Below are 227,825 nucleotides of genomic sequence, written 5' to 3' on the forward strand. Positions count from 1 at the left end.
CCAAGCAGACGGACACCAAGGGAGCTTCCGCCCCCATGGTCACACCCGTCCGTTAACAGCGGATCTCGATCAGCCCTGGTTGATGAAGCTCGGTTCGCAGAACTGCTTACGGCGCTTGAGCTTGCGACACAGGTCCTGCGAGGCCGCCTTTGTGGTCAATGGGCCGGCCTTGAGCCGGTAATAGGTGCCCTTACCCCTGCCCAGATTGACCTTGGTTATCTCTGGCTGAAGGCTTCCCAGCAGAGCCCTGTGGGCTTTCTGAATCTCCGACCAGCCCTTGCGCGCCGCGGCTTCTGATCGATAGGACGCCACATGGACCGCCGGCTTGGGCCCGGCCATGGCCATGCCGCCCGCCTTGTCCCCCATGGCCTTCAACGAGGCCGGAGGCTCCGGCTGCAGGCCACTCTCGATGGCCTTGCGCTCCTTGGCATATTCGTCCGAGGTGATCAGCTTGGCTTCTTGCAGCATTTCCAGGCGCCGCACCGCGTCGGCGGCTTTCATCAATCCCTTGGGCGGCACCGAGGGCGCCGCGATGGCCACCGGGGTTTCCGGCAACAGGGCATCCAGAATCATTTCCCGTTCCGCCGCATGCTGGCCGACGGTCATAGCGCGCATTTCCAGCGCCCGGCCAATGGCACGCAGGCGTCCAAGGATCTGATCCGTGGTTGGTACCGAACGATCCAGACCCGCCGCCGGAGGCGGTGACGTAAAGGGAACCAGCGCGCCCACATTGGTCTTGCGACGGGCAAGGTATTCATCGGGGGCGATCAGACCCTGATCCCGCAGAGCCCGTAGGGTTTCGAACCGCGACACGATATTGGCGTCGGCCGTGCTGGCGCTGACCATGGGACCGCCCATGCCACCCGCGCCACCGATATCCATGCCTCCGGATGAGGGTCCCATGCCGGAAGCACTCACCGGCCCGGTCATGGCGCTGCCTTGCGGTGCGCCATCCAGTCCGGCGGCGCCGCGCTCCATCTGGCCAACCACGTTGCCGCTTTGCAGCAGGCTCATGTTGACACTGGCGATCTCGGAGACCGGGCGGGTGGTGAAGTTGTTCATCACCATAAGCTGTTCCGTTTCCGGCGGCCGCAGGGCCAGCACGGCTTCGTACATGGCGCGGGCGCGGGTGACTTGCCCGGTATGGTGATAGAGGATGGCGCGGCCCAGCAGGGCATGCACATCATTGGGGTTGGCCTTCAAGGCTTTGTCGAAATGGCTTTCGGCCAGAACGAAGTTGCCCTTGGTCAGTTCGGCGATGCCCAGCTCGGCCTCGACGTTTTCTTTCTTCAGCGGGCTATTGGTCCAGAACTCCGGCTTCAGCATGTTCTGATCCGTCACCACGCCGCAGCCTGCCAAAATCGTGGTCGTCGCCACGATCATCGCCGCATACCGGTACATCCGTTTCACCGCTCGTCTCCCGTCGGGTCGTGGGGCCGCCAAAGAGGCAACACCCAACATAAGGACAAAATACAACAGAATCCTGACCTCCGTTGGTAAAAAATGTCCTAAGAGCGCGGATATTACTGAATTATTCGTCCGAGTCCGGATCGATGGAAAGGTCTTGCCCGGTCTCCTTGGCCTTGCGAACGGCGGTGATTTCGGCCCCTGGGAAGGTCTCCAACACGGCTTTGACCAGCGGATGCCCGGAGACTTTGGCCCGCAGATGGGCCTCGGCTTCGTCTTTTTGCTGGCGCAAGGTAGCGGCGCCGGGGGCCTGTTGGGAGATTGTCACCGCCCATCGGCCGCCGGTTTTCTCATCCAGAAACCGCTTCATCTTGTTGGCCAGATCAGCAGGCGCATGGTCGCCTGGCCGGAATTCAATGCGACCGGGCGCGAAGGACACCAGGTGCAGATTATTGATCAGGTCCGCATGCAGGATCGCTTCTTTTTCCGTTTCCGCCAGGGCGACCACGTCGTCAAAGGTTTGTGGATTGGGAAGGGTCAATTGCGACTCGGCTTGCGGCTGGGGGTCGGGATCCCCGGCGATCACCACCAGGGCGGCTTGCGGGGCCCCGGACGGGGATCCTCCCGAGGGTAAGGACGATCCCGCAACCGGATTCGATGGGGATGGCGACGGGACGGGTGCGCCCGCCCCGGAAGAGCTTGGCAAGGGCTGCCCGCCGTCAAGCATTTTCAAGGCTTCTTCCGGACTGGGCAGGGTCGAGGCATGGGCCAGGCGAATGAGAATCATCTCGGCGGCCTGTAGAGGAGACGGGGCTTGCCGGGTTTCCTGGATACCCTTCAACAGCATCTGCCAGGCCCGGGCCAAGGTCGCCAGCCCCAACCCCGCGGCCATTTCTCGGCCCCGGGTGCGTTCGGTTTCCGACACCGTGCCCCGCTCGGCAGCCGCCGGCACCACTTTGATCCGGGTCAGCCAGTGGCTGAGGTCCAGCATGTCTTCGAGCACCACCGCCGGTTCGGCCCCGGCCTTGTACTGGCCATCGAGGATCTCCAGCGCCTTGGCCGGATCCCCCTGCAACACCGCCGCCAGCAGATCGAAGGTCACCGCCCGGTCGGCCAGCCCCAGCATATCGCGCACCTGACCCTCGGAGACGGTTCCGGCACAATGGGCAAAGGCCTGGTCGAGCAATGACAGGCCGTCGCGGACGCTGCCATCGGCGGCGCGGGCGATGAGGCCCAGGGCCGCGGGTTCGATTTCGGCGTTTTCCTGGTCGGCAATGGAGGCGAAATGGGCGATCAGGGTCTCCATTTCCACGCGCCGCAGATCGAATCGCTGACAGCGGGATAACACGGTCACCGGCACCCGGCGGATTTCGGTGGTGGCGAAAATGAACTTCACATGTTCCGGCGGCTCTTCCAGGGTCTTCAACAAGGCGTTGAAGGCGTTTTTGGAGAGCATGTGCACTTCGTCGATGATGTAGATCTTGAATCGCGCCGAGGTGGGGCGATAGGCCACGCCTTCGATGATCTCGCGGATATCGTCGACACCGGTGCGCGACGCGGCATCCATTTCCAGCACGTCCACATGACGATCTTCGGCAATGGCACGGCAGTTTACACATACTCCGCAGGGCGAGATGGTGGCACCGCCAGTGCCGTCGGGTCCGATGCAATTCAGGGCCCGGGCGATGATCCGCGCGGTGGTGGTCTTGCCGATGCCGCGCACGCCGGTGAGCACAAAGGCATGGGCCAGGCGGCCGGAATCGATGGCATTGGTGAGGGTGCGGACCAGGGCTTCCTGACCGATCAGCCCGGAGAAGTCCTTGGGCCGATACTTGCGCGCCAGCACCCGGTATTCACCGGCATCACTGGTTTCCACGGAAGAGGGATCGAGATCGGTCATTCGGGGCCCGTCTGGTTACGGTATCGGCGGGCGGAGATAAGGTGAGAGACTGACAGCGACCCGAATCAAAACTCGTTACGGCTGCTTCCTTCCGGACCTGACCGGGTTGGCGAGGAATCCGTCCACCACCAGCCTCTCAAGGGCTATATAGCAAGCTCCCCCCGGTCGAGGCAAGGTTCGTCGAATCTATTCTTCCACGATGAAGACACCGGAGATCCCGCTCATGGCGCCAACGCCGGAGGTGAACGATCCCATAAAGGGAACATAGGTCCCATAGGTCTCATTGTTGAAACGATAGCGGCCGGGGTTCATGGGCACGACCTTGATCTCCCGGGTTTCCTTGGCGGCCAGGGCAATGGAGACCACCATCAGCGGGTCCGATTCGGTGCTGCCGGTCAAATCGCTCGCCGCCGCGTTTTGAAAGAAATCGGCGGCGGCCAGCGTGCGGACGTTGTCAATGGTGTTGACCAACTTCAAGATATAGGGCTGCCCGCGTTTCATGGAAACGAATGTCGGCTTGAGATCATCCTCAAGAAACAGGATTTCATGCGTCTGGGCCTGAGTCCAATCGGTGGCGGCAAGCGTATCGGACGCCTGCTCCATGTAGCCATCCGGGAACACGACCACCGCATCCAACTGATTGACCAGGTCCACTTCGGTACAGGCGGTTGCGCCCAACAGAGCCAGTGCGGCCAAACCGTTCTTCCAATTCACGCCCATCGGTCGTCCCCCAAAATATCCACCATTGCCTTTTTATGGGGCTTTCCGGCCCCAAACGCAACGGTCAACAGCCCGCGGGCTTGGTTTCGATAAAAGAGTATGCCATTCATGCATCATGTCTGACCGCCCCTCCGATTCACTCTCTTATGATACCTTCGGCCTTGATCGGGCTGACCGCCAACGCAAGGATCCCCAATGGGTGGCGGCGCGGCTGCATGCCCGAGACAGTTTCCTGATCCCCGTATGGCGCGATCACAATCTGATTTTGCCCGGCGACGACGATCATGCCCCTTCGGCGGTCACTCTGACCGGCGACCATGCCCGGGGTACCCTGCATATGGCCCGGGACGTGACTTTCTTGGGCCAAAGGGAAGGCCGATCCTGGTTTACCGCCGACCTTTCGGATCAAGAGCTATTTGATCTCACGCCGATCATGGGGCGGGCCGAATTCCTGGATCTACGGGGCTGCGGGGCTTTTATGGATCCCTTCGAAGCGGCCATGCTGGCCTATGCCCGGGGCATGCTGTTTTGGCACCGTCGACAGCGTTTCTGCGGTGCTTGCGGAAGCCCCACCGAAGCCCATCATGGAGGTCACAAACGCACCTGTGGCAACGCGGATTGCGGTCTGGAGCATTTTCCGCGCACCGATCCGGCGGTGCTGGTGCTGATCACCCGACCCGGTCCCGAGGGTGGGGCCTGTCTGTTGGCGCGGCAACCGGCCTGGCCGGACAAATTCCATTCCTGTCTGGCCGGATTCCTGGAAATCGGCGAGAGCCTGGAAGCCTGTGCCCGGCGCGAAGTGATGGAAGAAGTGGGCATCGAGATCGAAGACATCGTCCAGGTTCAGTCTCAGCCTTGGCCCTTCCCCGCCTCGTTGATGGTGGGCATGACAGCCCGCGCCCGCACGGTGCGCCTGAGAGTCGATACGGACGAGTTGGAAACCGCCCGCTGGGTCACCCGGCGGCAGTTCGACGATCTGGGCTCCCTGGGTATCGTGCTGCCCCGGCGGGACACCATGGCAAGGTTTTTGATCGAAGGGTGGTTGCGCAAGGAGACGTGACCCCCTTCTACAGATCCTCGAATCCCGGTACTTCCAATTCGAAGCTGCGCCGTTCCGGGCCGGTATAGAGGATACTCGCCTTGCGCCGCCGATCAGGGCCGAAAAAGGCCTGGGTGCGGACGAAGGGTCGCGGGGCGCGGATGACATTGTTGAGCCGACTGCAAAACACCTTGGCCGAAATGGGCTTGACCAGGAATTCGTTGACCCCGGCATCGCGCGCGGCAGTGATATGTTCTTCCTCGGCAAATCCACTGATCATGATGATCGGCAGAAACGGGTTGGGGCTGTCGGCCATGGTGCGGATGGCCCGGGTCAGTTCCACGCCGTCGAGCACGGGCATGTACCAATTGGTGATCAGGATATCCGGCGCCGTCAGGTCCTTCATGCGGGAATAGGCCTGGGCGCCATTGTTGGCCTGATGAATCTTGCGACAACGAAAGGTTCGCAACAGCGTCTTATAGAGGCTGAGCATATGCGAGTTATCATCGACGATCATGATGGAGACCTGGCTGAGATCGAATTCCATCGGTTTCCGGCTTCCCTTTAATTTGTTTGCCCCATTCTTGACGATCTATGCGGGGAAATGAACCGGAAATTACGCTTTTTTCCCCGATGGCCTCCCTGCTGCTTGCCGAACGCGCTGCACTGCGTTAAATTTCTTCGCAACTGCAATATAAATTCTGGGAGGCTTTCCATGGTCCGAGATGCCCGTCCGCGCCGCAGTATTCTTTACATGCCCGGCTCCAATGCCCGCGCCCTTGAGAAGGGCCGGACCCTTGCCGCCGACGGGTTGATCCTTGATCTGGAAGATGCGGTTTCGCCGGAGTCCAAGATTCTGGCCCGCGAGCAGATTTGTACCGCGGTCACCGAAGGTGGCTACGGCAAGCGGGAAATTCTCATTCGGGTCAACGGTCTCAACACGCCCTGGGGCTATGACGATATCGCCGCCGCCGCCAGGACCCCCGCCGATGCCATTTTGTTGCCCAAGGTGGAGAGCGGCGACATGGTGCGGCAAGCCGCCGCCGCTTTGCAAGCCAATGGCGCGCCGGCCAGCATGGCCATCTGGTGCATGATGGAAACCCCCATGGGCATGCTCAACGCCCAGGACATCGCCGGATCCAGCCCGCGTCTTGCCGGATTCGTCATGGGCACCTCGGATCTGGCCAAGGATCTGCATTGCGCCCATACGCCGGAGCGTCAGCCCATGATTACCTCTTTGGGCCTCTGCCTGTTGGCTGCCCGAGCCTATGGACTGGCCATCGTCGACGGGGTCTATCTGGACCTGAAGGATGATGAAGGCTTCAAGGCCCATTGCGTTCAAGGCCGGGAGCTGGGCTTCGACGGCAAAACCCTGATCCATCCGAAAACCGTGGATGTGGCCAACGAGATTTTTGCCCCCTCCGAAGAGGAGGTGGACTGGTCGCGCAAGATAATCGCTGCCCATGCCCAGGCCGAAGCCGAAGGCCAGGGTGTGGTGCTGGTGGATGGCAAGTTGATCGAGAACCTGCATGTGGTCGCCGCCCAACGGCTGGTGGATCTGGCCGATGCCATCGCGGAGATGAATCCATGACCAACAAGACCAACCCGGGCAATTTTTTCGAGGATTTCTCCGTCGGTCAGGAGATCATCCATGCCACCCCAAGGACGGCCAGCGTGGGCGATGTGGCCTTGCATACGGCCCTCTATGGCTCGCGCTTTGCCGTCCAATCTTCCGATGAATTCGCCAAGTCCCTGGGGCTGATCGCTGCGCCGCTTGATGACTTCCTTGGCTTTCATCTGGTATTCGGCAAGACCGTCCCCGACGTGTCGCTCAACGCCGTGGCCAACCTGGGCTATGCGGCAGGCGTCTTCGGGCCGCTGATCATGCCCGGGGACACGGTCAGCACCCGCTCCACCGTCATCGGCGTCAAGGAGAACTCCAACGGCAAGACCGGCGTGGTCTATGTGCGTTCGGTGGGCCGCAATCAGCGCGACGAAACGGTGCTCGACTATGTGCGCTGGGTGATGGTCAAAAAGCGCGATCCCGGCGCCCCGGCCCCGGAGCCGGTGATTCCCGATCTGCCTGGCGCTGTGGCGGTGGAAGACCTGCAGGTGCCCGACGGCCTCTATCTGAGTGCCTATAACAGGGATCTGGCGGGCAGCCCGTTTGGTTGGGACGACTACGCCGTGGGCGAGAAGATCGACCATGTGGACGGCTTCACCATCGAGGAGGCCGAGCACCAGATGGCCACACGGCTGTATCAGAACACCGCCAAGGTGCATTTCAATCAGTTCGAACAGAAAGAAGGTCGCTTCGGCAAACGCTTGATCTATGGCGGCCATATCATCAGCCTGGCCCGCTCGCTAAGCTTCAACGGCCTGGCCAATGCCTTCCGCGTCGCCGCCATCAACGGCGGGGCCCATTGCAACCCGACCTTCGCCGGCGACACCATCCACGCCTGGTCGGAAGTGCTCGACAAGCAGGAACTTCCCGACCGCACCGACATGGGCGCCCTGCGCCTGCGCACGGTGGCCACCAAGGACCGGCCTTGTGCCGACTTCCCCTACAAAGGGGAGGACGGCAAGTATCTGCCCGAGGTGGTGCTGGACTTTGACTACTGGGTCCTGGTGGTGCGGTAAGGCTTAAAACCCCCGCCCGCCTGCCCGTCCTACAGCCCCGCCCCCCGGCGGCCCCAGTTCCATGGGCGTGCTCAGGATGTCGCGCACCCTTGCTGCATCGAGCAATTGCGGTTTGTAGGTCCCGCCGCGCTGGTTCAGCTGCCCGGCGAAGGACCGAAGGTGATTGCGGGAACCCCGGCGGATGGTGGTGTAGACCTGTTTGATATCGGCCTGGGCGGTGCTTTCAATGGCCTTGTCCAGGTCGGCGATATCCACTTCCTCGATTAGACCACCCACGTTGAGAGCCGCTTGCAACGAGGCTTTGCTTTTTTCCGAGAGATCCCGATAGAGCTTTTGCAAGTGGACGTTCTGGAACTCGCCGCGGCCGGTGGATTGTGCCGGGTCGATGAGCCCGTAGCGGGTCAGGGGCCGCAAAAGGGCATCCATATGACGCTGCTCGGCACTGGCGATTTTCTGGAATATCGGCAGCTGCCAACGATCAAACAGATCCAGATACACATCCCGGGCCAGCTTTTCCTCCTCGCGCATATATAGGAGGTCCTGCACCTCGCGTTCGGTCAGGATCGGCGTGCCTCCGGCCACCAGCGACGGCATGGCGGCCGGAGGCGTTTGGGAGAGCGGAAAGGCCACGTGCTGGCCCGGGGCGTTGGCGCGCGGCGCCCCCACGGGCTGCATGTTGGTGGCCTGCAACACGGCATCGAGAGCCAAGACCATGCCGCCGACTATCAGCAGCGCGGTGATGATGACAATAAAGGAACGGGCGGCGTTGGAGCCAGGCTGGCGGGGTGGTCGGGTCATGGAAGCGTCCAAAGAGTGATCGGATTCGGGCCGAGAATACCCGATTCGGACCAAAATGGTATGATATTTCATTTCGCATTCATGGCGTGGGCTGTGTCTGTCCGGAGACCGTGAATTTATCTTGCCTCTTGTCCCTTTCAAGCAATCTGGCATAATGCAATTATGATAGCATTATTAATGGTGATTACCTTCTTATGCGCGTATTCAGCTCAGGCAGCGCCGGATATTCCCGGCCCGGCCCAGGTGCATGCGCAGGTGATCCGGGTGATCGACGGCGATACCTTCGAGGCCATGGCCTATTTGGGCATGGACGTGTATCGGCAGATCACCATCCGGGTGGCGGGGATCAATACCCCGGAGTTGCGCAGCCGTTGTGAGGACAACGACGCCCGGGCGCGGGAACGGGCCTTGGCCCGCCAGGCCCGCGACCTGAGCCAGGAAATGCTGCAAGACCGGGTGGTCACGCTGATCCGCCCGCGAACCGGCACCTGGCGCGGACGCATGGTGGCCGAAGTGGTATTGGAAGATGGGCGTTATTTAGCCGAGGTTTTGACCGCCGCCGATCTCAGCCGAGGCGAAGGGCGCTTAGTCTGGTGCGCCCCGTAGCGGATCCGGCGACCAGCATCTTGCGCGCCAGAAGCTTCATTCGTTCCCCATAGGCCTGTTGTGACCAGCCGCAATCGAGGATGAATCGCTCCCAGGTCTGCACCGACAGCATGGACCAAAGAATATCCGTGGCCTCGGTGACGGTGAGGGCGGGGGATAGCATGCCGTCGCGATCCAGTGCATCGACGGCGGCCTGGAATCCCTCGCGCAGGCCCGCCATGCGATCAGCCCAAGCCAGCCGCGCGGCCTCGTCCGTGTCCCCCATGGCCAGCAGGGCCTTGGCCACCCCATGGATTTCCGGGATGTAGTGGACCCAGGCCTCGACAAAGGCCTCCAATCGCTCCAGCCCGCTGTCCGCATTGCGGCTGGCCTGCAACCGACCCGCCACATCCTTGACCTCGTCCACATAGCGGACGGTGGCGATCAGCAAATCGGCGCGACCGGGAAAATGTAGATAGACCGCCTGACGGCTGATCCCGGCGGTCTTGGCGATGTCGCTCATGCGCACCGTGCTGTCGCCGGATTCCAACAGAGTCCAGGCGGCTTTCAGGATGCGGGTTCGGGTATCGGCACTTTCACTTGACATGATGTCAAGATGCCCCATATGTTAGGTCCTGTCAATTGACACGGTGTCAAGTTGATAAATCTTAACCCAACCCCACCCAACTCCCTGGGAGATGACCATGAAACCCCTTGAAAACACCCACCCCGTGCTGGTTCTCGGCGGCAACGGCAAGACCGGACGACGGGTAATGGACCGGCTTCGGGCGCGCGGCAGGGAGGTCCTCGGCGTCTCCCGCTCCACCACCCCTGCCTTCGATTGGAACGACCCCGCCTCCTGGCCCGATCTCTTGGAGGGCGTGAGCGCGGTCTATATGACGTATCAGCCGGATTTGGCGGTACCGGGCGCCTTGGACGCGGTTCGTGGCTTCACCGATCTGGCGCTGAAAGCGGGCGTGCGACGCTTGGTGTTGCTGTCCGGGCGTGGGGAAGAGGAAGCGCAACGGGCCGAGCGGATGCTGCAAGACAGCGATGCTGACTGGACCATCGTCCGCGCCGCCTGGTTCAATCAGAATTTCAGCGAGAATTTTCTCATGGACGGGGTGCTGGCCGGTAAGATCGCCCTGCCCGCGGGCAGGGTCCAAGAACCCTTTGTCGATGTGGATGACATTGCCGAGGTGGTGGTGGAAGCCCTGTGCGATGACCGTCACATCGGCCAGTTGTACGAGGTCACCGGCCCCCGCCTGATGACCTTTGCCGAGGTTGTCGCCGAGATCGGCACGGCCTGTGGACGGGAGGTCTCCTATGAGCATATGGCGCCCGATGACTATGCGGCCTTGTTGCGGCAACACCAGCTTCCTGCGGATTTCGCCAATCTGATCCTGTATCTGGTGACGACGGTGCTCGACGGGCGCAATGCCTATCTGGCCGACGGCGTTCAGCGGGCTCTGGGCCGACCACCGAAAGATTTTTCGGACTATGCACGCGAGGTGGCGGCCCAAGGCGCTTGGTCGGTCGTACCAGAGCCGATTTGTGCGTAAAGGCTCTAGATCACGTCGTGTTTGATCGGATTCGATCAAACATGAAAAACGTGATCGATTCCAATAAGGTCGCGCGTGTCTAACGGGTCCGATTGGACCCGACACGCGCTAGGTCGCAATCCGGTCGGTGGGAAAAAGCCGCACCGACCGGCCGTCGCGCGCCAGGCGGCCCTGCTTTTGTAGTCGCGACAACACCCGATACAGCGCCTCATGGGTCAGTCCGATCTCGCTGGCCCACTGCATCCAGGTTCCTGGAATGGTCGCCACGCCCTGTTCCGACTCCAAGACCCGCAACGCCGTCATGACCCGCTCATCGGCCGATCGAATGCCCCGGATTTCACAGCGGGTTCGGGCCTGTTGCAGTTGTCGCGCCAACCGTTGGGTAAAGGCCAAGGCAAAAGCGGGATCGGACCGCAGGCACTCCAGAAAGACTTGGCGCGGGGTTGCCAGGACAACGCTGGCCACCGTTGCCACACCATCGCAGTGATAGGCCTCGGAAAACACGGATGCTTCGGCAAAGGTCTCGCCGGGATGGATACTCTGAATGGTAATATCGGCTCCGTCGCGACCGGGACGGATCAACCGCAGGCCGCCACTTTCAAGGTAAAATAGCTTCGAAGGTTCCGCCCCCCGGTGAAACAGCATCTCGCGCGGGTCCAAAAGGCGGCGCTCCGCGCCCTGCCACAGATCATCCCATGAAAAAGTGTCGCTTCCAGTCACCCTCTGTCCCCGCCCTCGACGATATGATCCAGATCATATCCGAGGGCGGGCTGGCCTGCTAGTGTTCCATCGACGTTCCTCTCGGTGCCTGCCCCATACAAGGATGAGGACGTCGATTCAACCGCACAAGCCTGAGGTTCCAACAAAAAATGTTCCGGAGGATTCCCACCCCATGAAGCACCTATGGACCCCCCTTGCCCTGATTGCCCCGCTGCTGCTTGCCTCCGCCGCCACCGCCCAGGACGATACCCGGGAACTGGTCAAGCTGCCGGAGATGATGCAACAACATATGATGAGCAATATGCGGGATCACCTGTTGGCCCTGGACGAGATCCTCGGGCTACTGGCCGAAGGCAAGAATACACAGGCCGGAGAGTTGGCGGAACAACGCATCGGTATGTCGTCTCTGACTCTTCACGGCGCCGACCACATGGGCCCCTACATGCCCGAGGGCATGCGCGCCGCTGGAACGGAAATGCACCGCCGGGCCAGCCGCTTCGCCCTGGCGGCGCAGGAAGCCGAACTGGACCAGACCTATGAAGCGCAGCAGAAAGTCTTCGCCGCCCTGCAAGGCATCACCGAGAACTGCAATGCCTGCCATATGGGTTACCGGTTGCGGTAGCAGCGAGGAGTCCGGGATGCTAGAACGGGTTCACCGAATCGGGAGAGCCTACCGTGAGCCTGCTGCAATTGACCGTCATCGCCCTGGTCCAGGGCATTACCGAGTTTTTGCCCATTTCCTCGTCCGGGCACCTGATTTTGGTACCGCAGCTGACCGGCTGGGAGGATCAGGGGCTGTTGATGGACGTGGCGGTGCATGTGGGCACGCTGCTCGCCGTGATGCTGTATTTCTGGCGCGATGTCTGGGCCATGCTGAGTGGATTGGGCAATCTGTTCAAAGGCCGCCTGGATCCCGGTGCACGCATGGTGTTGCTGGTTGTGGTGGCAACAATCCCGGTGATTGGCGTCGGCTACTTGGCCAAGGATTTTGTCTCCACCCATCTACGCTCCATCGAGGTGATTGCCTGGGCGACCTTGGGCTTCGGTATTGTCATCTACATCGCCGACCGACTGGGCATGACCATGCGGCGCATGGAACATCTGGGGTTCAGCGACGCGGTGATCATCGGCCTATCCCAATGCCTGGCCTTGATCCCCGGCACCAGCCGTTCGGGCATCACCATGGCCGCCGCCCGGGCCCTGGGCATGGAACGCCCCGACGCGGCGCGCTTTTCCATGCTGATCTCCATGCCGACGATCCTCGGTGCGGGCGTATTGGCGGGCAAAGACCTTTATGAAAGCGGCAATGCCCAGCTTTCCTTCGATGCCCTGATCGCCGGGGGGTTGGCCTTCGCCTCGGCCCTGGTGGCCATCTGGGGCCTCATGGCCTGGCTCAAACGGGCCTCTTTCACGCCCTTTGTCATCTACCGGATGCTGCTGGGCGTGGGGTTGCTGGCACTGGCTTACGGGTAATCACCGTTCATACGCGCCCAGGTCCAACGGCCCGTTGCGTTTGCGGACCACCTTGTTGAGCGGATGAACATATTCGTATTCCGGCCAAAGGGGCTGGGTACCATCCACGCCGGGGTCCATACCCACGTCCAACGCCGGAGAAATCGCTGTCAGACGCATGTCCAGGTTCAACGGGTCCACGAAGCCCGGTTGCGGCTCATCGGTGAGCGCCAACAGTCTGAAAGGTTGCAGCAACAACCCAAAATCATCGGCAACCATGGACGCGACCTCGGACCAGCCGTGACGGCGCAGGTGCATATTGCTCCCCATCTCGGCGGGGCCGATAACGAATTTGCCCTGACCGATGGCCAGATTGTTGATCAGACGCACCGGCGTCTGCGTGCCATTGACGATGAACCGCCCGGTGGCATTGCGATTGACGATGGTATTGTTGACCACCCGGAACCGGTGCGCCGGGTGCTGTTTCTTCTTCTCCACGCCCAGGGCGATCATGGCATTGTTGAGGGCCTTGGCGCTTTGTTCGATCACATTGCCGATAATCGTGACATCCCCCCCATTGGGCACGTCGATCAGATAGCTGGCCTGACCCTCGGCACCTTCGACCAGTTCGTTGTAGGCAATTACGGTCTTATGCGCCCGGCTCTTGACCAGGTGCCCCACCACGGATCGATGGCTGGCGCTGTAGCGCAGGGTGAAACTGCGGACATGGGTGATATACATATTGTGGGAGTAGCCATCTCCGGCACCGTTGTGGTCGAATTCCGAATGCTCGACCAGAATATCGCTTTCGGCGACAGGATTGGTCAGGATGCCATTCTCATTGTCACGAAAGACGCAGCCGATCACCGTGAGGCCCTTGCCTTCGGAGCGGATCCCGGCACCGTTTTTGGCGTTGGCTTTGGCCCCGCTGAATTCGATCCCAGAGACTCGAACCCGGTCGCCCTTGATCACCCAGATCCCCTTTTGATCGGCGATTTGACCATTGGCCTGTAGTTTGACCGGGCCCCCGTTTGACCGCAGGATCAGATCATTCTGTTTCCATACCGCCACATCGCCGGGATAGCTGCCGGCATCAATCTGTACAATGTCGCCGTCCTTGGCCACTTTGGCCGCCGCGCTGGGAGTCTTCAGCGCCCGCAAGGGGCCAACCTGCAAAACGTCGCCCAGAGCTTGGTTTGCCGGGATCAAGCCTCCGAGATACAGGGCCGCCACGACCAGAAGCCGGAAACCCGTGAATCGCTGTTCCATATTCATGATTGCCCCTTCCATGAAACGAAATCCCTACGAAGATGATAGGCAATTCAACGCCCGACCGAAATGTTTAATCCATGACCAGTCGGGACATGAACCCGTCATCGTCCCGTGAAGGCCCTCCCCTGTGAAGGAGGATCGTGATACACCGGATTCCCGAACATGGTTCAGCCCCAGCGAGGCCGCCTTGCATAGCCTTTTCGACAACATGACAGACGGCCAGCGGCCCTTCATTCTGTTGAGCCTTTGGTGTTTGTTGCTCTATGCGACCACCATCGCCGCCCTGCCGCCCATGGACCGGGACGAGGCTCGCTTCGCCCAGGCCTCGGCGCAGATGCTGGAAACCGGTGATTATGTGCGCATCCGCTTTCAGGACAAGGCCCGCAACAAGAAACCGGCGGGGATCTATTGGCTACAGGCCGCCTCGGTGTCGTTGTTGAGTTCGGAGACGGCACGCGAAATCTGGGCCTACCGGGTGCCCTCGGCCCTGGGGGCCTGGATCGCGACCTTGCTGACCTTCGCCATTGGGGCGCGATTGTTCGAACGACGAACGGCGCTGCTCGGCGCCTTGTCCCTGGGTGGCTGTATGATGCTATTCGTCGAGGCCCATTTGGCCAAGACCGATGCGGTGCTGCTGGCCACCATTGTCGGCGCCCAATGGGCCCTGGCACGCATCTATCTGGGCACCCGCGATGGCTCGCGCCCGCCCGCCCTGTGGGCCTTCTGGCTGTGGCTGGCGTTGGGCCTTGGATTCCTGATCAAGGGGCCGGTCCCTATGATGGTGGTGGCCCTGACCGCGGCGACCCTGTCCATCGCTGATCGGGACGGTAAATGGCTGAAAGGGCTTTACCCCGTTTGGGGCGTCCCCTTGATGCTGCTCATCGTGTTGCCCTGGTTCGTGCTCGCCGGGCAGGCCTTCATCGCCGACGCGGTGGGCAAGGACCTGCTGCCCAAGTTGATGAGCGGCCAGGAATCCCATGGCGCCCCGCCGGGCTACTATCTGTTGTTGATGACGGTCTTTTTGTTCCCGGCTTCTCTCTATGTATGGCCCGCCTTGTTCCGGTCGTGGAAGGTTCGTCTGCATCCGGGTATCCGCTTCTGTCTCGCCTGGTTGATTCCGGCCTGGATTGTCTTCGAATTGATTCCCACCAAATTGCCCCATTATGTACTGCCGATGTATCCGGCCTTGGCCCTGCTCACCGCCCGAGCGGCCTTGAATCGGGATCTGAGGGATTGGGGCACGAAAATCGGCATGATGGTCTGGGCTTTGGTCCCCGTTGCCCTGGGCGTCGCGGCCTTGGCTTTGCCTGTGATCTATGGGGACGGCTTTGATTTGTTGATGCTGATCCCGGCGATGATCGCCGTGGCCCTGTTGATTGTGGTACTACCCCGAGCCTGGCGCGGGGACTCGCCGGTGGCCATGAACCAGGCCATGGGCCTGGGTGTCTTGCTGCTGATCACCGTGGTCGGTCTGGCCTTGCCCAGCCTGGAAAGCTTCAAGGGCTCCGTCCGGGTGGCCGAGGCCCTGCCCGACAACCACGGTCCCTTGGCGACGGCGGGATACCACGAACCCAGTCTGGTCTTCCTGGCCGGAACCGATACCAAACTTGTGGACGGCGGATCGGCGGCGGCCCATCTGCTGGACGGCCACGGCCCGGCGGTGGTCAACGACCGGGAACAGGCAGCCTTTGACCAGGCTGTCGGCGAGAGCAAGATTGCCCCAGACCGGGTCGTCCGCGCCTTCAATTACTCGCGCGGACGCTGGGAGTTGCTTTCTCTGTACCTGCCAAAGGGAGGGCAACCATGAAGGCCTTGTGGCGGATGCTCCGTGCCGCGCCCCTTCGGATCTCGCTGTTTGTTTTAGGCTCCCTGGCACTGGTCAGCATCGGGTTATGGGATCAGTCGGTGGCGCTGTATTTCAAGCATGACGCCGATCGGGAAGTGGTGGCCTTTTTCAAGACCATCACCGACGCAGGCAAGCCCGAGGCCTATTATATTCTCGCCGCCGTGGCGCTGTTGCTGTCGCGCTGGCGGCTGTACTTTGTCGTGGAGGAGCAAGCCCGGCTGTTTTGGGACAAGGTGGGGAACGCCGCAGCCTTCACCGCCATGTCGTTGATCCTGTCCGGGCTGCTGGTCAATGTATTGAAGTTGGTGTTTAGCCGCCATCGCCCCCGCGACCTGTTCGAGCAAGGACAATTCGGGTTCGATTTCCTGGCCTTCGATAGCCACCTGCATTCCTTTCCCTCGGGCCACACACAGGTGGCCTTTGCCTTGGCGACCTGCTTGGTGATCGTGCTGCCCAGGCTGGACCATCTGTGGCTGGTGTTCGCCCTGGTGATTTCCTTTTCACGCATCGCCACCAGCGTCCATTTTCCCGGTGACGTGATCATGGGTGCCTGGGTCGGATTGATGATGCCGGTCCTATTGAAAAGGCTGGTCTATGACCGCCGCCGGATCCCCTTTCAATTCAATGCCAACCCGGGGCTCTTGATGCGGGCCCGCGTGCGGCTCGACCGCTGGTCAGGCGTGACTTGTGCGGCGCAAGAAACTGCCTATACTGCGCGCCGTTCCGATCCCCCCAAGCAAGAGGACCAAGGCTCATGAGCGGTGACGTGAAAAAAGTGGTGCTGGCTTATTCCGGAGGTCTGGATACCTCCATCATCCTGCGCTGGCTGCAGGATGAGTATAACTGCGAGGTGGTCACCTTTACCGCCGACCTGGGCCAAGGAGAGGAACTGGAACCGGCCCGGGAAAAGGCCGAAATGATGGGGATCAAGGAGATCTACATCGAAGACCTGCGCGAGGAATTCGTCCGCGACTACGTATTCCCCATGTTCCGCGCCAACGCCATTTACGAAGGCACCTATCTGCTCGGCACCTCCATCGCCCGGCCGCTGATCGCCAAGCGCCAGATCGAGATTGCCCGGGAAGTGGGCGCCGACGCGGTGTGCCATGGGGCCACCGGCAAGGGCAATGACCAGGTCCGTTTCGAGCTGGGCTATTACGCCTTGAACCCGGACATCCGGGTCATCGCGCCCTGGCGGGAGTGGGACATGCAGTCCCGTTCCGACCTGATCGAGTATGCCGAGCAGCATCAAATTCCGGTGCCCAAGGACAAGCGCGGTGAGTCCCCGTTTTCCCAGGATGCCAACCTTTTGCATATCTCATCGGAAGGCAAGATCCTGGAAGATCCCTGGGACGAGCCCGATTGGGACCTGATTCTGACCCGCATGGTCACCCCTTGGGAGGCTCCCGACACCTCCACCGAAATCACCATTGATTTCGAGCGGGGCGATGCGGTGGCTATCGACGGTGAAGCCCTTAGCGCCGCCGCCCTGCTGACCCGACTCAACGAGCTCGCCGGTGCCAACGGGGTCGGCTGCATGGATATTGTCGAAAACCGTTTCGTCGGCATGAAGTCGCGCGGAGTATATGAAACACCGGGAGGTACGGTTCTGTTGCACGCCCATCGCGCCATGGAGAGCCTGTGTCTGGATCGGGGCGCCGCACACCTGAAAGACGAGATCATGCCGCGCTATGCCGAGCTGATCTACAACGGCTTTTGGTTCGCGCCGGAACGCGAGATGCTACAGGCCGCCATCGATGCCAGCCAGGAAAAAGTCACCGGTAGCGTGCGGTTGAAACTCTACAAGGGCAACGTCATCGTCGTAGGACGGAAGTCCCCCTACAGCTTGTACTCCGAGAAGGTCGCCACCTTCGAGGCCGACGAGGGGATCTACAATCAGCGCGACGCGGAAGGCTTCATCAAGCTCAACGCTCTGCGCCTGCGGTTGGATAAAATGGCAAGGAAGTAAGCTGCTTAGGTTCCGGCCCTAAATTACACAATTACGAAGGTGCAACAAAAATATTACACACCTGTTATGGATAACATAAAAACCCTACACCAAGTAGGAATATCGACGTCTTGGGATTGAAGCGCCTAAAATGCTATACTCTTTGGCATAGAGAGGCTGGCGTCAGGATTTGAATGCCGTTGGGGGGAAACTGGGACCCCCTCAGATAATCGGCACGGATCCGCTCAAGACCAGCCCGGGAAACGAACCGACGTTTCTATCTGGGAGGATGTTATGAACCGATCCGATTTCGCGGTCGTACCAAGTGAATCCGCGCCCGATTGTGGTGGGGTAGAGGTTCCACTTGACCAATTGCTGGCTGGGACCGTTATGCGGGCCATGATGTCGAGCGACGGGGTGCGTCGGGAAGACTTGGAAGCGCTGCTCGACGATGTGCGGCACAAAATCTCCGAGGCTGCCTAACCTTCTTTAAAGACTTTAGTGGCTACGAACGCTGAATGATATCCGCGTAGCGGGCCATCAGCTTCTGGCTGCGCTTGAGAATAAACCGGGTTGGCTCCGGGTAGTCGGCGAAGCTGTAAGCATCGCGTGCGACCAACAGAAAATTTTCCCGAAGCATGGATAGGGTCCACAGGCTGTGGGTGAACAGCGGCTTGCGGGGAATGGCGTTCTGATCCGGAAACAGGGCAATGGCCCGCTCGAAGGCGCGGATGGTGCCATCGAAGGCCACCGCATGACGCACCGCATCTTTGGACAGGGCGCCCAGATCCGATCCCAAGGCGGCAACCATATGGCTGCTCACCGGTTGTGCCAACCGTGCGGGAAAGGTCTGGTCGGCAGGCGTCTTTTCCAGAGTCTCCACCAATGAGATAAAGACATTGAGGCTCTGCTCCATATCGGCCAGCAGGGCGCGGGCCACACGACGACGGCGGGCCTTGTTTTCCGACCAGCGCCAGACAGCGGCGGCCAGCAACCCGCCGGTGACCGCCAAGGCGGCGCCGGTCGCTTGGGCGACGAGAGCGGGATCAGGCATCATGGTTCGGTCTCCCTCTATCAGGACCTATAACGGTTCCCCCTTCAACATGCGCGGCAGATCGCCAACCAAGCCCATGGCATGGCGCATGAAGAACTTTTTCACCGGTGGCATCTTGTTGACCACCGCCAATCCTAAATCCCGGGCCACCCGCAACGGCGGAATATTGTTGGAAAACAGCCGATTCAGCCCGTCGGTCAGGGCCAGCATCAAGGTATTGTCGAAGCGTCGCCAGCGTTCATAGGCCTCCAACACCACCGGCGCGCCTATATCCTGGCCCAGGCGATGGGCATCCACCACCACTTCGGCCAATGCCGCCACGTCGCGCAGGCCCATGTTGAGCCCTTGTCCGGCAATGGGATGCATGCCGTGGGCCGCGTCGGCCACCAGCGCCAGCCGTTTGTCCGTGGCCCGATGGGCATACTGCAAGGACAGCGGATAGGCAAAGCGCGGCCCGCTGACTGCGATGTCACCCATGAAGTCGCCGAACCGACGCCGCAGCTCCGTCAGAAACCCTTCATCGTCCAGATCCATGATCGCCGGGGTGAGCGCTTCTTTCTCGGTCCAGACGATGGACGAGCGGTTGCCCTTCAACGGCAGAATGGCAAAGGGTCCGCTGGGCAGAAAATGTTCGTGGGCGATATTGTCGTGCGGGTATTCATGAGTCACGGTGCAGACAATACCGGTCTGGTGATAGGACCAGCTGGTCAGATCGATCCCCGCTTCCTCGCGCACCCGCGACCCCCGCCCGTCGGCACCGACCAACAGCTTGGCCCGCACCCGGCGGCCATCGGGCAGAGTGGTCTCCACGCCTCGGTTGGTGCGGTCGATGGGCCCGGCCTCGGTCGGCGCGGCCCAGGTCACGAGATCCAGAGTCGGCAGCTTTTTGGCCAGCGCCCGGCGCAGGGTCTGGGTCTCGATCATAAAGCCAAAGGGTTCGTCACCAATGGATTCATGGTCGTAATGCAAAAACATCAAGGAATCCCCGTCGGTCACCCGGATATCGCCGATGGGATTAACCTCGTCGGCCATCAAATCCCACAGATCGGCGCCCACCAACAGACGCTGCGCCGCCAGGGCAATGGCAAAGGCACGCCCGTCATAGGTGGCCCTCAGGGCGGCTTTGGGGTCTTCCCGGTCGATGACCACCGACGACACGCCGCCTCGGGCCAGGGCACAAGCCAGGGTTCCCCCGGCGAAGCCGCCGCCGACAATCAGCACATCCGTTTCCAGGATCTCTCCCGTGGGTTCGCGACCGGTCATGGAAAGGCAAACTCCCTATTGATTTGAATCCCCTAAACCCCGTTTAGCAGATCTGCCTTCAATTTGTGCGCCTAAATTTTAGGCAAAGCTTACTAAATAATCATTAACCGGAGAAAACCACAGACCTCACCTCCCGAAAATGACCCTGCTCACTTCATTATCTCCTTATATTACAGCAATTTAATAAGAAAATACCAGAGTTGGCACGAACTTTGAGTCTAGAGGGGCAGGAATTCGGCCATTCGGGCCGTTTCGACATGGTCCATCAGGAGGAGCCAGCGCAATGAAGCTGATTACCGCCGTTATCAAGCCTTTCAAGCTCGACGACGTGCGGGAGTCCCTATCCCAACTGGGAGTTCAGGGGATGACCGTCACAGAGGTGAAGGGTTTTGGCCGCCAAAAGGGGCAAACTGAAATCTATCGCGGCGCCGAGTACGTCGTGAATTTCCTGCCCAAGGTGAAACTCGAAATCGTGGTGGGTGCGGACATGGCCGAACAGGTCGTGGAAACCATCCAGCAGACCGCCAAGACCGACAAGATCGGTGACGGCAAGATATTTGTGGTCGACGTCGAGAAGACGGTCCGGATCCGGACCGGCGAGACCGACGGCGATGCCATCTAGGAGGTATGACCGATGAATTCCATTAAACGTTTGACCGGTATGCTGGTCCTGGGTGTGATTGCCCTGGCGGTGACCGCCGACCCGGCCCGTGCCGAGGTTTCCGGCGAAACCCAGTTCATTTTCAACACGTTCTCTTTCCTGGTGCATGGTTTCCTCGTGCTCTGGATGGCCGCGGGCTTTGCCATGCTCGAAGCCGGTCTGGTGCGCACCAAGAACACCACCATGCAGCTGACCAAGAACATCGGCCTGTTTTCCATTGCCGGCATCATGTTCTACCTAATGGGCTACAACGTCATGTATGACGGCGTTGACGGCGGCTTCATGGGCGGCATCTCCATCTGGGGCGCCGATGACAGCGCGGTTCTGGCCGATGGGGCCAAGATCGAAGGCGGATACGCGGCTTCCTCCGACTGGTTCTTCCAGATGGTGTTCGTCGCCACCGCGGCCTCCATCGTTTCCGGCACCCTGGCCGAGCGCATCAAGCTGTGGCCGTTCATGATCTTCGTGGTCGTCCTGGCTGGCCTGATCTACCCGATCCAGGGTTCCTGGGAATGGGGCGGCGGCTGGCTCAACACCGACAGCTTCAAGGCTTCCTTTGGCGATGAGTTCAAGGACTTCGCCGGCTCCACCCTGGTCCATTCCGTGGGCGGCTGGGCGGCCCTAACCGGTGCCATCATCCTCGGCGCCCGTAAAGGCAAGTACGGTGCTGACGGCGCCGTGCATCCGATCCCCGGCTCCAACCTACCGCTGGCCACTTTGGGTACCTTCATCCTGTGGCTCGGTTGGCTGGGCTTCAACGGTGGTTCGCAGCTCGCCATGGGCTCCGCCGCCGATGCGGTTGCCATCTCCAACATTTACGTCAACACCACCATGGCCTCGGCCGCCGGTGTGGTTGCCGCGATGCTGTTGACCCAGGTGATCTACAAGAAGGTTGATCTGACCATGGCCCTCAACGGCGCCCTGGCCGGTCTGGTGTCCATCACCGCCGCGCCCGACGGCGACTCGGTGATGCTGTCCATGTTCATCGGTGCCGTCGGTGGCGCACTGGTGGTCTTCACCGTGCCGCTGCTCGACAAGCTGAAGATCGATGACGTGGTCGGTGCCATTCCGGTTCACCTGGTGGCCGGTATCTGGGGCACCCTGGCGGTTGCTCTGACCTATGGCTCCGAAGGCGCGTCCTTCATGGCCCAGTTGGTCGGCGTGGTCTCCATTGGCGCCTTTGTGATCGTCTCCAGTGCCATCGTCTGGTTCGTCCTCAAGATGACCATCGGCATCCGTGTCGACGAAGAGGAAGAAGTGCTGGGTCTCGACAAGACCGAGCTGGGCTTGGAAGCCTATCCGGAATTCGGTTCCGGCTCCAAGGCTATGTAATCCAACTCCCGGCGCGATCCTCCCCTGACTTTGGGATCGCGCCGGGTCCAAGGCTTCGAAGATGGACTCCCTGTTGTCTTCGAAGAATGGGGTTTAGGCCCCGACGATCTACTACTCCCCTATCGCAACTTGACCGGGCGGTCTGATCCGCCCGGTCTTTTTGTTTGGCGCCGGTCTCCGGGCCGCTTATAAAAAACCCATGATCAATCAACGTCTCGATCTTCTGAACGACTATCCGTTTCAGCGCCTGCGCGATCTGTTGGACCCGCTCGATCCGCCCGACGGGGTGACGCCGCTGGTCATGTCCATTGGCGAACCCAAGCACAGCCCGCCGGATCTGGTGGCTGACATTATCCAAGATCATCGGGCCGACTGGAATCGCTATCCACCGCCCGCCGGAACCCCCGAACTGCGCCAATCCATGGCCGGGTGGCTGACCCGCCGCTTCGCGCTGCCCGAGGATCTGGTGGATCCGGAGCGTCACCTGTTGCCCTTGGCCGGGACCCGCGAAGGTCTGTTTCAGGCCGCCCTGGTCTGCGTGCCGCAAAAACGCCCCCACGGCCCGCCGCCGGTGGTGCTGACCCCCAATCCGTTCTATCAGGTCTATGCCGGGGCCGGGGTCATGGCCGGGGCGGAGACGGTCTATCTTCCCGCCACCGGGGACACCGGCTTTCTGCCTGACCTGGATGCCCTCAGCGCGGACCTGTTGACCCGCACGGCCATGCTCTATCTATGCTCGCCGACCAACCCACAAGGGGCGGTGGCCGATGACGACTACCTGGACCGGGCGTTGGACCTGGCATTGTCCTACGATTTCGTCCTGGCCATGGATGAATGCTACGCCGAGACCTATGACCAGACCCCGCCACCGTCCGCGTTACAGGCCGCCGCGCGCCTGGGGGGCGGCTTGAGCAATCTGTTGGTCTTTCATTCCCTGTCCAAGCGCTCCAGTGCGCCGGGCCTGCGCTCCGGGTTCGTGGCCGGGGACCAGGATCTGATCACCTTGTTCGCGCGCCTGCGCTCCTATGCCGGGGCGACCATCCCCATGCCCATCATGGCCGCTTCCGCCGCCCTTTGGGACGATGATGCCCATGTGGCCGACAATCGTGCCCGCTATGGCGAGAAATTCGATATTGCCGAGCGCATCCTGGGCGACCGCTTCGGCTTTCGCCGCCCCCAAGGTGGATTCTTCCTGTGGCTGGATGTGGGCAATGGCGAAGAGGCGGCGAAAAAGCTCTGGCAGCAAGCCGGTTTGCGGGTTTTGCCTGGGGCCTATCTGGCCCGCGACGACGAGTCCGGGGATAACCCCGGCGCGTCTTATATCCGTGTCGCCCTGGTGCATGAACCGGCGATGGTCGAAGACGCCCTGACCCGCCTCGTCGAGGTGTTACGTTAAGGTCTTGGTAAGCGCCGTTATGGCATGCTTCGGCCATGGCTCGCACAACCTCCCCCGCAGCCCGGCCGCCGATTCTTCCGGCCTCCGCCGTGGCCTTTCTGCGACGGCGCCTGATTGAAGGCGCCGGACTCGCTGTCTGTACGCTTGCGGTGCTGCTCGGCTTGGCTCTGGTCAGCTTTTCGCCCGCCGATCCCTCTTTGAATAGTGCCGGTTTCGGACCCATCGGCAACAAGCTCGGGACCTCTGGTGCGGTGATTGCCGATTTGGCTCTGCAAGGCTTGGGGATCGCGGCCTGGGTGTTGGTGGCGGTGCCCTTTGTTTGGGGCATCCGCATTTTGTTCAAGCAGGTCACCGGCCATTGGGAACTGCGCTTGGCGCTGTTGCTGTCGGGAACGCTTTTTCTGGCCGTCGCCGTGACCTTGTTGCCGATCCCGCAATTCTGGCCGTTGCGAGTCGGGCTTGGCGGCGTGGCGGGCGCCTTGATCGTCGACGGATTGATGCCCTTGCTGACCATGGCCGGATGGCAATATGGGCCTTGGCCCATTGCCGCCCTGGCCCTGCCGCCCGCCCTGGCCGCCTTGTTCCTTTCCCTGGGTATTCGCCGCCATCAATGGCGGGCCGCCTGGGAACAGGGGGTGGATTGGGTTCTGGTGGTTTGGGATCTGCTGCTGCCGGTCGCCCGCCGGATCGGCGGACGGGGGGTCGCTTGGGTCGTGACCTGGATCGAAGAGGCCCGTCGAGCCATGGAAGCACGCCGGGAAGCCCGTCTGGCCACCCGCTCAACCGGAGCCGAACCGGAAGTTATCGAAGAAGAGGAAAATCCGGCACCAGCGCGGCGTCCGGACTCCAGCGCCGCCTTGCTGCGCCGCTCGACTCCCAAGGCGCCGATCAAGCAGGCCGAAGAGACACCCAAGGCGACGACAACCAAGAAGATTCCCGTGGATGCGCCCAAGAAGGACCCGGCCAAGCCACGCCCGGGCCGTCAGGGATCGTTGAACTTGGGCGATGGCTTGCAATCCTTCGACCTGCCGCCATTGGATCTGCTGGCCAAGCCGGAAGTCTCGACCCGGGATCCGGGCTTGGACAAGGAAGCCCTGGAAAACAACGCCCGGATTCTGGAAACGGTGCTGGAAGATTTCGGCGTGCGGGGCGAGATCGTCAAAGTGCGCCCCGGCCCGGTTGTCACCCTGTACGAACTGGAACCGGCCCCGGGCACCAAGACGTCGCGCGTCGTCGGTCTTGCCGACGATATCGCCCGCTCCATGAGTGCCATTTCCGTGCGCATCGCGGTGATTCCGGGTCGCAGCGTCATCGGTATCGAACTGCCCAATGCCACCCGCGAGACGGTCTATCTGCGCGAGATGCTGGCCTCGGAGGATTTCGAGAAAGCCTCGGCCAAGATGTCGCTGTCCCTGGCCATGGGCAAGGATATTGGCGGCACCCCGGTGACCGTGGATTTGGCCCGCATGCCGCACTTGTTGGTCGCGGGCACCACCGGGTCGGGCAAGTCGGTATCGGTCAACACCATGATCCTGTCGTTGTTGTACCAATACTCGCCGGAGCAATGCCGTTTCATCATGATCGACCCCAAAATGCTGGAGCTGTCGGTCTATGACGATATCCCGCACCTGCTGGCGCCGGTGGTCACCGAGCCGGGCAAGGCGGTGGTGGCGCTCAAATGGACCGTGCGCGAAATGGAAGACCGCTATCGCGCCATGGCCAATCTCGGCGTGCGCAATATCGGCGGCTATAACCAGCGCATCATCGAGGCGCGCAAGAAGGGCGAGACCCTGACCCGACGGGTTCAGACCGGCTTCGACGTGGATACGGGCAAGCCGGTGTTCGAGGATCAGGATCTGGACATGAATCCGCTGCCGTTCATCGTCGTAGTGGTGGATGAAATGGCCGATCTGATGCTGGTGGCGGGCAAGGATATCGAAGGCGCCATCCAGCGTCTGGCCCAAATGGCCCGGGCCGCCGGAATCCATTTGATCATGGCCACTCAGCGACCCTCGGTGGATGTCATTACCGGCACCATCAAAGCCAACTTCCCCACCCGGGTCAGCTTTCAGGTGACCTCGAAAATCGACAGCCGCACCATCTTGGGCGAACAAGGCGCCGAACAGCTGTTGGGCATGGGCGACATGCTCTATATGGCGGGTGGCGGGCGCATCACCCGCGTCCATGGCCCATTCGTCACCGACGAGGAAGTGGAAGAGGTGGTCGATCACCTGAAGACTCAGGGCGAGCCCACCTATGTGGAAGCGGTCACCGAAGAGGTGGACGAAGACGGCGGTGCTGATATGAGTAGTGGCGGGGCGCGCGAAAAATCCGAAGACCCGTTGTACGACGAAGCGGTGGCCCTGGTGGCCCGCGAAGGCAAGGCCTCGACCAGTTTCGTGCAGCGCCACTTGCAGATTGGCTATAACCGAGCCGCCCGTATCATCGAACGCATGGAAGGCGAGGGCGTGGTCAGCAAGGCCAACCGCACCGGCAAACGCGAAGTGCTGGTCAGCGACCATAGTGGATAGCGGCCTCGACAGCCCCCTGTCACCTCGCTACAACGATGATCCTATTTTCGCCCCATTCCTTTCGGATGCTTGGTTCATGCGACTGATACTGATCCTGTTGATGCTGGTCATCGCCCTGCCTGCCGAGGCCGAGGAAAAGCATGTCTTTTCCGCGGATGAGCAATCCACCCTGAAAAAGGTCCAGCACTACCTGAACAGTATCAAGACCCTGCAATCCCGGTTCATCCAGGCCACCTCCGCCGGCGGCTACGCCGAAGGCACGCTGTACCTTTCCCGGCCGGGCAAGCTGCGGTTCGAATACGATCCCCCAGCGCCTTTCCTGCTGGTTGCCGACGGTACTTGGCTGATCTATGAGGATAAGGAGCTGGAGCAAATCAGCTATCTGCTGCTCGACAGCACCCCGGCGGCGCTGCTGGTCAGCGACGATCTGGATTTCAATGGCGACAAGGTGACGGTGGAAAAACTGGTCAAGGACAAGGGCCTGCTGGCTGTGACCTTTACCCAGAAGGAAAACCCGGAAAACGGCCAAGTCACCATGATCCTCAACGAGAAGCCATTGATCCTGCGTCAATGGGAAGTGCTCGACGCCCAAGGCACCCGCACCATGGTCACGCTCAACAAGACCCGTACCGGAATGCCTCTGGACAAGATGCTGTTCCGCTACAAGGACCCCCGGCATCAGGGCGGCATCAATCTCCTCGATTGATGGCGTTCAAATAAACGTGAGCCATGCAGGAATCGCATGCCTCCTATCCATGCCGACCCTTGAATTGTTTGGGATGCAACGCCACATAAGTTCCATAAGGGGCCGTCACCGCAACGGTGCGGCCTGGGACAGATGGGATCCCCTGCCATCGTCCCGGCTCCCCCCAAAGGAGCTTCGAGGCGTCCGATTATCCCCCTGATCGGACGCCTCTTCCTTTTGGCCACCCGGACAATTGCCAAGGTCGGGCAAATGGCGCAATCTGCCGCCCCATGGATCTGAAAGTCACCACCTGGAACGTCAACTCCGTGCGCAAGCGGCTCCGTCATCTGGAATGGCTGATGGAAGCGCAATCCCCGGACGTGCTCTGTTTGCAAGAAACCAAGGTGGTCAACGAGGATTTCCCCGAGATGGCCTTGCGCGCCTTGGGCTATGACCACGTGTTATTCCATGGCCAGAAGTCCTACAACGGTCTTGCCATTGCCAGTCGGGTGCCGCTGAGTCAGCCGGAAACCCACTATTGGGGCGGACGGGAAGAGGCCCGGCATCTCTCGGCCATGCTGCACCCCAGCACGCATTCAGCCCCCATCGAACTGCATAATCTTTATATTCCGGCGGGAGGCGACAAGCCGGACCCGCTGACCAATCCCAAATTCGCCCACAAGCTGGATTTCCTCAGTGAACTGGCTCATTGGTGGCTGGCCCGTACCGGCGCGCCGGAAATCCCCATGATTTTGGTGGGTGACCTGAACGTGGCGCCACTGGAAACCGATGTGTGGGATCATCGGCGGCTGCGCCGGGTAGTCACCCATACGGAGATCGAAATCGCCCACCTGGACCGGGTTCGCCTGGCTGCTCAGTGGGTCGATGCGGTACGGCATTTTTACCCCGCCGATGAGAAGGTATTTTCCTGGTGGAGCTATCGCACGCCCGAATGGGACGAGGCGGACAAGGGGCGCAGACTGGACCATGTTTGGGTCACACCACCGCTGGTCTCCACCCTGAAGAGTGCTGAAATCCTGCGCGAGGCCCGTGACTGGCCGGAGCCTTCCGATCACGTCCCGGTTTCGGTAACCTTTTCCATTTCCTGATCGACCACGCGCTCCAGTGGAAACCACAGGCCGACCTTGGTGCCGCAGCCCGGTGTGCTGTCCAGTCGCAGGCGACCATCATGCAATTCCATCAAATGGGCGACCAAAGGCAGGCCCAGGCCCGTGCCCTCGTAGCGCCGCGCCAAGTCGGAATCGATCTGGCCAAAGGGGGTCAGGGCGGTGGGGATATCCTCCGGCGCCATGCCGATACCGGTGTCATCGATGGTCAGAATCAAACCGTCATTCAGACGGGCAACCCCAAGGGTGACGGATCCCCCCGCAGGCGTGAATTTAATGCCGTTGGTAACCACATTGAGCAGGATCTGTTTCAATCGGTTGGGATCGGCGAGCAACCGGGGCAACAGTTCGTCGGATTCAAACACCAGGTCCACCTCGGCTTCATCCGCATGGGCTTGGGTCAACCGCAGTACGTCTCCAAGGATTCTCGCCAAGTCCACCGAGGCATTGCGCACCGCCATGGTGCCCGATTCCACTTTGGCCATGTCGAGGATATCGTTGATGACTTCCAAAAGGTGATTTCCAGACCCTCGTATATCTTCCAGATACTCCCGGTGGCGCGGGTTTTCCACCGGCCCCATCAGCCCATGAATGAGGATGTCGGAGAACCCGATAATGGCGTTCAAGGGGGTACGGAGTTCGTGGCTCATGGTGGCCAGAAACTGGGTCTTGGCCCGGTTGGCGGCTTCGGCCTCTTCCTTGGCCCGGTACAAAGCCGCTTCCTGCATCAGCCGCATACGGATATCGCGGACCATGGCCAGCACGTAGCGCTGTCCCTCGTGGGACACCATGTTGCAGGCCATTTCCACATCGATCTCGGTCCCCAGCCGGGAGCGCATCCGCACTTGCCCGAACCAAGTCTGGCGGCGATGGATGGACTGCCAAAACCGGGACCATTGCTCTGGCGAGAGCTCCGGGTTGATATCCCAGGCCTTCAGGCCGGTCAGGCTGACCGCTGTCTGATCGAGCAACTTCAGCGCCGCCCGGTTGGCTTGCATCAGGTCCCCGTTTTCGAGGATCCAGAAAATGCCGTCGCTGGCCTCCTGGACCGACCGCTCAGACAGCTCCAGCTTCTGTTGCGCCCGGCGCAGTTCGGTGATGTCTTGATAGATGCTCACCGTACCGCCAAGACGGGTTTTGTTTTCCCGCGCCAGAATCAATCGACCGCTGCTCAGGGTCAGTTCGCGGGGACCTTCGGGGGTTCGGTGACTCCTCATGGTTTCGGCCAGCCACAGATCCGGTGGCGCCCGGCCCGTATCGATGACCCCGGAATCCACGAGCTGGCGCAGGATGGTTTCGCAAGTGTCGCCCTTGCTCAGCAGCCCGGCCCGCGACCCCAGGTTTTCATGCACATATTGGTTAGCCAGTACCAATCGATCCTGGTCGTCCCACAGGATAAAGCCGTCGGTGATGCTTTCCAGCGCGTCGGCCAAAAGCAGCCGGGCGCGGCTGACCTCGGCCTCGGCCTCGCGGGCGGCGGTGATGTCCACCGACGATCCGCGATAACCGAGAAACGCCCCCGACCCATCGAACAGGGGCTGGCCGGAGACCCGCATATGGACCGTTCGTCCGTCCGGCGTCTTTGTCATGTAGGTGGCGTCGCGGAAGGGCCGGTGATTATTGAATTCCTCCGCATGCCGTTCAGCGTCGGTGGGTGGCGTGACCTGAAAACCCAGGTCGTCGCGACTTTTACCGATCAGGCTTCCAGCGGGAAATCCGAGAATACGGTGGGCGTTTTCCGAACAGAAACAAACCCGCAAGTCCGCATCCATCTCCCAAAACCAATCCGAAGCAGCCTCGGCGAAATTTTTGAAACGCACCTCCGATTGCCGCAGTTCAAGGGTCCGGGCGACAACCCGCTGTTCCAGTTCGGCAGCCGAGCGGCGGAGATCTTCGTCGGCGGCCACCAATGCCTGTTCGCCTCGACGCACCGGGAAATAGACGATGGAAAACATGACCAAAAGCAACAGCGAAACCCCGGTGGCCAGGCCGTATTTGACCTGCTGGCGGTGGCGAAAGGTCTCGGTGATGTCCCGCTCCACCAGCAGCAGGCCGCCGTTTGCCAGGGCATGGAGGGTTCGAACCAGGGTTCGCTCGCCGTCGGCCTCCCGACCGGACCCGGGGGGGCGCGTGATCAGGCTGCTCGTCATGGTGCCGTTCATGGTGTCACGCAGCGTTGCGTCATCCAGACCCAGGGAGTCGATGGCTTGGCTCGCCGTGGAGAACAGAATTCTCCCCGAGGGATCCAGGAGCGCCACCCGAGGCAAGTCATGGCGCGAGGCATAGGATTCCAACGCCCAGACTTCCGGCTCGAGGGTGGTGGGGTGCAGATCCGGCGCGCGGAGTTTCGGCGTCAACAAGGAATCACCGAAGCGATTCTCGATCTCCAAGGCATGGGGGGCGGACCAGGTGCCCATGAGGGCGACAAATTCGGTTCGCTCCCGGAATCCAAATAACAGGACAATGGCGGTAAAGACCAAGCCGATCACCACGGCGGCGGCCAGCAGATACCATCGGGTCAGCCGGTGTCTGACCGCGACGGTCGGTTTCATGCGATGCGGGCTCATGTCTTGCATGATGCCGACGTCCTCCCCAAGCGGGATTCTTCTGTCCCGTGGGTCAGCATAAACACGCCATTCCGGTTTGATCAAATTTTTCCGAGTAGGATACTGCGGATTATCCGTCCCAATCCCGCCGATTGACAGCATATTCCCCCGCCTCGGCGCGGAACGGCTGGACCAGCATCCGGTCCAGCCGTTGATCGTCGGGCTCGCGGAACAGATCAAGGCCGATGGTCATGGCTTCGTGCCCCGCTTCCGGCTGGGCCTTGTAGGTCCCGAACAGGCGGTCCCACCAGGGCAAGTTGAAGCCGAAATTACTGTTGGTCTCGGCGGGCAGCACCGAATGATGCACCCGATGCATGTCCGGGGTCACCACGAACAGCCGCAATACCCGGTCCAGCCCCAAAGGCAGGGCGATATTCCCGTGATTGAACATGGCCGTGGCATTAAGCAGGATCTCGAAGATCAACACCGCCAGCATGGGCGCGCCGATCAAGGCAATGACCGAAAGCTTGATGCCCAGGGACAAAACGATTTCGATGGGATGGAATCGGGCACCGGTGGTCACGTCATAGTCGGTATCCGCGTGATGCATGCGATGAAGACGCCATAACACCGGCACGGCGTGGACCATCACATGCTGGAAATAGATCGCCATGTCCAACAGCACCACACAGAGCAGTACCGCCAGACCATCGGGCACGCCCAGTTGCGGCATCAACCCCCATTCCCGCTCGGCGGCATAGGCGGCAAAGCCGATGGGCGCCATGGGCAGGATCAGGCGGACGAGAATGCTGTTCATGAACACGATGGTGATGTTCGAGGGCCAGCGGACCCAGCGGCTGAAGCGCAGCGCGCGGCGGGGAATCAGTGCCTCGGCCCCGGCCACGACGAGGAGGACACTGAAAAAGGCAATCAGACGAACGATGAGCTCGTTGTCGGTCAGGAACTGGGTCATGGCTTCAGTATAACCCATTGCCCATATTAGAAAAGGCCGATGGATACCGGGTTTACAGGTTGCCTCGGGGCTCCTTATGCTGCAACGCAGAATAGATTCGCGAGGCCGAGGCAATGGCGGACAAGCCGGTGGAAACTCCTCTCTCCGTATACCGTGATCTGGTGCGTCAAGGGGACCTGCATGCGGATCCGGCCCAGGCCCTGGCGGTGGAAAAGTTCCAGTCCCTGCATCATGCGCTGGCACGGTATCGCCCGGATACCGGTCAACAGGGTTGGAAGGCCCGCTTTGGTCTCGGACGGCGGCGGGAGGAAGTGCCGCAGGGTCTATATCTCTATGGCGGCGTCGGTCGCGGCAAATCCATGCTGATGGATATCTTCCATTGCCTCGCCCCCACGGAATCCAAACGGCGGGTGCATTTTCACGAATTCATGCAAGAAGTCCAAACCCGCCTGACCAAGTTACGGGAAAAAGGCCGTCACCGGGGCGATCCCATTTCGGCGCTGGCGGCGGAAATTTCCTATGGGGCCTATCTGCTTTGCTTTGATGAATTTCAGGTCACCGATATCGCCGATGCCATGATCCTGGGCCGTCTGTTCGAGGCCTTGTTCGAGGGTGGCGTGGTTGTGGTGGCAACATCCAACAGACCGCCCGCAGACCTGTACAAGGACGGTCTGCAAAGGGAGCGCTTTCTACCCTTCATCGACCTGATGCAACAGCGCATGGACGTACTCCAATTGCAAAGCGAGACCGATTACCGGCTGATCGACGTGACCAAGGTGCGGGCCTATCTCCACCCCGCCAATGACGATACCGGCCAGGAGTTGGAGCAGATTTTCCAGAAACTAACCCATGGCGAGGCGGTGCGCGGCGATTCTATCTTGGTTCATGGACGGATCATCGAGATTGGCGTGGCCAGCCATGGGGTCGCCCGCTGCACCTTTGATGAACTCTGCCGTCGTCCCCTGGGCCCCGGTGATTATCTCGCTCTGGCCACCAAGTATCATACCTTGGTCCTGTCCGACATTCCGCGCCTGACAGCCGATGAACACAACGAGGCGAAGCGATTCGTCGCGCTGATCGATGCGCTGTATGAACATCGGACTAATCTTTTTTGCACCGCCGAAACGCCTCCAGAAGAGATTTATACCGCTGGACCAGGCAGTTTCGAGTTCGCGCGCACCACATCCAGGCTGGCGGAAATGCAGGCCGCCCACTATCTGGCCACGCCGCATTTGACATAGGGCCATGGTGCGCTGCAAAATACCCCCTGTTCGAATCACGACAATACATTAGAAACCCCTAATTTTATTGTTGTTTTTCAGGGTTCAAGGCCGTTATTTCCCTTGCCCGGCGCTGTAAAACGCGCTACCACCTGTCTGGGTGGTATTGTGCGCCGCGACAGGGTAGGTACGGTCCCATTATGGGCAAGCAAATCACACGACGGATCTTAGCGAAAGGGGACTCCCAATGGCACGGAACAAGATTGCGCTGATCGGCGCGGGCAACATCGGCGGCACGTTGGCTCATCTGGTAGGGCTAAAGGAATTGGGCGACTTGGTCGTCTTTGACATCGCCGAAGGTCTGCCCCAGGGCAAGGCACTGGATATCGCTCAATCGACCGCCATCGAGGGCGTCAACTGCGCCTATTCGGGCACCAATGACTATGCGGACTTGAAGGGCTCCGACGTGATCATCGTCACCGCCGGTGTGCCGCGCAAGCCGGGCATGAGCCGCGACGACCTGATCGGCACCAATGCCAAGGTCATGCAGTCGGTGGGCCAGGGCATCAAGGAACATTGCCCCGGCGCCTTCGTGGTCTGCATCACCAATCCGCTGGACGCCATGGTCTGGGCCCTGCGCGAAGTATCCGGCCTGCCCCACAACATGGTGGTGGGCATGGCGGGCGTGCTCGATTCGGCGCGCTTCAGCTACTTCCTGTCCGAGGAGTTCGGCGTATCGGTGGAAGACGTCAACGCCTTCGTCCTGGGCGGCCATGGCGACACCATGGTACCGCTTCTACGCTATTCCGCGGTGGCCGGGATCCCGGTGCCCGACCTGATCAAGATGGGCTGGTCGACTCAGGAAAAGATGGACGAAATCGTGCAACGGACCCGCGACGGCGGCGCCGAGATTGTCGGCCTGCTGAAGACCGGCTCGGCATTCTATGCCCCGGCGGCGGCCGGTATTCAGATGGCCGAGGCCTATCTGAAAGACCAGAAGCGCGTGCTGCCTTGCGCGGCTTATGTGGATGGCCAATATGGTGTTGATGGCGTGTACGTGGGCGTGCCCGTGGTCATTGGCGCCGGTGGCGTCGAACGGGTCGTCGAGATCGACCTGAACGAGGAAGAAAAAGCAGGCTTCATGAAATCGGTGGATGCCGTCAAGGGCCTCATCGAAATCACCAAAGGCACGATGAGCTGAGGGAGCAATCATGAATATCCATGAGTATCAAGCCAAACAGCTGCTAAAGCGCTATGGCGTGCCGGTGGCCGAGGGCGGGGTGGCTTACACCCCCGATGAGGCGGAAACCGTCGCCAAGGACCTGGGCGGCCCGGTCTGGGTGGTCAAATCGCAGATCCATGCGGGCGGACGCGGCAAGGGGACTTTCAAGGAAGACCCCAACGGCCGTGGCGGCGTGCGCGTCGTCACCAACCTCGAAGAGGTGGCCGACAACGTCAAGGCCATGTTGGGCAAGACCCTGGTCACCCATCAGACCGGCCCCGACGGAAAGCAGGTCAAACGCATCTATATCGAGGCCGGCTGCGACATCAAGCGCGAGCTTTACCTCTCCTTGCTCATCGACCGCACCACCTCGCGGGTGACCATCATGGCCTCCACCGAGGGCGGCATGAACATCGAGGAAGTGGCCGAGGAGACCCCGGAAAAAATCATCACCGAGACCATCGATCCGGCGCTCGGGTTGCAGGGCTATCAATCCCGCAAGGTGGGCTTCGCCTTGGAATTGAACGGCAAGCAGGTCAACGCCTTTTCCAAGATGCTGGCCGCCATCTACAAGGCCTTCCTGGAGCTTGACTGCTCCATGCTGGAGATCAACCCCTTGGTGGTCACCGGCGACGGCAACGTGATGCCACTCGATTGCAAGATGAACTTCGATTCCAACGCGCTGTTCCGCCACAAGGATGTGGAAGAAATGCGCGACGAAGACGAAGAAGACCCCTCGGAGCTGGAAGCGGCCCGTCACGGTCTCAACTACATCAAGCTCGACGGCGCCATCGGTTGCATGGTCAACGGGGCCGGTCTGGCCATGGCGACCATGGATATTATCAAGCTCTATGGCGGTTCTCCGGCCAACTTCCTCGACGTGGGAGGCGGTGCCACCAAGGAACGGGTGACCGAGGCCTTTAAAATCATCCTGCGCGATCCCAAGGTCGAGGGCATCCTGGTCAATATCTTCGGCGGTATCATGCGCTGCGACGTGATCGCCGAGGGTGTGGTGGCGGCGGCCCGCGAGGTCAGCCTCAACGTGCCCCTGGTGGTTCGCCTCGAAGGCACCAATGTGGATCTGGGCAAGAAGATCCTTGCCGATTCCGGACTACCCATCGTCTCCGCCGACAATCTGGCGGATGCCGCCGAAAAGGTGGTCAAAGCCGTGAAGGAGGCCGCATAAAATGGCTGTACTGGTCGATAAAAATACCAAAGTCGTCTGCCAGGGCTTCACTGGCAGCCAAGGGACCTTCCACTCGGAACAGGCCATCGCCTATGGCACCAACATGGTCGGCGGCGTCACCCCGGGCAAGGGCGGCACCAGCCACCTGGACCTGCCGGTGTTTGATACCGTGGCCGACGCGGTGGAAAAAACCGGCGCCAACGCTTCCGTCATCTATGTACCGCCGCCCTTTGCCGCCGACGCCATCTTGGAAGCGGTGGATGCGGGCGTCGATTTGGCGGTCTGCATTACCGAAGGCATCCCGGTGATCGACATGGTGCGTGTCAAGCGCGGCATGGAAGGCAGCAAGACCCGCCTGATCGGCCCCAACTGTCCCGGGATCATCACCCCCGATGAATGCAAGATCGGCATCATGCCCGGCCATATTCATCAACGGGGCAAGATCGGCATTGTTTCCCGCTCGGGTACCCTGACCTACGAGGCGGTCGCACAGACCACCACCGCCGGTTTGGGCCAATCCACCTGCATCGGCATTGGGGGCGATCCGGTCAACGGCACCAACTTCATCGACTGCCTGGACCTGTTCCTGGCTGATCCGGAAACCCAGGGCATCGTCATGATCGGCGAGATCGGCGGTTCCGCGGAAGAAGATGCGGCCGAGTTCATCAAGCAGTCGAAAACCAAGAAACCGGTGGTCGGCTTTATCGCCGGGGTCACCGCCCCGCCGGGCAAACGCATGGGCCACGCCGGTGCGATTATCTCGGGCGGCAAAGGCACCGCCGACGCCAAGATCGAGGCCATGCGTTCGGCCGGAATCGAAGTCGCGGACTCGCCAGCGGCCCTTGGAAGCACCATGTTGAAGGCTATGGGGGGTTAACCTCACCGGAAAACTGCTTGGGAGGCGGGGGTCAGCGGGCACTAAAAAATAGTCCGCGACCGCCGTTGCAAGAAAAAATGACACCGACGCTTGATACGCTGCTCAGCGGATCCAACGCCACCTATATCGCCGAACTCTACGGCAAATATCTGGAAAACCCGGGGTCCGTGGATGCCACCTGGGCCGGATTCTTCACCGAGTTGGAAGAAGACGGCCGAGCGGTGTTGGACGAACTGCGCGGTGCCACCTGGGCCCCGTCGGGAACGACGGTCATCGGCGGACCGGGGGGTGCCCGTCCCACCGCCGCCGGTCCGGGTCTGGCCTCTGGTCCGTCGACTTCCGATCTCAAGCGGGCCACCCACGATTCCATCCGCGCCTTGATGATGATCCGTACCTACCGGGTGCGCGGCCATCTGATCGCCAATTTCGATCCCCTGGGGCTGGAGGGCAAGAGCTACCATCCGGAGCTCGACTATAAATACTACGGTTTCAACGAAGAAGACCTGGACCGGCCGATTTTCATCGACTTCCAGCTCGGACGTGAAACCGCCACGCTGAAGGAAATCCTGGGTGTCCTCAAGGCCACCTATTGCGACACCATCGGCGTCGAGTTCATGCATATGCAGGACCCCGAGGAAAAGGCCTGGATCCGCCAACGCATCGAAGATCTGCCGACGCGCCACAACTTCACTCATCTGGGTAAGCGGACCATTTTCCAACGGCTGATCGAGGCCGAGGGCTTCGAACGTTTCCTGGACAAGAAATGGAAAGGCACCAAGCGCTTCGGCCTGGACGGCGGAGAATCCCTGATTGCCGCCTTGGAACAGATCGTCAAGCGCGGCTCGCAGCTGGGCGTGGACGACATCGTCATCGGCATGCCCCATCGGGGACGGCTGAATGTTCTAGCCTCGGTGATGTGCAAGCCCTATCGCGCCATTTTCGCCGAGTTCCATGGGGTTGCCTCTGACGCCTTCTCCGATGTGCAGGGCTCCGGCGACGTGAAGTATCACCTGGGCGTGTCCGCCGATCGGGTTTTTGACGGAACCCGCGTGCATCTGTCGTTAACCGCCAACCCGTCCCACCTGGAAGCGGTGAATCCGGTGGTGGTGGGCAAGGTGCGCTCGAAGCAAAACCGCCGCGGCGACAAAAAGCGTCAAAACGTCATGGGCATTTTGATGCATGGCGACGCGGCCTTCGCCGGGCAGGGCCTGGTGGCCGAAACCCTGGAGATGAGCCAGCTGGAAGGCTATACCACCGGCGGCACCATCCATTTCATCGTCAATAATCAGATTGGCTTTACCACGGTACCGTCCAAGAGCCGGTCATCCCCCTATTGCTCGGATGTGGCCAAGTCCATTCAGGCACCGATCTTCCACGTCAACGGCGACGATCCGGAGGCCGTGGTTCATGTGGCCCGGCTGGCCATCGAGTTCCGCCAGGAATTCAAGCGCGACGTGGTCATCGACATGTTCTGTTACCGGCGCCACGGGCATAACGAGGGCGACGAGCCCATGTTTACCCAGCCGATCATGTACCGCACCATCGCCAAGCATCAGCGCACTTTGGAAGTCTACCGGGACCGGCTGATCCGCGAAGGGGTGCTGACACAGCAAGACGCCGAGACCATGATCAATGAGTTTGAAGCCCGGCTGGAGGCCGACTTCGAAACCGCCACCACCTATCGCCCCAACAAGGCCGATTGGCTCGAAGGGGTATGGGACGGGCTGATCCGGCTCAACGAGGAAGAGGAACTGCGCGAGGACGATACCTCGGTTCCCATGGAGCTGTTGAAGACCGTCGGCAACGCCATTTCCCGCAAGCCCGACAATTTCAACCTGCACCCGAAAATCGCCCGCCAGTTGGACGCCAAGGCCAAGGCCGTGGACCAAGGCAAGGGAATCGACTGGGCCACCGCCGAGGCCCTGGCTTTCGGCACGCTGATGACCGAGGGCACCTCGGTGCGGCTGTCTGGCCAGGACTGCGGGCGCGGTACCTTCTCCCATCGCCATTCGGTACTCATCGATCAGGTGAGCGAGGAGAAATATCTGCCTTTGCAAAATATCTGCGAAGGTCAGGGCAATTACGAAGTGCTTGACAGCCCGCTCTCTGAGTTCGGCGTGCTTGGCTATGAGTATGGCTATTCCCTGGACGATCCCCATACCCTGGTGCTCTGGGAAGCCCAGTTCGGCGACTTCGCCAACGGGGCCCAGGTGATGATCGATCAGTTTATCAGTTCGGGTGAATCCAAATGGATGCGCTTCTGCGGCTTGGTCATGCTGCTGCCCCATGGCATGGAAGGCCAAGGTCCGGAACACTCCTCGGCCCGCCTGGAACGCTATCTGCAACTCTGCGCCGAGGACAATTTGCAGGTCTGCAACATCACCACTCCGGCCAACTACTATCATGCCCTGCGCCGCCAGGTTCGGCGGAACTATCGCAAGCCATTAGTTATCATGTCCCCGAAATCATTGCTGCGTCACAAGCAGGTGATATCGGACCTCAAGGACATGGCCGAGGGCACCAAGTTCCGGCGGGTGTTGCCGGAAGTGGATAAGCTGGCCAAAAACGACAAGATACGCCGGGTCGTGCTCTGTAGCGGCAAAGTCTACTATGATCTGCTGCAGACGCGCCGGGACGAAGGTCTCGACGATGTGGCCATTGTCCGGGTGGAACAGCTCTATCCCTGGCCACGCAAGGGCGTCATGGCACAATTGGCGCGCTACCCCAAGGCCGAGGTGGTCTGGTGCCAAGAAGAACCGGCCAACATGGGCTCTTGGACCTTTGTGTTGCCCCGGCTGGCCCATATTCTTCAGAGCCTGGGACTCAGCCAGACACTGCCCTTTTACGCCGGGCGATGCGCCGCGGCGTCCCCCGCCACCGGCTTTGCCAAGGTCCATGCGGCGGAACAGGCGCAACTGGTCAACGAGGCATTGAACATTGCCCCCGATGACCTGCCGCAACCCTTCCGGCCTCCAGCCAAACCATCCGACCGCAGATGCTGATGGCCAACCGCGCGCAACGATAAGAGAGAGATCGAGGAAACAATGGCGACGGATATCAAGGTTCCCACCCTGGGTGAATCGGTGACAGAGGCGACGGTGGCCAAATGGTTCAAGAAAGTGGGCGACGCAATTGCCGCCGACGAACCCATCGTCGAATTGGAAACGGACAAGGTGACATTGGAAGTCAACGCCCCGGCCGCCGGGACGCTGACCGAAATTGTCGCCGATGAGGGCGCCGAAGTTTCCGTTGACGCGCTGCTCGGGGTGATGGGCGAGGCTGGTGCTGCGCCCGGAAAAGCATCGAAAAAAACCAAGGCCGAGGCACCCATGGAAACCATCGCGCCCGAGGTTCCGACCCAGATCGCCGCCACGGTGGATCTGGTGGTACCGGTATTGGGTGAATCGGTCACCGAAGCCACCGTGGGCAAATGGTTCAAGCAGCCCGGTGATGCCGTCGAAACCGATGAACCGGTGCTGGAACTGGAAACCGAGAAAGTCTCGCTTGAGGTCAATGCCCCGTCCACCGGAACGCTGTCCGAGATCGTCGCCGCCGAAGGGGCAGAGGTGACCGTCGGCGCTCTGTTGGGCCGATTGGCCGCTGGTGCCGGTGCCGTGGTAGCCCCGGCTCCCATCGCCGCGCCCAATGTCTCGGTGACCGTCGCGCCGAGCCAGAAAAGCGAAGTGCCCCTGTCCCCGGCCGTGCGTCGGGTGGTCGAGGAAAACGATCTGGACCCATCCAAAATCACCGGTACGGGCAAGAACGGTCGCATCACCAAAGAAGATGCCTTGGCCGCCGCCGCCTCGGGCACGGCCCACAGGGATGATCCGGTGATGACCCAGGCTCCGGCAACCCCGGCGCCCGCGGCGGCACCACCCCCGGCCCCACAACAGGAATCGGCCCCGGCCCCGGCAGCCGCGCCGCAACTGGATGATCCCCGCGAGGAACGGGTACGCATGACTCGCCTGCGCAAGATGGTGGCCACGCGCCTGAAAGCGGCGCAGAACACCGCCGCCATGCTGACCACCTGGAACGAGATCGACATGACCGAGGCGATTGCCCTGCGCAATCGCTACAAGGATATCTTCGAGAAAAAGCACGACATCAAGCTCGGATTCATGTCCATTTTCATCAAGGCGGTCTGCGTGGCGCTCAAGGAATGGCCGGCGGTCAATGCCGAGATCCGTGGCGATGATATCGTCTATAAGAACTTCTACGACATCTCGGTGGCCGTAGGTTCGCCGCAGGGCCTGGTGGTCCCGGTGATCCGCGATGCCGATACGCTGAACTTCGACGAAATCGAAAAGACCATCAAGGACTTCGGGCTGCGCGCCCGAGGTGGCACCTTGAAGGTCGAGGAAATGCAGGGCGGCACCTTTACCATATCAAACGGCGGCATTTTTGGATCGCTGCTTTCGGCACCGATCCTCAATCCGCCGCAATCGGGCATTCTCGGCATGCACAAGATGCAGATGCGGCCCATGGTCATGGCCGATGGCAGCATCGAGGCCCGCCCGATGATGTATATCGCCCTGTCCTATGACCACCGGATCATCGATGGCCGCGAGGCGGTCTCGTTCCTGGTCCGGGTCAAGGAGTGCATCGAGGACCCCAACCGCATCATGCTGATCGCCTAAGGAGAATTCTATATGAGCGAGACATCCTACGACCTGGTGGTGATCGGGGGCGGCCCCGGCGGCTATGTGGCAGCCATCCGCGCGGCGCAATTGGGCCTCAAGGTGGCCTGTGTGGAAAAGCGCGGGGCGCTGGGCGGCACCTGCCTCAATGTGGGCTGTATCCCCTCCAAGGCGATGCTGCAATCCTCCCACCATTTCGAATCCGCCGCCGAGCATTTCGCCGCCCATGGGGTACAAGTCAGCCCGAAGCTCGACCTGCCGACCATGATGGCCCGCAAGGACAAGGTGGTGCTCGATCTCACCAAGGGCATCGAGTTCCTGTTCAAGAAGAACAAGGTGGACTATTTCATCGGCACCGGCACCGTGGCCAGCAATTCCACGGTGGATATCACCGGCGACTCCGAAGCCACCTTGAAAACAGAAAACATCCTCATCGCCACCGGTTCCGACGTGGCGCCCCTGCCGGGGATCGAGATCGACGAAAATCGTATTGTCTCCTCCACCGGTGCTCTTGCCCTGCCCAAGGTGCCAAAATCCCTGGCGGTCATCGGCGGGGGCGTGATCGGGCTGGAACTGGGTTCCGTCTGGCGGCGTCTGGGGGCCGAGGTCACGGTGATCGAATTCCTCGACGACATTTTGCCCGGCATGGACGGCGAGGTCCGCAAGACCATGCGTCGGGTGCTGAAGAAACAAGGCGTCCAGTTCAAACTCAAGACCAAGGTCACCGCCGCCAAGGCCACCAAGACCCAGGTCACCCTGACCATGGAACCGCGTGACGGCGGCGATTCCGAAACTCAGAAAGCCGAAGTGGTGCTGGTCGCCGTGGGCCGCCGCCCCTATACCGACGGGCTGGGCCTGGACGCCGTTGCCGTGGAGCGCGATGCCCGGGGCTTCATCAAGGTGGATGCGGATCTACAGACCAACGTACCGGGTATTTTCGCCATCGGTGACGTGATCGGCGGTGCCATGCTGGCCCACAAGGCCGAGGAGGAAGGCGTGGTGGTGGCCGAGCTGATTGCCGGACGCAAGGGCCATATGGACTACGACACCATCCCCGGAGTGGTCTACACCCATCCCGAAGCCGCCTCGGTCGGCAAGACCGAGGAACAGTTGAAGGAAGCCGGTGTCGATTACAAAGTCGGCAAGTTCCCGTTCTCGGCCAATTCCCGCGCCCGCTGTATCGCCGACATGGACGGCTTCGTGAAAATCCTCGCCGATGCCAAGACTGATCGGGTGCTGGGTTGTCATATCGTCGGCCCAGCGGCCGGAGACCTGATTCAGGAAGCCGTGCTCTGCATGGAGTTCGGCGGCGCGTCCGAAGACCTGGCACGGACCTGTCACGCCCATCCCGGCCTCTACGAGGCGGTCAAGGAAGCTGCGTTGGCACTGGGCGACGGCGCCATTCACGCCTGATCAGCAAGAGGGCTGTGCGCGGGGCGGACCTGTCCCACCGCATCGCATCGCCTCAATGGGGTGGATAGCCTCTTTTTTCCATGCCCGCCGTGACCTGTTCCATGATCGTCGGCATGGACTGGGCCATGAACTGCTGCGCCAGGAGAACCGATTCCTGGGTCATTTTAGGCATCACCTGAACGTATTTTTTGCCCAGCGGTGTTTGATAGAACGCGATCATTTGTTGGATTTCTCCGGCGTCAAAATACTTGGAGACCAAGGATTTCGTTTGATTCATGAGGTCGGGAATCAAGGGCTTCATGGCCGCCGTCAGCTCCTCGGAAAAGGCCTGTAGCTTTTTTTCGTCGGCGCTTGGATCCCGTTGCTTGACCGATTGAATCAACATTTCCGGCAACTGATCAAACATCTGCTCGATCATCTTGTCCATCTCGGTGATCCGCATCAGGTCTCGGGCCGCCTGATCCGCGTCCAGCTCTGCGGCCTTGGTGCCGGGTGCGATCAAACAGGCGGCAACAACAAGACCAAAAACCAATCCACGCATACTGAAATCCTCTGAAATTAAGATGGAGCCGAGCGCCCCCATTTGGAATGGATCACGTCGTTGACAACGATAGCCGCCACCCCACAATTCCGATAGCGCAAAAAGGACATTGGCGGAGCGACAAACTGTTTTCAGATCTTGTTAATGCTCTTCAGACATACTAGCCAACCACCGATATCAAATATCGGCGGGGTGTAAGACGGCGACAATTCAGAGGGAGCTCCATCATGGCGGACATCACACTTTCGGACGCGGTTCGATCGAACCTGCTATCCCTGCAAAGCACTCAAGGGAAGATTGACCGGACTCAAAATCGTCTATCCACGGGCCTGAAAGTTGCCTCACCAACCGATGACGCGGTGAAATTTTTCCAAGCCCAATCCTTGAGCAACCGCGCTACGTCCCTATTGGAACGTAAATCCGCGGTGGATCAGGGCATCCAGGCCTTGGACGCGACCTTGAAGGCTCTCGAATCCATCGAGGACTTCTCTTCTCAGCTCAAAGGTCTGGTCGATAGTTCCCGGTCCGCGGATGATGCCCAACGGGCGGAACTGCAAACCCAGGTCAACGAACTGGCCAAGCAGATCGAGAAGCTCATTGCCGATGCCACCTATCAGGGCTTGAACCTGTTGAACTCCTCGGCCTCGAAGCTGTCTGTCCGGTTCTCGGACAAATCGGACTCGAAGCTCGAAGTGACCGGCATCGATATCAACCCCAGCGCCCTGTATCGTAATTCGCTCGGTACCGGCTTTGTGGGGCAAACCCTTGACGCCAGTCAGGCCAACTTCGTCGAATCGTTCCTGGGCTTCGGACAGTCATTCGAAGGCTACGATCTGACCGATGCGACCGAACTGGCCTCCTTCAATGCCCATGCGGACGTGGCCATCTCCCGCCTGGATGCCACCATTAGCTATCTGCAAGCGAAAGCAGGCTCCATGGCCAATAACGTCGCCATCTTGCAAGTCCGGTCGGACTTCACCCAGGAATACGTGGACGTGTTGGACACCGGTGCCGGTAAGCTGACCGTGGCCGACCTCAACGAGGAAGGCGCCAACCTGCTGGCCCTGCAAACCCGCCAGCAGTTGGGCATTCAGTCCCTGGCCTTCGCCGGTCAGGCCGAACAATCCATCTTGGGTCTGTTCCGTTAAGTCGCCTGAATGGCTCGGACGCCTATAGGCTGCCCGGTTTGAACATTTCGATCAGGGTATGGGTAAGCATTTTTCTCAAGGCCTTGTCCTCGGGGCCGGTGATGCCCCTTGCAATGCCGCTGACCACGATGCGCGCCTGCTCCTTGGAGCAATAAACCGTATAGGCATGCACCTCGCCGTTGGCGCGCAGTTTCCCAAGGTCTGCAGGAACTGCCCCATCGCATATGTTTTGCGGAGACAAACCCTGAGGCGGCTCGAAAACGACAACAATGCGCTGGACAGGTTCGGCTGCCTGGTTCTTGTCGGTTGTGAAACGCACCCCGCCCAACTGCGGCATGCCGTTCTTAAATGCCTTGACGATCGTCCGTTCCAAGGGCGCCAGGTCGCCGCCAAAAGGATTGCCACGGACATCCACCCAAAAGGGACCCTTTGAGGCCGCGTACTGGAAAAACGAGAAGTTGTCGCCCCCCTGCCGATACTCGACCACCGTCTGAAAAGGGACCTCTTCGCAGGCGGTGGCCGCCAGGGTCGCCAAACCACCGAGCACGGCGGCGATCTTGCGAAATACCATCATATCCTCCTCTGAAAATTCCCCGATCAGTCGTTGAAAAGGGCGTCAATATCTGCCTGACTGGCGTGATCATCCGAGGTTGAATGGGTCTCTCCCCCCTTCATGACACCGTCGATTTCATCTTGGTGCATGACCGTTTCCCCGCCATGAATGATTCCGTTGGCCACGTCCCCAAGCTGACGCAACAAAGCCAACAAAGCCCGCGTGCGTATGCGGATGGTATCGGCCTGGCCCGATTGCAGCAGGTCCTCGATCCGCTCAAGGCAGGTCAGGATGACACTGTCCATCTGTTGAATGGTGGTTTCGAAGCGTTCACGAAACTGAGCCGGAACATGGTCATAGGCCTCCACAGCCAAATCCCGATCGGAAAAGCTGCTGTCCTTGAAATGCTCCTGATAGCTCTTGGGCCGCCATTCCCGGGCTTCTTCGTAGAGATCAGGCATATCCGGGATCATCTCCAACAACATAACGATTTCGTTGAAGTGATTCATGTAGTCGGTGGCCAATAAGGTCCGCGGACTGATATTGCTGCCCGCCACCTTGGCCTTGATTGACTCGTATTCGGAATGGCCCACGGTGGCCGCCCCTCCAAACAGGCGGATAATCAAGGGGTCACCATATCCGGTTGAATCGGCAAGGCCAAGACGAATTACCGTGGTTCTTCCTTGTAAGCACTGGAAGGATTGGGCATTCTCCGGCTCTCTTCCAAAGGAGACCAGGATCATGACCAAGGAACGGGTCTATCTGTACGACTGCACCCTGCGCGACGGGGCCCAGACCCAGGGCGTCGATTTCAGCGCCGCCGACAAAACCGCCATCGCCCAGGACCTGGACCGGCTGGGCATCGATTACGTGGAAGGCGGTTGGCCAGGCGCCAACCCCACCGATGACGCCTTTTTCGGCCATCTGCCGCAGCTGACCCACGGTCGATTCAGCGCCTTCGGCATGACCCACCGCCCGGGCCGTTCGGTGGAGAACGATCCGGGCTTGCAGGCGATCCTCGATGTGGCGGTGCCGGTGGCCTGCATCGTCGGCAAAACCTGGGACTTCCACGCGGAAGTGGCCTTGGGCATCACCACCGAGGAAAACATCTCCATCGTCGCCGAGTCCATCCGCCATGCCACCACCCGCAAGGAAGAGGTGCTGTTCGACGCCGAGCATTTTTTCGATGGCTACAAAGCCAATCCCTCGTTCGCGCTGGCATGCCTGAAGGCCGCCTATGACAACGGCGCTCGTTGGATCGTCCTTTGCGACACCAATGGCGGCACCCTGCCCCATGAAATCGAGGCCATCGTCACCGAGATCACCCAGCATATCCCCGGAGACCGTCTGGGCATCCACTGCCACGACGATACCGGCAACGCAGTGGCCAACAGCCTGGCCGCCGTGCGGGCCGGGGTGCGGCAGGTACAAGGCACCTTGAACGGCCTCGGCGAACGCTGCGGCAATGCCAATCTGGTTTCGATCATTCCGTCCTTGGTGCTCAAGATGGGCTATGACACCGGCATTGACCCCAACCAGTTGACCCAGCTGACCCACGTCTCCCGCACATTGGAAGAACGCCTCAACCGGCAGCCGGACCGGGGCGCGCCCTATGTAGGCGAGAGCGCCTTTGCCCATAAGGGTGGCCTTCATGTATCGGCGGTGGAAAAGGATCCGCGCTCCTATGAGCATGTGGTTCCGGAACTGGTGGGCAATCACCGCCATATCGTTATTTCCGATCAGGCCGGACGATCCAACATCCTGTCGCGCTTTCGCGAGCTGGGCATCGACCTGGAAGACAATGACGATGGCGTGCGCAAGCTCTTGGAAACGGTCAAGGCACGCGAGTTCGACGGCTATGCCTATGACGGCGCTGAAGCCAGTTTCGCTCTGTTGGCCCATCAGGCTTTGGGCGGCGTGCCGAAGTATTTCCGTTGCAGCAGTTTCCGGGTCATTGATGAACGGCGCTGGGACAACAACGACCGGCTGATCACCCTGTCCGAGGCGACGGTCAAACTGGAAGCCCGGGGGGAAAGCTATATGTCCGTGGCCGAGGGCAATGGCCCGGTCAATGCCCTGGATGCCGCCATGCGCAAGGTGCTGACTCCTATCTACCCCGGTCTTTCCGACATGCACCTCGTGGACTACAAGGTGCGGATCCTGACCCCCCAGGCGGGCACCGGCGCGGTCACCCGGGTGATGATCGAAAGCGCCAACGGCAACCGCGAAAGCTGGACCACCGTCGGCGTCTCCACCAACATCATCGACGCCTCGTACAACGCCCTGCGTGACGCGATTGTCTACAAGCTTTTTCAAGACGGAGTCAGGGACTGACCGGATGGCGGGAACCGACGCACGAAAGGCCGAGGCGCTGACCGATGGCCCGGTGATCATCCTTGTCGAGCCCCAGCTGGGCGAGAATATCGGCATGGTCGCCCGAGCCATGCTCAATTGCGGCCTGACCCAAATGCGATTGGTCAATCCCCGCGACGGCTGGCCCAACGAGGACGCCATCAATCCGGCCTCCGGCGCCACCATCGTGCTCGACAATGCCGCCGTCTTCAACACTACCGAGGCAGCCATCGCCGATCTCAATCGGGTCTATGCCACCACCGCCCGTCCGCGCGGCATGATCAAGGACGTGGTGACCGCCCGCGCCGCGGCGGCTGAAATGCGTGCCATCATCGGCCAGGGGGACCGTTGCGGGTTGCTGTTCGGGCGCGAATCCAAGGGGCTCAACAACGAAGACGTGGTGCTCGCCGACGCCATCTTGCAGGTGCCGCTGAACCCCGCCTTCACGTCGCTCAACCTGGCCCAGGCGGTGCTGTTGGCGGCTTATGAATGGTACCAGTCCGGCGATTCCTCTCCAGACAGCGAACTGGTCTTGCACAAAACCCGTCCGGCAGACAAAAAAGACCTGATCGGCCTGTTCGAACATCTGGAGAAAGAGTTGGTGGACGTGGGCTTTCTCTATCCGCCGGACAAGGCTCCGGCGATGATCCGAAATCTCCGCAATCTATTTCAGCGCGCCCGGCTCACCGAACAGGAAGTGCGGTCCCTGCGCGGGGTCATTGCCTGTCTGAGGAATCCAAAGGGCTGACCCCTATTTCGCCGGTTTGTGGCTTTGTCCGGTGAGCGACCTGATGGCCCCACTGCGGAATGCCCGCAATTGCCGGATCTCGGCGGCCAGGGCATCGTCGATGGCCAACTGGCAGTCGGCGAGGAAGTGTTCCATCTGGCGCGGATTTCCGGCGAGCGGCGTCTTCTTCATCGCTTCCAGCATGCCGTCGAAGCGTGACACGCCGATCATGAAAGTCTTCATGTTGTGGGCCAGGCCGCCCGCTCCGTCTTCCAGATACAGGTTTTCGAAGCCCGAGCCGATCATATAGAGAATCTTGTTCTCCAGCTTCTTGCCGCGCTCGGCGCGAAACAGGAAATCGGCCTCTTCGTTGTAGATGTCTTGTGCCACGATCACCGCCGCCAGGCAGTTCATCGGCGCCGTATCCAAGGTCAGCTCGATCTTGGATTTATCCTGGGCCAGCGCCGGGAAAGACAGCAGCATAACCAAAAGGGCAAGAAGTCTCATAGGCGGCTACTCAGCCAGATGGCCAGTCGCGAGCCGCCCTTGATCAAGCCACTCAGGACCTCATAGCCCGGGGTGCGCTCGGCACCGTTTTCCAGGCCGATGTCCCGATGCTCCACCTCTTCCTGGCGGAAGGTCTCAAAGGTCTCGGTCAGCGCCGGTTCATCGGCATCAAGGCGTTCGATCTGGTCTTGATAGTGCTCGTCGATGACTTCTTCCACCGCCACGGTACAGGCCATGGCCGCCCGCTCGCCCAGCAGGGCCGTGCCCGCGCCCAAGGCGAACCCGGCCATGTGCCACAACGGCGTCAGCAAGGTCGGACGCACCCGGCGTTCGGTAACCAGTTTGTTGAAGGTCTCCAGGTGATGCTCTTCCTGCTTCAGCATATGGCGCACCGTCTCGGCCTTGTCGGAGGTCTTGCCGAGGACCGCCAATTGGCCCTGATAGATGCGAACCGCGCCGTATTCCCCGGCATGATCGACGCGCAGCATGCGCTCCACCAATTGCTTGCCGGTGGGATCACCGCGCAGAGGTCTCGGACGGGAAGAGGAGCGGATCGCCATCATTGCCGCCTTTCACGTTTACAGGCGTTGACACCATACAGAGTCGCCGCGGCCAGCAACAAGGACCAAAGCACATTGAGAACGGTCACCGAAATGCCGAAAACGGCCCAGGTAATCTCGTCGCAGCGCTTCAGCGGCGTTGCCATGAGCTGGGCCTTCAGATCCTGGAGCGATTGGGTGGTATCGATTTCTCCGGTACAGCCCGCCGTGCCCGTCCACCAATGCTGCTCGACGCCCACATGATATCCAGCAATTCCGGCGCCAACCAAAAAGGCCAAGGCAACCAGCATCAATACCGGTACCGCCAACCGCGGCAGCAGCAGCACCAACAATGCCAATCCTCCGGCGACCGCGAAGGGAATGCGCTGATAAAGACACAGAATGCAGGGCTGCATATGGAACAGGTATTGGGCCCCATAGGCGAAGGCCAGGGAGCCAACGGAAGTCGCCAACACGAACAGGGCGACGCTTTTGGGATGCAGGATGATCATGGGCCGATCATATGACGTATTTCGCCAGGACGAAACCGCCCACCAGCAAGACCACGAAGACCACGAACACCAGCCCCAAACGGCGTTCGATGAAATCGCGGATGGGCGGGCCGAAATGCCACAACAGGGCGGCGACGATGAAGAACCGCAGTCCCCGCGCCGCCACCGACGAAATACTGAACACGGTGGGATCGAGCTGAGTGACCCCCGACAGAATGGTGATGACCTTGTAGGGGAACGGTGTCACCCCGGCCATGAACACCGCCCAGGCGCCCCACTCGTTGTACTTGGCCTGGAACACGGAGAACTTGTCGGTGTAGCCATAGAGCTCCAACACCGGCTTGCCCACTTGCTCGAACAGGAAATAGCCGATGCCGTAGCCGAACATGCCGCCGATCACCGAGGCGATGGTGCAGACCAGCGCATAGCGCCAGGCCTTCTCCTTGGCCGCCAGGATCATCGGAATCAGCAAGACATCGGGCGGGATGGGAAACACCGAGCTTTCGATGAACGAGACCAATGCCAAGGCCAGCAGCGCATGCTTATGGGCGGCCAGGCCCATGGTCCAATCGTATAGTCCTCGCAGCACGGCACGCTCCTGAATTTACCGGGGTTGTTCGGGCGTCGGTGTAGCAGTCGGAGACGGGGGATACAAGCTGGTTGACCCTGACAGTTCCTCCGCTATGATCGGCGCGATTTGGTCTTGGGCCCCTGTGGCGGAATTGGTAGACGCGATAGACTCAAAATCTGTTGTCCTTACGGGCGTGCCGGTTCGAGTCCGGCTGGGGGCACCAAATCATTTCTGCGAAATTTGACCACGAAACGACGCCGCCCCGGACAATCCGGGGCGGCTCGCGTTTTACTTTTGCAGGCTGCTGAAAAAGTCCGATTTCGAGCCTGTGGCGACACATGCTTCGACAGGCTCAGCATGAGGGCCATTGAACTTTCAACATGTTAGCCTCACCCTGAGCTTCCTCATCCCGAGGCTGGATTCAAATTTCAAGTGCAACACCGATTGATTTGGCGAATGCCTCGATTGGCGTGAGGAAACCGAGGCATTTTCGGGGCGTTGTGTTGTAGGTCCATGTGATGTCCTCGATGTCTTGATCGGAGAATTTATTGAGGCGAATGTGCCTGGGCAGGCTGCGGCGCAGGACGCCGTTGGCGTTCTCGATGGAGCCGCGCTGCCAGGGGGAATGGGGATCGCAAAAGAAGGCGCGCACAGGCAGGCTCTTGTGGTCGTAGAACTCGCCGCCGTTGTCCAGGGTGACGGTTTTCCGGGCCCGTTTGGGCGCACGGTTGAGCAGCCTGGCCAGCGCCTCGGCGGTGGTGCGGGCGGTTTTGTCTGGAAGGGTCGCGGTGAGCAGCAGCCGAGACCGCCGCTCGATACAGGTGAGCAAACAGGCCCGTTGCTTGCGGAAATGCACCAGATCGGCCTCCCAATGGCCCGGCTCGGCGCGCAGATGGGCCTTGGTCGGGCGCATGTGGATCGGCATCCGGTCGGGGATCGGCGGATCGCGCCGCCCTTTTCGGGCCCGTCGTCCGCGACGGGATTTGGCCTGCGGCAACAGGCGGTGGAGCTTCTGCCGCCGCCCGTGGGGCCCGTAGATCCAGGCATAGATTGTCTCGGCGCTGACGGTATGCTCTGATCCTTCGAGCTTGAGCCTTCCGGCGATCTGCTCCGGGCTCTGTTCCATAGCAAGTGCATCCAGGATGTGGGTTTTCAGAGGGCTCAAGCGCTCGATTTTCGGCAGGCGGCGTTTGCGCGCCCAGGCCATGCGCTCGGCCATGGCCGGCTTGTATCCGGCCCGGGGCAGCGCGTTGCGCTTCAATTCCCGGCCAATGGTCGAGGCCGAGCGGCCCATCAGCCGCCCAATGGCCCGTTGAGATTTACCGTCTGCATGCAGACGGTAAATCTCGCATCGTTCGTCCAAGCTGACGTGTGCATATTTCTGTCCCATAGCGTTCCCAGCATAGCTGGGTGGTGCACTTGGGGTCTGAATCTAGGGAGCTTGTCGAGGGACGAAGGGCGAGGCGGGCCGTCGAACAACACTTTTTCAGATGGCGGTAATCGAGCAGTCAGGGATTGCCTAGACAGTCAGCTGGTCTCCACACTCGGTCTTGATCAAGTATCCGGGTCAATTCCTGGACATGGAACAGAGGAGACCAGCTATGGAGTATTTTGTTGGAATGGACGTATCGATGGCAAGCATTTCGATCTGTGAGATTGATGCAAAGGGAACCGTCATTCGCGAAGGCAAGGTGTCAAGCACACCCGAGGCGGTCGCCACTTGGCTCGAGGAAAGCGGGCGTGGCTTTGCGCGAATTGGGTTGGAAGCTGGCCCTCTGGCGCCTTGGCTGTACGCAGGACTGTCCAGTCGGGGCCTCCCTGTGATTTGTATCGAGACCCGGCAAATGAAGGCCTTTGCCAGCGCCAGCCCAGTCAAGACGGACCGTCGCGACGCCCGCTTGATCAGCCAGGCGATGCGGACCGGTTTGTACCGCGCGACCCACGTCAAGACCGCGCGCAGTCAGGAGCTCCGGATGGTGCTGACCCATCGGGAGACCCTGGTTCATCAGGTCCGTCAGTTGTCCAATACGGTACGAGGAACATTGAAAGCTTTCGGCCTCAAGGTCGGTATGGCGCGCGGACGCCTTTTCGCGGCGCGGGTTCGGGAATTGACGGCTGATAACCCGCACCTCAGCGCAGCCGCCGAGCCGCTCTTGCTTGCGCGCCAAGCCTTGCTCGAACAACTCGACAAGCTCGACCGGCAGGTTCATGCCGCTGCGCGCGATGATAGCGTTTGCCGGCGCCTGATGACCGTTCCCGGCGTCGGCCCGGTTACCGCCCTCGCTTTCAGGACAGGACTCGACGTGCCGGAACGGTTTCAAAAGTCGGTCATGGTCGGCGCCCACTTCGGGCTTGTCCCACGCAGATACGCCTCGGGAGAGCAGGACCGAAGCGGCCCCATCAGCAAGTGCGGAGATGCCATGGTTCGTTGGCTTTTGTTCGAGGCCGCCAATGCACTTCTCACTCGAACCCGCCGTTGGTCCTGGCTCAAACACTGGGGGCTCGCGGTCGCCAAAAGGCGCGGGATGAAACGCGCCAAGGTCGCCGTTGCCCGGCGTCTCGCCGTAATCATGCATCGCATGTGGATCGACGGCACGGACTTCCAGTACCGCAAGGAGGAGACCGCCATCTAAACACAACGAAAACCGAGATCGCCTGAAGGGCGGCCAGGACGCGTGGCGACGCGCGGGGCTCGGATGACAGCGCGCAGGCTGCAGTGGCGTAAGACCACGCTTTTCAGATTGCTGCACCCGATCCCCCTTGATCCCCATCATGCGGCGACGACGTCGACCGCGGACAGAAGCAAAGGGCGCCACATACCCCAGGTTCAAACCGACGGCTTGGAAATCAGCTTGACTCAAATGACTCGATTACAGAAGCAGCCTGTTAGGTCGGATTGCTTTTAGTGCCGGAAATGCCGCATGCCGGTCATGACCATGGCGAGGCCCTTCTCGTTGGCAGCGTCGATTACTTCGTCGTCACGGATCGAGCCGCCGGGCTGGATAACCGCCGTGGCCCCTGCTTCGGCAGCGGCCAGCAACCCATCGGCAAAGGGGAAGAAGGCGTCCGAAGCGACCACCGAGCCACGGGCCCAGCTTTCCGAATCCCCCGCCACGTCGGCGGCGGCCTGAGCTTTCCAGGCGGCGATCCGGGCCGAGTTGACGCGGCTCATCTGCCCGGCGCCGACTCCGGTGGTCATGCCATCCTTACAATAGATGATGGCGTTGGATTTGACGTGCTTACAGACGGTGAAGGCGAATTCCAGGTCTTTCATCTCCTGGTCCGTCGGCGCGCGCTTGGTGACCACATTGAGCTGATCCTGGATCAATCGGTTATCGCGGCCCTGAAGGAGGATGCCGCCCGATAGGCTCTTGAAGGTCAGGCCGCCCGCTTCCGGATCGGGCATGCCGCCGGTGCGCAGGACGCGGAGGTTTTTCTTGGCGCCGAGAATCTCGCGCGCCGCATCGGTGATTTCCGGCGCGATGATCACTTCCAAAAAGATCTTGGCCAATTCCTCGGCGGTGGGCGCGTCCAGGGGCCGGTTGAAGGCAACGATGCCGCCAAAGGCGCTTTCCGTATCGCAGGAAAAGGCCCGCAGATAGGCATCCTTTTGATTTGCGCCAAGAGCCACACCGCAAGGATTGGCATGCTTGACGATGACCACCGCCTCTTCGTCGAACTCGGCAACCAGTTCAAAGGCGGCGTCGGTATCGTTGAGATTGTTGTAGCTTAGTTCCTTGCCCTGCAGCTGTTCGGCGGTGGCGACACCGGGACGGTTGTCGCCCGTGCTGTAAAAAGCTGCCGCTTGATGGGGGTTTTCGCCATAGCGCATGGTCTGCACATGGGTGCCGCCGAGGGCCAGATGCGACGGGAAAGAGTCGCCCAGCTGCTCGCCGAACCAGCCGGAGATGGCCGCGTCATAAGCCCCGGTGCGCGCATAGGCCTTGGCCGCCATGCGACGGCGGAAATCCAACGTGGTGGCGCCGCCATTGGCCTGCATCTCTGCCTTCACCGTGTCGTAGTCGGTGGGGTCGACCAGCACGGTCACGCCGTCGTGGTTCTTGGCCGCCGCGCGAATCATGCCTGGGCCGCCGATGTCGATGTTCTCGATACAGGTCTCGAAGTCGGCGCCACCGGCCACCGTCGCCTCGAACGGATAAAGATTGACCGCCAGCAGATCGATGGGCGCGATGTCATTGTCGGCCATGGCCTGATCATGCTCCGCATTGCCGCGCACCGCCAGCAGGCCGCCGTGGATCTTGGGGTGCAGGGTCTTGACCCGGCCATCCATGATTTCCGGGAATCCGGTGTGGTCGGCCACCTCGGTGACCGGCACCCCGGCATCGGCCAGGGCCTTGGCGGAGCCGCCGGTGGATAGGATTTCCACCCCGTTGTCCGCCAGGAACTGGCCGAACTCCACCAGTCCCGATTTGTCGGAAACAGAAATCAATGCGCGCCGGATCTTGTCCGCCATGTCGGTATCCCCCAGAAGAAAAATGGTGCCGCCGGATATAGCAGGAAGGGGGATCGGGCGGAAGTCCCCCTGTGGGAAACTCAGGCTTCCGTCTGGTATTCCGGCACCAATTCCCGGGCCAAGGTCAGGACTCTGTCGGCCTCATCCGCCGTGCAGAGGCTTTCCATCTCGCCCAGAACCTGTTCCATGCGCGCCCGGTCGGCGAGACGCGGCGCCGCCAGTAAAATGCCTTTATACTTGGTGGGCACCAGGTCCTCGGCACCATGGAAAATTTCCTCGAACAGCTTTTCACCGGGACGAATACCGGTGAAGTGGATCTCCACGTCTTCATCCGGACGCAGACCCGCCAATCGGATCATCTGGCGGGCCAAATCGACGATTCTCACGGGCTCGCCCATGTCGAGCACAAAGATCTTGCCCTCGTCGTGATTGCGCCCGGCCAGGGCCGAGGCTTCCAACACGAGCTCCACCGCCTCGCGGATGGTCATGAAATAGCGCTTCATGTCCGGGTGGGTGACGGTCAAAGGCCCGCCCGCCTGCAATTGCTTTTGGAACAGGGGCACCACGGAACCGGTGGACCCCAGGACATTGCCAAAGCGCACGGTGACAAAATTGGGGGTCTGCCCGGCCCGGTCGATATCCAATGCCTGGCAATAGATTTCCGCCACGCGCTTGGTCAGACCCATGATGCTGGACGGGTTGACCGCCTTGTCGGTGGAGATCATCACCATGCATTCGACCCCATGGGCGACACAGGCATCGGCCACGTTGCGGGTCCCAAGAATGTTGGTGCGCACCCCTTCGAGCAGGTTGGCCTCGACCAGGGGTACGTGCTTCAGGGCGGCGGCATGGAACACCACCTGCGGTCCGATCTCGCTGAACAGCCGGTTCAGGCGGTCCCGGTCACGCACATCGGCAATTACCGCTTTGCGGTCAATTCCCGGATGGCGCTGGGCCATTTCCTGATCGATGCGATACAGGGCGAACTCGGAGTTTTCCACCAGCACCAAATGGCTCGGCCCCAGATCTGAAACCTGACGAACTAGCTCTGACCCGATGGATCCTCCGGCACCGGTCACTACCACCGTTTTGCCGGCAACCAAGCCATGCATGGCATCCCGGTCCAGGGTGGCTTGCGGACGACCCAGCAAGTCGGCCACGTCGATGGGGCGCACGTCCATGCCTTCGGCCAGCCCGCTCTTCAGGTCGGTGAGCTTGGGCAGTCGTGCCAAGGTCAGGCCCAGCCCATCGGCGCGATCCAACAGTGCCCGCAGGCGGGCACCGTCCATGGTATCCTTGGTAACGATCAGCTTTTGCGGACGGTCTTCGTCATCTTCATCGCCAATGACCGTCTCCAGGTCCTCCAGGGTACCGACCACCCGCACGTCGCGAATCAGCCGCCCGACCCGACCCGAGGTTTCCGATAGAATTCCGGTCACGCGATAACCCATGCCGCCATTGCGCAGGGCGCGCAGAAACAATTCCGCACCGTCACCGGCCCCCACCAGCAATACCGGCACCGCCGGGCGATTACCGTCCTCGGTCAGATCAATGCGTCGGTCCTTGATCAGCCGGTAAAGGAACCGGGGGCCCCCGAGCAAGGCTATCAGGACGAACCAGTTGAGCAACGGCAAAGAGCGCGGAATCAGCTCCAGTCGGGTCCAAATGAACATCACGGCGGTGAATATCAAGATGGCCAGGGTCACCGATTTGGCGATGGCCGTCATGTCATTGAGCGAAGCGTAGCGCCAGATCCCCCGGTACAGGTTCATGGCCCAGAACACCGCACCGCAGATGACGGCGAACATCAGCATGGCCTCGCCGCCGTGCCCGTGGCGCCAGATTTCGTGAAATTCCTCGCCGGTACGCAGATAGATGGTCAGGCCGAAGGATAGCGCCGCCATGAACACGTCATGGAGGAACACCACCGAACCCCGACGGAGTCTCGCCAGCTTAGCCATGAGTCCTCCTGTACCAGGCGGCCACTTCCGCCAGCCCTTGATCGACGGTAAAAGGCGGTGTCCAATTCAGGTCGGCGGTCAGCTTGCCATGATCGATGGTCAGCGATTGCAGCAGCCGCGCTACCCGGTCCTGTTTGCCCGTTGCCCGTCCGGCCAGGGTCAGAAACGGCGTTGGCAAGGGCACCAGCCGCGCCGGACGTCCCAGAACCTTGGCGATCTTGCGCACCAGATCGGCGGTGGAAAGATCTTCGCCGTCGCTGATCAGATAGGTACCGCCCGCCGCCGCCGGATGGTCGAGCACCAGCCGTATGGCCCGCACCAGATTGCCCAGATAGACCAGGCTCCGCCTGTTGTCGATGCGGCCCAGGGGAAGAGGCAGGCCGCGATTGCATAAATGCATCAGGGCAAGGAAATTGGCCCGTACCCGGGGACCATAAACGAGCGGCGGGCGCAAGATCACGGTCTCCAGACCGGTGCGCGCGCCGATGTCACCGAGGCATTCCTCGGCTTCCATCTTCGAAACACCATAGGGGTCGCTGGGGCTGAGCGGATCGTCGGCGCGAAAGGGTGTGCCCTGAGTGGCCTCCCCGTGCACCTTCACCGTGCTCAGATAGACCATGCGCCGGACGCCGGACGCCGCCGCCTGTTCGGCCAGATGCCGGGTGCCTTCGGTATTGATATGCCGGTACTCGGCCAGCGGATCAGCGGCGGTATCGTTCATCACATGAGCCCGGGCGGCCAGATGCACCACGGAATCAATGCCCAGCAGCAAAGGACGCCAATCGGTGCCGGGGCCAATGGCGCCAACGGCCTCCCTGGTGGCACGGATCACCCGGTCACCTTGCACCTCCAAGGCGGTGCAAAGGGCCTGTCCGACGAACCCGTTGGCGCCGGTGACCAGAATGCGGCGTCCCCGCCTCATGCGGCCCCCAATTTGCGGGACATTCGGGCGATGGTGTCGGGCAGATCCGACAGATGATCGATCAAGACATCCATGGGCAGGCTGTCCATGGGTTCGTGGCAATAGCCAAAGGAGACCATCACATAGGCGATCCCGGCATTGCGCGCCGCATAGGCATCATTCTCGCTGTCGCCCACCAGAACCGCCCGCTCGGGCGTCCCGCCCATGGCGGTGACGCAATCGAGCACATGCCGGGCATCGGGCTTTTTATGGATGACCTGATCCCCGCAGAGGACCACCGGGAAGTATTTTTCAAGGTCCAACGCCTGCATCACCGGCGCCGCGGTCAAGGATGGTTTGTTGGTACAAATACCCAGGGTCTTGCCTTGGGCTTGCAGGGTCTCGAGCATTTCCACGGCACCGGGAAAAATCACGGAATCGATGATCGGTTCGGCGGCATAGGCCTCCAGGAAATCCTTGCAGACCGCATCCGTTTCGCAGTCCGATAGGACTCCACCGCTTAATTCCAAGGCTGAAACCACCAGGTCCCGCGCGCCTTTTCCAACCCAGGATTTGACCTGTTCCACCGTGCGCGGCGCGCGGTCGATGCGGGCCAGGGCCTTGTTCAGACCATGGCACACGTCGGGGACACTATCGACGAGGGTGCCATCGAAGTCGAACAGGATATAGTCCAGGACAGGCGCGCTCATGGTCGTCCATCGGTGGTGAATAAGAAACCTGAATCAGGGAACTACCCTGTGGACCGGAGTCCGTCAACGACTCAAACCGACTTCCGACCCCCGTCCCTGGGCCGATGCCTCTAGAACCGCCATCATTTCCTCGGCTTGTTTTTCGCGCGTATGGAGCGGGGCCGACGCCAAACTTCGCGCTGCCATTTTGGTCCTGAAGTCCGTGTCGGCAAGGGTGCGGCAGGCCTCGGCCAGGGCGTCTGGATCTTCCGGCGGTACCCAGATCCCGGCGCCGTCGGCCTCCAGGATCTCGCTGGCCTCGCCCCGGGGCAGGGCCATGAGAATCGGCAGGCCCATGCCCATGGCCTCGAACATTTTCGACGGGATGACCTCGGCGAACACCGGTGTATCGCGCAGATGCACCAAAGCCACATGGCACAGGGACCAGACCCGGGGCATGGCTTCCTTGGGCTGTGGCGGGCCGAACACCACATTGTTCAGGCCCCGTTGCCGGGCCGCTTCCATCAACATTTCGCGCTCCGCCCCGGCCCCCACCAGCAGGAAGCGGAAATTGGGCAGATCCTTGAGCCGCTCCGCCGCGTCGAGCACGTTGCTCAGGCCATGGGCCATGCCATGGGTGCCCACATAGCCGACCACGAACTTGTCGGTCAGATCCCACTCGGCGGCCAAGGCCTGATCGGTCTCACGGGGCGCGTAGCGGTCCAGATCCACCCCATTGCGCACCACGGCGATCTTGCCAGCATCGATGCCGCGCCCGGTCAGATTGACCTTGAAGGCCTCGGTCAAGGCCGCCACCGATGCCGAGGAGCGGTATAGATAGAGTTCCAGCTTCTCCATCCAGCGCAGGGCCAGATTGTCCTGCATGGCGCCCACGGCGGTGATGGAGGCGGGCCAGATGTCGCCCAGTTCGAAAACAAAGGGCACCCGGCGGACCTTGCCCAGGGCCCAACCGGCAACGGCGGAAAAGAATTGTGGCGAGGTGGCGGATATGACGTCGGGGCGCTTTTGAAACAGCCCGGCCGCGAAGCCGGTCACCATGAAGCTGAGGAAATCCAGCATGCGCTTGGCGAACCCGGCATTGGCGGCCATATAGGTTTTCACCCGCACCACCCGCAGGCCGTCCATGTCTTGCACCTGCACCCATTTGTTCTTCCAGCCCTCGTAGAGCCGGCCTTGGGGGAAATTGGGCGCGCAGGTGATGATGGTCACCTCGTGTCCCCAGCGCACCCAATAAAGCGCCCGCTCATAGACCCGCGTGGCGGCGGCATTGGTTTCCGGCGGGAAATTCTCGGTCAGAAACAGGATCTTCATGGGCCCGCCTTTCGAACAAACTGTCGGCGTAGATAGTACAGAAGCCAGCCGATGGCCACCACGGCACCACCCAACGCCGCCACCGGATAGTCCGGTGACAAGACTGCCAGCACAATAAGCACGCCGTTGACCAACGCCACATGGACGACCACCGCCCCATGACCCAGGCCACCGCGCACCGCCAATTGATAGAAATGCTCCCTATGGGCCTGCAAGACGTTCTCGCCGCGCACCGCCCGCTTAAGGATGGTGATGGAGGCATCGGCCAGGTAATAGCCCGGTAGAATCAACGCCGCCGCCCCATACCCGTTGGCGCCAAGGCTCAACAACAGCCAGCCGAACAGGAACCCCAGGGGCACGCTGCCCACGTCGCCAAGAAAGATTTTCGCCGGAGGCCGGTTCCAGATCAGGAACCCGAGCGCCGCCGCCAGCCCGGCCAAGGCCAGGGGCAACAGGGTCGGATCGGTGATCCCGGAAAAGACGGCCAACAGCGCCAGTCCGGCACCCAGACTGCCGGTCTCGACCCCGCTCAGACCATCGATCCCGTCCATGAAGTTGTACAGATTGACGAACCAGACCCAGAGCATTGCCGCGCCCAACAGGTCCGCCCAAGGGGGCAGCCACCCGCCCAACACCGGCCCTGGCAATGGGGCCACCAGCAGCGCCCCGACGACCGTTGCCAGATGCACCCCCAGGCGCAGGGCGGCCGGTAACGGATGCAGATCGTCCCACCAGGATAGAATGGCCAGCGCCAGGGCGCCGCCCGGTACGGCCCACCACCCCATGGACTGGCCGGTCTCCAGGCCGACCCAGGTCCAGGCGGCCAACAACACCGCCATCACCGCCAGTCCGCCCCCCTTGGGCGTCGGGACCGCATGGCTACTGCGATGGTTGGGATGATCGAGAATGGCCTTGTGACACAGCAGCCGCAACAACAGCCCCACAGCAAGGACAGTGATGGCGAAAACCAGGAACACCAGCAGGGTAAGGGCGACGGGGGACATGGTCATGGTTTTAACGGTTGCCCCTGTCTTCGGACAAGGGGGCGGGACGCAGGCACCAGCCGAGCATCAACAAATCGCCGCTGGCGGTCATTTCCAGGATGATCTGTTTTGCCGTGCGCAGAGTCCCCATGCGCGGTGCATAGACGCTGTCGGTGATATGCAGGCGCCCGCCCTTGGCCTCGAAGATCCATGTCACGCCATCGGGCAGGGTCAGACGCAGGTGATCCGCTTCCCGCGTTACCGCCACGTCGGGATGCAGGTGGAAATGGGCCCGGGCCGCGCGGCCATCCATTTTACCCTCCAACAAATCCCGGCCTTCCAGCCGCAAAGGGTTTTCGTTCAAGGTCAGGCAGCGCTGATGGGTGACTTTCAGGTGGCGGTAGCCGTCGTGGGTACCGGTGACAGCGTTTCCGTCGTGAACCCCGACCACCGTCTTGGGGCGACGGCCCAGGCGGAACACCCCATAGACCTCGGCACTGTCCAGGCCGTCCACCGCGACGGTGCTATGGGCCGCCGTGCCCCGCAACCGGTTGCGCCAGGCCGGATCCTGATAGGCGTAGGTGCCGCAATTGACGATCATCCGCTGGGCACCCACCGACATTTCAAAGCTCAACGGATCCGCATGGGCATGGGCGGGCAGATCATCGGGACAGCATTTGGCGCAATCCATGATCAAGACCACCGGGTCCGCCGCGAGCCGGTGATACCCCGCCACCGACAGGGATGGCGGTGCCTCGGGCAGACCGCCCAACTGGTCGATCACGGCATTGATCAGGGCCGGGTCTCCCTCGTCGCCGTCATTGAATTGGGCCAGACCGCCGTCCCCCGGGAGGAAAAAGGCCAGGGCGCCGCCCATGCGGTGGATGGCCTGGCTCAGCCAGTCCGGCGTCTCGTCGGCCAACAGGGCCCGCAGGTCCAATAAATCCGCCAAGACCTGAAGGTGATAGGTCGGCGACAGTTCGTAATGGCAGCCATCCGCCAGAATCTGACGCGTCACCTCTTGCTTCAGGGCGTCCATGGGCGGGTTTCCGGCCCCCAGACACAGGGCGGCCACCGTTTGCGCTTTCAGATTCTTGATCAGGTGATTACCGCCCACGTCCCGCTCCGGTACCCGTCGGAGGTGGCGGGCCTGGCGGGTCAGCGCCGTTTCGAAACGGGTTTTGAAATCCGCCGGGGCGTCGTTCAACAAAAACGGCCCATGTCTCAGCCAGGCGACGAGCCGCAGAGACAGGGGATAGGGGTGCCAGGCCACCGCGTCGGCCAACGGGTGGGCGGCGATCCAGTCGTCCACCACCGACCGGCCCAGGGCCGCCGCCTCGGGACTGCCCTCGGCCTCCAGATCGGCCAGCCACTCGAAATAGTGCAGGGTGAATCGCCATAGCAGGGTCTGGCCCTCGGCCTGCCAATCCACCGGCCCCGCGAAGGGATGGGCTTGCCCCAGCAGGTGGATCGTCCCGTTGAGCATGGCCTGTCCATTTTGGACGTCTCCAGGCCAGAGGCTTTGGAGAAACTGGTTGACCAGAAAGGACTTTTTACTGTCCAAACCATACCGTCCATAAGCGTTGCTGGCGTGCCAGGGGCGCAGAACCCGCAGCCGGATGCGGTGCCAGAGTTGCTCGGGGCGTAGATGAATAACCGTCCGCCAGAAGCGATTCATGCGCGCCGCTCCCAGGCCTCGAAGACCAACAGCGCCCAAACCTTGAGGGCCACGTCCCGGCGGCCCGCTTTCTGAACCGCCAACAAATGATTGACCGCCTTGGGCGCGAGCCCCAGATCGGCCATGCGGCCGGGAGTGAGCCGTTCCTCGATCATCGGCGCCAAGTCCTTGCGCAGCCAGACCCCCATGGGCGGATTAAAGCCTCGTTTCGGAGCATCAACGATATCCGGAGGCAACAAACGCTTGGCCACACCGCGCAAAAGAGACTTCATTCCATTTTCGACACGAAGTGCCGGGGTGACCTTGCCGACTGCTTCCACCAGCCGGTGATCGATCAACGGCAACCGGAGTTCCAGCGCATGGCGCATACTCATGGCATCCCCATAGGCCAATAGATTCCCCGGCAGGAAAGACAACAGATCGGTTTGCTGCATGGCGTCCAGGGGATCGGAGGAGGGCGATTCCCGATAGAGATCGGCAAGGGGCTGGGCCGGATCTTCGGACAGCCCCAGCAGCGCCCGCCGCTCGGCCGGATCGAAATACTCCACCCAGGCAGCATACATCTCCGGATCGGGACGATTGGCGGCGGTAAGGAATTCCCGCACCCGGCGTAGACCATGACGCCCCGAGGTGCTTTCGGGGATCAATGCGGCGGCCCCGGCACCCAGATGACGCAGCGGGGCCGGGATCCGGCGATAACGGGCCGCCAACAGCCCGCCACGATATCTTGGATACCCGGCAAACACCTCGTCGCCGCCGTCGCCCACCAGGGCCACGGTGACATGCTCTTTGGCCTTGCGCGACAGGTCGTTGATCAGCAAGGCCGTGGGATTGCCAAAGGGTTCGCCAAAGCCGTCGATATAGTCGTCCAGCAGATCCACCAGGGTCGGGCTGGCGCGCAGCTCCACATGGTCGCTGCCGATATGGTCGGCCACCCGGCGGGCATTGTGGCGTTCGTCGTAGGCCGCTTCATCGAAGGTCATGGTGAAGCTGCGGATCGGTGGGGCGCCAAGGCGCTTGGCCTCTTCGGCCATCAAGGCCGCGATCACCGATGAATCGATGCCGCCGGAAAGAAAACAGCCCACCGGCACATCGGCCACCAACCGGTCCACCACCGCCCGGCGGACCAGCGGCAGGATTTCCTCCACCGCTTCGTCGTGGCTCACCGCGCGGCTTCCGGCATAATGGGGCCGCCAATAGGGCTCGATACGGGCCGCGCCATCTTTCCAGGTCAGCAGATGGCCGGGCGGCAGCTTGCGAATCCCTTTGTGGATGGTCAGTGGCGCCGGGACATAGAGGCAGGCCAGGTACTGGGACAGAGCGTCCCGGTCGATGGCCAGATCGATTCCCGGATGTGCGCGCAGGGCGCGGATCTCCGAGGCGAAGGCCAATCCCCCATGGGCCAGGGCACCATAGACCAGCGGTTTGATGCCCAGCCTGTCTCGGGCCAGCACCAAGGTCCGTTCGTGCCTGTCCCACAGAGCAAAGGCGAACATGCCGACCAGCTTAGCGATTCCGGCGGCCCCATGGCGCCGCAACAGGGCAAGCAAGACCTCCGTATCGCTGTCGGAGCGGAACAGGTCTCCCGCGGCTTGTAGCTCTTGGCGCAGATCGCGGTAGTTATAGATTTCGCCGTTGAAAGCCAGCACATAGCGTCCGCAATCGGAAACCATGGGCTGGGCGCCCCCTTCGGTCAGATCAATGACCGCCAATCGGGTATGGGCCAGACCGATTCCGTTCTCGATCCAAGAACCCCGGGCGTCGGGCCCGCGATGGTGCAAACGCTCGGTAAAGGCGCTCAGAACACCCGCTTCGGCCTGGGTCGTTCCGGCGATTCCGCACATGGGCTACCTGAAAACGTTATATTTGATAATGCAGTAGATGGCCCGCACCCCATCTTTCCAGCCGATCTTCTTGCCCTCTTCATAAGTCCGGCCATAGTAGCTGATACCCACCTCGTAGATACGTGGGCGCGGCTTGAGATGGGCAATCTTGGCGGTCACCTCGGGCTCAATGCCGAAGCGGTTTTCCACCACCTGGATCTGCCGCAGGGTTTCGGTGCGATAGACCTTGTAGCAGGTCTCCATGTCCGACAGGGTCATATCGGTCATCATGTTGGACAACAATGTCAGGAACCGGTTGCCCACCGTATGCCAGAAATAGAGGATTCGCACTTCTTGGCCACCGCGAAACCGTGAGCCGTAGACCACATCCGCGCGATCATCGAGGATCGGGTGCAGCAGTTTGGGATATTCGGTGGGGTCGTACTCCAGATCGGCATCCTGAACCAACACGATATCCCCGGTTGCTTCCTTGTAGGCCGTTCGCAATGCCGCGCCCTTGCCTTGGTTTTTGTCATGGGTGAAGACCTGAATGCGCGGATCGGCCTTGGCAAGGTTTCGGGCCCTTTCCAGCGAGTCATCCATCGAGGCATCATCGACGATGACGATTTCCAGATCCAAGCCTGACGTATTCGCGTTTTGCACCCGGGCCACCAGGGTTTCCAAGGTAGCCGATTCATTGAAACACGGGACGACGACTGAAAGCTTCTTGGGAGCGGGATGAGACATGGACTGTTTGGATACAATTGCCGTTGCGAAGGGCCTGAACCTATCATAACCGTGCGTCCAGTACAGACCCTTCGAGAAACACATCGCAATAAGATGGGAAACAGCGTTGAACCGGGCTGGTGATCGGAGACGTCTAAAAAAATGCCCCTGGAAAACGCGCATGCTCCATTGACAGCCTCCGTTGGGAGCCATATTCGTACGTCGAAATCGCCTTCCTACCCGTTGACGCATGGATGGAGGGGGCAAAGTACACTTTTGCGCCTCTTGATTGGACCGAATAGGCTGTACCTCATCGTTCCCGCCAACCTTCGTCATATGGGAATACCGATTGCAAGAAATTTGGAGATGGAAATTGTCCGTATCTCATGCTGGTCTCTCCATTGTCATTCCGATCTACAATGAAGAGGAAACGCTAGACGAGCTCTACCGCAGGCTCTCCGTGATGGCGGAAGGGTTGGATTTAGACGTGGAGATCGTGTTTGTGGATGATGGAAGTTGGGACCGGAGCGCCGAAATCATTCAAGATTTCAATAGTAAGGACCCACGGGTTCATCTTGTTCAGCTATCGAGAAACTTCGGCCATCAAATCGCTGTCACCGCCGGTCTCGACTTTGCCCGCGGCGCCGCCGTGGTGATTTTGGACGGCGATCTTCAAGATCCCCCCGAATTGGTGCCGGAGATGGTGGCAAAATGGCAAGAGGGCTACGAGGTGGTCTATGCCATGAGGGAGCGACGCGATCATGAATCTTGGCTCATGACCACGACACGCAAGGCATTTTATCGATTTATCAATCGCATCAGTGACTTGGATATACCCTTGGATGCCGGCGACTTTCGCCTTATCAGCAGCCGGGCCTTGAAGGCGATGCGTTCGCTGCGCGAGTATAGCCGCTATGTGCGCGGGATCTCGACCTGGGTCGGGTTCAAACAATGCGCCGTGACCTATCACCGGCCGTCCCGTCACGCCGGTGAAAGCAAGTACTCGCTGTTTCGGCTGGGCAAACTGGCGCTTGCCGGTATTACCGCTTTTTCAAGGTGGCCCTTGCACCTGCTATTCATTGTCGGCTTGAGTGTCGCCAGCTTGTCTTTCCTAAGCGGTATTGTCGCGCTGATTTTGAAGCTGGTTCAGCCGGACATCGTGGAAGGCTGGACGTCGATGATCATTTTCATATCATTCATCAGCGGCGTCAATCTGTTGGCCATCGGGATCATGGCCGACTACATCGGGCGTATTTTCGACGAAGTGAAGGGACGCCCCATATATGTGGTCGGTAATCTGACCGGGTTTGACGAGACCATCCCGACCATGGACCGGATGATCTATTGCCCTCCTCAGCCCCTTGCCTCTCCCCCGGAAAAACAGCCATAAGCGGGGTTCATACCGGGCGGCTTCGGAATCAATCTGTGTTTCGCAGGTTCAAACGTCGGCTCATATTGCTCTCGAAGATATGCCGAGGATCGAACTGATCCAACGTCTCGGCCCACTGGCGCCGCCGGGGATACATCTCGTCGATCAGCTCGGGGACCAACCGGGAATCCTTTGCCAGATAGACGCGGCCGCCAGCCTTGGCGGTGAGCGCATCAAAATCATCAAGCATTTCCCGGACGCCCGGGTTGTTGGCCAAAACCTGTATACTGAAGGTCACCCCCTCGATGGGAAAGGACATGGGTGCGGGGTTGCCTTTGCCAAATCGCTTGATGATGGTCAGGAAAGAGCCCGCCTTAAAAGACTGAATAGCCGTCAAGAATTTCAGTATCAGGTCATAGGCCTGCGCTTCGGGAACTGCGACTTGGTACTCGTAGAACCCATTCCTTCCATATAATCTATTGATATCTTTGTATTTATGGAGTGGAAAGAGATACGGAAAGGCATGCTGCACCATGCTTGCGTTTCCATGGGTCCAATAATACAGGCTGTTGAAACCTCGCAGAAACAACGGTCGAAATAATCCGTAGTCGGGAGTCCAGGGAAAGCGGTACACCGGTTTTTGGGGCCAGAGGAAGGCTTCTTGGCTCTGCTTTCGGGACAACTGATCAGGCCGCGCGTGATCGGCCTTCATGACAATGCCCCGCCCCAGGGCCGGGCCGGTTGCAATCGGATCAAGCCAGGTCACACTATAGTTTTCGGATGATGTTTCGAACTGAGCGGCAAAGGTTTGATCGAAATTGGCCGTTCTGGAAAGGGTCGTGGCCATATAGGCCGAAGGTACGGGAAGCAATTGAATGGTCAGATCGAGGATCACTCCGGTTAATCCCATTCCTCCGACGGTCGCCCAGAACAACTCTGCTTGGTGGTCCTTGGAACAGGAAACGATCTCGCCTGACGCCGTCAGGACGGACACCGCCGTGACATTGTTGCCAAATGTTCCCTGGACTTCGTGATTTTTGCCATGCACATCAAAGGCCAGGCAGCCGGCCAAGGTCGCCTGACTCGCCCCCGGCGTGGTCGGTATAAACCATCCATTGGGCACGACCGCCGCCTGCAGGTCGACGACCTGTACGCCTGCCTCGGCCTGGACAAGTCCTTTTGCCTGATCAAACGACAGGATGCGATTTAGATGGCAGAGGTCGACCACAAGGCCCTGATCCCGATCGTTCAGCGCGGGATCTCCATAGCTGGCCCCGCCCCCTCGCGAGATGACGGTGCGATCAGCGAAATGATCCTTGATGCTTTCGACGGTTTCCTTTGTATCGGGAGCCAATACCGCACAGTCGGAACTGTCTCTGAGCGCCCACCCTTCCAGGGTTTTGCCGTGAATTCTCATGGGTCGCCGGGTATCTTGTGATAGGAGCGGAACCAAGCCCACGCATGGTCAATCTGCGTATCCAGATCCGAGTACCGCGGTTTCCAATCAAGGGTCTTTTTGGCGAGCGTCGCATCTCCGACCAGGGTTGCCGGATCTCCTGGACGACGCGCACCTTTGCGGTAGCGGACCTCCTTGCCTGTCACGCGTTCCACGGCCGCGATAACCTCAAGGACAGAATATCCACTGCCATGAGCAAGGTTCATGACGCCAGAGCGGCCACCATCAAGCAAATACCGCAAAGCGCTCACATGGGCCGCGGCAAGATCGGTTACATGCACATAGTCCCGGACACAGGACCCGTCCGGTGTGCCATAGTCGGTCCCGAAGACAACGATCTCTTCCCGCATCCCGGCCGCCACTTCCAAAACCAGAGGGATGAGATGGGTTTCCGGGTCATGGGCCTCGCCGATCTCCGTCGATGGGTCCGCCCCCGAGGCGTTGAAATATCTCAACGCCACGAAAGGCGCCCCGCTATTCCGTTCCGCGTCGATGAGCATATTCTCGATCTGCAGCTTCCCCTTGGCATAAGGATTCATGGGGTTCGGGGGAAGATCTTCAGACAAACCGGTGGTGACCTGATCACCATAGATGCTGCAGGTACTGGAGAACACCATTGGAGAGGCCGCCCCCGCCGACTGGGCAAGAGCGCTGAGCAACACCTCCGTACCGACCACATTGTTCTGATGGTATAGGTCGGGCTGTTCAACGGATTCACCCACGTACGCATAACCCGCCAGGTGAATGACGCCGACGGGCGCATGCTCGACAATGGTCCGGCAAAGGCTGTCGTGGTCCGCGAGGTTCCCAACAATCAGCGGCCCCCACTTCACCGCCCATTGGAAGCCGCGACAAAGATTGTCATAGACAATGGGTTGGTACCCCTCTTGGCTCAATGCCTTGCACACGTGGCTACCGATATAACCGGCGCCCCCGGTTACCAATACAGCCTGCTTGGATTGATCGTTCGGAGAAACCTGTTTGATCACGGCGCCTCACCTCCCCCATCTATCCTCACCAATGCATTGAATTCAATGCATTTTTTACCGGTCTCTCGGTACTTTTCCATGCGACTACCATCCAGTTCTTCGGCCGTTTCCGGCACCAGAAGAGAGGCAAAATATCCTGAATCGATCAAGCCCCCGACCCCTCCATGCTGAAAGGGCACACCAAGCGACCTTTCAAGTCGATAATTCCAAGAAAGAATGATTGGCTCATCGCTCGGATTCATCCACGGAAGAGAGGCATACATATCAGGGACAAACACCGGGGTTGGCATCTCGCTCAGACAGCTTTTGATTTGTGACAATCTTTCGTGCGTGCCGCCCACGGACAAGACGCCGGTCACGCCAAGCAGAACCGACAATACGGCGAGACTTGCAGTGTTCCAACCGGTGATCATCGCCACGACTAGCGCTGTTCGTGTTGGACCGGAATTCTCGACCGGGCTGTCTTCTTTGCTCTCAAAAATAACCTGCATGAAAATCGCCGCAGCCAGAGCAACATAGAATGAGAAAACAAAGTAGTAGTTCTCGGCAGCACCATTTTTCGATGCAATAAAGACCGTAAATGCGAAAATTGGCAGAATACTAATCACGATATACTTTCCAGGTTCTCGCGATAGTATTTCCCTCCTCATATTTTTTGAGAATAAAAACACAAAAACCATAACAAGTAATGGAATCAATGTTGGCGCCGACTTCACTACAAAGTTCTTCAAGTTCATCCAGAGATGCTCCAAGTCGAACCCATATATAGCCGGCCTAAAGAATAGTGTTTCTAGGTACTCAAAGCTACCAATATACAATGCAGCCGAAACAAATAAGAAATATACAAATGTAAGAGTCATTAATAGTTTAATTCTTAAACTGAAAAGCAGATATAGGCCGATAGCAACGGCGGAGTAAACATTGATATGCTTAAATGACCAAGCACAGAACAGTGCGATCGCGGCAAGCACAACGGCGGTATAGGGTCTTGTTCCATAGAACCGCCAGAACAAATAAACGGCCAAGATATCGAGAACCATGCCCCAAATATCGGACCGGATGGTAAACCCCCAAAAACCAATGAGAGGTCCGAACATCAAGTAGATCGCGGTCAGAAAAAATACTGCCTTCAAAAAAGCATTCTTGGTGTTGGTCACCGACAGAAGCGCAGAATAAGAAATAATTGTACCAAACAACAACCCCACAATAGAAAACAACCTTCCGGTTGTAGGTATCCAATCACCACTAAGATCAAAAATGTTATGAATTATAGAAATAAACTGGCCATATGTCTCATAAAACAGCCAATTAAAAAACGCTATGGAGTAAGGAATTTCATATGGAGATGAGTAAATATCTAAACCATTAACATATTTCCACATCGCAAATAATGACTCTTGCTCCCATCCACTTGTAATTACGTGCATTGGGACAGAGAAAGATATCGCACTATTGAATCTTATTGCCATTAATATCAGGCATAAGGAAACAGTGACAATCGACGATACAACTATTATCTTCTCTTGAATGGAGAGTTTATTTAAAATATTGCCTAACAATTTCAAGCCTTTCTCAAAACAGCCATGAGGCTACTGCCTGCTCGATAGGATGCGGCTTCAGGGTGATCAATCTGATTCACAAGGCGGTCGGTTTCAGATTCGAATACCGAGGTCAGGAACCGGTTCAATGGGGCGGAGGGAAGGGAGAAATCCGATCCCCCCTCGCCAACACTCTGACTTCGTATATTGGCCAGTGCTCGCATCATCCGAATGATCGGATACAATTTGGCGCAATAGTATCCAACCATTCGACACTCGACCGGCAGGCCGGCCCATGTGCCGGTCAGTTCACTCATCTCATACCGGCGAAAATGATGGTTGGCGACATCGTGGGGGCTCCACAAGGATTTCATGGCCGGAACCGTGATCAGGATATTGGCGCCCTTTGGGGCCATATGAACCAGATCCGCCAAAAACGCCTGATCGTTTTCAATATGCTCAAGCACGTCCAGCAAGGTAAACAGCGTCACTTTGTCGGCGACGCCGGATAGATCATCCGGCATTTTTCCACAAATATATTCGCATTCCGGGTACTTACTCTTCGCGAAATCAATTGCGGTAGAAGAGTAATCAATACCAAGACAAGGTGTTCCTTGGCTGGAGAAGTACTGGACCATGCCACCGGCACCGCACCCGACATCGACAATAAAGGGGCGGGCCTGATTTTCACTGAGTCGTTCTATCACGGCGCTGAGAATATTTCTCCGCGCAACAAACCACCAATGGCGCCCTTCCATATCCGCGTGTATTTGATAAAGGGAAGGCTCCATGCTGGTTCGCCTAGTTTTGTTGTTTGAGTGGAGGCAATCTATCCGCTCGGCTCGGCCCATATCAATACTAATCTCGGTCCGACCAGATCCGGGCGAGCTCACGTAAATATTAAAGAAGGAACGCCTGCATCGGCGCCATCCCGAAACCGAGGCGGCTTGGCAGGCCAAAACTCTAGGTGGCCTTGATTCAGCCTGAACTGGCGGTTATAACCCTGGCTCCCATGAGGCGGGCACGCCCTTGATGCGAAAGCTAAGTGGTCATCCATGAATTTCCGATCCATCCATTCTGAATACCTGCTCGGAATTCTGCTGGCACTCACGGTTCCCCTTGCCTTGTTCGCATCAAAAGGTATGGCGCCATTGTTTGTCGCCATTGCCTTGGTTGCTCTTGGAGCCCATGTTCTTCGGCGCACTCCTTGGCCGCTCCCGTCGAGCGGAATACTCCCGGCCATCGCCTTTTTTCTGTGGGCCGCAATCAGCCTCGTTTGGTCCATCGCCCCGCAGGAAGGCATAAAGTATCTACCGGCCCTTGCCGCCATGCTGGTGGGCGGGTATCTGCTGGTGACCTTGGTTGCTAGCCAGCCGGAAAGAGAAAGACGAACCATCGAGAAGTTTTTGATGCTCGGTGTCGCGGGCGGTTTCGTCATATTGGCGATTGAGATATGGTCACCCCTTGCCATGACCATGTTCTTCCGGCGGTTGGTCACCGGCGAAGTCGTTCAAATCGACTACACCGCGCCCAATTACTACAAAGCCGGGGCTTGCGTCGCGGCACTCATGATCTGGCCTGCGCTCGCTGCCGTCCTACGCCGTGGGCACAAAAGCGCAACCGTCCTTCTTGGTTTTTTGGGCATGGTGATCATCTGGGCCAGCAACAGCGGCGCCGCAATGATCGGGAGCCTGATCGGGCTCGGCGCGCTCTTTCTCTTTGTTACTTGGCCACGCTGGGCACCGCGCCTGTTTGCCGCTGCCGTGGTGACGGTAACTGTTCTCATGCCGGTCGTTCCCCCTCTCCTGCCCGATCCGGGACAGCTGGAGGAGACCTATCCCAATCTTCCCAATGGCCTATACCCACGAATCTTCATCTGGAAGTCGGCGATCAGATTTATTGATGAAGCGCCGATACTGGGCCTTGGACTAAACACTTCTCGGACCCTGTCTTCCGACAATGACGCGGTCTTCTTTACCGTACCGGGTGGTCCGGGAAACACGCGGCAATCGGAACCCATTCCCCTCCACCCCCACAATGCCGCCCTACAAGTCCGGCTTGAACTCGGCATACCGGGCGCTATGCTCATAGCTGGCTTCGCCGTTGCGGTTATTCGCGTGTTTTCCCGCGGTCGGGCTATCATTGACCAAGGCTTTGCCGCCGCCGCCATGATCAGTGCCCTGAGTATTTGGTTTCTTTCGTTCAGTGCCTGGTCCAGTTGGTGGCAAGCATCAATCTGGCTCTGTGCTACCGGACTAGCCTTGGCTCCCAGTAGTTTAAAATCTCGAGATGATCGCGACCCGAGTGATGAAGAAAAACACCGAAACACTAAATGAGCGCTTAGTCACCCTGGTGCTATGGCTTTGGGTCATCATCTCACTGATCGTCTATGCTCTCCAGTATCGCTCTTTGGCTATTCCGATCTTCAATGCTTTGGTCGCGGAATGAGCGCCGTTGCCGTCCTGATCTTCCAGACCCTTGGCTGCATGGGTTTTGGCGCCTTTACTCTTCGCTTGACGGGAGCCACTTGCTCATTTGAGGGCAACGCCCGATTGGCGATTTCCTTTGGGCTTGGTATCGGCATTCTTGGATGGCTTTGTTTCTTTCTCGGTCTGGCCCATCTGCTGACCCCAGCATGGCTCGGCGGTTTATTGGCGGTGGGGTGTCTTGGGATACCCTTGCTGGGCCGGGATTCCTTACAGCGATCGATGAATCCGATCGATGGCGTGGCCTGGGCATTGTTGGCACTGATCTTTGTCGTCTTTTTCCTGGATCTGATGGAGGCCATGGCTCCGCCCGCTGATGCGGATACACTCGCCTATCACTTTAACGCCCCGAAACTGTTTTTGCGTCATGGCGGGCTCGTCTTTTTCGAGCGCCCCCTTGACGGCGCGGTCCCTTATCTTTTGCAAATGACCTATCTCCCAGTTCTGGCACTCGGAGGGGAGCAGGCGCTAACCCTATGGACCATGGTTACCGGATGGGCTGCGGCGGGAATGGTTTACGTCATGGCCCGCGAGGCATTGAGCCAAAATTGGTCTTTGGTGTTAGCCTTGGTATTCCTGACCCTTCCCGCCGTTATCTACGGAGCGGGAACCGGACAAGTGGAAGTCCGGATGACGCTGTTTGCCTTGATTGCCGGATGGACCACCGCGCGCGCCGTGACCAGTGGAAATCCCCGATATGCGGTGCTCGCCGGCATTGCCACGGGATTCTATATCGGATCGAAATATATCGGCCTCCTGTTTGCCGTGGCCTGCGGGATCGTGATCCTGCTACAAAAACACTGGTTTCGCCAAGGCATGGTCTTCGGCATAGCGGCAATTATCGCCGGATTTCAATGGTATGCGTGGAATGCCGTTCATACGGGAGACCCGTTTTTCCCTGTTTTTTTCCATGTATTTGGTTTCGGCGACCTGTTGTATTGGTCACCGGAACACAATGACTTTTTCCGGAATAATTTCATGCAGTTGGAGCGTGCTATCGAGCGAACGCCGCTGAACTACATTCTCTATCCATTCTGGGTAACAATGGATGCGCCGCCGACCACGGAGGGACGGCGGGTTGGTCTTGGCTTGTTCGTACTCCTTGTGCTGCCTTTTGCGATTGCTGGCGCGTGGAAATCCCGCTTCCGGCTTCGTCGGTCTTCGTTGATGCTCTACGCCTTGATAGCCCTGGTGTTTTATACGGCGTGGTTTTTCAGCGGGCCGTCTCAGCGGGTCCGCCACCTGCTGACCGTTTTTCCTTTCCTGCTGATCGTGGTTACGGTTGCCGCCGTCCGGTTTACCGATGATCGATCTTTCCAACGACCGCTCCACTTGGGCATTGCTGCCGTAATCGCCCTACAGATCGCCGGGGCGGGGTTGTTCGGGCTTAAGAACATCCGCTATGGCATGGGGAATGATTCTCGCGAAGAGTTTTTGGCCCAAAGCCTTACGGGCTATTCCGTTGTTTCTTGGATCAACGACAACCTGTCCCAATCTGATTTTCTGATCCATACGGAAAGACAATTGAACTATTACCTCGACGTCCCGAATTTTTTCGTATCGGCCATGACACAAGATGCTCTCAACTTCTTCCCTGTCCCCCGACCACCGGCGGTGATGCACCGCAACCTATCCAAGCTTGGCGCCACCCACTTATTGGTTTCCAGCGATGAATGGGCCGCTTGGCAGAATGGTGGAGAAAAGGAATGGTCAACTTATTTCGAGACTGTTCGTGAGTTTGAGATCCATCGGTTCGCATCTCGGACTTTAAGCTCGCTGACCCATACGCTGAGCAATACTGTATTGGTAAGAGCGTTGCCCGTGGAACTTGGTGCGGAAACGATCAAAGATCAAACGAAACCGAGCCACTGATCTGACCGCGTGGACCTGCGCCACACTGAAATACGGCCGTAGCTTCAGAAAAATGATGCGGGGCCACTGGGCATGCCGCCATCGATAGGCTCGAAAACAATCGATTGCCGGAGCCGGGGGCGCTCCCGGAAGGCTACGGCAGCTTTCGATCAGAAATCTAAAACCTGAAATAAATGAAGGTTTCAGATCGGTCCAGAAACAGTAAAACGGTTACGAAAAGGACCGAGAACAGAACATTTAAAACCACGATTTTCCATTTCACGGTTTGATTGTTTTCCGCCAGTGGCTCGAGCCGTACCCCGAAGGCAACCAGTACAGCGAACAGGACACCGATCCACATCTCGAAAGTTGGTGAGGTCTGGACGGTTTCCGCCAATCCCCCCAAACTGAGTAAAAACTGTTCCAGTCCATTAAAATCATAAAGGAACAACAGCCATCCCAAGGATACGAGCGTGAAGGTAAGAGATCGCTGCAGAATCGCGGGAAGGCGATCCCAAAAAGAATTCCCATAGTGATATCCGGCGACAAGGCCCGCATGGTACAGACCCCAAACCACGAACGACCACCCCGCGCCATGCCACAGGCCGCAAAGAGCCATGACGATGAAGATGTTGCGGGCATAAGCCCGATTGCCGCCCAATGGTATATAGAGATAGTCGCGGATCCAGTAGGACAGGGTTATGTGCCAGCGACGCCAGAAATCCCGAGGATTGAGGGCATCGTAGGGTCGCTTGAAATTGTGCGGATACGAAAAGCCGAACAGTGCACCCAGGCCGATGGCAATCATTGAATACCCATAGAAGTCGAAATAGATCTGAAAACTATAGGCAAAAATGGTATAGAGCGCGGCCTCCTGACTCAGGTTGCCAGGTGCGTTTCGATAGTCAGCCAAGTGATAGCCCAAGGTGTCGGCGATTAGGACCTTCACCGCCAGCCCCAAACAGATATAGCCGACCGCTCTAGCGCCGTGGTGGCCACTCATACGATAGTGTCCAAGGTGCCGCAAGGCCACGGCAACATCCCGGTAGCGTAGAATTGGACCGGCAACCAACTGCGGGAACAACGAGATGTAGGCAGCGAAGTGGGAGAATGACGGCATATCCGTCACCTCACCCCGGTATCGGTCAATGGCGAATGACACCACCTGGAAGGTGAAAAAGGAGATTCCGGCCGGCAATAGGATATCTATGAACAAGCTGAACTGTTCGCGCATACCCGGATCGCTCAGGTCGAGGACCGAATCCAGTAAAAAGCCCAAGTACTTGTAATAGCCGAGGGCAAGCACTGGTGGAAGGATGGCCGCGAACAGAAGTGGTCGGCTGGACTGAAACGCGGGTCGGGTGACGATGAAATAGACCCAGACGACGTCGGCGCACAGAACCAGCGCATGTTCGATTCCTGACAGGCCATAAAAAACCAACGAGGCCGCAATCAGCGTTTGGGCCCGCCAGGATCGCAAACCCGGTAAAAAGAACAGCGTCAGAACCACGGGAAGGAAGATGAACAGAAAAGCGAACTGATTGAATATCAAGACCCGCATCCCCCCACTTCGGGCAGGGCGACGCTGCCGATCCATTGGCCCAGGGCTGCTGCGGGAGGGTGACTGGCATCGGTCCATCCGGTTACCGGGGGCAGAAGCACCGATTCCGCCGAGAAGCACGCCAGATTCAGGTTTGCGCAGGTTTCCAGAAAGGTTTTCCGATTGTTTACCGCGAAGACCGATGGTTGATGGTCGAAAACCGCGCGGCTAGCGGGGTGGAGAGGAGACTCATAGATCAGTATCCTCAATCCGTGGCGGCGCTCCAGCTTCTTGAGGCGGTGCAAGTCCCGCCGCAGGATGGTGTCGATGATCTGGGGTGTGTGCCTCGTCAGAGGCGGCAGGTTTGTAACCGGAGCAGTTGGTGGTTGATGACTGCCGTCTGGTCGATATCCGCCTTGCCCCTTGAGCGCCACGGGCATCTGGTCAGCGGTGGGTCCAAAGATATTCAGAAGCGAACGGCGCACGAACAGCGCCTCGAACTGACGTCGGAACAACAGGCTTTCCGTCCAGGCATGGCGCCACAGTATTCGCATGGCTTCCCGAAGGTCGCCGCTGGGCTCCCGGGCAACCGCGGCAAGGTCCGCCTTGAGGGTAGCCATCCGGCGGCGCCATCCGGTCCATTCCGTGTTGTTGTAGAGTTGCAGCTCAAAATGGTCGAGGCTGATGATGACCACGCGTGGCAGGCGATTCACGGAGGCCAGCTCACGCAACAGATCAACGGTACTGCGGAAAGATTGGCCGGAAAGGGCGAAGTTGAACAGGGAGCAGGACTCTTGACCCAGGGACTGTCGCTCGACGGACAGGATGCGGCTGTTGCCAAACAAACCGACATCATAGGGGGTGTCTCGCCGCACCGCCTGCCGGATCTTCATGCGCGCCATCTGATGTTCCCCATAGCCGTCAACGGTGTGGGGAATGGCGGGGCGGTCCTCGGAAAACGGGTTGGTCTCCGGGATCACGTCTTCCAGAAAGTGGATGGTGCCCAATAGGACAGCCGTGACCATCAGGAACAGAAGCACCCGCCTCATTCAGCAGGATCCAGCTTGCGGGCCGAGACATACCAGGCAAATCCCATGATCTTGCCCAGTTTCAGTTCCAAAGGCGACTGGATGGGCCAGGGCGATCCATAGACCAGGATGCCGCCCGGATGGGTGCCGAAGCGCTTGATCTGTCGAGCGCGGATGAGCTTGCCGAGCTTAGGAATGAGGTAGAAATAGAATTCCCCCTTGCGCAGGGTCACATGGCCGAATTTGGCGAACAGCTTGCGGATGCCGCCGGCCGTGTAGCAACGGGTGATGGGATTTTCCACCGTCTGCTGGTTCTTGCCGCCCCATTCGGTGGCTCGCCCCAACCAGTTCTCCGGGTCCTTGAAAATCCTGCCGCGCAACAGGCCCTCTGCCAGAAGCATGTTGATCCAGTAGTGCCAGGAGCTCTTGCAATAGAGCAGGATCACCGCCTGTCCGCCGGGCCTGAGCACGCGGAAAACCTCGTCCATGGCCTTTTCCGTGTCCAAGGTATGGTGCAATACGCCATTGGAATAGACGATGTCGAAGCAGTTATCGGCAAAGGGCAGGTTCTCGGCATCCGATTGCAAGGCGCGGCAGTCCGGAGCGTCTTCGCCCAACAAATCGAACTTGGCCTGGGTGGCCCGGGCCCGGTGAAAGGTCAGGTCCACCGAGGTCATGCGGGCGCCATGCTTGGCGAACAAGGCCGAATGGCCGCCCGCGCCGGGGCCGATCTCCAGCACTTTCTTACCCGAGAGCGTCGACAAAGGCATCTCTTCCACCGCCATATGGCGGCGGTAGCGGAACATGTCCTCCAAAGCCTCCAGACCTTCCAACAGGCCCTGTTTGGACAAATCCCGGTCCACGTCCTCGTAGAGAGAATCATAGAGGGATTTCCAGAAGTTTTGGATATGGGCCTTGGTCGGTTCGGATTTGTCTGGAACGCTCATGGCTGTTGGTATAGCCATTGCTTTTGTATCTCGCCACAAGCTTTTTGGGGTCTGGCCCGTGCTCACCGCTTTTCTTCGCAAGTATCGTCAGGTCCAGGCCGATCCGGTGCTGCGCCGTTGGCTGATCGGACGCGCCATCGGTCGCTGGCCGGGGGAGCCCGCCTACCAGGCCCATCGCCCGCCCTATGCCGCCGACCACCTGCCCTTGACGGCGGAAGAACCGCGATGGGATGGCGCATCCTTGGATGTTCCCGCGCCCGACAAGGCCATGATAATGCCTCTGCCGGGATCGTCGCTGACCGTGGCGCCCGGCGATCTATCGGGTCTGTTCGACAAGAGCTTCGTCGACACCGAGGCATTGCTTGGCCTGCACCGCTTTGCTTGGCTGCCTTGGTTGGGGGACCAAGCGGATCCAGTCTGGGTGGATGCCCTTTGGCGGGCCTGGTGTGACAGCGCCGGGACCGTGGACGACAGTTGGGCCTGGCATCCCTATACGGCGGCAGAGCGGGCCATCAATATCCTGCGCTTCGCCCATGCCCAGGGACTGCCTGGCGATCGCGACCGGACGCTTGGGATTCTCGCGGCCCATGCGCCGGCAATCGCCCAGCGGCTGGAGTATTTCGGCGACCACCACACGGGCAATCATCTGTGCAACAACGGGCGCGGTCTGTTCCTTTTGGGTTTGGGTCTGGGCCTGCCGCAAGCGACCGAATTGGGGGCGCTGATTCTGCTCCGGGAAGCGGAGCGGATCTTGATGCCGTCGGGGGTCCTGCGTGAGGGGTCCTCCCACTACCATCTGCTGCTGACCCGTAATCTGCGCGAATGTGCCACGGCCGCCCGCGCCCATAGGCGGCCCGAGGCAGATGACCTGGATCGCATCGTTGCGCGCATGCTGGCCGTGCTGCCTCATCTGAACCTGCCGGGCGGCCTGCCATTGATTGGCGATATCTCCCCCGATGCCGAACCGGCCCTGTTCGCCGACCTGTTGCAAAGCGATCAGGACCCGGTGGATGGCGAGTTGTTGCGGCAAGATGGCTGGCTGCGCGCCGACTTCGGCCCCTGGAGCGGCCTTTGGCACGCGGCGCCGGAAGGTTGGAGCCACATGCCCGGCCATGGACATCAAGACCTGGGGTCGTTCGAACTGCATCACGAAGGCAACCGGGTCTTCGTCGATCCCGGGCGCGGTGCCTATGGGGAGGAAGGCGAGGCGGCCCTGTATCGCTCCGCCCGGGCGCACAACGGACTGCTGGTTGATGGCGCCGATCCTTATGCCGCCAACAAACCCTACTACAACGCTGATTTCCGCCAGCGTCTGGGAGGCGAGCCACCGACCCTTCAATGCCAAGGCAACGGAATCTTTCTGCGCCATGACGGATTTGGGCGGTTGAAAGCGGGTGGCTCGGTGACCCGGTCTTGGATATTCGAGGACAACCGCCTGACCTTGCGTGACGAGATCGGCGGCATGGGCGTGCACAAAACCAATCGGCTGTTCCACACTGCCCTGCCGGTGGAGCGCGACGATAAAGACGTGATCATCGGCGGCTACTTTCGCCTGAGCACCGACCAAGGGTTCATTTTGCGTTCGGCGACCATCTGGGAGGCTTACGGGCGCGGTCGTCCCGGCACCTGCATCGACATCGATCAAACCGTGACCCTGCCCACCTCGCTGATTGTCCGGCTGGAGGTGCTTGACTGACATGTGTGGAATTGCCGGTCTTTTCCTGCCCCGCGATGCGGCCCCGATATCAGCAGATCTTTCGGCCATGGCCCGGGTCATGGCCCATCGTGGTCCCGATGGCGAGGCGGAACATGTATCCGAAGATCGGCGCTTTCAGGCCGTGTTCCGGCGTCTGGCCATCATTGATTTGCACACCGGCGATCAGCCTATCGTCGAAAACGGCGGCCAGCGCGTGCTGCTGGGCAATGGCGAGATCTACAATTACCGGGAACTGCGTGGCGCCGAACCGGACTATCCTTACCGCACTCAGGGGGACATGGAGGTTGTTCTCCCCCTGGCCGCGCATCTGGGCGAGGAGTTTGTTCATCAACTCAATGGCATGTATGGGCTGGCCCTGTACGAGCGCGACCCCCACCAACTGTTGCTTGTCCGCGACCGGCTGGGAATCAAGCCGCTTTATTGGGCCCGTACATCCGGCAAAGGGCTGTTGTTCGCCTCGGAGATCAAATCGCTGTTCGCCTCCGGCCTGATCGAGCGGCGCATCGATGAACAGGCGGTCTCGGCCTATCTGGCCCATGGCTGGGTGCCGGGCCCCGAGACCCTGTACACCGGGGTTCACAAACTGCAACCGGGGCACCTGCTGCGCGCCGGGGCCGACGGATCGGTGACCATCGAGCGCTACTGGCGGCCCCGAGCCGCCTTCGATCTGCCGGAGGATCCACAAGAGATCGAGACCCATCTGATTGACCTGCTGCGCGATAGCGTGCGATTGCAGCTGCGCAGCGACGTGCCGGTGGGGGCGCTGCTGTCCGGCGGTCTGGATTCCGGGCTGATGGTGGCCCTGGCGGCGGAACAAAGTGTCCAGCCGGTCAATACCTTCACCGTGCGCTTTCCCGGCGCGCGCTATGACGAAGCCCCGTTGGCCCAGGCCGTGGCCGACCGCTATGGCACCAACCACCAGATGGTCGAGGTGGATGCCCGCGATGCCGGGCGGTTGTTGCCGAAGCTGGCCTGGCATTGCGAGGAGCCGCTGTTCGATGCGGCGCTATTGCCCAACTTTTTGATCGAACAGGCCTTGGGCGAACATGTGACCGTGGCCCTGAACGGCAGTGGCGGCGACGAGCTGTTTGCCGGCTATGGCCGCTATTTTCCGCTGCCGGTGGAACAGCGCTATCTAAAGATACCGGCCCTCCTGCGGCGGGGTCTGATCGAGCCCCTGGCCCCGGCCATGACCGCCTTCCAGCTACGCCGGGCGGAGAAATTCAGCCGCGACCGGGCGGGTTACCTGCATGACCACACAGGCCACTTCCCAGACCCGATCCGGCGATTGATCGGCAACCGGCTGGTTTCGCCTCCGGCGGCCCAGACAGCGCCTTACCAGGAGTTTGACGGTCCACCGCAAAGTGCCGCCCTGGCCGCCGACCTGCAAACCTATCTGGCCGATGATCTGATGGTCCTGCTGGACCGTACCGCCATGGCCGTGGGAGTCGAGGGCCGGGTCCCGTTCCTCGATCACCGGCTGGTGGAAGCGGCCTTGGCCGTGCCGCCGACGATCCGTACCCCCGGCGGCGAACAAAAAGCCCTGGAACGGCGCATGGCGGCGCGCTATCTACCCGAGGCGTTATTGAAAGCACCGAAACAGGGCTTTGCCTCGCCGGTGCCCGCCTGGCTGAAGGCGGGGCTGGCCGACCCCATCCGACGTCTGCTCACCCGACCGGAAACCTTGGAGCGGGGCTGGTGGAGTGCCGAGGGAATCACACGATTGATGGCCGAACCGGAGCGCCATGGCTTTCGGGTCTATACCCTGGCCATGCTGGAACTGACAGTGCGCATGCATGGGGAAAGCGACACGATCGAGGATCTGAATGATGTGTGAGAGCAGCGCGGACTATGAAGGCCTGGACCTAGAAGCCTTGGGCGGACTGGAAAACTACTATGGTTGGATTCTGGAAACCTTTCGACCGGTATTGAAGGGGCATGGCATAGAATTCGGCGCGGGAGCCGGGACTTTTTCCGAGAAACTATTGCCTCATTTATCGGGGCTCGATCTGGTCGAACCGTCCTCTGTCCATTCCGCGATTCTAGCCCGGCGTTTTGAGACGGACTCCCGAGTAACCATCATTCCCGCCAAGCTGGAAGCCGCCGTTTCGACGATCCCTGCGGATAGCCGGGACTGTGTGATCCTGGTCAATGTGCTCGAACATATCGAGGATGACCACCAGGCGCTTGGTGACCTGTATCGGATCCTCAAGCCGGGTGGCCACCTGCTGCTGTTTGTCCCGGCGATGCAAGGGCTCTATAGCGAGTTCGACCGGCGGGTCGGACATTTTCGCCGCTATCACAAGGCGGACCTCAAAGCCGGGATCGTGGGCGCCGGATTTCACATCGCCACCCTCGATTATACCGACCTGCTGGGAGTCCTGCCCTGGTGGCTGATCAATGTAAAAATGGGTAAGACGGAAATTGATCCGCGTATGGCATCGCTGTACGACCGGGTTGGCGTCCCTTTGACCCGGCTCCTTGAAGCCCTGCTGCGCCACCCACCCTTCGGCAAGAACCTGATTTGTATGGCCCGCAAACCATGACCAAGGAAAGCGTCAGCGTCATCATTCCCGCCTATCGTTCGGCGGGGACCATCCGTCGGGCTCTTGAGAGCGTGGCCCGTCAGAGCCGTCTGCCCGACGAGGTGGTGGTGGTGGATGATGGTTCGGACGACGGCACCTTGGAGGCGACCGAGGCCTGTCGCGCGCTCTTGAAGAATATCGACCTCACCGTCATACAGCAGAAAAACGGCGGAGCCGGAGCGGCGCGCAATCGGGCTATCGCGGAATCACGCGGATCGGTTTTGGCGTTTCTCGATGCCGACGATGAATGGCTGCCGACAAAATTGGAGCGATCCTTGGACCATATGGCCGCAGGCGGCTATGTCCTGGTGGCGCACAACGGCTGGATTGTTGATGGAGAGAGTAGGGATCTCAACGATTGCGCCGCCCGCTTCAATGAACCCCGTGATCCTTATCGAACCCTCTACCGCAAGGGTTATATTGACACTTGTACGGTTGTCGCCACGCGGGATGCTGTCTTGGCGGTGGGGGGGTTCGACGAATCCCTTCCCAATGCCCAGGACTTCGATCTATGGCTGAACATGCTCAAGGACCCGAAGGCACGTTTTCTCGTTTTCGACGAACCGCTCTCACTTTATTACATCACGCCAAATAGCATTATGAGCAATACCGAGAGGCGGCTGTCATGCACTTTGCGCGTCGCCTATCGATACCGCGAAGCGGTGCGAAAAAGATCGGGTCCGATACCAAGCGATCTTTGGTACAGAATCATCGCCATCCATTTAGAAACAATACTGGTTTACAGGTCCCGAGGGGCGATGGTACCGCTGATGCGAACCCTCCTAAGGCTGCCTTGGCGGCTGATCACGTCTCTTTTCGCACCCGCCTAAAGCATTGCGCATCAAGAGCATTATCGGTCGGACACCGAGAACACCCAGTCTCTGTCTTTCCAGAAATTGTATTCGAGGAACGCCTCTTGGGTTCCGATATGGATGTATTCGTCCAGGGTAAACCCCATAATGCGGCGCCCCTGATCGTGACAGTATGATAACCACCGCTCTCTGGGACTGAACATCTGGCTCTAACAGGTTGCTGAAAAAGTCCGATTTCGAGCCTGTGGCGACACATGCTTCGACAAGCTCAGCATGAGGGCCTTCGAATTTTCAACATGTTAGCCTCACCCTGAGCTTGTCGAAGGGTGACGCGGGCCGTAGGACAACACTTTTTCAGCAGTCCGCAAAAGCCTTTCGCGTTTAATACCCGCCATAGCCTTCCGGAAATAGGCCCAACTCCGGCAGCCGGTTGTCATCCAGACCGGCGATGGCGGCGCGGCCCATGGCCAGGATGGCCTCTTCGGCGCTGCCGCCGATATGCGGCGTGACAAGAACGTTGGGCAGGGCGATCAGTTCCCGGTCCAAAGGGGGCTCCTCGGCAAACACATCGAAGGCCGCACCGGCTAGATGCCCGCTCATCAGTTGTTGCTTTGCCGCCGCCTCATCCAACAGACCTCCGCGCGCCGCATTGATCAGCAAGGCGCCAGGTTTCATCATTGCAAAACGCTCGGCATTGAGGATGTTTTTCGTCGAAGGGTCCAATGGCAGATGAAGCGTGACCAGATCGGCTTCCCTAAGCAGATCTTCCAACCCCATGGCCTCGATGCCATGTCGGCTGTAGAAGTCCGGAAAGTCCCGAATATCATGGGCCAGAACACGGCAGCCAAAGGCGCGAAGCAGAACCGCCAGATCCTTGCCCGCATGGCCGCAGCCAATGATGCCCACCGTCCGTTCGGACAGATGCCGTCCCATATGCTGGCGCCAGGTTCCCGCCAGGACTTCACGATTGGCCGCAGGCACATGACGCAACAGGGAAATGGCCAGGGCAATGGTCAATTCGGCCACCGAGCGCCGGTTGACGCCACCGGTCCAACCGAGCCGGATCCCCCGTTCGGTCATGGCCGCAAGGTCCAGCATGTCAAAACCGACCCCATACTTGGACAGAATTCTCAGGTCCGGCAAGGCATCGAATACTTCGGCGGTCATTTTTTCCAGGGCCGTGATCGCCCGGTCGTGGCCGCGCAGATAGTCGATTAAAGCAGTCCCTTCCAGCTTTAGGCCGTCATCGTTGAAGGTCACCTGTTCGTAGCGCTCCAACAGCTCGGCACGCAACACCGGGTGACGGGAAAAGGAGCGGGAGGTCACGGCGATGCGGGTCATGTGGAAGCTTTCTCCAGTTGCGCCAACCGGTGCCAGATGATGCGGTGTTTCCCCTTTCGGTAATGCCAGAACGGCGGGCGCAGACTATAGACCCATTGGCTCCAGGCACAGACTTCGTCCAAATCAATCGAATCCCCTCCGGACCACGGGTAGTCCTCGAATTTGGATTCCGTGCCGTCCGGTAATTGTTTCCATAGTTTGTTGGCACAGTAAAAGCGGGTCGCCCCGGCGGGATTGGCGCGCAAGATACGGAAATACTCTTCCACAACGGGCGGATCCATTTCCTGCATGGAAACAATATTGACCGCCAATGCCACTGAAGCGGCATCAATAATGGAACAGTCATCGGCCCGCACGGCGATCAGGCCGAAGCCCGGGTCGGTCAAGGCTCGGGCCATTTCCTCACGGGTCGAGACCAGGGCGATCCGGATGTCCGGGTGAGCCCGCCGGGCCATGGCCAGATCCAACAGCAGCGACTTGTTGAGATTGACCGTAATTGTCTTCCGCCCGGGTTCATCCATGAGCAGCAACGACGTCATGACACCGTAGCCATCGCCAATGACCAGATTAACTCCCTGCCCCGTGCCGGACGGCTGATAGTGACGAATCAGGGACAGAGACAGAGCTTGGCGCTGCATATCGTGAGTATAGGCCCGACCCTGGCGCCGGGCGATTTCCCGCCCCATCCGCTCGCACCGGCTGCGGTCGCGGAATCGTCGTGCCATGAATCGGAATGGCGTTTGCAGGACCCAGTGCCCCAGGCGGTGAAGCAGGCCTGTTTTCGCTGAATAGCTTCCCAGCACTGTTTCACCTTGAACCCCTCCGTCCACATCCACGGAATAGCGGGCTTCCTGGTCGCGCCAAAACGAGGAACTGGCCTCGCTGCCGTCCAGAGTGGCCAGGGCCTTCAGGGCATCATTGTCGGTCAGCATTGCGCCCTCAGTATTGTCCGTAATAGGCATCGTCGCGCATCACCGCTTCCACCCGCCCCACGTCTTCGGGACTATCGACCGAAACATAGGGGCGATAGGGGATCGGGGCGATGCGCTGGCGAAAGCCGTTGTCGCAGATTCGATTGGAATCGCAGGCCTCCTTGATTTCCAAGGGGGATTCCGGTGTTTCGGTAAACCAGCGCAGGAATTGCCAGCGAAAGCCGAAAATGCCGCCAACCCGCAAGGCGCCCAGATCCTCTGAAAACCCGCCCTTGGCATAGGGAACGGGGCTGCGCGAGGTATAAAGGACATCGCCTTGGCGATCGTGAACGATCTTGACGATATCCGGATTGAGGAAGGTCTCTTCATCGCGGATGGGCACCGCCAACATGGTCCCGGTAACCGACGGGTCTTCAGCGAAAGGTTTCAGCACCGCCTCAATCACATCGGGACCCAGCAAGGGCTCATCTCCTTGCACACAAACGATAATATCGTCGTCAGATAGGTCCTGACCGCAGTTCTCAGCCGCCTCGGCGACCCGATCCAAGGCCCGGGTATGCGTATCGGCGGTCATAATCACCGGGAAACCCTTGTCATCCCCGAAAGATCGGATTTCCTCGTCGCAGGTGGCCAGGAACAGGCCGTCCCAGCCGCCGAACAGGGCGGCGCGAGAAATACAATGCTCAAGCATCGGTCGGCCGCAAATGGGATGCAAAGGCTTGCCCGGAAATCGACTGGCGGCCATTCGTGCCGGAACAATTCCAATGGTTTTCATCATAGTCCCCTGTCAAGGGTGGCGGGATGCATTCGATCGCCCCTCAAAAAGCCATGTAAATAAACGAGACGATTTCACTGCCCCTGTATATCGCGACAGCCAATCCCACGCTACCGAGGATCGCGGCAAAGGGGGCAAAGAACAGCATTCGATGGCGCCACAGGGCACCGGACCAGCCTTCCCAAATCCAACGATGGCGCAACAGGGAATCGGGGGCGCCGTATTCCGGTTCGACCGTCGGGTTGTGCCCGGCAAACCACTCATGGGTATTGGGCAGTATCCAGACCACGCCCAACAGAATCGCGATCCAGAACCAAGCCGCGCCATTGACCATCGATTGGGTCGGAGCCGCATCCCCCATCCCACTCATTGCCAGCAATATGGTCCCCGCGTCAGAAAAATCATCGGCACGGAAAAAGACCCAGGCCACAACCACGGCGACAAATGTCAACACACGCCCGGCCCATCGACCGATCCATCCACCCGAAGTCCATTGCATGGTGCGTCCCAAGGCGTTCCAGGCGTGATTGACCACCAGGTACAGGCCGTGCAAGGCGCCCCAGGCAATAAAGGTCCAACCGGCGCCATGCCACAATCCACCAAGCAACATGACCGTTATCAAATTGGCATACCGCCTCGCGGTTCCATGGCGGTTGCCCCCCAAGGGAAAATACAAATAGTCACGGAGGAAGCGCGAGAGAGTCATGTGCCAATGGCGCCAGAATAGGATGATGCTGCTCGCGCGATAGGGTGAACAAAAATTCATCGGAAGGCGGATGCCGAAAATGCGGGCCAGCCCAACGGCCATGTCCGAGTAGCCAGAGAAATCGAAATAGATTTGGAACGTATAGGATAGCGCCGCCGCCCAGGCCTCCAGAAAGGTTGGCGATACCGTATCGGCGGCAAACACGGCGTCGGAATAGACCGAGATCCCATCGGCAATGACGATTTTCTTGTACAGACCGATGGAGAAAATCAATAAGCCGATTTTAAGGTTTTCTCCAGTCAAATGAAAGACTTCGGGCTTGTTGAACTGTGGCATCATCTCCTTGTGATGAACAATCGGCCCGGCGATCAATTGGGGGAAGAATGTCACGAACAGCGCGTATTGCCCCAGATCATGGTCCTCGGCCTTGCCTTGATATACGTCGACCAAATAGGCGATCTGCTGAAAGGTAAAAAACGAGATGGCAAGGGGCAGAATAATGGTTCCCGCATCCCAGTGGGTGCCGGCCAGGAAATTGATATTGTCGAGAAAGAAATTGGCGTACTTAAAGTACCCGAGGATTGCCAGATTGAAGACAATGCCGGCCCCCACGAACAGCTTCGAGGGCTTCGCGTGCAGTTTCTTGCCGATGGCAAAATTCACGTAGATCGAGACGGCGATGAGCAACAGGTATCGCGGTTCCCACCAGCCATAAAAGATCAGCGAGGCCAACAAAAGGTACCACGCCACCAGCTTCCGTGAACCCAGTCGCCCCAGTAAAATGGTGCCCAAAACCAGCGCCGGAAGAAAAACTACCAGAAAGGTTTGTGACGAGAACAGCATAGCCTATTGTGCCGATTCCATCTTCCGCAGTGTCGCTTCGATCGCTTGAGCGGCGCGGGCATGACCGCTGGGACGCCAATGCCCGTCGTTGGTGAAAAACAGCTCCATAGGAGGCTGTCCGTTTTCGAAATGCGGTTTCAAATCGACCACCATCAACCCTTGATCCCGCAACCCTTGAATGATGGTCGCATGGCGCCGCGCCTCGTCAGCTTGATGATCTCCAACCCATAGGGCTCGCGAAGGCAGGACAACGACGAGAAAATCCCGAGCCTTCATACTGATTTTGACAATCTCCGCCACCGTTTGGTCGATTGCCGCTTGTGAAAACTCGTGTTGATGAACGCCTTGCAGATTGGGCCGTATGAGCCCGGCGGCAATCGCCATATCGCGAATCATTTCGTGATGATGAACGATGGACGTCGCCATGAAATACAGGGCGGAGTTTTGCAGCAGTTTTGCCTTCAGCCTTAGAAACAAATTTGCGCCATTCGGCTGCACTTGAGAGGGCGGCCCGGATTCGACCTCTGAGTCCGTGGGATTTTGCTCATAAAGGGCAACATCGTCTTCCATGGTCAAACCCATGATGACGCGGTCCGCGGGTGCGCCCAACCGTCGGGCATAGCCGATGAGCATCCCGTAATCTGGTAAGCCGGTGGGCATGGCAAGATTGAACACGGCTGGTTCAATCAGCAAATCCAGTTGCTCGGACAAACGATCCTGTTCTTCCACGCCCCAGCCAAAAAAATAGCTGTCTCCCACCACGACCCAATCGGAATCCGTCGCCTTTGATACGTCCTTCGAATCCCGCAGCCCATGCTGGTTGAAGCGCACCATCACATCAAAATCGCCGGTATTCTTGATTTGCCTTTTCTCGCTGCCGGGCGCCCCTAGCGTCGGCTGGTCGCCGCGCCCCTCTATGAACTGGATCTGCACATTGGGATCTATTTCTGGATGCGCCAATCGAATGCCGTATTCCGCAACCAGCATGGCAAACACAAGACCCATGACACCCATCAGCAGACGGTACAAGGGTCGAAAAATTTGGAGCCGCTGGACTGCGGCAACACGATTCATTGTGAGGACAGCTCCCAACGGGCCTTCCATTCTGGATCGGCACAATAAATCCCGTAGACCAGTTCCATGGTTTTCAAGGCATCATGGGACGAGCCATTGGCCACCGGACGCTTTTCAGTGATGGCGGCGGCGAATTCAGCCACCTCGTCGGTCCAGGAAGGGTCACGGTTATATCGGATGGTCTCTTCGCGGGGGTCACCCCGGTCGTCGTCACCCACCCGGGCCACGGTCAGAGTCTCGGTGCCATAACTCTTGGAGCCCGACAGGATCCCCGACAGGGTGACCGAGCCCTTTTGCAGGGTGATTTCCAGGTTGAACCGGTGGCGCCATTGGGTGGCCGAGGAATGAACCATGGCGACGATGCCGTCATCGGTACGCATCAAGGCATAGGCATTGTCTTCCACGTCATGGCCCCAATAGCCATTGTCCACAAAGCTGTGAATGTCCGTAAACTCCCCGGCAAACAGCCGGAGCAGATCGACCATATGGATGCCCTGGTCGAGCAGCACGCCACCGCCCGCCAGATCCCTTTGGGTCCGCCAGGAGGTCTGGTTGAAGGTGATCAGCTGCGATTTGCCATAGACCCCGCGCAGATTGATCACCCGGCCCAACTCACCCGATTGAACCAGCGTCAGCGCATCGCGCACGGAGTCGTGATAGCGGTGGTTAAAGCCGTACTGCAGACGCAGGTCCGGATATTTTTTTTCAACGTCCATGACCCGGACAATATCGGCCACGTCGCGGCCCGGCGGCTTTTCGCAAAACACATGCAGGCCGTGCTCCAACCCACCGATGGTGGCCGCCGGATTGACGTCGTTGGACAGGCAGACAAACAGGATATCCAGATCCGGCTCGGCCTCCAGCAGACGTTCGAAGGTGGTGTAATGACGCACCCCGTCTTCGTAAACGCCCTCGCCATCCATGGTCTGATCACAGACCGCGACGGTATGCATATCCGAACGGGCGTCGATGACTTCCCGGCGACGGCGGCCAACAATGCCGTACCCGGCGATGCCGACATTCAGTTTCCCGCTCACGGCCGGGATGTCCTGTAAAGATCGGAAACCACGTCATTGGATCGGCCCAGGCGCGGAGATTCCTCCGCCCCCCCCACGACCACCCATCCGCCTGCCTCGTCGGACCGATAAAAGGCGTTGAGCAGCTCCAGCGTCCCCCGGCAATCATCCCGATCCACCGGATATGGCGCCCCGCCGCGCAGGTCGGCAACGATATCGTTGTACATCTCCGTATGGCCATAGCCGTAAACCGCGCCATGGCCCTGAATTCCGACAAAATCCTCGGAATTGGCGGCGCAGGCCTCGGGGTCGGGGGTGAAGATCTGCAATTCGTTGACCGCGATGCCGCCGATCTGGGCCAGACCCTCGGACCCGACAATGGACAACGAGGCTTCGAAATCGTCCGGGCGGGCGGCGGTGGTCACTTCCAGGCTGCCAATGGCGCCGGATTTATAATCGAGGGTGGCCACCAGGGCGTCTTCCACCTCGATGTCGGCGCCCATGGTGCGCATGGTGGCATTGATGCGCGCCACCTCGCCGCCCAAGTGACGCAGGAGATCCACATGATGGATGCCCTGATTGGTCAAGCAACCTCCGTCATGAGAAAAGGTACCGCGCCAGGGGGCCAGATCATAATAGCGCTGCGGTCGACACCAGCGCACCCGAACCGAAACCATGCGGATGTCGCCCAGTTCCCCTGCCCTTAGGGCTTCGCGCACCCTGGAAACGGCCTTGTTGTAGCGGTTCTGAAATACCGGGAAGATCTTGGTTCCCAGGGTATCGGCCTTCTCGTAGGCTCCGACCATCTGTGACGGGCGCATGAAGGTGGGCTTCTCGACGATCAGATGCTTGCCATAGCGGTCCATCACGTCGCGGGCATGTTCATCATGCATCCCCGACGGGGTGATCACGGCCACCAGATCAATCTCCGGCAGCTCGGTCAACATGTTGTGGTAATTGGTGAAATGGGGCACGCCGTATTGCTCGGCATAAGCTTTCGCCTTGTCTTCCACCAAGTCGCAGACAGCCGCCAACTCGACGCCGTCGACGGCGGCGATGGACAGGCAATGGTGACCGGCGATGCGACCACAGCCGATCAACGCCACCTTGAGATTTGATTGGGTCATAAAGCTGTTTTCTTCGGTGTTTCCGGGGTGTCGGAGTGAATATCATCGATCAACAACCGGTGCCAGAGAGAACTGTCCGGATCGGCCAGCACCGAGTCCCAGGCAACCCGGGGTGGATCCAGTTGACCCTTGAATCGTTCGACCACGGTGTCCAGAGTTGCCGTCGGCGCGGTCACCCCGGCGGGCAACACGTTGATGGCTATGCGGTCGGGCAGTTGCAGACGGATGGCCGGAATGCCCATGAGCACCGCTTCGAGCCCCGAAGCCCCGGTGCTGAACAGCACCGCCGACAGCCCTTTCTGCTGGGCCAAGGATTCATCGGTGCGCGCCAAACCGTCTTGGGTCTCGAAGGCCAAAGGATACATGGGATGTTCCTTGACCAAGACCCGGTGCCCGGCCTGGGCCAGGAGGCGGGCGGCGGCCACCTGCTGTTCCGCCGCCGCCGGTATGGCAGACAGGGGCACGAAGACCGGCCCTTGGGGATCAACCGGGATCGACCCGTAGCGCGGCAGCCGCAACGATCCGCCAATCACCAATCGATCTTCGGGAATGTTCCAGGCCACCATTTCATCCCGATAGGCCGGGCCGTCGGCGATAATCAAGTCGGGCAGGCTGATACCCCGGTCCCAATTGGTGGCGCTGGAATAATTGAACTGGTGGGGGCCGATGACCGTGTGCTGATAGCCGTAGGTGGGCACTCCCGCCGGGCGGGCGGCGCGACAGAGATTGCGCTCCCAGCCATGATTTTCCCAAGGCCAGAGCACGCGCTTGGGCTTGGCCCGCCGCAGCCAACGGTTCTGGCAATGCATCTGCCAACGGTTCATGGCCGGGCCACCACCGCTGTTTTCCAGATCCGCCGAGCGTTGCACCAGCCAGCGTAGCGGCCCCTCGATCCGTGGCGCCCATGTGACCAACGGCAAGGTCAGCGCAAACCACAGGCTGCCCCAGGCATGCAGACTGACCGTGCGGCCATCGGCACCCAGCTCGCGGGCGCGCCTCAAGGGGCAATCCGTATGCAAGGCCCGACCAATTTTGGGGAACTGCCGCATCAGATCCCCGAAATAGGCATCAAAGCCCTCGGTATTGCTGCTGGGATGGCCATAGACCAACAACACCGCGCGGCCTGATTGGTCCGTGGCGGGGAGACTTTTGGCGGCCCGCGCCACCCGCAGCGCGACCCGTGTTCGCGCCAGAAATCCCCGCAATGCGCCCTTCAACCGCCGAAAGGCCAATCCGGGCGCGGCAGAACCGTCGACCCCGCTCAAACCGGCCAGATGACGAAAAACCCAAGGATCGTCGCAGATCACCAGCAAGCGCTCTCCCGACTCCACGGCCTCTGTCACCAATCGGCTCCAGGCCAGCATGATACCGAAATCGGACCCGAAGCTGCCCGCCGTGGGCATATGGGCGATCTCGGCACTGGATTGGCGCCCCAGGTCCCGGCCAATGGCCCACCAGGTGTTCCGCTCGGCCTCGAATGCCCGCTCCAAACGCTCTGCCAAACCAGGCAGACAGCGGCTTGGATCCAGGCCGCCCGGGGTCCCGGTGACGGCGACCCAGCTGTCCCATTGGTCCGTGGGCGACAGGTGACGGGATTGACGGAGCAAAACGGTCATCTGGCGAGTTCACATGTGAGTGCGGGTGTGGCATTGTGCGCGCCACCCGAAGTTGGCCGGAGTTGCATCAAAGTGTCCCTGTCGAATGAAGAATTCCTGTCCCAGGTTACCGCCCTTATCGAGGAAACGGAACAGGCTCCGCTCCTGGTCGATCGCCGCGATGAAGGACTAAGCGGACTTTCCGGCCTTAAAACCGTCGGCCTGTTGCAAAGGCTGGCCCGTCTATTCGAATCCGACCCGACAGCCTGCTACCTGGAAGTCGGTGTGTTTCAGGGCTTGACCCTGGTTTCCTCGGCTCTCGCCGCGCCGGGTCTGCCGGTCCATGGCATCGACAACTTCGCCACCCTGGACCCGGACGGCGTCAATCTGGGTATCGTCCGCCAGCGTCTGGAAAAATTCGCCGTGGGTAACGCCCATCTGATCAACGAAGACTTCGAAATAGCCTTGGAAACCCTCGGCGAACGCCTGGACGGGCGAAAAGTCGGGGTCTATTTCATCGATGGGCCGCACGACTATCGCAGCCAACTGATCTGTCTGTTGCTGATCAAGCCGTTCCTACACCCCAACGCCGTGATCATCATCGATGACGCCAACTATCCCGACGTGCGCTGGTCGACCCGGGACTTCCTGCTTGGGCACCCGGAATTCAAGCTGTTGTTCGAAGGCTACAGCCCCGCCCATCCTGCCAACATGACCCCCGAGGAAAAGCCAATCCACGAGGCTGGCTGGCTGGACGGCGCGCAGGTGCTGGTCGGCGACCCGGATGGCCTGCTGCCCGCCATGCTGCCACCGGTCAACCTCCACGAGCGGACCTTCTACCTCAACGACTGGCTGACCCACCGCAAGAGGCTGATCGAGCTGGCACCGGAGGCCCTGGATCTGGCCGATGCGGTCTGTGGCGGAAGGGACGAAGCCACGGCCAGGCAGGCCTTGCGCGCGGCCCATGAGCGGGACAAAACCACCTTCGATCAGCGCTTCGACGACCGCAATCTGTATAGCAAAGGTCTGCCCACAGGCCGGGTCAACCAGCCCTAATTACCCTGGTAAAAGGGAATAAACAGGTCCATGAAAGCGGCGGCCCAGCGCTCGGCGCTATGTGGATGCAGGTGGTGGGAATCGTAGGTCTTAAGACCTTCCACCTGCGGCATTACCAGGGGGATATTCAAGTCTTTGGCCAGTCGAGCCGCCACTTCCGGCACTACCCCCGATGCAGGCACATAGGTCAACACCAGACGGGATCCCCGGTCGCGCAGTTTATCCCTAAAGGCTTCCGCTTGTTGGCGAAAATAGGGGTATTGCTTTTCAGGGAATTCAGCACCGGGCTGAATGTCATTCTGGTCCTGATTGGGCCAGTTGACGTAGGTAACCGCACCGTTTCGAATATCGCGATATTGGGAGGGCTGGTCTTCGCACAGGATCCCACCCAAGGCTGATTTCGGATCCCTACAAAGCGCCACATGCCTGTCTTGCATGAATTTCTTCAGGCGGGATTCGATTTCCGGCTCGCGGTCACCGGAAAGGATCGGTCTGGCGAAAACCTGAACCTGGCCATAGAAAAAATAGTCCGTATTGACCACCACGACCTTGGGGCGCAGGTCAAAACGCTCAATGATGGCCATGGGAAAAGTGTCGAATTCCCCGGCAAAAGTCAGGTTGTAGAAGGCCAGGCCCGCGGCCTTGAATCGCTCGATCAGGCTGTTGGTTGAAAAGACGATCTTGGCCCGACTGTTTCCCAGAAATAGCACCTGGGCGGCCTTCAGGTGGGGCACCACGGCCGGTTCGGACGGATAGTACAGCGCTTGATGCTCGTAACTGCCATATCCGGCATCGGCACAATAGCCCAGATAGTGGTCTGGCGAATAGCCGTCCGAAGCGCAGCGAAAGGCCCAGAATTTAGCGGGCAGGGAACCGGTCACCGCGCCATGGGCAAAAGCGACGATCACGCACAGCAGGCCCCACCCCAACAGGAAACGCAGATAGCGCCGGGATTGCTGGCGGAGTTCCTGGGCGGCATCAAGGGGTGTGGGGGTTGGACAAGTCATCGACTCAGAACTGCCAATAGAGAAATTCATTGGGCTGCAAGGCCATGATCAGGGCATAGGTTGCCATGGCAATCAATCCCACGGCCCAGACCCGCGTCGGGCGCCAACACAGAAGGTCGGGAAGATACCGGGGCCGCGCCACTTTTTCGAAGGCGGGGGCAAAACGGTGGGCCCATTCCTGGGTATTGGGCATTACCAAGGCCAGTCCGAGGATCAACAAGGTGGCCTGAATCTGTTCCCGCCCGGTGAAGTAAAGCAATCCTTTTTCGGCAAACCCGACAGGTCCGAGCCAGGGCGCCAGCGGCTCGAAGAATTGCAAATAGCTGATGGTCACGACCAGACGGCCTTCCTGCGCGGTCAGCCCGGCCAAAATATTGATCGCGGCATCAAAGTTCTCGGCGCGGAAGAAGACCCAGGCGATCATCACCGCTAGGAAAGTCAGCGACCAAGACAGGATGCGCCAGATCCAGCGGGGGCCCACTGGACGCATTCCCCAATGCCCACACAAGGCCTGCCAGCCATGATTGACCATCAGGTAGAAGCCGTGCAACGCTCCCCAGAATACAAAAGTCCATCCCGCGCCATGCCACAGCCCGCCCAACAACATGACGATGCCAAGGTTCACATAGCGCCGCAACGGTCCTTTCCGATTGCCGCCCAGGGGATAATAAAGATAATCGCGCAGGAAGGTGGACAGGGTGATATGCCAGCGCCGCCAGAAGTCGATGATGCTCGTGGCCTTGTAAGGCGAGGCGAAATTGATCGGCAGATGGATACCGAACAGCCGCGCCAGGCCGATGGCCATGTCCGAGTAACCGGAAAAATCGAAATAGATTTGCAGCGTATAGGCCAAGGACCCGAACCAGGCTTCGAGAAAGGTGACCTGATAGCCGGTCGCCGCCGCGTCGAACATGGGCGAGGCATAGTCGGCCATGGTTTCCGCCAGAACGACTTTCTTGAACAACCCAACAATGAAAATGGATAGCCCCACAGCCAGGTCTTCCGCCAGCAAGTCATTCTCGTGGTCGACCACCTGCGGCAGGATCTGCGCCTGGTGAACGATGGGTCCGGCGATCAACTGGGGGAAAAACGAGACGAATAGCGCATACTGCAAGAAATCATGGGGCACCACCAAACGGCGATGGCAGTCGATCAGATAGGCGACCTGCTGGAAGGTGAAAAAGGAAATGCCCAAGGGCAGGACCACGTCTTCGAAGACGCTGGGCCATCCCAAAAGGCTCGACCCGATCTGATTGAGAAAGACCACATATTTGAAATAGCCGAGAAGCCCCAGATTGAACGTGATGCCCAAAGTCAGGACAAGACGCGACGGCCCCCGCTGTAGGCGACGGCCAAACAGATAGTTCCCGGCAATCGACGCCAGAATCAGCCACAAGTAGACCGGATTCCACCAACCGTAGAAAACCAGCGACGAAAGGGTCAGCCAGCCGATGGCGGCGGTCTTGCCATAGCGTCCGATCCACCGGTAACCGATCAGGACCACCGGCAAAAAGGCAAACATGAAGGCATAGGAATGAAAGAGCACGATAGACCCTTCGAAGACGGCGCGGTGGGGCGGGCTCAGTCCGTTGGCGACTCTGGCGCAGACGAGGCCTGTATCAGGCCGCCGATACGCTCGCTCACCAATGGTCGGTCATAGCGGATGGTCACGGCTTCCGCGCCCGGCGGAACCGCCAGCGCCATGTGCAAGGTATTGGCGGGCACCATCGTCAATGCCTGTCCGCCCGCCTCCGCGCGCCAGAACGGCACATACATGTTGTTGATCATCAGCACACCGCCCTGTGGCGCATGGACCGTGACGTCGTAGCCGTTATCCACTTGGCGGGTATCGACGACCCCCAGGACACCAAGCCCTTCGAAGGCCGCCCGGTGATCCTCCGCCAGAACCGCCTGCTTGCGTTCCAGGGCGGCGGAATGCTGGTCGAAGTTTGCCCGGCTAGGGACCGGATCAGAGGTAAAGGACCAGGTCTCGGCAGCAAAGATTCGCGGCAGGACGCCTGGCACCTCGTAGACGTACAACTCACCTGGATCGAATATCCGACTCAGGCGGTAAAGGCCGAATTCCACCGGGCTGGCAAAAGACGACCGAGGCAGGCGCGGCGATTGATCAAGCCCGGGCTCGACTACCGGTCGCAGCACGTCGCTATGCAAGGGCAAGGCGCTGAAAAGATAGCGCACATTAGCCTTGGCCAATAGATCCAGGTCGATGAAACGGTCGACGTCGTAGGTCTTGCCGTCCCACAGGTCCCAGTCGATTCCGGTCCGGGATATCAAAAAATAATCGGGATCAGCGCCCATGATCTCGGACCAGTAAATTTCCCAGTCGGCATGGTTGAGACTGAACTGCCCGTCGAAGGACTCATACCCATAAAAACCGGCAACCACGTTGCCAGGCGGGCTCTCGAACAGGGGCAGGACTCGGAAAGGCTCGTCGGGTCGCCAACCGGGGTTCTTCAGTCCTTCATAGCCGGTGAACTGGCTCTGACCGCCAAACCAAACCAGCAACATGGCGTTGACGGTTTTATTCCAGACCATCAGTACCGCCGCGACGGTGAGCAGGAGCGCGAACGGTCGTAATCTTACCTTCAGGCCCGAGGCGGATAGGGACCGAGCCGCCATCACCAAAATCGGGATGAACAGGACATGGGCAGCGAGCAACATATAGTAATGGCTGAGCTGTCCGATAAAGGATAGCCCAACCCGGTCCCAGGGAAAGAGGACGACGAACCCAAGTGCTCCGACCAGCCAGACCAAGGACAGCAGGGAGAGAATGCCCTGGCGCGACTGCCGCCACAGCAAGACCAGGGCACCGACCACCGACAGCCAGAATGCCACCCAGCTTGCTCCGGTCACCAGATAGTGGAGGCCGGATATGAGGATTTCGGTCTTATCCACATCGCTGGCGCCTCGGGTACTGACCTGGAGCAGGTCGTAGGTGGCCACAATGAACTCCAGCCAGACCAGGCCTGCCGCTAGGCCGAACAGGACGAACGCCCCCAAGGTCCGCCAAAGATTTACCCGGGGCATCAGGATCATCGCGCCGATGGTGGCCACGGCCAAGGGGGGGAACAGATGGATGGGCTCTGCGGCGGCTACCAGAATGGTGGTGACCAGAACCCATTTCAAGAAATGCGGCTGCCGGGTCCGGACGGTAAGAGTATAGACCGCCAGCGGCATGACGGCGAAGCCCGTACCCCAGTTGGTGCTGAAGTTGATCAGGTATTCATGCGATAAAATAAATATCGCAGCGACCGCCGCCGACACCGCCCGGTCTCCCTCGGCTCCCTTGCGGGCCAACAAATAGGCGCCGACAAATCCCAAGGCGGCAAAAGAGGCCTTGTGCGCTAGGATGACCAGCCAAGAGGGCAGAATTTGGAACAGCCAGGCTTCGGGGTTGATGGCCTGCATACCGGGTAGAATGGCATAGAGGTCCTGACCGCCGCCGAATTCATGGGTCAGCCGCAGCCCGTCCGGCGCCTGGGCGATGAAATGGCTGAGCGCGATATTGAGATTGCCCTCGTGGCTCAACTCAATAAAGGAGTACGGCCCAAGAATGAAATACTCGACCGCATACAAGGCGACCCAAAATCCGCCGAACTTGACCACCGCAGCGCGGCTGTCCAAGGTTGGCAAATATCGAGCCGCCCCCCAATAGTAGAGCGGCGCCAAGGCGATCGACAGGGCAAACAGAACCGTCAACATGCTTTGTTCATCCGGATTAATCTGGGCTTGGTGGTCAGGGGATCATTCGCGCGCGGCGTAGGGATAATAGTGGGTCGGATTACCGCGATAGAAGCCCGGCTCGGTAATATCCCGGCTGACCACGGCCCCGGCGCCGATCACCGCGTTGTCACAGATACTGACCGGCAGAATGGTAACGTTTGAGCCGATGCTGACATTATTACCGATTTTGGTCGGACGCCAGAGTTCCGGCTTCTCACGCGCCGGCCCCCCTTCTTCGAATAGGTCGTTAACGAAAATAACCCCGTGAGCAATGAAACAATCATCGCCAATTTCAACCATCTCGCAGATGAAAGAATGAGACTGAATGCGGCACCGGGCGCCAATGGTCACATTGTTTTGAATCTCCACAAACGGTCCGACAAAACTATTGTCGCCAATGGTGCAGCCATAGAGGTTTGATGGCTCGACAACAGTTACGTTTTCGCCGAACGTTACATCCTTGATACCAATCTGTTTCAAGGTCACCATCAGCGAATTCCTCCTAGCCCATGGATTGAAGAAGGGTTATCCATCGGATGGCCCCTTCGCTTTTTTGGCGCGACGATGCTCTCCGCGAAAAAAGAAGGCAAGTTGTTCATTGATGGTGCGGAAAATCGTTCGGGGCTGCACGCCGGTCGCCGTACCCTCGGTCCGATCCGTAAAGTTCACATCCACACCAACGATCCGCAAGCCCAATCGATTGGCTCGGATCAGGTTTTCGGCCAGCAGAAAGACCCCGTCGCTTTTGCCAATGAAAGAAGCGACCTGGTCCCGACGGTACATGTGAATCCAGTTCACGTCGAAAAAGTTCAACCGGAACAAGGAATTGATCAATAGATGATACACCGAAGAGATGAGCCTGTTGTAGAAAGGGAGGCTGAGACGACGGTGGCGACGGTAACCGATGACGATATCCGCATACTGAATGAGCAGAAGATAGACATCCACATCCTCCAAGGTCAGCCGATAGTCCGCCGGGCAGACCATCACATAATCTTTGGTCGCCTTTTCGAAGCCATGCCGGACAGTGCCGCCGAAACCCAGATTGACCTCGTTGTTGGCCAAAACCACCTGGTCGTGTTTCGCCGCGAGCCGCTCAAGAATGCTGTGGGTATTGTCCTGGCTGCCGTCATTGACGGCGATGAGCTCGAAATCCTCCACTCCCCACCTGGGCACCGAGGTCATCAGATGCTCGATGGTATGCTCAATCAACGCCTCTTCGTTATAGGCAGGCACGACAATACTCAGGCTATGGCCCTTGGACCCGGGCGGCTGATTCTGCTTGAGTCGGTCGTTCACGGTCATGGACAAGCCATCCCATAAAAATCGGCAATCAGTCGCGCCGTCTCAGTGATCTGGGCATCGGTGATTTCCGGAAATATCGGCAACGACAGAATTTGTCCCGCCGCTGCTTCGGCCTCTGGAAAGTCCCCCGCGCGATATCCGAGATGGCTATAGCATTCCTGTAGATGAACCACACCCGGATAATGCACCTGGGCCAGAACGCCGTTTGCCCGCAGATGGGCCAGAAGCTCATCTCGCCGGGCCGCTTTGACCACGTAAAGATGAAATACCGGATCGGCGCCTGGCGCCCGGGCCAGGGGCACCACATGCGGGCTCAGCTTGACCAACGCCTGATCATACTGTCCGGCGGCCTCCCGGCGACGCAGGTTCCAATCTTCCAGGTGGGGCAATTTCTTCAGCAGGATGGCGGCTTGCAGGGTATCGAGGCGGGAATTGAAACCGATTTCAACGTGATGATGTGCCGCTTCCTGTCCGTAGAAAGCCAGGCGGCGCACCCGTTCGGCCAGAGCGGCATCGCCTGTGAACACCAAGCCGCCGTCGCCGTAAGCACCGAGATTCTTGCTCGGATAGAAACTGAAACAGGACAGGGCGCCGAAGGTCCCCACGGTCTGACCGTTCAACCGCGCCAGCGGTGCCTGGGCCACATCCTCGATCACCGCGATACCCCGAGGTTCGCAGATCGCCATGATCGCATCCATGGGGGCCGGATGGCCGAACAGGTGTACCGGGATGACTGCCTTGGTCTTCGGGGTCAGCACCGCTTCCAGCTTCGCCGCATCCATTTGGCCGGTGGCCGGGTCGATGTCCACGAACACCGGCTTGGCGCCCGCGTAAGAAACGGCAAAGGCGGTGGAAATCCAGGTATTGGGGACCGTGACCACCTCGTCCCCGGCACCGATGTCAAGGACCCGCACCGCCAGGGCCAGGGCATCGGTTCCCGAGGCAAGGCCGACGGCATGGCCGCCCCCATGGGCCTCGGCGAAAGCCCGTTCAAAGGTCTCGACCGCCGGTCCACGAATGAAGGCCGCGCTTTGGCAGACTTCCCGCATGGCTTCCATGAGTTCGTCTTCCATGCCGCGAAATTGTGCGGCCAGGTCGACAAACGGGAGGGGAGACGGGACCTCGGGACGGGGGTCGCTCATTGCTCGCCGATATAGGTCTCGTCGGTCCAGGCCAGATAGCGGCGCAGGCCCTCATTCAACTCGACGGACGGATTGAAATCCAGCTGCAGCCGGGCCTTGCGGATGTCGGGGCAGCGACGCATGGGCTCATCAGCGGGATAGCTGTCTGGATATTCGATCACATTGCGGTCGATGGGTCGGCCCAGCACCTGCTCCATGCGCTCGACCAGTTCCAGCACGGTGACTTCCGGGGTCGGGGTGCCGATGTTGTAGGCCTCGCCGGGGACGCCGCGCAGCACCACCTTGAGAAAGCCGGTCATGGCATCGACCACATAGCAGAATGTCCGGGTCTGGTTGCCGGTGCCATAGACCTGCAACGGCAGGCCGCCTTTGATGCGGCTGGCGAAGTTGGGCATCACCCGGTAGTCGTTTTCCTTCATCCCCGGGCCGAACACGTTGAACGGCCGGATGGTGTTGGCGGCGGTGCCATACTTTTCATGGAAAATGTAGCACAGGGTCTCGCCCAGTCGCTTGCTCTCGTCGTAGCAGGCGCGCAGCCCCTGACAGGTGACGTTGCCGCGATAGCTTTCCGGGGTCGGGACGTGTTTTTGGTCCGGATCACCATAGATCTCGCTGGAACTCATGAACACGAACCGGGCATGATTCTTCTCCGCCAGTTCCAGCATATGCCGGGTACCGGTGGTCGCCACGTCCACGGTCTCCAGCGGATAGGCGTTGTAATAGAACGGGCTGGCGATCCCGGCGGTATGGATGACGTAATGGACATCTTCGTCGATCTCCACCGGCTTGATCACATCATGCTGCATGAACCGGATGTTGGGGATCTCCTCTTCGACCGCCCCGACCTTGCCGCCCGCCGTGATCATATTGTCCATGGCGATCACCTGGCAGGGCTTGTCCAGGGTCGTTTCGTTGAGTTGTTTAAACACCTCGGTAAAGTAGCGACCGAGAAAGCCCCGGGCTCCGGTCAAAACCACCGTCTTGCCGGAAAAGTCATGGGCGTCTTGGCCCAGGTTCGTGATGATCTCGGTCAGATCGGACTGCAACAGAAAGGAAGACATCAGTTAAAAGACCTCTAATTTCGGCAAGGGGACGATGAATTGTCCACCAGCTTCCCTGTACCGTTGGTTATTTTTCATGATCGGGGTGGCAAAATTCCATGCCAGAATCAGCACATAGTCGGGCATTCGCTCGTACAAGGCCGTCACCGGCAGAATGGGGATATGAAAACCGGGTGAAAAAAGACCCTGCTTCAATGGGCTATCATCGACGATGAAATCGATCACCCCGCTCCCCAGGCCGAAATGATACATCAATGTCGTGGCCTTTGCGGGCGCTCCAAAGGCAGCGATGACCTTGTTCCGCGCTTTCAGGTCGCCCAACAAGGAACCGAGGTCGTCGCGCAATTGGTCGATTTGGGCTCCATAGCCGCGGAATGTCTCAGCCCGGTCGAGACCTTTTTGCTCTTCCAGGTCAACCAGAGCGCTCACGGAAGAATCCACCGACCGAGCGCCACCCTTAAGCTGGGATATGACGCGCAAGGACCCGCCATGGGTCTCGGGACGCTCCACCTTGACCGGCTGCATGCCCTGGGCATCGAGGAACCGGCAGAGGGGCTTCAGGGAATGATAGGACAGATGTTCATGGTAGATGGTGTCGAACAGGGTTTTTTCGAAAACGTCCATGAGATAGGACACCTCGAAGCTGAACAACCCATCGGGCGCCAGCAGTTCGCGGACTCCTTCGACGATACCCGCCAGGTCATCGGCATGGGCGAACACGTTGTTGGCCGTTACCACCGATGCCTGTCCCACTTCCCCGGTGATGCGCCGCGCCGTTTCCAAAGAAAAGAATTCAGCCAGAGTGGGCACGCCATCGGCCGTCGCCTTCGCAGCGATGTCCTTGGCCGGGTCCACGCCCATGACGCGCAGCCCCTGATCCTTGAAGGCTTTGAGCAGGGTCCCGTCATTGGAGCCGATATCGACCACCAAGGAGTCCGGCGCCAGATTAAACCCGGTGATCAAGGCCCCGGCGTAGTCCTGGAAATGCCGCACGAAGGACGGTGAGGTCCCTGAAACATAGACATAGTTTTCGAATAGCAGCGCCGGATCGACCACGTCGAGCAATTGCAGGTGGCCGCAATCGGTGCAGAAAAACAGATCCAGCGGATAGACGGCTTGCGGCTGTCCCACCTGATCGGCACTCACCAGCGCGTTGGCCGGCGGCGTCGGCGTCAGCGAAAACACCGGCTCCAGATGCCTGCTGCCGCACAGTCGGCAATCGCTGCGGCGAACAACGGATTGATCTTGCAAAGGCACCAGACTCAGGACCGATCTTCAGGCTGGACCATTTCGATCCGTTCCACATCCGCCTCATAGACTTCCTGACGCCGGGAATTGCGCCCCAAAGTCAGGAAAACGGTATCTTCCGGGAAGGTCATGGTGTGGTCCACCATGGGGGGGGTAAAGAATAACTCGCCCTTGTTCACCACCACCTTCTCCGGTTCCTCTTGGGAACCGTGCGGACGGTGGAAATACTCGATTTGCCCAGAAACCACGTAACAGAAATGCCAATCGGTCTTGTGGTAATGATTGGCGCGCAGACTGCCCTTTTTCGATGAAATCATCACCGCGCTTTCCATGGGCAGATCCACCAGCGGCTGAATACCGCCCCGCTCGTCAACAAACGGAGCCAGCAGAGGCACGATCACCGAAGATGGCCAAGTCTTTTTTTCTTCCTCGGTCAGCGGTCTGATATCCACGGAAACGGTCTCCGGCTCGGGTTGGGATTGGGCGACAAACTGCCCGTTTTCCCTTCCCCTGTCAATGAAGCCCTTCCGTGCGCACGAGACACGTTTTGGCGCCCGATTCCTTGGATTCCCGAGGTCAGCTCTTTTTCATCATGCGGAAGAACAAGCCGATGAAATAGAGCCCTTCGCGGCGCCAATTCATGGGCTGCAACTTGATCTTATAGACGTAGCCGTACCACAGGTAATAAACCGCCCGATAAAACCCCGCCAACGGCAGACCACTAAGGAAGTGAGCGGCCGGACGCAGGATCGGGAAATTGACGATCAACCCGAATATCTTGTGCAGGTTCTCGATCCGGCGGCGGTCCATTTCCGATTTGAAGTCGAGCATGGAAGACCGCTTGTAGGTCTCGGGAAACGACGTGGGGTCATCCTTCAAGAACCCCTGGGCCTTCACATAGCGTTCAATGGGTGAGCCGGGATAGGGATAGAGGATAGATGTACCGCCGTAGGTGGGCTTGATGCGGATGTTCAGATCCAGGGTCTTCAGATCGCTCTCGAAGGGATTGTCCACCGGCAGACCCAGAATGTTCAAGGTGTAGAGCCCAACGCCGTTGCGACGCAGAATGTCGGCCGCATCGATCAGGTGCTGATTGCTCATGGCGCGATCAAGAATGTTGTTGGCGGCTTCCTCGTCGCCGCTTTCCACGCCCATCCAGACAAAGCGCAGGCCTGATTCCTTCAACATGATGATATCTTCTTCGCGCACCGCGTTGGCGCGCACCGTGCAGTCCCAGGGCAGGTTGATCCGTTCCTTATAGAGCTTGGCGAACTCTTCCAGCCACCATCGGGGCTTGAGGATGAACAGGTCGTCGACCATGGAAACATGCTCAAGAAGGTATTTGTTCTTTGTTTCTTCGATCTCGCGAATGAAATGCTCCGGCGAACGGGTCCGAACGGCCTTACCCTTGCCTTTGTATTCCTTATTGTAGTTGACGTTGAAACAATAGGAACACTTATAGGGGCAGCCTCGCGTGGCCATGAAGAACTTGGTGCTGTTGCGCAGGAACTGAGGATCGGCTTGGTACAGGAGCTCCCTGTCCGGGAAGGGCAGGGTATCCAGGTCATCCACCAGGTGGGCTTTTTCGTTCTTGAAAACCTCGCCGTCACGCTTCACTTCAAAAGTGGGCGTCAGCCAATAGTCCTCTCCGGCCTCCAGACGCCGACAGAGCTCCGGGAACACCACATCGCCTTCGCCGGTGCAGACCGCATCAATGCCGTCTTCCTCGATGAAGCCGGGAAAGAAGGTGGCATGGGGGCCGCCGAATACCGCAAAGAATTCATGGAACGCCTTGAACTCGCGGTTGAGGGCCGCCAGATCGTCGTGCTCACCGGTCATCGCCGTATAGCCGATCACCGCAGGCCGATACTCGCGCACCATCTCCAGAATGGCTTCGCGAGACATGATATCGACGATCGCCAGCCGGACTTCGTTGCCCTTTTCCTTCAGGGCCGCGCTGAGACAGGCAATGGCCAACCGTTCGATGGAAACGGTGTGCTTGTAGACCAGAAGAACTTTCAAGGCTCGGACCTTTTCGTCTGCAATGGCATGGTCGCCGGACGTGGCGGGGTTGCTTTGGGATCCAATAGGGTCAATTTAGCTACGAATTATTATCATTACAAGTAAGTCTACTCATAGCCAATCGCCCCCGGTCAACGGGATCATTTGCCCAGTGATGAATGCGCTCCAACCAGACAGCAGATAGATCATCAGGGCCGCTGCTTCGCGGGGTTCCCCACCGCGCTTCAAGGGTACCAGCTCGGCTCGGTCGCTCATGTCCTTCTCGGACTTTTCGTGCCAGCGCTGGTGAAAACCGCTCTTGATGTAGCCGAAGCGAACGCCGTTGACCAGAATGTTGTGGGGCGCGCCCTCGCGGGCCAATCCCTGAACCATGCATTCCGTTCCACGCTTTGCGACCGCGTAGGGAAAGGACTGGCCCGATCCGCCATGCAAAGCGGACTCGGTCCCATTGAGCAAGATACGACCGCCCGTACCCTGATCGGTCATATGCCGCATGGCGGCCCTGGCCAGATAGAATGGCTGGTTGAGGTTGACCGCCATGTCCTGTTCCCAGTCGTCTTCGGGCATGTCTTTCCAGTGGCCGGAGAAGTGAATGGCGCCGGACAGCGTGACCAAGGCATCGATGCCCCCCGCCTGCTCGACGAAGGCATCCACCACGGCCTCGCAATCGGCGGCACCGTTGAAGGATTGCCGAAGGGGAATTACCCGGGGATCGACAGAAGTCGGTGTCTTCGAGCCGCCATGGGCGCCGATCACGCAATCGGATCCCTCCAAAAGCATGGTCACCAAGGCACGGCCCAGACCGCCGCTGGCGCCGGCCACCAGGACACGGGTTCCCGGGGTCAGTCGGGGAATCCAGTCGGGTTCCTCGAAACGGTTCATGAATAGCATTCCTTCAAATGGGTCACGCTTCGCGCCAGATCGCCCAAGGGATCCGTCTCGGACAACATGCGTTGCTCTATGGAGACCCATCCCGCGTAATCGATGTCTTTGAGCAGGGCCCCGATACGATCATGAGGCACCGCGCCACCCTCTCCCAGCACGCCCAAGCCCGGCTCGTTGGCATGAAAATGCACCAAATGAGGCGCGGCCAGGACAAAGGTTTCCTCGTCCACTTCGCCATTCTCCACCAAAGCCTTGGCGTCCAATTGGACTTTCAAGGCGGGATGATCGAGGGTCTCGACGATGCGCATCGAGTCCCGAACCGAATTGACGAAATCGGAATCCTTGGGGCCCAGGGGCTCGAAACAGAATTGAGTCCCGTGGCTTTCGATGCGGACACAGAGCTCGCCCATGAAAGCCACGGCTTCGTCAAAGGCGTCATCTTGCGGCATATCGCCGCGCCGCCGACCACCGCCCCAGATTAGCGTTTTACCGCCCAGATCGCGACAGACCGCCGACAGATGTGTAAAGAAATCCAGGGTTTGCCGACGGAGCTCCGGCCCCTTGAAAAGACCCAGATCTGGATGATCGAAGATCAAGGAATGCAGGCCGACGACAGAGAGGCCTGCCCCCTCTACCTGTCGCCGGTAGGCTTCGATTTGAGCCGACGTCAAACCCCGCCAGGTATCGCTCCAGACCCGGCTTGGCGCCACTTCGAGGCCTGCCACCCCCATCTCGGCCAGCCGCACCAGTTGGTTTCCATGATCTAATGCCGGTAGGCCGATATTGGAGACCGAAGCCCTCATGATTCTTTTTCTCCGCTCACCAAAGACCCCAACTGTACCAGTTTGGCAAACCCGGCATTGCTTTTTACCAGATCATCGAAACGCCCCATGGCGGCAATGCGCCCTTGCTCCATATAGACCAGAAAATCGCAATGACGCACGGTGGCCAACCGATGGGCGATAATGACCATGGTCTTTTCCCCCATCAAGGATTCCATGGCGGCGGCGATACTGCTTTCCGTCTGGCTATCCAGCGCCGATGTTGCCTCGTCGAGGATAAGTATCTGAGGGTTCGGGTAAAGTGCTCTTGCGATCCCCACCCTTTGTCTTTGTCCGCCCGACAAGCGGGCTCCGTGTTCGCCGAGGACCGTGTCCAGTCCCTCGGGCAGGTTGGCAACCACGTCGTCTAGCTGGGCGATGCGAAGAGCCTGCTGCATCCGTTCCGGATCAATATCCTCATCATTCTTGCCAAGCGCAATGTTCCGCCGGAGGGTGTCATCGACGATGAAGATATCCTGCGGCACGTAACCCACATCTTTCTGCCAAGATCGAAGGTTGGGTTGTATATCGATACCATCGACGGTCATGGTACCGATATTTGGCTTCAGCAAGCCGAGAATGAGGTCCACCATTGTTGTTTTGCCGGCACCCGAACCACCGACCAACCCAATGGATTCGCCTCGCTTGATCGTTAGGTTGATGTCCTCAATCGCCGACACCGCCGACCCCGGATATTGAAAGGTCACATTGGCAATTTGAAACCGATCGGTGAAAGGAAGGGCCGGGGCACCCTCGTCCTTGGTGGTATATTCTTGGAGTCGACGACCCTCGATCAAGTCCTTGTGCAAATCTTCGACCAAAGCGGTACGCTGGCGAAGTTCAGTCGTGCTGCTGATAATCCGATTCATGGATGGCATCAAACGCAAGGCCGCCAGCGCGAAAGTTCCCGCCATTGCCAGTATCGATTCAAGAGGCTTGTCCGAAGATATCAAAGCAGCCGCTACCGACAACAAGGCAACGATGATCAACAGCTCGACAAATAGTCGCGGCGTTTGATTGGCGACGACACTCCGCGTCAGAATTCTTGCCTGCGAGATACTTAAGGTATTGAGCAGGTGAGATGTGTGGGCTTCGGCATTGAGTATCTTGATGTCCTTGATCGCTCCGAGGCCAAAGTTGATGGCTTTGATGACCTGCGCCTCGAGGTGAAAGGCTTGCTTTCCCCAACGTTGGATCAAGGGCCCGACAATCATGTAAAACGCGACTCCTGCTCCCCCCACTCCCACTGTCAGAGATATGGTCAGTACGGGCTCGACAATGACCAAAATTGTAAATGCCGCTGCGGAAAGAACGAGGTCGAGCAACAAGTTTAATCCGAGGCGCAGCCCGTCGAAGGCCGCGCCAATGCCGTTGGTAAGATTGCGGAGCATTTCGGCGGAATTGCGCTGAAGATGGTAGGAATAGGGTTGTGTGAGGTACAATTCGAATAATTCTTTGCGAAACGCCGCCGCAGAGTAAAGGGTAAAATGAGTGACCAGATAGATGGTTGCCAAGATTACAGCGTTCTTGAGCAGGAATAGCGACAAAAATCCAAGTGAAACGGCCAGTATCAGACTATCGGAAGAAAACTGCGCCAAGAGTGGTTTGAGGCTTTCCAGAGGACCACTATAATCTGCGGACATGCCCATCTGAACAATTGGCACGATCATACCGATACTCGCCATCTCCAGGGCTGCTGAGAGGAGTAGTGGAATCAGTAGCAAGGCAATCCTGAATCGACTTTGCCTATTCAGAAAAGACAAGAGTTTTTTGCCAGTTTTATACATGAATCCGTCTTGAAGAGGCCATTGAATAGAGCATAAAATACTATATGCGTATTTTTGGCGGTAATGTATTATATTTACTAATAGTAATGAAAGAACATATTTATTTTTATAACAGAGAAAAATGAATACTTATTCTGTTCACCATTACTCGATTGCAAAAACGATGCGACAGGGGTTCGCCCCCGTATGGGCGTTTGGATCAGAGAGCCGATCGAGCGATGGGACTACACCCCGCATCTGTCGCAGGGATTGAAAGTCGAACGACCGCCTTGCAGGTGGGCTTGACGCAGCTCATTCATCGCGTCTCCATTCCAAATGTCTTTGATCGACCGCTCTTTTACGTTTCCTGGCGTTAGGTAGCTTTTATAGTCCTCGTCACAGGGGTTTGTCTGGCCATCGTGCCATACGTAGAGCTTGTTCCACAGAAAATCACACGGAACAACACGTTCAGGGTGGAGCGGGTTGCCGTAGGTATCCCATCTCAATTGCGCCCGGACGAAAACCACCGTGTCGCATATCTCTGACCAGAAATCTTGGAAATGCCGTTCATTTTGGTCCTCACGGAACCGGACCCCCGATATACGGATCTCCGACAGTGAGTTGGGATAGTGCTTGTCCCTGATAGCTCTGAGACGGCGAATATTCTCCACAACCACATCGAATTTTCCACGCACCCGAATGGATTCATACACTTCCTTCTCGGAAGCATCGACCGAAAGGGCGATCAGATTGACATTGCTGGACAAAAGATCATGGCAATCCTGTTCGCTCAGGCGTGTGGCATTGGTATTGACTTTCAGATCAAAGAAACACTTTTTTTCGGACGCATAGCGAAGCATGTCCCCGATTTGCTTGTGTAAGTACGGTTCGCCGCGGCTCCCCAATGAAATGGCGCCTGCCCCGCCTTCGGCCGCTTGGTCGATCACGTCGCGATAGAGCCCCAGGTCCATGAGGCCCATGTAGGGCTTGCGAGTGAAGGACTTGTCGATCTGAAAGCACATGACGCATCTTAGATTGCACGCTGACGTTGGCTCGATCAAAAGATGGATCGGAAAATCTCCCACGACTCTCCGCTCTGGTAACACCCTGAACTTAAAGCGATATAGGAGATAGGGGATCCAGCGGTCTGACGAATTTTGGGAAATGAAAAAGTTTTCTTGCGGCGTCCAACCGTAGGGAAGCGACCCTGTTTCACGGAGCGACGTAATCATTTCTGTCAAGTATTCCTGATCGTCAGCTCCCAGGTCCAGGTCAATGGCTAGTGCCACCAGATCATCCGCACTGAAAGGCGGTGTTGTCGGTGCGTCCCCAAGAAAGAAGGCACGATGTCCGATATTCCCGGTTTTGTCGCTCACAGTCGGTGACGACACTGTCGATTTAAAAGCGGAATCAGCCATGGCGTTTCATGCTTTCCATAAGTTGCTCAAACACCTCGACCATCATCGGCCGAGGGCCGCAAGTGATCGACAGGCACCCATCCAATGGGCCTCCCGTGCTGGCCTTGACGTAAGTGCCATTGCTCTTGAGATCACTATCAATGTGTTTGAGTTGGGCGGCATCGCGGAGCTTCAGCAATACGAAATTACCGTGTTCGCCCCAAGCCTGCCCTCCTTGCCCTCGCCACTCATTCCGCAAATAATCCCGCCCCGCGCATATGTTCTGAACCGCTGGCAGGACATGGCTTTCGAAATGGTCAAGCAACCGTAGCCCCACATGCAAGGACAAGGCGTTTGCTTCGTGGGCCAGGCGGATCGCAGCCAACGGGGCGATTTGCATAGACCCTGCCACTACATATCCCAAGCGCAACCCCGCAGCACCAAAAGCTTTCGAGAAGCTCCTAAGAACCAGCACATTGTCAAATTCCTTGGTCAGTGGAATCGCCGAAGGGCCGCCAAAAAAGTGATAGGCCTCATCCACCGCCAATATGATGCCGTGTTTATCGCACCATGATGCGATAAATCTAAGCTGACCAATGTCGAAACAATTCTCGACGGGTTGATTTGGATTGGGCAGAAAGAGCACCTTGGTATTTTCAGGTATCTGGTCACACAAAGCCTCTGGGGTCAGAAACTCCCCGGGCCGGTACTCAATCCGTACGGGATCTATTCCAAATATCTTTGAATAGACATCGTACATGGCGTAGCCCGTGGCATAGGCAACACGATCCCCTGACCCACAGTTCAGCAGCATCAGAGTTCGAATCGCTTCGTCTATTCCAGACGTCACCACAATTTGGCCCTCCGCGACCCCCAGGAATTGCGCCAAACGAGCTTGGAACTCGCTTGGGTCGGGGTATCGGGAGACGAGGACGTCTGGTATGGAATTGAATATCTCGGCAAGCAGGTCCGGCGACCAGGAGTCCGGCTTCTCATTGCGCTGCAACCGCAATCTGACATTGTCGGGCTCGGCGATCCTCGGACGAGCCAGGCTCGATAAATGTGCAAATCTGGAAAGTGTCATGGCAACCGCTTGGGTATCGATGAAGAAAAAGAACTATGTCGGAAGGAAAGAGACTCGGCTTACATCAGCGCTTCCATCTCATCGGCACTCAAGCGGCTCGGACTGACCCTGAATTCATCCTTCGGATTTGTTCGACACCCTGTTCCACCGCCGCCGAAACTAGCCACGGTCCGCGCAAATTTCTCGTCCTGGTCCATGCCCAAAAAGTCTCGGGCGTAGATCTCACCGTAATGCTTGCGCAGTCTCGCGCCTTCATCGTCCATGGCCTCGGCGCGCCGAAGGTCACCCCATTCGTTTTCCGGGAAATAGCAATACAGCGGGAACAAGGTCGTAAGGCTGGAAATCTCGTCTTGGCTCAGCATCGGCGCCGGCATCTCGAGCACGGACGCGGAATGACCTTGCGTGCAGATGAAATCCTTGTCCAGCCAGCCATTGCGGATCGCGACATCCCGTAGAGTGGTACCGTGATAAGGCGTGAAAATGCTCACAGTGAGGGCATCATACCCTTGAATCGAACGAACCAACTTAATGGAATCCATAACCAAGTCCCGCGTCTCCCCGGGAAGGCCAACCATGACATCCAAACTGAAGGCAATGCCACTTTCGAGAATAAGCCGGAAGCGACGGATGATTTCCTCGTTGGTAATCTTCCGCTTCAGAACTTTGTTCCGATATTCCTCGTTGCCGCATTCAACGCTGGAAGCCATGCGGTAGCAGCCAACATCCTTCAATCTTTTGAGTGTGGGTACATCAAGGTTTTCGGCACGGGTATTGAACCAAAACGGAACTTTGAATTCTTCATACATGTCACAGAATTCAAGGATCTCTTTGTGCGGTCGGGCTAAAAAGCTGTCATCCATGAAATAGAAGAAGGTGGGGTCAAAGCGGTCCACGTACTCCCGTAATTCGTCTCGTAGGACGGGCAGAGATTTTCGACGAAGAAAGTTCCCCAATCCTTCGGACTTCGTGAAACTCCGTTGGGCCGGTGAATTGCAGAAGGTACAGGCATAAGGACACCCTCGGTAGCTTTCCACCGGAATCATTTTGAACATTTTGCCGCCCATGGGCCGGTAGAACCGGCGCGGATCAAAGAGGCCAAAATCCGGTCGCACGGCATCGAGATTCACCAAAGGCGGCTGATGGTTCCGATGAATGGTTCCGTCGCCGTCTTTGTACCAGATCCCTGCAATGTTCTCGAACGATGCTCCCGTGCGAACCGCCTCCGCTACGTCGAGAACAATCTGCTCCCCTTCTCCGCGTCCCACGGTTTTGACCTGTGGAAACGAAAGGGCACGGGCGGCATCATTGGTTGGAAATACGCCCCCAATTAGATGCGGGATATTCAAATCCTCTACGGCCCCCAATAACTCGACGCATTGGGCAAAAGCATCTTCCACCACGGAGAAGATCATGAAATCAGGCTTGTACTCTTCGACTTTTTTTCGAAAGTCCCCGAGGAGATCCGTCTTCATGGTGATCCCAATTTCCTCGGTGATATTGAATGAGCGTGCCTGAAACAGCTCCATACGGCTTTCCGATGTCGATTTTTGATCGGACACATAATAGGTGGTTTCGAACAAATCGACGGCATACCCCTTGTCTCGGAGGATCCTTGTAAACAAAGCGATGGCGATCGAGGGTATGAGCATCAACGGAAGATTCGGATATACGATCAGAACCTTGAAATCTTCGACATTTTTAGGACTCATCTGGTTTACTACCGCCATGGTGAACTGAGGAAGAAGAGGGGTTCAAGGGTCGAGACGACAGCCGTTTCTGCCGAAGTCTCTCCAAGCCGCTTATAGTTAGATAAAACCTATTTTCGGACAAAAAAGTGATTTCGTACATTCGTCCACTTGGCAAGCTCCGGGTTTCGATAAGAGGGCGCCGTCAATTCCTTGAATCCGTGAGATATAATCAGCTCAATGGCGGCCCGGTCATCATCAAAATCCTCGGGCTCCAATTCCACTGCGATGGACTTGAGGCGCGCATCTTTTAGAACCTCGCCCATGCCCCTGACGATCTTGGACTCGTTGCCATCCACATCAATTTTGATGTGATTGGGAAAAGGTAGAGCCAGTTTATGGACCAAGTCATCGACGGAAATACCGATCACACCCTGGCGATAGGCAGGCTTGAACGCGACCCGGCCCGTGCCTGCCGCAGCCTGGCCGAATCCATGACCTGCCTTGCCCTCGACAAAGCCTGAAATATTTAGCCGGTCAAAAACCAGCTCGTCATGCATTGCAACATTGAGCGCCACCACATGATCATCTAACCCGTTGAGCATAATGTTTTTATTAAGCTCATTGAAATTCAGGCTCATGGGCTCAAGCGCAACAACCTCGGCCTGTTTCTTGATTGCGGCATAGAGTGTGTAAAGGCCAATATTAGCCCCAATATCAAAAAGAACGTCGTTCTCGTCGACCTGCTCTTCCAACCAGTGAATGATATCTGGTTCCGTATCGAGCAGGGTTACGGCCCGTCGCAAAGGAATGGCGCCACTACCGCTGAAACGAATTCCATCCACTGTAATCGTAAAGTCCCCATACTCATGAAACAAGGAAGATAACTTTAGAAACAGGCGAGGACCAAGAATAAATCTCAATATAGACACTAATGATCTTACTATAATCCTGATTAAACTACCAGGAATTCCTAATAGTATCCTCAAATATTTCTTTGTACCATTAGGGACATGAGATCGTAATTCTAATTTCAACTCACTACTCTCCAACAAAACTTGATCACCGCGACCTATACTTTTTGATATTCACGATGACATCAGAAACGGTCTTTCTTTTTCGAGAGGCACCAGCCCCATATCACTGCGGACTATGTCAAACAGCACGCGACCAGATAGGTCCACCAGATCCCTATACGATTCAAGCGGATAAGGTTGCGAGCCATCTTCGATAGACTTGATTTTGGTGACCGCCATTCCAGGAGAATTCACACAGAGCCCCGGGAATTCCCGATGCAGACTGACCTTCTGATAGGGACATAGATCGGTCATGAATGAGAACAACCCAAACTGCATGGCCTCGACGACCACCGTCGAAGGATCTGAAAAAGCGTACCGCGCCTGGGTAAAAATATCGAACAAGCGATCCCGGGTATGTACCACGTTCGCCATACCGTCCTGGCACTGCCTGACAAAATCCTTGCCGACATCCGTGTCGACAAAGGTCCCTTTCACCTGCAGTAAGATTTTTCGGTCAATGAACGCTTCCGCCAGCCCTCTCACTAGTCGAATCATTTCCGGATTGTCAATGAAAGGAGCCACAAAAACCGCGATATCCTTGGGTTTTGGTTCATGGGCGCTTCGATAATCCTGCCGCGAGGCACCAAAGGTTCCAGAGGGTACGATCACCATATCCTTGGCCCAGGTCTGATGCGTATATCGATCATATTGGGCCCGACCAAATACATAGAATCGATCAAAAGAAATGTACCGCCACATGGGATAAAAATTCGAGTAGTGCGAATATCCATGATTGATACCCAGCGCCGTTCCACCAACTCTGTGAAGTTCTTGCCGACGTAAAATATGTTCAACATTGTAGTCGTCCCGACTCCAATGATAGCTCGGATGAAACCGATTGAAAAATCCTCGCAAAACCGCTCGCCTGAAGGGAAGGGTCGCGATCTGATAGAATAGGGCGGGCGGCCGGTCATTAAAGCCCATCAACAGTTTGAGCCCGTCTCGAAAGATCATGCCTAGGGTTTTCAGGCCGCCAAGCAGGTCGAACAAGCCATCTTTGGGTTGGCACACATCATAGGAATTCAGTTCCTCATGGCCGCGCACCGTCCATGAAGAGTGGCGCTCCGCCAATAGAACCGGTCCCCCTTCGGCTACCTCATGATAGAGCCTGAAATCCCTTCTATCCTCAATATAGTCAGCGCAAAGGAAATAGCTCTTGGGATCAACCTTGGCACGCAGGCGGCCTATCACCCACGCAGTGGAGATGCCTACAACGGCCACACCAATCAGGATATTCGTCATTCGCCAAGGAAAGCGTTGGTGGCTCAGTGCGGACAGACAGTCTTCTCCGATGAAATCACCTGCGGCAGATCGGGTATCCTCGCTGAGGCCCGTTACGATAAACCCATCTTTGCCAAGTTTTTGATATAATGACTTTATTTTAAGAAGTATGAAATGCTTATCTTTAAAATAGTTACATGTTAACTGCTTATAACAGAACATATACTCATTTATACTAGTATTTAACTTATCAAATTTGAAGTATTTGTTTTGCCATTTCTCAGTTTCCTCAAATACGTTGTGGAACAAAATTCTGGAATGATAGTGAATAATTGGCACAAGTTCAGGGCACAGATCTATGATATCATGAACTTTTCCCGATTTAGTTAGATGCTTCACCACTCGTTCAAGAAATGGTCGTGTCCTTGGAAATAGTGGCTCAATACCGATCACATAGGGTTTCTTGCCGAATGCGGTACGGAGCAACAGGCCGGGCAGGCTCGCCTCGGAAACGGATATCGCGTGGATCATGACCGATCTTCCGAAGCCACATCAAGGATCACTTTCAAAACCTCGCCAGTCTGGCTGGTTTTCCAGGCTGCCTCGAAATCGGCCAAGGCCATGGGGCACTTGAAATATTCATCCAGATCCAGATCTGGCAGCAGGGCGATGGCCGCCTCGAAATCCTCCGCCGTGCTGCCCACCGACCCGGTGACCGTCTTGTCATAGGCCGCCACGGCCTCGAAAGAAAAAGCTCTTTTGCCGTAGGGTAAGCCCAGCAGCAAGAGCGAACAATTAGCTGGACTGTCATGCAGGGCCCGGTCAAGAACTTCTGGATCACCGGTGATCTCGACGATGACCTGATAGTCGCGCAGACTCGACAGGTCCTCGGCGGTGGCGATGCCGGTCCCATCAAATAGGGCCCGGCGCTTGGGATTGCGGTCAAAGGCCGTGACCTTATGACCACGCCCGGCCAGGGCTTTGCTACATAGGTGTCCCAGCGGGCCCGATCCGATGACCGCGCAGTTTTTCGGGCCGTCATCAAGCACCGTGCTCAACCGCCGCAGTCCCTTATGCACCACCGCCAGGGGTTCGGTCAGCGCCGCCCGGCGCAGGTCCATGCCGTCGGGTACCTTGTGCAGGAAACGGCTGGGCACCACCACGTAATCCCCATAGGCCCCATCCCGGCGCATGACGCCCAGTTCGGAACGGTCGGCGCAGCCGATGAAATTTCCGGCCCGACATTCATCGCAGGTACCGCAGCTCTGGATGCATTCGGCGACCACCGGTTCGCCCTCGGCAAAGTCCTCAACCGCCACGCCCACCGCCGCCACACGACCGGAAAACTCATGGCCCGGCACGATGGGGAAGTCAGCCATGCCATTGTGATAGAAGCCCAAGGTGCCGTCGCGGATTTCCAGGTCGGTGGCGCAGACCGCCACATGAGCCACCCGAATCAGCACGTCGCCCGGCTTCAGGTCTGGGATATCGACGACCTCAAGGGCCACCTTTCCCGGTCCCTTGACTTGGACCACCCGATTCATGCGATTGAACAAAGCCTGCTCTCTTTCTTCCTGGGTTTCCATGGGATGAGGTTCGATCAGTCCGCGAATGGTGCCCAGGGTCTTGCGGATGCGAAAGCGCAGGATCTCCGGCCAACGGGCTGCCAGCGGAAGCCGCTGGGCGGCGGGATTATCTTTCGGTGCCAGGGCCTGCAGGCAATCGGCGATGGTCCGCCCGGATTCCTTGGCCAGGATCGCCGGAATATGGCGCCGCCCGATCACCGAACTGCGTCTGGCGGCCACGGCTTCGCGGTAATAGCGCCGTTGCACCTGCGGCCAGGTTTCCTCGTGGATATGGGACAGCACCGCCGAAGGCTCATAGAGTACTCGCCAGGAACGTTCCACCCAGTATTGCGCCAGGGCGATATCTTCCAGTCCCGGCAGGGCATCATCGAACGGCGTGATTTCCCACAACCGTCGGGGCATGGCCGAATTGGCATTATTAACGGCGAAACTGCCCTTTCGATCCTCGCGGGGGGTGGGGCCGAACACCCGCTCGAAATCCTCCGCCTCGGCGAACTTGGACGAGGCCACGCCCACCTGCCGCCCATAGACCATGGCCACGTCGTCGTTGTCGCGCAGGGGCCGAACCAGGTTTTCCAACCAATCGCCATCGACCGGCACCGTATGGGCCGAACACATGGCGATGAAACGTCCCGATCCCGCCTCTATCCCCTTGTTCAGCGAATAGCCGAAGGTGAAGTCGTGGCTGGAGATACGGATCAGCTTGTGGACACCCCACTCCGTGGCAATATCGCGGGTCCGGTCATAGGACCCGGAATCCACCAGGATGACCTCGAAATCCCGGTAAGCCTGCCGATCCAGGGCGGCAAACAGCGCCGGAAGATGCTTTTCCTCGTTGAAGGTCCGGACGATGACACTGGTTTCGGGCATGGATCGGATAATCTCAGAGGCCGCCTGCCTTAAGGCCTTCAAGCAACTGGCTCAACGTACTGTCATGAATGCGGTTCCAGGCCTTGGGGCTGGAATTGCTGTTGTGCGGGGCAAGCATCACGTTGTCCATGCCGCGCAAGGGGCTGTCGGCGGGCAGTGGCTCGTCCTCGAACACGTCCAATGCCGCTCCGGCGATCTGGCCGTCCTGTAAGGCCTTGACCAAGGCTTTCTCGTCGACCACCGGACCGCGGCCCAAGTTGGTCATGACCGCTGTCGGCTTCATTTTCTCGAACTGATGGGTGCTCATCAGGTGATACGAGGTATCGGTCAGGTCCGCATGCACGCAGACAAAGTCGGAACGCTCCAAAAGCTCGTCCAACGCCACCATCTCCACGCCCAGGGCCTTCACATGGCCCGGATGCAAGACCCGAATATCATTGCCGAGAATCTCGGCGCCACAGGCCTTGGCCCGGCGCAGGGTGGCCGACCCGGTGGCACCGACGCCCACCACGCCGACGGTGCATTCGTTGAGCGCCCGACCGGGGATCTTGTCCCAAATGCCGGCCTTCATCTGTTGATCCATCCAAGGCAGACGGCGGGCGAAACACAGAATGTAGCCCAAGGCTGAATCCCCCACCGGTTCGGTAAAGGCGTCCAGGGTGCGGCAGACCCGGATGCCGCGCTTGTTGGCCTCCTCCTTGTCGATGGAATCGATGCCGGTGCCCCATTTGGAAATGACCTTCAGCTTCGGTGCCGCGTCCAGTACCTTGGGCGTCACCCGGTCGTCGCCGCAGATCAACCCATCGTAATCGCCAATGATGGGGATCAGGTCTTCCTCTTCCATGCGCTCTTGAACATCCGCCTTGACATATTCCATGTCATTTTCGGCAAAAAAGTCGGCAAAATCATCGACGATGGGCAGCATGTAGGGGGCGGTGACGAGAACCTTCCAAGTCATGGTGTGGTGTCCTTTTTAATCAGTAGGTGCCGAACAGCGGGTCGGTGGTCATCATTTCGGTCACCAAACGCAGATCCTCCGGCGTATCGACGGCGTGGGTTTCCAGGTCGGTCTCGACCATGCGAACGCCGATGCCGTGCTCGATGAAGCGCATCATATCGACGGATTCGGCAATTTCCAGCGGTGTTGGGGGCAACTGGTAGAAATTCATCAAAGCAGCATGACGGAACGGGATGATGCAGACCTGTTTATAGGCGGCGATGTCTTCGAACCGGCCCTTCAAACGGTGCGGAATGGCCTCCCGGGACATGAACAGGGCATTCATGTTGCCATCCATGACCACCTTGATGGTGGCCGGGTTTTCAAACTCTTCCACCGTCGGAATGCGTTTGGTCAGGTTGACGCATTGCAGCGCCGGGTCCTCGGCGAAGGGGGCCACCGCGGTGTCGATCATTTCGGGGAAGGTCAGGGGTTCGTCGCCTTGCACCATGACCACCAGATCCACATCCTTGTCGGCCATGGCTTCGGCCACCCGGTCGCTGGCCCGTTCATGAGTATCGGCGGTCATGATCACCGGCGCCCCGAAGGCTTCCGAGGCGGACCGGATCTCATCGTCACAGGTAGCGATATAGACCTCGGACACCGCCTCGCTGAGCGCCGTGCGCTGATACACATGCTCGAGCATCGGGCGGCCGTGCAACGGTGCCAGCGGTTTACCGGGAAAACGCGACGAGCCCATGCGGGCCGGGATAACGGCAACGGTCTTCATGTCAGTGTCCCTTATTCGGATGGTGCAGGCGTTCCCAATCCAGTGCCGATTGGACGCTTAGATCACGTCGTGTTTGATCGGATTCGATTGGACCCGACACGCGCTAGGAAACGATCCCGTTGCAAAGCGGGCACATAGCAAGGGACCATTGACGACGGCCAGAGGGCCAGGACGTTCAATGGATAGGCACTCAAGAGGGTTGTCCATCGGCGAGAATCTGCGGCAGCATGGCCACGGCGACGGCAAAATCCAATGCTGTATCCAGGTCCAAGGAACGCTCCCGAGGCATCAAATAGCCAAGGGTTTGGGGACCGAAGAACGTCTGGTTTGTTTCGAACCACTGGCGGTCCGCCACGTAGACGGCCCCGTTGGGCAGCACCGCTTCCAACGCCTCGTGTCGAGGTACCTGATCCCCCACCTGGGCCCACCTAAGCCGTTGCAGTAAGTCATTTGCGTGATCGTGATGGTACATCCATGCCAGCGGCTTTTCCGATCGCACGACAGACACGCAAACCGGTTCACTTCCTTTATGGCATTTGCTTAAACAGGCTTCCATGTCGGCACCGGTCCGAAATGGCGACGTGGGTTGCAGCAACATTAAGTAGTCGTAGGTTTGCTCAAGGACGGAAAGAGCGTGCATGACCACGTCCTCGCTGCTAGCCGTGTCCGACGACAACGCCTCGGGACGCACAAACGGCACTTCGCACCCCCATGCTTTCGCGGTTTCTATAATTTCCGGATCATCCGAGGACAGGATCACCCGATCAATGGAAGGCGCGCTCCGTGCCGCTTCGATAGTCCAGGCAATCAGGGGCTTGCCGCCCAGGTCGAGGACATTCTTACGCGGCAACCGCTTGGAACCCCCGCGTGCCGTGATCAGCGCCAGCACGGATTTGCCGTCAATCATCGACCAGAAATCTCCGCAGCAAAGACAATCCCTCGGGCCCGCTTTTTTCTGGATGAAATTGAGTTCCAACCACATTGTCCCGACGCACGGCGGCACTCAGTCGGGCACCCTCGTACTCCACGTCCGCCAGCCGGTGTTCGTCAATTTTCGGATAGCCGACGAATGAGTGGACAAAATACAGGGCGGTGCCTTCGGTCAGGCCGGCGAGCACACTACCCTGCCAACGATCAGGGGAAGGTTTTTGCAAGGCGGCCCATCCGATATGCGGGATTTTGCGGCGGGATCCGTCTTCTTTTTCATGCGGAATCGGCACCACCTGCCCGGGAATCAGGGCCAAGCCGTCATGGTGGCCGAACTCCAGACTGCTTTCGAAAAGCAGTTGCATGCCGAGACAGATGCCAAGAAACGGGCGACCAGTTGCCGCATAGGCCCGCAACGGCGCCACCAAGTCGCGGTCACCCAATCGATTCATGGCGGTTGCAAAGGCGCCGACACCGGGTAGCACCAAACGCTCCGCCCGGGCGATATCTTCGGCGTCACGGGCTATGTTGACCGACGCGCCGCAATGCTCGAAAGCCTGGGCTACGCTCAGCAAATTGCCACAGTCGTAGTCAACAACGGTCACGGAACTCATGGCAGCCGCCTTACCGGTAAACCGGAATCAAGTGCGTGGTCACGGATCTGGCCAATGGTGAGTTTGTCATAGTGCAGGACATGGGCCATGGCCACCGCGTCGGGCCGAGCTTCCGAGACTACTTGATCCAAGTGGTCAACGCCTCCCAGGCCGCCACTGGCGATGACCGGAATATCCACTACATTGGTTACCGCCTTGATCAATTCCACGTCGAACCCTTGGGCGGTGCCCTCCTGGTCCACTGATGTCAGCAGGATTTCACCGGCTCCCAGGGCCTGACCGCGTTGTACCCAATCCACAACATTCAGTCCCGTGCGCTCCCGGCCATTGTCCGCATAAGCCTCCCACCAGCCTTCTTTTTGCCGCTGTGCCTCAATGGACAATACCACGCATTGGCTGCCGAAATGCTCGGCGATTTCTGTTAGGAGTTCCGGTCGCTGGGTGGCTGCCGTGTTGATGGCCAACTTGTCTGCCCCCATGCGCAGCAGATGGTGAGCATCCTCTACCGACCGGATTCCACCTCCAACGGTAATCGGAATAAACACGTCCGATGCGGTATGAGCGACGATTTCGGACAGGTTGTTACGACCGTAGAGGCTGGCCACCGTATCCATATAGATGATTTCATCGACTCCCTGGCCATAGTAGCGCCGGGCAAAGGTCTGCGGATCACCGATCTTACGCAGTCCTTCCAACCGGACTCCTTTTATCAGGTTGGAGCCCTTGATATCCAAGCGGGCAATGAGACGCAGATTTCTCATGGCTCGCTCCCTATTCCTCCCATACCACGTGCCGCCGGGTCCAGGCACCATTCTGGTACTGCCAAAGATGCGGTGAGCGGAATTTATCTGCCAGATCCATGAATGAATCCCGAGTCATAACCGGCGACTGGAAATGCTCCGCGATGTCACCGAATTGCTGTTCTGGCAGACTCAGGTACTCGAAAATCTCTTCTGCAAAACGCTCGGGAAATTCGCCATCAAAGCGGCGCACCAACGCCATCCCTTCCTCTCGGTCGATCTCGTCATTTCGAATTTCCTGCGAGGCGTCGTAAGTGGCCCGCCCGATACCGAACTTGATAAAGGTTGTGTAGTAGTGGAAATCATCAATCTTATCGTCGATGCTGTTGTACTTGCTGTAGGTCCCTGCGGTCCGCTCCGGCGAAGCCTCGAAACCGCCGTGCTCATGGGCATAATAGTAAGCCCCCTGGGGATGCCATCTCAAATAGTAACCCAGGTAGTGAACCTCAGTGCCGACACGGAGCAAATCTTCCGGGTTGGCGGGTAGATAGGCCTCCAGGTCATTGGGATGAACACCGAAATCTTCTTTCAACTCTTGCACGGACGTTCCACCGATATAGACCTGTGACTTGTCCTCCATGGAAAAGTAGCGCCATTCCCGCACGGCCTTTTCGTTGTCCTCGATGGGATTGCCGTACTCGGCCTCGTTGTCGCCATAAAAGACCAAGGGGATATTGTAGAGGACCGACATCTTGGGCGCCAAAGCCTTTTGGCCAATGATGAAAGGCTGGAAAGGATGGAACAGCCTTTCGACTGCGAGCCTTGTCAGCAAGCGATGTATGCGACCATTTGGTGTGATCAGGTTGTTGTCAAAACCGGCATGGATCCAGCGTTGAAAGTTGCGCCACCCCCAGTCGGTATACACATGTGGCGCCCAGGTGATGGTCAGCGGGTGCATGCCGTATTTGTACTTGAGAACATGCGCCTGGTAGAAACTATCTTTGCCACCCGACCCCGGGATCAGACAGTCATACCCACCATCATTTCTGCGGTACCGATCACAAAGCTCCCGCAACTGCCGCTCTCGATCATCCCAATCGATTTCATTTTTTTGTTTGGTAGAACGGCAAGCGTCGCAAACCCCGTCATCGTCGAAATTGATGGTCTGTTTCTTACTCTCTTTGACGTGCTCGTATTCAACAGCCGAATTCGGTCGTTGATTGGAGATCACACAGCTCTTGCAGAACGTCACTTCCGCGGGCAAGCCGTAAAGTGGCGAGCCTGGATCAATCTCATTGGGGGCGTTGTTCACCATTTTGCTATCTCTTTATTTGTCAGATGACGGGTTAAGGACCGCGTCAGACAGGACCGGTCGAAAAATCTCACGCTAGAGCTCTGTCGGATGGGACGCATCTTTCTGATTCAAACCACTAGCGCATGTCGGGTCCAATCGGCCCCATTGGACAGGCGCGACCCTATTGGAATCGATCACGTTTTTCATGTTTGATCGAATCCAATCAAACACGACGTGATCTAGAGCATTATCCAACCAACCTGGAACCCTGTGACCAAGGAATTTTCCGTCCCGGACAGGAGGGCTTTGAAGAGCGGGTGGGCTACGGTCGAGAAGCCCGAGCCCTCCGGGGTGTAACATGCCCGGCCCCTGGGGACCATCACAGAGGCGGGTTGGTCGGATACTGCTCTAATACGAGCATCAGGGAATGCAGGGAGCATGGTGTCGGCGCCGCGATAGTCGCTGACTTGTCCTTCGGTCAGCAGCAGGATCAGGGGCTTTCCATCGGCATCGCAGGCGGCATGCAGTTTCGAATTCAGGCCGCCCTTGGTGCGCCCGATACGGCGGGGAACAGCCCCTTTTTGAGCAGGCTCGCCGCCGTCCTGTGGGCCTTGAGATGGGTGGCGTCGATCATCACCGTATGGGTGGCCGTGCTTTCGGCGGCCAGGGTGGCGAAGATCCGGTCGAACACTCCGGCCTCGCTCCAACGGACGAAGCGGTTGTACAGGGTCTTGTGCGGTCCATAGGCGACGGGCGCGTCACGCCACATCAAGCCGTGGCGAAGAACATGGATGATGCCGCTGATCACCCGCCGGTCATCGACGCGCGGGACGCCTTAGCCTGGATCAATCTCATTGGGGGCGTTGTTCACCATTTTGCTATCTCTTTATTTGTCAGAAGACGGGTTAAGGACCGTGTCAGACAGGACCGGTCGAAAAATCTCACGCTAGAGCTCTGTCGGATGGGAAGCATCTTTATGATTCAAACCACTAGCGCATGTCGGGTCCAATCGGCCCCATTGGACAGGCGCGACCCTATTGGAATCGATCACGTTTTTCATGTTTGATCGAATCCAATCAAACACGACGTGATCTAGAGCATTATCCAACCAACCTGGAACCCTGTGACCAAGGAATTTTCCGTCCCGGACAGGAGGGCTTTGAAGAGCGGGTGGGCTACGGTCGAGAAGCCCGAGCCCTCCGGGGTGTAACATGCCCGGCCCCTGGGGACCATCACAGAGGCGGGTTGGTCGGATACTGCTCTAATACGAGAAGAAAACCACCTTGCCTTTTACGGTATAGACTTTGTGGAACTCATCCGTCCGAAAGAATCTGTTTAGCAGGGGATTAAAAGGTTTCAACATCCGCGACAAGCGTCCGGTAGGCGCCTTGGTTTCCATGAAGCCGAGAGGCTCTCGGGCAATGAATTCGATATGGCAAGACGTATCGCTGATATAGGCTGCAAGATACGAAATGGCATGCCGGTCACCGTTATGGAACAGCGTGAAACCTGAAATGGGCTGCAGGTATCGGTCGGGCTGGACTGATCTATTTGGAAAGTTAAGGTATCTGGTCGGCACATAAATTTGAAAGTTCCGGCCTTCATACGTGTAATTGACCATCATGAAGAGGCGCTTGCCAGTACGGCTTTGGCAGGCTTCGAGCACCGAGTCGAAGGATTCCACGTTGACCGGGACATTGGGGCAGGTAATTGCGATTTCAATGGCGTCGGTCTTTTCGTGGATAGCGTCGGGCACGCCAGTGCCAACCCCAAGATTGTAAGATCCGTGACGGACCAGATAGTTGCCATCCCAAGAACGGATCGCCGCGAAATCATACATATGGGATGAAAATATATGCTCTTCATCCACCGTTTCCGCCCGGCATTCATGAGTCAGATAAGCCGTGCCAGTCCCGCCGTCATCTTCCTCCCTGACCAGAACAGTCCGTATTTCCGTCCTCCAGGAATTTCTAATATTGGTCCCGACAGTCGCGAAACCACCTTCAAGATCAGGAGCTTCCATTATCTACCTACGATCCTTGAGTCGGTTTGGGCCAACTTGAGAAAATGTCGGAAAAGAACAATGGTTAGCGCTTGTCGCGGTCATGGCCTTCCCGTGAAGTGGATTGTTCTACCGGTATGAACATGAGATCCAAGTTATCACTGCTCTTCTTCGCGAAAAATCCCTTGGGGTCCAATAGGCACAAAGAAGAAGTTATATCGTTATACAAATACAATTTATACTGCTGTTTATCACATAATTCAATATATGGATCCGTGGAAACACCATTCATTTCATACATGTCTTGCCGGTATATTAAGTGTATGATAGGCCTGAATTTTTTGATTGTCTCCCTGCCACCTTCAATGACGGCGACTTCGTGGCCCATGCCTTGAATCCGAGCTTTTAAGAAATCAATTTTTCCAACCGCCTCTTCAGCCATGAACTGATCCAAGGTTGTAAACCGGGCGGTCTCCGAAGTTTCCCTGTTGTCGCTATTGTTCTCGACCAACTGGATTGAAAATGCCCCGCTATCCACATTTCCATCTGAAGTTTTGATCGTTTGCTCGGAGCAAAAATCCGATATTCCCAGATGATGAGCGCTGGCATTGTCAATTTTGTTTTTAAGGATATTGTACTCTAGCATCTTAAATGTGCTGTAGGCTGGCTCGAATGCATAGACCCTTGATCCGTTGATTTCAGAACATGCCAAACAATAAGTACCGACATTCGCCCCGATATCAAAGATTACCGGGGATGGTCCGGTCAACTGATCGACCATCTTTGCCATGTTCGTAAACTGTATCAGATTGTTCAGGATGGAGCTTACTTTGTAAGGATCGTTCCAAGCCTCTTTGAGCACCCAGCCCTTCCATTTAAAGTATTTGTATCCTTTCGATTTTGATACAGAGAAATAATATTTTGTTAGGTACGTATATAGAGCCTTTCTAATTAATAAATACAGGCCCCTGGCAGCCATATACATCGGCCTGGTAATAAAATTGTTTTTCAAGGAACTTCTTATAGATGTCGACATTACCATCTCCGATAGGTATTTCTGCCCGTCTCCGAGTTTCTGTATTTAGAGCCTCTTTTGTGGAGAAGGGCTCTAGTGGTTACTGATCGGCTGCGATCAATTCCAATAAATTCGCGCATATGTAACGGGTCCAATTGGATCCGACAGGCGCGAGTATGCCAATAGGGTATTGCGGTCGTTCTCCAACGCCCTATTCCCCAATCCTGCATTGGCACCATCCCTCCACATGCAGGTCTTCTCCTTTGCTCGCCTCCAACCGTACCTTCACCAATCGTACCATTGGCACGATCTTCGCCACCTTCACCTTGTAGGTTAGTTCGTCCCCAACCATCGTCGGTCTGCGAAATTTGAAATCCGTTGACTGGATGACAGCTTTGGACCCGGGCAGATACATGCCGATCAACCGAGAAAACCGGGAGACCACGGCCAAGCCTTGGATGATTGGCGCCTCATACCCGTATTCCCGCGCGAATAAAGGATCCCAGTGTATTGGCGCCAGATCATTGGCGAACCGGGCATAGTCGATCATGGCCTGCTCAGTAAATACGAACCGCTGCGTGACCGCCATGCCCGCGGATATCTCCTCCATGGTGAGGGTGCGGGCGGGAGTGGACTCCTCGACTAGGAACATGTGATCATCTGATGGAGTCATTGTTGGGTTCCCATGGACTCAAGTTCATCGATCACGATATCCCAAAGCGGGGTAACGGGGCTTTCCGGAACCTTCACATGATTACCAATATATTCGTCATATTTGTCTTGGTTGATCGCCAGTGAACCAGAGATATTCGCATCTTTTGAATTCTCCAAAAAAAACAGTTTCTTTCCTAATTCATCGCAAATGGGGTCCAAATATCGCCAGACGACCGGGTGACAATGGTGGTCTCGAGTGCTGTAAATGAGGACTGGTTTTCCGTAGATGATTGCAGAGCTGATCGCCTGACTCGTTGACGTGATCACCAGCTTAGAGCGCCGAATTTCCTCGGTCGTTCGCCCGAAGGTAATGTCTCTGTCCCCGAAAAGATGCTCTTTCCCGCAGTAGTCAGACTTTGGATGGGCGGCAACAACGACCTTCAACCCAAATTCTTGTTCTATTCTGCCAAATAGAATTCGCAATCCGCCGTAGTAGTTATCGGGATCAATACCATTGAAATCTTTGACCAGCGTCCAGTCCATATGAAAAGGCAGATACTGGTCGATGAAAACGGCGGTATCGACAGAGACGGGATCGAGACCGGCAGACAGAGCCAGGTCGTAATCTGTGGAATGAGCCCAGAGCGTTCGTGTTGTCGAAGAGATCAACCGCTGCGGGACAACACTCTTTCGTCCCCCCCTTACCACCAATGCCGCAGGCCTCAATCCCAACAACCAAAGGGGCAGTCTTGCGATCAATGAAGCCTTCAAAGAGAGACCCGGTATGCGCTGAATGGCGTTTCTCATGCGCAAGTGGAACTGGCTGGGAGACCCCCTATAGTTAGCGGATCCCGGGACCGAATTATGGCAGAGTAGGATATACGGTTTTCCTGATCGACTGATCCATTTCATGACCGGATAGTTGTTCGGAGTCACCAAACCGTTGGTAACATGGCATACGATCCAATCCACCTCGGAAAGGTCGGCGCGGTGCTGTTCCAACTCGGCTTCGCTGGTGATCCGGTGATGAATCACGCCCTCCGGTATGTCGAAACCATGAACCTGCTGAACTGCTTTGGGGTGGCATACAGCGGACGTATCCAAGACCCGGCACTGAATGCCTCGCGCCAACATGTCCCGAATACCCCACTTCCAATGCTCCCGATCCCCGTAAGCACCTGCCGTGACGTGCAGAACCCTATGTAAACTTCCCTTTCCTTGAATTGATTGCACCTTTCGAACCGCCCCTATTGCTCTACCTTTCGTAACTTCTTGAACCTTTCGGAATATTGGTCAGAGGGCTCGACAACCTTAATCTTCATGGGAACTTTGTATTTCTGTAGACGCTCCTTGCAGGTCATCTTCAACCGTCGTAGCAGCGGTTTTTCGTCTTCGATCTCCAAGAGGGTCACCCGCGCGGCAACAGCCTTGCCTAGTACCGGATGGGGAATGCCATATACGGCGGCCTCGGCGACATTTTCATCCGACAGCAGAACCTCTTCCACCTCCGCTGGAAATAGCTTTTGTCCCCCGACATTGATTGCCTCTGTTTCCCGGCCGAGGAAGCGAACATGCTCACCTTTTTGCTCGACTCGGTCGCCGGTACATAACCACCCATCTTCGTCGAACGGCGAGTCCGCGTTGAGGTAGCCGACCATGTTGGCCTCGGATTTGATCCAAAGGAGCCCATCAACAATACGAGTATCGAAACCTTGGCCCCCGATTTTGACCCAAACGCTATCCGAGGTGTCGGACTTCGAGCGCACGACACCGATTTCAGACAATCCGTAGGTTTGCTTGACGGTAACGTTGGGAAAGATCTCGCGAACCTTGCTCAACGTGGATTCGTTCATCAGTTCGGTACCGTAGGTAATCAGACGCAAAGAAGTCAGGTCATACTTCCGCCACGCTCCCGAAGCGATGATCAAATTGAGGAACGTTGGTGTGGTCGGCAATAGGGTTGCCTGCCCCTTTTCGATCAGCGCGCATACGGTGTCGGGCGATCGTTGATCGGGGCAAAGCGCGACCCCTCCATAGGCAAAGGTACCGTAAAGAGTATTCATTCCGCCGAAGTGATCCATCAGAAGGAAAAGGATTGTTCGCCACCCCGGCCTTTCGGTCACGAACTTCTGCATGACCCGCTCCCCATCGTGCAGAATACCCTTGGGCTTTCCAGTGGAGCCCGAGGTGAAGACAATCAGTCCGGGATGTTGCTGGGGTAGAAATCTTTCGATTAGGGGCGGGGTCGAGTCCGCCGACAGGCTTTCGCATGACCACTCACCGGATGGCTCTACCACGATCATGAATTGAGCTTGGGCTATTTCCAAGAACCCCGGAATTTCCGGTTTGATGGTGGGTGTTAGCGGCACCGCGATCGCCCTTAGTTCCATGAGAGCAAAGAAGACGGCAATAGTCTCTCGGTCATAGTCGCCATAAACGGCTACGATGCTTCCTTGGCCGATCCGATAGTCGCCAAGCCGACGCTTCCAGACCTCGATGTTCGAACAAAGTTCGTCGTAGGAGGTGGTAGTCCCGTGGCTGATGACCGCTGAATCGGAACCCTTGCCTCTCATGCGTTCGAGAACAGTGGTGATCGCTGTCAGGTCCATGGTAATTCGCTCTTTCGAAAACTGGGGTAAAGACGGTTCAACTTGCCGAATTGTTGGCTTCGACCAATTTAGCGATGCTGTTGATGGAAACCGCTTGTTCCAGGTCGTTCTGGACCCCCAATTCCATCTCGAAACTCTCCTCCACAGCCATCAAGAGGCTAGCGAAATCAAGAGAGTCAAGGCCACATTCGAGTAGGGATTTGTCAAGATCGGTCAAATTGGGCTCTTCGGGGTAACAAACCTCTTTCACAAGCTCGATAATCTTTTCGGTAGTTTTCATGTTCGATATCTCCTTTGTTTGGATAGATGAATAGAGTGCGGTCAAGGCGTGCCGAGAGTGAAATAGATGTGTCCGACGAATGTCCCCGAGGCGTGAATGACAGAACGCGTAAGGGATGTTCCGACACGCCGATCGAGGGTTAATGTCATTGATCTGGCGTCTTCGGGCTGGAGGGGCCGCGAAAACTCGACCCGTGTATCCAACCATTTCTGCCCGGCCGAAGGTGCATGCAGATGGTTGTGCAAACGCACCGCCAAGCAGGTACAGACTTCAATAGGACTGGCCCCGCTGTTTCCTGAATAGCTGATCGTCTCGCCGTTGATGACCGTCAGGGCGTGGATTGCCTCTTCGTCGTAGGATACTCGCCGCGCAACCTCCTGGTCTGTTTCCAAAAAACCGCCCTGGATTTCGCCTGACCCGGTTTGAGCAACACAGTCCACGCTGTACTCGGAGTGCCGGTCCAAGCGTTCTCCCGGCTCGGACATGATCAGGCGCACCTGCTTGTGCATGACCTTTCGGATGATCAGGCGGATGGTAGAAACGTCATTGTCCGGGCCACCGATCTGGGCCACGCAGGATAGGAAATTGTCATATAAATCTGTGGTGTGAAGATACTGCCGCGATTCACGGAACGACAAATCCAGATCGAATGTCCTGGCCACGATGGCGTCCTTTTACTAACAGGTCAGGCCGCCATCGACAGTGATGACTTGACCGGATATGAAGCGAGCGTCATCGGATAAAAGAAACGCCACAACCCCGGAAACATCGTCGACCTGGCCCGGCCGACCCAGCGGTGTCCGCCGCACGATCTGAGCCAATTGCTTCTTGTTCATGTCTTGAACCATGTCCGTTTCCATATAGCCGGGACAAACGGCGTTGACCGTGATGCTGCGCCCCCCCAGTTCCCGTGCCAAGGCCCGAGTCATCCCCAGCATACCCGCCTTGGCACTCGAATAGGCCGCGACCCCCTTGTAACCCCGGATACCGACGATCGAAGCAACGGAAACAATGCTTCCCGCGCGCCGAACCATCATTCGCTTCGTCACCTCTCTCGTCAAATGCAGCGTGCCGACCAGATTGACCTGAAGGATCTGCTCCATCTTTTCCTCTGGCTGCATGACGAGCAGGGCCTCATGGGTCATCCCTGCGTTGTTCACCAGCCCGGTAATCGGTCCCAAGGTCTTTTCCACCGTCTTGACCACCGCCTTGATTGACAATGGATCACCGAGATCACCCTCTAAAAACGCGAACCGGTCCGGGAATTGGGCTGACAGCTTGTCCGTATGGGATGATGGCTTGCGGCTGAATGCCGCCACTGATTGACCCATGTTGAGCAATCGTTCGGCGATACCCAGGCCCAGCCCGCGGCTACCACCGCTGATCAAGGTCAGGGGAAGTGTTTCTGATTTGTCGGTCACGTCGCTATTCCTTTGAGAGATCGAAGAGGAGATCCATTCGGGTCGGCGGTTTATTTTCTCCACGGGCGGATGGTCGGCGGATTGACCGACCATATGTAAAGGTCCCGCTTGAAAGATTGGATGGCGCTTGCAACGAACTGACTCATGGAATAGGAGAAGATTTGTCCCTTCCCGATAGAGACATCCTTGATCTCGTTGTCGACGAGGAAATCCTCGAAAACTACTTTCCCATAGCTTCGCTCGATATCGGTCTCCCAGTACCAGACATACTGATAAAAGGGCTCGATAACCTGCCGTCCGTCGCGTTTTACCGGATGCATGTATTCCTTTGTGTAACGATAAGGTACCGCCATCAGGTGCTCCACGTGGTGCATGGTCGAACAGGTGAAGCGTGGATACAGGCCGATGCTGACTGAGAGAGCATCACGCTCGACCATCCGACCTTCCGGTGATTCGGGACCGAAGGCATGACGGGCCACGTCATTGACGATTTCCGCAGCCTGTGGGCCGAGAGCAGTATAAGAAACGAATGGATGAAAGCTGCGCCGGGCATCCGGCAATCTGCGCACGTACTCTGAAAAAACGCCGACATTGTGGGATGGTGTCAGATCCGGATCAAACAGGACCTGCGTGTTGCAGAGGTTGAGAGATGCGGTGGGCACCACCAAGGTACCTGTCTCGCCAAGCAGGCTCTGCAGCGCCCCCAGGTGCGCCTGCAGAACTGCCTTCTTCCCCGGCGTCTCGAATCCCGGAAGACGACCCAGGTCCGATGTAACGTAGACCAGTCTCCCTTCCTCGACACCTAATAAACGATAGGCATCAACCAATTCATCATATGTGTACATGATATGTAAAACCAGATTATACTGTATAGTAAGAAAAAAACTGTGGTATATTTATAGTATCATTTAGACAGATCCAAAACCTCAACAAATTGATTACCATACTTATCGTTTGCTGCAATACCTACCTTCTTCACATCCTCGATCATCAAGGTGTCGTGATGAAAAGCATAGTACCATTCATTCCCTGCATTGTTGAAATCAAGATTGTCATGGATAAAACGCCTCCCGTGAGTCTCGATAGCTAGGAACGGTTGCGGTCCAAAGACCTGACCGGCGCGCGTACTGATGGTTATGTTCGGTACATCGTTTTTGGGGTTTCGGTCCAATGTCACTTCCAGGTCCAATGGGTGGTCGTTGGCCTCGGTCATGCCCAGTACACGCCGGAAGGCATCCACGCCTTCGCAATATTTGAACCGAACATCTGGGTATTTCTCACTGGCCTTGGCAATGAGGTTACGGGTCTCATTCACTTCCTTTGTCAAGTCCCGGAAATCGTGGCTGCATAAACCAACCAATGTCGGATTTCCCTGATTGGCCCGCGCAAAGGCCTTGTCCATTTCATATTGATCGATGGAAGCGACCCGGCTGAGGACGTTCAAGGAACGGGCAATCCATCGTCGGCAGTTTCCTGGCCTCCGATAGTCGTCATGGTGCGGGTGATAGACCGACCAGTCGGCCGGTGCCGTCCGCCAGTTTCCCGATCGGCCTTTTCGGAAGTCGATCATGGCATCAAGTTCGGTACTATCCTCCGTCGCCATATTGGAAACATCGAACGGGACATACTGCTCCAGCAACCAATGGCTGTCCGGCCTCTCGGTTTGAAAACCGGCCCGAAACACCACGGGGAACCACTTGCGCTCAATCACCTTGCGGCACAGGACGTCCCAAATAGTGCTGTTGGTCAGATAGGAGGTCGCGCAGCGATGGGCATCTCCGAATGTCGAAACAGGATGGAAGTGAAAATGAATGGCATCTGGACAATCCGGCTGTGTATTCACCAGTTCCATGTAGCGATCAAAAATACTGTGATGGCCCATGTCTCGATGGCGCGGATTATACTGGAACCCGACATGATCCAAGCAGTGCCAGTTGTAGACCCACCCCCCGCCATAGGAGTCTTTCAGCTGATGCCTAAACGCCTGATCCATGCACTGATCGAGCATGGCATCCACTTCACCCCAGTTCTTGAGAGTCGTCGTTCTCTGCTGGTTGAGAGCGCCCGCGACTAGATCTTCAAGACCGTTGAGCGGAATTTCCCGTTGACGGAGTTTTTCCATGGTCTCGCTGGTTCTCGGCAGTCCGCGGACACCGAACATCTCCTCTAGACGCTCGAAAGTAGCGTCTTGGGTTTCCCAAAGTGGCCCCTCGGTATCCACCGTATGGCAAATGGCCACCAGCTTTCCATTTTCCTGCGTCATGCGTTCAATCCGTTGAAAACTCAGATCCGAATTCCTGGCGGGCCCGATGCAGATCGTCGGCTCTGCCAATATCCAGCCAGTACTCCCTGATGGGAAAGACAGTCGTTCTCTTCCCCAGGCCGATCAGATTGCGAAACAGCTCGGGCATATCCAGATGGGCCTGTACTGGAATATGATCCAGGACCTCGGGCTCCACCACGTACAATCCGGCATTGACGAAAAACTTGTGCACGGGCTTTTCGATGATGTCGGTAATCTGGTCTCCTTCAAGATCGACCACACCAAACGGCACTTGGAAATCGTATTCCCGCACGGCCATGGTGGCATCAGCACCTGTCTGCCGGTGAATGTCCAATAGAGCCTCGAAGTTCACCTTGGTCAGCAGGTCAGCATTCATGACGATCATTGGATCATGCGGTTTTTCGGCCAGTAGGCCGAGCGCCCCAGCCGTGCCCAAGGCCTCTGATTCGTTCAGGTACTTGATATCCGCATTCCACCGACTGCCGTCACCAAAATAGGATTTGATCATGTCCCGGCGATAATTCACCGAAATATGGATGCGGCGGAACCCCTGGCGCGTGAACTGCTCAATGATGGTTTCTAGAATGGGCTTGCCACCGACTTCGATCAATGGCTTTGGCGTCGTGTGGGTCAACGGGTGCAGGCGTGTGCCAAGCCCCCCGGCCATCAGCACGACCCAGTTGTCATGTTCCCCGTCCTTGTCCGTCACCGGGGAAAGCGTTTCCAGTCCGACAACCTGTCCGAAGTCGTTGACAATGGGCATCTGGTGGATGCGACGCGATGCCATGGCCCGGATGCGGTCAAGGTGGTCTTCGGACTCCGAGGATGTGACGGGATTTGACTTCATAATTTTTTCAACGGTGTCGCCTAACTGTACTGACCGCAAAAGACCGCGGCGGATATCGCCGTCGGTAACCGTGGCAATAAGCCGATCCGAATCATCTACAACCAGACAAATCTTTGCAGGTGTCTCGTCGAGAATCCGTATTGCCTCGAGAATTGCCGTCCCGGGTTTAACGATCGAAGCACGCCAATCATTTATCATCATTCAGATCTTTTGATCGAGATTGCGGTCTGTTTCCGCGTGAACGAATTCGGGCACGGCGATCTGCAGAGCACGGATCACATCGGACTTGGACCAAGAAGGCAGGGCACGGATGGTACGCAGAGCAGTCATGGCATGCTCCACCACCCCCTGATCGACGGCGACCGTTCCCCGAATTACTCCGACGGCCTTGAACCGATCCAGATCCAAATCGTCATCGGGGGCGAAAAACTCCTCGAAAGATTTTTCGCCACTGGTATCGGACGGTGTGAACAGGCAGGGCCACCGGCGAGAGGTATTGGTCAGTTCCGCCGCTCGGGCGCGAGCCTCTTCCTCGCTGGTACAATGCAGTGGTTCGAATCCGCGATGGGCCAAGTAGGCCTCGGCCACCCGGGACAGGGGCATCAGGTCCTCGTCCGGAGTCAGCTTGGGAAACACCACCTCCCGGTTGCCGCAGAGGAAGCAGCCCAAGAGGCAGAGTTGGCCCGCTTCCTCGTGGGAAAAGAAGTACCGCCGAATATCGGACGGCGCGGCCAGCGGCTGACGCTTCTCGATCCGTCGCTCCCAACCCTGCAACAGGCTGCCATCTGAAAAGGCCACGTTGGCGAATCGCGCCGTGGCGAAGGGCAGACGATCCGCATGGCACAGATGCACCCGCTCCATCAGGCATTTGCTGGCACCCATGGCATTGGTCGGGTGGGATGCCTTGTCGGTGGAGATGGAGAAGGCGCGGCGAAAAGGCAGGGCGCCCCCGGCGAGCTCGGCCTCGGTCAGCAGGTCGTATAGATGCCCGGCGTTGGTTTCGATCATGCGCATCAGGCTGTAGACATCGCGCTCCGACCGGACGTGCTTCAGCGCGGCAAAATTGATTAGGTAATCGTAGGGTCCTTCCGCTGCCAGCAGATGGCGGAATTCCTCGCTGCCGAACGAGACGGCGAAGGTGCGGAAATCTTCGGGCAGGGAGCGGTCCGAGGAGCGCAGATCGCGCACCAGCTCGACCAGATTGTTTTCGCTGAGGTCCACCAGATGCAAGGTGGCGGGCGCAAAGGCGGCTAACTGGCGCACCACCGCCGCGCCGATAGAGCCTGCGGCACCGACCACCAGCAGCCGCGTGCCGATGATACGACTGTTCAGAGCTTTTTGACTGACCGCCATGTCTTCGGCCAACAAGGACCGATCACGGCCCAGAAGACCGGACAGGAACGGGTCGGAGGTTTGCAAATGGGCGGTCACTGTTTTTCCCACGCTACCGCACTCCGGGTGACTCGTGCTCACCGGAGTGCCTTGAATTCATTGCTTATCCGAAGAATGCTAGGCCGGTTGGCCGATCATTTCCTCGGACAGTTTTAGCCGCACCTGGCGTCCCATCACGGACAACAGAATCAGAATGCGTTTCTTTTCGTCAGTGCCGTCAAACAGACCCACATGGTCGGCGAATGGGCCTTCGGTAATGCGCAGTTCCTCGCCTGGCTTGAACCCGGGATGGGTCTCCAGGGACACCAGCCCATCGTCTCCTTCGCGGGCCCGGATGCCGTCGATAATCACCTCGGGGACCGGCAGCGGCGCCGTTTCATTGTTGCCCACCAGATAGGCCACGCCGAGAGTCGAATTGATCGCCCGCCAGCGTGCCTTGGCCGTGTCCATGGCCACGAACAAATAGCGTGGGAAAAGTGGTGATTTCACCCAATCAACCCGTCGGGCATGTCGGCGCTTTTTCAAAAAGCGCGGCACGTAAACGGTAAAGCCTTGGTTTTCGAGATTGAACCGCGCCTTTTCCTCGGCCATGGGCTGGGTGTGAACGGCGTACCATTGAATCATGCGGGTCCCCCGTTGCGGCTGATATGCAAGAACTCCGGGGTCAAAATGCGCTCCGGCGGTATCAGGAGGGCCAACTTGTCAAAGGTCTCTTGCGGGGTCTGCATGTCGGTGATCAGCACCGCCTCGAAATCCACCACACGCTCGAGACCGGTAATCAGGTCCAACCCTTGAAACGAGGCTTGTCCGCTATCGAGCGCCTGAATCACCGTGGTCAGATCCATCCCGCTGTCACGGGCGCACAGCACTGCCACCTCGGCCAGATCGCCGGGCCCCACCAGGGCCACGGGCGTCCACCGCCGGTTGGCGCAGAGCGCCAAGAGATTGGAACATTCCATTCGCGCGGCACGGAAAAAATTGAACGATTGCGACAGGAACTCGGCGGTCAACCGGCTCTTCTCGGAGAAACCCTTGGGAGTCAGGTAGTAGGCATAGCGGTTGGCGGGAACCTGCGAAACCTTGACCAGACCCTTTTTCACACAACGCTTTAGATAGGCGTTGGCCATGCCCAGCGCGATGCCCATGTCCTGAGCCAGGGACCGTTGGGTCACGCTGCTGTCCCGCTCGATGGCCGAGAGGATGCCTATGGTGATTTCCGCCTGGTCCTGGGAAATGCTGTCGGTCTTGCTCGGGGGCACGAAGAGGCCTTTCATGTTCACGGCGCGAACAATACACTGTTCACGCAATGAACGTCAATGGCGGAATTCCCTTATCTTGTAGCGCCAATTGTTGTTGGTAGCCAAGTATAGGGTATTTACACAAAATCGGTTGCAAGGCTGGCCTGTCGGACCTGCGGGCAATTGGTCCCCGCCTCGATGCCGTCGTGTTTGATTGGATTTGGTCGAACACAAGACAAGGTATGTGATCGATTCCCATAAAATCGCGCGTGCCCCATGGGTCCGGCATCGGACGCAACATGCGAAAGCTGGCAAAAGCAGGGTAAACGCCAAAAACACCCGCACCGGAAACAACCGGCCAGCGCTCTGCCTCAGATTCGAGTTGGGCCCGAGGAGCACAATGATTCTAGTGTATTGAGAAATGCCGGATGATAGCCTAGTGTCTCAATCAACAAGGATCGTTGTGCTTGGGGTCGCGGTGTGGCACGAATCCCTATTGAACAGGACATCGGGGGCATGCGTTTCTTCCAACGAGAGACTATTCATACCCCAGTGCTATTCGAGTCATGTCTTTTTCCATCGTTCGCCTCCCTCGACGGCACAAATACCACCCAGCCGACTCATGGAACGGCAACGCTCATGGCCGTTATCGCATGATCGTTGAAAAGGCTCTGGTTGTCGGCTACGGATCGGTGGGCCAAAGGCATGCCCGTCTATTGGCGGATCGTGACATCAAGGTGGCGGTGGTGAGTCGCCGCCCCGGTGTTTTCCACCTCCAGTTCGTCGATCTGCGCGATGCCTTGGCTCAATGGCGACCGAATCTTTTGGTCATCGCCAGCAAGACCCACGATCATGGAACCGATATCGACACGGCAGCGGATGCCGGATTTGACGGATTGGTGCTCGTGGAAAAACCGATATTGAACCGCCCCGTACCGTTGCCCGAGCACCGTTTCTCCGACCTGCGGGTGGGCTACAATCTGCGATTCCATCCGGTGATCCAGGGGCTGCGCCGCTGGCTTGTCGGGTCCAAGATCCTCGGTTGCCAGATTCATGCGGGCCAGTATTTGCCCGACTGGCGTCCGGGAACCGATCACCTGGCCAGCTATTCCGCGCACCACCAACAAGGCGGTGGCGTGCTGCGCGATCTCAGCCACGAGCTTGACCTGATCCTGTGGCTGTTCGGGCCCTGGAAACGGATGACCGCCTTGGGTGGGCGCCATGGCGACGTGACCGTGGATAGCGAGGATTCCGCATCCCTATTGATCGAAACAGATATCTGTCCCAACCTGTCGCTGCATATGAACTATCTGGACCAGCCACCTCGACGCACCATCTCTGTGCAGACCGATGAAGGAACCGTTGTGGCGGACTTGGTCGCTGGAACCTTGGCCGGAACCCGCTTCGAGGTGGCACGGGACGATACCTATCGGGCCCTGCACGAGGATATCCTGACCCATGGCGGCCAGGCCTGCGACGGCACCGAAGCCCTGGCCGTCACCGAGACCATCGCCGCCGCCGAACAGGCCATGGCCGAAAAACGATGGATTACCCGATGAAGCGCCTTTGCAGCATCTGTGCCCGGGCCGGAAGCAAGGGTGTCCACAACAAAAACCTTCGTATGCTCGAAGGCCGCCCGTTGATCGCCCATACCCTGGAACAAGCCTTGCAGTCGGAGTTGTTCGACGCCGTGGCGGTCAGCAGCGACAGCTGGTTGATCCTCAAGGTGGCGCAGATCTGGGGCGCGACGCAATTGGTGGCACGGCCGGACGACATGGCCGGAGACAACGCGGACAAATTATTGAGTATCCGTCATTGCGCTGAGATCGTCGAAGGCCGGTTCGGTCATCCGTTCGATACCTATGTGGATCTGGACGCCACCTCGCCGCTGCGGTCGGTGGATGATATCCGCCAGGCCGTCGAGCAATTCGAATCCTCTCCCTGCGGCAACTTGATCAGTGGCACCCCGGCGCGCCGGTCCCCCTATTTCAATCTGGTCGAGCCCGATGAACAGGGTTTTGTCCACCTGTCCAAGAGTCCCGACCAGCCCTTTGTCCGCCGACAGGATGTGCCCGCCTGCTATGATCTCAACGCCTCAATCTATATCTGGAACCGTGAAACCATGTTTTCCGCCGATCCAAGGGTCATCCGCGACGATACCGGGCTTTACGTGATGCCCGAGGAACGGTCGGTGGATATCGACACGGAACTGGATTTCCGGCTGGTGGCCAGCCTTTTTCAAGAAAGGAAACGGAAGCAATGAGCGACCTTTTCCGCCTGGAGGGACGTGGCGCGCTGGTGACTGGCGGGGCCGGGATCCTGGGACAGCATTTTTGCCGGGGTCTTGCCGAAGCAGGGGCTCGGGTGGTGGTTGCCGACCTGGACGGCGCGGCGGCCCAAGCCCTGGCCAAGGACATCCCGGGCGCCCTGGGCCTGGAGTGCGACGTTTCCAATCCGCAATCAGTGGCGGAATGCGTCCATCAAGCCGTTGCCCATTGCGGAAGCCTGCGGGTCTTGCTCAATAATGCCGCGACCAAAACCGCCAGCTTCGACACCTTCCTCGCGCCATTCGAGGATTACAGCCTGGAAACCTGGCGCGAGGTCATGGCGGTCAATATCGACGGCATGTTCCTGATGGCTCAGGCGGTGGGCAAGCACATGCTGGAGACCGGGAATGGCGGCGCCATCATCCAGACCGCCTCCATTTACGGCATTTCGGCCCCCGACCAACGGATCTATGAAGGATCCGAATACATGGGCAAGCGCATCAACACCCCGGCGGTTTATGCGACCTCGAAGGCGGCGGTGGTCGGCTTGTCCCAGTATCTCGCCACCTATTGGGCCGACGCGGGGATCCGGGTCAACACGCTTGTTCCGGGCGGCGTGGAAAGCGGCCAAAACGACGCCTTCAAGGCTGCCTATACGCAACGGACTCCCTTGGGGCGCATGGCCAGGGCCGAGGAAATGGTCGGGGCGGTAATCTATTTGGCGTCCGATGCCGCATCCTATGTCACTGGCCAGACCCTGGCCGTGGACGGTGGCTGGACGGCCTGGTAGCCGCGGCTATTTGCCGCCGATCTTATGCAGGCGCCATTTGACCCTCAGACCGTTGCCGTCCAATGCACCGGCCACAACGATCTGATGGCTATTGTGGGTTTCTCCCCGGCGGTCCATGTAAAGGCTGCCTTCCAGGCTCACCGGCCCGCCATCGGCCAAAAACCGCCAACCGGCACCGCGCGGCACCTTGAGCAACGCGGCCTGTCCGCCCTCTACAAGCGAAACCTGAACCCTGGGATGCAAATGGAATCGCAGGGCGAAGCGCTCCCCGCCGGGGCCTTCCAACAGATCCTCGCCGCGCATGTCATCGCCATCGCCGGACAAATAGAGCATGCGATGGTGATTGAGCTCGAATATCGGTTCGTATCCGTCGTGAGATGCCTCCACCAGGATACAACGATCCTGTTGGTGGTGGCGGGATGGCACGGTATCTGGACGGCGCCGTCCCAAGCCGCCAGCGGCAATCAATTCCGACGAATTGGTATCCTCGACCACAAGGGTGCTATGGGCAGCGGTGGCGCGCAGGGCCCGGTTCCAGGCGTTTTCCGGATGGGGATGGGCGCCGCAATTGACCACCAGCCGATGCTTTCCGGCACTCATCTCGAAGGACAGGGTTCCGGCATGGGCCGTATGGTCGTTTCCCGGCGGCGGCGGTGGTCCTGCATCCATGATCACACAGGTCCGCCCGGCATAGAGTCTGTGAAATCCGCTATGCGGCGCATGGGCCAACGGACGACCGCGCACATCGGCCTGAGCCAACAGGGCGGCGATTTCGTCGGCATCCCCTTCGGTCCCACCATTGAAGCGGGCCAAAGTCCCATCGCCCAACAGGTATCCCCGCACCGCGGGGGCTGCTCGATCGATCGCCCTTTGCAAGGCCGATGGAACCTCGCTTTGGAAGGCCACTAATACAGACCGGATCTCCACCAACGCCTTCAACACCTCGAACAATGCTTCGGGTGAGCGTTCCAGGTGACCGCCATCGGCCAGGATCTGGCGCTCCGCCTGTTCTTCCAAAAGGGTCAGGCCGGTTTCGAAACTGCGTTTTTTGGGGAGGGACAGGCCCGTCAAGATCAATCCCTTGGCGGCGGAAAAGGCTCCCCGCCCCACCGCCGCGCGGGGTGCTACCCGACGGAGATGACGCACCTGACGCCCGATACAGGCCATCAACAGGCCGGGAAACTCCGCCGAGGCCCCCGAGACAAGGTATTCATAGGACATCAACCAGTTGGCCAGCCGCTCGCCGACCACTTCGGGGCGCCAGGCAAAAGAATCGTAGCGGCCATGGTGGGTCACCCATATCTCGATCAGGCCGCGCGCGGTCTCTCGGGCCTGGCCCGTGCCGACGGCGCGCAGGTCCCGCAACCAGCCGAATTGATGACAGGCCAGGGCGGCGCTGCGGTCACCGCCCCCCGTCGGCCAGGGGCCCGGGGTCAGGGTCACCGCGTCGCCGCCAAGCAATGGCAAAGCCCCATTCAAGATCGCTTGACCGCGGGCCGGATCACCGAGCCAAGGGTCCGGTGGTAACTGCTCCAACGTGTTTGGAACACGGGTACCCAGCGTCCATTGATACAGGAACGACTGGTACAGTCGGTCCCGCAACCGGGGAGCCTGGGAAGGGGTATCCTGGTCCGAGGGCGGCACGGGCGATGGGTCTCCGAACACCAGTCTGGGGTGTCTGACAGGTAACAGGTTCGTCACCCGCTGGCAACGAGGCAAAGTAGGCGGCTCAGTCGAGCTCGAAGGCATCCTTGTAGTCGCGCAACAAGGCCGGATCCTGGTCCGCCTTGCGCAACAAGCAGTTGCCAACCACCAGAAGGTCCAACTCGGTACCCATGAAGCAATGGAATGCGTCTTCGGGTGTGCAAACGATCGGCTCGCCACGCACATTGAACGAGGTATTGACCAGGACCGGACATCCGGTCAGGTCCTTAAACCGGGTCAACAGCGCGTGATATCGCGGGTTGGTCTCGGCATGCACCGTTTGAATGCGAGCCGAGTAGTCCACATGGGTGACCGCCGGAATATCCGAGTGCGGCACATTCAACTTATCGATCCCGAACAGGGCCTGTTCCGCTTCGGACATTTCCCGCCAGCGCTGTTTATTCACCTGATCCACCAGCAACATGTAAGGGGAATCCCCATCCAGCTCGAACCAGTCGGCCACGTCCTCGCGCCGCACGGAGGGCGCGAAGGGGCGGAAGCTCTCACGATATTTGACTTTGAGATTCAGGGTTTTCTGCATGGATGGCGAGCGCGGATCGCCGAGAATTGAGCGCCCGCCCAAGGCGCGGGGGCCAAATTCCATACGGCCCTGCATCCAGCCCACGGCCTGTTCGTCGGCCAGGGCCTCGGCGGTACGGGTCATCAGGGTCTCGTCGTCCAGACACTCGAACCGGGCCCCGGCAGCACTCAGCCGATTTTCAATGTCTGATTGCTCGAAGGCCGGGCCCAGGTAGGACCCGCGCATGGCGTCACCGTCACCGGAAACCACACGCGGTTGATCCTTATGCAGGTGATACGCCGCCAACGCGGCGCCCAGTGCCCCTCCGGCATCCCCCGCAGCGGGTTGAATCCACAAATGGGGGAAAGCACCATCGCGCAGCACATGACCATTGGCGACACAGTTCAATGCCACCCCCCCGGCCAGGCAGAGATTGGGGATCCCGTATTCCTTGGCGAGGGCGCGGGTCATGCGCAGCATCACCTCCTCGGTCACCTTCTGCACCGAAGCGGCCAGATCCATGTGAAACTGTTCCAGCGGATCCTGGTCGGGGCTCCGGGGCGGACGACCAAACAGGGCATGGAACCTGTCGTTGGTCATGCGCAGGCCGGTACAATAGTCGAAATAGGACTGATCAAGCCGGAAGCTGCCGTCTTCTTTCACATCAATCAGGTGCTCAAGGATTGTGTCGGCATATTGGGGTTCGCCATAGGGGGCCAATCCCATGACCTTGTACTCGCCGGAATTGACCCGGAAACCGGTGTAATAGGTGAACGCCGAATAGAGCAGCCCCAATGAGTGGGGAAAATGGATTTCCTTGACCACTTTCAAGTCGTGGCCGCGACCGATGGCCACCGACGTGGTGGCCCATTCGCCGACTCCGTCCATGGTCAATACCACCGCCTCATGGAACGGCGAGGGGTAGAACGCCCCGGCCGCATGGCTCAAGTGATGCTCATTGAACAACAGTTTGTTCGCCCAATCGAAATCCGGGTCGAACTTCTTGCATTCCCGGGCCAGCAAATCCTTTTGGAACAATTTCTCCCGCAACCATACCGGCATGGCCAAACGGAATGAAGCGAACCCCCGAGGCGCAAAGGACAGGTAGGTTTTCAGCAGCCGTTCGAACTTCAACAAGGGCTTGTCATAGAAAGTGACGAAATCCACATCGCTTAGAGCGATTCCCGCCTCGTCTAGGCAAAAGGAAAGGGCTTCACGGGGAAAGCCTGCGTCATGTTTCTTGCGGGTGAAGCGTTCCTCTTGCGCCGCGGCGACAATACGACCGTCCTCGACCAGGGCGGCGGCGCTGTCGTGATAGAAGGCGGAAAGGCCCAGGATGCGCATGGAAACCGGTTCCTAGATAGTCTCAGCGATAAGCGGGCCTCCAACGGCCCCCAACCGGACCTTGGACAAAGACGGCCTTCTCCTTGGACTGATCATTCCTTGCCCTCGTCAATACTGCTTGTTCATGGATGCCCCACCGTGAGCGGGCGGCTTGCGGTCGATCCAGTAGGTCCGCGCATGGGGGTCCAGGCGACGATGCAAGGGGTCCCTTGCGAACAGCCGCATGAGCAATGCGATCGGTAAAATGGTGGTAAGGAAAAGCAATCCCATGACGATTGGGCTGACGATCCCGACGGACGGATCGGCGCCGTCATCAACTTCATCACGCGGCGCCGGGTTTTTTTGCGGATCGTTTGCCCTGGCCATGAACGTTTCCTGGATCGAAAAAGGAAAGGCTCACGGAGCCTTTCCGCTATGTACTATGCGCGGAATGCGGGGTAAAGGCCTAAGGAGCCCGTAAACGGGCGGCAAAAAACCCGTCCATACCCGCCTGGTCGGTCAGATGGCAGGGCAAGGTCCGCAGATCACCTTCGGCGCTCAGACATTCCGACAGGCCGCCGATCTCGGTCGGCTGAATGGGCTGGCGTCGCAGATCCGAGCCGCTTTCCATTAGCGCCGCAATGCGCTGCTCTCCCTCATCGGCCAGCAGGGAGCAGGTGCAATAGACCAGAGTGCCCCCGGGGGCCAGCATGGCCCGTGCGGCGTTCAATAGCCGGTCTTGCAAAGCGACCAGCTTGGCCACGTCCGCCGGGCCCCGGTGATGGGCCACATCCGGATGGCGGCGCAGGGTGCCGGTGGCGGAACAAGGCGCATCGAGCAAAATGGCGTCGAAAGGTGTTTCGGGTCGCCATTTGGCCGCGTCGGCGATCACCATATCGGCCTGCAAATTCACCCGCGCCAGATTGTCACCCAGACGCTTCATGCGGTTTTCCGAACGGTCAAGGGCCGTGACTTGAGCGCCAGCGGCGGCCAGTTGCAGGGTTTTACCGCCTGGCGCCGCGCATAGATCCAGTACGCGTTTCCCCGTCACGTCGCCCAGCAGCCGCGCCGGCAGAGCCGCCGCCGCATCTTGTACCCACCAGGCCCCCTCGGCATAGCCAGGCAATTCGATCACCGCGCCGCCTAACGGGCGACGGACCGACCCGGTGGACAGGACCTGACCATCCAACCGACCGGCCCAATGGGCGGCATCGGCCTTGACCGACAGATCCAGAGGGGGTTCGGTCAAATGGGCCTCGGCAATGCGGCGGGCGGTGTCTTCGCCGAAATCCCGCACCCAGGGCTCCCATAGCCAGTCCGGGGTATTCAGCCGGGCACTGTCCTGGGCCGCCAGCCAGCCCGCGCCCTCACGGGAAATCCGGCGTAGCACGCCATTGACCAGGCCCTTGAACCGGCCTCGGGAGTGGGTCGCTGCCAGCTCCACCGCCGTGGAGACCGCCGCGTGGGGGGCTGTCTCGATGAACAACAGTTGCGCCGTGCCAAGGCGTAACAGATGCCCAATGGCTTTTTCCTTGGCGGGCAAGGGCCGTTCCAGGCAGTTGCCGAGAATGAAGTCGATCTGCCCCAGCCGACGCAACGCGGTGGCCACGATCAGCCGGGCAAAAGCCCGGTCCCGGCCATCGAGAGAGGCCAGGCCCGGCGCGTCGCCGAAGGCTTCCTCCAGCGGTCGGTTGCGGTCCAGGACGGCGGCGAATACGGAGAGCGCGATTTCCCGGCTCTGGAGTGAGGTGGATGTCATGGGCCGTTCATGCCCCATGGCGAGGGAGGGCGCAACCCGAATGATTGTTTTCAAAAACCCGAACGGTTTTTTGTTGCCCCTCGCCGGGCGCGGGTTGCGCCCGCTTGGCCGCCGCCTCAACGACGGTTGATCGTCCGACGGATCCTTTAAACCAGCGGCACGAAGGACACCGGCAGCATATTGTGGCGGATCAGGCCGCCGTCCGGCTGTTTGCGCGCCACCACCAGCCATTGAGTCTCCCACTTGCGGCCGACCGGGACCACGAGACAGCCACCAGGCTTGAGCTGGTCGCCCAGGGCACGGGGAAAATAATCCGGTGCGGCGGTAACCATGATGCCGTCGAACGGCGCCGCTTCGGGCCAGCCTTGGGCGCCGTCACCGATGCAAAGGGAAACATTGTTCAGACCCAGGTCATCAATCAGCAAGGTTCTTGCCCGATCGGCCAGCTTGGTCACCACCTCGACGCTATGAACATGAGCCGCCAGCCGGGCCAACACCGCTGTCTGATAGCCGCTGCCTGTGCCGATCTCCAGCACCCGGCTTTCCGGGGTCAGATCAAGCAGGTCGGTCATCAAGGCGACCATATAGGGCTGCGAGATGGTCTGTCCCGATCCGATGGGCTGCGGGCGGTTGGCATAGGCCGCGGCCCGGCCTGCCTCGGGCACGAACCGATGGCGCGGCACAAGAGCCATGGCCCGCATCACCCGGGGCGAGAATTCCGGGCGATCCGTATAGCGGGCCGTCTGACGGGCGTCGGCCTCGATCTCGTCGAGCATCCGCCGCCGGGCCCGGTCCCTTTGCGGGTCATGGTCCGGTGGCTCGGTCAGCGATGCCTCCTGATCAGTGTTGGTGAGTTTTCACCTTGTGCCGTTGCCTTTGATGATATTCCTTGATTTGCCGCCGGGCTGCCTCGAAAGCGTCGCGTACCGCGATGAAAATGTCTTCGTGCTCCTGCTTGTCATTGGCGTCGCGCTTGACAATAATTTCCTTACCGGGCACGGAGATATCCAGGCGGACATGGTACAGGCGTCCCTGAGAATGGTGCTTGTGTGGCGATTCCACCAGCACCCGACAGGCGGTGATCCCGTCGTGAAACTGTTCCAATTTCGCCACTTTTTCCCTGATTTTTTCCTCTACCGCATCGGAGTGTTGCAAGCCTCTGAAGGTAATCTGCAATGGAATCTGCATCAGGCTCTCATCCCTTATTTTGTTGGCCTTATCCTGTTCATCGGTAACGGGAAATTGTAACGCCTGCGAAGGAGTCTCCCCAAGAGAAAATCGCTTGTTCACCAAAGGGGTTGCATCCCGGGCCCAGTGGCCGCATATCAACGCCCACTCGGGTCTAATCAATAGGGAGCACCATAAGAGTCATGGCCAAGGAACAACGGACCTTCCAGGCGGAAGTCAGCAAACTGCTCGATATCGTCGCCCATTCGCTTTACTCCAACCGCGAGATCTTTCTGCGCGAGTTGGTGTCCAACGCCTCGGACGCCTGCGACAAGCTGCGCTACGCGGCCTTGACCGATGACTCTTTGTTGGATGGCGAGGCCGATTTTCAGATCCGTCTGAGCGTCGATGCGGAAGCCAAGACCCTGACCGTTTCCGACAACGGTATCGGCATGAGCCATGACGAGTTGGTAGAAAACCTGGGCACCATCGCCCGTTCGGGCACCCAGGCCTTCGTCGAGGGGCTGTCTGGCGACGAGAAAAAAGATTCCAACCTGATCGGCCAGTTCGGCGTCGGCTTCTATTCCTCGTTCATGGTTTCCGACAGCGTCACCGTGGTCAGCCGCAAGGCGGGCGAGGACGCGGCCTGGTCCTGGACCTCCGACGGTCGCGGCGAGTTCACCATGGACGAGGCCCAAAAAGACGGGCGCGGCACCACCATCACCCTGACCCTGAAGGAAGACGCGGTCGAATATCTGGAAGAGATGCGCCTGCGTACGGTGATCAAAACCTATTCCGACCATATCGCCGTGCCGGTGATCCTGGAAGGCACCCAAGGCGCCGAAGGCGAGGAGGCCGAAGACCAGACCCTCAATACCGCCTCGGCCCTTTGGACCCGCTCCAAAAGCGAGATCACCGAGGAGCAGTACAAGGAATTCTATCACCATGCCGCTCATGCCTTCGATGAGCCCTGGCTGACCCTGCACAACAAGGCCGAGGGCGTGGTGGAATACACCAATCTGCTGTTCGTTCCGGCCAGCAAGCCCTTTGACCTGTTCGATCAGGAACGCAAGTCCAGGGTCAAACTTTACGTCAAGCGGGTGTTTATCACCGACGACTGCGAAGACCTGCTGCCGCCCTATCTGCGGTTCCTGCGCGGCGTGGTGGATTCTCAGGATTTGCCGCTCAACGTCAGCCGCGAGATGCTACAGGACAATCCGGTGCTGGCCAAAATCCGTACCGGACTGGTCAAGAAGATCCTCGCCGAGTTGTCCAAGAAAGCCGAAAAGGCCCCGGAGGAATACGCCACCTTTTGGGACAATTTCGGCGCCGTGCTCAAGGAAGGCATCTACGAGGATTTCGCCAACAAGGACAAGGTGGTCGAGCTGGCCCGCTTCCACACCACGAAGGGCGACGACATGCGCAGTTTGGCCGACTATGTGGCCGACATGAAAGAGGGCCAAGAGGCCATCTACTACATCACCGGCGAGGATTTGGATTCCGTCTCCCAGAGCCCGCAGTTGGAAGGATTCAAGGCCAAGGGCATCGAAGTGTTGCTTCTCACCGATCCCATTGATGAATTCTGGCTGCCCGCCGCCGGAACCTATCAGGAAAAGGAGTTCAAGTCGGCGACCAAATCCGGCGTGGACTTGGACCAGGTCGATGGCGAGACAAAGGACGGCGAGGACAAGGCCGAGGACAAGCCCGACACCCCGGCCCTGGACAAGCTCATTGCCCAGTTCAAGGTCGCCCTGGGCGAAACGGTCAAGGATGTGCGCCCATCGCACCGATTGACCGATTCCGCCGTCTGTCTGGTGGCCGATGCCGATGACATGGATATGAACATGTCGCGACTGCTGCGCCGCCATCAACGGCTGGATCAGGAAACCCCGCGTATCCTGGAACTCAACCCGGGCCATAGCCTGGTGAAAAAGCTCACCGCGCTGGCCGAGGCCGATCAATCCAAGGCGCTGATCGACGACGCGGCCTTCTTGCTGCTGGATCAGGCGCGCATCGTCGAAGGCGATCCGATCCCCGACCCGGCGGCCTTCTCCCGCCGCATGGCGTTGGTGATGGAGAAGGGGCTGGGATAGATCCCGGATAGACCGCTTCCCACGACAACCCAGACAGCGCGGCGGACTTTCGCCAAACAATCCGTTGCAATTCCCGCTGTATTGGGCAAAGTGCGGCCCCATGCAGATCCATAGCTCCCGCCCGCGCATATCCGCCTTGCTCGGTCCGACCAATACGGGCAAGACCCACCATGCCATGGAGCGCATGCTGGGCCATGCGGGGGGGATGATCGGCTTTCCCCTGCGGCTGTTGGCGCGGGAAAACTACGAGCGCGCCGTGGCCATCAAGGGCACCGGACAAGTGGCTTTGATCACCGGCGAGGAAAAGATCGTTCCGGCCAATCCGCGCTATTTCCTTTGTACGGTCGAGGCCATGCCCACCGACCGCATGGTGCCCTTTTTGGCCATCGACGAAATCCAGATGTGCGCCGATCCGGACCGGGGACATTTGTTCACCGACCGGCTGCTGCATGCCCGGGGTCTCGACGAGACCATGTTCATGGGCGCCGAGACCATCGCACCGCTCTTGCGCAAGCTGGTGCCGGACATCGAGATTTCCTCCCGGCCGCGCTTTTCGACCCTGAGCTATACCGGCCCACGCAAGCTGACCAAGCTGCCCCGACGCTCCGCCGTGGTCGCCTTTTCCGCCGCCGAGGTTTATTCCATCGCCGAGCTGATCCGCCGTCAGCGCGGCGGCGCGGCGGTGGTGCTGGGCGCCTTGAGCCCGCGCACCCGTAATGCCCAGGTCGGCCTTTATCAGGCGGGCGAGGTGGAGCATCTGGTGGCCACCGACGCCATCGGCATGGGGCTGAACATGGATGTGGATCATGTGGCCTTCGCCCAGATCCGCAAGTTCGATGGCCGCATGCCACGACGACTCAATCCGTCGGAAATGGCGCAGATCGCCGGACGCGCCGGACGGCATATGAATGACGGAACCTTCGGCGTCACCGAGGACGTCCGCGATCTGGAACCGGAATTGGTGGAGCGGTTGGAAAGTCATCGCTTCGATCCACTAAAGGCCATTTTCTGGCGCAATGCGAACCTCCGCATGACATCGGTGGAGGCCTTGCAAAAGAGCCTGACAAAGCGCCCCGACGCCCCGGGCCTGATGCGGGCCCGTCCGGCGGACGACGAGTTGGCGCTGACCGCCCTGGCGCGCGACGAGGACTTGCTCAAACGCGCCGACCATCCCGACCGGGTGGCGCTGCTCTGGGAGGTCTGCCGCATTCCGGATTTTCAAAAGATCATGAGCGAATCACACACCCGGCTGCTGGGCACCATCTTTGGCCATCTGACCGGGCCGGAAGAACGCATCCCCGCCGACTGGGTGGCCGAGCAGGTCAAGCGCATCGACCGGCTGGATGGGGATATCGAGCATCTGGTTCAGCGCATCGCCCATGTGCGCACCTGGACCTATGTGTCCCATCGGGGCGACTGGTTGGCCGATTCCGCCCATTGGCAGGGATTGACCCGGCAGGTGGAGGATCGCCTGTCCGACACCTTGCACGAACGGCTGACTCATAAATTCGTCGATCGGCGCACCTCGGTGCTGTCGCGGCGGCTCAAAGACAGCGATTTTCTCGAAGCGGCGGTGGCCGGAGACGGACGGGTACTTGTGGAAGGCCATTTCGTGGGTAAACTGGACGGATTCCGCTTTCAGCCGGATTCCGCCGCCGGGGCCCTGGCCCAACGCACCTTGTCCGGCGCCGCGCTGAAAGCACTCAAGGGGGAGATTATCCGACGCATGGAACGCCTGGAAAAAGACGAAGACGCCTTCATCGCCCTGCAACCCGACGGGGTGGTCACCTGGCGCACCATGCCGGTGGCGCGGCTGGCCAAGGGGGACGACCCCCTGCATCCGCGCCTGGAACCCCTGCCCAGCGAGCTTTTGGAGGCGTCCCAGCGCGAGCGGCTGAAAGGCCGCCTGGAGACCTGGGTCGCGGCCCATATCGCCACCAAGCTGGACCCGCTGACCAAGCTGACCGAGGCGGATCTGCCTCAGGCCGCGCGGGGCATCGCCTTTCGGGTGGTGGAGCATTTCGGCGCCCTGCCCCGCCGCTTGGCGCGCGAGCAGATCAGCGCCCTGGACAAGGAAGACCGACGGGCGTTACGCGAAATGGGCCTGCGCATCGGCCGCGAGGCGGTGTTCGCGCCGATCCTGCTGAAACCGGCGGCGGTCAACCTGCGCGCCCTGCTGTGGAACCTGTTCAACGGTGCCGACCATCAACCGCCCGCCGACGGCCGCATGTCGGTACCGGTGGATAGCGTCATTCCCATAGCCTTCTACGAGGCCATCGGCTATCGGCCCCTGGGCCCGCTGGCCGTGCGCATCGACATGGTGGAACGCATCGCCGGCAAGGCCTGGGATCTGGCCCAGGAAGGGGTCAAGGGCGAATTCGCCATCACCCCCGAGCTGTTGTCCCTGGCCGGTTGCTCGGTGGACGTGATGGCGGAAATCCTCAAGGCGCTGAGCTATCGCGCCCGGGAGGTAATGCCGGAGGACCTACCCCAACCGGAGGCCAAGCCGGAGCCGGAGGCCAAGCCTGAGACCACACCGGAGGCAGAATCGACGCCGGAAATGCCTGCCGAGCCCGCCAAGGCGGAGACTCCCACCCCCGTCCAAGCCGCGCCGGAAACGAGCCCGGAAATCCCAGAAGAACCCAAGGAAGAAGAACCCAAGGAAAAAGCCCCCGAGGAACCGCCCAAGCCGATCTTGCTGTTCCGCTATCAGCGGCCCCGTCCGTCCGGGCCGCGCAAGCCGCGCGATGATCGGAGCGAGGCGGGTGGCGCGGATCGTCCCCGCCATGGCAAGCACGAGGGCAAACGCGACCACAAGCCACGTGGCGACAAACCTCGGGGTCCGAAGAAGCACGACAAGCCCAAGCCGCCGCCCCGGGCGCCCAAGCCGGAAAAACAGCCGGACCCGGATTCACCCTTTGCCATCCTCAAGGATCTGATTAAGTGAGTGACGGCGGCCCGTCGCTTCGGGTCGATAAATGGCTATGGCAGGCGCGGTTCTTCAAGAGCCGCACCCTGGCGGGCAAGTTCGTCCAGACCGGCAAGCTGCACATGGACGGCGAGACGGTGACCAAGGCCCACCACCTGGTGCGGCCGGGCGATGTGCTGACCTTTCCCCAAGGCCCGCACATGCGGGTAATCCAGATCCTCGCCCTCGGCACCCGGCGAGGCCCGGCGCCGGAGGCCCGGACCCTCTACGAAGACCTGGCCCCGCCGCAACCCAAGGCCAAACCCGGCGACAATCCGGATCTGCCCGCCCCTGTCGCGCTACGCGAACGGGGCTCTGGGCGACCGACCAAGACGCAACGCCGAGCTCTGGACAAGCTCCGGGAGTGGGATTAGCTCCCCATCTTGGCCTGCATGCGGCAGCCCTGCGAAAGGCTTTAGGCGGCACGGAGCATCTGGTCGATCATGCTGAGATAGAGCGCCGTTGCGGACGTTGAGAGGTGCAGGGATCGGGACTAATCCACGATATTCGCGGGACTCGGCGCCCCAAGGGTGCCTATGATTGCCTTTGATCATTCCGTTGAGGAGATCCCCCATGTCCAAGAAACATCCGATTATCGCTGTCACGGGGTCCTCCGGGGCCGGAACCAGCACGGTTAAAGATGCTTTGGAACATATCTTCAAGCGTGTCGGCGCCCGCGCCGCGATCATCGAGGGCGATAGCTTTCACCGCTATGACCGGGCGCAAATGAAGATCGAACTGCAAAAAGCCAAGGAGGAGGGGCGCAATCTCAGCCACTTCGGCCCCGACGGCAACCTGTTTGACAAGCAACTGGAAACCTTTCGCCAATATGGCGAAACCGGTCAAGGCCAACGGCGGCACTATATCCACAATGAGGAAGAGGCCCATTACTTCGGGGGCGAACCGGGGACCTTCACCGATTGGGAGCCGATCCCGCCGGAAACGGATCTCATGTTCTACGAAGGCCTGCATGGGGGCGTGGTGGCCGAGGGCATCGATATGGCCCGAGAGGTGGATTTGCTGATCGGGGTCTGCCCGACCATCAACCTGGAATGGATTCAAAAGATCAACCGCGACATGTCCGAACGGGGCTACGACCAGAAAACGGTGACCGAAACCATCCACCGGCGTATTTACGACTACATGCACTACATCATGCCGCAGTTCTCCCACACCCATATCAATTTTCAGCGTATCCCGCTGACCGACACCAGCAACCCCTTTTGCGTCACGACCATCCCGACGCCGGATCAGAGTCTGGTACTGATCCATTTCGTTTCGCAAAAACCCAGCGTCGAATACAAGCTACACCTCAAGGGCCTCATCGACGGCACCATGATCACCGGCTTTAACACCCTGGTCATCCCCGGCGGCAAATTCGCCTATGCCCTGGAGCTCATCCTCACCCAGCGGGTGGTGGAGTTGTTGAAGCATCGCGCGGATGTGGAGGGGGGGCTGTAGGGACTCTATCCCCGCCGAAACACCACCACGAAATTGTTCGCCGGCATCTCGATACGTTGCTCCAGCGTCAGCCCGTGCCGGGTGGCCACATGGGCCACCTCGCCCAGATCCCGCACGCCGAAATCCGGGTTCAGCCCCTTCAGCCAGCCTTCGAACGCCTCGTTGCTGGGCGCGGTCTGTTTTCCGTCGATGCGGTAGGGGCCGTAGAGAATCAGCGGTGCGCCTTCGGCCAGGATCGACCCGGCGCCGCGCATCAATGCCTCGGTGCAGGCCCAGGGCGAAATATGGATCATGTTGATGCAGAGGATGGCGCCGGCCCGGTCGATGGGCCAAGGATCGGCCATGACATCCAGTATCAGCGGCGGGCGGACGTTCTTGTGCGCGGCGGTTTCGGCCCAGGCGGCAATGCTCGGCAGGTTGTCCGGGTCCAGGTCCGAGGGCTGCCAGGTCAGATCCGGCAGGGCGTCGGCAATGAAGGGGCCGTGCTCGCCGCTGCCCGCCGCGATTTCCAATACCAGGCCCTGAGCGGGCAAGATGTCACGGATGGCTGCCAGGATGGGTTCCCGGTTGCGGGCGGTCGATGGGGAATAGCGGCGCGGGTCGTTGGCATCGGATGGTGTTTTCATGGCTGTCAACCTGGACCCTGTACGGCTGAAATTCAAGGGCTTGAGCGCACCCGGTGGCTGTGATAGGCAGAGCCATGCTTGATCGTATCCGCCGCCTGTTTGCCGCTCCGGCCAATGACAACGCCGATGAGCTTGATCTGCCCGAAGCCGTTGCCGCGCTTTTGGTCTATGCCGCCCATGCGGACGGGACCTTCGAGGCCACCGAGCGCGAGACCGTCGCCCGGCTGCTGGCGCGCCGCTTCGAGTTGGATGCTCCTCAGGCCGAAGCCTTGATCGAGTCCGCCGATCTGCGGGTCGGAGAGTCGGTGGAGCTGTATGGATTTACCCGCGCCGCCAAGGATGCCATGACCCACGAGGAGCGCCTCGATCTGATGGAAATGATGTGGGAAGTGGTGCTGGCCGATGGGGTGGTGGACGATTTCGAAGCCAACTTGATGCGCCGCCTTGCCGGTCTCATCTATGTATCCGATCGGGAAAGCGGCGAAGCCCGACAGCGCGCCGCCGAAAACCTGGACTAAGAAAGACGTGTTTTTCTCTGGAGAGCCTGAATGACCTATATCGTTATCGAGAACTGCATCAAGTGCAAATACCAAGACTGTGTGGAAGTCTGCCCGGTGGACTGCTTCTATGAAGGCGAGAACTTCCTGGTCATTCATCCCGACGAATGCATTGACTGTGGCGTCTGCGAACCGGAATGCCCGGCCGAGGCCATCGTGCCCGACACCGAGGACGGGGTCGAGGAATGGCTCGAAATCAATACCAAGTACGCCGAAATCTGGCCCAATATCACCCGCAAGGGCGATGCTCCCGCCGATGCGGCCGATTGGGACGGCAAACCCGACAAAAAAGCTCTTCTGAGCACGAAACCGGGGGCTGGAACCGGCGAAGGATGACCATTTTAGCGCCAGTTGGTCATCGGATCGTAACTGGAGCCTGTTATTTAGCCTAATTCTGTGCTATAAGATCAGCAGCCGGTCCCCTGGGGCCGGCGTTGGTTGTTGGAGGCCCGAGCAGTTCAGGCCCGAGTCTCCGGGGGACAACCGCCTTATATATTTGGACCCGATGGGACATGGTTTCGTGCTTTTTTCAGTGCGAGGCTTAGCTTTTGTCGGCTTTGATTCTGTCGATGCTCTTGAGACGACAGATGCGAGTTTGAAGATTGGAGACGAGAATATGCCCAAGCAGGACGCGGCCTTCACCACCGGCGATTTCGTCGTTTACCCAACCCACGGCGTGGGCAAGGTGCTCGGCATCGCCACCGAGGTGATCGCCGGCTATGAATTGCAGTTGTTCGTTATTTCCTTTGATCAAGAGCGCATGACCTTGCGCGTGCCGGTGACCAAGGCCGGAACCTCCGGCTTGCGCAAGCTGAGCTCGAAAAAAATCATGGATCAGGCACTGAGCACCTTAAAGGGCCGCGCCCGCGTCAAACGTACCATGTGGAGCCGCCGCGCCCAGGAGTACGAGGCCAAGATCAATACCGGCGACCCGGTCTGTATCGCGGAAGTGGTGCGCGACTTGCACCGCAACGTCGGTCAGCCGGACCAATCGTTCTCTGAACGGCAGATCTATGAAGCCGCTCTGGATCGTTTGGCCTGCGAATTCGCCGCCATCGAAAAGATCGACAAGGACAAGGCAACCGAGAAACTGGAACAGGTTCTCACCGCCGCCTGATCCGCGGATCATAGACAAAAATCGTAAAAGACGGTCGCCATGGGGGCGGCCGTCTTTTCTCGATTCCGGCATGGTGCTACAACTGTCCTTCAAGGACGAATAAAAGCAGGATCCAGGCATGGCGGGCAAGATGGGCTCGGAGGCCGATTGGTTCACGCAGTTACCCGCCGAAGGGCGGCGCTGGGCGGTGGGCGCGATCCATGGCGACCTGGGAAAGCTGCGCGCCTTGCACGCGGAACTGAAACAACGCTTGGGGCCCGATGACGGTGTGGTCTATCTGGGCAATTACTCCGGCTATGGGCTGGAAGCTGTCGAAACGCTCAACGAATTGCTGACCTTCCGCCGCTGGATCATGGCCCGCGAGGGGGCCCAATGCCGCGACGTGGTGTTCCTGCGCGGCATGCAAGAAGAGATGTGGCACAAGCTGCTGCAAATCCAATTCGCCCCCGACCCGCGCGGCATTCTCATGTGGATGCTCGACCGGGGCATCGGCCCAACCATCCAGGCCTATGGCTCCACGGTCAGCGAGGGCCTGAAACGGGCCGAAAGTGGCCATTTGGCCCTGGCCCAATGGACCAGCCGCCTGCGCGACGCCCTGCGCGGCCACGATGGTCACAATGCCTTGATGAGCGCCCTGCGCCGGGCCGCCTACACCACCGATGGAGAGATGCTGTTCGTCAATGCGGGCATCGATCCGGACCGGCCTCTTTCGGCGCAAACCGACAGTTTCTGGTGGGGTGCCCGGGGCTTCGATGCCCTCAACGGACCATTCGAGGGCTACGTCAAAATCGTTCGCGGCTTTGATCCGGCCAACAAGGGTTTGGACCTGGATGGCGACCACAAAGCCAGCATTGACGGCGGCTGTGGTCGCGACGGCAGTTTGGCCGCCGTCTGTTTCGCCTCGGCCCATCAAATCGTCGATCAGATCGAAATATAGTTCTTATTTCTTAGGGTATCGTTTGTGGCATGTTAAAGTTTCCCCAGCGGGGTAGCTTTAGGGGATGTTTTGCATCAGCTTTTCGGGTTTTTGGGCCACGATCATGTAAAAAACAGGGTTTTTCGCCGTTTTTGGGTCGCGTTCCTGCTCCTCCTGGTGCTGGCGGGCGGGCTTGCCGCCCCCATCCAGGCAGCGGACAGCCCGCGTCTTTCTGTGGCCTACTGCCAAGACTGCATCCCCTTTCATTTCAAGGACGAAAACGGCAAACCTGCCGGTATGATCATCGACCATTGGCGGAAGTGGTCGGAAAAAACCGGGGTCGGGATTGAGTTCGTCGCCGCATCTTGGAACGAAACCTTGGAAATGGTCCGCACCGGGGCCGCGCAGGTCCACGCGGGGTTATATTACAACGCGGAACGGGACCGCTATCTGGACTATGGGTCGGCCCTGCGCGAAACCGAGACCCATGTCTTCTTCAACAAAGACATCCCCTTGGTTTCCGAGGTCACCAAGCTTGCAGCCTATCGGGTTGGAGTGGTGGCGGGGGATTATGTGGAAGGTTTCCTCAAGCAGGAGATTCCGCAGGGCAGCGTCACCGGATATGCGGATTACGAAGCCCTTGTGGCCGACCTGGAATCAGGCGCTTTGAAAGTCTTTGCCGCCGATAAACCCACCGCCATTTATCATTTGGCCAATGCCGGACTGAGGGATGATTTCGCCCATCCCATCGATCGACCGCTCTACCGCAACGACTGGAAACCTGCTGTGCGGCAAGGAGATGCGGAAACTCTGGCGTTGATTGAAAAGGGCATGGCCGCCATCACCGAGGCGGAAAAAGAGGATATTGCCCGGCCCTGGCGTGCCGACACGGGCATCGGTCTGACCCCGTCGGAACGGGAATGGCTCGCCGCCCATCCCGTGATTCAGTTGGGATCGGACCGCGCCTGGCCGCCATTCGAGTATCTGGATGACCAAGACCGTCATCGCGGTCTCAGCGCAGCCTATGCCCAACGCTTGGAGAAGATCCTCGGCGTGACCCTCAGTCCGCCAGCCTCACTGACCTGGACGGAAAACATCACCCGGGCCAAGGACGGCCGGATCGATATGCTGACATCGGTGGCGCCGACGCCGGAACGGGAAGAGTTCCTGATCTTCACCAAGCCGTACATGACCTGGCCCAACGTCATCGCCACCCGCTCGGATATTCAGGATATCGGCAGTGTCGAGGATTTGGACGGACTTCGGGTTGGGGTGGTGGCAGGCTATGCCATCGAAGAGATCATGAAGCGCGAGCATCCCAGGGTGATAATCGTCTCGCACAAGGACATGCCGGAAGGCCTGCTCGCCCTGTCCACCGGCAAAACCGATGCCTTTGTGGATTCCTTTGGGACCATCAACCATTATGCCCGACAGATGCAATTGGGCAATATCGCTGTGGTCGCCCCAACTCCTCACATCATCGAAATCGGCTTTGGTGTCCGGGCGGACTGGCCCGAACTGGCCCGCATCATGGACAAGGCCCTGTCCGCCATCACGCCCGAAGAACGGGGACAGATGCTGGAGGCCATCGGTCTGCCGGCACAGATCCCGTTTGCCAAGGCACCCACCCGCGCCAAACAAAGGGCCAGTCGGGTTTCCGGGACGGAAGCGGTGGTCCTGGTCACGGTCTTTGTCGTCGTCGGCATCCTCCTGGTGACCCTGATCTGGCTCATCCGCGGACAAAAACGCCCGCTGCTGCGCAGCCTGCGGGGCAAAAGCCTGATGTTCATTGTCGGTGTATTCGTTCTGGTCGGCGGTTCGACCCTGTGGGTCATGGGCTATGTCAGTGATCGGATATCCGTCCAATTCGGACAGTACATCGCCGAACGCCATGTGCTGTGGCACAAGGAAAAAGTGCTCGGCACCATCAAACGGGAACTGGCACTGTCCAAACAGATGGCTGAATCCGAGATTCTCAGCCAGTGGATGCAAGACGAGAACGATCCGGACCTAGCCACCCGGGCCCGCCGCGAATTGCAGAGCTACCATGACAATTTCAACAATCATATCTATTTTGCCGGCGTCCGGAAATCGGGCCATTTTTTCTACGCCGACGAAAAGGTTGAACGGGTCGAGTTGGAGGTCGTCGATACGCTGTCCAGCCAAGACGAAGATGACGATTGGTTTTTTGCCAGCCTCAAGGACTCGTCACCTTACCACTTCAATGTGGATCACAATTCGGATTTGGGCGTGACCAACCTATGGATAAATTATGTCCTCCGCGAAGGCAGGAACGTCCACGGAGTGGTGGGCACGGGCATTCATCTGACCGATTTCATAGACGATTTCATCGCCTCGGATATTGATGACGTTACGGCGATGATGATTGGCAGCGGCGGCGCGATTCATGCCCACGCGGATGCGACCAAGATTGACCATAACGTTTTGGGCAAGTCGATGGACGACGATGCCGGGATCTGGGGTCTGCTGGGCTCAGATGAGGAACGCCAGTTGCTCCGCGATCGGATGGACAAGCTGAAATCCGGCGGGAAAGGGGCGGAAGCCATCTTTTTGCGCGTGGACGGCATCAATGGTCTGGTGGCCCTGTCTTATCTGGAGCCTCTCGATTGGTACAACATGGCGGTATTTGAGCCCAGTGCCCTGGTCGGACTCAATGAAGCCGGAACTCTGCTGGCGGCTCTTGTTCTCGCCTTCTCGATATCGGTGATTGCTTTCGTCGTCGGCCAGAACATCTTGGTCATCCGGCCCTTGAACCAGTTAACCCACGGAGCCCGCCGCCTGTCGGACGGCGACTATCATGTTCAGTTGGCTGTCGAGCAACAGGACGAACTAGGCGATCTGTCGCGGACTTTCAATACCATGGCCGCGACCATCGACGACTATACCAAAAATCTGGAAACCAAGGTCGATGAACGGACCCGCGAATTGTCCGAAGCCTACGAGATCATTACCGGCTCCATTGATTATGCCTCCCGCATCCAGCGCTCCGTTTTGCCCGAAACCGACGTCATGGATGACGATTTCCAGGACCATTTCATTATCTGGGAGCCCCGGGATGTGGTCGGCGGCGATCTCTATTGGCATCGCAATACGTTCAGCGGCCCGTTGATCATCGTCGCCGATTGTACCGGGCACGGTGTTCCGGGGGCTTTCATGGGCATGATCGCGACCGGCGCGCTCAACCATGCCCTGGCGGAAAACCCCGACGCGGACCCGGCAAGACTGTTGCAGCGGATGAATCAACTGGTCAAGGAATCCCTCGGTCAGGATCGCGATGATGGAGAATCCGATGACGGCCTGGAGCTGGGCATCTGTCATCTAGATCCCGAAGCCGGCGTGCTCCGCTTTGCCGGTGCCCGTTTTTCACTATTTGTCGGAGACCACGAAGGAATCAGAGAACTGTCCGGCGACAAGGCGGGCATCGGCTACCGCGCGGTGCCCGTGGACCAGACCTTCAAGGTTCAGACCATCGACAACCCGCAGGATTCAACCTTTTACATGTCCTCGGACGGTCTGATCGATCAGATCGGCGGCGACAGGCACCGCAGTTTCGGCAAAAAACGATTCCGGTCTCTTCTCGAGACCATCCGCCACCTTCCCCTGTCAGAGCAAAGGCAGCGGATTTTGGATGAGTTCGAAGCCTATCAAGGCCAGGAAGTTCGCCGCGACGATCTTTGCGTCGTCGGGTTCCGACCGCTGGTGCGATAAGAGGCGGATTCAGTCTTCTTCGATGACCTGTGTGACAAAACTGGCATGGTCCAGATCGTCGCCGAAATCCGCGCCCATTTCCTGCATGTCTTCGTCATCGGCCTGGTGGAGCCATATGATGGAAACGGTATTTCCCGCGTCGGCACAATTGTCCAGCCGATCAAACAGGCTATAGAGAACCTGTGCCGTACTGCTGTGAAAGTAGTTGAAGGCAAACCGAAACTCGATGGTCGCGCCACTCAGGCCCCGCAGGTGCTGGTTCAACGGGTCAATGACCGGATCATAGAAGGTTTTGACATTTTCAGGATAGGAATAGCCACCGATGAAAAAGCGGTTGGCGTCAAAATCAAAATCGATTTCCGGGTGGCTGCTCGTACCGGCAAGCTTGATCGGTTCCATTAAATCACTCTCCGAAGTCGCTAAAGTCTGGCCTTAAGAGCAAAGAATACTCCCACGCCGTTCAAATCCTGAAATTCATACTCGAATCCCTTGGTCGCGCGCATGGCGATTTCGATGAATCCCACACCGGCGCCCTTGCTGTCGGGCGGCGGTCCGTCGCGCAGGGTCTGCTTGTACAGGGCTTTCAGGCCGTCTTTGTCGAGACCCTGAACATGCTCGAGGTTACTGGCCAGGCGTTCGGCATCTTCGACCCGGACGATGTTGCCACAGATCACGAAATAGGCATCGTCCTCGCGACCCACCGCCATGACACCGTAGCGCATATCCGAGTCCTGCTCATCTTCGGCCATTTCAGTCTCGGCGGAATAGCGAATGATGTTCTGGCTCATTTCCACGACAATGGAGAAGACGCCGCGCGCCGTGGTGACATGCGCTTTTTCTATCTCAAGCTTTTTCTTGAGCGCATGGGCGATCCCGGTGAGAACCTCCTCGGTCATAAATCCGGCGAAGGAAAAGGACACACCGTCGCGGCGCATATGGTCCCGAAGCGACGTAATTTGATTAATCAGCATGAATTAGATCTCCAAACGTCAAAAACTAAAGCCGATAAGGGCAAGGTCATCAAGCTGATTCTCCGACCCACGGTGCGCGTGGAAGGTTTGCATCAGCTTTTTCCTCTGTTCGCCAAACTCCATCTGAGAAACCGAGGACAGGGTCTCCTTGAAACGGCGCTTGCCGAAACACCGTTTTTCTTCACCGCCAACCTGATCGATAAATCCGTCCGTGGTGAGATAGTAGGTCCGGGCCGGGTCCAAGGGAACCGAATGGGCCGAATAGGTCTGATCCATGCGCAGGCGGCCATAGCCGATCCCCTTACGGTCACCCTTGATTTCCTCGGACCGGGAGCCGTCGGAGGTAAAAACCGAGAACCGCGCGCCGCAGAATTGGAATTTCGAACGATCATTGGGGAAATAGCAGATACCGATCTCCATGCCATCACTGCCCTGCCCGTCGGCCACCTGCTGCGCATCCTTGAGAATCTGGTGCATGCGCTGGGTCAGCTTGCCCACGTCGCCAGGCCGAATTTCCGTTTGCGCCCGATCAAGAGCCCCGGTAGCCAGCATGGTCATCAACGCCCCAGGCACCCCATGGCCGGTGCAGTCTCCGAGGGCCAACAGCATGCCTTCGCCCCAGGGGCGTAGCCAATACATATCGCCGCCCACCACGTCCCGGGGCTTCCAGATGATGAAATGGCGGTCGAAGAAGGCATCGAAATCGGTGTGATGGGGCAGAACCGAGCGCTGAATGACGCTGGCATATTCGATTGACGCGCGGATTTTTGCCGTGCGTTCCTCGACCAGTTCCTCCAGGTGCGCCTGATAGCTCTTAATTTGCTGGTCCGCATCTTCCTGAGCGTCCTGAAGAGAATTATAGGCTTTGACCACCACGCCCAACTCGTCCGCGCTTTCCCACTGGACCCGGGGCCGGGATTGGTCGGCCTTGTCTTGTTCAATGGCCTGTTTGAGAAGATCCAAGGGCCGCCCGATGAACAAGCGTGTGGCGATGAGGGTAGAAAGCACCAGGGCGACGAACAGGCTCAACAGCACAAACCCATTGAATTTCAAATAGTCGTTCAGCGCATCATTGATCTGATCTCCGGTAACCGTAACCTCCAGGGTTCCCACCGGCTGATCATTGCCTTGTTCACTGAACAGGATCTTGGCGGACTGCCGGAACTCCGGACGCGCGGGAGCCTCCTCCGTGACGCCCATGGCGGCAAAGATTTCGCCGCTCTCGTCGCGCACGGTCACGCCAATGACATAGGGCAGATCCATGATCTGGCTGACCAGGGTCTGGGTTTCATCCGTATCGAATTCCCAGACCGCCGAGGCCAGACCGGTGCTTTGCACGGTCACCAGGTTATCCAGACGATCCAGCAGTTCGTCTTTTTGTTCGCCATAGAAGCTCCAGGTCTGAAAGCCAAACACCGTCAGCTCGGCAACCAGCACCAAGGGGATGAAAACCCCCAGGATTTTCATGGCGAGTTTTCCGGTTAGGGGTGCTTTCATCAGGGAACTCTGCGAATTTCAGAATAGGAACGCCCTTGATTGTGGTGGTCCAGCACGCGAATATCAAACGGTTTTTCCTCGTATCCCGATATCGGGAAAATACAGATCTTGCTTTGGTCCTCCAAAGAAAAGTGGATATGATCATTGCCTATTCTGGGCGCCGCTTCGCGGGGTCCGCGATCAGGTCATGTTAAGGGATCGGAAACGGCATGCTGCGCTTGATGATCGGATTGCTTTTGCTTGGGGGATTGCTTTGGGGACAGGGGACCCGGGCGGAAGATGGCGGATTGACCTTGGTCTCGGCCACCATGCCCCATGGGCTCTTGGAGGAAATCGACGGCAAGGTTACCGGCGCCTATGCCGCCTTTTTCCATGAAGCCTCCCGGCGTTCGGGTATCCCCATCAAGATTAAGCTGTTCCCTTGGGCCCGGGCGCTGAAGAACACGGAAAAGTCCAAGGAATTGCTGATCTTTCCGTTCACTCGCAATGCCGACCGGGAAGAGCGATTTTCGTGGATCGCCCCCTTGCTGGAAAACCCAGTATGCTTCGCGACGCTCGGGGCCAAGATCGATAGCCTGGATGACGCGCGCAACCTGAAACGGGCCATCGTCTGGCGCGGGAGTTCGCCGCAGACTTTTCTCGAAGCGCAGGGGTTCAAGAACCTGATTGAAACGGACAATCTGGCCCATCTCACCCGGATCCTTAAACGTTCACCCAATTCGGGTTGGGCCTTCAATTGTAATGAAGCCCAGACCTTCATCGACGGGGAGAAGAAGACTCTATCCCTGGTGGTCGGTGCACCGGTCTGGACGGAAGTCTCCTGGCTGGCGGGGGGCCGCTCTTTCGCCTCGACACCGGCTGTGGTGGCGTTCACCCAGGCCATGGATGCCTTGCGCGAGGAGAAATACCTGGAAAAGAGGCTTGCCGAGGTGGGTCAATGAGAAACGCGCGGATCGGAGGGTAGCCATGGTCTCCATTGTGCATCGCCCGTTCTTCATCATCGCTGTCCTTTCCTTGCTCATGGGATTTCCCGGGATCGCCCTGGCTCAAGACAAGGAAGTGGCCAAGGTCTGTTACCTCAACTGGGGGAAGCAAGGAGGTAAACACCTTCCGCAACAAGGCTTTATTCCCGATTTGCTCGCCACCGTGTTGCGCAAGGCCGGGTATGAGCCGATCATCGACATCATTCCCTGGGAACGCTGCCTGGAAATGGTCAAGCGCAAGACCTACGACTTCGTCGGCAGCTATTGGATCGGCGGAGAGATGGATCCATGGTACGACTATTTCCTGCCGACCACCGTGGATCGCATCAATTTCATTGGCACCAAGGGCGCCAATCTGAAATCAGGTCGGCTTGAAGATCTCTATGGCAAGCGTATCGGCTTTCTCAAAGGCGCCGGGGGACTGAAAAGTTTCCGCGATCAGATCGATCACTTCGAAGCCTTTGAAGTCAGCAACGACATCGCCATGATCAGGATGCTGAAAAACGGGCGGATCGACGCCATTCTAAGCAATAGCCCACATATCATCGGATTGGCCGAGACAGACTATCCGGAACTGGTCGATCAATTGGTCGTCCTGCAACCACCCGTCCAGACCAATATCGCCTCCCCGGCCATCGCCGTGGATAACCCCCGGCGGGTCGAGATGAAAAAGCGCTATAACAAAGCTTATCAGGCGCTGGTCGCCGAGGGAATCTATCAGCGACTGATGGAAAAGCACCAAATACGAGTCGAGCACACCATGACCGCCGATGATCTGAAGGTTTTCGAAGCCGCGCAGCGTTGAACGCTCCTTGGCGTTGGGATGGACCATGCCTTGAAGCCTGTCGGGTCCAATCGGACCCGTTGGACTGGCGCGACCCCACGGGAATCGATCATGGGGATCTCAGAGCTGATCCTCCGCCGGGTATTTGATCAAAAGACCGTGCTTTTTCATCATCTTTTCAAAAAAATCCGTCTTCCGTAGCGCCCCAAAGGCCTGGCTGAATCTCTCCATGATTTCCGCCTTCTTGGGGTGTTTTTTGGAAATCAGCGGCGAGGCGAGATTGAGTTGCAGCGGCGGTTCGAGAACCTTCATTTCCTTGCTTAGGCCGGGCTTGACCCCGTCCGCGGCGGCCAACAGCGCCAAGGGATCGCTCAGAATGATGTCCACCCGTTTGTTGGCCAGAATGCGGAGCATGGCGTCTTCGTAGTTGACCTTGGCCACATAGGAGAAAAGATCTTGGTTCTCGTAGAATTTCTCAAGGCCACCGGAAGTCGCCAAGTACCCCACGCGTTTGCCTTTAAGGGATTGGTTTTCAGCATCCTCAATGCCCGAGGAATTGAGCGTTACATAATTGATCCGGTCGATATGATGCATTCTCAAATAGTCGAAATCCGGATCAAAGGTCGGCCCGCGCCAGGCATCGGCCACCAGATCGAATTTCGTCGCCTTGGTCTGTTGGATGCAGCGGTTCCAAGGCAGGATGGAGACCTCCACCTGATAGCCCGCATGTTCGAGAATTTTAGTAACGGAATCCGGGATATATCCCAGATCAGGCAAAGCCTTGCCCCCCATGCTGCCCCATTCCAGGTAGCAGATCTTCAAGGTCTCTGACAAAGCAGCGCCCGAGGCACTGAAATAGGTCATACCTGCGATCAAAACGGAACCGGCGATCGTTTTACATTTCGCCTTATTGAAGATTTTCATTGCGATCCCCCATGGTTCAGGCCGGTCGTGTCCCGTGCCATCCAATTCGATGCCGATCATAGCGGAACGGTTTTTGTCGAGAAACCAAGAAACGCACAAGCGATCTCAACAGGGGTCGACCATGTGTCAGGTCAGGGGATATTCCGCCAGCGGCTCATAGAAGGCGCCTTCGCGGCTCAGATGACTGCGGAACAACGTGAAGCGCGATACTTCGAACGCCTCGGATAGGTATTGCGAGCGGCTTTCCAGAAAGGGCGCGGCCTGTTCCAGGCTCAGGTTCCTGGACCGGGCTAAAGTTACATGTGGCTTGAACTTTCGCGGTTCCGGCGGCATGCCGGCCCTGACCACCGCCGATTCCACCTTGCCAAACAGATGCATCAGGGGAGAGCTTTTGTCGGCGCCAGCCCACAAGGCTTTGACCTTGTTGCGCTTGTCGAAGCAGCCGACACCGGACAGGGCCATCATGAATCGCGGTGCATGGATCCCGGCCAAAGCGGCGTCCAGGTCCTCGGCCACGTCCTCATCCACTTCGCCGATAAAGCGCAAGGTCATATGGAAGCTGTGCGGCTGTACCCAGCGCACCCCGGGAACACCGTGACAGAGGCCCTCAAGCGAGGCCTGCACCGAGACCGGAAAAGGAATGCCGACAAACAGGCGAAACATGGCGGGGCTCCCGGAACGAGAGAAGTGAAACGAGTCTAACGGCGAATCACGGCGCCGGATAGGGATTGGCGTCGTGGATGGCTTCGATGGCGGCCAGGACCTCGTCGGACAGGGTCACGTCGATGCTGTCCATATCGGTGGCCAGCTGCGTGGTGGAAGTGGCGCCGATGATGGTGCTGGTCACGAAGGGGCGATCGGTCACATAGGCCAGCGCCATCTGCGCCGGATCCAGGCCATGGTCGCGGGCCAGGGCAACATAAGCGGCGGTGGCCTGTTGCGCCCGGTCATTCAGATAGCGACCGAAACGCTCCCAGATGGTGCAACGCGCGCCCGCGGGCCGGGCGCCGTTCAGGTATTTGCCGCTCAATACCCCGAAGCCCAGCGGCGAATAGGCCAGCAGCCCGCAGTCCTCGCGGATCGCCGCTTCGGCCAGACCCACCTCGAAACTGCGGTTGAGCAGGGAATAGGGATTCTGGATCGACTGCATGCGCGGCAGACCCAGGCTTTCGGCCAGGTTCAAATACTTCATCAGACCCCAGGCGGTCTCGTTGGACAGGCCCAGATAGCGGATCTTGCCCGCCTGTATTTGTTCGTCCAGCGCTTGCAGCACCTCGGCGAAGGGCGTGAAATCCTGGCCTTCCTTGTGCACATAGCCCAGCTGGCCGAAAAAGTTGGTTTCCCGCTCCGGCCAATGGAGCTGGTAGAGATCGATGACATCGGTATTCAGCCGTTTCAGGCTGGCGTCCACGGCGGCAGTGATATTGGCCCGGTCGAACTTCATGTTCGGGCGGATATGTTTGGAGAAATCAGAGGGCGCGGCGACCTTGCTGGCGATGATGACCCGATCCCGGTTGCCCCGTGCCTTCAGCCAGGAGCCGATATACCGCTCGGTGCGGCCCTGGGTCGCCGCCCGGGGCGCCACCGGGTACATCTCCGCCGTGTCGATGAAATTGATGCCCCGGTCCAACGCCATGTCCAACTGTGCATGGGCGTCGGCTTCGGTGTTTTGCTCGCCCCAGGTCATGGTGCCCAGGCAGATTCGGCTGACCTCGAGCCCGGTACGGCCCAGTTGTGTGTATTGCATGGCGGAAGAACTCCTGACGACGCTACAAAAATAGCGTCATTACCCCGGTATAACCATAGAGACGATTGTGTGAAATTTCCCCATTGGCGAAAAAACCGACCATGGGAATATCGCCCAGTACCTCGCGAACCAACTTGGATTCCGCCCCTTCCTCGCCGAACATATGCGGCCCCCGGGCCAGGCAGGACACATAGAGCGCGCCGCGCGGCGCGGAGGGCAGGCGGTTTTTGAGCTTGGTCAGGGTCTTTTTCAAATCCGCGCGCGCGCTTTGCGGATCCCGGCGCACGAACATCATGCGGTCGCCGGGATTCACCGTGTCGCCAACGCCGATCCAGCCACGCGAGGCATCAATCCCCAGGAGATTGCGCACCAGATAGTCACCGGTATCGGATCCTTCCACCGGCAGCGCCACATGGACATACCCGGCCAGCCGTGCCAGGTCGCGGGCCAGCAGTTCGCCCACGTCCTCTTTCAAGACCTCCAACGCCGGGCGTCCGTCCAGGCCCACCACCACATTGTCCAGGCAGTCGGAGATCACGTGCGAACCGGCCAGCGGCGCGCAGCCCTGGCTGAGCGACGTCATCACGGTCACCGCCGGATCGAATAAAACCCCCGACAGGCCGCCGCCGGTAACCGTATCGGCCACCGAATACTGCGCTTGCCGCGACGAGGTCAGGCCGCCGACCAGATACAGATTCAATTCCTCGCCCAAGGCGTCGAGAATGGCCGGAATTTCCGTATTGGTCGGGTCGCCATGGACGATGCCGAAGGTCGGCTGGTGCTCGGCGATCCAGGCCTGGGCCTTGGTCGAAAAGGCCAGGTCCTCGCTGTTCAACGAGGTAAAGGGCAAACAGGCGCTGTCGGGCAGGGATACCACCATCACCGCCAGCGCCGGACGGTCAAAGACCTCGCTACCGTCGCCATGAATGCCCCGGCCAAGGGTTCCCGACCAATGGGCCAGCCCGGTTTTCTGCCGCAAATAAGTCAGGATACTGCCCAGGTCCTCGGCCAGTGAATCGGTGGCATAGACAAGCCCCAACGCCGACCCTTCGGCCAGCGGCATCAGGGCATCGACGCAATCCTTGGCCGCGTGGGCCCAGTCCTCGGCGATGGAAAAAGCGGTCTTGAAAGGTTGGGTCATGGGATCTCCGCCAGTACCTTTTCCATATAGGGAAGCAGACCCTGCACCACCAGCCTCACCCCTTCGCCGTTGGGATGAATGCCGTCGTTTTGATTCAGCTCGGGCCGGGCAACCACCCCTTCGAGAAAAAAGGGTTGCAGCACCACACCATGCTTTTCCGCCAAACGCCCATAGAGCGGATCGAATTCAACGGCATAATCGGGACCCAGGTTGGGCGGGGCCCTCATGCCGACCAGCAGCACCCGGGCGCCCTTTTTCAACGCCGTATGGATAATCGAATCCAGATTTGCCTCGGTCAGCGCCGGATCGAGCCCGCGCAGGCCGTCATTGGCGCCCAGTTCCAAGAGCACCACATGGGGGTTGTCCGACAGCAACCAGCCGATTCGGGTCTTGCCGCCCGCCGTGGTATCGCCCGACACCCCGGCATTGATGACCCGGATGTCATGGCCTCGGGCTTTCAGGGCTTTTTCAAGTTGGAAGGTGAACGCGTCTTTCTCGGCCAATCCATACCCGGCGGTGAGGCTGTCGCCGAGGGCCAGAATACGCAGGGTTTCCGCCTGTGCGGGAAAACCAAGCAGTAAAATCAACAGACCCGCGTTGACAAGACGCCCGGCCAGGCCATATGCGGAAGGGAAGGGAGCCACCAAATCATGATCTCCGACAATTCGAACGAGGACGGCATCGACGGCCAAGCCGTGAGCCTGAAGGATATTCACCTCAGCCTGACGAGCGCCGCCGGATCGGTCAACATTCTTCGTGGGGTGGACCTGTCCGTGGAGCGGGGCGAGGCCGCCGGGATCGTCGGTCCCTCGGGCTCCGGCAAGACCACCTTGCTGATGGTCATCGCCGGGCTGGAAAGGCCTTCCTCGGGCGAGATTGCCGTTGCCGGAATCGATCTGAACGCGTTGAACGAGGATGAACTGGCCCGCTTTCGGCGGTTGCGGGTGGGCATCGTGTTCCAGAATTTTCATCTGGTACCGACCATGAACGCGCTGGAAAATGTTGCCTTGCCGCTGGAATTCGCCGGATTGGGCGATGCTTTCGACCGCGCCCGCGAGGGCCTCAAAGCGGTCGGCCTGGGCCATCGGCTGGACCATTACCCGGGTCAGCTTTCCGGCGGGGAACAGCAACGGGTTGCCCTGGCCCGGGCCTTCGCCCCGGAACCGGACTTGCTATTGGCGGACGAGCCCACCGGCAACCTGGACCATGACACCGGGGCCGTGGTCATGGACCTTCTGTTCGATTTGAAAACCCGCCTGGACACCACCTTGCTGCTGATTACCCATGATCCGGCCCTGGCCGAGCGCTGTGGACGGACCATCCAGGTGGCCGACGGGATCGTCACGTCTTGAGAGGGTTCTTGAAAGAGTGGCTGTTGGCTTTGCGCCTGGCCCGCCGGGAGCTGCGCGGCGGATTGGCCGGGTTCCGGGTGCTGATCGCCTGTCTGGCCCTGGGTGTCGCCGCCATCGCCGGGGTCGGGGCCATGAATGCCGCCATCTCCGAGGGCCTGCGCGCCGATGCCCGCAAGCTGTTGGGCGGGGACCTGTCCGCCAGGCTGATCCAACGATCCATCGATGCAGAGCATCGGGCGGCCTTCGACGCGGCGGGGACCCGCTCCGATGTCATCGAGATGCGCTCCATGGTCCGTCGCGCCGATGGCCAAGGACGCCGCTCGCTCATTGAACTAAAAGGCGTTGATGACCGTTATCCGCTGGTTGACCGGGTGACCTTGGAAAGCGGCGGCGGCCTGGACCAGGCCCTGGCCCAAAAAGACGGCCGCTGGGGTGCGGTGGTGGACAATAACCTGATGATCCGCCTGGACCTGAAACGGGGCGACCTGGTCAAGGTCGGGGCGGGGCAGTTCGAAATCCGCGACGTGATCAAGCGCGAGCCGGACCGGGTGGCCAGCGTGTTTTCTTTCGGACCCCGGCTGATGGTGCGGCTCAAGGCTCTGGATGACACCGGCCTGATCGTCCCGGGCAGCCAAATCCGCTATATCCATCGCCTGCTGCTGCCGCCAGGGGGCGATGGCACCTTGGTCAAGGCCTCCCTGGAAGAACGCTTTCCCGATGCCGGATGGGATTTGCGCACCACGGACAGGGCGGCGCCGGGTATTTCCCGATTCATCGAACGCATGACCCTGTTTCTGTCCTTTGCCGGTTTGACCGCCTTACTGGTGGGTGGGATCGGCGTCACCAACGCGGTGAAAGCCTATATGGATGGCCGGACCGAGACCGTGGCGACGCTGAAATGCCTGGGGGCTCCGGCACGGCTGATCTTCCGGATTTATATGCTGCAGGTCCTGGCCCTGTCCTCCGTTGCCATTATCATCGGCTTGGCCCTGGGGGCCGCCGTACCGACGGTGGCCGCCGTTGCCTTGAATGATTCCCTACCGGTGCGCATCGTGCCTGGTGTCTATGGGCTGGAGCTGGCCGCCGCCGCCCTGTTTGGCTTGCTGACCGCCGTGACCTTTGCCGTCTGGCCCCTGGCCCGTGCCCGGGGCCTGCCCGGCGGGGCCTTGTTTCGCGAGACCATTGCCCCCGCCGAGGGCCGCATTCCCTGGCGTGACAAAATGATTGTCGCCCTGGGCGGGCTGGCCCTGGCGGCGATGACCGTGGCCACCGCGCCGCGCCGGGATTTCGCCCTGTGGTTCGTCGTCGGCGCGGCCCTGACATTGCTGTTGCTGCGCGGCGCCGCCTGGGTCATCGCCGCCGCCGCCCGCCGCACTCACCCCAGCCGCCCGGCCTGGCGCCAAGCCATGGCCAACCTGCACCGGCCCGGCGCGCCCACGGCCAGCGTGGTCGTGTCCTTGGGTTTGGGGCTGACCGTATTGGTCGCCGTGGGTCTGATCGAGGGCAATCTGCGCCACCAGATCGAGCAGCGCCTCCCCGAACGGGCCCCTTCATTCTTTTTCATCGATATCCAGCCGGATCAGGTTGATCCCTTCGACGCCTTGATCGCCGGGCATGCGGGCGCCTCGGACCTGCAACGGGTGCCCTCGGTGCGCGGCCGCATCACCCATATCGACGGGGTTCCGGTGGATCAGGTGGATGTGGCCCAGGAGAGCCAATGGGCCATTCGCGGCGACCGGGCGCTGACCTATGCCGCCGCGCCCTCCCCCGACGCCAAGATCATCGACGGCCAGTGGTGGGAGGCGGATTACCGGGGCGACCCCTTGATCAGCCTGGACGCGGGCCTGGCCCGGGGATTCGGCGTCGGTATCGGTGATACCCTGACTCTCAACGTGCTGGGTCGGCGCCTCACCGGCACCATTGCCAGCCTGCGACGCATCAATTGGCGCACCCTGCGCTTCGATTTCGCCCTGATCCTGTCTCCGGGCATTTTGGAAGAGGCGCCCCATGCCCATATCGCCGCCGCCCATGTGTCCCAGGACCGCGAAGAATCCCTCGAACGGGCCGTGGCCGATACCTTCCCCAATATCTCGGCCATACGGGTGCGCGAAGCACTGGACGCGGTGAGCGGAATCCTTGCCGGGATCTCTCAAGCGGTGCGGGCCATTGCCTCGGTAACCCTGGTAGCGGGGATGCTGGTGCTGGCGGGCGCCATTGCCGCCGGACGTACCCGGCGCTTGCAAGACGCGGTGGTGTTCAAGGTCCTGGGCGCCACCCGAGGCATGATCCTGCGCATCTTTTTGCTTGAATACGGCCTGCTCGGCCTCGCCACCGGCGCTGTCGCCGTGGCCCTGGGCAGCACCGTCGCCTGGGCGGTGATCGTGCATTTGATGAATGCCGAATGGGTGTTCCTGCCCGCCGTCGCGGCGCTGACCGCCGTCTTGTGCCTGGCCGCCACCATCGGCCTGGGCTTCGTCGGCACCTGGCGGGTGCTGGGCGAAAAGGCGGCACCGCATTTGCGGAATGAGTGATCGCTTGAAAAGTGCATACCGTCTCACCATTGATTTTTGTCGCCGTCCTGCCATATTGAATTGAGCAACGTAACTATCTTTGGAGTGAGGAAACTCATGGCTGTCAATCAGAACGACCCGTTCCAGGCGCGCAGTCGCGCCGACCACATGAGCCCGGCCGAGGCCCATGCCGCCGGAATCGACGTCGGCCTGCGCAAGTACATGCTGGGTGTCTACAACTACATGGCCGGGGGCGTGGCGCTCACCGGCGCGGTGGCCTACCTGGGCGCCAGCACGCCCGCAATTCGCAATTTGATGTTTTCGGTGGGCGCCGACGGGCGCATCGGCATGAACCTCATGGGCTGGGCGGTCATGTTGGCCCCCTTGGCCTTCATCCTGGTGATGAGCTTCGGTGTCAACAAGATGCGCGCCTCGACCCTGCAAATGGTGTTCTGGGCCTTTGCCGCGGTGATGGGCCTGTCCATGTCGCATATCTTCCTGACCTACACCGGGGTCAGCGTGGCGCGGGTCTTCTTCATTTCGGCGGGTTCCTTCGCCGCATTAAGCCTCTTTGGCTATACGACGAAAAAGGACCTGTCGGGTTTTGGTTCGTTCCTATACATGGGGCTGTTCGGTATCATTATCGCCAGCGTCGTCAACATCTTCATGGATAGCTCGGCGCTGCACTTCGTTATCTCGGTGGCCGGTGTGCTGGTGTTCGCCGGGCTCACCGCCTACGACACCCAGAAGATCAAGTCCATCTACTCGGTGACCGATAGCGGCGAGGTGATGGGCAAGAAGCAGATCATGGGCGCCGTGAACCTGTATCTGGATTTCGTCAACTTGTTCATGATGCTGCTGCATCTGTTCGGCAATCGCGATTAAAGCGCAAGTCGCTTCCAGGCAAACATCAACCCCCGAAGGCGACGCCTTCGGGGGTTGTTCGTCTTTCAAGCCTTGGGGCCAGCCCGTAAGACTTAGACCTCGTAAGGCCTGAACACCATGTCGCGCAGGGTGACGATGCCCATGGGCTCGCGCTTTTCGTCCAGCACCATGGCCCGCGATACATGGAATTTAGTCAGCAACCGCATGGCATAGCGGATATCCATGTCGCCATGCACGGTGATCACCGGCTTGCTCATCACCTCATAGACGTTGACCCGATCCGGGGATCGATCCTCGGCCATCACCTTGGCAGCGATGTCGCTGACGGAAATCAGGCCATACTCGTCGTTCTTGTCCCGACGCTCCACGGCCAATGACCCGGTGGTATGGCCCCGCATCATATCGATGGCGTCTTGCACCGTCGCCGTGCGGGCAATTTTGTGAATGCTATGGGTCATCACGTCGGTGACCCGGACTAGGTCCGTCATGGTATTCGCTCCTTAGATCTTGCTGTCGACTTCTTCCAGCAGGGTCGGCAATTGGGTTGTCAGGCCTACTGCATCGTCAATGCCTATTTCAACGGCGATGCCGGCGCCTGGTTCACTATCGAAATGCCCGGCCTCGGCAATGGCTTCCAGGATCGGCCGGGCCATGGGCGCGGCGACCAAGAACAAGACCAAATCCCGCTGTGCCGCCAAATCCAGGCCAAGAAAGGTTTTTTCAGGTTTCAGGCCCTCGCCGCGGGCGCCATTGAGGATCGTGGCGCCGGTGGCGCCGGCATCGCGGGCTGCATCCATGATTTTCTTGGTTTTACTGTCGTTCACCAGAGCGATAATCATGCGGAGGTTCATGTCTTGTCCTCTTGCGTGGTTTTATTCAAGTGCCTTTTTGCCAGCCAGGTGGTGAGCTGTGAGTAGCCCATCACCGTCATCATCGGGAACAGGCTGGCGAAGGCGATCAATCCGAAACCGTCAATCAGCGGACTGCGGCCGGGAACACTGGTCGCTAAGCCAAGTCCCAGGGCGGTTACCACCGGGACCGTCACGGTCGAAGTGGTCACGCCGCCGGAATCATAGGCCAGCGGGATAATGGTGCGCGAGGCCCGCCACGTCTGCAGAATTACGATGGCATAGCCTGCCATGATGTACCAATGCAAGGGCGTTCCTGTGATAATGCGGAAAGTGCCGAGCGATACCCCCACCGCAACCCCCAAGGCCACCGCCATACGCAGCCCGAAAGCCTTCAGTGTACCGCCGGAAACCTGCTCGGCTTTCAAGGCCACGGCGATCAACGCCGGTTCGGCGACGGTGGTGGAAAAGCCGATGGCAAAGGCAAAGGCATAGATCCATCCATAGTCTTTCCAGGTGGCCAGGGTTGCGTCTTTGATCTCCAGAAAGGCCGGGTTGGTGAGCTGTTTGGCCATGGTCTCGCCGATGGGGAACAAGGCTTCTTCCAGGCCCACCAGGAACAGCGCCAAACCAATTATTACGTAGGCGAATCCGCCGAGAATCTTCGGCAGGTTAGGCGGCATTTTGCGCAATACGGCGACTTGGAAAAAGAACAGGATGACCGCGATCGGCAGCACGTCCAAAATGGTCGCGAACAGGGTCTCGGCAAGGGTGATCAGCAGATCCATCAGAAGATCATCCCATAAGCCAGAACGAAAATCATCGGTGTCAGACTGGCAAAGGCGATGAGTCCGAAGCCGTCGATCATCGGATTGCGGCCCTTGATCATGCTCGACAGGCCGACACCCAGGGCGGTCACCAGCGGCACGGTGATGGTCGACGTGGTCACGCCCCCGGAATCATAGGCGATGCCGATGATTTCCTGCGGCGCGAAAAAGGTCATGAAGACGACAATGACATAGCCGCCGATGATCAGATATTGCACCGGCCAGCCCTTGATGATGCGGAACACGCCAACCATCAGCGCCACGCCCACGGAAAGGGCCACGGTCAGGCGCAGGCCTTGGGCATAACCCGATTGCGCCTCGTCGGTTTTTTCGATCACCCCGGCCACGGCGGCCACTTCGGCGGCCTCCTTGGCTACCGCGATCAGGGCCGGCTCGGCGGCGGTTGTGCCGAATCCAAGGCAGAAGGCAAAGGCCAGAAGCCAGAACAGGCTACCCTTGGAAGCAAAGGCATTGGCCATGGATTCGCCCAATGGGAACAATCCTTGTTCCAATCCCTGCACGAACAGCGCCAGACCGAGCACCACCAATGCCAAACCGATGGCCGTTTGCGCCAGATTGGGAAAGGGGGTTTGCAACACCGCCACCTGAAAGAAGGCGATAACCATGACGATGGGCGCCAGATCTCTGACGGCATCGACGATCAAACCTGAAAAACGGGCCAGAAATGGCGCCATGGAGACCCCCAGCGGCTCAGAATTCCAGTATAATCAACTGGATGAGGGTCGTCCAGCGAATGAATTACAGATTACGTCCCAATCAGGTGCAAAACCACCCGTCGGCTGTGGGGCCGGGCCCGATGTTCAAAAAGATAGAGGCCTTGCCACGTGCCAAACAACGCCTGACCCTCGGCCACCGGCACGGCAAGCGAAGTATCGGTCAGCGCACACTTGATATGCGCGGGCATGTCGTCGGGGCCCTCGTTGCGATGGGTGTACCAAGGTTCGTCTTCTTTCACCAGACGGCCAAAAAACTGGTCCAGGTCCCGCTGCACCGAAGGATCCGCATTTTCCTGAATGGTCAAGCTGGCAGAGGTATGACGGATGTAGATGGTCAGCAATCCCCTTTTCAGTCCGGTGCCATGCACCCAACGCTGGATATCGCCGGTGATTTCATGCAGTCCTCGCCCCCGGGTTCGGACTTCGATTTGAGTCTGATCCTGTTCCATGGCGACTTTTTATCATGGCCTGCTTATGGGATCACCCCCGAGGAGTATGGTGCACTGCACAAAAAGCATTGACACCTGGATTGGCAAAGCGTACATAGGAAATATGTTGCGGTGCAGCATGGTGCTGAACCGGCATGGTTCGGGAATGCCTACGGGGTTCCCGACAGTGAATCGCTTAACAGAGAAAGGATTCGATCATGTACACCAAGTTTGAAGACGTCGTCGCCCTGACCCAGGCTTTCGCCAAGTCCTACACCGCCGCGGTAACCGCCTCCAGCGAGGCCGCCAAGGCTGGATCCGAAGCCATCGCCAAGACCCTGGTCGATCAGAGCAATGCCACTGTTTCCCGCGGCATCGCCGTGGCCAAGGAACTGGGCGCCGTGAAGACCCCGGACGCGCTGGTCAAGGCGCAGACCAAGTTTGCCGCCGAGAGCCTCGATCTGGCCTTTGTCAATGGCAAGGCCCTGGCCGACCTGAGCGGCAAGGTTGCCGAAGACGTGACCGGCCCGCTGGCCGCCCACGCCAAGACCGTTTGGGAGAAATTCCCCAAGGCCGCGTAACGCGCCAAACGATCTCCCCCCTCGGGCCCCTGACCCGAGGTATTTGACACCCCCTCCAATCCCCCCGGAGGGGGTGTCTTTTTGGACGTGATCAATAAAAAACGCCGCCGGATTGCTCCAGCGGCGCTTTTTTTGAACCGAGAAAACGGATCGGCTTACTTGGCGGATTCGGCCTCGATGTAAGCGATCACGTTGTCGATGTCCTTTTGCTTCTTCAGACCGGCAAAGGCCATCTTGTTCTTCGGTACGAAGCCCTTCGGGTCCTTCAGATAGCTGGTGATGGTTTCCTTGTCCCAGGTCAGGCCGGCAGCCTTCATGGCATCGGAATATTTGAACTTCTCGACGGTGGCGGAAGCGCGACCGATAACGCCGTGCAGGGACGGACCAACCTTGTTCTTGCCCGGCTTCATGTCATGGCAGGCCTTGCACTTCTTGAAGACCTTCTTGCCTTTTTTGGCATCGCCGGCGTCGGCGGTACCGCCCAGGGCGAGAACAGTGGCGAAGGCCGCGAGGCCGAGGGTCAGGGTTTTGGTCAGCTTCATCTTAAATCTCCGTGGCTGCAATCTTGGAACATTTCAGTTTTAAGAGGGGCCGGTAGCTTGAATCCAACGACCCTGTTAAGCGCGTTTGCATGGGATATGTAACGGATTCATGAGAATGGTTCCAGCTTTGGCTAAATTTTTTTGTTTTCGCCTCGATGAGAGCTAATATCGGCCCGAGGGAACCGGAAGCGACCCTGGGACCACTCAGGGGGACGCCGATCTTTTTTGAATGAAGGGTATTACCGTGTCAAAACCATTGTTATGGATCGCTCTGGCGGCCTTTTTTCTGGTCAGCGGGGCCTCGGGCGCGCATGCATTTTGCGTGACCAACGGGATCAAGGGATCCTTGCATGTGGAATCGCTGGGCTCCGACGGGTTTGTCGCGGACATCGTCCCCATGGCCCAGACCTGCTGCCCGACCTCTCAATGCGCCAAGCCGACGACCCTCTTGATTGTCAGCGGCTATGTGCCGGTGGCCGAAGGACGCCCGGGCTGGACCGCCGAATGCCGGGCCAAGGTGAAGCCGGGCAATACAATCAGTGTCACCGGGTCGGTGAAAAAAATTACCTGCGGCGGTCAATGACTCCATGAATCCCGGCATTCCCGTTTTTCCCGGTCCGTCCAACGATCCGGACGGCCCCCTGGTGGCCGCCGCTCTGGGCGGAGACGGGCGCGCTTTCGGGCGTCTGGTGGAACGGCTGCGCGACCGCGTCTATCGATTTATTCTGCGCAAGGTCAACAATGTGCAAGATGCGGAGGACCTGACCCAAGACACCTTTCTGGAGATTTATGCCAAGCTGGGCAATTACCGGGGTGCCTCGCGATTTTCCACCTGGGTGATCGGCGTGGCTCTCAATCTGAGCCGCAATCATGTTACCCGCCGCCCGGAACGCCGCTACCGCATGGAATCCACCGATGAACTGGGCGACATGACGGACAATAGCGCCGGTCCTCATGAACAGGCCCGCTCCCACGCCTTTGCCACCGCCGTCACCAGCGCCATGGATACCCTGGGCGAAGAGGCGCGCGAAGCCCTGCAATTGGTCACCCTGGAAGAGCTGGATTACCAAGAAGCGGCGGAAATCGCCGGGATCCCGGTCAATACCATGAAAACCCGCGTGTATCGCGCCCGCAAGGCCCTGCGTGAAGCCATGCACACGGCGGGACAAGAAGATTTTCTTGATCCATGAAACCTTTTGATCGGTTTTCGCCACTCACTCAGGCGAAGGAAGGACCCGAGCCATGACGGCCATCGACGAATATACCGAGGAATTGCTCAGCCGGGGTCTCGACGGGGACCTGGACCGGGCGGAAATGCGCAGCCTCTACCGGGCGGCGGCCCACGAGCCCGCCGTGCCCCGGGAAATGGGTGCGCTGGCGGAATTGGAAGACGGCTTGCGGCTTGCCGATGTTGCCTTACAGACCTTGCAGCCTTCTCAAGAGCTGGTGGACCGCCTGAACCAGAGCCTCGCCGTGCGCCCCAAAGAGGGGTGGTTCACCCGTTTGTGGCATTGGCTGCATGCACCGGGCGGCATTTCCTTTCAGCCTCTGTCGTTCGCCGGGGGCGCTGCTTTGGCGGTGGGACTGGCCTTGGCGGCCATGCCGGTGGTGACCCAGTATACCCCGGGACTACAACGGCTTTCGGTCAGCGATTTGCGGTTCGTGGATGCCCGCGCCGATGTGGATTGGACGTATCAGTTCGTCCTGCGTCCGGGCCAAACTACCCGGGTGGCGTTGGACCTGGGAGACACGTTGCCCCTGCGCATGCAGTTCGAGGCCCCGGAACCGACACCGGTCACCTTGACCCATGAGGCATCCGGCCTGAGCCGGGATACACAACGGCGCATGATCGTTGACGGCATTATGTACGCGTCGCTACGCGACCCGCAGCCCGGCGACGTGGTTCAGGTGCGCAATGGCGGTGAGGTCCCTGTATTGGTCTATGCCTACACCAACGGCTACGGCGGTTCCTGGGTCACCGGCGGCACCGGCCAGGCGCTATAATCTCGGCCATACCCTCATAAAATGATGCAATACCGTTCGCCTCCGGATAACGAGGGCGCCCCCCGCGAGCGCCCTGCCTATTGTAATGCGTCACGGTTCTTGGCATCCAACAGCACCTGCGTGAAGAGGCTGAGCAGCGGCATATCGAGGCCGTCGGTCATGTCTTTCATGATCAACAGCGCCTTTTCAGCGGGCATGGGATCCTTATAGACCCGACGATCGGTCAAGGCGCTGAAGATATCGACGATGGAAGCCATGCGGGCCAATTCGTTGAGGTTCTTGCCGATGATCCCATGGGGATAACCGGTGCCGTCGAGTTTTTCATGGTGCTGTTCAGCGATGATCCGCACACCGCGCGGGATTTCGTCGCTGCGCTTAAGAATCACCTGGGTGATATCCACATGGCTGCGCATGACGTTCCATTCGTCGTCGGTCAGTCGACCCGGTTTGTTGAGCACCTCGTGGGGAATGGACATCTTACCGATGTCATGCACCAACCCGCCCGAGGCCAGGGTCTGAAGCTCATCATCGCGGAACCCGGCGGCATGGCCAAAGATGGTCAGGAACGTCGCCACTCGCAGGGAATGGACGTAGGAATAGTTGTCGTGACCCTTGACGTTGGTCAGAATGTCGGAAAAGCACTGATTGTGCACCGCCTTGACCAACGGGTCACAGCTGTCTTGCACGTCTTTATAAGGAATTTCCGAACCTTCGCTGATCAAATCGGAGATCTTGTTGAACACGCCGACGGTTTCCTGCAAGGCCGCCTTCTGCACCGGCTCGATCTTCTCCCAGGAAGCTTCTACACCCGAGTTGACCTTGTCGGATATGGCGCCGAGCAACGTGCTGCGCTTGAACGGCTTGCGCAGGAAGGTGTCGACTCCGAGACGCTTGGCGTCCTCGATAAATCCAGCATTGTGGCGGTCGAGCAGGCAGACCACCGGCAGATCTTTCAGGGCTTCCTCGGATCGCAGACTTTGCAATACCGCGATGCCTCCCCGGGGCGGCGCCAATTCGTCGAGCAGCAGTACCGCCGGAGGCCGTTGAGCCATGCTGTCAATGGCTTGACCACCGCTGGTGAACTGGAAGGTTTGATAGAAGGACAATAGAGAATCGGAAATATCCATCTGCACGCGTGGATTACTCTCGATCACGCAGACGGCAATTTTCTTGGCAACTGTGGCGGGCAGGGCATCGAGGCGACTGGACGCCGTGGCGGCGGAACTTTCCCCCATGGAGGTGTTTCCAATTATTATTGTGTCTCTTTACCCCTCTATTTAATCACTTCGACACCGAAAGAACCACCCCTTCAAGCTGATGAAATGCAGGGTTTTTCTACCTCCTTTGCATGATTGTTACGCTTTTATGTATGCGTAGACACCAGCCCCAACCACTTTAGCGTTTCCTCCACACTGGACGATTTGGGACCCGGCTGCGGGTCGGGACGGCGGAGAGTCAGGATCGGCAGGTCCAACTCCCGCGCGGCGATGATCTTGGCCATGGCCGCGTCGCCCCCGGAATTCTTGCTGATCAGCAAATCCACATGGTGGGTTTTCATCAAGGCGATTTCCGCCGAGGCCCGCAGTGCCGGAGGGCCGATGATCAGGTCATACTCGGGCAGCGACAGGGGGGCCACCGGTTCTGTCAGCAGCCGTACCAAGAATTGACAGCCGGTGACGGAGGCAAAGTCCGCCAAGTTCTTGCGGCCGATGGTCAGAAACGGGCGCCGGCCGGTCTGCGGTAACAAGTCGGCGGCCTGCGCCCAGGTCTCCACATCGATCCAATGGTCGCTGTCCAACCGCTCCCAGCCGGGCCGATATAGCTGCAGGCGGGGGATTCCGGCGGCAATACAAGCCTCGCGAACCTGTTTGGAGATCCGCGCCGCATAGGGATGGGTGGCATCCACCACCAAATCGATGAAAGATTCGTCGAGATAGCGGATCAATCCCTCCGTGCCGCCGAATCCGCCCTTGCGGACCTCTCCCGACGGCAAAGCAGGGTCGTCCGTGGCCCCCGCCAGAGAAGTGGTGACCCGAAAGGCGTCGGCGGCGATGCGGGCCAGGATCCGGGCCTCGCCGGTCCCGCCGACAATCAACAGATGTCTACGCCGCATGGCCGACCCCCGTTCCCTCGCGATCGACGATCAGGATCTCTACCCGGGTTTCCGGCTTGAGATGGGCGCGCGCCACGCACAGGGCCTGTCGAGCAATTTGGTCGGCGAGCGCCGGACCCTTCCGGTCGAGGATCTCGGCGGCCGTATTGGCGTCGGCCAACCGGGAATCACCCGCCAGGGCCGCCAGGGCCGCCATGTCCACCCGCGAGGCGGAGGAATGCAGATTCAGATTCCCCTGCGCCAGCTTGACCATCTTGGCAAAGCCTCCGGCAATACACAGAAATGGGACCGGTCTATGGCGCAGGTACTTGAACAACGCTCCGGCGAATCCGCCCATGTCGAGCACCGCCTCGTCCGGCAGATTCAGGCGGACCCGGGCCGCCGCCTCGGAAGCCCGGCCGGTGGCGGCAATCAACCGGTCGTGGCCACAGGCCAGGGCCACATCGACGCCGCGATGCAGGCTGTGGATCCAGGAATCAGCGGAATAGGGCACCACCACGCCGGTGGTTCCCAAAATCGACAGGCCGCCCACAATCCCCAGTCGCCCATTCAGAGTCCGGGTCGCCAGATCGGCGCCACCGGGGATCGACAGGGTAATGGTGACCGCGGGCTCCATACGCCATTCGGCGGCCAACCGGGCGATATTGTCTCCGATCATACGGCGCGGCGCCGGATTGATTGCCGGTTCCCCCACCGCCAACCGCAAGCCGGGCCGGGTGATGGTCCCCACGCCTTCTCCGGCCCGAAAGGTGATGCCGGACTGATCGCTCTTGGCCACATGAGCGACGATTTCGGCCCCATGGGTCACGTCCGGATCATCCCCGGCATCCTTGATCACCGAAGCCCGGGCACTGAACCGGTCCAAATGGGTCCGGTGCAGCGGAAAACAGGGAGTCAGACCACGCGGCAGGTGAATGGTCACGGGATCGGGGAACCCACCTCCCATCAACGCACCATAGGCCGCCGTGGCCGCCGCAGTGGCACAGGCGCCGGTGGTCCAGCCTTTGCGGAGGGGGTTTTGGGGATCCGGTCGCATGGGCGCAGTCTACCCTTCCCCCACAAGGGACTCCAGGATCCTTGAGTTTGGTATAACATAACATTATCATGGTTCCCTTCTTGGCTTTCGCCCCGGCGCCGGGGTATGAAAGGTCTGCTCACAACAAGGACCGACCCCCGTTGGACGAAAATTTCTTCATGCAAACCCTGCTGGAATCCGGCCTTGCCCATTGCAAGGTGGTGGCGGTGGACAACTCCGGCCTGTTGGTCAGCCTGTTCATGGCCGGGCTGCTGGGCGGTCTGACCCATTGCATCGGCATGTGCGGGCCTTTTGTGCTGTCGCAGGTGACCGCGCGCCTGGAGGCGACACCCGCCTCGGCCATGCGCGAATGGCAGCGTCTGACCGGCGCGGCGCTGCTGCCGTATCACCTGGGCCGGATGACCACTTACATGGCCTTGGGTGCCGGAATCGCGCTGCTGGCCGGAGGGGCGGTGTCGCTGACCGGCTATCGTTGGCTTTCGGCACTGTTGCTTGGCCTGGCGGCGCTGTTCTTCATCGGTTATGCCCTGCGCGCCCTGGTGCCCAGCCTTTCGCTCATGGGCAGTGGCGGCAAAGGGGAAAGCTGGTGGTCGCGCAACGTGGGGAGAGTCGTCAAACCCCTGTTTTCCCGCCCTTTGGGATGGCGCGGTTATCTGTTGGGGTTGGCATTGGGGTTCATCCCCTGCGGATTGCTCTATGGCGCCCTGGCGGCGGCGGCATCGGCGGGCGACCCCCTGGCCGGGGTGATGGCCATGGGTGCTTTTGCCATCGGCACCATGCCCAGCCTGCTGGGGGTGGGCCTGGCCGGGCACATGGCCGGATTGCAATGGCGCGAGGGCCTAATCAAGGTGGCGCCGGTTCTTTTGGTGGTCAATGCCGCCATTCTCTCGTATATGGCTTGGCAAATGCTGGCCGTGTGAGTGCTGACTGTTTGAGGCTTGGGAGGCCTGATTTTCCGTGAACAAACATCTGAGTATCATTGTCCTGGTTATTCTGGCCCTGGGTGCCGCCCTGGGCGGTCGGCTGTTTTTGATGTCCGATGAGGGCAGTGGCGGTGTCTCCCTGAGCCTGGCCAACAAGACCAAGGCCATCGGCGGTCCCTTTACCCTGACCACCCACGACGGACGTCAGGTCACCGAGAAGGACTTCGCCGGATCGCCGTTCATGGTCTATTTCGGCTATACCTTCTGCCCCGATGTCTGCCCCACCAGCCTTTCGGCCATTGGCGATGCCTTCGAGATCCTCGGCGACCGGGTCAATGGCTTGCCGGTGCTGTTCATAACCGTTGATCACGAGCGGGACACGGTCGAGGCCCTGGCCGACTATGTGGATTATTTTCACCCCAACATCATCGGTCTGACCGGCACCCAGGCGCAGATCGATCAGGCGGTCAAATCCTACAAGGCCTATTACGCCAAGGTGGTCGACAAGAGTAGGGAAGAGGGCGAAGGCAAGGGCTTCTATCTGATGGACCATTCCGCCTTTACCTATTTCATGGACGAGACCGGCACCATGGCGGCCCTGTTCCCCCATGGCATGGCACCCGAGGAAATGGCCAAGCGGCTGGGGAATCTCTTGTGACATCCGGCTCTCTGCCGGGTCTGATCGTTGCCGCGCCGTCTTCCGGTAGCGGCAAGACCCTGCTGACCCTTGGTCTGTTGCGCCATTTTTCCCGGAGCGGAATCGCCGTGGCCTCGGCCAAATGCGGCCCTGACTATATCGATCCGGCATTTCATTCCGCCGCCACCGGACGACCCTGTCCCACCTTGGACCCTTGGGCCATGCGCCCCGGGACCTTGGCCGCCAGCCTGCCAATGCAAGCCGATCTGCTGATCGCCGAGGGCGTTATGGGCCTGTTCGACGGCGCCACGGCCAGCAGCGGATCCACTGCCGATCTGGCCGCTCTGACCGGCTGGCCGGTGGTGCTGGTGGTGGATGCCCGGGCACAGACCGGCTCGGCGGCGGCGGTTGTGCGGGGCTTCGCCAGCCACCGAACCGACGTGACCATCGCCGGGGTGATCTTCAACCGGGTCGGATCGGCCACCCATGAGGCCCATCTACGCGCCGCCATGGCGCTGCATCTGCCTCATATGCCGATCCTCGGCTGCCTGCCCCGGGCCGATGCCCTGGCCCTGCCCTCGCGGCACCTGGGTCTGGTCCAGGCAGCCGAGCATGCGGACCTGCCCGCTTTCCTGGATGGCGCCGCCGATCTGGTGGCGGCGCACCTGGATCTGGCGGCGTTGCGCGGGTTGGCGCGGATTCCCGTCCTGCCGCGAACCCCATTCAGCGCGCCCCTGCCGCCCCTTGGACAGCACATTGCCGTGGCCCGCGACGAGGCTTTCGCCTTTACCTATCCGCATCTGTTGGAGGGCTGGCGGCATGCCGGGGCGACGCTGAGTTTCTTTTCGCCGCTGGCCGATGACTCCCCCGACCCGCAGGCCGACGCCGTCTATCTTCCCGGCGGCTATCCGGAGCTGCATGCCGGTCGGCTGGCCGCCAACGGGATTTTCCTTGATGGCCTGCGCGCCGCAGCGGCGCGACAGGCCTTCCTGTTCGGCGAATGCGGCGGCTACATGGTTCTTGGCAAGAGCTTGACCGACAAAGACGGCCGCGCCCATGCCATGGCCGGGCTGCTACCGCTGGAAACGTCTTTCGCCCAACGACGCCTGCATCTGGGCTATCGCGCCGCGACATTGCGGACGGAGACCCCGCTGGGAACTTCTGGTACCATGCTGCGCGGCCATGAATTCCACTATGCGACCATTGTCGCCGAGACAGGCGGATCGCCTCTGTTCCATTGCCGCGATGCCCGCAATACCGATCTGGGTTCCGCCGGGCTGCGGGAAGGATCGGTGGCCGGATCCTTTATCCATCTGATTGATCGGGAGTAACGGATCATGACCGAAATCCCGTTTTGGCGCCGGATTTCGTTGCGCGACATGACCCTGGAGCAATGGGAAAGCCTTTGCGATGGCTGCGGCAAATGCTGTCTGCACAAGCTGGAAGACCCCGATGACGGTGAACTGGCCTTCACCAATATCGCCTGTCGCCTGCTCGATACCGAGACCGGCCACTGCAAGGACTATGTCCACCGGACCCTGAAAATCGCCGATTGCATCGAATTAACGCCCAACGGATTGATGACCATCCAATGGCTGCCGACGACCTGCGCTTATCGCTTGGTCTATGACGGCCGGGATCTGCCCGATTGGCATCCCTTGAAGACCGGGGAGTCGGAGTCGGTGCATCGGGCCGGGCAATCCATCCGCGGACGGGTGGTCGCGGAAAAAGATGCCGGAGAGCTCGAAGATCATATCGTCACCTGGCCGGAATGACGCTATAACAAGGTCATGAGCGAGGCACCGTCCCTGACCGGGGTGATGGCCGCCGTGGCCACGCCCATGACACCCGACTTGACCCCCGACATCAAACGGTGGGGGGATCACTGCCGCCGGTTGTTGGCCAACGGCTGTGACGCCCTGGCGATTTTCGGCACCACGGGCGAGGCCAATTCCTTTACCGCCGACGAACGTATGCTGGCCTTGGAAGCGCTCATCGAGGAACAGGAAATTCCCGCCGACAAGATCATTGTCGGCACCGGGGTCTGCGCCCTGCCCGACGCGGTGCGCTTATCGGCCCATGCGGTGGACCTGGGAGCCGCCGGATGTTTGGTGCTGCCGCCGTTTTACTACAAGAATGTTCATGATCAGGGGCTGATTGATGCCTTTACCGTGCTCATCGACAGCGTCGCCGACGATCGGCTAAAGGTCTACCTGTACCATTTTCCGCAGCTGGCGGGGGTGCCCCTCCCGCTGCGCGTGGTGGTCTATTTGGCCCAAACCTATCCGCAAACCGTGGTCGGCCTGAAGGACAGTTCCGGCGATTTCGAGAATATGCGGGCGATTTTACAGGAGCTGCCGGGATTCGGCCTGTTCAGTGGCTCCGACGAATTCTTGCTGTCGGTTCTTGAACAAGGCGGCGCTGGATGCATCACCGCGGTGGCCAACGTGGCCGGGTTCCTGGCCGGAAATGTGTTGGCGGACTGGCGACTGGGCGACGTCAAGAGTGCGGGTGCCTGGCAGGAAAAGCTGACCCGGGTGCGTAAAGAGGTCATTGCCTATCCCGGCACCTCGGCGGTCAAGGCCATCCTGGCCCGACTCGACGGCAGCGCCGAATGGCTGACCGTCCGACCGCCGTTGCGCCCGCTGACCGCCGCCGAATCGGACCATCTGTTCGCCCGCTTGGATGAGATCGGGGTCGATCTTGGCTGACTCCCGCTGTCTGCTGCGGGTCGGAGACCAGGCCATTCCCCTGCGCCTACGCCGCCATAAACGCGCCCGACGGTTGACCCTGCGCCTTGATAGTCGGGGCGAGGGCGCGATGATCACCCTGCCCAACGGCGTGCCCATCGCCGAGGCCCTGGCCTTTGCCGAAAAGCAGGCGAGTTGGATTCTGTCCCGGCTGGAAGACCGCCCGCAACCGGTGCCTTTTGCCCATGGCGCCATCATTCCCCTGCGCGGCGAACCCCATGCCATCCGCCACCGGCCCGACAAACGGGGCACCGTCTGGCGGGTGGCGGAAAGCCGCGAGATCCACGTGGCCGGAGACCCGGCCCATACGGCGCGGCGGCTGCGTGACTGGCTGCGGCGGGAAGCCCGCGCCACCATCACCGAAAAGGTCACGGCCAAAGCGGCGTCGATCGACGTCAAACCCGGTCGCATCACCCTGCGCGATACCCGGTCCCGCTGGGGTTCCTGCGCCCACAATGGCAATCTGTCGTTTTCCTGGCGGCTGATCCTGGCACCGCCCGAGGCCTTGGATTACGTGGTCGCCCATGAGGTGGCCCATCTGGTTCACGCGGATCACGAGTCGCGATTCCATCGTCTGGCCGCCCGCCTCGCCGAGGATGCGCAGACCGGTCGTGCCTGGCTCAAGGCCCAGGGACAGAGCCTGCACCGTTACGGCCGCGATTGACGCGGCCCGCCCCCCGTTTTTCACATTCCGCGAGAAAAATCGAACCCTGTGATTGCCATCACTGATTCACACAGTGCGCTTGGTTAATATCGGAACATCAAGAGGGCAACACCTCCTATCGAACAGCATGAACCTATCAGATTACCGTCGTACGGAAGGGCCATACCATGAAAAAGTCATTGATCGTTTCCGCCATTGCAGCCGCGTTTTTCGCCTTTTCTCCGGTGCAAGCCGCGCCGATCGATTTCTCCGACAATGATTGGTTCACCACTGACAATGTTTCCGGCCTCGATTGGCTGGACCTGACCGAGACCCAGGGTTGGAGCCTCAATCAGGTCAACGCCAGCGCGACCACAATCGGCGGACATAGCCTGGATGGGTGGCAGGTGGCCACGGTCGATCAGGTCATGGACATGGCCGCCAATTTCACCGGCATGGCCATCAATCCCAATCCGGCCGCTTGGAATCTTTCACCGCTATCGTCCAACCTGCTTGATCTCGTCGGTCGCACCTTGAGCTATGAAAGCTGGTTTTGGACCGCCGACCTGTTTCAGGGCGTGATCAACAATGTCGCCATCGTCCCTCGCTACAGCGGCGCGGCGTCCGGGCCTGATGCTTCTTGGAACGTCGCCGGTTTCATGATGGTTCGCGACAGCGGCGCCGACCAGGTTCCCGAACCCGCCACACTGGCTCTGTTCGGCATGGGTCTTGCTGGTCTGGGCATTGCCCGCCGCCGCAGCCGGAAGGCAGCCTGACCCATAACCACTTCAAGCCCAATCAGACCGGCGGCCTTCGGGCCGCCGTTTTCGGTCTTATGGATCGGACAGCCGCATCGCCGCCGCCCTGGCAAAAGCGATGGTCTGCGCCCTGCGCCGCGATCCGTTCAGGCTGGCCGCATGGGATGATGGGGGAGCCGGACGCAGGATTGCCCCGTCCCAGACATCGGCGACGATGATCCCGCAGCCCTCGGGCAGCAGCTCGCGCGGGAAATCCGCCCGCACGGCGAAATAGAAAGCATCGCAATAAGGCAGGTATTCGGGCCACTTGCCGTCCGCCTTGAAATCCGCCGCCCCGGATTTGATCTCAACGCCGGTAAACCGCCCTTTGGGGTCCAGCCCCATCACATCCATGCGCCGCCCGTTCCCCAGCTTGAATTCGCTCAGCACCGCCAGCCCCATGTTGACAAGCAGGCGACATACCCCCCGGCTGACCTCTTCCGTGACGATGTTCCTTGATTGTTCCATGGCCTGACTTTAGCGATTTTGCCGTTGTTGGTAAAGAGGGTGGATGGGGTGCCGGTTATTCCGGTCGTCTTTTCGCGGCAGACCTCCCTATTTTAGCGCCACGACCACTTTTTGACTGTTCATGAGGATCAAAAATGACCCGCTTGCTAACCCGAATTGCCCCGATGCTGGCCCTGTTGGGCTTCCTGCTGGCGCCACAACCCGCCGAAGCGGCCAATAGTGCCTGCAAGGGCCTGTCCAGTTCCGCCTGTGGCAGCAAGTCCGCCTGTACCTGGGTGGATGGCTACACCACCAAGAAAGGCACCAAGGTCAGCGCCTATTGTCGCGCGAAGGGGTCCAAGGGTACGGGCAAAGCCAAAGGCCTGACCAGCGAAAGCAAGAAATCCACCGATAAGAAGACTAAAAAAGTAAAGAAATCGAAGGCGGAAAAATCCGACAAAAAGGACAATAAAAAGAAAAAGAAGGCCGCGACGGACGACAAGAAGAAAAAGAAGAAGAAGAAAACAGAAAAGAAGTAATTCTTGTGCACCGCGCTTGGGGGATCAATCATCCCCCATGCGCAACGCCGCGATAAAGGCTGATTGTGGGATTTCGACCTTCCCGAACTGGCGCATCTTTTTCTTGCCCGCCTTCTGCTTTTCCAACAGCTTGCGTTTGCGGGTGATATCACCGCCGTAGCATTTGGCGGTGACATCCTTGCGCATGGCCGAGATGGTCTCGCGGGCGATGACCTTGCCGCCGATGGCTGCTTGAATGGGGATCTTGAACAGCTGACGCGGAATCAGGTCCTTGAGCCGGTCACAGACCATCCGACCCCGGAACTCCGCCTGACTGCGGTGACAGATGAAAGCCAGGGCATCCACCGGTTCCGTGTTGACCAGGATGCCGACCTTGACCAAGTCGCCTTCCTCGTAGCCATCCATCTCGTAGTCGAAGCTGGCATAGCCCCGGGAAATGGATTTCAGGCGGTCATAGAAATCAAACACCACCTCGTTGAGCGGCAGGCGATAGACCGCCATGGCCCGCGACCCGGCATAGGTCAGCTCGATCTGCCGTCCCCGGCGCTCGGTGCAAAGGGAGAGCACGGCGCCCAGATACTCGTCGGGCACCAAGATGGTGGCTTTGATCCAGGGCTCGGCTACGGTGGCGATCTGACTGGGATCGGGATAGTCCGCCGGATTATGCAGGTCGATGGTCTCGCCGCTGTTCAACTGGATTTCATAGGCCACGCTGGGCGCGGTGGTGATCAGGTCCAGATTGAATTCCCGTTCCAATCGTTCCTGGACGATTTCCAGGTGCAGCAAGCCCAAGAATCCGCAGCGGAAGCCGAAGCCCAGGGCGGCGGAGTTTTCCGGCTCGAACTCGAAACTGGAATCGTTGAGCCGCAGCTTGGACAGGGATTCGCGCAGATCCTCGAAATCCGCCGCGTCGGACGGAAACAGCGAGCAAAACACCACCGGCACCGACGGCTTGAAGCCGGTCAAAGCCTGGTCGGTGGGGTTCTTGTCCTCGGTGATGGTGTCGCCCACGTTGGTATCGGCGACGGTCTTGATGGAGGCGGTGATATAGCCCATCTCGCCGGGACCGAGCACATCGCATTTGGTGATTTTCGGTGTGAACACGCCCACCTGATCCACCTGATGCAGGCTGCCCGAGGACATCATGCGCACCTTCATGCCCCGCTTGAGCTGACCATCATAGACCCGGACCAGGATCATCACGCCCAGATAGGGATCGTACCAGGAATCCACCAGCAAGGCCTTGAGCGGTGCATCGGCATCGCCGACCGGGGACGGAAGCCGCTTAACCAGGGCTTCCAGGACCTCCGGCACGCCAACACCGGTCTTGGCCGACACCGGCAGGGCATCGGTGGCATCAAGACCGATGACATCCTCGATCTGCTGACAGATGCGGTCCGGCTCCGAGGCGGGCAGATCGATCTTGTTGAGCACCGGAATGACTTCATGATCGTTGTCCAGCGCCAAATAAACATTGGCCAGGGTTTGCGCCTCGACACCCTGGGTCGCATCGACGATCAGCAAGGACCCCTCACAGGCGGCCAGAGACCGGCTGACCTCGTAAGCAAAATCCACGTGGCCGGGAGTGTCCATCAGATTGAGTAGATACTTTTCCCCATCGGACGCGGTGAATTCCAGGCGCACGGTCTGCGCCTTGATAGTGATACCCCGTTCGCGCTCGATATCCATGGAATCGAGCACCTGTTCCTTCATCTCCCGGTCGGCCAGGCCGCCGCAATGCTGAATCATGCGATCGGCGAGAGTGGACTTGCCGTGATCGATATGGGCGATGATGGCGAAGTTGCGAATATGTTTGAGATCAGTCATGGACCGGCTTCTAGCACCCCCGGGGTGGTTTTTCCATAGGTTCGGCGATCCGTTGCGCTGTCGAACCTATTTCCGTTGGAATGATCGCCATTTCCCATTAGAACTAATGGGGTTCATCACCCTCCGTCGCGGAAAGGGAATCATGCGGGAAACCAAACCGCAGCCGGGCCATCGGACGACCTCGGACAAGCCATCCGGACGGGCTCTCAAAACCTTGATCCCCGGCATCATCCTGCTGGCTGGCACGATGATCGCGGTTGTGACCTGGTCCGGTCAACGTCAGGCCGAGGAACGCCAAATCAGTGCCTTTCTCGGTCGTCAGGCGGAAAGCGTGCTGACCGGTGTTTCACAGGTTCTCGATACCCACTTCAATAATTTGCACCGCATGGGACGACGCTGGTCGGTCAGCGGCGGCACGCCCTATGACCTTTGGGTCAACGACGCGGCCAGTCTGGTCCAGGATCGCCCCGGCACGCGGGCCGTGGCCTGGGTGGATCCGGCCCCGGCGGTGCGTTGGTCTTATCCCATTATCGGCAATGATTGGCTCTTGCAAAAAAATCTGTTTGCCTCCCGAGATCGGGCAAAAACCCTCGAACTGGCCCGCAGCGACCGCACGGCCAGAATCACCCCGCCTCTGCGCGGTCCGGAAGGAACCTTGGAATTCGAGGTTTATGTCCCGGCCGTCGGGGCCCAAGGGCTCGACGGATATGTGATGGCTGTATTCGAAGCAGAGGCGCTGCTTCAAGCGATGCTACCGGGTGATCTGGTGCGTGATTTGTGGGTCGAGTTCACCTTGGACGGATTGCCGGTCTACCAATCCAGCCACACCGGGGATGCCCCGCTGAGCGCCTTTTCCGGTCGCCACGGGGTGAATATCGGCGGCGCATCCTGGCAAATTCGCCTGCATCCCACACACCAGCTTGTCGGGAGCATGCGGTCGGACCTGCCCCTGGCCTCCTTGGGCATCGGGTTGCTGCTCAGCGGACTGTTGGCGATCACCGCCTTGTTGATCCTGGTGGCGCGGGAAAGATTGCTGCGGCTGCGCGAAAGCGATCAACAAATCCGCACCTTGGTGGATACCGCAGGCGAGGGCATCGTCACCGTCGATCGCCAGGCGAGAATTCTGAGCTTCAACGAGGCAGCGACCCGTATTCTCGGCTATGGGGAAAGCGAAGCCCTGGGTATGGAGATCACCCGCATGATCCCCGGCGCACCCGGCGCCCGGCTCAAATCCCTATTGGCCACCGACTCGCTGCGTCAGGGGGAAGTGACGACCGAGGAAATGGATGGTCTGTGCCAAGGGGGCGGGCTGGTTTCGATTCTGGTCACCATCTCTCCGTTGCCCTCCGAGCGGGGCCCACGCACGGTGATAACCCTGCATGATATCACTCAGCGCAAACAGGCTGAATTGGCCCTGCGCCGCAGCGAACAGCGGTTCCGCTCCCTGGCAGAAAACGTGCCCGGGGTGATCTATCTCAGCCGCAACAATCAACGCCACGATATCTTGTTCATCAATGATCGGGTGGAACAGATCACTGGCCATCCCCGCCAGGCCTTCATTGCCGGAGACCTCAGCCTGCGGGATTTGGCTCACAAGGAGGATGCCGCCTGGATTCCCCAGGCCGTGCAGAACGCCACCCGGTTGGGCGAGCCCTTTGAGCTGTCTTATCGCCTGAAGCGTCGGGACGGGGAGTGGCGGTGGATTCAGGAGTTCGGCGTGGCCTTGGAATTCGAAGGCGAGGGCATCGTGCTGGAAGGCTACCTGCATGATGTGACCGAACGCCACGATGCCGAGGAGAATCTGATCAAGGCCAAGGAGGCGGCGGAATTCGCCAACCGGGCCAAATCGGAGTTCCTGGCCAACATGAGCCACGAACTGCGTACACCGCTCAATTCGATTATCGGCTTTTCCGAAATCATGACCGCCGGGATCTTTGGCAGCCTGGGCAACGAGAAATATGCCGAATACTGTGGCGATATCCATGAGTCAGGTCAGCATCTCTTGCAAGTCATCAGCGATATCCTGGATCTATCAAAGATCGAGGCCGGTGAATTGAAGATTGATGAGGAACCGGTGGATCTGGCCCAATTGACCCGCAATACCCTGCGTATGGTCAACGACCGGGCCATCACCCACGCCTTGTTCTTGAAGGTATCGCTGCAACCGGCTCTGCCCAAGATCCTGGGCGACGAGCTGCGACTCCGCCAGATTCTGCTCAACCTGCTGTCCAATGCCATCAAGTTCACCCCCGACGGCGGCGAAATCACGGTGATGATCCGCACCACCAAAACCGGCGCGCTGCGCATGGAGGTCATCGATACGGGGATCGGTATTGCTCAGGAGGATCTGGACCTGGTCATGCGGCCTTTCGAACAAATCCGCGAAAGCGCCATCCACGCCCATGAGGGCACGGGATTGGGGCTTTACCTGACCAAGACCTTGGTGGAGATGCACCGGGGCAGCATTCGGCTGAAAAGCGAATTGCAAGTGGGCACGCGGGTGATCGTCGAATTCCCCCCAGACCGCAGTCTGGTGCGGGAGTGATTACTGGATGCGGAACGGTTCCAGGTCGTTGTGTCGGGCGGCGACGATGGCCGCGTTGCCGTCGGCGGCCAGACCCAGCTGCGTGCCGTTGGCGGAATAGATGCCATAGACGATCTCGTCTTCCAGCTTGACCGGCCGCACATAGGCCACGCTGCCCAGGCCCCAACCGGCCAGATCGAAGCGCCGGTTCGTGGGATTGGAGGAACCCGCCGAAGCGGCGGGGTGTCCGTAATGCCGCGTCATGTCTTGTTCTCCTTATTGCGCGTCGATGGTCTTGGTCGAGCCGATGGGAATGGTCCGAACCTCTATTTCCGGCTCGTGCCGTTCCAAATCCACATGCAGCAGTCCGTTGTCCATATTGGCGCCCACCACCTCGATCCCCTCGGCAAGCACGAAGGCCCGTTGGAATTGCCGGGCGGCGATTCCCCGGTGCAGGTAAACGCGCTCCGATTCGTCGTCGTTGTTCTGGCCGCGGATCATCAGCTGGTTTTCCTCGATGGTGATGCTCAGCTCATCCATGGTGAAACCGGCTACCGCCAGGGTGATGCGCAGATGGTTTTCACCAATCTGTTCAATGTTATAGGGGGGATAGCCGTCGGCGGAGCTTTTGGCGACCCGATCAAGAATGCGTTCGAAATGGTCGAAACCCAGCAGCAGCGGACTATTGAATGTGGCCATGCGCGACATGGAAACCTCCTCGGGTGGCCTCAAATCTGAGCGATCACCGGTCTATCGGGCCCCGGATGGGCACCCTGGCTTAAATTTGGGTTGGTTACGGGGCTGCGTCAACCCATGTCACCGTTTCCGTACCGTTCCTTGTACTCGGCTTCCAACGATTCGCGGGTTTCGGCCAGAAAGGCGTCAAAATCGGGGCCGGTCCAAGCCCGATGGTTGCCCTCCGCATAGGCCTGCCCATTGCGTTCATACATCAGCGCGTTGAGCTTGTTGGAAATAAAGTTGTTACGGGTCTGGAGAGCCTCGGCGGGGGTGCCCATTACGATGGAATTGTCGGGGATGACCGTCCCTTCCTTGAGAAAGGAATGACCCGCGATGACGCAGTTGTCCCCGATCACGCAGCCGTCCATGATCGTCGCGCCGATGCCCACCAGGCAATTGTCCCCCAGGCGGCAGCCATGCAGCACCGCGCCATGGGCAATGGTGCAATGGGCGCCGATCAATGTCGGCCCGCCCCAGGCCACATGAATCATCACGTGATCCTGAATATTGCTGCAACGACCGATCCAGACGTCGTGCAGTTCGGCGCGAATCACCGCGTAAGGCCAGATGCTGACCCCGGGTTCGGCGGAAATTTTACCATAAAGCCGGGCCGTCGGATCCACATAGGCGGGATCGGCCAACAGCACCTCGGGACCCAGGTCGGTCATGGCGTTGTCCTTTCTTGTTCGGTAATCAGGCTGACCAGTCCGACGAAGGCAGGCAATGGATGGGTCACCACCCAGGTGGGGATGGCTTCCATATAGTCCTCGAACCCACCCTTGGCGACGAATCGCTGGCGGAACTTGGATTGCTGGAAGCGCTCCAGATAGCGTGGCACGATACCGCCCATCACAAAAACCCCGCCCCGTGCCCCGCCGTACAAGGCCAGATCCCCAGCCACCGTACCGAGCAAGGCAAACATCATGTCAAGCGCGTCGCGGCATTGGGCGTCCGTGCCCGCGCCCACTTGGGCCGGAGTCATCGGTTCCACCGGAACCCCGCGCAGAAGACTTAAAGTGCAATGGAGATTGACCAGCCCGCTGCCAGAGATGAGCTGTTCGGCGAATACCGGGCCGTGGCGATGGCGCAAATGATGAATCACCGCCGCTTCCTCGTCATCGGCGGCGGGCAGGGTGGCATGGCCGCCCTCGCCAGGGACCGGTATATATCCGCCGTCATGGGGCACCACCAGGGCGGTTCCCAACCCGGTACCGGGTCCGATCACCGCCATAGGGCGACCGGGCGTGGGGGTGCCGCCGCCCACCGGGACGCGATCATTCTCGACGATGTGGGGGGCCGCCAGGGCGTTGGCGGCAAAATCGTTGACCACTTCCAGGCGGTCAAAAGACAAGGCCTGACGGGTTTCCTCGATGGAGAAGGCCCACGGATTGTTGGTGATCTCGATGCGGTCGCCGTCCACCGGCCCGGCCACGTCGAAGGCCCCCAGACAGGGTGGTTCCGAGGGTGCGGCATCGGCCAGATAGGCCTGGGCGGCCGCCAGCAGCCCCGGATAGTCCGCACATTGCAAGGTGCGTTGGTGAAAGATCTTGCCCGTTTCGTCGCATAAGGCGAAACGGGCGTTGGTACCGCCAATATCGGCGATCAAGCCCAGTCCGGGGGAAGCTCCGGGGGAAGCGGTCACGGCGGATCAGGCAGCCATGGTTTTGGGAGCCCTGGCGGCATGGGCCATGGTTTCGGATTGCTGGGCCACATCCTCCAGGTCCGCTTCCAAGGTGGTGATTTGCCGGTCCAGGTCGGCGCAGGCGGAATCCAGCCGTCGCGCGGCACTATCCAAGGCGGCAAAACTGCGTTGCAGGCTGGCATACCCGGCCTCGACCCGATCGGTGGAGTCTTCCGGTTCCTCGCGGGCGTCGCGCAGGCGGCCATAACAGGCCACCACCATGCCCAGTTCCACGTGGCTGCGCGCCTCGGCGATACCCAGGCCACAATCCACCAGGCAGGCCTGCCAATCGGGATCGGCGGTCAACCGGGCAATGGTATCGGGAATCAATGTCGGCAGCTGACTGCGCGGAAGTCCCTCGCAGATTTCCAGCCAGGCCCGGACCACGCTCATATTGCCCAGGTCGCCGAGTGGCTGTCCCGCCACCAGCGCGCCGCGCAGGCGGGCGTCGAATGTTTCAAATCCCTCGGTCGGTCGGATCATCATTGTCGTCGCTCCTTGATCAGACTGGCGGCTTGCACCGACGATGCTTTGAGGGTAGGACCACAAGGGTTAAACAAGGGTGAATCGCCGCCCACCCCCCGAGTACATGACCCCGAGTACATGACAAAGTGATGGCCCAGGATCTGACCCAGGACTTTATTGCCCGCAACCGCCCCAGCCTGATTCGGGTGGGGCTGTTTTTCGGCCTTGCCGTTGTACTGGCGGTGCTTAGCGGCGAACCGGGCATGCTGCATGTGTTGGAGTCGCTGTTGCGGCTGGGAGCGCTGATTTCCGCCTTTGCCGCCTATTTCATGAAGGATCGCAGCATTGATGCCCCGACGCTGACCCGTTGGGATGAGGCGGCGTTCTTGCTGATTTTGGCGCTGTTGTTCGGGTTTCTCGGTGGTCCCGAGCCGATTTAATTGGGCATTTGGACCAGATCAACCATCTTGCGGTTCAAAGCCGCGGCGGTGGTTTCGGGAATCTTGAACACCCATCCATCGGCCCGGCGCACCGCTTCCAGCAAGGCCCGACGCAAGCCATCCTGAGCCGGGTCGGCCGTTTCCTCGGCCCGCCCAAGCGAAAGACGCGCCCAGTGGGCCTCTTCGAACGGCGCCACGGTCATGCGGACCATGGGCCCGGCCGTGGTTTGGATCTCCACCAACAAGCTGCCGTCGGGATCAAACGGAATCCGGTCGGCCCGGCGAACGTCCTCGAACAGGAGGCCATCCAATGCCTGTGTGAGCGGCAAAACAGCCATGGGTTTGGCCGCGCCACTGCCCGTTGGGGCGTTTTCCGGCCGGAACCGTTTGGTCAAAGGATCCTTGGACAGGACCACCACGTGGTCCTTGGGATGAAACAGGGTGACCTTGGCCACCGCCTCGGCGGGCAGATCGATCAACAACCGGTTCATCCATTGGGTGGGGTCATCGCTGAACGGCAATTCCCCGCGCGCCAGCCAGGTTTCGTTGGATTCAGCCCGGCGTAGATAGATCCCGCTTTGGCCTCCGTCGCCGATGTTGAAGTTGCGCTTGCCGACCATCAGCCCGGCGACAATATGACCGTCCATGTCGATCAGGGTGATCTTGTGGGCCTTGGAGTCCTTATGCTTGAGGTCGCGCAAGTGCAGCCGGGCGTGGTTTTTAGCCAGTTGGGTACGCGGTTCAAGCTTTTGCAGCCGCTCCAGACCGAGCACCAGATCCCGCACCTTGGTGGGATCGGCGTGATAGCCATCCCGTTGTTCGATCGCCCACAGGCCTTCTTCGCGCCGCAAGGAGACCCTGCGACCCACGCTTTCCACGTTGATCACCGCCAATTCCCCCAACCGCTGGGCCATGTCCGGCAGCATGGGCCCGGGGTTTCCGGCCCGCAGGGCGTCGGGACCGGCATAGCGGGTCAGCACGTAGGCGGCGGCCAAACAAGCCACCAAGGCGGCCAGGGCCAGGATCAACACGGTCTTGAGCTTCATGACCCGGCCTCCGCCTTGCGGATCAGCCGACGGCGGGAACTGCGCCGTTGCCGCGACCAGACCACGCCCAGCATGATCACCCCCACCAACAACGGCATGGCGATGATATTGGCGAACTTCAGCCAACTGTCCAAGGCCTCGATATCCCGCCGCAGCACGTGCTGCACATTGCGCAGAGCCTTGCGGGTGGCCACCATTTCGCCGCGGAACTTCTCCACCGCCAGCCGGTCCGCCGCCGAGAGCAACAGCCCACCGCCTTCGCCGCTGCTGAGCGACCGGACCTTGGCTTCCAGGTCTTTCAGCTTGTCGAGCAGGGTCTGTTCGTTGGCGCGATAGCGCATCTCCGCTCTTTGACGGATTTCCTCGACCCGCTTAAAGGGGCGTTCGGACCGGCCCCGCGCCCGCAGTCCGGCCAAGGCCGAACCACCGCTCAGGTTCTCCAGCGCATTGACCACCAGATCGCCATTGTTGGCGAAGGGCACCATCAGCCGCTGTCCGCTCAGATCCCGCAAGCGCACCCAGAAACGGTCATCCAGCATGTCGGTGTCGGAAAACACCATGACATTGATGGGGCTGGCCGAGCGGTCCAGGTGCATCCGCGCCTGTTCTTGGTCATTGGTCAACAGGCCCGGTTCCTCGGGCGGACCGCCGGGAAAGGCGGTTGATACCTCGCCATCCACCCTGGCGCCGATCATCAGGGCCTGGCCTTGGGGACGAAAATCCCGGAACAACCCCACCACGTCGGGCTTTTCCATGAAAGCCGCGGCGGACAAGGCCATGGATTCGTTACTGGTATGCAGCACGGGCGTCACGCGGGTATCGCGGTCCGGCAGAGCCTCGAGAATGCCGGCGGTGGCGATATTGACGGTCTTCAAATCGCCGGTGACCGCGTCGTTGCTGTCCATATGCTCCGGTTCCAAGGTCAGCCAGGCCACATAGTCGCTGACCACCGCGCGCCCATCGCTGCCGGTGGTGGAAACCCGCCGCGCCGCATCCCGGTCACCAGCCACTTCGCCCGGACGCAGACGCAGGCCCCAGGTTTTCAAAAGCTGGTTGAAATCGGAAAACCGGGCCGGGCCAAAGCCCCGTTCGGCATGGGCGTCGACGAATACCAGGGCGCGCCCGCCGCCGAGCACGAACTGGTCGATGGCATAGACAATGCGATCCGGAAGATCACGCGGATGGACTACCATCAACAGATCCACCGACGGATCCAGACGGCGGAAATTGGTGCCCAAATTGCGCACTTCGAAGAATTCGCGCATCAGATCGGTGATGACCCAGCCGCGCTCCGAGACGCCGCCGTCCAGGGGCAAGGTGGAAATCAGCCCGATCACCGGGCGGCGGGCCTGGGACAGCACATGCACCATGCGGGTCAGATCATATTCGATGAAGGCTTCTCGCTCGGGGGAGAAAAACGGCACCACCTCCAGCCCGTCCACCGCGTTGGTGCCTTCCAGGCCGAAATAAGCCAGATCCCCGGCATCATTGACCGGCAGCCCCTGCAATCCGGCGGCCACGGCCCGGTCTTCGTCGTCGGAAAAGGGCTGCGGATGGATGATCTCCAGAATGACCCGCCCGCCCGACAGATCCCGGTAGTGTTCCAACAACTCGCGGATGCGCCGGTAGTAGGGGGTCAGGCCGGGCACCGCCTCGGTGAGAATATCCGAGTAATAGAGCCGCAGCCGCACGGGCTCGTCGATATCGGCCAGGACCTGATGAGTCGAGGGCGCGAGGGTATAAAGCCGGTCCTCTGTCAGATCCAGCCGCCAGCCGCGAAAAGCCACGTTGGAAAAGACATTGACCGCCATCAAGATGATCGCCCCGAGCAGCAGGCCGAGAATGGCCAACCGGGTGCGGTCCATATGAGTGGCGCGGCGCATCTCAGGAGGCTCTTTTCATATCGACGATGACCACGTTGGCAAACAGCCAGAAAGTGATCATGGCGGCGAAGTAGATGATGTCGCGCAGGTCAATGACACCCTTGGTGATGGCATTGAAATGAGTCAGGAAGCTGAGGCTGCCCACCGCCTCGATGAGAATGCGCGGGGCCCAGCCTTGGAGCAGCGCCAGCACCATCTCGGCCCCGCTCATGGTGAACAGGAAACAGACCACGGCACCGACGATAAAGGCGATGACCTGATTACGGGTCAGGGCGGAAATGCACGACCCGATGGCCAAAAACGCCCCGGCCATGAGCAGGCTGCCGATGTAGCTGGCGAATATGACCCCGTTGTCCGGGTCCCCCAACACATTGACGGTGATCCACATGGGAAAACTCAGAACCAGGGAGAGCCCGACAAAGGCCCAGGCGGCAAAAAACTTGCCCAACACCGCCTCGGTCACCGAGATCGGCAAGGTCATCAGCAGCTCGATGGTGCCGCTTTTGCGTTCCTCGGCCCACAACCGCATGGCCACGGCGGGCACCAGCAACAGATACAGCCAGGGATGATAAAGAAAGAATGTCTGTAGATCCGCCTGACCCCGACCGAAGAAATCCCCCACGTAAAAGGTGAAGGCCCCGGACATGGAAAGAAACACGGCGATGAAGATATAGGCCAGCGGCGTGGCGAAATAGCCCGCCAGTTCGCGACGGAAGATCAGCCGCACATTGCGGGTCATTTCCTTTTGCGCCAGCAGGCTCTGCCGCATGGCCGCGCCCCGCCTACCCATGGATATGCTCCCATTTGCTCAGGTGGCCGGTGATGCGGCGGAAGGCGTTTTCCAGGCTCGTGTCGGCGCCGATGAGCTGTCGGGGCGTACCGTCCGCCAGTACCTTGCCGGCGCCGATGACCACGGCGCGGCTACAGACCGCTTCCACCTCTTCGAGGATATGGGTGGAGACGATGATCGCCTTGTCTTGGGACATGTCGCGGATCAGTTCCCGCACATGATGCTTCTGGTTGGGGTCCAGGCCGTCGGTGGGCTCGTCGAGGATCAGCACTTCCGGGTCATGCAGGATCGCCTGGGCCAGACCGACCCGCCGCCGGAACCCCTTGGACAGGGTATGGATGGGCCGATGCAACACGTCTTCCAACGCCGTGCGCGCCACCGCCCGTTCGACCTTTTTTCGGCGTCTCTTGCGGTCGTAGCCGCGAATCCCGGCGACGAAGCCGAGAAAGGCCGCGGGGGTCATGTCGCCATAAGAGGGCGCACCCTCGGGCAGATAGCCCAGGCAGCGCTTGACCCCCACCGGATCATCAATGACGTCGCGGCCACAGACCTGGGCGGTGCCGGAATCCGGATCAAGGAACCCGGCGATCATTTTCATGGTGGTGGATTTTCCCGCGCCATTGGGTCCGAGGAAACCCAGAACCTCGCCGCGATGGACCGTCAGGTCGATGCCGTCCACGGCAACCACCGGCCCGAAGCGCTTGCTCAGGCGTTCCAGAACGATCATGTCATACAAGGATCGGCACCCCATTTCCCCCGGCCCCAAAAATGGCCGACCGGCGGGCGGAATTCAAGGCATTATCAAACTTCCCTTGGTATCAATTCAGGTCGCTGATCACGGTCAGACGTTTCTTTTCCAAAAAGTCCTGAATATCCTTCTCGGCCAGGATCTTCTCCTGCCGGGCAAATTGCAAAAAGAACTCGCGGATCTGATCGAATTCGCCATTGATGGCGGTGCGTAATTCGTCGCGCAGAGCCTGGGTTTCCTGTTTGAATTCGGTATTGAATTTCTCCCCCAGGCGGCGCTTTTCCTCTTCCGCCCAGGCGGCCAGATCATTGAGGGCGGCTTCTTTTTGCGCCCCGACCAACTTGTCCATCTCGGCGATTTTATCCTGGCGCCGGGTTTCTATCTCGGCTTCCAGCTTGCCAAGCGATATCAGCAGCTTTTCCTCCTGCGACGACAGGATATTGATATTGCGCTCGACCGCCGCGACGGTGCGGTCGAGGGTTTGCTTCTCCTTGCTCAATCGCGACAGTTCGTTGCCCAGATGGACCCGCATGGCTTTTTCGCGTCCTTGGCGGCGGGCCATGGCGGTCATATTGATCAAGGCGGTAACGGTGACGAAACCCAGAATCAGGCCGGGAATGATAATCAACAGGGGCATGGGTCGGGTCCTCGTCGGTTCAGGTTGCGTCGATACGGGTCAACAATTCGATCCAGCGCATCTTGTCATCGACCCCCTTGGCAAAGGTTTCGGGAAGGGCCACAAACAGACCGTCGCCCCGATCATCCAGGCGGCCATCGATGATTTCCAAGGTCACGTCCAGGATCGGACATTGGATGCGGGTCACGATGGCGCCGGTCATGTCCCGGTCCCCGGCGGCGAACAAAACGCCGTGCATGGAAAGATCCACCGCCGGTCCATGATCCATCTGACCGTCGCGGTTGACCCAATGCACGATCATCGCCCCGTCTGGAACTTTTACCCGGGGAGCGAATCGCTTGTCGTTGTCGATTCGCTCATAGCCCTTGGACAACAAGCGATCACGGGCTTCCTCGGCTTCCGCCATGGTGGCGCGCACCCGATCTTCGATGAAGTCCGACGTCATGGCGGTGGGCACCAGCACCACTGGCTGCGGTTCCGACTCCGGTCCTTCGCGGTGCCGCCGCCGAAACCGCACCATAAGAACGAGGCCAACGACCAGAATCAGCAGCACCGCCCCCAGCAGCGGTATCAGATTGGAAGAGGACTCTTCATCCTTTTGCATTCCCGGAGTCGGTGCCGGTGGGGCGGAGGGGGACGGCCGCGTTTCCGGTTCCGGTTCCGCTTCGGGTGGGATCTCGGCGATCGGCAGATCCCGCGCCGCCTCGCGGGTTTCTGCGGCCGAGGTCAGCACATCACGCACCCGCGCCGCATGATCGGCGGGCAGCGGTTGATCGATGATGGCCGCGGTTTTTTCCTGCAACAGCACCATGGCTTTTTGTAGTTGTTCCACCGGTGATTCCTGGTCGGCGATGCGCAGGGGCAGGTACTGAGCGCCCAGGGCCTCGGCCCAGCGACGCAGGAAATAGGAACGTCCGGACAGATCCCAGATGATCAATCGTCCGGCCAGGCGGGGCTGGAGGTTTGGCAGATGCTCTTCGATCAAGGCCAGATTGCGTTCGTGATAGGCGATCCCCAGCCGGTCATAGCGGGCGGCGGGGGATTGGTCCTTCAGGGCCATCAGCTTTTCGTTCAACGCGCCATAGCGGGGATCGTCCCGCACCGCCTCGCTGAGATACCCCAGCTTGGCATCCCAGATTTCCGGCTGACCGTCGGAGACCAGCAGCACCAGGGCGGGTTGGCTGGTCGCGGTCTTATGGCGCAAATAGGCCAGGGGCCGCTCGAAATCGGTGGCCAGGCCCTTGGCCTCAATGGCATCGATGTGTTTTTCCAGCGCCGCCATGCCCTCGGCGTCATCGGTGGGCACCGCCATATGTTCCCGCGCCGCCTCGTCGAAACCGGTGAGCACCAGCCGGTGCGGCGTTTCGAAGGTACGCACGAAAGTCATCAACCAAAGTTTGGAAGCCAGCTTGGGATCGTAGCGCTCCATGGAGCCTGATTCATCGAATACCACCACCATTTCCGGTGGCTCGGCGGCGGATGAGGCGCCCGGCATGCCAAGGATGCCTGCCAGCAGACAGCCGAGAGTAAAGGCCAGAAGGAAAGAGAGCCGCTCAGCCGGTTTCGTCATTGCGCATGAAAGCGGTGGTAACGTTGGTCATGAGATGCAGCACCGCCACCGTGCCCACACCGCCGATCAATAGCATGGCGGTGCCACTGCCCGCGATCCCGCCGACAGCCATGGCTCCAATCCCGGCAACGGCTTTGGAGGCGGCGCCCCAGGTGGTGGCGCCACCGATGACTTCTGTCGCGCCCGAGGCGGCAACGCCCAGGCTCTTGCCCATGCCCGCCTTGGCAACGGCGGTCTTGATGGTAGCGGTTGTCACGGTCGTGGCCATGGTTGATAGGACCCTTGTCTAAAAGAGCTGATTAGTCGGAGTTCACAAATCGAGTAGCTGAATTGGCGGTATAGCGGCTCACGGCAATGAGACCGATTCCGGTCAGCAGAGCCAAGCCGGTGATGCCGGTGATGGCGACACCGACGGTAATCGGCCCGCCGACGATGCAGGTTTTCGCCGCCACCCCGGCTTTCGCGGCCAGACCGAGGGCCGCCTTGCCGGTTGTCGCCGAGGCACCGGTTTTGGCCAAGGTGCCGGTCGCCAGTCCCGCTTTACCCGCGCCCGCGGCGGTCGCCGCGCTTCCGTTGGTCACGGTAACGGTTGTTGTCGCGCCTGTGGCTCCAGCGGTGCCGACAGCCCCCCCCACAATGGTCTTTCCCGTCGCGGTTTTGGCAGTTACCCCGGGTATCAGGCCAATACCGGTTTTCGTCCCGGCGCCTGCCGTGGCGGCACTTTTACCGAATCCAAACCAACCCCAACCGACGGCACCCTTGGTGGCGGTTCCCTTGGATATGACCAATCCGGCTTTATTGGCCGCTGCGACCTGAGGAGTGCTCAATGAAAGCCCTTTCGAGGTTCTTTGTTGATCTTTGAGGTCGAGGTTCGAAGGCTCGAAAATAGTATAGGCAATAATGAACAATGCCTAGACTGAATATAGACGCCACATGTCTTGTTATTGAAAATGACTATCAATAACATTGGCGTTTCTATTGTTTTGTTATTTTATAACGGCAAATAATCAATTCTGATGATTTACAGGGTCCTTTGGACTGTGTTACCAAGAATTAGCAATGGAGTTTTGCCGCTCCAACATGGATTCGTATTAGTATAGACACGCGTCGCCCGGTTCGGGCGGTCGATCAAACGAGACATTTAAGGGGAAGATCTCATGGCTGCCGAACTGATCATGGCGAAACTGGCTGGTTTGAACCAAGCGACCCAAGTGGCCGGGATGGCCGGAAAGTCCTACACCGTGGGCAAGGTCTCCACGGCGGGCAAGGGTCTGACCAGCTGGCTGTTCCTGACCCCCACCAAGGGCGGCTCCACCGTGGCCCTGAAGCTTGAGGGCGCCCGGCAGGCGACCGAGCTCTCCACCATGGTCGGCAAGACGGTCACCGTGGCCAAGGCCAAGGGCATGGCCGGCATGGGCGTGACCAAATGGCTGGTGCTCAAGCCGGTGGCCGCCAAGGCCGCGGTCGTGGCGGGTGCCGCTGGCGCCGCCGGTGCGGCGGGTGCCACCAAGGCCGGTGCCGGATCCCTCACCATGATCAAGCTCGAAGGCGCCAAACAGGCGACCATGGCCGCTGGCATGTCCGGCAAATCCTTTACCGTCGTCGATCCGGTAACCATGGGTCAGGGCGCCGGCAAGTGGTTGTTCCTGCAGCCCGCCAACGGCGGCGGCAAGCTGATCGCCCTGAAAATGTCCCAGGCCGGACAGGCTAATGCGTTGATCGGCAAGACCATTACTATCGGCAAGGCGCCGATGATGGCCGGTAAGGCCAGCACCTGGATGGTGGTCAAGCCCGCCGCCGGTGCGGTGGCCGGTAAGGCAGCCGCTGGCGGTGCGGTGATGAAGACTGCGGCCATGGCCAACAAGGGCGCCTGCGCCACCATGGGCAAGACTGTTGCCATGGTTCAGCCCGCGGCCACCAAGGCGGCGGCGGCCACCGGCACGGCGGCCAAGGCGGCGGCCGGTTCCACCGGTGCGGCGGCGGCCACCAAGACGGCGGCGGCGGGAACCATCTGGACCGGCACCGGTCTGAGCCTCGGCCTCGGCCTGGGTCTCGGTGCCTGGGGCCCGGCACTGCTGGGCGGTGCCGTGGCGGCGGCCGGATACGGCTATTACAAATCGCGCGGCAAGAAGGCCGCTGGCGAGAGCGGCGATGCCCTCGACGACATGATGACAGACGTTTAAGACCCACGGCGTCTAAGAGGCGGATTTAAAAGAATCCCTTAGGTATCAAGGCAGTAGATTTTTGATCTGGCCAGGAAAGGCCGACGACACGGGGCGGCGCCAGAGCGGAAAGATACGCCCTTGAGATCAAAGGAATACTTTTGAATCCGACTCGAAACCAATAAGGGCTTCTAAAAGTCTGGGACAGGGGTGTTGCTTCGGCAGCACCCCTTATTCGTGGGAGAATCAGGGAACCAGCTTGTAGCCGCCCGGTTCGGTGACCAATAGCTGGGCGTTGGAAGGATCCGGCTCGATCTTTTGCCGCAGGCGATAGACATGGGTCTCCAGGGTATGGGTGGTGACCCCGGCGTTGTAACCCCAAACCTCTCCCAGCAGCACGTCGCGACCCACGACCTTGTCCCCGGCCCGGTAGAGATACTTGAGGATCGAGGTCTCCTTGTCGGTCAGGCGCACCTTCTTGCCATCGTCATTATGAACCAGCAGTTTGGCCGCTGGCTGGAACGTGTACGGACCAATGGTAAAGACCGCATCTTCGCTCTGTTCGTGTTGACGCAGATGAGCGCGGATGCGGGCCAGCAGCACCCCCATGCGGAATGGCTTGGTCACATAATCATTGGCCCCGGCATCCAGGCCGAGAATGGTATCGGAATCCGAATCGGCGCCGGTCAGCATGATGATCGGGGTCTTGACCCCGTTCTTGCGCATCAGCTTGCAGACTTCGCGCCCGTCCAGATCCGGCAGGCCCACGTCCAGCAGAATAACGTCGAAATGGTCGCCCGACGCGGTTTCCAAGGCAGCCTTGCCACTGGAGACCACCTGGGTATCGAACTCCTGATGCAGCTTCAGTTGTTCGACCAACATCTCGCACAGGGTCTCGTCATCGTCGACGAGCAGGATTTTTTTGCCTGGAGTCATGACATTCCGGACTTGTTGCGGGGCCGCGTTGACGGTAACACTTCCGCCACCCGCCCGAGAAGGCTAATGTGGCGTCCCCCTCGCCGGAGAGGGCACCACCTGTATAAGACATCCGACCGGAGTTCCGCAAGAAACCCCATGCCCCATCGTTTGACCCATAGCATTCCCGCCTCCCGCCAGCCTGTCTCCTTGTTGACCGTTGAGCGCGCCGTTTCCGAGTTGCGCCGGGGGCGGATGGTCGCCGTCGGCGGTGGGGGCGGGCGCACGATTCTGGCCTGTGCGGCGGAAGCCGCCACCCCGGAGATCCTCAAGCAGATGCAGGCCATGGCCGGAACCCGGCCAGTGTTGAGCGTCACCCTGCGGCGGGCCGCGGTTCTCGGCCTTGCCACCGGTCACATATCCGACCAGGAAGCCCGGGTGCTGAGTCTCGATCCCGAGGCCGGATTAAGCGCCGAGGCCGCCGGAGCCCTGGCCGATCCGCTCGGTTGCTCCACCCAAGACCTGAGCCGCCTGCTGCCCACGCCCCCCCGGGTCGCGCTGGTGTCCGCCCATAGTTGCGAGAGCGCCGCCGTCGGACTGACCAAGGTCGCGCGCCTTTTGCCCGCCGCGGTGACCGTCGAAATCAAGGACCCGGACGCCGAGGAGGATTTGGGTCGATGGACCGGACGCCATCAATTGGTGCTGCTCGATGCCGGGGACGTGTTCCAGTACGAATCCACCAGCGCGCGCACCTTGCGCCGGGTCAGCGATGCCCAGGTACCGCTGGAAGATGCGGAGTCTACCCAGATCATCGCCTATCGCCCGGCGGATGGCGGCATCGAGCACCTGGCTATCGTCATTGGTCAGCCGGACCCGGACCAGCCGGTTCTGACCCGTTTGCATTCGGAATGCTTCACCGGGGACCTATTGGGATCGCTGCGGTGTGATTGCGGTGATCAATTGCGTGGAGCCATTGCCGAGATCGGGCGGACGGGTCATGGGGTATTGCTTTACCTGGCTCAGGAAGGCCGCGGCATTGGCCTGGTCAACAAGCTGCGCGCCTATGCCCTGCAGGATGAAGGCGTCGATACCATGGATGCCAATGAATTGCTGGGCTTTGACGCCGACGAGCGGATCTATCTGCCGGCGGCGGAAATGCTGCGGCAGCTCGGATACAATAAGGTCCGCCTGTTGACCAACAACCCTTTCAAGGTCGAAGCCCTGGCCCGCTGTAATGTGGACGTGGTGGAACGGGTGCCCCATACCTTTCCGTCCAACCCCCACAATCAAACCTATCTGGCCACCAAGGCCGACAAGGGCGGCCATCTGTTCTGACGCAAAGTGTTTTAGGGCGGCAGAATATTCCCGGCAAAACCAGCCTCTACCTTTCTGTTGAGCCGGGAAATATTTAATAAATCATAGACTTAGGTTCTGGCATGGCACCTGCAAGAAGATTAGCAGGCAACCACGAGGACCGTTCCATGACCCCGCTGACCAACCCGACCCAGGATCCCACCGGCGTTTCGCTTCCCGCCGCCACCCTGCCCGCCTCTGACGGACCGGAAACCACTTTGTTCGGCGAGGATGGATTTACCTTTGGCGACATGGTCGACATGGTGAATCCCTTGCAACATATCCCTATCGTTGGATCCATCTACCGCAACATGACTGAAGACGAGATTTCCCCCGCCCCGCGCGTGGTCGGCGGGACCCTGTTCGGTGGTCCCATCGGGTTGGTTTCCTCCCTGGTCAACCTGTTGGTGGAAAACCAGACCGGTAAGGACGTGGGCGAACATGTCTATGCCCTGTTCGAGGACGAAGGTGAAGAGGCGCCCGATCCCGATGAAGCCATGGCCCAGAATGCCACCACCGAAATCGCCGCCGCCCAGATCGGCGCCGGCAGCGCCTATGCCGGGGTTTCCGATTGGGCTCGGCAGGAAATGGCCCATCGACATGAAGTCGCCGCTCTGCAACAAAAACAACGCGCCGCGCCGCTGCAGGTCGCTGATGCCCGCCCGGCCTCCACCGTTCGTCAGATGCCCTCTTTGACCGAACTCCCGCCCACCGCACCGCGTGCCGAGGCCGGATTGGGCACCAAGTTGTTCGTACAGGCCATGCGCATGCAGCCACCGGAAGAGGCGCTGGCATTGGCTGCCCAACTCCAGCAGGCTCCCCAATCAATGCCCGCCGCCGCGCAACCAGCACCGAAGCCCACCGCTTCCGCCATCCAGCCGGCAATGACCGCACCGCCGGTCCCGTCAGCCCTGGAGGCCAAGTTGCAGGCCTTGGCTTCCCGCAATCCCTGGTCCGGAGCCCAGCAGGATCAGCAAAACCAGCAGGAAGTGGCCGATAGTTGGTTCGCCCAGTCCATGATGTCGGGTCTTTCCAAATATCAGGGCGCGGCGGGTGTCCCCCGGTAGCGGATAAATGGACCTGTTCGTCACCGCCGACGGTTTTCTGATCCATGGAAACCGTCGCCTACCCTGTGCTCTCGGGCGCGGCGGGATCAATCCGTCGAAAGTCGAAGGCGACGGCTGCACACCGGTCGGCCGTTTCCCACTCCGACGGGTTTTGTATCGTGAAGATCGGCTCGCGCCGCCGGAAACCGGGCTTTCCGTCATGGCCATTACCCCTGGAGACGGCTGGAGCGACGATCCCAAGGACCCGGCTTACAATTGCCCGGTGTCCCTACCCCATGATCATGGCCATGAAATCCTGTGGCGGGAAGACGCGATCTACGACGTGATCGTGGTGCTGGGCCATAATGACGATCCGGTTGTTCCCGGGGCGGGAAGCGCCGTCTTCTTGCATGTGGCCCGGCCCGGTTTCGTGCCCACGGAAGGCTGCATTGCCCTGACGCGAGAGGATCTATTGGCGGTCTTGAAAGCCTGCCAACCGGGGGATTGCCTTACGATTTCGGGCTGATCGGCGGGCGGGCGCCGAAGATCGCCGTACCCACCCGCACCGAGGTGGCACCGAATTGGACCGCCACCGGATAATCTCCGCTCATCCCCATGCTCAGCCTGGAAAGCCCGTTGCGCTCGGCAATGCGGGCCAGCAAGGCGAAATGCAACGAGGGCTCCTCATCTTGGGGCGGAATACACATCAAGCCGACCACCGATAGCCCGTATTCCACCCGGCAGGCGGCGACAAAGCCATCGGCTTCCTCGGGCAATACCCCGGCTTTCTGCGGTTCCGCGCCGGTATTGACCTGAATGTAACAGTCCAGCGATCGGCCCAGGTCGTCCTGCGCGCGGGCCAAATAGCGCGCCAGCTTCGGACGATCCAGAGTTTCGATGACATCGAACAGGGGCACCGCCAAACCGACCTTGTTGGTTTGCAGCGGACCGATGAGATGGAGCCGAGTATCCGGAAACTCCGCCTTCAACCGCGGCCATTTTTCCGCTGCTTCGTGAACCCGGTTCTCGCCGAACAGACGATGTCCCGCTGTCAAAGCCGGACGGATCTCGGCCTCCGGCTTGGTCTTGCTGACCGCCACAAGGTCGACTAGGTCTCGTTGGCGGCCGACTTCCTTGGCAGCCTTGTCGATTTCGGCCCAAACGGCGGCGAGGTTGCCCGCAATGTCGGTCTGCATCATCATAGGGGTCTCAAATCCATCGGAAGGAAAATCGTGCCGACCCTAACAGACCTGGCCCGGCGCCTCAATCGGCGCGCCTGTTCTCCCCTGCCCCCGTTAATTCTGATGACCGATGACGACCGTCTGCCGGATCCCAGCGGGCTTGTTGCTCACCTACCGAAGGGAAGCGCGATCCTTGTCCGCAGCCGGAAAGCCTTGGACCGCGAACAACGGGCGCGGCGTCTGATACCGCTCTGCCGACCAAGGGGAATCAAGCTTCTGGTGGCCGATGATATCGGACTGGCGATGGGATTGGGTCTCGACGGGCTGCATATTCCCGAAGCGAAGGTTCGTGATCTGCCGTTGTGGCATATCTGGCGACGGCCCGGATTCTTGGTGACCACTTCCGCACACTCTCTTGCCGCCTTGCACAGGGCGGCGCGGGCGGGCGTGGATGCGGCCTTGCTCTCTCCCGTGTTTTCAACCGGATCCCACCCCAATGCGCGGCAATTGGGCCCAACCCGATTCGGAATCTGGACCGGTGAAACCTGTCTTGCCATATACGGATTGGGCGGCATTGACAGCAAACAAGCGGCTCGGCTACTGAACAGCGGTGCCGTCGGCATGGCGGGCATTGATCTGTTCAAGGACATAAGTGGCAAGGAGGTTCCGTTTGGCTAAATCTCGCCGACCTCGAGAACAGACCCACCCGCCGAATCCCGATCTCCAAGGGGGTTTGGATGCCTTGCGACGGGGTGACCTCCAAAGGGCCATCCCGGCCCTGAAGAACGCGGCGCGCAGGCACCCCGGCCATGCCGAGAGTCAGCTTTACCTGGGTGTCGCCCTCTCCATGGCCGGGCGGTCCGAAGACGCGGCGCGGGCTTTGGATGATGCCTGCCGCCTGGCCCCGGGGAATGGGGATGCGCAATATAACTACGGGCTGGTTCTGTTGGGTCTGGGACGGCCCCTCGAAGCCGTCCCCCGATTCGAAAAAGTTCTGGCCAAAAAGCCCAAGGATGCGGAAACCCATATGAATCTGGGCTTGGCCTTGAAACATGCCGGATCCCCAAAAAAGGCGCTCCGGCATCTGCGGCGATCCGTGCAGCTGGCACCCAAATCAGCGGATGCCTGGATTAACTTGGGCAACCTATTGATTCAAATGGAAGATCCGGAGGATGCGGCAACGGCCTTTCGGTCCGCGCAAAAGATTGCTCCCCGCAATGCCGCCCCCTGGACCGGATCCGCCATGGCGCACATGGCCCTGGCCCAGACGGCACAAGGGAACTTGGCGGCTTCACAGCATCTCGTGACCGCTGAAGCTGACCTGGAAACCGCCCTGAAAGAGGCGCCGGACAGTATCGAAGCCTTGTCCTATATGGGATTGGTCCTGGAGCGACTGGATCGTTTGGCGGAAGCCGAGCACTGCCTGCGACGCGCTTATGAACTGTCGCGGCACAGGGGATCCAGTGCGGAGGAAAGACAGAATACGCTTCAGAATTTTGCCCTGTTCCTGGATCGGGTCAATCAGACCGAGGGGGCCGTCGATTTTTTGGAAAATGAGCTCGAACAAGGGGGCTATCAACCAACGCTGGTTCGCCTGCTGGCCAGGATGTTGACCAGTTTGAACCGCTATGACAATCTCGAGTCCTTGTTCGCGGCCTATGAAAGCCAAGGGTTCTCGCGGTCGATCGCCTTGCTTTATCGCTGTGTTGATCGACAATACCATTTATCGGAATCAGATGTGGCAAACCTGAAAGCCGTTTTGGATTTGGAGCAGGAAAATGCCGATGATCTGGCTGGTGTCGCCATGGCCTTGTTCCACCATTTCGACTTGAACGGCGATCAGGCAAAGGCCTTCGAATACCTGACCCGGTCCAATGCCTGGGCGCGACAGAATGGGCAGCCCTATCTCCGGGAAGCGGAAGATGGCTTTGCGGATATGATGGCGGCTCTTTTTGCCACCGGGATCCCATCCGGTCTCAAGGATTGCGGCCATGAAAGCGAACAGCCGGTTTTCATCGTCGGCATGCCCCGGTCGGGAACCACATTGGTCGAACAGGTCATCGCCAGCCACCCTGCTTGCGGGGCGGCCGGAGAGCTGTCCGAGATCAGTGCGATTGCCAAGGCTATCGCCGGGTCGCGCACGATCAACGATGATTTCTCGCCCGGCTTTCGCGCCTTGGATTGCCAAAGTATTCGGGAATTCGCGAATCGGTACCTGAACAAACTAACGGTGGGCGGTGAGCCCCATCACCGGCGGATTATTGATAAAATGCCGTCTAATTTCAAGTACTTGGGCCTCATTGCTAGCCTGTTTCCCAAGGCACGGATTATCCATTGCCGACGCCATCCCATGGCCACCTGTTATTCCATTCTGACGCAGCGATTCAACCGGGCCCACCCCTATGCCTATGCCCAGGAGGATCTAGCCCATCAGTACAGGCACTATGAAAGACTGATGGCATTTTGGGAATCCGTCTTGCCGATCCCCATTCATACGGTGCGCTATGAAGACCTGGTTACGGATCCGGACGCCGAGATACGATCCCTGATCAAGGCCTGCGGCTTGTCTTGGGATGATCGATGTCTGCAATTCCACCAAACGGAAAGGGTGGTGAAAACCGCCAGCCAATGGCAGGTTCGCCAACCCATGTACCAGACATCACTGGACCACTGGCAGCACTATGGATCCGAATTGTCTCCCTTGAAACAGGGACTTGGACTTCCTGATTAGCGCGGGTTTTTCCCGTTGGATCGAATCCGGTCAAACGCAACGCCGCCTTGTATCTTTCAGCCACCCAGACAAACAAAAAGGGGTGACCGAAGTCACCCCTTTCCGATTTGGCTTAAGTTCTTTTGAACTTAGAAGCTGATCGCCATACCGACGATGCCACCCCAACCGGAGGCGGTGTCGCCACCAACACCGGTGGTGTTGGTTTCGCCGTTGTAGTCGGCGTGGTAGATGGTGCCTTTCATCATGACGCCAGCGCCCATGCTGTAGTTGGCGCCAACGGCCCAGACCTTGAGCTCGTCCTTGTCGGTATCGGCATAGGTGTCTTCGTCTTCGCCAGCACCATAGACCAAGGAAACAGCATACGGGCCAGTGGCGTAGCTAACACCAGCTTCCCAACCGGTACCTTCAACGCCGTCAACGCTCAGGGCGTTGTTGGTGTTGCCGAGCTGGACTTCGTGCACGTCCGTGCGCTGCCAACCACCGGAAACGGTGAAACCAGCGAAGCTGACCTTGGCACCGGCCTGCCAGATGTCGGCACCGGCATCATGGTAGGCATAGCCACCGGAAACGCCAACACCAATGCCGTCATAATCGGCGGAGTAGATGGCGCCAACGCCCCAGCCGCCGTCATTGTTGCCGCCAACCGGGTTGGTGTTCGGGCCGCCTTGCGCATCGCCAGCAGCGAAGTGAGGAACCCAAGAACCACCGACCTGGAAGCCGGCGAAGGACGGGGACAGGTAGGTAACCTGGTTGTCATCATCGTCAACGAACTCGGCGTTGGCGAACTGATCGGAAGCACCGGCGAAAGCAGGAGCAACCACATCATCGGCGTCGGTCGGGCCGCCGTAACCAACGGCAGGGGAACCGATCTTGATGGTGGCCAGAGCGGTTTCCTTGTCACCAACGCGCAGGGTACCCAGCGAATCGGAGGAGATCACCACATACTGCTCATCAGCATTATTGGTGGCGGTGTCTTCTTCACCTTCCAACTGGATCACGACGCTGACCTTCAGGCCGTTTTCCAAGGTGGTGTCGCCCTTGAAGTAGACTTCGGTGTCGGACAGGGTGTCGACGCCGCCAGTCTGGGTGGCTTTGTCGCTATCAGCGAACATGATCCACTGATTCATGTGTCCACCAACGCTGAGCTTGATGGGATCGGCCGCCTGAGCCTGGCTGGCGAAAGCGCCGGCAACGACCAGGGCGGTGGTGGTTAGGAGAACCTTTTTCATTTGATGCCTCTCTCTCTCTTTAGAAATTCTGTACTTGCTACTCCCGAGCGCCGCCCGGTCGCTTTAACATTACGCTTGAGCATTAGAGCCATTTCGCGGGTTCCGGGTCAAGAATGCTGAACCCTTGTTTGTGTCATTTGCGACCCAGTGTGGTTTCAATGCAACAATACCAGGGGTCCATGGCTCTGGAGAGGGCGTGAATCCTTCCTTTTGTCCTGTGATGAAGGTCGGACTTTTCCCCATGAGCGCATGAGTCTATAAGAAGGATGTTCAACGAAACAGGAATTTGTCGATGACCTATAAGATCAAGTGTTTGGATTTCCACGTCGCAGGTTCCTGCCAAAAGCGATTCGGGGCCTGGATGGGAGCCGTCCTGGTCCTTGCCGTCCTGTCGGGGTGTTCCGGCGTGACACCGGGCGAGGAAGTCACCCTTGAAAAAAAGGAATCGGACTCGGTCTTTGGCGAGGGCGGACTCACCTTGTTCGGGGATGACCAAAAGAAAGAACAGGAAACCGGCGGAATCGGCGTCAACGGATTCCTTTGGCGCGCCAGTCTGGATACCTTGGATTTCATGCCCTTGAGCTCGGCGGATCCCTTTGGCGGCGTGATCCTGACCGATTGGTATTCTCCACAAGAGGCGCCCAATGAGCGCTTCAAGATGCAGGTCTACATCCTCAGCCGGGCTCTGCGGGCGGATGGGGTCAAGGTTTCGGTGTTCCGACAGGTGCGGGTGGGCAGTTCCTGGCGCGATGCCTCTTTGCCCAAGGCAACCCCCACCGATATGGAAAACGCCATCTTGCTCCGTGCCCGCCAGATGCGCCGGGCCGCAACCCAATAAGCTCTCCTGTATTAAGAAAGACCGGCATGTCCCGTTATAATTTCAAGGAAACCGAATCCAAGTGGCAGAAAATCTGGGACCAACGGGGGACCTTTAAGGTCCGCACCGACGATTCTCGGGAAAAATACTACGTCTTGGAGATGTTTCCCTACCCGTCCGGCCGGATCCACATGGGTCATGTGCGCAACTACACCCTGGGCGACCTGGTGGCGCGCTACAAGAAAGCCCGCGGATTCAATGTGTTACACCCCATGGGCTGGGACGCGTTCGGATTACCGGCGGAAAACGCCGCCATGCAGGCGGGCGTCCACCCGGCCAAATGGACCCACGAGAATATTGATGCCATGCGGGCGCAGCTCAAGACAATGGGCCTGTCCTATGACTGGGATCGCGAAATTGCCACCTGTGATGCGGATTACTACAAGCACGAACAAAAGATGTTCCTTGATTTCCTCAAGGCAGGCCTCGCCTACCGAAAGGAATCCTGGGTCAATTGGGATCCGATGGAACAAACGGTGCTGGCCAATGAACAGGTGATCGACGGACGCGGCTGGCGCTCTGGCGCTCTGGTTGAGCGACGGGAACTGTCGCAGTGGTTTTTCAAAATCACCGATTATGCGCAAGAGCTGTTGGAGGGCCTGGAGACCCTGGACCGTTGGCCGGACAAGGTGCGGCTGATGCAGGAGAACTGGATTGGTCGTTCCGAGGGCCTGCGGATGTTCTTTGATCTGGTGGACCGGTCCGATCGATTGGAAATGTTCACTACCCGCCCCGACACCATTTTCGGCGCCTCGTTTTGCGCCATTTCCGCCAATCATCCGTTGACCATGGAACTGGCCGACAAAAACGAGGCGCTCCAGTCCTTCATGGCCGAGTGCAATCGCCTGGGCACCAGCGAAGCCGCCATCGAAACTGCGGAAAAGCAGGGGTTCGACACCGGTATTCGTGCCCGGCACCCGTTCATTGAGGGCAAGACCCTACCGGTCTACGTGGCCAATTTCGTTCTGATGGAATATGGCACCGGAGCCATCTTCGGCTGTCCGGCCCATGATCAGCGGGATTTGGACTTTGCCCGCAAGTATGATCTGGAAGTGACTCCGGTGGTCTGCCCCACCGATCAGGACAAATCCTCATTTTCCGTGGGCAGCGAGGCCTTTACCGAAGATGGATTGTTGATCAATTCCGACTTTCTTGATGGCATGGATGTCCCCACCGCCAAGGCCACCGCCATCGACCGGTTCGAATCGGAGGGACGGGGCGAGCGCACGGTGAATTACCGGCTGCGCGATTGGGGCGTTTCCCGGCAGCGCTATTGGGGCTGCCCCATTCCGGTTATCCATTGCGAGGATTGTGGCATCGTGCCTGTTCCGGAAACGGATCTGCCGGTGGAGCTGCCCCAGGACGTGACCTTTGATCAATCAGGCAACCCGCTGGAACATCATCCCACCTGGAAAGATGTTGATTGTCCAAAGTGCGGCAAAGCGGCTCGGCGGGAAACCGATACTTTTGATACCTTTATGGAATCGTCTTGGTATTTTGCCCGTTACTGTGACTCCAAGAACGATTCGTCGGCATTTGATCGCAAAACCGCTGACTATTGGATGCCGGTGGATCAATATATCGGCGGAATCGAGCATGCGGTGCTCCATCTTCTTTATTCGCGCTTTTTCACCCGAGCTCTGAAGAAATGCGGCTATCTGTCGGTGGAAGAGCCCTTTGCCGGTCTGTTGACCCAGGGCATGATCTGTCATGAGACCTACAAGGATGCTGAGGGTCAATGGCTGTTTCCCACGGATGTGGAGCAAAAAGACGGCAACTGGGTGCGGATCGGTAACGGCGACCCGGTAACCATCGGACGTTCCGAGAAAATGTCCAAATCCAAACGCAACGTGGTGGATCCGGAATTGATCATCGGAACCTACGGCGCCGATACCGCCCGCCTGTTCATGCTGTCGGATAGCCCACCGGACCGGGATCTGGATTGGACCGATTCCGGCGTGGAAGGGGCTTGGCGATTCGTCAATCGTCTGTGGCGGATGGTCGATGGACGTATGGACACCCTCCCACCTTGCGGCTCGGAGGGGCCGGAAGACCGGGACAAAAAAGCAGAGTCGACTTTGCGAGCGGTCCACAAAACCATCTCTTTGGTCACCGACGACTTGGAGAAATTTCATTTCAACAAGGCGGTGGCAAGGATTCGCGAATTGGTCAACGAGTTGGCAGAGCTGGATAGTGCTCGATCCGACGAATCCTGGACCTTGCGTGAAGGCCTGGAGGCGGTCGTCAAGTTGGTCGGACCGATGATGCCGCATTTGGCGGAAGAACTTTGGTCAAAGCTGGGGTATCAGACTTTGCTCACCGAGGAATCCTGGCCTTCTTTTGATCCCTCGCTTACCATCGAGGAGACGGTTTCCGTGGCGGTGCAAGTGAATGGCAAGGTACGGGGAAAAGTGGATCTGCCCCGGGATTGCGACAAGGAACGTGCCGAAGCGGCAGCACTGGCGGTTGAAAACGTCCAAAGGGCCATGGACGGTAAATCTCCCCGCAAGGTCATCGTGGTGCCCAACAGGATCGTCAATGTGGTGGTATAAACTTCCGTTCGTTTTCCTGTTGTTCTTGGTCCTGGGCAGTTGCGGGTTCAAACCGTTATACGGAAACTATCAGTCCGGTGGTTCACCATCGGAATTAGCCCATATTCATATCGACCCAATCGAGGAGAATATCGGCCAGGACTTACACAATTACCTGTTGGATCGGATGAATCCCACGGGAAGGCCTATCAGGCCGCTATATCGATTGGCGGTCTATGTAAAACTAACCACTCGTTACCTAGCCTCCGGTATTGCCCAAGAGACGACCCGCGCCAATGTGGATACGGTTGCTTCTTATACATTGACCCGCAAGTCTACCGGTCGGATCGAGAAAACAGGGAAGTTTTCTGTGACAAGCAGCTATAACGTGGTGCAGTCGGATTTCGCCACTGAAATTGCCGATCGAAGTGCCAGGCGGGATACGGCCCGACTGTTGGCCGACGAGATCACGAGCCAACTGGCGGTTCACTTCATTCAACGGCGGGATCAACGCCGCAAAGCCTCTCCGGATCCTTGAACGTGAAACGGGTGCCATGAAAATCACCGGCGCACGGATCAAGGCTTTTTTGGATTCTCCGCCAACAGCCGTGCGCGCCGTTCTGGTTTATGGGCCCGATGAAGGATTGATTCGCGAGAGGGGTTTGGCTTTGGTCAAGACCGTGGTCGAAGATCCCAAAGATCCCTTTCGAATGGTGGATTTGTCCGGATCTGATCTGAAAACTGATCCGGCGAGGCTGGCCGATGAAGCAGCCGCCCTTTCTTTGACAGGGGGTCGACGGGCGGTGCGAATCCGCGGTGCGGCCGATGCTCAGCAGAAGATTCTGGCTTCTTTTTTGAAGAACCCGGTGGGAGATGCGCTGATCGTGGTTGAAGCGGGGGAGCTGGGGGCAGGATCCAGCTTGCGAAAACTGTTCGAAGGTCAGGACAATGCCGCCGCTTTGGCTTGTTATGGGGATGACGGACGCTCTCTCAATCAGGTCATCCGCGAATCTCTGGGCGAACAGGGATTAAGCGCAGACCCCGATGCCATGGCCTATCTTGCCAATCATTTGGGTTCCGATCGCCAGGTGACCCGCTCGGAAATTGGGAAGTTGGCTCTTTATATGGGCACTGAAACCCGTATTGGGCTGGCCGATGCCATGGCTTGTGTCGGCGATAGTGGCGCCACGTCACTTGATGCCTTGTTGGTCGCCCTCGGCAACGGCGATCAGGCGGGATTGGATCAGGCGGTGGAACGGGTGTTAACCGACGGCGGGACCCCAGTTGGCTTACTGCGATTGGTCAATCGTCATTTTCAACGCTTACATTTGGCGGCTGGCCATATGGCGCAAGGCCTGCCGCCGGATCAAGCCATGAAGCGTTTGCGGCCACCGGTGATGTTCAAGATTGCCGATGCGTTCCGCAGCCAGCTGACCCGCTGGACTCCGGACCGGCTGGCCCGGGCCTTCGAGTTACTGGTGGAGGCGGAAACGGACTGCAAGACAACAGGACTGCCCGCCGAAACGGTTTGTCGGCGGACCCTCATGCGAATCGCACAAGCGGGCCGACGATAACTTACGCAGACAGGCTCTGAACCGAATCCGGCGCCGATCCATGGCTCAGCCGGTGCAGAATATCGTCCAGTTGTTCCAAGGTGCCGTAGTGCAGGGTCAAAGTGCCGCCGCGACCACCGAATTTCACATCGACGCGCAGGCCCAGCAGATTTGACAAGTCCCGTTCCAGGGCGAGGGTATCCGCATCTTTTTCCAGTCCAGCCACCGTGCGCGGCTTGCCATTGCTCCCTTTGCGGCCTTTTTTTACCAGGCGCTCGGTTTGCCGTACATTGAGACCCTTGGCCGAGACCTTGCGCGCCAGGGACACCGGATCATCGGCATTGAGCAAGGCACGGGCGTGACCTGGTGACAGACTGCGGTCCTCGACCATGGCCTTGACCGGATCGGGCAGGCCCAGCAGACGCATCATATTGGCCACATGGCTGCGGCTCTTGCCCATCGCCTGGGCCAGGGCATCTTGGGTATGATCGAATTCGTCCATCAGGCGACGATAGCCCTCGGCCTCTTCAAGGGGCGATAGATCCTGCCGTTGCAGGTTCTCAACCAAAGCGATTTCAAGGGCTTCCTGGTCGTTCATGTCGCGGACAATGACAGGCACTTCGTGCAACTGCGCCAGTTGCGAGGCCCGCCAACGGCGTTCCCCGGCGATGATCTCGAAATTGCTCGGCTGTTCGGGATCACGGCGCACCAACAAAGGCTGTAGCACGCCCTTGGCCTGCACCGACCGCACCAAATCTTGAATGCCCTCTTCATCGATGCGATGGCGGGGCTGAAAGCGGCTGGGTTTCAGGAATTCAATGGGCACGATCTTGGCGCCCCGTTCGTTGGCCGCGCTTTCAGCGGAGGCAGCGTCATAGGTCTCGGACCCATCGCCCAACAGGGCGGAGAGGCCCCGACCCAGATTGCTCGGTTTTTTAGCCATCACGCGGCAATCCTTTGTTCACGGCGCAGCACTTCGCTGGCCAGGTTGAGATAGGCCATGGATCCGGCGCAGCGGGTGTCGTATAGCAACACCGGTTTACCATGAGACGGGGCCTCGGACACGCGAACGTTGCGGGGGATCACGGTCTGATAGACCTTGTCTCCGAAATAGCCGCGCACATCCGCTGCCACCATATCCGACAAGTTATTGCGTTTATCAAACATGGTTAACACTATACCTTGTAGGTCCAGAGTCGCGTTAAAGCTTTGGCGGACCCGCTCAATGGTCTTCACCAGATGGCTTATCCCTTCCAGCGCAAAGAACTCACATTGCAGGGGTACAAGGACAGATTGTGCCGCCACCAAGGCATTGATGGTCAGCAAACCCAAGGCGGGCGGACAATCGATCAGGACGTAGTCAAATCCATCCCAACCGCCTTCCAGCGCCCGTCGCAAGCGGTACTCGCGACTGGCCATGTCGACAAGCTCCAATTCCGCACCGGCCAGATCAACACCCGATGGCACAAGATGCAGGCCGGGAATGCGGGTTTCCATCACCACGTCGGCCAACTGCGCTTCACCGAGCAGCACATGATAGGAATTGACCGTCCGCTCGGATCGATCCACCCCCAATCCGGTACTGGCATTGCCCTGGGGGTCCAGGTCAATGATCAAAACTTTTTTATGAATCGCTGCCAAAGCCGTTGCCAGGTTAATGGCTGTGGTGGTTTTGCCGACGCCGCCCTTTTGGTTAGCGATGGCCAGAATCCGGGGGCGCGCTTGCCCCTCGATCACCAATTTTTCGCCCATTTTGATCAAAAATCTCCCGCACCAGGAGGACCCGGCCATCCGGATCCGTTCGGCTTTCGTAAGCCTCTGCGGCGAGTTTCCAGTTTTTTCGTGATTCCGTCAATTCAAAAGCGACGTTTTTTCCCTTCAAAAAGAGTAGAATACCGTCGTTTTTTAGATGCGGAAGCGATAGCTGAATCAATTTGGGCAAGGATGCCAAGGCTCTGGAGGTAATCACATCGGCCTGCAACGGGGATAATTTTTCGATGCGATTTGTGTGGATAATCACCGGTGCTCCCGTTTCCCGGGCCACTTCGCGCATAAAAATGCTTTTTCTTTGATCGCTTTCCACCAGATGGATCGGTTTGCCGGTGATGATCGCCAGCACCAAGCCGGGAAATCCGGCTCCTGATCCCAAGTCGGCGAGACACGCGGCTTTCTCGGGTAGGTAGGGGACCAGTTGGGCGGAATCCAGGAAATGGCGGCGCCAAGGATCGGCCAGAGTCGTCCGGGAGACCAGATTGATCCGTGCCTGCCATTTGGTCAGCAGTGTCAAATAGGTTTCCAGAGCGGCCATTGTTTCACGTGAAACATGGGTCTCGGTCTGAAAGGCTTCGGGTGTTAGGGCGAGTGGGTCCGCCACGGCGGGACCTCCGGGTCAGCGGATGGATGCCCGCCTTTTGACATGACCCAGCAAAGCCGTCAAGGCGGCGGGCGTTACACCGGAGATCCTTGATGCCGCGCCCAGGGTCGCCGGGCGGGCCTCCTCCAATTTCAGCCGCACTTCGTTGGACAGGGACGCCAGGGAGCCATAGTCCAGGTCCTCGGGCAGGGCCAGGGCCTCGTCCCGGCGAAAAGCCTTGATATCGGCAGCCTGGCGATCCAGGTAAGCACTGTAGAGCGCCTCGATCTCCAGCTGACGACCCACAACCGCCGAAACGGGGGCCAAGGCCTCTGGCCAGATTCGACGCAGCTGAACCATATCCATATCCGGATAGGCCAATAGATCATAGCCCGACCGGCGAATGCCATCCTGGTTCACCGCCACGCCGTGGTCTCGCAGATCATTGGGCGTCCCATTTACCCTTTGCAGGATTTCCCGACCTTGAACCAAGGCCGCCTGGCTGGTGGCGAAGGCCTTCCGACGTTGCTCTCCGATACAGCCCACGGCCTCGCCAATGGGAGTCAGACGCTGGTCCGCATTATCGGCGCGCAGCAACAGCCGGTACTCGGCCCGGGAGGTAAACATGCGATAGGGCTCCCGGGTACCCAGATTGACCAAATCATCGATCATTACACCTATGTAGGCATCGGCCCGGTCCAGGATCAACGGGTCCGCGCCCGCGGCCCGGCGGGCGGCATTGATTCCGGCCACCAGCCCCTGCCCTGCTGCCTCTTCATAGCCTGTCGTGCCATTGATCTGGCCGGCCAGGAACAGACCAGGCAGGCGCAAAGTTTCGAGACTGGGCTTCAGGGCTCGGGGATCGACGAAATCATACTCAATGGCATAACCGGGCTGAATCATGTGAGTCTTCTCCAAGCCCGGGATATGGGTCAGGAGTTCAAGCTGGATATCCTTGGGCAGGGAAGTGGAGATCCCGTTGGGGTAGATCGTCGGGTCGTCGAGCCCCTCGGGCTCCAGGAAGATTTGATGCCGGGTTTTGTCGGCAAATCGGACCACCTTGTCCTCGATGGAGGGGCAATAGCGCGGACCGGTGCTGTCGATCTGGCCGGAGTAAAGCGGCGCCCGGTCCAAGTTATCGGTAATCAGGGCATGGGCCTCGGGCGTGGTCCAGGTGATATGGCAGGGGATCTGCGGCACAGTGATGGTATCGGTCAGGGTCGAAAAGGGTACCGGTGGATCATCGCCGGGTTGCGCCTCCAAGCGGTCCCAGTCAATGGTCCGTCCGTCCAAGCGCGGCGGGGTGCCGGTCTTAAGGCGACCCAAGGGGAAACCCAGGCGCTTGAAGGTAAAGGCCAGGCCCACCGAAGGCAGATCCCCCACCCGCCCGGCGGGCAACATCACCTTCCCCACATGGATCAGGCCCCGCAGGAAAGTGCCAGTGGTAATCACCACCTGGCGGGTATCAAGGTCCCGGTCCATAAGCCGCAGGCCACTCAGGTCGCCGCTGTGGTCGAATAGCAGATCCTCAGCGGAGGCCTCAATCAGGGTCAGGTGTCGATGCTCTCGCAAGAGGGCCTGAATGGCCTGACGATAGAGCTTTCGGTCGGCCTGGGCACGGGGCCCCCAGACAGCGGGGCCCTTGCTTTTGTTGAGCATGCGGAACTGAATCCCGGCCCGGTCGATGGCCCGACCCATAAGCCCATCCAGAGCATCAACTTCCCGCACCAACTGGCCTTTGGCCAAGCCGCCAATGGCCGGGTTGCAGGACATCTCCCCCAGCCTGTCCAGGCGCTGACTGACCAGGGCCGTGCGCGCGCCCATGCGCGCCGCCGCGGCCGCCGCCTCGCAGCCTGCGTGGCCACCACCGACCACCACCACATCGTACCGGTCCTGTTTCACGTGAAACATTGCCCTATTTCCCAATACAGAAGTCGCGGAACACCAGGTCAAGCATGTCCTCAACCCCCACCCGCCCGGTAATGGTGCCCAGGGCCCGGGCCGCCTGCCGCACATGTTCGGCCATGAGTTCGCTATCCTTTTCGGCCCCTGCCCGTTCCAGGGCATGACGGCAAGTCTCGATGGCCTCCCGGTGCCGCCGTCGGGTCAAAGGCGGGGCGCCGCCGCCATCGCCACACCGCGCCGCCACGGCCTCGCTCAGGGCAGCGAGGAAATCTTCGAGCCCGGCCCCGGTATGCACCGAGAGACCGAAGACCCGATGGTCGCCCCAATTCAAGGGAGCCTCGGGAAGCCCCCGGTCCAACTTGTTGACCACCACCATGGAATCCTTGTCCACCAGAGCGGCGGTCTGGGGATCCACCTCTGGCCAATGGACCCCGTCCAGGACGGCCACTTTGAGATCCGCTTCCCGGGCCCGGGCCAAGGCGCGGCGAACGCCTTCCCCCTCGATCTCATCGGCAGCCTGACGTAAACCCGCCGTATCGGCCATGACCACGGGAAATCCGTCCAGGTCCATATGCACTTCAATCACGTCCCGTGTGGTCCCGGCCTGGGCCGAAACAATGGCCGCTTCCCGCTTGGCCAGGGTATTCAGCAAGCTTGATTTACCGGCGTTGGGGGGGCCGACGATGGCAATGGAAAGACCTTCGCGTAGTCTTTCGCCCCGATGACCATCGGCCAGATGTTGGTCAATATCGGTTTCCAAGATGGTCAGATCCCTGCGCAGAGTCCTCCAGAGATCGTCGGGGAGATCCTCGTCGGAAAAATCGATGGTCGCTTCCAGGTGCGCTGACAGTCCCATGAGCCGTTGCCGCCAATCTTCATAGAGCGTGCCCAAGGCGCCCTGCATCTGCCTTTGGGCCTGGCGCCTCTGGGCCTCGGTCTCGGCATCCACCAGATCGGCTAGGCCCTCGGCCTCGGTCAAATCCATTTTGCCATGCTCAAAGGCACGGCGGCTGAATTCCCCCGGGTCCGCCTGCCGTAGCCCCAACCCCTCGCCCAGCAGCCTGGCCAGACGCGCCGTCATGGCCCTTCCACCATGACCATGGATCTCCACCACATCCTCGCCGGTGAAGCTGGCCGGGGCCGGGAACCAGAGCACCAGTCCCCGGTCCACCTCTTCGCCATTGACCGGATCGATCAGGCGTCTCAGCATCGCTCTGCGCGGCTCCGGCAGATCGTCGCCAATCATCTGGGTCAAAGCCTGCCCGGCGCCGACCCCTGAAATCCGGAAGACAGCCAGACCAGCGGCCCCGCCGCCGGAAGCCAGGGCATAGATGGTATCATCGCGCATGAGGAGTCCTTGAACCTATATCTAGTAGGTTCCTAGTCTTCGTTCGACAACATTAGGTGTTCAACCCGGTTGCCCCCTTGGATATGGGATTCCAGAATCTCATCCATGTCGGCCCGGGTGGCGACCTTATACCACACCCCTTCGGGATAAATCACCATCACCGGCCCATTCTCGCAGCGATCCAGGCATCCAGCGTTGTTGATCCGGACATCGTTCAATTCCAGTTGCTTGGTCTTCACCTTGAGATAGGTGCGCAGGGAAGCGCTGTCCTTGTCGGCGCAGCAGCCTCTGGGATGTCCTTCGACCCGCTGATTGGAACAAACAAAAACGTGGCTGCGGTAATAGGGCGCCTCGCTCATCAATCGTCGCTCCCCTTCTTGCCGCCACCAAACTGGGTCCAGAAGGCCTTCTGCAATTGCTCGAAACCCTGTATTCCGGCGGGCAACCAAGTCTTGAACAGCGCATCCGGATCCATGGCATGCAGATTGGATTTCATCTGCTCTTCCATCTCCTCCATCAACCGGGTTTGCATGGGCTTCAGATCGGGAAGACCGAAGAAGGCCCGGGCCTCTTCCGGAGTACAGTCTATATTGATGGTAACTTTCATAAGGATTCCTTTTTCATCGCACCGGAAGCGCTTGTAACCGGGGGGGATTCCCCCCACATCCTAGGCAGCCCGACGGGCCCGCGCAATGCTATCCGATTTTCCTATTTAAACATTTCTGGGACATCATGACCGAAAACAGACTGGCCGACGAAACCAGCCCTTACCTTTTGCAGCATCAAGACAATCCGGTGCATTGGCAACCCTGGGGCCAGGAAGCCCTGGATCTGGCCCGCGAGACCAATAAACCGGTGCTGCTCTCCATTGGCTATGCGGCCTGTCATTGGTGTCATGTGATGGCTCACGAGAGCTTTGAAAACCCCGCGATTGCGGAAACCATGAACAAGCTGTTCATCAACATCAAGGTGGACCGGGAAGAACGCCCGGACGTGGATTCCATCTATCAGACCGCTTTGCAGCTCATGGGGCAACAAGGGGGCTGGCCCCTGACCATTTTCATGACCCCGGACGGCGCGCCGTTTTGGGGCGGCACCTACTTCCCGCCGGAACCGCGCTGGGGGCGTCAGGGTTTTCCGCAGGTGCTGCAATCCATATCCAGTGCCTATCATACCCAGACCTCCAAGGTTCTTGAAAATGTCACCTCCCTGCGTGCCGCGCTGGAGGAAGCCACCAACGACGCACCCGGCGGCGAAGTGGAAGCGGTGGCCCCGGATTCTTTGGATTTTATCGCCCAAGCGGTGCTGCGCATGGTTGATCCGGTGCAAGGCGGCCTCAAAGGCGCCCCGAAATTCCCGCAACCCACCTTGTTCCGTTTTGTCTGGAATTCCTATCACCGCACCAAGTCGACCCTGTACAAGCAATCGGTGGTCAACACCCTGGACCGGATTTGTCAGGGTGGCATCTATGATCACCTGGGCGGCGGCTTCGCGCGCTACTCCACTGATGAAATCTGGTTGGCGCCACACTTCGAAAAAATGCTGTACGACAATGCACAGCTGATCGAACTGTTGACCATGGTCTGGCAGGACACGGGCAGTGATCTCTATGCCCAGCGGGTCGCCGAGACCGTGGACTGGCTATTGCGGGAAATGACCATTGAGGAAGGCGGCGATATCGCCTTTGCCGGCACCCTTGATGCCGACTCCGAGGGCGAAGAGGGCAAATTCTATGTTTGGTCGTCATTGGAAATTGACGACTTGTTGCAAGACCATGCGCCGATCTTCAAGGAAGCCTATGGGGTTACCGAGGCAGGCAATTGGGAAGGCACCAACATCCTCAATCGCAGCGCCGACCCGGAAATCAAGGCCGAGGTGCTAGAGGGCAAGCTGGCGCAATACCGGGCGACCCTGTTGGCGGCCCGCGAAAAGCGGGAACGTCCGGGTCGCGATGACAAGGTACTGGCTGACTGGAACGGCCTAGCCATCGCCGCCCTGGCCTTTGCCGGGACAGCCTTCGGACGGGTCGATTGGCTGGAGAAGGCCCAATCGGTCTATCGGTTTATCACCCGCAACCTGACCATCGACGGACGCCTGCGCCATACCTGGAAAGACGACCGCGCCCGCCACCCGGCGGTGCTGGATGATTACGCACAAATGATCCGCGCCGCCCTGACCCTCTATGAATGCACGGGACAGGCAGAATACCTGGATCAGGCCACGACCTGGTTGGATCTGGTGGAAACCCATCACCGCACCGACGGGGTTTACGCCCTGTCCGCCGATGATACGACGGATCTGATCGCCCGCCCGCGACCAATCTTCGACAATGTCACCCCGTCAGGCAATGGCACCATGGCGGAGAACCTGGCCCGGCTGTTTTTGTTGACCGGCAACGAAGCCAAAGGCCGCGCCGCCGGTGCCCTGATCGAGGCGGTAACCGCCGGTCCCAGGGACCGTCTAGTCAATCAACCGACCACCCTGGGCGCGCTGGATCTTCTCAATCGTGGTGCTCAGGTAATCCTTATCGCCGAGGAAAACCAAGCCCCGCCGTTCCGTGACCGGGTCTTCGAGGCCGCCCTGCCGCACCGGATCTTCCAGCGGCTCGCCCCCGGCACCACCTTGCCCGACGGCCACCCGGCCAACGGCAAGGACCAGGTGGACGGACTCCCCACGGCCTATATCTGCGTCGGCCAAACCTGCGGTCTCCCCATAACCGATCCGAACGGCTTGAGCGAGGCCCTGGCCCGGTTGTAAGATCCTTCCTATGGCGCATCTGTCCTTCCATAGCCCCGTTGGCTCTTTGACCCTGTTCGAGGAGGACGGCCTGCTGGTGGCGCTGGACTGGGGCCGGGTACCGGAATGCGATGGGGTTCCTGCTGTGCTAGGAGAAGCCAAACGGCAATTGGATGCCTATTTCGAGGGCGACCTGCAGGATTTCGATCTGCCGTTGGAGCCCCGGGGCACGGAGTTTCAAAGGCGTGTCTGGTCGGAAATGCAACGCATCCCCTTCGGCGAAGTGCGGACCTATGGCGATCTCGCCTATGCCATCGGCTCCGGACCCCGCGCCGTGGGCGGTGCCTGTGGCCGCAATCCCCTACCCATCGTCATTCCCTGTCACCGTGTCACCGGCGCCAACAATCGCCTGACCGGCTATTCCGGTGGCCAGGGCCTGGATACCAAACGCCGCCTGCTGGCCTTCGAAGGCCTGCGATTCCCCTGATTTCAAGGAGACGACCCATGACCAAGGCCATTCGCATCCATCAAACCGGCGGCCCCGAGGCCATGACCTGGGAAGACGTGACAGTCGGCGATCCGGGTCCCGGCCAGGTGCGGGTGAAAAACACCGCCGTGGGAGTCAATTTCATCGATGTCTATCATCGCACCGGCCTCTATCCGGTGGAGCTGCCCTCCGTGTTGGGCATGGAAGGCGCCGGAGTTGTGGAAGCCATCGGAACCGACGTGACGGACCTGAACATTGGCCAGCGAGTGGCCTACAACGGTCATCCGGTGGGCGCCTATGCCGAAGCCCGGCTTTATCCCGCGGATCGCCTTGTTCCCCTGCCCGATGCCGTTTCCGATCAACAGGCGGCGGCGATGATGCTCAAGGGCATGACCGCCCACTACCTTTTACGCCGCAGCTACGAAGTGCAGGCCGGAGATACCATCCTGATCCACGCGGCGGCGGGCGGTGTGGGCCAGATCGCCGTGCAATGGGCCAAGCATTTGGGGGCGACGGTCATCGGCACCGTGGGGTCGGATGAAAAAGCCGAAATCGCCCGATCCCGGGGCTGCGACCATACGATCTTGTACAAAAGCGAGAATTTCGCCGACCGGGTCAAAGATATCACCGGCGGTGAGGGGGTTCAGGCGGTCTATGATTCCATCGGCAAGGATACCTTTGAAGATTCCCTGAACTGCCTGCACCGGTTGGGCACCATGGTTTCCTACGGCAATGCCTCGGGCCCGGTCCCGGCTTTCGAACCAGCCTTGCTGGCACAAAAAGGATCGCTGTTTTTCACCCGGCCAATCTTGTTCCACTACATCACCACCCGCGAGGAACTGCTGGCCACGGCGGAGGAACTGTTCGAAGTGGTGACGGCGGACGTGGTGGATATCGCCATTGGCCAGACTTTCCCGCTCTCCGACGCCGCCGAGGCCCACAGAGCCCTGGAAGCGCGGCAGACCACCGGGTCAACGATCTTGCTGCCCTAGGCCGTCCTCGGCTATAACTTGCAAACTGCAAGTAAATGGACCGGATCATGCGTTCTTCCTGCCCCATCGCCGGCGCCCTGGACCTGTTCGGCGACAAATGGACCCTGCTGGTACTGCGGGACCTGATGTTTCGGCAAAAAACCACTTATGGGGATCTGCTCCAGTCCCCCGAAGGCGTCGCCACCAATATCCTGGCCGACCGGCTTGATCGGCTATGTCAGGCGGGATTCATCGAAAAACGGGGCCGCGCCTATGGAGTGACCTCCAAGGGCTGGACCCTGGAGCCGGTGATGCGCGGGATCCTGCGCTGGGGACTGCGGGAATTGCCGGGAACGGAAAGACCGAATACCAACCTGCATAACGATTGACGGGATCAGCAATCGAACAGGCGCGACCCTATTGGTATCAATCCCGTTTTTCCTGTTTGATCGAAGCCGATCAAACGCGAAAGGCACGCACTAGCTGTTCATGGCATCGAAGAATTCGTCGTTGGTCTTGGCATGTTTGAGCTTGTCGAGCAGGAACTCCATGGCATCGGTGGTGCCCATGGGCATGAGAATGCGGCGAAGCACCCACATCTTCGACAGGGTTCCCTTTTCCACCAGCAGCTCTTCCTTGCGGGTGCCGGATTTGGTGATATCGATGGCCGGGAAAG

Annotated in this window: 216 protein-coding genes, 1 tRNA gene, 1 other RNA gene and 2 pseudogenes (2 of these 220 cut by a window edge); 84 read left to right on the forward strand and 136 right to left on the reverse strand. The window is 59.3% G+C overall.

Going from position 1 to position 227,825, the window contains the following annotated elements:
* Positions 1-56, forward strand: partial view of a hypothetical protein gene (locus MGMAQ_RS17215; RefSeq protein WP_046023479.1) — the 3' portion only. It extends 448 nt beyond the left edge of the window; 56 of the gene's 504 nt are visible here — the last part of the coding sequence; its start codon lies off the left edge, out of view; it ends in the stop codon at positions 54-56.
* A 13-nt stretch (positions 57-69) separates the two neighbouring features.
* Here the strand turns inward: MGMAQ_RS17215 and MGMAQ_RS17220 are convergent, their stop codons facing one another.
* From MGMAQ_RS17220 to MGMAQ_RS17230, 4 genes are all read right to left on the reverse strand, one after another.
* Positions 70-1,401, reverse strand: a complete 1,332-nt coding sequence (locus MGMAQ_RS17220; RefSeq protein ID WP_046022516.1) for an SPOR domain-containing protein — start codon at positions 1,399-1,401, stop codon at positions 70-72.
* Positions 1,402-1,531: 130 nt separating this feature from the next.
* Complete coding sequence (locus MGMAQ_RS17225) at positions 1,532-3,307, reverse strand: DNA polymerase III subunit gamma/tau (protein WP_046022517.1); 1,776 nt, start codon at positions 3,305-3,307, stop codon at positions 1,532-1,534.
* 41 nt (positions 3,308-3,348) lie between these two features.
* Positions 3,349-3,444, reverse strand: an RNA gene (gene ffs, locus MGMAQ_RS20125) — signal recognition particle sRNA small type.
* 49 nt (positions 3,445-3,493) lie between these two features.
* Positions 3,494-4,027 carry a hypothetical protein gene (locus MGMAQ_RS17230; RefSeq protein WP_046022518.1) on the reverse strand — a complete coding sequence of 178 codons (534 nt, stop codon included), beginning with the start codon at positions 4,025-4,027 and terminating at the stop codon, positions 3,494-3,496.
* A gap of 115 nt (positions 4,028-4,142) precedes the next feature.
* On the opposite strand from MGMAQ_RS17230, the gene nudC reads away from it, so the two are divergent.
* The gene (gene nudC / locus MGMAQ_RS17235; protein ID WP_046022519.1) at positions 4,143-5,087 is read left to right on the forward strand and encodes an NAD(+) diphosphatase; all 945 of its coding nucleotides are present in this window, start codon (positions 4,143-4,145) and stop codon (positions 5,085-5,087) included.
* 7 nt (positions 5,088-5,094) lie between these two features.
* On the opposite strand, the gene MGMAQ_RS17240 is transcribed toward nudC, so the two are convergent.
* The gene (locus MGMAQ_RS17240; protein ID WP_046022520.1) at positions 5,095-5,613 is read right to left on the reverse strand and encodes a response regulator; all 519 of its coding nucleotides are present in this window, start codon (positions 5,611-5,613) and stop codon (positions 5,095-5,097) included.
* 168 nt (positions 5,614-5,781) lie between these two features.
* On the opposite strand from MGMAQ_RS17240, the gene MGMAQ_RS17245 reads away from it, so the two are divergent.
* Together MGMAQ_RS17245 and MGMAQ_RS17250 are read left to right on the forward strand one after the other, a co-directional pair.
* The gene (locus tag MGMAQ_RS17245) at positions 5,782-6,657 is read left to right on the forward strand and encodes a CoA ester lyase (protein ID WP_046022521.1); all 876 of its coding nucleotides are present in this window, start codon (positions 5,782-5,784) and stop codon (positions 6,655-6,657) included.
* Positions 6,654-7,706, forward strand: coding sequence for a MaoC family dehydratase (locus tag MGMAQ_RS17250; RefSeq protein ID WP_046022522.1), 1,053 nt, complete (start codon positions 6,654-6,656; stop codon positions 7,704-7,706). Before MGMAQ_RS17245 ends, MGMAQ_RS17250 begins: the two co-directional genes overlap by 4 nt.
* A gap of 3 nt (positions 7,707-7,709) precedes the next feature.
* Here the strand turns inward: MGMAQ_RS17250 and MGMAQ_RS17255 are convergent, their stop codons facing one another.
* Entirely contained in the window at positions 7,710-8,504 is a 795-nt protein-coding gene (locus MGMAQ_RS17255; protein WP_046023480.1) for a DUF2202 domain-containing protein, read from the reverse strand.
* A gap of 177 nt (positions 8,505-8,681) precedes the next feature.
* Between MGMAQ_RS17255 and MGMAQ_RS17260 the strand changes: the two genes are divergently transcribed.
* Positions 8,682-9,110 (forward strand): thermonuclease family protein, encoded by a 429-nt coding sequence (locus MGMAQ_RS17260; RefSeq protein ID WP_046022523.1) that lies wholly within the window; start codon positions 8,682-8,684, stop codon positions 9,108-9,110.
* Here MGMAQ_RS17260 and MGMAQ_RS17265 read toward each other — a convergent pair.
* A complete protein-coding gene (locus MGMAQ_RS17265; RefSeq protein WP_046023481.1) occupies positions 9,070-9,696 on the reverse strand; it encodes a TetR/AcrR family transcriptional regulator in 627 nt (208 codons plus the stop codon). The genes MGMAQ_RS17260 and MGMAQ_RS17265 overlap by 41 nt on opposite strands.
* Before the next feature lie 97 nt (positions 9,697-9,793).
* On the opposite strand from MGMAQ_RS17265, the gene MGMAQ_RS17270 reads away from it, so the two are divergent.
* Positions 9,794-10,651 (forward strand): SDR family oxidoreductase, encoded by an 858-nt coding sequence (locus MGMAQ_RS17270; RefSeq protein ID WP_046022524.1) that lies wholly within the window; start codon positions 9,794-9,796, stop codon positions 10,649-10,651.
* 108 nt (positions 10,652-10,759) lie between these two features.
* On the opposite strand, the gene MGMAQ_RS17275 is transcribed toward MGMAQ_RS17270, so the two are convergent.
* Complete coding sequence (locus tag MGMAQ_RS17275; RefSeq protein ID WP_052716510.1) at positions 10,760-11,371, reverse strand: Crp/Fnr family transcriptional regulator; 612 nt, start codon at positions 11,369-11,371, stop codon at positions 10,760-10,762.
* A 172-nt stretch (positions 11,372-11,543) separates the two neighbouring features.
* On the opposite strand from MGMAQ_RS17275, the gene MGMAQ_RS17280 reads away from it, so the two are divergent.
* Together MGMAQ_RS17280 and MGMAQ_RS17285 are read left to right on the forward strand one after the other, a co-directional pair.
* A complete protein-coding gene (locus tag MGMAQ_RS17280; protein WP_046022525.1) occupies positions 11,544-11,993 on the forward strand; it encodes a hypothetical protein in 450 nt (149 codons plus the stop codon).
* Between the two features lie 53 nt (positions 11,994-12,046).
* Complete coding sequence (locus MGMAQ_RS17285; RefSeq protein ID WP_046022526.1) at positions 12,047-12,844, forward strand: undecaprenyl-diphosphate phosphatase; 798 nt, start codon at positions 12,047-12,049, stop codon at positions 12,842-12,844.
* Here MGMAQ_RS17285 and MGMAQ_RS17290 read toward each other — a convergent pair whose 3' ends face one another.
* Positions 12,845-14,098, reverse strand: a complete 1,254-nt coding sequence (locus MGMAQ_RS17290) for a right-handed parallel beta-helix repeat-containing protein (RefSeq protein ID WP_148561009.1) — start codon at positions 14,096-14,098, stop codon at positions 12,845-12,847. It lies immediately after the preceding gene.
* 124 nt (positions 14,099-14,222) lie between these two features.
* Between MGMAQ_RS17290 and MGMAQ_RS17295 the strand changes: the two genes are divergently transcribed.
* The 4 genes from MGMAQ_RS17295 (at position 14,223) to MGMAQ_RS17310 (ending at position 18,372) form a co-directional block, all read left to right on the forward strand.
* Complete coding sequence (locus tag MGMAQ_RS17295; RefSeq protein WP_252508651.1) at positions 14,223-15,902, forward strand: glycosyltransferase family 39 protein; 1,680 nt, start codon at positions 14,223-14,225, stop codon at positions 15,900-15,902.
* The gene (locus MGMAQ_RS19940) at positions 15,899-16,699 is read left to right on the forward strand and encodes a phosphatase PAP2 family protein (protein ID WP_052716512.1); all 801 of its coding nucleotides are present in this window, start codon (positions 15,899-15,901) and stop codon (positions 16,697-16,699) included. Before MGMAQ_RS17295 ends, MGMAQ_RS19940 begins: the two co-directional genes overlap by 4 nt.
* Positions 16,696-17,910 carry an argininosuccinate synthase gene (locus MGMAQ_RS17305; protein WP_046022527.1) on the forward strand — a complete coding sequence of 405 codons (1,215 nt, stop codon included), beginning with the start codon at positions 16,696-16,698 and terminating at the stop codon, positions 17,908-17,910. Before MGMAQ_RS19940 ends, MGMAQ_RS17305 begins: the two co-directional genes overlap by 4 nt.
* Positions 17,911-18,183: 273 nt before the next feature.
* Entirely contained in the window at positions 18,184-18,372 is a 189-nt protein-coding gene (locus MGMAQ_RS17310; RefSeq protein WP_046022528.1) for a hypothetical protein, read from the forward strand.
* A 22-nt stretch (positions 18,373-18,394) separates the two neighbouring features.
* Here the strand turns inward: MGMAQ_RS17310 and MGMAQ_RS17315 are convergent, their stop codons facing one another.
* Positions 18,395-18,946: a hypothetical protein gene (locus MGMAQ_RS17315; RefSeq protein ID WP_046022529.1), complete on the reverse strand. Its 552-nt coding sequence runs from the start codon at positions 18,944-18,946 to the stop codon at positions 18,395-18,397.
* Positions 18,947-18,970: 24 nt separating this feature from the next.
* Positions 18,971-20,206: a UbiH/UbiF/VisC/COQ6 family ubiquinone biosynthesis hydroxylase gene (locus tag MGMAQ_RS17320; RefSeq protein ID WP_046022530.1), complete on the reverse strand. Its 1,236-nt coding sequence runs from the start codon at positions 20,204-20,206 to the stop codon at positions 18,971-18,973.
* A gap of 283 nt (positions 20,207-20,489) precedes the next feature.
* Between MGMAQ_RS17320 and MGMAQ_RS17325 the strand changes: the two genes are divergently transcribed.
* From MGMAQ_RS17325 to xth, 6 genes are all read left to right on the forward strand, one after another.
* Positions 20,490-20,828 carry a P-II family nitrogen regulator gene (locus MGMAQ_RS17325; RefSeq protein ID WP_046022531.1) on the forward strand — a complete coding sequence of 113 codons (339 nt, stop codon included), beginning with the start codon at positions 20,490-20,492 and terminating at the stop codon, positions 20,826-20,828.
* A gap of 12 nt (positions 20,829-20,840) precedes the next feature.
* Positions 20,841-22,199, forward strand: coding sequence for an ammonium transporter (locus tag MGMAQ_RS17330; RefSeq protein ID WP_046022532.1), 1,359 nt, complete (start codon positions 20,841-20,843; stop codon positions 22,197-22,199).
* A gap of 199 nt (positions 22,200-22,398) precedes the next feature.
* A complete protein-coding gene (locus MGMAQ_RS17335) occupies positions 22,399-23,595 on the forward strand; it encodes an aminotransferase class I/II-fold pyridoxal phosphate-dependent enzyme (protein ID WP_046023486.1) in 1,197 nt (398 codons plus the stop codon).
* A 35-nt stretch (positions 23,596-23,630) separates the two neighbouring features.
* On the forward strand, positions 23,631-26,126 hold the full coding sequence (locus tag MGMAQ_RS17340) for a DNA translocase FtsK 4TM domain-containing protein (protein WP_046022533.1): 2,496 nt from the start codon (positions 23,631-23,633) through the stop codon (positions 26,124-26,126).
* 76 nt (positions 26,127-26,202) lie between these two features.
* Positions 26,203-26,832 (forward strand): outer membrane lipoprotein carrier protein LolA, encoded by a 630-nt coding sequence (locus MGMAQ_RS17345; protein ID WP_065814734.1) that lies wholly within the window; start codon positions 26,203-26,205, stop codon positions 26,830-26,832.
* Positions 26,833-27,101: 269 nt separating this feature from the next.
* The gene (gene xth / locus MGMAQ_RS17350; RefSeq protein ID WP_046022534.1) at positions 27,102-27,920 is read left to right on the forward strand and encodes an exodeoxyribonuclease III; all 819 of its coding nucleotides are present in this window, start codon (positions 27,102-27,104) and stop codon (positions 27,918-27,920) included.
* Here xth and MGMAQ_RS19945 read toward each other — a convergent pair.
* Positions 27,884-30,514 (reverse strand): PAS domain S-box protein, encoded by a 2,631-nt coding sequence (locus tag MGMAQ_RS19945; protein ID WP_052716514.1) that lies wholly within the window; start codon positions 30,512-30,514, stop codon positions 27,884-27,886. The genes xth and MGMAQ_RS19945 overlap by 37 nt on opposite strands.
* Before the next feature lie 100 nt (positions 30,515-30,614).
* On the reverse strand, positions 30,615-31,475 hold the full coding sequence (locus MGMAQ_RS17360; protein ID WP_252508652.1) for a sterol desaturase family protein: 861 nt from the start codon (positions 31,473-31,475) through the stop codon (positions 30,615-30,617).
* Positions 31,476-31,570: 95 nt separating this feature from the next.
* Between MGMAQ_RS17360 and zapE the strand changes: the two genes are divergently transcribed.
* The 8 genes and pseudogenes from zapE to lpdA all read left to right on the forward strand — a co-directional run bounded on the left by zapE (position 31,571) and on the right by lpdA (position 42,012).
* The gene (zapE, locus tag MGMAQ_RS17365; RefSeq protein ID WP_046022535.1) at positions 31,571-32,698 is read left to right on the forward strand and encodes a cell division protein ZapE; all 1,128 of its coding nucleotides are present in this window, start codon (positions 31,571-31,573) and stop codon (positions 32,696-32,698) included.
* A gap of 226 nt (positions 32,699-32,924) precedes the next feature.
* Positions 32,925-33,878: a malate dehydrogenase gene (gene mdh, locus MGMAQ_RS17370; RefSeq protein ID WP_046022536.1), complete on the forward strand. Its 954-nt coding sequence runs from the start codon at positions 32,925-32,927 to the stop codon at positions 33,876-33,878.
* A gap of 10 nt (positions 33,879-33,888) precedes the next feature.
* Positions 33,889-35,085 carry an ADP-forming succinate--CoA ligase subunit beta gene (gene sucC, locus MGMAQ_RS17375; protein ID WP_046022537.1) on the forward strand — a complete coding sequence of 399 codons (1,197 nt, stop codon included), beginning with the start codon at positions 33,889-33,891 and terminating at the stop codon, positions 35,083-35,085.
* Position 35,086: 1 nt separating this feature from the next.
* Positions 35,087-35,962, forward strand: coding sequence for a succinate--CoA ligase subunit alpha (sucD, locus tag MGMAQ_RS17380; RefSeq protein ID WP_046022538.1), 876 nt, complete (start codon positions 35,087-35,089; stop codon positions 35,960-35,962).
* 77 nt (positions 35,963-36,039) lie between these two features.
* Positions 36,040-38,964 (forward strand): 2-oxoglutarate dehydrogenase E1 component, encoded by a 2,925-nt coding sequence (locus MGMAQ_RS17385; protein WP_046022539.1) that lies wholly within the window; start codon positions 36,040-36,042, stop codon positions 38,962-38,964.
* 42 nt (positions 38,965-39,006) lie between these two features.
* Positions 39,007-39,171, forward strand: a pseudogene (locus tag MGMAQ_RS21320) (biotin/lipoyl-containing protein); the annotation flags it as partial.
* A 120-nt stretch (positions 39,172-39,291) separates the two neighbouring features.
* Positions 39,292-40,599 (forward strand): 2-oxoglutarate dehydrogenase complex dihydrolipoyllysine-residue succinyltransferase, encoded by a 1,308-nt coding sequence (gene odhB / locus MGMAQ_RS17390; RefSeq protein WP_198409216.1) that lies wholly within the window; start codon positions 39,292-39,294, stop codon positions 40,597-40,599.
* A gap of 12 nt (positions 40,600-40,611) precedes the next feature.
* The gene (gene lpdA, locus MGMAQ_RS17395) at positions 40,612-42,012 is read left to right on the forward strand and encodes a dihydrolipoyl dehydrogenase (protein WP_046022541.1); all 1,401 of its coding nucleotides are present in this window, start codon (positions 40,612-40,614) and stop codon (positions 42,010-42,012) included.
* Between the two features lie 52 nt (positions 42,013-42,064).
* Here lpdA and MGMAQ_RS17400 read toward each other — a convergent pair whose 3' ends face one another.
* Positions 42,065-42,553: a DUF2059 domain-containing protein gene (locus MGMAQ_RS17400; protein ID WP_046022542.1), complete on the reverse strand. Its 489-nt coding sequence runs from the start codon at positions 42,551-42,553 to the stop codon at positions 42,065-42,067.
* 227 nt (positions 42,554-42,780) lie between these two features.
* Between MGMAQ_RS17400 and MGMAQ_RS17405 the strand changes: the two genes are divergently transcribed.
* A complete protein-coding gene (locus tag MGMAQ_RS17405; RefSeq protein WP_046022543.1) occupies positions 42,781-43,701 on the forward strand; it encodes a flagellin in 921 nt (306 codons plus the stop codon).
* Between the two features lie 22 nt (positions 43,702-43,723).
* Here MGMAQ_RS17405 and MGMAQ_RS17410 read toward each other — a convergent pair whose 3' ends face one another.
* Both MGMAQ_RS17410 and MGMAQ_RS17415 read right to left on the reverse strand, forming a co-directional pair.
* On the reverse strand, positions 43,724-44,275 hold the full coding sequence (locus MGMAQ_RS17410) for a hypothetical protein (protein WP_148561010.1): 552 nt from the start codon (positions 44,273-44,275) through the stop codon (positions 43,724-43,726).
* A 23-nt stretch (positions 44,276-44,298) separates the two neighbouring features.
* Positions 44,299-44,880: a hypothetical protein gene (locus tag MGMAQ_RS17415; RefSeq protein WP_371258368.1), complete on the reverse strand. Its 582-nt coding sequence runs from the start codon at positions 44,878-44,880 to the stop codon at positions 44,299-44,301.
* A gap of 115 nt (positions 44,881-44,995) precedes the next feature.
* On the opposite strand from MGMAQ_RS17415, the gene cimA reads away from it, so the two are divergent.
* Complete coding sequence (cimA, locus tag MGMAQ_RS17420; protein ID WP_046022545.1) at positions 44,996-46,588, forward strand: citramalate synthase; 1,593 nt, start codon at positions 44,996-44,998, stop codon at positions 46,586-46,588.
* Positions 46,589-46,592: 4 nt separating this feature from the next.
* A complete protein-coding gene (locus MGMAQ_RS17425; RefSeq protein WP_046022546.1) occupies positions 46,593-47,354 on the forward strand; it encodes an RNA methyltransferase in 762 nt (253 codons plus the stop codon).
* 3 nt (positions 47,355-47,357) lie between these two features.
* Here the strand turns inward: MGMAQ_RS17425 and MGMAQ_RS17430 are convergent, their stop codons facing one another.
* From MGMAQ_RS17430 to MGMAQ_RS17445, 4 genes are read right to left on the reverse strand one after another with little or no spacing between them, the layout of a single operon-like run.
* On the reverse strand, positions 47,358-47,840 hold the full coding sequence (locus MGMAQ_RS17430; RefSeq protein ID WP_148561011.1) for a hypothetical protein: 483 nt from the start codon (positions 47,838-47,840) through the stop codon (positions 47,358-47,360).
* Complete coding sequence (locus MGMAQ_RS17435) at positions 47,837-48,403, reverse strand: demethoxyubiquinone hydroxylase family protein (RefSeq protein ID WP_371258369.1); 567 nt, start codon at positions 48,401-48,403, stop codon at positions 47,837-47,839. The genes MGMAQ_RS17430 and MGMAQ_RS17435 overlap by 4 nt, the downstream gene beginning before the upstream one ends.
* Entirely contained in the window at positions 48,400-48,891 is a 492-nt protein-coding gene (locus MGMAQ_RS17440; protein WP_046022549.1) for a disulfide bond formation protein B, read from the reverse strand. The genes MGMAQ_RS17435 and MGMAQ_RS17440 overlap by 4 nt, the downstream gene beginning before the upstream one ends.
* 7 nt (positions 48,892-48,898) lie before the next feature.
* On the reverse strand, positions 48,899-49,480 hold the full coding sequence (locus MGMAQ_RS17445; RefSeq protein ID WP_046022550.1) for a YqaA family protein: 582 nt from the start codon (positions 49,478-49,480) through the stop codon (positions 48,899-48,901).
* Between the two features lie 118 nt (positions 49,481-49,598).
* Here MGMAQ_RS17445 and MGMAQ_RS17450 point away from each other — a divergent pair.
* Positions 49,599-49,685, forward strand: a tRNA-Leu gene (locus MGMAQ_RS17450).
* Positions 49,686-49,883: 198 nt separating this feature from the next.
* On the opposite strand, the gene MGMAQ_RS17455 is transcribed toward MGMAQ_RS17450, so the two are convergent.
* The gene (locus MGMAQ_RS17455) at positions 49,884-50,852 is read right to left on the reverse strand and encodes an IS30 family transposase (protein ID WP_052716515.1); all 969 of its coding nucleotides are present in this window, start codon (positions 50,850-50,852) and stop codon (positions 49,884-49,886) included.
* Between the two features lie 211 nt (positions 50,853-51,063).
* Between MGMAQ_RS17455 and MGMAQ_RS17460 the strand changes: the two genes are divergently transcribed.
* Entirely contained in the window at positions 51,064-52,095 is a 1,032-nt protein-coding gene (locus tag MGMAQ_RS17460; RefSeq protein WP_046020119.1) for an IS110 family transposase, read from the forward strand.
* Between the two features lie 269 nt (positions 52,096-52,364).
* Here MGMAQ_RS17460 and purH read toward each other — a convergent pair whose 3' ends face one another.
* The 9 genes from purH to MGMAQ_RS17505 all read right to left on the reverse strand — a co-directional run bounded on the left by purH (position 52,365) and on the right by MGMAQ_RS17505 (position 64,050).
* Positions 52,365-53,936 (reverse strand): bifunctional phosphoribosylaminoimidazolecarboxamide formyltransferase/IMP cyclohydrolase, encoded by a 1,572-nt coding sequence (gene purH / locus MGMAQ_RS17465; protein ID WP_046022551.1) that lies wholly within the window; start codon positions 53,934-53,936, stop codon positions 52,365-52,367.
* A gap of 80 nt (positions 53,937-54,016) precedes the next feature.
* Complete coding sequence (locus tag MGMAQ_RS17470; protein ID WP_046022552.1) at positions 54,017-55,897, reverse strand: nucleoside-diphosphate sugar epimerase/dehydratase; 1,881 nt, start codon at positions 55,895-55,897, stop codon at positions 54,017-54,019.
* Positions 55,890-56,819, reverse strand: a complete 930-nt coding sequence (locus MGMAQ_RS17475; RefSeq protein ID WP_046022553.1) for an SDR family oxidoreductase — start codon at positions 56,817-56,819, stop codon at positions 55,890-55,892. The genes MGMAQ_RS17470 and MGMAQ_RS17475 overlap by 8 nt, the downstream gene beginning before the upstream one ends.
* Positions 56,816-57,508 (reverse strand): phosphoglycolate phosphatase, encoded by a 693-nt coding sequence (gene gph / locus MGMAQ_RS17480; RefSeq protein ID WP_046022554.1) that lies wholly within the window; start codon positions 57,506-57,508, stop codon positions 56,816-56,818. The genes MGMAQ_RS17475 and gph overlap by 4 nt, the downstream gene beginning before the upstream one ends.
* 63 nt (positions 57,509-57,571) lie before the next feature.
* Positions 57,572-58,819, reverse strand: coding sequence for a glycosyltransferase family 4 protein (locus tag MGMAQ_RS17485; protein ID WP_046022555.1), 1,248 nt, complete (start codon positions 58,817-58,819; stop codon positions 57,572-57,574).
* Positions 58,816-59,829 carry a glycosyltransferase family 4 protein gene (locus tag MGMAQ_RS17490; RefSeq protein WP_148561012.1) on the reverse strand — a complete coding sequence of 338 codons (1,014 nt, stop codon included), beginning with the start codon at positions 59,827-59,829 and terminating at the stop codon, positions 58,816-58,818. The genes MGMAQ_RS17485 and MGMAQ_RS17490 overlap by 4 nt, the downstream gene beginning before the upstream one ends.
* 4 nt (positions 59,830-59,833) lie before the next feature.
* Positions 59,834-61,480, reverse strand: a complete 1,647-nt coding sequence (locus tag MGMAQ_RS19950; protein WP_052716516.1) for a heparinase II/III family protein — start codon at positions 61,478-61,480, stop codon at positions 59,834-59,836.
* Positions 61,477-63,324: an asparagine synthase (glutamine-hydrolyzing) gene (gene asnB, locus MGMAQ_RS17500; RefSeq protein WP_046022556.1), complete on the reverse strand. Its 1,848-nt coding sequence runs from the start codon at positions 63,322-63,324 to the stop codon at positions 61,477-61,479. The genes MGMAQ_RS19950 and asnB (MGMAQ_RS17500) overlap by 4 nt, the downstream gene beginning before the upstream one ends.
* A 3-nt stretch (positions 63,325-63,327) precedes the next feature.
* Complete coding sequence (locus MGMAQ_RS17505; RefSeq protein WP_046022557.1) at positions 63,328-64,050, reverse strand: glycosyltransferase family 2 protein; 723 nt, start codon at positions 64,048-64,050, stop codon at positions 63,328-63,330.
* A 352-nt stretch (positions 64,051-64,402) separates the two neighbouring features.
* Here MGMAQ_RS17505 and MGMAQ_RS17510 point away from each other — a divergent pair, with 352 nt between their 5' ends.
* Positions 64,403-65,419, forward strand: coding sequence for a glycosyltransferase family 2 protein (locus MGMAQ_RS17510; protein ID WP_046022558.1), 1,017 nt, complete (start codon positions 64,403-64,405; stop codon positions 65,417-65,419).
* A gap of 28 nt (positions 65,420-65,447) precedes the next feature.
* On the opposite strand, the gene MGMAQ_RS17515 is transcribed toward MGMAQ_RS17510, so the two are convergent.
* From MGMAQ_RS17515 to MGMAQ_RS20515, 4 genes are read right to left on the reverse strand one after another with little or no spacing between them, the layout of a single operon-like run.
* Positions 65,448-66,815, reverse strand: a complete 1,368-nt coding sequence (locus tag MGMAQ_RS17515) for an FAD-binding oxidoreductase (RefSeq protein WP_052716517.1) — start codon at positions 66,813-66,815, stop codon at positions 65,448-65,450.
* Positions 66,812-67,843, reverse strand: a complete 1,032-nt coding sequence (galE, locus tag MGMAQ_RS17520; protein WP_252508653.1) for a UDP-glucose 4-epimerase GalE — start codon at positions 67,841-67,843, stop codon at positions 66,812-66,814. Before galE ends, MGMAQ_RS17515 begins: the two co-directional genes overlap by 4 nt.
* Positions 67,840-69,408 (reverse strand): hypothetical protein, encoded by a 1,569-nt coding sequence (locus MGMAQ_RS17525; protein WP_046022559.1) that lies wholly within the window; start codon positions 69,406-69,408, stop codon positions 67,840-67,842. The genes galE and MGMAQ_RS17525 overlap by 4 nt, the downstream gene beginning before the upstream one ends.
* A complete protein-coding gene (locus MGMAQ_RS20515; protein ID WP_158498891.1) occupies positions 69,405-70,172 on the reverse strand; it encodes a bifunctional 2-polyprenyl-6-hydroxyphenol methylase/3-demethylubiquinol 3-O-methyltransferase UbiG in 768 nt (255 codons plus the stop codon). The genes MGMAQ_RS17525 and MGMAQ_RS20515 overlap by 4 nt, the downstream gene beginning before the upstream one ends.
* A 264-nt stretch (positions 70,173-70,436) precedes the next feature.
* Here MGMAQ_RS20515 and MGMAQ_RS17535 point away from each other — a divergent pair, with 264 nt between their 5' ends.
* The gene (locus tag MGMAQ_RS17535; protein WP_046022561.1) at positions 70,437-71,717 is read left to right on the forward strand and encodes an O-antigen ligase family protein; all 1,281 of its coding nucleotides are present in this window, start codon (positions 70,437-70,439) and stop codon (positions 71,715-71,717) included.
* 108 nt (positions 71,718-71,825) lie between these two features.
* Complete coding sequence (locus tag MGMAQ_RS17540) at positions 71,826-73,739, forward strand: glycosyltransferase family 39 protein (RefSeq protein WP_046022562.1); 1,914 nt, start codon at positions 71,826-71,828, stop codon at positions 73,737-73,739.
* A 157-nt stretch (positions 73,740-73,896) separates the two neighbouring features.
* Here the strand turns inward: MGMAQ_RS17540 and MGMAQ_RS17545 are convergent, their stop codons facing one another.
* Genes MGMAQ_RS17545 through MGMAQ_RS19955 form a run of 3 tightly spaced genes read right to left on the reverse strand, consistent with a single transcriptional unit; the run spans position 73,897 to position 77,233 of the window.
* The gene (locus MGMAQ_RS17545) at positions 73,897-75,270 is read right to left on the reverse strand and encodes an MBOAT family protein (RefSeq protein ID WP_158498892.1); all 1,374 of its coding nucleotides are present in this window, start codon (positions 75,268-75,270) and stop codon (positions 73,897-73,899) included.
* Positions 75,267-76,307, reverse strand: a complete 1,041-nt coding sequence (locus tag MGMAQ_RS17550) for a hypothetical protein (protein WP_046022563.1) — start codon at positions 76,305-76,307, stop codon at positions 75,267-75,269. The genes MGMAQ_RS17545 and MGMAQ_RS17550 overlap by 4 nt, the downstream gene beginning before the upstream one ends.
* Positions 76,304-77,233 (reverse strand): class I SAM-dependent methyltransferase, encoded by a 930-nt coding sequence (locus MGMAQ_RS19955; protein WP_052716519.1) that lies wholly within the window; start codon positions 77,231-77,233, stop codon positions 76,304-76,306. Before MGMAQ_RS19955 ends, MGMAQ_RS17550 begins: the two co-directional genes overlap by 4 nt.
* On the opposite strand from MGMAQ_RS19955, the gene MGMAQ_RS17560 reads away from it, so the two are divergent.
* The 4 genes from MGMAQ_RS17560 to MGMAQ_RS17575 are packed head-to-tail and all read left to right on the forward strand — an operon-like array spanning position 77,232 to position 82,365.
* Positions 77,232-78,929, forward strand: coding sequence for a heparinase II/III family protein (locus MGMAQ_RS17560; RefSeq protein ID WP_046022564.1), 1,698 nt, complete (start codon positions 77,232-77,234; stop codon positions 78,927-78,929). The genes MGMAQ_RS19955 and MGMAQ_RS17560 overlap by 2 nt on opposite strands.
* Position 78,930: 1 nt before the next feature.
* A complete protein-coding gene (gene asnB / locus MGMAQ_RS17565; protein WP_046022565.1) occupies positions 78,931-80,787 on the forward strand; it encodes an asparagine synthase (glutamine-hydrolyzing) in 1,857 nt (618 codons plus the stop codon).
* The gene (locus tag MGMAQ_RS19960) at positions 80,777-81,496 is read left to right on the forward strand and encodes a bifunctional 2-polyprenyl-6-hydroxyphenol methylase/3-demethylubiquinol 3-O-methyltransferase UbiG (RefSeq protein WP_082085513.1); all 720 of its coding nucleotides are present in this window, start codon (positions 80,777-80,779) and stop codon (positions 81,494-81,496) included. Before asnB (MGMAQ_RS17565) ends, MGMAQ_RS19960 begins: the two co-directional genes overlap by 11 nt.
* A complete protein-coding gene (locus MGMAQ_RS17575; RefSeq protein ID WP_046022566.1) occupies positions 81,493-82,365 on the forward strand; it encodes a glycosyltransferase family 2 protein in 873 nt (290 codons plus the stop codon). The genes MGMAQ_RS19960 and MGMAQ_RS17575 overlap by 4 nt, the downstream gene beginning before the upstream one ends.
* A 363-nt stretch (positions 82,366-82,728) precedes the next feature.
* Here the strand turns inward: MGMAQ_RS17575 and MGMAQ_RS17580 are convergent, their stop codons facing one another.
* From MGMAQ_RS17580 to MGMAQ_RS17615, 8 genes are read right to left on the reverse strand one after another with little or no spacing between them, the layout of a single operon-like run.
* A complete protein-coding gene (locus MGMAQ_RS17580) occupies positions 82,729-83,688 on the reverse strand; it encodes a phosphoglycerate dehydrogenase (protein WP_046022567.1) in 960 nt (319 codons plus the stop codon).
* On the reverse strand, positions 83,685-84,620 hold the full coding sequence (locus MGMAQ_RS20520) for a hypothetical protein (RefSeq protein WP_052716521.1): 936 nt from the start codon (positions 84,618-84,620) through the stop codon (positions 83,685-83,687). The genes MGMAQ_RS17580 and MGMAQ_RS20520 overlap by 4 nt, the downstream gene beginning before the upstream one ends.
* Positions 84,621-84,627: 7 nt before the next feature.
* The gene (gene kdsB, locus MGMAQ_RS17590) at positions 84,628-85,398 is read right to left on the reverse strand and encodes a 3-deoxy-manno-octulosonate cytidylyltransferase (protein ID WP_198409135.1); all 771 of its coding nucleotides are present in this window, start codon (positions 85,396-85,398) and stop codon (positions 84,628-84,630) included.
* 40 nt (positions 85,399-85,438) lie between these two features.
* Positions 85,439-86,944, reverse strand: coding sequence for an MBOAT family protein (locus tag MGMAQ_RS17595; protein WP_046022569.1), 1,506 nt, complete (start codon positions 86,942-86,944; stop codon positions 85,439-85,441).
* 3 nt (positions 86,945-86,947) lie between these two features.
* Positions 86,948-88,036, reverse strand: a complete 1,089-nt coding sequence (locus MGMAQ_RS17600; protein ID WP_158498893.1) for a hypothetical protein — start codon at positions 88,034-88,036, stop codon at positions 86,948-86,950.
* Positions 88,015-89,055 (reverse strand): Gfo/Idh/MocA family protein, encoded by a 1,041-nt coding sequence (locus MGMAQ_RS17605; protein WP_046022571.1) that lies wholly within the window; start codon positions 89,053-89,055, stop codon positions 88,015-88,017. Before MGMAQ_RS17605 ends, MGMAQ_RS17600 begins: the two co-directional genes overlap by 22 nt.
* Positions 89,052-90,161 carry a Gfo/Idh/MocA family protein gene (locus MGMAQ_RS17610; protein ID WP_046022572.1) on the reverse strand — a complete coding sequence of 370 codons (1,110 nt, stop codon included), beginning with the start codon at positions 90,159-90,161 and terminating at the stop codon, positions 89,052-89,054. The genes MGMAQ_RS17605 and MGMAQ_RS17610 overlap by 4 nt, the downstream gene beginning before the upstream one ends.
* Positions 90,158-91,777 (reverse strand): hypothetical protein, encoded by a 1,620-nt coding sequence (locus MGMAQ_RS17615; protein ID WP_046022573.1) that lies wholly within the window; start codon positions 91,775-91,777, stop codon positions 90,158-90,160. Before MGMAQ_RS17615 ends, MGMAQ_RS17610 begins: the two co-directional genes overlap by 4 nt.
* Positions 91,778-91,849: 72 nt before the next feature.
* Between MGMAQ_RS17615 and MGMAQ_RS17620 the strand changes: the two genes are divergently transcribed.
* A complete protein-coding gene (locus tag MGMAQ_RS17620; protein ID WP_046022574.1) occupies positions 91,850-92,812 on the forward strand; it encodes a class I SAM-dependent methyltransferase in 963 nt (320 codons plus the stop codon).
* On the opposite strand, the gene MGMAQ_RS17625 is transcribed toward MGMAQ_RS17620, so the two are convergent.
* From MGMAQ_RS17625 to MGMAQ_RS17825, 40 genes and pseudogenes are all read right to left on the reverse strand, one after another.
* Positions 92,809-93,819 carry a hypothetical protein gene (locus MGMAQ_RS17625; RefSeq protein WP_046022575.1) on the reverse strand — a complete coding sequence of 337 codons (1,011 nt, stop codon included), beginning with the start codon at positions 93,817-93,819 and terminating at the stop codon, positions 92,809-92,811. The two genes, MGMAQ_RS17620 and MGMAQ_RS17625, sit on opposite strands and share 4 nt — an antisense overlap.
* A 4-nt stretch (positions 93,820-93,823) precedes the next feature.
* Positions 93,824-95,365, reverse strand: coding sequence for an MBOAT family protein (locus MGMAQ_RS17630; RefSeq protein WP_046022576.1), 1,542 nt, complete (start codon positions 95,363-95,365; stop codon positions 93,824-93,826).
* 35 nt (positions 95,366-95,400) lie between these two features.
* The gene (locus MGMAQ_RS17635) at positions 95,401-97,542 is read right to left on the reverse strand and encodes a hypothetical protein (RefSeq protein ID WP_046022577.1); all 2,142 of its coding nucleotides are present in this window, start codon (positions 97,540-97,542) and stop codon (positions 95,401-95,403) included.
* 42 nt (positions 97,543-97,584) lie between these two features.
* Positions 97,585-98,052 carry an acyltransferase gene (locus MGMAQ_RS17640; RefSeq protein WP_046022578.1) on the reverse strand — a complete coding sequence of 156 codons (468 nt, stop codon included), beginning with the start codon at positions 98,050-98,052 and terminating at the stop codon, positions 97,585-97,587.
* A 36-nt stretch (positions 98,053-98,088) separates the two neighbouring features.
* Positions 98,089-98,868 (reverse strand): glycosyltransferase family 2 protein, encoded by a 780-nt coding sequence (locus MGMAQ_RS17645; protein ID WP_046022579.1) that lies wholly within the window; start codon positions 98,866-98,868, stop codon positions 98,089-98,091.
* The gene (locus MGMAQ_RS17650) at positions 98,865-100,010 is read right to left on the reverse strand and encodes a DegT/DnrJ/EryC1/StrS aminotransferase family protein (RefSeq protein WP_046022580.1); all 1,146 of its coding nucleotides are present in this window, start codon (positions 100,008-100,010) and stop codon (positions 98,865-98,867) included. Before MGMAQ_RS17650 ends, MGMAQ_RS17645 begins: the two co-directional genes overlap by 4 nt.
* Positions 100,007-101,071, reverse strand: a complete 1,065-nt coding sequence (locus MGMAQ_RS17655) for an NAD-dependent epimerase/dehydratase family protein (RefSeq protein WP_046022581.1) — start codon at positions 101,069-101,071, stop codon at positions 100,007-100,009. The genes MGMAQ_RS17650 and MGMAQ_RS17655 overlap by 4 nt, the downstream gene beginning before the upstream one ends.
* Positions 101,072-101,074: 3 nt before the next feature.
* Positions 101,075-102,328 (reverse strand): class I SAM-dependent methyltransferase, encoded by a 1,254-nt coding sequence (locus MGMAQ_RS17660; RefSeq protein ID WP_252508655.1) that lies wholly within the window; start codon positions 102,326-102,328, stop codon positions 101,075-101,077.
* A gap of 5 nt (positions 102,329-102,333) precedes the next feature.
* Positions 102,334-102,771, reverse strand: coding sequence for a cupin domain-containing protein (locus tag MGMAQ_RS17665; RefSeq protein ID WP_046022583.1), 438 nt, complete (start codon positions 102,769-102,771; stop codon positions 102,334-102,336).
* A gap of 124 nt (positions 102,772-102,895) precedes the next feature.
* Positions 102,896-104,341, reverse strand: a complete 1,446-nt coding sequence (locus MGMAQ_RS17670; RefSeq protein WP_046022584.1) for a B12-binding domain-containing radical SAM protein — start codon at positions 104,339-104,341, stop codon at positions 102,896-102,898.
* A 111-nt stretch (positions 104,342-104,452) separates the two neighbouring features.
* Entirely contained in the window at positions 104,453-105,223 is a 771-nt protein-coding gene (locus tag MGMAQ_RS17675; protein ID WP_046022585.1) for an SDR family NAD(P)-dependent oxidoreductase, read from the reverse strand.
* Entirely contained in the window at positions 105,220-106,029 is an 810-nt protein-coding gene (locus MGMAQ_RS17680; RefSeq protein WP_046022586.1) for a sugar phosphate isomerase/epimerase, read from the reverse strand. The genes MGMAQ_RS17675 and MGMAQ_RS17680 overlap by 4 nt, the downstream gene beginning before the upstream one ends.
* Positions 106,026-107,834 (reverse strand): ABC transporter ATP-binding protein, encoded by a 1,809-nt coding sequence (locus MGMAQ_RS17685; RefSeq protein ID WP_082085518.1) that lies wholly within the window; start codon positions 107,832-107,834, stop codon positions 106,026-106,028. Before MGMAQ_RS17685 ends, MGMAQ_RS17680 begins: the two co-directional genes overlap by 4 nt.
* A 224-nt stretch (positions 107,835-108,058) precedes the next feature.
* On the reverse strand, positions 108,059-109,231 hold the full coding sequence (locus MGMAQ_RS17690; RefSeq protein WP_046022588.1) for a radical SAM/SPASM domain-containing protein: 1,173 nt from the start codon (positions 109,229-109,231) through the stop codon (positions 108,059-108,061).
* Positions 109,224-110,294 carry a histidinol-phosphate transaminase gene (locus tag MGMAQ_RS17695; protein ID WP_046022589.1) on the reverse strand — a complete coding sequence of 357 codons (1,071 nt, stop codon included), beginning with the start codon at positions 110,292-110,294 and terminating at the stop codon, positions 109,224-109,226. The genes MGMAQ_RS17690 and MGMAQ_RS17695 overlap by 8 nt, the downstream gene beginning before the upstream one ends.
* Before the next feature lie 59 nt (positions 110,295-110,353).
* Positions 110,354-111,943: a radical SAM protein gene (locus MGMAQ_RS17700; RefSeq protein ID WP_158498894.1), complete on the reverse strand. Its 1,590-nt coding sequence runs from the start codon at positions 111,941-111,943 to the stop codon at positions 110,354-110,356.
* Between the two features lie 167 nt (positions 111,944-112,110).
* Positions 112,111-112,824, reverse strand: coding sequence for an FkbM family methyltransferase (locus MGMAQ_RS17705; protein ID WP_052716522.1), 714 nt, complete (start codon positions 112,822-112,824; stop codon positions 112,111-112,113).
* 243 nt (positions 112,825-113,067) lie between these two features.
* Complete coding sequence (locus MGMAQ_RS20810) at positions 113,068-114,810, reverse strand: hypothetical protein (protein ID WP_148561014.1); 1,743 nt, start codon at positions 114,808-114,810, stop codon at positions 113,068-113,070.
* Positions 114,807-116,735, reverse strand: coding sequence for an alcohol dehydrogenase catalytic domain-containing protein (locus tag MGMAQ_RS19970; RefSeq protein WP_052716523.1), 1,929 nt, complete (start codon positions 116,733-116,735; stop codon positions 114,807-114,809). The genes MGMAQ_RS20810 and MGMAQ_RS19970 overlap by 4 nt, the downstream gene beginning before the upstream one ends.
* A gap of 13 nt (positions 116,736-116,748) precedes the next feature.
* Positions 116,749-117,693 carry an NAD(P)-dependent oxidoreductase gene (locus tag MGMAQ_RS17725; RefSeq protein ID WP_052716524.1) on the reverse strand — a complete coding sequence of 315 codons (945 nt, stop codon included), beginning with the start codon at positions 117,691-117,693 and terminating at the stop codon, positions 116,749-116,751.
* A gap of 19 nt (positions 117,694-117,712) precedes the next feature.
* A complete protein-coding gene (locus MGMAQ_RS17730) occupies positions 117,713-118,462 on the reverse strand; it encodes a 3-deoxy-manno-octulosonate cytidylyltransferase (RefSeq protein ID WP_046022593.1) in 750 nt (249 codons plus the stop codon).
* Positions 118,463-118,652: 190 nt separating this feature from the next.
* Positions 118,653-119,369 (reverse strand): cytidylyltransferase domain-containing protein, encoded by a 717-nt coding sequence (locus MGMAQ_RS17735; protein ID WP_046022594.1) that lies wholly within the window; start codon positions 119,367-119,369, stop codon positions 118,653-118,655.
* Positions 119,362-120,003, reverse strand: coding sequence for an imidazole glycerol phosphate synthase subunit HisH (gene hisH / locus MGMAQ_RS17740; protein WP_046022595.1), 642 nt, complete (start codon positions 120,001-120,003; stop codon positions 119,362-119,364). The genes MGMAQ_RS17735 and hisH overlap by 8 nt, the downstream gene beginning before the upstream one ends.
* Positions 120,000-120,764 carry an imidazole glycerol phosphate synthase subunit HisF gene (gene hisF / locus MGMAQ_RS17745; RefSeq protein WP_046022596.1) on the reverse strand — a complete coding sequence of 255 codons (765 nt, stop codon included), beginning with the start codon at positions 120,762-120,764 and terminating at the stop codon, positions 120,000-120,002. The genes hisH and hisF overlap by 4 nt, the downstream gene beginning before the upstream one ends.
* Before the next feature lie 10 nt (positions 120,765-120,774).
* A complete protein-coding gene (locus MGMAQ_RS17750; RefSeq protein ID WP_046022597.1) occupies positions 120,775-122,058 on the reverse strand; it encodes an N-acetyl sugar amidotransferase in 1,284 nt (427 codons plus the stop codon).
* Between the two features lie 395 nt (positions 122,059-122,453).
* Positions 122,454-122,872: pseudogene (locus tag MGMAQ_RS17755) on the reverse strand (IS5 family transposase); the annotation flags it as partial.
* Positions 122,873-123,298: 426 nt separating this feature from the next.
* Entirely contained in the window at positions 123,299-124,060 is a 762-nt protein-coding gene (locus tag MGMAQ_RS17760; protein WP_148561015.1) for a hypothetical protein, read from the reverse strand.
* A gap of 64 nt (positions 124,061-124,124) precedes the next feature.
* The gene (locus tag MGMAQ_RS17765; protein ID WP_158498895.1) at positions 124,125-125,018 is read right to left on the reverse strand and encodes an FkbM family methyltransferase; all 894 of its coding nucleotides are present in this window, start codon (positions 125,016-125,018) and stop codon (positions 124,125-124,127) included.
* Between the two features lie 247 nt (positions 125,019-125,265).
* Complete coding sequence (locus MGMAQ_RS17770) at positions 125,266-125,727, reverse strand: MaoC/PaaZ C-terminal domain-containing protein (protein WP_046022600.1); 462 nt, start codon at positions 125,725-125,727, stop codon at positions 125,266-125,268.
* Positions 125,724-126,842, reverse strand: coding sequence for a hypothetical protein (locus MGMAQ_RS17775; protein WP_046022601.1), 1,119 nt, complete (start codon positions 126,840-126,842; stop codon positions 125,724-125,726). The genes MGMAQ_RS17770 and MGMAQ_RS17775 overlap by 4 nt, the downstream gene beginning before the upstream one ends.
* A 113-nt stretch (positions 126,843-126,955) precedes the next feature.
* Complete coding sequence (locus tag MGMAQ_RS17780) at positions 126,956-128,317, reverse strand: fatty acid--CoA ligase family protein (protein ID WP_052716525.1); 1,362 nt, start codon at positions 128,315-128,317, stop codon at positions 126,956-126,958.
* 37 nt (positions 128,318-128,354) lie between these two features.
* Positions 128,355-128,597: an acyl carrier protein gene (locus tag MGMAQ_RS21140; RefSeq protein WP_046022602.1), complete on the reverse strand. Its 243-nt coding sequence runs from the start codon at positions 128,595-128,597 to the stop codon at positions 128,355-128,357.
* Positions 128,598-128,638: 41 nt separating this feature from the next.
* On the reverse strand, positions 128,639-129,259 hold the full coding sequence (locus MGMAQ_RS21145) for a hypothetical protein (protein ID WP_046022603.1): 621 nt from the start codon (positions 129,257-129,259) through the stop codon (positions 128,639-128,641).
* Positions 129,260-129,274: 15 nt separating this feature from the next.
* Positions 129,275-130,018, reverse strand: coding sequence for an SDR family oxidoreductase (locus tag MGMAQ_RS17795; RefSeq protein WP_052716526.1), 744 nt, complete (start codon positions 130,016-130,018; stop codon positions 129,275-129,277).
* 50 nt (positions 130,019-130,068) lie between these two features.
* Positions 130,069-130,863 carry an AAC(3) family N-acetyltransferase gene (locus MGMAQ_RS17800; RefSeq protein WP_046022604.1) on the reverse strand — a complete coding sequence of 265 codons (795 nt, stop codon included), beginning with the start codon at positions 130,861-130,863 and terminating at the stop codon, positions 130,069-130,071.
* 59 nt (positions 130,864-130,922) lie between these two features.
* On the reverse strand, positions 130,923-132,281 hold the full coding sequence (locus MGMAQ_RS17805; RefSeq protein ID WP_046022605.1) for a hypothetical protein: 1,359 nt from the start codon (positions 132,279-132,281) through the stop codon (positions 130,923-130,925).
* A gap of 4 nt (positions 132,282-132,285) precedes the next feature.
* Positions 132,286-133,350 (reverse strand): nucleotidyltransferase family protein, encoded by a 1,065-nt coding sequence (locus MGMAQ_RS17810; protein WP_046022606.1) that lies wholly within the window; start codon positions 133,348-133,350, stop codon positions 132,286-132,288.
* Positions 133,351-134,622 (reverse strand): polysaccharide biosynthesis protein, encoded by a 1,272-nt coding sequence (locus MGMAQ_RS17815; protein ID WP_198409136.1) that lies wholly within the window; start codon positions 134,620-134,622, stop codon positions 133,351-133,353.
* A 36-nt stretch (positions 134,623-134,658) separates the two neighbouring features.
* On the reverse strand, positions 134,659-135,165 hold the full coding sequence (locus tag MGMAQ_RS17820) for a transcription termination/antitermination protein NusG (RefSeq protein WP_046022607.1): 507 nt from the start codon (positions 135,163-135,165) through the stop codon (positions 134,659-134,661).
* Positions 135,162-135,800 carry a winged helix-turn-helix transcriptional regulator gene (locus tag MGMAQ_RS17825; protein WP_052716528.1) on the reverse strand — a complete coding sequence of 213 codons (639 nt, stop codon included), beginning with the start codon at positions 135,798-135,800 and terminating at the stop codon, positions 135,162-135,164. Before MGMAQ_RS17825 ends, MGMAQ_RS17820 begins: the two co-directional genes overlap by 4 nt.
* A gap of 632 nt (positions 135,801-136,432) precedes the next feature.
* Here MGMAQ_RS17825 and MGMAQ_RS17830 point away from each other — a divergent pair.
* The 3 genes from MGMAQ_RS17830 to MGMAQ_RS17840 are packed head-to-tail and all read left to right on the forward strand — an operon-like array spanning position 136,433 to position 138,836.
* On the forward strand, positions 136,433-137,338 hold the full coding sequence (locus MGMAQ_RS17830) for a Gfo/Idh/MocA family protein (protein ID WP_046022608.1): 906 nt from the start codon (positions 136,433-136,435) through the stop codon (positions 137,336-137,338).
* Positions 137,335-138,042, forward strand: a complete 708-nt coding sequence (locus tag MGMAQ_RS17835; protein ID WP_046022609.1) for a cytidylyltransferase domain-containing protein — start codon at positions 137,335-137,337, stop codon at positions 138,040-138,042. The genes MGMAQ_RS17830 and MGMAQ_RS17835 overlap by 4 nt, the downstream gene beginning before the upstream one ends.
* Entirely contained in the window at positions 138,039-138,836 is a 798-nt protein-coding gene (locus MGMAQ_RS17840) for an SDR family oxidoreductase (protein WP_046022610.1), read from the forward strand. The genes MGMAQ_RS17835 and MGMAQ_RS17840 overlap by 4 nt, the downstream gene beginning before the upstream one ends.
* A 6-nt stretch (positions 138,837-138,842) precedes the next feature.
* On the opposite strand, the gene MGMAQ_RS17845 is transcribed toward MGMAQ_RS17840, so the two are convergent.
* From MGMAQ_RS17845 to MGMAQ_RS17870, 6 genes are all read right to left on the reverse strand, one after another.
* Positions 138,843-140,480 carry a heparinase II/III family protein gene (locus MGMAQ_RS17845; protein ID WP_052716529.1) on the reverse strand — a complete coding sequence of 546 codons (1,638 nt, stop codon included), beginning with the start codon at positions 140,478-140,480 and terminating at the stop codon, positions 138,843-138,845.
* Between the two features lie 85 nt (positions 140,481-140,565).
* Positions 140,566-142,404 carry a carbamoyltransferase gene (locus MGMAQ_RS17850; RefSeq protein WP_046022611.1) on the reverse strand — a complete coding sequence of 613 codons (1,839 nt, stop codon included), beginning with the start codon at positions 142,402-142,404 and terminating at the stop codon, positions 140,566-140,568.
* 108 nt (positions 142,405-142,512) lie between these two features.
* Positions 142,513-142,770, reverse strand: coding sequence for a hypothetical protein (locus tag MGMAQ_RS17855; protein WP_052716530.1), 258 nt, complete (start codon positions 142,768-142,770; stop codon positions 142,513-142,515).
* A gap of 79 nt (positions 142,771-142,849) precedes the next feature.
* Positions 142,850-144,142 (reverse strand): RsmB/NOP family class I SAM-dependent RNA methyltransferase, encoded by a 1,293-nt coding sequence (locus MGMAQ_RS17860; RefSeq protein WP_046023510.1) that lies wholly within the window; start codon positions 144,140-144,142, stop codon positions 142,850-142,852.
* Positions 144,143-144,288: 146 nt separating this feature from the next.
* Positions 144,289-144,918 carry a protein-L-isoaspartate(D-aspartate) O-methyltransferase gene (locus MGMAQ_RS17865; RefSeq protein WP_046022612.1) on the reverse strand — a complete coding sequence of 210 codons (630 nt, stop codon included), beginning with the start codon at positions 144,916-144,918 and terminating at the stop codon, positions 144,289-144,291.
* Between the two features lie 64 nt (positions 144,919-144,982).
* Positions 144,983-145,432: an HPF/RaiA family ribosome-associated protein gene (locus MGMAQ_RS17870; RefSeq protein ID WP_371258371.1), complete on the reverse strand. Its 450-nt coding sequence runs from the start codon at positions 145,430-145,432 to the stop codon at positions 144,983-144,985.
* An 80-nt stretch (positions 145,433-145,512) separates the two neighbouring features.
* On the opposite strand from MGMAQ_RS17870, the gene htpG reads away from it, so the two are divergent.
* The 4 genes from htpG to MGMAQ_RS17890 all read left to right on the forward strand — a co-directional run bounded on the left by htpG (position 145,513) and on the right by MGMAQ_RS17890 (position 151,831).
* Complete coding sequence (gene htpG, locus MGMAQ_RS17875) at positions 145,513-147,402, forward strand: molecular chaperone HtpG (RefSeq protein WP_046022614.1); 1,890 nt, start codon at positions 145,513-145,515, stop codon at positions 147,400-147,402.
* Between the two features lie 100 nt (positions 147,403-147,502).
* On the forward strand, positions 147,503-150,349 hold the full coding sequence (locus MGMAQ_RS21570) for a helicase-related protein (RefSeq protein WP_046022615.1): 2,847 nt from the start codon (positions 147,503-147,505) through the stop codon (positions 150,347-150,349).
* Complete coding sequence (locus MGMAQ_RS17885) at positions 150,346-150,744, forward strand: RNA-binding S4 domain-containing protein (RefSeq protein WP_046022616.1); 399 nt, start codon at positions 150,346-150,348, stop codon at positions 150,742-150,744. The genes MGMAQ_RS21570 and MGMAQ_RS17885 overlap by 4 nt, the downstream gene beginning before the upstream one ends.
* A gap of 199 nt (positions 150,745-150,943) precedes the next feature.
* Positions 150,944-151,831 carry a phosphoribulokinase gene (locus MGMAQ_RS17890; RefSeq protein ID WP_046022617.1) on the forward strand — a complete coding sequence of 296 codons (888 nt, stop codon included), beginning with the start codon at positions 150,944-150,946 and terminating at the stop codon, positions 151,829-151,831.
* Between the two features lie 5 nt (positions 151,832-151,836).
* Here the strand turns inward: MGMAQ_RS17890 and MGMAQ_RS17895 are convergent, their stop codons facing one another.
* Positions 151,837-152,457: a DUF938 domain-containing protein gene (locus MGMAQ_RS17895; RefSeq protein ID WP_046022618.1), complete on the reverse strand. Its 621-nt coding sequence runs from the start codon at positions 152,455-152,457 to the stop codon at positions 151,837-151,839.
* Between the two features lie 74 nt (positions 152,458-152,531).
* On the opposite strand from MGMAQ_RS17895, the gene MGMAQ_RS17900 reads away from it, so the two are divergent.
* The 4 genes from MGMAQ_RS17900 (at position 152,532) to MGMAQ_RS17915 (ending at position 155,068) form a co-directional block, all read left to right on the forward strand.
* Positions 152,532-152,975, forward strand: coding sequence for a TerB family tellurite resistance protein (locus MGMAQ_RS17900; RefSeq protein WP_046022619.1), 444 nt, complete (start codon positions 152,532-152,534; stop codon positions 152,973-152,975).
* Between the two features lie 30 nt (positions 152,976-153,005).
* Complete coding sequence (fdxA, locus tag MGMAQ_RS17905) at positions 153,006-153,350, forward strand: ferredoxin FdxA (RefSeq protein ID WP_046022620.1); 345 nt, start codon at positions 153,006-153,008, stop codon at positions 153,348-153,350.
* Positions 153,351-153,630: 280 nt separating this feature from the next.
* Positions 153,631-154,131, forward strand: coding sequence for a CarD family transcriptional regulator (locus MGMAQ_RS17910; RefSeq protein WP_046022621.1), 501 nt, complete (start codon positions 153,631-153,633; stop codon positions 154,129-154,131).
* Positions 154,132-154,249: 118 nt separating this feature from the next.
* Positions 154,250-155,068, forward strand: coding sequence for a hypothetical protein (locus MGMAQ_RS17915; protein ID WP_046022622.1), 819 nt, complete (start codon positions 154,250-154,252; stop codon positions 155,066-155,068).
* 57 nt (positions 155,069-155,125) lie between these two features.
* Here the strand turns inward: MGMAQ_RS17915 and MGMAQ_RS21490 are convergent, their stop codons facing one another.
* A complete protein-coding gene (locus MGMAQ_RS21490; RefSeq protein ID WP_252508743.1) occupies positions 155,126-155,359 on the reverse strand; it encodes a hypothetical protein in 234 nt (77 codons plus the stop codon).
* Between MGMAQ_RS21490 and MGMAQ_RS17920 the strand changes: the two genes are divergently transcribed.
* Positions 155,282-158,776 carry a transporter substrate-binding domain-containing protein gene (locus tag MGMAQ_RS17920; RefSeq protein WP_252508733.1) on the forward strand — a complete coding sequence of 1,165 codons (3,495 nt, stop codon included), beginning with the start codon at positions 155,282-155,284 and terminating at the stop codon, positions 158,774-158,776. The genes MGMAQ_RS21490 and MGMAQ_RS17920 overlap by 78 nt on opposite strands.
* Positions 158,777-158,785: 9 nt before the next feature.
* Here MGMAQ_RS17920 and MGMAQ_RS17925 read toward each other — a convergent pair whose 3' ends face one another.
* From MGMAQ_RS17925 to MGMAQ_RS17935, 3 genes are read right to left on the reverse strand one after another with little or no spacing between them, the layout of a single operon-like run.
* Positions 158,786-159,175 carry a DUF1987 domain-containing protein gene (locus MGMAQ_RS17925; protein WP_046022624.1) on the reverse strand — a complete coding sequence of 130 codons (390 nt, stop codon included), beginning with the start codon at positions 159,173-159,175 and terminating at the stop codon, positions 158,786-158,788.
* 20 nt (positions 159,176-159,195) lie between these two features.
* Entirely contained in the window at positions 159,196-159,747 is a 552-nt protein-coding gene (locus MGMAQ_RS17930) for a SiaB family protein kinase (protein WP_046022625.1), read from the reverse strand.
* A gap of 18 nt (positions 159,748-159,765) precedes the next feature.
* Positions 159,766-161,214 (reverse strand): SpoIIE family protein phosphatase, encoded by a 1,449-nt coding sequence (locus MGMAQ_RS17935; RefSeq protein ID WP_046022626.1) that lies wholly within the window; start codon positions 161,212-161,214, stop codon positions 159,766-159,768.
* 239 nt (positions 161,215-161,453) lie between these two features.
* Between MGMAQ_RS17935 and MGMAQ_RS19975 the strand changes: the two genes are divergently transcribed.
* Together MGMAQ_RS19975 and MGMAQ_RS17945 are read left to right on the forward strand one after the other, a co-directional pair.
* Entirely contained in the window at positions 161,454-162,185 is a 732-nt protein-coding gene (locus MGMAQ_RS19975; RefSeq protein ID WP_052716531.1) for an ABC transporter substrate-binding protein, read from the forward strand.
* A 25-nt stretch (positions 162,186-162,210) separates the two neighbouring features.
* Complete coding sequence (locus MGMAQ_RS17945; protein ID WP_046022627.1) at positions 162,211-163,032, forward strand: ABC transporter substrate-binding protein; 822 nt, start codon at positions 162,211-162,213, stop codon at positions 163,030-163,032.
* 99 nt (positions 163,033-163,131) lie between these two features.
* Here the strand turns inward: MGMAQ_RS17945 and MGMAQ_RS17950 are convergent, their stop codons facing one another.
* The 5 genes from MGMAQ_RS17950 to MGMAQ_RS20815 form a co-directional block, all read right to left on the reverse strand.
* On the reverse strand, positions 163,132-163,995 hold the full coding sequence (locus MGMAQ_RS17950; RefSeq protein WP_148561016.1) for an ABC transporter substrate-binding protein: 864 nt from the start codon (positions 163,993-163,995) through the stop codon (positions 163,132-163,134).
* Positions 163,996-164,061: 66 nt separating this feature from the next.
* Positions 164,062-164,598, reverse strand: coding sequence for an RNA 2',3'-cyclic phosphodiesterase (gene thpR, locus MGMAQ_RS17955; RefSeq protein WP_046022629.1), 537 nt, complete (start codon positions 164,596-164,598; stop codon positions 164,062-164,064).
* Between the two features lie 46 nt (positions 164,599-164,644).
* Positions 164,645-165,682, reverse strand: coding sequence for an NADP(H)-dependent aldo-keto reductase (locus tag MGMAQ_RS17960; RefSeq protein ID WP_046022630.1), 1,038 nt, complete (start codon positions 165,680-165,682; stop codon positions 164,645-164,647).
* Positions 165,683-165,704: 22 nt separating this feature from the next.
* Positions 165,705-166,823, reverse strand: a complete 1,119-nt coding sequence (locus MGMAQ_RS17965; RefSeq protein ID WP_046022631.1) for an FIST C-terminal domain-containing protein — start codon at positions 166,821-166,823, stop codon at positions 165,705-165,707.
* Positions 166,820-167,467 (reverse strand): arylesterase, encoded by a 648-nt coding sequence (locus tag MGMAQ_RS20815; RefSeq protein WP_252508656.1) that lies wholly within the window; start codon positions 167,465-167,467, stop codon positions 166,820-166,822. The genes MGMAQ_RS17965 and MGMAQ_RS20815 overlap by 4 nt, the downstream gene beginning before the upstream one ends.
* A gap of 6 nt (positions 167,468-167,473) precedes the next feature.
* Between MGMAQ_RS20815 and MGMAQ_RS20820 the strand changes: the two genes are divergently transcribed.
* The 3 genes from MGMAQ_RS20820 to MGMAQ_RS17985 all read left to right on the forward strand — a co-directional run bounded on the left by MGMAQ_RS20820 (position 167,474) and on the right by MGMAQ_RS17985 (position 171,570).
* Positions 167,474-168,175, forward strand: coding sequence for an ABC transporter ATP-binding protein (locus tag MGMAQ_RS20820; protein ID WP_046022632.1), 702 nt, complete (start codon positions 167,474-167,476; stop codon positions 168,173-168,175).
* A gap of 23 nt (positions 168,176-168,198) precedes the next feature.
* A complete protein-coding gene (locus MGMAQ_RS17980) occupies positions 168,199-170,706 on the forward strand; it encodes an ABC transporter permease (RefSeq protein ID WP_252508657.1) in 2,508 nt (835 codons plus the stop codon).
* A gap of 96 nt (positions 170,707-170,802) precedes the next feature.
* The gene (locus MGMAQ_RS17985; protein ID WP_046022634.1) at positions 170,803-171,570 is read left to right on the forward strand and encodes a Bax inhibitor-1/YccA family protein; all 768 of its coding nucleotides are present in this window, start codon (positions 170,803-170,805) and stop codon (positions 171,568-171,570) included.
* Between the two features lie 92 nt (positions 171,571-171,662).
* Here the strand turns inward: MGMAQ_RS17985 and MGMAQ_RS17990 are convergent, their stop codons facing one another.
* The 5 genes from MGMAQ_RS17990 to MGMAQ_RS18010 form a co-directional block, all read right to left on the reverse strand.
* Positions 171,663-172,058 (reverse strand): CBS domain-containing protein, encoded by a 396-nt coding sequence (locus tag MGMAQ_RS17990; protein WP_052716532.1) that lies wholly within the window; start codon positions 172,056-172,058, stop codon positions 171,663-171,665.
* 12 nt (positions 172,059-172,070) lie between these two features.
* Positions 172,071-172,421 carry a P-II family nitrogen regulator gene (locus tag MGMAQ_RS17995; protein WP_046022635.1) on the reverse strand — a complete coding sequence of 117 codons (351 nt, stop codon included), beginning with the start codon at positions 172,419-172,421 and terminating at the stop codon, positions 172,071-172,073.
* Positions 172,418-173,206 carry a DUF1538 domain-containing protein gene (locus MGMAQ_RS18000; RefSeq protein WP_046022636.1) on the reverse strand — a complete coding sequence of 263 codons (789 nt, stop codon included), beginning with the start codon at positions 173,204-173,206 and terminating at the stop codon, positions 172,418-172,420. Before MGMAQ_RS18000 ends, MGMAQ_RS17995 begins: the two co-directional genes overlap by 4 nt.
* Positions 173,206-173,940: a DUF1538 domain-containing protein gene (locus MGMAQ_RS18005; protein WP_046022637.1), complete on the reverse strand. Its 735-nt coding sequence runs from the start codon at positions 173,938-173,940 to the stop codon at positions 173,206-173,208. Before MGMAQ_RS18005 ends, MGMAQ_RS18000 begins: the two co-directional genes overlap by 1 nt.
* Before the next feature lie 71 nt (positions 173,941-174,011).
* Positions 174,012-174,431, reverse strand: coding sequence for a secondary thiamine-phosphate synthase enzyme YjbQ (locus MGMAQ_RS18010; RefSeq protein WP_046022638.1), 420 nt, complete (start codon positions 174,429-174,431; stop codon positions 174,012-174,014).
* A 197-nt stretch (positions 174,432-174,628) separates the two neighbouring features.
* Between MGMAQ_RS18010 and MGMAQ_RS18015 the strand changes: the two genes are divergently transcribed.
* On the forward strand, positions 174,629-174,991 hold the full coding sequence (locus MGMAQ_RS18015; RefSeq protein WP_046022639.1) for a phasin family protein: 363 nt from the start codon (positions 174,629-174,631) through the stop codon (positions 174,989-174,991).
* 155 nt (positions 174,992-175,146) lie between these two features.
* Here MGMAQ_RS18015 and MGMAQ_RS18020 read toward each other — a convergent pair whose 3' ends face one another.
* Complete coding sequence (locus MGMAQ_RS18020) at positions 175,147-175,533, reverse strand: cytochrome c family protein (RefSeq protein WP_046022640.1); 387 nt, start codon at positions 175,531-175,533, stop codon at positions 175,147-175,149.
* A gap of 244 nt (positions 175,534-175,777) precedes the next feature.
* Between MGMAQ_RS18020 and MGMAQ_RS18025 the strand changes: the two genes are divergently transcribed.
* From MGMAQ_RS18025 to MGMAQ_RS18035, 3 genes are read left to right on the forward strand one after another with little or no spacing between them, the layout of a single operon-like run.
* A complete protein-coding gene (locus tag MGMAQ_RS18025) occupies positions 175,778-176,116 on the forward strand; it encodes a hypothetical protein (protein WP_148561017.1) in 339 nt (112 codons plus the stop codon).
* A gap of 4 nt (positions 176,117-176,120) precedes the next feature.
* The gene (locus MGMAQ_RS18030) at positions 176,121-176,723 is read left to right on the forward strand and encodes an RNA polymerase sigma factor (RefSeq protein WP_052716533.1); all 603 of its coding nucleotides are present in this window, start codon (positions 176,121-176,123) and stop codon (positions 176,721-176,723) included.
* Between the two features lie 52 nt (positions 176,724-176,775).
* The gene (locus MGMAQ_RS18035) at positions 176,776-177,537 is read left to right on the forward strand and encodes a hypothetical protein (protein WP_046022642.1); all 762 of its coding nucleotides are present in this window, start codon (positions 176,776-176,778) and stop codon (positions 177,535-177,537) included.
* 77 nt (positions 177,538-177,614) lie between these two features.
* Here MGMAQ_RS18035 and MGMAQ_RS18040 read toward each other — a convergent pair whose 3' ends face one another.
* From MGMAQ_RS18040 to MGMAQ_RS18050, 3 genes are all read right to left on the reverse strand, one after another.
* On the reverse strand, positions 177,615-178,772 hold the full coding sequence (locus tag MGMAQ_RS18040) for an HD-GYP domain-containing protein (protein ID WP_046022643.1): 1,158 nt from the start codon (positions 178,770-178,772) through the stop codon (positions 177,615-177,617).
* A 128-nt stretch (positions 178,773-178,900) separates the two neighbouring features.
* A complete protein-coding gene (locus MGMAQ_RS18045; RefSeq protein WP_046022644.1) occupies positions 178,901-179,650 on the reverse strand; it encodes a cobalt-precorrin-6A reductase in 750 nt (249 codons plus the stop codon).
* Positions 179,640-180,686 carry a cobalt-precorrin-5B (C(1))-methyltransferase gene (locus MGMAQ_RS18050; protein WP_046022645.1) on the reverse strand — a complete coding sequence of 349 codons (1,047 nt, stop codon included), beginning with the start codon at positions 180,684-180,686 and terminating at the stop codon, positions 179,640-179,642. The genes MGMAQ_RS18045 and MGMAQ_RS18050 overlap by 11 nt, the downstream gene beginning before the upstream one ends.
* Before the next feature lie 158 nt (positions 180,687-180,844).
* Between MGMAQ_RS18050 and MGMAQ_RS18055 the strand changes: the two genes are divergently transcribed.
* The 7 genes from MGMAQ_RS18055 (at position 180,845) to MGMAQ_RS18085 (ending at position 186,415) form a co-directional block, all read left to right on the forward strand.
* Entirely contained in the window at positions 180,845-181,606 is a 762-nt protein-coding gene (locus tag MGMAQ_RS18055; RefSeq protein ID WP_148561018.1) for a sulfite exporter TauE/SafE family protein, read from the forward strand.
* A gap of 37 nt (positions 181,607-181,643) precedes the next feature.
* Entirely contained in the window at positions 181,644-182,267 is a 624-nt protein-coding gene (locus tag MGMAQ_RS18060) for an SCO family protein (RefSeq protein ID WP_046022646.1), read from the forward strand.
* Entirely contained in the window at positions 182,264-183,577 is a 1,314-nt protein-coding gene (locus tag MGMAQ_RS18065) for a cobyrinate a,c-diamide synthase (RefSeq protein ID WP_046022647.1), read from the forward strand. The genes MGMAQ_RS18060 and MGMAQ_RS18065 overlap by 4 nt, the downstream gene beginning before the upstream one ends.
* A gap of 6 nt (positions 183,578-183,583) precedes the next feature.
* Positions 183,584-184,021, forward strand: a complete 438-nt coding sequence (locus MGMAQ_RS18070; protein WP_046022648.1) for a YcgN family cysteine cluster protein — start codon at positions 183,584-183,586, stop codon at positions 184,019-184,021.
* A gap of 15 nt (positions 184,022-184,036) precedes the next feature.
* Positions 184,037-184,957, forward strand: coding sequence for a dihydrodipicolinate synthase family protein (locus MGMAQ_RS18075; RefSeq protein WP_046022649.1), 921 nt, complete (start codon positions 184,037-184,039; stop codon positions 184,955-184,957).
* On the forward strand, positions 184,950-185,660 hold the full coding sequence (locus MGMAQ_RS18080; RefSeq protein WP_052716534.1) for a M48 family metallopeptidase: 711 nt from the start codon (positions 184,950-184,952) through the stop codon (positions 185,658-185,660). Before MGMAQ_RS18075 ends, MGMAQ_RS18080 begins: the two co-directional genes overlap by 8 nt.
* A 167-nt stretch (positions 185,661-185,827) precedes the next feature.
* Positions 185,828-186,415: a PEP-CTERM sorting domain-containing protein gene (locus MGMAQ_RS18085; protein WP_046022651.1), complete on the forward strand. Its 588-nt coding sequence runs from the start codon at positions 185,828-185,830 to the stop codon at positions 186,413-186,415.
* Positions 186,416-186,472: 57 nt separating this feature from the next.
* Here MGMAQ_RS18085 and MGMAQ_RS18090 read toward each other — a convergent pair whose 3' ends face one another.
* Positions 186,473-186,904 (reverse strand): MmcB family DNA repair protein, encoded by a 432-nt coding sequence (locus tag MGMAQ_RS18090; RefSeq protein WP_046022652.1) that lies wholly within the window; start codon positions 186,902-186,904, stop codon positions 186,473-186,475.
* Positions 186,905-187,038: 134 nt separating this feature from the next.
* Here MGMAQ_RS18090 and MGMAQ_RS18095 point away from each other — a divergent pair, with 134 nt between their 5' ends.
* A complete protein-coding gene (locus MGMAQ_RS18095) occupies positions 187,039-187,422 on the forward strand; it encodes a hypothetical protein (RefSeq protein ID WP_052716535.1) in 384 nt (127 codons plus the stop codon).
* A gap of 24 nt (positions 187,423-187,446) precedes the next feature.
* Here MGMAQ_RS18095 and lepA read toward each other — a convergent pair whose 3' ends face one another.
* Positions 187,447-189,249 (reverse strand): translation elongation factor 4, encoded by a 1,803-nt coding sequence (gene lepA / locus MGMAQ_RS18100; protein WP_046022653.1) that lies wholly within the window; start codon positions 189,247-189,249, stop codon positions 187,447-187,449.
* A gap of 142 nt (positions 189,250-189,391) precedes the next feature.
* On the opposite strand from lepA, the gene MGMAQ_RS19980 reads away from it, so the two are divergent.
* On the forward strand, positions 189,392-191,794 hold the full coding sequence (locus MGMAQ_RS19980) for a PAS domain S-box protein (RefSeq protein WP_158498896.1): 2,403 nt from the start codon (positions 189,392-189,394) through the stop codon (positions 191,792-191,794).
* Here the strand turns inward: MGMAQ_RS19980 and MGMAQ_RS18110 are convergent, their stop codons facing one another.
* From MGMAQ_RS18110 to MGMAQ_RS18130, 5 genes are all read right to left on the reverse strand, one after another.
* On the reverse strand, positions 191,795-192,037 hold the full coding sequence (locus MGMAQ_RS18110) for a hypothetical protein (RefSeq protein ID WP_046022654.1): 243 nt from the start codon (positions 192,035-192,037) through the stop codon (positions 191,795-191,797). It lies immediately after the preceding gene.
* Between the two features lie 12 nt (positions 192,038-192,049).
* Positions 192,050-192,481, reverse strand: a complete 432-nt coding sequence (locus tag MGMAQ_RS18115) for an Hsp20 family protein (protein ID WP_046022655.1) — start codon at positions 192,479-192,481, stop codon at positions 192,050-192,052.
* A gap of 98 nt (positions 192,482-192,579) precedes the next feature.
* The gene (locus tag MGMAQ_RS18120) at positions 192,580-193,179 is read right to left on the reverse strand and encodes a gamma carbonic anhydrase family protein (RefSeq protein WP_046022656.1); all 600 of its coding nucleotides are present in this window, start codon (positions 193,177-193,179) and stop codon (positions 192,580-192,582) included.
* Positions 193,176-194,153 (reverse strand): glucokinase, encoded by a 978-nt coding sequence (glk, locus tag MGMAQ_RS18125; RefSeq protein ID WP_046022657.1) that lies wholly within the window; start codon positions 194,151-194,153, stop codon positions 193,176-193,178. The genes MGMAQ_RS18120 and glk overlap by 4 nt, the downstream gene beginning before the upstream one ends.
* A gap of 6 nt (positions 194,154-194,159) precedes the next feature.
* Positions 194,160-194,678 carry a hypothetical protein gene (locus MGMAQ_RS18130; RefSeq protein WP_046022658.1) on the reverse strand — a complete coding sequence of 173 codons (519 nt, stop codon included), beginning with the start codon at positions 194,676-194,678 and terminating at the stop codon, positions 194,160-194,162.
* Positions 194,679-194,806: 128 nt separating this feature from the next.
* Here MGMAQ_RS18130 and MGMAQ_RS18135 point away from each other — a divergent pair, with 128 nt between their 5' ends.
* Positions 194,807-195,097, forward strand: coding sequence for a hypothetical protein (locus tag MGMAQ_RS18135; RefSeq protein WP_046022659.1), 291 nt, complete (start codon positions 194,807-194,809; stop codon positions 195,095-195,097).
* Here the strand turns inward: MGMAQ_RS18135 and MGMAQ_RS18140 are convergent.
* The 8 genes from MGMAQ_RS18140 to MGMAQ_RS18175 form a co-directional block, all read right to left on the reverse strand.
* Entirely contained in the window at positions 195,094-196,143 is a 1,050-nt protein-coding gene (locus MGMAQ_RS18140; protein WP_046022660.1) for a DUF4340 domain-containing protein, read from the reverse strand. The genes MGMAQ_RS18135 and MGMAQ_RS18140 overlap by 4 nt on opposite strands.
* Positions 196,140-198,026: a Gldg family protein gene (locus MGMAQ_RS18145; RefSeq protein WP_052716537.1), complete on the reverse strand. Its 1,887-nt coding sequence runs from the start codon at positions 198,024-198,026 to the stop codon at positions 196,140-196,142. The genes MGMAQ_RS18140 and MGMAQ_RS18145 overlap by 4 nt, the downstream gene beginning before the upstream one ends.
* Before the next feature lies 1 nt (position 198,027).
* The gene (locus tag MGMAQ_RS18150; RefSeq protein ID WP_252508658.1) at positions 198,028-198,816 is read right to left on the reverse strand and encodes an ABC transporter permease; all 789 of its coding nucleotides are present in this window, start codon (positions 198,814-198,816) and stop codon (positions 198,028-198,030) included.
* A complete protein-coding gene (locus MGMAQ_RS18155) occupies positions 198,809-199,543 on the reverse strand; it encodes an ABC transporter ATP-binding protein (protein ID WP_082085606.1) in 735 nt (244 codons plus the stop codon). Before MGMAQ_RS18155 ends, MGMAQ_RS18150 begins: the two co-directional genes overlap by 8 nt.
* Positions 199,544-199,634: 91 nt before the next feature.
* Complete coding sequence (locus MGMAQ_RS18160; protein ID WP_046022662.1) at positions 199,635-200,201, reverse strand: hypothetical protein; 567 nt, start codon at positions 200,199-200,201, stop codon at positions 199,635-199,637.
* Between the two features lie 19 nt (positions 200,202-200,220).
* Positions 200,221-201,771 (reverse strand): vWA domain-containing protein, encoded by a 1,551-nt coding sequence (locus tag MGMAQ_RS18165; protein WP_046022663.1) that lies wholly within the window; start codon positions 201,769-201,771, stop codon positions 200,221-200,223.
* Entirely contained in the window at positions 201,755-202,039 is a 285-nt protein-coding gene (locus tag MGMAQ_RS18170; protein ID WP_046022664.1) for a hypothetical protein, read from the reverse strand. The genes MGMAQ_RS18165 and MGMAQ_RS18170 overlap by 17 nt, the downstream gene beginning before the upstream one ends.
* Positions 202,040-202,070: 31 nt before the next feature.
* Entirely contained in the window at positions 202,071-202,598 is a 528-nt protein-coding gene (locus tag MGMAQ_RS18175) for a hypothetical protein (RefSeq protein WP_046022665.1), read from the reverse strand.
* A gap of 330 nt (positions 202,599-202,928) precedes the next feature.
* Between MGMAQ_RS18175 and mamD the strand changes: the two genes are divergently transcribed.
* Entirely contained in the window at positions 202,929-203,954 is a 1,026-nt protein-coding gene (gene mamD, locus MGMAQ_RS18180) for a magnetosome protein MamD (protein ID WP_046022666.1), read from the forward strand.
* Positions 203,955-204,179: 225 nt separating this feature from the next.
* Here the strand turns inward: mamD and MGMAQ_RS18185 are convergent, their stop codons facing one another.
* Positions 204,180-204,869: a response regulator transcription factor gene (locus MGMAQ_RS18185; protein ID WP_046022667.1), complete on the reverse strand. Its 690-nt coding sequence runs from the start codon at positions 204,867-204,869 to the stop codon at positions 204,180-204,182.
* Between the two features lie 138 nt (positions 204,870-205,007).
* Here MGMAQ_RS18185 and ribA point away from each other — a divergent pair, with 138 nt between their 5' ends.
* The 3 genes from ribA to MGMAQ_RS18200 all read left to right on the forward strand — a co-directional run bounded on the left by ribA (position 205,008) and on the right by MGMAQ_RS18200 (position 207,773).
* Positions 205,008-206,183, forward strand: coding sequence for a GTP cyclohydrolase II (ribA, locus tag MGMAQ_RS18190; RefSeq protein ID WP_148561019.1), 1,176 nt, complete (start codon positions 205,008-205,010; stop codon positions 206,181-206,183).
* A gap of 146 nt (positions 206,184-206,329) precedes the next feature.
* The gene (locus MGMAQ_RS19985; RefSeq protein WP_052716539.1) at positions 206,330-207,268 is read left to right on the forward strand and encodes a hypothetical protein; all 939 of its coding nucleotides are present in this window, start codon (positions 206,330-206,332) and stop codon (positions 207,266-207,268) included.
* Positions 207,269-207,275: 7 nt separating this feature from the next.
* Positions 207,276-207,773 carry a L,D-transpeptidase gene (locus MGMAQ_RS18200; RefSeq protein WP_046022668.1) on the forward strand — a complete coding sequence of 166 codons (498 nt, stop codon included), beginning with the start codon at positions 207,276-207,278 and terminating at the stop codon, positions 207,771-207,773.
* Here MGMAQ_RS18200 and MGMAQ_RS18205 read toward each other — a convergent pair.
* Positions 207,757-208,449, reverse strand: coding sequence for a YggS family pyridoxal phosphate-dependent enzyme (locus MGMAQ_RS18205; protein WP_046022669.1), 693 nt, complete (start codon positions 208,447-208,449; stop codon positions 207,757-207,759). The genes MGMAQ_RS18200 and MGMAQ_RS18205 overlap by 17 nt on opposite strands.
* Positions 208,450-208,479: 30 nt before the next feature.
* On the opposite strand from MGMAQ_RS18205, the gene MGMAQ_RS18210 reads away from it, so the two are divergent.
* Positions 208,480-209,106 (forward strand): thiamine phosphate synthase, encoded by a 627-nt coding sequence (locus tag MGMAQ_RS18210; protein ID WP_046022670.1) that lies wholly within the window; start codon positions 208,480-208,482, stop codon positions 209,104-209,106.
* Positions 209,099-211,159 (forward strand): tetratricopeptide repeat-containing sulfotransferase family protein, encoded by a 2,061-nt coding sequence (locus MGMAQ_RS18215; protein WP_158498897.1) that lies wholly within the window; start codon positions 209,099-209,101, stop codon positions 211,157-211,159. The genes MGMAQ_RS18210 and MGMAQ_RS18215 overlap by 8 nt, the downstream gene beginning before the upstream one ends.
* A 128-nt stretch (positions 211,160-211,287) precedes the next feature.
* On the opposite strand, the gene MGMAQ_RS18220 is transcribed toward MGMAQ_RS18215, so the two are convergent.
* Positions 211,288-212,388, reverse strand: coding sequence for a porin (locus MGMAQ_RS18220; protein ID WP_046022672.1), 1,101 nt, complete (start codon positions 212,386-212,388; stop codon positions 211,288-211,290).
* 292 nt (positions 212,389-212,680) lie between these two features.
* Here MGMAQ_RS18220 and MGMAQ_RS18225 point away from each other — a divergent pair, with 292 nt between their 5' ends.
* Genes MGMAQ_RS18225 through holA form a run of 4 tightly spaced genes read left to right on the forward strand, consistent with a single transcriptional unit; the run spans position 212,681 to position 217,370 of the window.
* Entirely contained in the window at positions 212,681-213,226 is a 546-nt protein-coding gene (locus MGMAQ_RS18225) for a DUF3576 domain-containing protein (protein ID WP_148561020.1), read from the forward strand.
* 26 nt (positions 213,227-213,252) lie between these two features.
* A complete protein-coding gene (gene leuS, locus MGMAQ_RS18230; RefSeq protein WP_046022673.1) occupies positions 213,253-215,817 on the forward strand; it encodes a leucine--tRNA ligase in 2,565 nt (854 codons plus the stop codon).
* Positions 215,804-216,334, forward strand: coding sequence for an LPS assembly lipoprotein LptE (locus MGMAQ_RS18235; RefSeq protein WP_046022674.1), 531 nt, complete (start codon positions 215,804-215,806; stop codon positions 216,332-216,334). Before leuS ends, MGMAQ_RS18235 begins: the two co-directional genes overlap by 14 nt.
* Before the next feature lie 16 nt (positions 216,335-216,350).
* The gene (holA, locus tag MGMAQ_RS18240) at positions 216,351-217,370 is read left to right on the forward strand and encodes a DNA polymerase III subunit delta (RefSeq protein ID WP_046022675.1); all 1,020 of its coding nucleotides are present in this window, start codon (positions 216,351-216,353) and stop codon (positions 217,368-217,370) included.
* Position 217,371: 1 nt separating this feature from the next.
* Here holA and MGMAQ_RS18245 read toward each other — a convergent pair whose 3' ends face one another.
* The 7 genes from MGMAQ_RS18245 to MGMAQ_RS18275 all read right to left on the reverse strand — a co-directional run bounded on the left by MGMAQ_RS18245 (position 217,372) and on the right by MGMAQ_RS18275 (position 223,562).
* Complete coding sequence (locus MGMAQ_RS18245) at positions 217,372-218,292, reverse strand: ParB/RepB/Spo0J family partition protein (RefSeq protein ID WP_046022676.1); 921 nt, start codon at positions 218,290-218,292, stop codon at positions 217,372-217,374.
* Positions 218,292-219,101, reverse strand: a complete 810-nt coding sequence (locus MGMAQ_RS18250) for a ParA family protein (protein ID WP_046022677.1) — start codon at positions 219,099-219,101, stop codon at positions 218,292-218,294. Before MGMAQ_RS18250 ends, MGMAQ_RS18245 begins: the two co-directional genes overlap by 1 nt.
* A complete protein-coding gene (gene rsmG / locus MGMAQ_RS18255) occupies positions 219,043-219,657 on the reverse strand; it encodes a 16S rRNA (guanine(527)-N(7))-methyltransferase RsmG (RefSeq protein ID WP_046023523.1) in 615 nt (204 codons plus the stop codon). Before rsmG ends, MGMAQ_RS18250 begins: the two co-directional genes overlap by 59 nt.
* An 81-nt stretch (positions 219,658-219,738) precedes the next feature.
* The gene (gene mnmG / locus MGMAQ_RS18260) at positions 219,739-221,613 is read right to left on the reverse strand and encodes a tRNA uridine-5-carboxymethylaminomethyl(34) synthesis enzyme MnmG (protein WP_046022678.1); all 1,875 of its coding nucleotides are present in this window, start codon (positions 221,611-221,613) and stop codon (positions 219,739-219,741) included.
* A 4-nt stretch (positions 221,614-221,617) separates the two neighbouring features.
* Positions 221,618-222,955, reverse strand: coding sequence for a tRNA uridine-5-carboxymethylaminomethyl(34) synthesis GTPase MnmE (gene mnmE / locus MGMAQ_RS18265; RefSeq protein ID WP_046022679.1), 1,338 nt, complete (start codon positions 222,953-222,955; stop codon positions 221,618-221,620).
* A 32-nt stretch (positions 222,956-222,987) separates the two neighbouring features.
* Positions 222,988-223,314 (reverse strand): ferredoxin, encoded by a 327-nt coding sequence (locus MGMAQ_RS18270; protein WP_046022680.1) that lies wholly within the window; start codon positions 223,312-223,314, stop codon positions 222,988-222,990.
* Positions 223,314-223,562: a DUF6489 family protein gene (locus MGMAQ_RS18275; RefSeq protein WP_046022681.1), complete on the reverse strand. Its 249-nt coding sequence runs from the start codon at positions 223,560-223,562 to the stop codon at positions 223,314-223,316. Before MGMAQ_RS18275 ends, MGMAQ_RS18270 begins: the two co-directional genes overlap by 1 nt.
* A 125-nt stretch (positions 223,563-223,687) precedes the next feature.
* Here MGMAQ_RS18275 and MGMAQ_RS18280 point away from each other — a divergent pair, with 125 nt between their 5' ends.
* The 4 genes from MGMAQ_RS18280 to MGMAQ_RS18295 are packed head-to-tail and all read left to right on the forward strand — an operon-like array spanning position 223,688 to position 227,538.
* Positions 223,688-225,712: a thioredoxin domain-containing protein gene (locus tag MGMAQ_RS18280; protein WP_046022682.1), complete on the forward strand. Its 2,025-nt coding sequence runs from the start codon at positions 223,688-223,690 to the stop codon at positions 225,710-225,712.
* A gap of 10 nt (positions 225,713-225,722) precedes the next feature.
* Positions 225,723-226,178 (forward strand): methylated-DNA--[protein]-cysteine S-methyltransferase, encoded by a 456-nt coding sequence (locus tag MGMAQ_RS18285; protein WP_046022683.1) that lies wholly within the window; start codon positions 225,723-225,725, stop codon positions 226,176-226,178.
* Between the two features lie 17 nt (positions 226,179-226,195).
* Complete coding sequence (locus MGMAQ_RS18290) at positions 226,196-227,170, forward strand: quinone oxidoreductase (RefSeq protein WP_046022684.1); 975 nt, start codon at positions 226,196-226,198, stop codon at positions 227,168-227,170.
* A gap of 47 nt (positions 227,171-227,217) precedes the next feature.
* Positions 227,218-227,538 carry a helix-turn-helix domain-containing protein gene (locus tag MGMAQ_RS18295; RefSeq protein WP_082085608.1) on the forward strand — a complete coding sequence of 107 codons (321 nt, stop codon included), beginning with the start codon at positions 227,218-227,220 and terminating at the stop codon, positions 227,536-227,538.
* Between the two features lie 90 nt (positions 227,539-227,628).
* Here MGMAQ_RS18295 and rho read toward each other — a convergent pair whose 3' ends face one another.
* On the reverse strand, positions 227,629-227,825 hold the final stretch of the coding sequence (gene rho, locus MGMAQ_RS18300) for a transcription termination factor Rho (RefSeq protein ID WP_046022686.1). 1,060 nt of this gene lie beyond the right edge of the window; 197 of the gene's 1,257 nt are visible here — the last part of the coding sequence; its start codon lies beyond the right edge, outside the window; the stop codon is at positions 227,629-227,631.

The sequence above is a fragment of the Magnetospira sp. QH-2 genome (genome assembly GCF_000968135.1).
Lineage (GTDB): Bacteria > Pseudomonadota > Alphaproteobacteria > Rhodospirillales > Magnetospiraceae > Magnetospira.

What these genes read in the sequence shown, in the direction of transcription:
- MGMAQ_RS19940 (WP_052716512.1), top strand. Translation starts at nt 15,899, where the DNA reads ATGAAGGCCTTGTGGCGGATGCTCCGTGCCGCGCCCCTTCGGATCTCG.
- MGMAQ_RS17835 (WP_046022609.1), top strand. Translation starts at nt 137,335, where the DNA reads ATGAAGCGCCTTTGCAGCATCTGTGCCCGGGCCGGAAGCAAGGGTGTC.
- ribA (WP_148561019.1), top strand. Translation starts at nt 205,008, where the DNA reads ATGCCCCATCGTTTGACCCATAGCATTCCCGCCTCCCGCCAGCCTGTC.
- MGMAQ_RS17675 (WP_046022585.1), bottom strand. Translation starts at nt 105,223, where the DNA reads ATGAACCGTTTCGAGGAACCCGACTGGATTCCCCGACTGACCCCGGGA.
- MGMAQ_RS17950 (WP_148561016.1), bottom strand. Translation starts at nt 163,995, where the DNA reads ATGATCGGCATCGAATTGGATGGCACGGGACACGACCGGCCTGAACCA.
- MGMAQ_RS17700 (WP_158498894.1), bottom strand. Translation starts at nt 111,943, where the DNA reads ATGCTCATACCCTCGATCGCCATCGCTTTGTTTACAAGGATCCTCCGA.
- MGMAQ_RS17535 (WP_046022561.1), top strand. Translation starts at nt 70,437, where the DNA reads ATGAATTTCCGATCCATCCATTCTGAATACCTGCTCGGAATTCTGCTG.
- MGMAQ_RS18110 (WP_046022654.1), bottom strand. Translation starts at nt 192,037, where the DNA reads ATGACGCGGCATTACGGACACCCCGCCGCTTCGGCGGGTTCCTCCAAT.
- MGMAQ_RS17280 (WP_046022525.1), top strand. Translation starts at nt 11,544, where the DNA reads ATGAAGCACCTATGGACCCCCCTTGCCCTGATTGCCCCGCTGCTGCTT.
- MGMAQ_RS17430 (WP_148561011.1), bottom strand. Translation starts at nt 47,840, where the DNA reads ATGAGACTTCTTGCCCTTTTGGTTATGCTGCTGTCTTTCCCGGCGCTG.
- MGMAQ_RS17820 (WP_046022607.1), bottom strand. Translation starts at nt 135,165, where the DNA reads ATGATTCAATGGTACGCCGTTCACACCCAGCCCATGGCCGAGGAAAAG.
- rsmG (WP_046023523.1), bottom strand. Translation starts at nt 219,657, where the DNA reads ATGGCCGCTCTGGAAACCTATTTGACACTGCTGACCAAATGGCAGGCA.
- MGMAQ_RS17485 (WP_046022555.1), bottom strand. Translation starts at nt 58,819, where the DNA reads ATGAAGATCCTGTTTCTGACCGAGAATTTCCCGCCGGAAACCAATGCC.
- MGMAQ_RS17935 (WP_046022626.1), bottom strand. Translation starts at nt 161,214, where the DNA reads ATGAAAATCCTGGGGGTTTTCATCCCCTTGGTGCTGGTTGCCGAGCTG.
- MGMAQ_RS17345 (WP_065814734.1), top strand. Translation starts at nt 26,203, where the DNA reads ATGCGACTGATACTGATCCTGTTGATGCTGGTCATCGCCCTGCCTGCC.
- MGMAQ_RS18220 (WP_046022672.1), bottom strand. Translation starts at nt 212,388, where the DNA reads ATGAAAAAGGTTCTCCTAACCACCACCGCCCTGGTCGTTGCCGGCGCT.
- MGMAQ_RS17800 (WP_046022604.1), bottom strand. Translation starts at nt 130,863, where the DNA reads ATGTACACATATGATGAATTGGTTGATGCCTATCGTTTATTAGGTGTC.
- MGMAQ_RS19960 (WP_082085513.1), top strand. Translation starts at nt 80,777, where the DNA reads ATGATGTGTGAGAGCAGCGCGGACTATGAAGGCCTGGACCTAGAAGCC.
- MGMAQ_RS18095 (WP_052716535.1), top strand. Translation starts at nt 187,039, where the DNA reads ATGACCCGCTTGCTAACCCGAATTGCCCCGATGCTGGCCCTGTTGGGC.
- MGMAQ_RS18120 (WP_046022656.1), bottom strand. Translation starts at nt 193,179, where the DNA reads ATGACCGACCTGGGTCCCGAGGTGCTGTTGGCCGATCCCGCCTATGTG.
- MGMAQ_RS17330 (WP_046022532.1), top strand. Translation starts at nt 20,841, where the DNA reads ATGAATTCCATTAAACGTTTGACCGGTATGCTGGTCCTGGGTGTGATT.
- MGMAQ_RS18030 (WP_052716533.1), top strand. Translation starts at nt 176,121, where the DNA reads ATGAATCCCGGCATTCCCGTTTTTCCCGGTCCGTCCAACGATCCGGAC.
- MGMAQ_RS18045 (WP_046022644.1), bottom strand. Translation starts at nt 179,650, where the DNA reads ATGCGGCGTAGACATCTGTTGATTGTCGGCGGGACCGGCGAGGCCCGG.
- mnmG (WP_046022678.1), bottom strand. Translation starts at nt 221,613, where the DNA reads ATGTTTCACGTGAAACAGGACCGGTACGATGTGGTGGTGGTCGGTGGT.
- MGMAQ_RS17335 (WP_046023486.1), top strand. Translation starts at nt 22,399, where the DNA reads ATGATCAATCAACGTCTCGATCTTCTGAACGACTATCCGTTTCAGCGC.
- MGMAQ_RS17595 (WP_046022569.1), bottom strand. Translation starts at nt 86,944, where the DNA reads ATGCTGTTCTCGTCACAAACCTTTCTGGTAGTTTTTCTTCCGGCGCTG.
- MGMAQ_RS17615 (WP_046022573.1), bottom strand. Translation starts at nt 91,777, where the DNA reads ATGACCGTTTTGCTCCGTCAATCCCGTCACCTGTCGCCCACGGACCAA.
- MGMAQ_RS17850 (WP_046022611.1), bottom strand. Translation starts at nt 142,404, where the DNA reads ATGCGCATCCTGGGCCTTTCCGCCTTCTATCACGACAGCGCCGCCGCC.
- MGMAQ_RS17750 (WP_046022597.1), bottom strand. Translation starts at nt 122,058, where the DNA reads ATGGTGAACAACGCCCCCAATGAGATTGATCCAGGCTCGCCACTTTAC.
- MGMAQ_RS17470 (WP_046022552.1), bottom strand. Translation starts at nt 55,897, where the DNA reads ATGGCTAAGCTGGCGAGACTCCGTCGGGGTTCGGTGGTGTTCCTCCAT.
- MGMAQ_RS17560 (WP_046022564.1), top strand. Translation starts at nt 77,232, where the DNA reads ATGGCTGTTGGTATAGCCATTGCTTTTGTATCTCGCCACAAGCTTTTT.
- MGMAQ_RS17225 (WP_046022517.1), bottom strand. Translation starts at nt 3,307, where the DNA reads ATGACCGATCTCGATCCCTCTTCCGTGGAAACCAGTGATGCCGGTGAA.
- MGMAQ_RS18135 (WP_046022659.1), top strand. Translation starts at nt 194,807, where the DNA reads ATGGCCCAGGATCTGACCCAGGACTTTATTGCCCGCAACCGCCCCAGC.
- MGMAQ_RS17265 (WP_046023481.1), bottom strand. Translation starts at nt 9,696, where the DNA reads ATGTCAAGTGAAAGTGCCGATACCCGAACCCGCATCCTGAAAGCCGCC.
- MGMAQ_RS17760 (WP_148561015.1), bottom strand. Translation starts at nt 124,060, where the DNA reads ATGGAAGCTCCTGATCTTGAAGGTGGTTTCGCGACTGTCGGGACCAAT.
- odhB (WP_198409216.1), top strand. Translation starts at nt 39,292, where the DNA reads ATGGAAACCATCGCGCCCGAGGTTCCGACCCAGATCGCCGCCACGGTG.
- MGMAQ_RS18015 (WP_046022639.1), top strand. Translation starts at nt 174,629, where the DNA reads ATGTACACCAAGTTTGAAGACGTCGTCGCCCTGACCCAGGCTTTCGCC.
- MGMAQ_RS17610 (WP_046022572.1), bottom strand. Translation starts at nt 90,161, where the DNA reads ATGACCCAATCAAATCTCAAGGTGGCGTTGATCGGCTGTGGTCGCATC.
- MGMAQ_RS17250 (WP_046022522.1), top strand. Translation starts at nt 6,654, where the DNA reads ATGACCAACAAGACCAACCCGGGCAATTTTTTCGAGGATTTCTCCGTC.
- MGMAQ_RS17310 (WP_046022528.1), top strand. Translation starts at nt 18,184, where the DNA reads ATGAACCGATCCGATTTCGCGGTCGTACCAAGTGAATCCGCGCCCGAT.
- MGMAQ_RS17645 (WP_046022579.1), bottom strand. Translation starts at nt 98,868, where the DNA reads ATGACCGTGAACGACCGACTCAAGCAGAATCAGCCGCCCGGGTCCAAG.
- MGMAQ_RS17440 (WP_046022549.1), bottom strand. Translation starts at nt 48,891, where the DNA reads ATGATCATCCTGCATCCCAAAAGCGTCGCCCTGTTCGTGTTGGCGACT.
- MGMAQ_RS18200 (WP_046022668.1), top strand. Translation starts at nt 207,276, where the DNA reads ATGGACCTGTTCGTCACCGCCGACGGTTTTCTGATCCATGGAAACCGT.
- MGMAQ_RS19985 (WP_052716539.1), top strand. Translation starts at nt 206,330, where the DNA reads ATGACCCCGCTGACCAACCCGACCCAGGATCCCACCGGCGTTTCGCTT.
- kdsB (WP_198409135.1), bottom strand. Translation starts at nt 85,398, where the DNA reads ATGATGAAAACCATTGGAATTGTTCCGGCACGAATGGCCGCCAGTCGA.
- MGMAQ_RS17340 (WP_046022533.1), top strand. Translation starts at nt 23,631, where the DNA reads ATGGCTCGCACAACCTCCCCCGCAGCCCGGCCGCCGATTCTTCCGGCC.
- MGMAQ_RS20515 (WP_158498891.1), bottom strand. Translation starts at nt 70,172, where the DNA reads ATGGAGCCTTCCCTTTATCAAATACACGCGGATATGGAAGGGCGCCAT.
- MGMAQ_RS17270 (WP_046022524.1), top strand. Translation starts at nt 9,794, where the DNA reads ATGAAACCCCTTGAAAACACCCACCCCGTGCTGGTTCTCGGCGGCAAC.
- MGMAQ_RS17315 (WP_046022529.1), bottom strand. Translation starts at nt 18,946, where the DNA reads ATGATGCCTGATCCCGCTCTCGTCGCCCAAGCGACCGGCGCCGCCTTG.
- purH (WP_046022551.1), bottom strand. Translation starts at nt 53,936, where the DNA reads ATGGCGGACAAGATCCGGCGCGCATTGATTTCTGTTTCCGACAAATCG.
- MGMAQ_RS18170 (WP_046022664.1), bottom strand. Translation starts at nt 202,039, where the DNA reads ATGGCCACGACCGTGACAACCGCTACCATCAAGACCGCCGTTGCCAAG.
- MGMAQ_RS18050 (WP_046022645.1), bottom strand. Translation starts at nt 180,686, where the DNA reads ATGCGACCGGATCCCCAAAACCCCCTCCGCAAAGGCTGGACCACCGGC.
- MGMAQ_RS17830 (WP_046022608.1), top strand. Translation starts at nt 136,433, where the DNA reads ATGATCGTTGAAAAGGCTCTGGTTGTCGGCTACGGATCGGTGGGCCAA.
- MGMAQ_RS18005 (WP_046022637.1), bottom strand. Translation starts at nt 173,940, where the DNA reads ATGGCGCCATTTCTGGCCCGTTTTTCAGGTTTGATCGTCGATGCCGTC.
- MGMAQ_RS18075 (WP_046022649.1), top strand. Translation starts at nt 184,037, where the DNA reads ATGAGCGAGGCACCGTCCCTGACCGGGGTGATGGCCGCCGTGGCCACG.
- MGMAQ_RS19980 (WP_158498896.1), top strand. Translation starts at nt 189,392, where the DNA reads ATGCGGGAAACCAAACCGCAGCCGGGCCATCGGACGACCTCGGACAAG.
- zapE (WP_046022535.1), top strand. Translation starts at nt 31,571, where the DNA reads ATGGCGGACAAGCCGGTGGAAACTCCTCTCTCCGTATACCGTGATCTG.
- MGMAQ_RS17515 (WP_052716517.1), bottom strand. Translation starts at nt 66,815, where the DNA reads ATGAGAATTCACGGCAAAACCCTGGAAGGGTGGGCGCTCAGAGACAGT.
- MGMAQ_RS18235 (WP_046022674.1), top strand. Translation starts at nt 215,804, where the DNA reads ATGTGGTGGTATAAACTTCCGTTCGTTTTCCTGTTGTTCTTGGTCCTG.
- MGMAQ_RS17895 (WP_046022618.1), bottom strand. Translation starts at nt 152,457, where the DNA reads ATGAAAACACCATCCGATGCCAACGACCCGCGCCGCTATTCCCCATCG.
- MGMAQ_RS18185 (WP_046022667.1), bottom strand. Translation starts at nt 204,869, where the DNA reads ATGACTCCAGGCAAAAAAATCCTGCTCGTCGACGATGACGAGACCCTG.
- MGMAQ_RS17925 (WP_046022624.1), bottom strand. Translation starts at nt 159,175, where the DNA reads ATGGAACCGATCAAGCTTGCCGGTACGAGCAGCCACCCGGAAATCGAT.
- MGMAQ_RS18000 (WP_046022636.1), bottom strand. Translation starts at nt 173,206, where the DNA reads ATGGATCTGCTGATCACCCTTGCCGAGACCCTGTTCGCGACCATTTTG.
- hisF (WP_046022596.1), bottom strand. Translation starts at nt 120,764, where the DNA reads ATGAGAAATCTGCGTCTCATTGCCCGCTTGGATATCAAGGGCTCCAAC.
- MGMAQ_RS17780 (WP_052716525.1), bottom strand. Translation starts at nt 128,317, where the DNA reads ATGGACCTGACAGCGATCACCACTGTTCTCGAACGCATGAGAGGCAAG.
- MGMAQ_RS17425 (WP_046022546.1), top strand. Translation starts at nt 46,593, where the DNA reads ATGGCGGGAACCGACGCACGAAAGGCCGAGGCGCTGACCGATGGCCCG.
- MGMAQ_RS18130 (WP_046022658.1), bottom strand. Translation starts at nt 194,678, where the DNA reads ATGATGATCCGACCGACCGAGGGATTTGAAACATTCGACGCCCGCCTG.
- MGMAQ_RS17965 (WP_046022631.1), bottom strand. Translation starts at nt 166,823, where the DNA reads ATGACCCAACCTTTCAAGACCGCTTTTTCCATCGCCGAGGACTGGGCC.
- MGMAQ_RS17860 (WP_046023510.1), bottom strand. Translation starts at nt 144,142, where the DNA reads ATGACATCCACCTCACTCCAGAGCCGGGAAATCGCGCTCTCCGTATTC.
- MGMAQ_RS21490 (WP_252508743.1), bottom strand. Translation starts at nt 155,359, where the DNA reads ATGGTCGATGATCATACCGGCAGGTTTGCCGTTTTCGTCCTTGAAATG.
- MGMAQ_RS18085 (WP_046022651.1), top strand. Translation starts at nt 185,828, where the DNA reads ATGAAAAAGTCATTGATCGTTTCCGCCATTGCAGCCGCGTTTTTCGCC.
- MGMAQ_RS18270 (WP_046022680.1), bottom strand. Translation starts at nt 223,314, where the DNA reads ATGAGCGAGGCGCCCTATTACCGCAGCCACGTTTTTGTTTGTTCCAAT.
- MGMAQ_RS17770 (WP_046022600.1), bottom strand. Translation starts at nt 125,727, where the DNA reads ATGACTCCATCAGATGATCACATGTTCCTAGTCGAGGAGTCCACTCCC.
- MGMAQ_RS19970 (WP_052716523.1), bottom strand. Translation starts at nt 116,735, where the DNA reads ATGCCCGAAACCAGTGTCATCGTCCGGACCTTCAACGAGGAAAAGCAT.
- MGMAQ_RS17680 (WP_046022586.1), bottom strand. Translation starts at nt 106,029, where the DNA reads ATGAGGGCTTCGGTCTCCAATATCGGCCTACCGGCATTAGATCATGGA.
- MGMAQ_RS17255 (WP_046023480.1), bottom strand. Translation starts at nt 8,504, where the DNA reads ATGACCCGACCACCCCGCCAGCCTGGCTCCAACGCCGCCCGTTCCTTT.
- MGMAQ_RS18090 (WP_046022652.1), bottom strand. Translation starts at nt 186,904, where the DNA reads ATGGAACAATCAAGGAACATCGTCACGGAAGAGGTCAGCCGGGGGGTA.
- fdxA (WP_046022620.1), top strand. Translation starts at nt 153,006, where the DNA reads ATGACCTATATCGTTATCGAGAACTGCATCAAGTGCAAATACCAAGAC.
- MGMAQ_RS17990 (WP_052716532.1), bottom strand. Translation starts at nt 172,058, where the DNA reads ATGACGGACCTAGTCCGGGTCACCGACGTGATGACCCATAGCATTCAC.
- MGMAQ_RS17490 (WP_148561012.1), bottom strand. Translation starts at nt 59,829, where the DNA reads ATGACCATGTCCCCCGTCGCCCTTACCCTGCTGGTGTTCCTGGTTTTC.
- MGMAQ_RS19945 (WP_052716514.1), bottom strand. Translation starts at nt 30,514, where the DNA reads ATGCAAGACATGAGCCCGCATCGCATGAAACCGACCGTCGCGGTCAGA.
- htpG (WP_046022614.1), top strand. Translation starts at nt 145,513, where the DNA reads ATGGCCAAGGAACAACGGACCTTCCAGGCGGAAGTCAGCAAACTGCTC.
- MGMAQ_RS17320 (WP_046022530.1), bottom strand. Translation starts at nt 20,206, where the DNA reads ATGACCGGTCGCGAACCCACGGGAGAGATCCTGGAAACGGATGTGCTG.
- MGMAQ_RS17385 (WP_046022539.1), top strand. Translation starts at nt 36,040, where the DNA reads ATGACACCGACGCTTGATACGCTGCTCAGCGGATCCAACGCCACCTAT.
- MGMAQ_RS18285 (WP_046022683.1), top strand. Translation starts at nt 225,723, where the DNA reads ATGGCGCATCTGTCCTTCCATAGCCCCGTTGGCTCTTTGACCCTGTTC.
- MGMAQ_RS17805 (WP_046022605.1), bottom strand. Translation starts at nt 132,281, where the DNA reads ATGACGCAGGAAAATGGAAAGCTGGTGGCCATTTGCCATACGGTGGAT.
- MGMAQ_RS18160 (WP_046022662.1), bottom strand. Translation starts at nt 200,201, where the DNA reads ATGCCCCTGTTGATTATCATTCCCGGCCTGATTCTGGGTTTCGTCACC.
- MGMAQ_RS17240 (WP_046022520.1), bottom strand. Translation starts at nt 5,613, where the DNA reads ATGGAATTCGATCTCAGCCAGGTCTCCATCATGATCGTCGATGATAAC.
- nudC (WP_046022519.1), top strand. Translation starts at nt 4,143, where the DNA reads ATGTCTGACCGCCCCTCCGATTCACTCTCTTATGATACCTTCGGCCTT.
- MGMAQ_RS21570 (WP_046022615.1), top strand. Translation starts at nt 147,503, where the DNA reads ATGCAGATCCATAGCTCCCGCCCGCGCATATCCGCCTTGCTCGGTCCG.
- MGMAQ_RS17725 (WP_052716524.1), bottom strand. Translation starts at nt 117,693, where the DNA reads ATGACTTGGAAGGTTCTCGTCACCGCCCCCTACATGCTGCCCATCGTC.
- holA (WP_046022675.1), top strand. Translation starts at nt 216,351, where the DNA reads ATGAAAATCACCGGCGCACGGATCAAGGCTTTTTTGGATTCTCCGCCA.
- MGMAQ_RS17655 (WP_046022581.1), bottom strand. Translation starts at nt 101,071, where the DNA reads ATGTCTTCCTTTCTGTTGCAGTCCGATCTGACCGAGATCATCACGAAC.
- mnmE (WP_046022679.1), bottom strand. Translation starts at nt 222,955, where the DNA reads ATGCGCGATGATACCATCTATGCCCTGGCTTCCGGCGGCGGGGCCGCT.
- MGMAQ_RS18010 (WP_046022638.1), bottom strand. Translation starts at nt 174,431, where the DNA reads ATGGAACAGGATCAGACTCAAATCGAAGTCCGAACCCGGGGGCGAGGA.
- MGMAQ_RS17690 (WP_046022588.1), bottom strand. Translation starts at nt 109,231, where the DNA reads ATGGCTGATTCCGCTTTTAAATCGACAGTGTCGTCACCGACTGTGAGC.
- MGMAQ_RS17695 (WP_046022589.1), bottom strand. Translation starts at nt 110,294, where the DNA reads ATGACACTTTCCAGATTTGCACATTTATCGAGCCTGGCTCGTCCGAGG.
- MGMAQ_RS17635 (WP_046022577.1), bottom strand. Translation starts at nt 97,542, where the DNA reads ATGTTGACGGTTCTGTTTGCCCTGTCGATCGCCTTGGCGCCGCTCTAC.
- cimA (WP_046022545.1), top strand. Translation starts at nt 44,996, where the DNA reads ATGACCAAGGAACGGGTCTATCTGTACGACTGCACCCTGCGCGACGGG.
- MGMAQ_RS18225 (WP_148561020.1), top strand. Translation starts at nt 212,681, where the DNA reads ATGACCTATAAGATCAAGTGTTTGGATTTCCACGTCGCAGGTTCCTGC.
- MGMAQ_RS17245 (WP_046022521.1), top strand. Translation starts at nt 5,782, where the DNA reads ATGGTCCGAGATGCCCGTCCGCGCCGCAGTATTCTTTACATGCCCGGC.
- MGMAQ_RS17890 (WP_046022617.1), top strand. Translation starts at nt 150,944, where the DNA reads ATGTCCAAGAAACATCCGATTATCGCTGTCACGGGGTCCTCCGGGGCC.
- MGMAQ_RS20520 (WP_052716521.1), bottom strand. Translation starts at nt 84,620, where the DNA reads ATGCTGACCGACAATGATGCCCTGAAGGCCCTGGCCACTCTGGACGGC.
- MGMAQ_RS18020 (WP_046022640.1), bottom strand. Translation starts at nt 175,533, where the DNA reads ATGAAGCTGACCAAAACCCTGACCCTCGGCCTCGCGGCCTTCGCCACT.
- MGMAQ_RS17360 (WP_252508652.1), bottom strand. Translation starts at nt 31,475, where the DNA reads ATGGGTTATACTGAAGCCATGACCCAGTTCCTGACCGACAACGAGCTC.
- MGMAQ_RS17650 (WP_046022580.1), bottom strand. Translation starts at nt 100,010, where the DNA reads ATGAGCGACCCCCGTCCCGAGGTCCCGTCTCCCCTCCCGTTTGTCGAC.
- MGMAQ_RS17945 (WP_046022627.1), top strand. Translation starts at nt 162,211, where the DNA reads ATGGTCTCCATTGTGCATCGCCCGTTCTTCATCATCGCTGTCCTTTCC.
- MGMAQ_RS18155 (WP_082085606.1), bottom strand. Translation starts at nt 199,543, where the DNA reads ATGATCGTTCTGGAACGCCTGAGCAAGCGCTTCGGGCCGGTGGTTGCC.
- MGMAQ_RS18280 (WP_046022682.1), top strand. Translation starts at nt 223,688, where the DNA reads ATGACCGAAAACAGACTGGCCGACGAAACCAGCCCTTACCTTTTGCAG.
- MGMAQ_RS18245 (WP_046022676.1), bottom strand. Translation starts at nt 218,292, where the DNA reads ATGGCTAAAAAACCGAGCAATCTGGGTCGGGGCCTCTCCGCCCTGTTG.
- lpdA (WP_046022541.1), top strand. Translation starts at nt 40,612, where the DNA reads ATGAGCGAGACATCCTACGACCTGGTGGTGATCGGGGGCGGCCCCGGC.
- MGMAQ_RS17305 (WP_046022527.1), top strand. Translation starts at nt 16,696, where the DNA reads ATGAGCGGTGACGTGAAAAAAGTGGTGCTGGCTTATTCCGGAGGTCTG.
- MGMAQ_RS19955 (WP_052716519.1), bottom strand. Translation starts at nt 77,233, where the DNA reads ATGAGCGTTCCAGACAAATCCGAACCGACCAAGGCCCATATCCAAAAC.
- MGMAQ_RS17685 (WP_082085518.1), bottom strand. Translation starts at nt 107,834, where the DNA reads ATGTATAAAACTGGCAAAAAACTCTTGTCTTTTCTGAATAGGCAAAGT.
- MGMAQ_RS19975 (WP_052716531.1), top strand. Translation starts at nt 161,454, where the DNA reads ATGCTGCGCTTGATGATCGGATTGCTTTTGCTTGGGGGATTGCTTTGG.
- MGMAQ_RS17230 (WP_046022518.1), bottom strand. Translation starts at nt 4,027, where the DNA reads ATGGGCGTGAATTGGAAGAACGGTTTGGCCGCACTGGCTCTGTTGGGC.
- MGMAQ_RS17865 (WP_046022612.1), bottom strand. Translation starts at nt 144,918, where the DNA reads ATGCTCGACGAGATCGAGGCCGACGCCCGTCAGACGGCCCGCTATACG.
- MGMAQ_RS18150 (WP_252508658.1), bottom strand. Translation starts at nt 198,816, where the DNA reads ATGGGTAGGCGGGGCGCGGCCATGCGGCAGAGCCTGCTGGCGCAAAAG.
- sucD (WP_046022538.1), top strand. Translation starts at nt 35,087, where the DNA reads ATGGCTGTACTGGTCGATAAAAATACCAAAGTCGTCTGCCAGGGCTTC.
- asnB (WP_046022565.1), top strand. Translation starts at nt 78,931, where the DNA reads ATGTGTGGAATTGCCGGTCTTTTCCTGCCCCGCGATGCGGCCCCGATA.
- MGMAQ_RS17985 (WP_046022634.1), top strand. Translation starts at nt 170,803, where the DNA reads ATGGCTGTCAATCAGAACGACCCGTTCCAGGCGCGCAGTCGCGCCGAC.
- MGMAQ_RS17220 (WP_046022516.1), bottom strand. Translation starts at nt 1,401, where the DNA reads ATGTACCGGTATGCGGCGATGATCGTGGCGACGACCACGATTTTGGCA.
- MGMAQ_RS17410 (WP_148561010.1), bottom strand. Translation starts at nt 44,275, where the DNA reads ATGATGGTATTTCGCAAGATCGCCGCCGTGCTCGGTGGTTTGGCGACC.
- hisH (WP_046022595.1), bottom strand. Translation starts at nt 120,003, where the DNA reads ATGAGTTCCGTGACCGTTGTTGACTACGACTGTGGCAATTTGCTGAGC.
- MGMAQ_RS17915 (WP_046022622.1), top strand. Translation starts at nt 154,250, where the DNA reads ATGGCGGGCAAGATGGGCTCGGAGGCCGATTGGTTCACGCAGTTACCC.
- lepA (WP_046022653.1), bottom strand. Translation starts at nt 189,249, where the DNA reads ATGACTGATCTCAAACATATTCGCAACTTCGCCATCATCGCCCATATC.
- MGMAQ_RS17900 (WP_046022619.1), top strand. Translation starts at nt 152,532, where the DNA reads ATGCTTGATCGTATCCGCCGCCTGTTTGCCGCTCCGGCCAATGACAAC.
- MGMAQ_RS17290 (WP_148561009.1), bottom strand. Translation starts at nt 14,098, where the DNA reads ATGAATATGGAACAGCGATTCACGGGTTTCCGGCTTCTGGTCGTGGCG.
- MGMAQ_RS18165 (WP_046022663.1), bottom strand. Translation starts at nt 201,771, where the DNA reads ATGACGAAACCGGCTGAGCGGCTCTCTTTCCTTCTGGCCTTTACTCTC.
- MGMAQ_RS17260 (WP_046022523.1), top strand. Translation starts at nt 8,682, where the DNA reads ATGGTGATTACCTTCTTATGCGCGTATTCAGCTCAGGCAGCGCCGGAT.
- MGMAQ_RS17855 (WP_052716530.1), bottom strand. Translation starts at nt 142,770, where the DNA reads ATGGCCAGGGCAAACGATCCGCAAAAAAACCCGGCGCCGCGTGATGAA.
- MGMAQ_RS17930 (WP_046022625.1), bottom strand. Translation starts at nt 159,747, where the DNA reads ATGCTGATTAATCAAATTACGTCGCTTCGGGACCATATGCGCCGCGAC.
- leuS (WP_046022673.1), top strand. Translation starts at nt 213,253, where the DNA reads ATGTCCCGTTATAATTTCAAGGAAACCGAATCCAAGTGGCAGAAAATC.
- MGMAQ_RS18145 (WP_052716537.1), bottom strand. Translation starts at nt 198,026, where the DNA reads ATGCGCCGCGCCACTCATATGGACCGCACCCGGTTGGCCATTCTCGGC.
- MGMAQ_RS17405 (WP_046022543.1), top strand. Translation starts at nt 42,781, where the DNA reads ATGGCGGACATCACACTTTCGGACGCGGTTCGATCGAACCTGCTATCC.
- MGMAQ_RS17400 (WP_046022542.1), bottom strand. Translation starts at nt 42,553, where the DNA reads ATGCGTGGATTGGTTTTTGGTCTTGTTGTTGCCGCCTGTTTGATCGCA.
- MGMAQ_RS18055 (WP_148561018.1), top strand. Translation starts at nt 180,845, where the DNA reads ATGCAAACCCTGCTGGAATCCGGCCTTGCCCATTGCAAGGTGGTGGCG.
- thpR (WP_046022629.1), bottom strand. Translation starts at nt 164,598, where the DNA reads ATGTTTCGCCTGTTTGTCGGCATTCCTTTTCCGGTCTCGGTGCAGGCC.
- MGMAQ_RS17730 (WP_046022593.1), bottom strand. Translation starts at nt 118,462, where the DNA reads ATGAAGACCGTTGCCGTTATCCCGGCCCGCATGGGCTCGTCGCGTTTT.
- MGMAQ_RS17460 (WP_046020119.1), top strand. Translation starts at nt 51,064, where the DNA reads ATGGAGTATTTTGTTGGAATGGACGTATCGATGGCAAGCATTTCGATC.
- MGMAQ_RS21140 (WP_046022602.1), bottom strand. Translation starts at nt 128,597, where the DNA reads ATGAAAACTACCGAAAAGATTATCGAGCTTGTGAAAGAGGTTTGTTAC.
- MGMAQ_RS17735 (WP_046022594.1), bottom strand. Translation starts at nt 119,369, where the DNA reads ATGATTGACGGCAAATCCGTGCTGGCGCTGATCACGGCACGCGGGGGT.
- MGMAQ_RS20820 (WP_046022632.1), top strand. Translation starts at nt 167,474, where the DNA reads ATGATCTCCGACAATTCGAACGAGGACGGCATCGACGGCCAAGCCGTG.
- mamD (WP_046022666.1), top strand. Translation starts at nt 202,929, where the DNA reads ATGGCTGCCGAACTGATCATGGCGAAACTGGCTGGTTTGAACCAAGCG.
- MGMAQ_RS17995 (WP_046022635.1), bottom strand. Translation starts at nt 172,421, where the DNA reads ATGAACCTCCGCATGATTATCGCTCTGGTGAACGACAGTAAAACCAAG.
- MGMAQ_RS17840 (WP_046022610.1), top strand. Translation starts at nt 138,039, where the DNA reads ATGAGCGACCTTTTCCGCCTGGAGGGACGTGGCGCGCTGGTGACTGGC.
- MGMAQ_RS17765 (WP_158498895.1), bottom strand. Translation starts at nt 125,018, where the DNA reads ATGGCTGCCAGGGGCCTGTATTTATTAATTAGAAAGGCTCTATATACG.
- MGMAQ_RS17455 (WP_052716515.1), bottom strand. Translation starts at nt 50,852, where the DNA reads ATGGGACAGAAATATGCACACGTCAGCTTGGACGAACGATGCGAGATT.
- MGMAQ_RS20810 (WP_148561014.1), bottom strand. Translation starts at nt 114,810, where the DNA reads ATGATCCACGCGATATCCGTTTCCGAGGCGAGCCTGCCCGGCCTGTTG.
- MGMAQ_RS18035 (WP_046022642.1), top strand. Translation starts at nt 176,776, where the DNA reads ATGACGGCCATCGACGAATATACCGAGGAATTGCTCAGCCGGGGTCTC.
- MGMAQ_RS18140 (WP_046022660.1), bottom strand. Translation starts at nt 196,143, where the DNA reads ATGAAGCTCAAGACCGTGTTGATCCTGGCCCTGGCCGCCTTGGTGGCT.
- MGMAQ_RS17435 (WP_371258369.1), bottom strand. Translation starts at nt 48,403, where the DNA reads ATGATGGCGATCCGCTCCTCTTCCCGTCCGAGACCTCTGCGCGGTGAT.
- MGMAQ_RS17575 (WP_046022566.1), top strand. Translation starts at nt 81,493, where the DNA reads ATGACCAAGGAAAGCGTCAGCGTCATCATTCCCGCCTATCGTTCGGCG.
- sucC (WP_046022537.1), top strand. Translation starts at nt 33,889, where the DNA reads ATGAATATCCATGAGTATCAAGCCAAACAGCTGCTAAAGCGCTATGGC.
- MGMAQ_RS17580 (WP_046022567.1), bottom strand. Translation starts at nt 83,688, where the DNA reads ATGACCCGCATCGCCGTGACCTCCCGCTCCTTTTCCCGTCACCCGGTG.
- MGMAQ_RS17775 (WP_046022601.1), bottom strand. Translation starts at nt 126,842, where the DNA reads ATGTTGGCGCGAGGCATTCAGTGCCGGGTCTTGGATACGTCCGCTGTA.
- MGMAQ_RS17475 (WP_046022553.1), bottom strand. Translation starts at nt 56,819, where the DNA reads ATGAGGCGGGGACGCCGCATTCTGGTCACCGGCGCCAACGGGTTCGTC.
- MGMAQ_RS18070 (WP_046022648.1), top strand. Translation starts at nt 183,584, where the DNA reads ATGACCGAAATCCCGTTTTGGCGCCGGATTTCGTTGCGCGACATGACC.
- MGMAQ_RS17640 (WP_046022578.1), bottom strand. Translation starts at nt 98,052, where the DNA reads ATGGTGACCTTGAAACAGATTGGTATCAAGGATGTAACGTTCGGCGAA.
- xth (WP_046022534.1), top strand. Translation starts at nt 27,102, where the DNA reads ATGGATCTGAAAGTCACCACCTGGAACGTCAACTCCGTGCGCAAGCGG.
- MGMAQ_RS18275 (WP_046022681.1), bottom strand. Translation starts at nt 223,562, where the DNA reads ATGAAAGTTACCATCAATATAGACTGTACTCCGGAAGAGGCCCGGGCC.
- MGMAQ_RS17810 (WP_046022606.1), bottom strand. Translation starts at nt 133,350, where the DNA reads ATGATGATAAATGATTGGCGTGCTTCGATCGTTAAACCCGGGACGGCA.
- MGMAQ_RS17960 (WP_046022630.1), bottom strand. Translation starts at nt 165,682, where the DNA reads ATGCAATACACACAACTGGGCCGTACCGGGCTCGAGGTCAGCCGAATC.
- asnB (WP_046022556.1), bottom strand. Translation starts at nt 63,324, where the DNA reads ATGTGCGGAATCGCCGGAACGACCCAGGCCGAAGCGGGTGTTCTGAGC.
- MGMAQ_RS18115 (WP_046022655.1), bottom strand. Translation starts at nt 192,481, where the DNA reads ATGTCGCGCATGGCCACATTCAATAGTCCGCTGCTGCTGGGTTTCGAC.
- MGMAQ_RS18205 (WP_046022669.1), bottom strand. Translation starts at nt 208,449, where the DNA reads ATGATGATGCAGACCGACATTGCGGGCAACCTCGCCGCCGTTTGGGCC.
- MGMAQ_RS18290 (WP_046022684.1), top strand. Translation starts at nt 226,196, where the DNA reads ATGACCAAGGCCATTCGCATCCATCAAACCGGCGGCCCCGAGGCCATG.
- MGMAQ_RS17505 (WP_046022557.1), bottom strand. Translation starts at nt 64,050, where the DNA reads ATGTCTCATCCCGCTCCCAAGAAGCTTTCAGTCGTCGTCCCGTGTTTC.
- mdh (WP_046022536.1), top strand. Translation starts at nt 32,925, where the DNA reads ATGGCACGGAACAAGATTGCGCTGATCGGCGCGGGCAACATCGGCGGC.
- MGMAQ_RS17550 (WP_046022563.1), bottom strand. Translation starts at nt 76,307, where the DNA reads ATGAGGCGGGTGCTTCTGTTCCTGATGGTCACGGCTGTCCTATTGGGC.
- MGMAQ_RS17325 (WP_046022531.1), top strand. Translation starts at nt 20,490, where the DNA reads ATGAAGCTGATTACCGCCGTTATCAAGCCTTTCAAGCTCGACGACGTG.
- MGMAQ_RS17625 (WP_046022575.1), bottom strand. Translation starts at nt 93,819, where the DNA reads ATGACTTGTCCAACCCCCACACCCCTTGATGCCGCCCAGGAACTCCGC.
- gph (WP_046022554.1), bottom strand. Translation starts at nt 57,508, where the DNA reads ATGAGCGCGCCTGTCCTGGACTATATCCTGTTCGACTTCGATGGCACC.
- MGMAQ_RS18040 (WP_046022643.1), bottom strand. Translation starts at nt 178,772, where the DNA reads ATGGGGGAAAGTTCCGCCGCCACGGCGTCCAGTCGCCTCGATGCCCTG.
- MGMAQ_RS17540 (WP_046022562.1), top strand. Translation starts at nt 71,826, where the DNA reads ATGAGCGCCGTTGCCGTCCTGATCTTCCAGACCCTTGGCTGCATGGGT.
- MGMAQ_RS18295 (WP_082085608.1), top strand. Translation starts at nt 227,218, where the DNA reads ATGCGTTCTTCCTGCCCCATCGCCGGCGCCCTGGACCTGTTCGGCGAC.
- MGMAQ_RS19950 (WP_052716516.1), bottom strand. Translation starts at nt 61,480, where the DNA reads ATGAATCGCTTCTGGCGGACGGTTATTCATCTACGCCCCGAGCAACTC.
- MGMAQ_RS18250 (WP_046022677.1), bottom strand. Translation starts at nt 219,101, where the DNA reads ATGGGCGAAAAATTGGTGATCGAGGGGCAAGCGCGCCCCCGGATTCTG.
- MGMAQ_RS17910 (WP_046022621.1), top strand. Translation starts at nt 153,631, where the DNA reads ATGCCCAAGCAGGACGCGGCCTTCACCACCGGCGATTTCGTCGTTTAC.